Source organism: Bradyrhizobium japonicum USDA 6, from assembly GCF_000284375.1.
In the GTDB taxonomy this organism is placed as follows: domain Bacteria; phylum Pseudomonadota; class Alphaproteobacteria; order Rhizobiales; family Xanthobacteraceae; genus Bradyrhizobium; species Bradyrhizobium japonicum.
Window position 1 is genome coordinate 7,173,825 of sequence record NC_017249.1, and the last position, 229,905, is coordinate 7,403,729.

A 229,905-nucleotide genomic window follows, 5' to 3' on the forward strand; every position below is an offset into this window, starting at 1 on the left:
TCCGCGCGGCGATAGCTCGCGCGCAAGGACTTCCGTGACGGAAAGCGCCGACAATCCTGCAGCCATTTTAGGGCTCGCAACGGAACTCACGCCACACCCCTCATTCCAACGACGGTCGCCCGATTCGATTCTCAGCCTTGGTAACACTCAGATACCACCCATGAGGTGGTAACGATGGCGTTCAAAAGTCACCGTTCCCCAACCCGCAGTGGTTGTGGTTTGCGCCCAATTCTGCCAGTTTAGCAACCCGAAGGGACTTGTATGCACTCCTTGGCGGAAAGGGGCGTTCCACTGGAGGAACGCCCAAAGATCAACATCAGCGGCCTCTCCGACTGGGATGCGGCCCGCATATTCTTGGAAGTCGTTCGATGCGGCAGTTTTCGCTCGGCGTCTGAACGCCTGTCGCTGTCGATCAACGCCGTGCGCCGCCGGATTGATGATTTCGAGCGCCAGACCGGCACCACCCTGTTCACCCGCGACGTCCACGGCACGCATCTGACCGATGAAGGTGCACTGGTCGTCTCCGCGGTCGAGCGCATGGAGGCGGCTGCCTTCGACGTGCTGCGCACCAGCGATTCGACGGCCAACGCCCTGTCCGGCGAGGTTCGCGTGGCCGTCACCGAGGGTCTCGGGACGTTCTGGCTCGCCCCGCGACTGGTCGAATTCCAGCAGGCCTATCCGAAGATCCTGGTCGACCTGCATTGCGCGATGCGCTCGGCCGACGTCTCCCGTCACGAGGCCGACGTCGCCATCCATCTGTCGCGTCCCTCCGCGCTCGACGTCAAGCTGGTGCGGCTCGGCCGCATGCACCTGATGTTCTGGGCTTCGGAAAAATACCTTGAGAAACACGGCACGCCGCGCTCGGCACTCGAATTGATCAAGCACCGCCTGGTGCTGCAATTCGCCGACCAGCTTGCCGCCAAGGAAACCTTCGAGAGCTTCTTCCCAGGCGTTCCGGAACGTGACCTGCTGGTCATGAAGACCAACGTCTCAAGCGCCAATTATTGGGCGGTCGCGAATGGCGCCGGCATCGGCGTATTCCCGAGCTACGCCATTGCGCTTGGCGGGAAGTTGATTCCACTGGAGGTCGAGCTGAACAGGCCGCTGGATATCTGGTTGTCCTACCATCCCGGTAGCGGCCGGATTCCACGCGTCCGGCACATGATTGACTGGCTGATCGAAGCTTTCAATCCGGCGCGATTCCCGTGGTTTAAGGAAGAGTTCGTGCATCCGCATGAATTCAAGGACGAGTATATGGGCGAACCCCTGACCCAGCTCTTCGGGGGATTTTCAACCGAAGAACAAAGGTGAGAGTATGAAAGCAGCGGCGAAAAGAATGAAGCAGCGCAGTGCCGGCAAGCCGGACATTGAGCTTGGCAAGCGGATCCGCCTGCGGCGCGTCGAGATGAAGATCTCGCAGGCCGAGCTCGGTGAGAAGCTTGGCGTGAGCTTCCAGCAGGTCCAGAAATACGAGAAGGGCGTCAATCGCGTCGGCGCGGCCCGGCTTCAGCAGATCGCCACCGCCCTCGATGTGCCCGTGACCTTCTTCTATGACGGCGACAACAAGGCGCGCGAAGTCGAGAGCCTGCTCTTCCTCGATTCCGCCTTCAGCCTCCGCCTGCTGCGCGCCTACAGCAAGATCAAGGACCAGACGGTGCAGCGTCAGCTCGTCTCGCTGATGGAATCGATCGCAGCGAACGAGGCCTGAGCCGATCGGGCTCTGACCTCTACGGCCGATGTTCAATCCGCCGCGTCACGGGGGCGCGGCCGGATTGAACGAGACCAGTCCGCGCGCTTCCGCGCGGCTTTCCTTTCGGGGCGGCCAGGCCGCCCTTTTTTCTTGCGGATTTCTTGCTGCCGGTTTCCCGGCCCGCCATTGTCGCGGATTTCGCGAACCGATCCCGCCCCTGAATTTCGGCTTCGGCCAGCGCTATATCGTGGTCAACATCCCCGCCGCCTTTGCCGAAGCGGTCGAGAACGATGTGGTGGTGCGGCGCTATCGCGTCATCGTCGGCAAGACCGAGAAGCCCTCGCCGACCCTGACGGCCCAGATCACCAGCGTCGTGCTCAATCCGACCTGGACGGTGCCGTCCTCGATCGCCAAGACCGAGATCTCGGCGCATATGCGTAAGGATCCGACCTATCTGTCGCGCATGCACATGGAGGTGCTCGACGCCCACGACAATCCGATCGACCCGCATTCGGTCGACTGGTCGGGCACGCACACGCCGAACTTCACCGTGCGCCAGCACAACGGCACCTTCAACGCGCTCGGCGCGGTGAAGATCGACATGCCGAACGCCTATTCGGTCTATATGCACGACACCAACCAGCGCAATCTGTTCAGCGACGACTATCGCTTCGATTCCCACGGCTGCTCGCGCGTCGACAACGTGCGCGATCTCGCCGCCTGGCTGCTGAAGGACCAGCCGAAATGGAGTCGCGCCGCAATCGATGCGGAGATTGCGAGCGGCCAGCACCTCGAGGTCGCCATGGCGAAGAAGGTGCCGGTGGCCTGGATCTACCTCACGGCATGGATGACCAAGGATCAGACCGTCCAGTTCCGCAACGACGTCTATAATCAGGACGAGCAGTTGCTGGAGGCCACCGCCGAAGAGACGGCCTTCTTCAGCAATGCCGGCAGCCATCCCCTGACCGCTCACATGCACGTAACGCAGTAGAGCATGATCCGGAAAAGTGTGCAGCGGCTTTCCGAAAAGATCATGCTCAAGGAACAACCGCTTCTCGCGCCATGCAATCGCGGCACAGGCGGATGCAAAGCCGCGTCCCTCGTCGCGGTTGACCCGGGCCGCGCCCCGGCCGCACATTGCGCCCGGCCTACGACAGCGAGCGCGCGATGCCTGACATTTCCAGCACGACCGAAACACCCCATGCCGACGGCAGGATCCTCAAGCAGGTCATCGACGGCGTCGGCGTGATCACCTTCAACAATCCCGACAAGCGCAACGCGATGTCGCTGGAGATGTGGGAGGGATTTGGCGAGGCGCTGACGAGCCTGCGCGATGACGAGACGGTTCGCGTCGTGATCCTTCGCGGCGCCGGCGGCAAGGCATTCGTCTCCGGGGCCGACATCAGCCAGTTCGAGAAGACCCGCCATAACGCGGCGGCGTCCGAGGAATATGCCAGGCGCAGCGCCGCCCAGCGCGCACTGCTCGCCGACTATCCCAAGCCGACCATCGCCTGCATCGAGGGCTTTTGCCTCGGCGGCGGCATGCAGGTCGCGATGCTCGCCGACATCCGCCTCGCCGCACATGGCAGCCAGTTCGGCATTCCCGCGGCAAAACTCGGCATCGCCTATGGTTATGACGGCTTGAAGCATCTGGTGTCGCTGGTCGGTCCGTCCTGGGCGCGGCTTCTGATGTACACGGGCATGCGGATCGATTCCGCCGAGGCGCTGCGCATTGGCCTCGTCGAGCGCTTGTTCCCGATCGACGAGTTGTGGGGTGAGACGATGACGATCGCGCAGACCATCTCCGAGAACGCCCCGCTCGCGATCAAGGCCGCCAAGATCACCATCGCTCAGGTGTTGAAGGACGAGAGCCAGCGCGACCTGGAGGCGATCAAGGCGATCGGTCACGCCTGCATGGACAGCGCGGATTTTCGCGAGGGCCGGCAGGCCTTCATGGAAAAGCGCAAGCCGCAGTTTACGGGCAAGTAGCCTCGGCGTCCGGCCGCGCCAAACCAAGCAGCGCGAATGCGCTCGTACAATGACCTGCCCCTGCCGATTGACGAGCAATACGGCTTGGATAGATCCGTGTCAGCATCGCTGACCAGCCTCTGAAGAATTATCGGAGTGGTCGATCGGAGGAAAACGGTCTACGTTTCGAGCGCTCGGTCGAATTGCGATGCGGACCTGGAGCCACCACATGATCAACACTCCAGTTGTTTTTGTTGCCAGAGCCGCGGCGGGATTTCGTTCGCGCACCCTCATCGGGGCAATCGGCTCCGTACCCAACTTCAGTACAGCCCAACCGTCTATGTCATTTGGCGCGAACCGCCAACGGACTGCCGAGAAACACGTGATCAAACATGGCAACGGGAGAAACGCCTATGGGTATCAATCTAAAAAGCGCATGTGACGGGATTCTGCAAAAGGTCGTGACTGGCAAGGACCGCGTTCCCGGCGTGGTGGCGATGATCACGGATCGCTCGGCCAACATCTATGAAGGCTCGGCCGGCGAGCGCAGCCTTGGCGGACGCCAGGCAATGACGACCGATACCGTGTTCGCGATCTTCTCGACCACGAAGGCCATCACTGGCACGGCGGTCCTGCAATGCGTCGAGGACGGCAAACTCGACCTGGATGCCCCAGCCAAGAACTACGTGCCTGACATTGGCAAGCTCGAGGTGCTCACCGGGTTCGATGCCAAGGGCAATCCGAAACTGCGAGCTCCGGCGCGCGACATCACGACCCGGATGCTAATGCTGCACACCGCCGGGCTTGGCTACGATTTCTTCAACGCCAATTACCTTCGCTTGGCACAGGAGCGCGGCCAGCCGAGCGTGGTGACCTGCTCGAAGGCATCCCTGAACACGCCGCTACTGTTCGATCCTGGCGACAAATGGGAATATGGCAGCAACATCGACTGGGCCGGCCAAGTCGTCGAAAGCATCCGCGGCAAGCGCCTTGGCGAGGTGATGAGGGAGCGGATCTTTGCGCCACTCGGCATGGAGGACATCGCCTTTTCGCTGACCCCTGCGATGCGTTCGCGCCTCGCCACGATTCACCAACGCGAAGCCGACGGATCGCTCACTCCCCTCCCCGATATGCAACTGCCGCCTGAGCCAGAGGTCCACATGGGCGGCCACGGTCTCTATGGCTCGATCGGTGAGTACATGAAATTCATTCGCATGTGGCTGAACGACGGGGCCGGATCGCAGGGTCGTGTGCTCAAGAAGGAAACGGTCGAGGCCGCCGTACGGAACGGCCTGCAGGCACATCAGACCGTCACGATGCTACCCGGCATCATTCCGAGCCTGTCGAACGATGCCGAGTTCTTTCCCGGCCTGAAGAAGTCCTGGTGCTTGACCTTCATGGTGAACGACGAGGACGCGCCGACCGGCCGACCGGCCGGAGCTATCGGTTGGGCTGGACTCGCCAACACGTTCTACTGGATCGATCGCAAGAACGGGTTCGGCGGGTATTGGGCGACGCAGATCCTGCCGTTCGGCGACCCGACCTCCTTCGGCGGCTACATGGAATTCGAGACTGCCGCCTACGCCACCGGCGAGGCGCGCGCCGCGGCGTAGTGCCGGGCGAGCGACCTACCTGCGCCACGGCGCCTCCGCTTTCCAGACTCGATGGAGCGAGGGCGCCGTGAGCGCGGGCTGTCAGATGGCACGGAGCTTCTGTTCTGCTCCCGCAGGCGGGCGCCTTCACAAGGCGGAGAACCACTGAACACGAATGCACGGAGAATTCTCACAACGCGAGGCAGGTCATGACAAATATTGAATCCGCGCAACGGGCTGGCGCGAAAGCCGACTTCGATGCGATCATCATCGGCGCCGGGTTCTCCGGCATGTATATGCTGCATTCGCTGCGCGACAAGCTTGACTTGAACGTCACGGTGTTCGAGGCCGGCGACGGTGTCGGCGGCACCTGGTACTGGAATCGTTATCCCGGCGCGCGCTGCGACTCCGACAGCTACATTTACTGTTACACTTTCGACAAGAACCTGTTGCAGGAGTGGAACTGGTCCGAGCGCTACCCGGAGCAGGACGAGATCCTGCGCTACCTCGAGCACTGCGCCGAGCGCTTCGACCTGAAGCCCGACATCCAGTTCGGCAAGCGCGTCGTCGAAGTTCTCTTTGATGAGGACACTGAGCTGTGGACCGTACGCACCGACAAGGGCGACGCCGTGACGACGCGCTATGTCATCCCGGCCGTCGGGGCCCTATCGACCGCGAACGTACCGCCGATCGAGGGGCTGAGCTCCTTCAAGGGCAAGTGCTATCACACGAGCCGGTGGCCGCACGATGGTGTCGACTTCACCGCGAAGCGTGTAGGCGTCATCGGCACGGGAGCCACCGCGGTGCAGGCGATTCCGGAGATCGCGCAACAGGCCAAGCACTTGACCGTGTTCCAGCGCACGCCGAACTTCTGCGTGCCGGCCCGCAACGGCCGTGTCGATCCCGAGGTCACCAGGGCGCGCAAGGCCGATTACGACGGAATCCGGCAGCGCATCAAGGATTCCTTCTTCGGGTTCGAGCTGAATTTCATACCGCAATCGGTGCTCGAGACGACGCCCGAGGAACGCGAGCGGCAGTTCGACAAGATGTGGGATGCGGGCGGCTTCGCCTTTTGGCTGGCGAACTATCAGGACATGTTCTTTTCCAAGGAGGCGAACGACGTCATCGCCGACTACCTCAAGCGAAAGATCCGCTCGGTCGTCAACGATCCGGCGATCGCCGAGAAGTTGACGCCCAAGTCTTACCCCTACGGCACCAAGCGCCAACCGTTGGACACCAACTATTTTGAGACCTTCAATAAGAAGAACGTAGCGCTGGTGGACGCGAGCACCGACGGTCCCATCGAGGAGATCACGCCGAATGGCATTCGAGCGGGCGGCAAGGAGTATCCGCTCGACATCATCGTCATCGCCACCGGCTTCGACGCGATGACCGGCCCGCTGAAGAACCTTGGCATCAAGGGTCGCGGCGGCCGGACGCTGGCGCAAGAATGGGCGGATGGCCCACAGACCTATCTTGGCCTGGCGATCGCCGGTTATCCCAACCTGTTCACGATCACGGGTCCGCAAAGCCCTTCGGTGCTGTCGAACATGCCGGTCTCGATAGAGCAGCATGTCGAATGGATCACCGAATGCATCGCCCACATGCGAAGAAACAAACTTTCGACGATTGAGGCGAGCCCGCAGGCGCAGGACGCATGGGGCGCCCACGTCGCCGAAATCGTGAACTCGACCCTCATGCCCGGCACCAATTCCTGGTACATGGGCGCCAACATAGAAGGCAAGCCGCGTCGATTCATGCCCTATCTCGGCCCGGAGGGCGTGGGCGGATACCGCAGAAAGTGCGCCGAGGTCGCAGAGAAGGGCTACGAGGGCTTCGTGTTCAGAAGCACTGGCCAAAGCGGGAGCATGCACACGATTGCAGCCGAGTAGGCTCAACGAGTCATGACCGGGCGCCGCGTTCAATGTCGCGGCTCCCGTCATGGCCGCGCCGACTGGCAATGTGGCGCCAGCCGGGCCAATAGCCCGCGCGAGGCATCAACATCGCTCGCGCGGGACCTGCAAACATTACGCTGTCATGAGCCGGACGTTTTAACGACGAGCTTTATGTTGAACAGGTTGACGCCCTTGAAGGGGTTCGGTGCGCTTTCAATCGTTCCCGTGCCCGTGGCGTTCGCATAGGAACCTGTGCCCGAAAGGATCGTGTATTCGCCCGTTGATTTGCCGTCTTTGGCCAAGCCGGTGTAACGCGCCGTAATCGAGCCGTCCTCGAAGGTGTAAGTGCTATAGCCAAAGAAGGGGCCCGCCCCCTTGAGCGAATCCGAAGCATTGACGAACTCTTTCACTCCGATACGGCCATCGTTGAAGACGGCGACACCGAAGAATTTGCCAGACATAACCGTCTGTCCTTCGACGTTTGCGGCCTCTATGACCTTAACGTCGATCGGCTTCGTGACGAGCTTGAACTCAAGCACCCGTTCACCGGCTACGGCGGTTGACGCCGCGACGGCCAATGCCACGCCAGAAAGGAAAAAGGTGAGAGACTTCCGCATAGGCTCCTCCTGCGCTTGGTGAAATCAAGTCAAGAAGTGCCAAAGAGCTGTACATCATGCCCCGGCTCTTCGCGGCGGCACGAAAGAGAGCCCTCGGCGACGCCCCGGCGGCGGCTGAAGCTCTCTGGACCCCAAGGCGCGAACGCCGGGACGCAACTATAAGTCCTGAGCGATGGAAAAAGTTCAGGTTTTCGCAGGGTATAATTGTATGCCGCGACTTGCGCGAAACTCACAGCGGCCGAAATGGGCAATCTGATCAAGCAGGCTTGCTTGGTACGCGCTCCTGCGAATCTTGCCCCTAACCAACCTATCAAAGCAGACGCTTTGAGATGCGGGCGGACCTCCCGCCCTCAAATAAGAGGCCTATGCGACCATCAGCTACGGTTCCGAAGGCGGGAGATCACCAAACACCTCGATCAGGCGAAAGCGCTCGCACATCAGCATCATGTCCTCATTGAAACGCCCGAGCCGGCCGAAATAGGTCCGATGGGCGTGACGCCAATAGGCAAGGCTTCGATCGCCTTCGCCCTCATCGTGCGCAAACGCGGCGTCGACGTCATTGAAGCGCCGATAGGTGATCTCGACGGATTCGATGACGCAGCGCGGTTCTCCGCGCCCGTCGAGTACGACCCAGCGCTCACCCGGCGTTGACGTGTTTGGCTCGTCTTCCGTGCTGCACGTCGCGGTCTTGACACCCTTGACGACGAGTTCGAGCAACTCATCCGCGAGCGCCGGACTGTCGCCGAAGGCAAAGGTCCGGAGATGTCGATAGTGTTCGGGGACTGGTCTGCTCATGGTCGTCCAAACCCTTCAGAGGCGACGTCTTGCGACACGGTGCCTCCTAAAGCGCCGCCAGCACTGCCCTCGTGATATCGGCCGTGCCATTGCTGCCGCCGAACTCCATCGGCTTGATGCCGCCGGCGTAGACCTGATCGACCGCGCGCTCGATCTGCTCGCCGGCTTCCGCCGCGCTCTCGACGCCGTGCTTGTCGGCGAGCCAGTCCAGCATCATCGCCGCCGACAGGATCATGCCGGTGGGATTGGCCTTACCCTGCCCCATGATATCGGGTGCGGTGCCGTGGCAGGGCTGGAACACGGCATATTTGTCGCCGATGTCGGCGGACGGCGCCATGCCGAGGCCACCGATCAGGCTCGCGGTGATGTCGGAGACGATGTCGCCGAACATGTTCTCCATCACCATCACGTCGAAATCCCAGGGCCGCTTCACCAGCATCGCCGAGCAGGCGTCGACATAGAGCCGGTCGGTCTTCACATCAGGATGCTTCTTCTCGATCTCGTCGAAGATGCCGCGGAAGAACGCAAAGGCCTTGAACACGTTCGCCTTGTCGACGCAGGTCAGCATCCCCGGCTTGCCGCGCGCCTTGCGCCGCTCGGCGAGCCGAAACGAGAACTCGAACAGCCGTTCGGAGGTCTTGCGCGTGATCACCATGGTCTCGCGCGCGTCCTCATGGGTGACGACGCCCTTGCCCATCGAGGCGAACAGGCCTTCGGTGGATTCGCGGATCACGACGAGATCGATGCCGCGCTGGTCGGCGCCGACGATCGGGCTCGGCACACCCGGAATGAGCCGCGCCGGGCGCACGCCGGCATAGAGGTCGAAGATGAAGCGCAGCTCGATCTGCGGCGCGATCTCGGTGTTGTCGGGATAGCGCACCGACGGCAGACCGCAGGCGCCGAGCAGGATCGCGTCGGCCTCCTCGCAGAGCTTGATGGTGGAATCGGGCATCGACTTGCCGGTCGCGAGATAATTGTTGGCGCCGGCGGGCGCCTCGGTGAAGCGGAAGCTCAGGCCGGACTTCGCCTCGATCTTGCGCAGGACCTCGACGGCCGGTGCCATGACTTCGGGACCGATGCCGTCACCGGCGAGCACGGCAATGTGGAAGGCGTTGTTTGCGGACATGGGGGTTCCTGAGAGAGAGACGTCATTCCGGGGCGGTCCGCAGGACCGAACCCGGAATCTCGAGGTTCCGGGTTCGATGCTTCGCATCGCCCCGGAACGACGAATTCACTACGGCGTCAGCACCGTGCGGCCGACCACCGCGCCCTGCTGCAATTGCACCAGCGCGTCATTGGCCTTGTTGAGCGGCTGGCGCGTCACCGGAATCGGCGGCACGTTCTTCGCGCGCACGAGGTCGAGCAACTCCTGCGTCTCGCGCAGATTGCCGACATAGCTGCCCTGGATCGTCACCGCCTTGATCGGGATCAGCGGCAGCGCCCAGGTCGCGCCGCCGCCGAACAGGCCGACGATGACGAGCTTGCCGCCCTTGGTCAGGCAATCGAAGCCGAGTTGCGTGGTCGCGGCGTTACCGACGAGATCGATCACGGCGCGGATCGGCCCGCCCGCCTTCTTCGCAAGCTGCTCCAGCGCGTCCGGCGCCTTGGGATCGACGGTCGCGAGCGCGCCGGCCTTTTCGGCGGCCTCGCGCTTCCTGGCGTCGATGTCGACCATGATCGCGCCCTTGCCGCCCATCGCTTTCAGCAGCGACAACGCCATCAGGCCGAGGCCGCCGGCGCCGAACATCACGATCGGCGTGTCGAAATGCTGCTCGACCTTCTTCAGCGCGCTGTAAGTGGTGACACCCGAGCAGGCATAGGGCGCGGTCGTCGCGGGATCGAGCCCCTTGAGGTTGAGCAGATAGCGCGGATGCGGCACCAGCATGTGGTCGGAATAGCCGCCGTCGCAATAGACGCCGAGCGAGCGCGGCGTCAGGCACATGTTCTCGTCACCGGCCAGGCACGTGGCGCACTTGCCGCAGCCGATCCAGGGATAGACGAGGCCGACATCGCCGAGCCTGAGATCGCCCTGGTCGGTGGGCTTCACGTCGGGGCCGAAGGCCGCGATTTCGCCGACCGTCTCATGGCCCATGGTCAGCGGCAGGTTGATGCCGCGGTCCTTCAGCGATAGCGGCTTGCGGCCGTGGCCGAGATCGTAGCCGCCTTCCCAGATGTGGAGGTCGCTGTGGCAGACGCCCGCGGCCTTCACCTTGATCAGCACCTGCGTGCCCGACGGCTGCGGCGTGGCCTCGTCGAACTCCTGCAGCGGCGCCTTGAAATCGGCGACCTTGAAACTCTTCATCGGCGTCCTCCGGCATACTTCTTGTCGTCGCCACCATGCCATGCCCGGCGGGGCGAAACAAATCCGGGAGCCGTCTTACAGCGTTTTCGAGCGAGGTGAATACCGGTTCGCGTAAAGAAAACGCGTCAAAACGAGAATCTAGAGCCCCGTTCCGATCGCATCGGAACGGGCTCTAGTTCAGGCCAGCGGATGGTGGCAAGCCGCGAACTGGCCGGGCGCGACCTCACGCAACTCCGGTATCTCCGCGCTGCATCGCTGGTCGGCCCGCGGGCAGCGGGTGCGGAAGCGGCAGCCCGACGGCGGCGCAATCGGCGATGGCGGCTCGCCGGTCGCCACACTCTCGACGGGACGCACGTCGGGATCGGGCACCGGGATCGCCTGCAACAGCAGGTCCGTGTAGGGATGTGCGGGCCTCGCGAACAACTGTTCCGACGGCCCGACCTCGCAGAGCCGGCCGAGATACATCACCGCGACGCGGTCGCTGACCGCTTTCACCACCGCGAGGTCATGCGCGATGAACAGCAGCGTCAGGCCGAAGCGTGCTTTCATCTCCTCGAGCAGATTGAGGATCTGCGCGCGGATGGAGACGTCGAGGGCCGAGACCGGCTCGTCGCAGACGATGAATTCGGGGTTGAGCACCAGCGATCGCGCGATGCAGATGCGCTGGCACTGGCCGCCGGAGAATTCGTGCGGCAGACGGCTCGCCACGATGTCAGGGTCGAGCCCGACCGCGGACAGCACCTCGTGAACGCGTCGCTTGCGCTCCGTGGCATCCTTGACGCCGGCGATGATCAGCGGCTCGGCGACGATGTCGCCGATGCGCCGGCGCGGGTTGAGCGAGGCGATCGGGTCCTGGAAGATCAGTTGCACGCGGCGGCGCATCTTGCGCAGCGCCTCGCCCTCCATCGCGGTGAGGTCCTCACCGTCGAACAGCACGCGGCCAGATTTGGCGCGGCGCAATTGCAGCACCGCGCGCCCCAGCGTCGACTTGCCGCAGCCGGATTCGCCGACCAGCCCCAGCGTCTCGCCGCGCGCGACCTGGAGGCTGACGCCGGATACCGCGTGCACCGTCTTGTTGCCGAGACCATATTCGACGACGAGGTTGTCGACGTTCAGGAGCGGCTCAGCGGGCATGGCAAACTGCATCATGCGCCAATCCCCTCCGTCATCTGGATGGGATGGAAGCAGGCATAGAGATGATCAGGCATCTCCGCGCCCTTCAATTCGGGCTTGGCCTCGTGACAGCGCCCCGCGGCATAGCGGCAGCGCGGCGCGAAGGAACAGCCTTTGAGTGGCCGGGTCGGATCGGGCGGACGGCCTGAGATGGCGGGCAGCGGCGTATGCGGCGCGGTCTCCAGCTTCGGGATCGCCGCCAGCAGCGCCTCAGTGTAGGGCATGTGCATGCGCTTGAACAACGCCTGCGTCGGCGCGCGCTCCACCACCCTGCCCGCATACATCACCGCGACCTCGTCGGCGCGGCCGGCGACGACGCCGAGATCGTGTGTGATGATGATCATCGCCATGTGGCGGCGGCGCTGCTCGCGCGCCAGCAGATCGAGGATCTGCGCCTGGATCGTGACGTCGAGCGCCGTGGTCGGCTCGTCCGCGATCAACAGTTTCGGCTCGCAGGACAGCGCAATCGCAATCGCGATGCGCTGGCGCATGCCGCCGGAACATTGATGCGGATATTGCGCGAGCCGCTGCTCTGGCGCCGGAATGCCGACGGCGGCGAGCAGCTCGATGCTGCGCTTGCGGGCCGCCGGCGCATCGAGCTCGAGATGCTCCTGGATCGTCTCCATCAGCTGGGTGCCGATCGTGAGCACCGGATTGAGCGAGGTCATGGGGTCCTGGAACACGACCGCGAGGTCGCGCCCGCGCAGTCTCCGCAGACGCTCGGAGTCGAGCCGCACCAGGTCCTCGCCGTCGAACATCACGCGTCCGGTCAGCTTCGCCTTCTTCGGCAGGAGCTGAAGCACCGCGCGCGACAGCATGGTCTTGCCGCAGCCGGATTCGCCGACGATGCCGAGCGTGCGGCCCGCCTCCAGCGACAGGTCGACACGATCCACGGCGCGCAAATTGCCGCGCGGGGTCGGCAGCTCGACCGCCACGTCCTCGATGGTCAGAAGCGGCGCGCTCACAGCGCCCCCTGACGCGGGTCGGTCAGCGCCCGCAAGGTGTCGCCGACCAGGTTGAAGGCCAGCACGGTCAAGAACAACGCTGTTGCCGGCAGGAAGGCCAGCCGCGGCGCGACGTCGAGGCTGTCGCGCCCCTCGCCGATCATGCTGCCCCAGCTCGCCATCGGCGGCGGCACGCCGAGCCCGAGGAAGGACAGCGCGCCCTCGACCACGATGGTGACGGCGACGCCGAGCAGGAAGAAGGCCAGCAGCGGCAGGATCACGTTCGGCAGCAGCTCGCGCAGCAGGACGCGCGCATGGCTGGCGCCGAGCGCCTCGGCCGCGATCACGAACTCGCGCCGCGCCAGCGTCAGCGTGGCCGCGCGCGCCACGCGCATGAAGGCGGGAATGCCGAGCACGCCGAGGATCAGGGTGAGATTGGGAATCGACTGGCCGAGATAGGCGGTCACCGCGAGCGCGAAGATCAGCGGCGGAAACGCCAGCAGCACGTCCATGCTGCCGACCACCAGCGTTTCGAACCGGCCGCGGAAATAGCCGGCGAGGAGACCAAGCGCGCCGCCGACCGCAAGGCCGATCATCGGCGCGATCAGCCCGACCGTTAGCGAGACGCGCGCGCCGAAGATCAGGCGGGCGAATTCGTCGCGGCCGAGCCCGTCGGTGCCGAGCCAGTGTTCCCCGGAGGACGCGGCACGGCGCTCCAGCATGTCCATGTCTACAGGATTCTGCAGCGGCAGCACCGGCGCAAGGATCGCGAGTGTCAGGACAATCGCGAGCCAGGCGCTCGCGAACCAGAACAACAGGCCGAGCTTGCGGCCGCGGCGGACGGGCGCGGACGCCTCGTCCTGGATGGAGAGCTCAAGCGTGGCCATGGCGGATCCTGGGATCGAGCACGGCATAGAGCATGTCGACGATGAAATTGACGATGACGAAACCCGAGGCGACCAGCAGCACCACGCCCTGGAGGATGACGAGGTCGCGGGTGTAGATCGCGCCAACCAGCAGGCGGCCGATGCCCGGCAGCGCGAAGATCGATTCCACGATCAGCGTGCCGCCCAGCAGGCGGCCGATATTGATGCCAGTGACCGTCACCAGGGTCAGCGACGATGGCTTCAGCGCATGCACGAACAGGATGCGCGCGGGCTTGAGGCCTTTGGCCTTGGCGAGCGCGATATAGTCCTCCTGCAGGGTCGCGATCATGTCGGAGCGCAACACCCGCATGATCCCTGGCCATTCCGCCAGCGCCAGCGTCAGCGCCGGCAGCACGAAGAAGCGCAGGTTCGACAGCGGCTCCTCGGTGAACGGCACGTAGCCGGTCGCCGGCAGCCAGCGCAGCTCGACCGCGAACAGATAGATCAACAAAATCGCCATCAGGAAGGACGGCATCGACAGCATGGCGAAGGCGCTGCCGGTCATGAAGCGGTCGAAGGCGCCGCCGGCGCGCGCGGCACATGCGATCGCGAGCGGCACGCCGATCATGAGCCCGATGAATTCGGCCATCAGCATCAGCTCGAGCGAGACCGGAATGCGCTCAGCCACCGCCTGCAACACCGTCTGTCCGGTGCGGAAGGAGCGGCCGAGATCGCCCTGCAGGACGTGACCGAGCCAGCTCAGATAACGCCACCACAGCGGCTGGTCGAGCCCCATGTCACGGCGCAACGCCGCGACATTCTCCGGCGTCGCCTGATCGCCGAGGATGACATAGGCAAGGTCTCCCGGCAGCAGCGAGGCGATCAGGAAAGTGAGCAGCGAGACGGCGAGCAGCACCGGCAGGATGGCAAGGAGCCGCCGCACGACGAAGTTCAGCATCGCGTGGTCATTCCAGCCAGGCGGTCGAGACGTCGATCACGCCGTTGTACATTTTTGGGAAGCCCTTCAGCTTGGCGCTCGACAGCGCGTAATAGGTGTTCTGGAAGGTCCAGAACCAGACCGCCTCCTTGTTGATCAGGCGGCTGATTGCGCAATAGTCCTCGATACGCGCGGCGGGATCAGCGGTGACGCGGGAGTGGTCGAGCAGCCGGTCGAGCTCCGGATCGGCGAAGCTGGCCAGCGCCAGTGGGCTGCCGCTGCGGAAGTTCGCATACATCTGCGGATCGGGATCGGCGAGGTCGACGATGCGCCAGGGTATGAGCTGGAACTGACGCATGAAGGCGCGCGGCGGAATGGTGGCCTGGTCGACCTGCTCGATCTCCATGTTGACGCCCACGCGCTTCCAGAATTGCTGGAGCACCTGGCCGATCATGCGGCCGCGGGGCGTCGCGGTCACCAGCGTCTTGAACTCGACCGGCTTGCCATAGTCCTTGATCAGTGCCTTGGCCTTCTCGACGTCGAACGGCAGCGCGCCGTCGTCCTTGCACTTGACCCAGGAGCCGTCGCCGTAGGGATTGGTCGCGGGCCGGCTCAGGCCATTGCTGATCGCCTGCGACATCTTTGGACGGTCGATCGCCATCACCAGCGCCTGCCGCACGCGGACGTCGTCGAACGGCGCGGCCTTGGTATTGAAGGCATAGACCTGCGCGCCCGAGCCCTTGTAGGTGTGCACGGCGAGCTTGGAGTCCTTCTGCGCCTTCATGATGTTGTCGGCGTCGTTCTCGTCGTCCCAGATGATATCGGCCTCGCCCGATTGCAGCGAGGCGAAACGCGACTGCGCGTCGGGCAGCGGCTTCAGGATGATACGGTCGAGATAGGGACGGCCCTTGTTCCAGTAGTCCGGGTTCTTCTCCAGAACCATGCGGTCGCCGGCGGTCCATGATTTCAGGATGTAGGGACCGGTGCCGACGGGATTGCGATTGTAGTCGTCGCCCTTGGTCTTCCAGGCCGTCGGTGAATGCACCACGTTGTTCTGGCTCTGGATGGTGATCACCGCCGGCAGATTCACGGAAGGGTCGGTGAGCTTGTAGACGACGGTGTATTCGTCGGGCGCCAGCACCTCCTTGACGTTGGTGATGTAGAAGGCGCAGCGGCACTTGTTGGCGGGGTCCTTCTGCCGGTCGAAATTCTCCTTGAAGGCTTGCGCATTGAACGGCGTGCCATCGTGGAATTTCACGCCCTCGCGCAGCTTGAAGGTCCAGCTCATGTAGTCGTCGGAATGGGTCCAGGATACTGCGAGCTTTGGCGCGGCCTCGCCCTTCTCGTCGAGCGTGGTGAGCGTATCGAAGATCGCGGCCGCAGCGGTGAAGGTCGAGGTGTCGTAGACCCCGACCTTGAGCGGATCGAAGCCCGTAATCTCCAGCTCCTGACCGACGGTGATGCTGCCGCCCGCCTTCTGCGCCTGCGCCGGCTCAGCCGGCGGAAGGAGAGCAAATGCCGCAACAAGGAAAATCGGCGCGTGCCTGCGCGCCTTGGCAGCAAGGGTCGTCATGGTTCCTCCCGGGATCCCTCGTCCGATGTTTCGGATCGTTGAATGACTCGGCGGCGAGCTTGGCGATAAATGCTCGCCACGGCAAGAGGAACACGCGAGAGATCAAACGCTGTAGTGGTGTTGCGATGCGCTCAGTTTGTCGCAGCCGTTTTGCCTGACGGAATTGGCGCATCGTCGGCGAGGCCGATCTCCTCGCGCAATGCGTCCGTGTGCTCGCCGAGCACGGCCATCTGCTTGCCGGGCGTGGTGTCGGCGCCCGACATCCGGAACGGCAGATTGAGCACCTGGAACGAGCCACCCTCGTCCTCCACGGACGAGAGCGCCTGCCGGTGCGCGAGTTGCGGATCGGCCAGCGCCTCGGACACGGTGCGATAGGCCGAGGCCGGCACGCCCGCCGCGCCAAGCGCGACAAGACACGCGTCGGTCGTGAGCGGCCGCGACCAGGCCTCGACGCCGTCCATCATGTCGGCCCAGTTCTCGCGGCGCGCGGCGTAGGTGGAGAAGCGCGGATCGGAAATCCATTCGGGGCGGCCGATCACACCCATCAGGCACTGAAACGTCTTCTCGCTCGCGACCGTGATCATGACATAGCCATTGGCCGTCTCGGTCGGCCCGAACATCGGGCGCGGCGGTGGCTTCACCGCGAATTGCGAGCTCTGCAGCTCGATCACCGTCAAGGTCAGCATCGATTCCAGCATGGAGACGTCGACGTGCTGGCCGAGGCCGGTCACGGTGCGCTGATAGAGCGCAGACGCAATCGCGCCAAAACCGTAGGTGCCGGTGACGACGTCGGCATGGTAGATGCCGCAATAATCTGGACGGTTGCGGCCGGGCTGATAGGCGAGATGCGCCATGTCATAACCCGAAGCCGCATGGATCACCGGCGCGTAGGCCGGCAGCTCGGCCGAGGGGCCGCTCTGGCCGTAGCCCGAGATCGAGCAATAGATCAGCCGGGGGTTGAGCGGCCGCAGGTTGTCGTAGTCGAGCCGCAGGCGGCGCATCACGCCCGGGCGAAAATTCTCGACCAGGATGTCTGAGGTCGCGACCAGTCGACGCACCGCCTCCCTGCCGTCCTCGGATTTGAGGTCGAGCACGACACTCTTCTTGCCGACATTGAGCTGGCCGAACACGGTGCTGCACCCCTTGCGCAGCGGCGGCCGGGTCCGCATCGTCTCGCCGCCGTCGGTCTCGATCTTGATGACCTCGGCGCCCATGTCGGCAAGCATCCGCGCACAGTGGGGACCGGCGATGGTGGTCGAAAAATCCAGGACCCTGAGGCCCGCGAAGGCCTTTGTCGTCGTCCCCTCATGCTTATCTGCTAACGGCATGCCTGCTTACGCCCCCTCGGCCCCTTAGGAACTATCGAAGTTCTTTCTTGTTGATGGCCGACCCTAGAGGGCGGCGGGTGAGTAGGAAAGTCTTTACCGAACGGACGCGTCTCGCGGGCGGGCTTGGGAATTCCGGGACAACTGGACCCGTTCTTGCATAGCAACAGACGGGATCGGAAGAGGGCAGCTGTTCTTGAGGGTCTTGTTCGTCACAACCGAGATGGACGATTTCGTCCGCGTTGGCGGACTCGGCGCCGTTTCCGCTGCCCTTCCGAGGGCGCTTCGCCCTCTTGCCGATATCCGGGTCATGTTGCCCGGCTATCGCGACATCATCGAACAACTCACGCATATTCAGATCGTTGGCCGCTGCCCGGCGTTTGCGGAGATGCCGGCCTGCTCGCTCGGCCGTGCCGCGACCAGGGACGGGCTGCCGGTCTATGTGCTGTTGTGCTCACAACTCTACGACCGGCCCGGCAATCCCTATGGCGACGAGTCCGGACGCGACTGGCCGGACAACGACATTCGCTTTGCGCGCTTTGCCTCGGCAGCCGCTGAGCTTGCCATGGGCAAGCTGGACAAGAATTGGGCAGCAGACCTGATCCATGCCAATGACTGGCAGGCCTCGCTCGTGCCGGCCTACCTCGCCTGGCGCGGGGCCAAGCTGCCGTCGATCCTGACCATCCACAACCTCGCCTACCAGGGACTCTTCCCGAAGGACTCGCTGCGGCGGATCGGCGTCCCCGAGAGCTCCTTCCATATCGACGGCGTCGAATTCTACGACCAGCTCTCCTTCCTCAAGGCCGGGCTGGTCTATGCCTCGCACCTCACCACCGTCAGCGGCACCTATGCACGCGAGATCACGACGGAGGAATTCGGCTGCGGCCTCGAAGGCCTGCTTCGTGTCCGCTCCGACGCGGCCGAGCTCACCGGCATCCTCAACGGCATCGACGAGAGCTGGGACCCGCGCTCCTGCGCCCAGCTCGCCCAGCAATTCGGCGCCGGTGACTGGGTCGGCAAGAAGGCCAATGCGGATTACGTGCGCAAGCAGTTCGGGCTCGCGGTGTCGCGCGGCCCGATGTTCGCGATCGTCGCACGCCTCGTGCACCAGAAGGGTATCGACCTCGTGCTGTCGGCCGCCGACGAGATCATCGATGCCGGCGGGCAGATCGTGGTCACCGGCTCCGGCGAGCCGGCGCTTGAGCAGGCGCTGATCGACGCGCATCGCCGCCGTCCCGACGCGATCGGGGTTACGATCGGCTTCAACGAGGCCCAGGCGCGGCGCATCTTCGCGGGCAGCGATTTCACATTGATGCCGTCGCGCTTCGAACCGTGCGGCCTCAGCCAGATGTACGCCCAGCGTTTCGGCTCGTTGCCGATCGGTCACCAGACCGGTGGCCTCGCCGAGACTATCACCGACGGCGAGACCGGCTTTCTGTTCTCAAAGCCCTCACACGAATCCTTCCTCGGCGGCGTCCGCCGCGCCTTCTCGACCTTCATGGCGCAGGACCAGCTCGACTCCATGCGTCGCAGCGCGATGGGGCGATCGTTCTCCTGGAGCATCTCGGCCGGCAGCTACAGCGCGCTGTATCGGAAGCTGGCGTCGGTGTGAGGCTGAGGTGCTTCCTCATACTCCGTCATTGCGAGCGCAGCGAAGCAATCCAGACTGTCTCCGCGGCGGCAGTCTGGATTGCTTCGTCGCAAGCGCTCCTCGCAATGACGGTAGCGGCGGCCATCGCGCCCCTCACCCCTTCCCGTGCACATCCATTTGCGGCCGCCCGATCCAGGCGCGATTGAGACACCGGGTCATCCAGTCGGGCTGCGGCTCGCCCCGCAGCCGTGCCTGCGCTTCCTGGTAGGGACCGACATAGCGCAGCCGGTCCGGCAATTTCGGATAGACGCGCCTGATCCATTTCAGCGCATTGTCGGCTGCCCTCTTGTCGCGCTCGTCGAATTCAAACCCGAAGCCCGCTCGCAGGCGCTCCGGCAACATCCTCGCCGTGAGCGCGCGATACCATCGCGGTGGCCGCAGCCACGGACGGGCGCCACCAAGGATCTGCGCGGCGATCTCGCGCGCCGCCGGACTGACGGTCAGCGTCTCCGACTGCGCCATCGCCGCGGTGTAGGCCACAAAGCCGGACCAGTCCGCGGGCAAATCGTCCGCCGTCAGTCCGAACAAGGCGCCGAACTTCCGGCTCTCGCGCCAGTAGCGCTCGCGCTCCTCCACTGAGAGCGGCGGCAGGACCAGGTCATGCGCCATCACCGCGGTCTCGACCAGCGTCGCATGAACCCAGCGCAGCGACGGAATGTCGTTGGCGCAGTAGCGCGAGCCCGCCGCGAACGGACCGACGGTCTCGGGCATCTCGCCGACGATCATGCTGTGGCGCCGATGCAATTGCCGGGACGACAACTGCGCCCGGTCGAGCGAGCCGAACACCATGGCAAAGACGATGTCGAAGGTGCGATGGAAGCGGCCGATCGGATCGGCAAGGGTGCGCGAATGCTCCGCGATGGCGGCCGCGACCCAGGGATGCGCCAGCTGCAACAACAGCGCGCGGCCGGCGCCGAGAAAGATGACGGCCTCCCGGTCGATCCGCCAGGTCACCGTGTCAGGACCGAACACGCCGGCAACCGGTCCCGCCGCGTCAGCGCGGACCTTATCAAGGGCCAATTCCAGATCGTTCCCGGATACCAACTGCAGGGCCTCTCAGAGGCGGACGACGGCCGACAATCCGCAGGGCCTGTGGCAATTCGATGAAAGCGGAGGCGGCCCTACTCCGCCGCCATCGGCATCTCGTCCATATGCTCGTGCAGCACCACGCCGGCGAGCGGATCGAAGTCGCCGATCCACGGCTTTCGCGCCAACACCGATTTCGTGTGAGCATAGCCCGCATGCCAGCGCCGCGTGATGCCTGACGGGCTGAAGTCGATGTCCTTGGTGTGGGTCTCGCGCTCTAGCTGCGGCGCCAGCAGCCGCACCACATGCATGCGGGTCGGACAGCCGTAGCTCATCAACTCCCTCACCGCGGGATCGTTGCGCTCGCTCTCGGGCAACCGCGCGACAAGCTGGTTGATGACGTGGCGCAGGCGATGGGCCTGCTGCTGCCGCATGATCTGGCTCGCGATGCGGCTGGAGTACTGCACGTCCTTATGGCGGTTCAAGACCTCCGCCATCGTGGTCGGCTCGGCGCCGACGGGATTCCACAGATGCACGGAGAAGATCAGCGAATCCCTGCGTGGATTGTCGTCGAACACGGCCTCCGTCGGCGTGTTCGACAGGATGCCGCCGTCCCAATAGAGCTCGCCATCGATGCGCACCGCCGGGAAGGCCGGCGGCAGCGCGCCCGAAGCCATGACATGCTTCACCGTCAGTTCGCCGTCGCGGCTGTCGAAATAGCGCATTTCGCTGGTGCCGACATGGGCCGCACCGACCGTCAGTCGCGGCGCGCAGCGATTGGCGAGATCGAAATCGACCAGCTCGCTCAGCGTCTTCTCCAGCGGCGCGGTCGAATAGAAGCCGGCGTGATCGGCGCCCAGCGGATAGGAATCCCCGGCATGCGCCAGCGCATTGGGGCGGAAGAAACCTGGAATGCCGTGGGTCACGGTCGACCAATAGGCCAGCTTCTCGTTGAAGCCGGGAAACGCGGCGCGCCAGTCCCAGACCGGCGTTTGCTCCATCCGCTTCCAGAACTCCCTCAAGCGCGCCAGCCGGTGCTCCGGCGCGTTGCCCGCAATGAGGCTCGCATTGATGGCGCCGATCGAGGTGCCGATGATCCAGTCCGGCTCGATGCCGGCCTCGTGGAGCGCCTGGTAAACGCCGGCCTGGTACGAGCCTAGCGCGCCGCCGCCCTGAAGCACCAGGACGACCTGACCCGGCAGGTCCATACTCTTTCGTTGCCCGTTGTCCTGCATGCCGTTCATGTCTTGCTCCTGTCGAGCCTATCGTTATCATTCGTCAGGTGTAAGGCCATTGTTACGTCCTGCCGTTCTCGGCGATTGCCGGTCCTTTTGGAAATGCCGGCTGGCTTCCGAAACCATAGGCACCCGCTATTGCCGCAGGATATCATTCCCTGCCCCGATCGGTTAGATTTCCGGTCGATCTCGCTGGGAGCCGATCCATGGAAATGCACCAGGTCCGCTATTTCCTCGCGGTGGCGCAGCTCTTGAATTTCACGCGCGCCGCCGAGGAATGCAACGTGACGCAGCCCTCGCTGACGCGCGCGATCAAGCAGCTCGAGGCCGAGCTCGGCGGCGACCTGTTTCGCCGCGAGCGCCCGGCGGCCCAATTGACCGAGCTCGGCCAGCGCATGCATCCGCTGTTGAAGCAGTGTTATGATGCCGCCGCCGGCGCACGCTCGCTCGCCTCCTCGTTCAAGAGTGGAGAGATCGGTGCGCTGCGCATCGCGCTGACGCATTCGATCGACCTCGCGCTGCTCATTCCGCATCTCAACGAGATCAGGCGCCAGTTCAACCGGCTCGAATTCCATTTCCTGCGTGGCTCGAGCCGCGAGGTCGCGGAATTCCTGAAGAAAGGCGAAGCCGAGCTCGGCATTGCCGCCGAGATCGACGAGGCCTGGGAGCGGCTCGACGTCTGGCCGCTGTTCACCGAGACGTTCGATCTCGTCGTCAGCCGGGAGCACCGCCTCGCCGGTCACGATACGATCGAGCCGGACGATTTGCGCGCGGAGCAATTGCTCGGCCGCAATTATTGCGAACATTCCCGGCGCATCTCCGCGAGCCTGCGCGAACACGGCATCGACGTCGATCACGGCCACGAGATTTCGAGCGAGCGCGACCTGATCGAACTGGTCGAGGCCGATATCGGCGTCGCCATGATGCCGCACACCTCGCCGGTACCGGACAGCCTCAAGCGTACCGCAGTCGCCGGGCTCGACGCGCGCCGCACGGTCAGCCTCTACGGCGTGGCAGGCCGCCAGCGCACGGCGGTCGCCAACGCCGTAATGCGCCTGCTGCGCGGCGCGGACTGGCGGGAAATTGCGGGGTAACTTGAGGCGGCTGGACGACGCGAGCTTCAACGCTCGCGGCTCGCGTCTTCGAGCGCCTCGAGCAGATCGTCGATCTCCATGCGCTTGCGAAAATCAGGGTCGACGAAGCGCGCTTTCACCAATCCGTCGCGGCCGACGACGAACACGGCCGGAATCGGTAGCATCCATCCGTCGTTGCCGTGAAACTTCGCCATGTCCTGGTACGACAGCAGATCCTGGATCTCGGCGCCGAGGCAGATTGCGAGATTGAGCGACAGCGCATAGCCGTTGTCGAGATCAGTCAGGATCGGAAACGGCGCTCCGGAGCCCGATTTGAGCTGTTGGGTGTATTCCTGCGTCTCCGGCATGATTGCGACAATCTGCGCCCCCATCGCTCTGATGCGCACCTCGGCCTGGACCACCGCCCTCATGTTGAGGCGGCAATATGGACACCAGTGCCCGCGAAAGAACATCACCGCGACCGGGCCGCGCGCCAGCAGAGCAGGCAGCGCGACGAGACGTCCGCCTTCGTCAGGCAGCATGAACGGCGGCATCGCATCGCCCGGACGCGGCGCGGTCTCGCCGCCGCCGTTGCCGTTCAATCGCACCACCAGGCGATCAACCGCCTCGCCATAGGCCGGGAAGACCTCACGGCTGGCGTCGGCATAGGCGCGGAGTTGGTCGTTCAGCGTGCCCTCCATGTCGCGGCAGCGCAGGAAGGCAAGCTTGAGCTGCTCGGCGTCGGCTGGCGAAAGAGACGTCATCTTCTGCTCCGGCATTCGAGGGACGAATAGTAGTTTCCCGGCTCGGCCGCCCGCAAGGGGCGACCGTGATGCCGGGACCCGGTTCAGTTCACGTAGAAATTACCGGTCGGATCGAGCCGTCCCGACGCCGAATACAGCGTGCCGTTGTCCATGAAGAAAACGGTGTTCTCGGGCACCTTCTTGGCGTGCTTCATCATGGCGTCGTGGTTCTTCTCGGCGGGGGCCATCGCCATCGCCGACATCTTGCCGGGACCGCCATAGACATAGGCCATGCCGGCCTTGAGATCCCAGGCCGCTTCCGAGAAGGCCGACGTGGCGATGACCGCGAAGGCGGCGGTAAAAATCAGGGTTTTGGACACTTTCGTCATGAGATGCTTCTCCGGATTGACGTGAACGCCCGCCAATCGGGCGCCCTGCCATCGGACGCCAGATCCCCCGGAAGCGGAAATGCCGTTGCCCAATCGGTTCGATAGCCGCCGCGCATCAACATAGCGCGGGGCTATCGCATCGAAAGCAAGCCGGCATTTCAACATCGACGCGGTCTCGACGAAGCTCCTGCCATAGCCGGCGACCAGCGAGGTTGCGGCCAACAGAGGAGACTTTCGATGTCCAGGCATCTCACAGTGTCGCGCGTGGTTTGGGCAGGCGTCGCCGTTCTCGGGGCGCTGACATTTGCAACGCCGGTTTTCGCCGGCGAGTGCCCGGCCGACAAGATCAAGCCGAATGCGCATCAGATGGTCGACACCAAGCCGGTCGGCGTCACCGACGTCACGCTCGGCGCGATCGACCTCGGCAAGCAGCCGGCGCATATCGAAGGCCGCGAACTGCGCTTCCGCAGGCTGACGATCGAACCCGGCGGCATCGTTCCCTGGCACAGCCATGACGATCGCCCGGCCCTGATCTTCGTGCAGCAAGGCGAGATCGTCGAATACGCCTCCAACTGCGTCGATCCGATCGTGCACAAGGCCGGCGACATCCGTCCTGAAGTGTTCGGCACCTCGCACTGGTGGAAGAACCTCGGCAAGGAGACGGTCATTCTCTATGTCGGCGATGTCCGCAGGGATCCCAACGACCATCACATGTAACGCGCGCGCTCGGCCCCGGCGCACGCGTGACCGGATGTGGCATCCGGGAATCTCCATGCTGCCCGCATACCGGGCGCCACATCCTCAACAGGACAAGTACGCCATGACTGATCTCACCGCTCCCATCAAACCGGGCGCGCTGACCATGGATGCGCATTCCCCGGGTCTCGCGCTTCGCTCGCTCGTGATCGGGCTCACCGCATTCCTGACCGTCGTCGATCTGTTCGCGACCCAGGCGATCCTGCCCTCCCTGACGCGCCACTACGGCGTCACGCCCGCAGCGATGGGTTTTGCCGTCAATGCCAGCACCTTCGGCATGGCGATAGCCAGCCTCGTCGTCGGCTTCTTCAGCCCGCACATCAACCCGCGCACCGGCATCCTGCTCAGCCTGACGCTGCTGGCGGTCCCCACCAGCCTGCTGGCGTCCGCGCCGAACCTTGCCGTCTTCACCGCCTTGCGGGTCGCGCAGGGGCTGTGCATGGCGTCCGCCTTCGCGCTCACGCTGGCCTATCTCGGCGAGCAATGCAGCGCCATGGACGCCGGCGGCGCCTTTGCCGCCTACATCACCGGCAATGTCGCCAGCAACCTCGTCGGCCGGCTGGTCTCGGCGGCGGTCGCCGACAGCCTTGGCCTTGCCTGGAACTTCTATGTCTTCGCGGCCCTCAACCTGGCCGGCGCGGTGCTGGTCTATTTCACCATCCGGCGCGTGCAGCCGATGCGCGCCATGATGCCCGCGGCGTCGCCACTCGAAGCCACGATCGCGCATTGGCGGAATCCGCGGCTGCGCGCCGCCTTCGGCATCGGCTTCTGCATCCTGTTCGCCTTCATCGGCACCTTCACATTCGTCAATTTCGTGCTGGTCCGGCCACCGTTGTCTCTCGGCATGATGGACCTCGGCCTCGTCTATTTCGTCTTCCTGCCGTCGGTCGTCACGACCTTGCTGGCCGGCAAGGTGGCGTCGCGTCTCGGCACGCGGCCGACGATCTGGGGCTCGCTCGTTGTCGCCGGGCTGGGTCTGCCGCTGATGCTGGCGCCGCATCTCGGCGAAGTCCTCACCGGAATGGTCCTGGTCGGTGTTGGCACCTTCTTCGCGCAGGCTGCCGCGACCGGCTTCGTCGGACAGGCGGCGACCGGCAGCCGCGGTGTCGCCAGCGGGGCCTATCTCGCCTGCTACTTCTGCGGCGGGCTGGTCGGAACGGCCGTGCTCGGGCGCCTGTTCGACAGCTTCGGCTGGCACGCCTGTGTCGCCGGCGTCGGCATCGCCCTTGCCGCGGCGGCTCTGCTCACCTTCAGCTTGAAGCGCTAGCGCTTGACCGGGGCGTCCTGCGGCGGCTCGTCGTCGGCGATGGCGCGCCAGGCCGCGCCGTCGAGATCGTCATATTGGCCGCTGCGAAGCGACCAGAGGAAGGCGACGAGACCCGCACCTCCGAGCATCAGCGCCAGCGGCACCAGGATCACCAGGATCTCCATCACACGATCTCCCGTGACGCATTGCGCGCGCGCAGCGAGTTCAGCATCACCAGGATCGACGACCCGCTCATGGCCGCGGCCGCAATCAGGGGCGTCACCACGCCGCTGATCGCCACCGGCACGGCGAGGACGTTATAGCCGATCGCCAGCCAGAGGTTCTGCCGCATCAGGTACAGCGCCTTGCGCGCCGAGTCGATCGCGGCGACGACAGGCGCGAGCGGCCGGCCGAGGAAGACGAGATCGGCGGTCGCCTGGCTGAGATGCGCGGCCGAGATCGGCGACATCGAGACGTGGGCAGCGGCCAGCGAGGGCGCGTCGTTCATGCCGTCGCCGACCATCAGCACCTTGGCACCGCGCCGCTTCAGCTCCTCGATCCGCGCGATCTTGTCGGCCGGCGTGACGCCGGCGCGCCATTCGGTGATGCCCAGCGCATGGGCCGCCGCGATCACCGCGGGCTCGCGGTCGCCGGAGAGAATCTCGATGCCGATATTGCGCGCCTTCAGCGCCGCGATCACGGCCTGCGCGTCCGGCCGCAGACCCTGGCGCACCGACAGAATGAACCTTTCGTTGCCCTTGCTGAAAGCAACGATGGAGGCCTCAGGGTCGAGCGTGGCGCTGCCGACCAGCGCCTCGGCGCGGCAAAAGGACGGACGGCCAAGGCGAAGCTCGACACCGTCCACCACAGCGCGCACGCCCTGCCCGGCCTCCTCGACCGCACCAACGATCGGCGACCTTGCACCCGCGGCCAGCGCAACGGCGGCGGCGACCGGATGATGGCTCGACAGCGCGAGGCAGCCGGCGAGCTCGAAGATGTCGGCGGGAATGTCAGCCGCGTTCATCACCTCGAGATCGGGCAGCGTCAGCGTGCCGGTCTTGTCGAAGATGACGTGGTCGGCTTCGGCTAGCCGCTCGATGGCGTCGCCTGAATTGAGCAGCACGCCCGCTTTGAACATCGCGCCCGAGGCCACCGTCTGCACGGTCGGGATCGCGAGCCCGAGCGCGCAGGGACAAGTGATGATCAGCACGGCCACGCCGGTCACGATCGCATCGTGCCAGCCGGCACCCGCAATGACCCAGCCCAAAATGGTGATCAGCGCCGTCGCATGCACCACCGGCGCATAGAGCCGCGAGGCGCGATCGGCGAGCCGCATGTAGCGCGAGCGCGCTTGCAGCGCGTTGTCGAGCAGCCGCGTGATCTCGGCGAGCAGCGTCGCCTCCGACGCCGCCGAGACCCGCACCCGTAGGGTGCCGGAGATGTTCATGGAGCCCGCATAGACCGCCGTGCCCTGCTCCGCCGTGACATAGAGCGTCTCGCCGGTGATCAGGCTCTGGTCGATCTCGGAACGCCCCTCGATCACCGTGCCGTCGACGGCGCAACGCTCGCCGGGCCGCAGCAGCACGATGTCGCCGGGATGAATCGCCGCGACCGGGACCTGCGAAATCTCGTCGGGCCCGACGAACTTGGCCGCCGTCTCCGCCTTCAGCGCGGCGAGATTGCCGGCGACCGCGCGGGTCCGCCGCCGCATGTTCTGGTCGAGGAAGCGGCCGACCAGCAGGAAGGTCAGCAGCATGATCGCCGCGTCGAAATAAGCGTGCTCGGCGTGATGGATGGTCTCGACCACGGACATGCCGAGCGCCAGGCACACGCCGATCGAGATCGGCACGTCCATGTTGGTGGTCTTGGCCGACAGCGCGCGCCAGGCCGAGCGGAAGAACGGCTGGCCGGCATAGGCCGCCGCCGGCAGCGCGATCAGCGCCGACAGCCAGTGGAAGAAGTCGCGCTGCTCCGGCAGCATGTCCGAGACATTGCCGGACCACACCGGGATCGACAGCATCATCACGTTCATGGTGGCGAACGCGGCGACGCCGAGGCAGCGCAGCAGGAAGCGGGATTCCGCAACTTCCGTCGCTTCTGCGCTTTCGGTCTCGTAAGGATAGGCCTTGTAGCCGAGCTCTTCGAGCCGGTCGATGAAGCGGGCCGGATCGAGCGTGCCTTGCTTCCACTCCAGCGCGACGCGGCGGTCGGTGAGATTCACGCGCGCCAGCGTGACGTCGGGGATGGCCGACAGTCCGCGCTCGATCTTGGCCATGCAGCCCGCGCAGTGAACGCCCTCGACGGCGAGATCGATATGCTTGATACCCTCGCCCGCGGCCCGGACGTAATGCGAAAAATCCCGCGTGACCTGCATGACGATGTCCTTCAGTTCAGGATCACGCGATTGCGCGACATGAACACGCGTGTCCCCCGCGCCTCGCCTTCGATCACGAGATCCCACTGGCCCGGCGCGACGGAGGCTGCATTGCCGCGATAGATGCCGATGCCGGCCTCCGAGAGCTCGACCTGGAGATCCTCGCGCTTGTCGGTCGGCCGCTCCAGGCGGCCGCCGAATTTCAACCCGCTCATCGGCTGGCCTTTTGCGTCGCGCGCGTCGACCTGAAGCGTAGCCGCACCATCGGCGCGGCGCTCGATATGGGCGCTAACCTGCCATTTGCGCGCGGCCTGGTCCTGCGCCGCCGAGATCTCGCGGTCATAGGTGAGGCCCGCGGCATAGGGGCTGTCGACGTCGGTGCCGGGCAGCGTTGCAATCGCAAGCTTCATCATGGTTACGTTGACGCCGATCACGAGCCCGAAGAAGGCGACCAGCATCAGGAACACTTTCGTTCCGGTCAGCGGCTTGGCGGCCATGGCAGTCTCCTGAACTTACGGCGCGACGAAATTGTCGGTGGCGGTGGCGACCTCGCCAAGGCCGATGTCGGTGACGAGGAAGCGGACCGGGATCGACTTCTCCGGATTGCTCTCCGCCGGCGCGGTGACGAGCAGGCGCAGCTCGCTGGTGGAGTCGCGCGGGATCACGATCATCGGCCTATCAGGCGTCACGGAATCGATGCCGACCACATGCGTGGTCAGATTGGCCGGCCCGTTGGCGTCGATCGCGATGACACGGTCATAGCCGCTCTTGTTGAGCAGCCGCACCGTATAGGCGTTGCGGATCGAGCCGTCGCTGAGCCTGACCGCGACCGGATTGCGGTCGTGCAGCACGTTGACGTCGAGCAGGCTGCGGGTCGCGAGCGTGTAGATCATGATGCCGCCGACCGCCGCGATGATCGCACTGTAGGCGACGGTGCGGGCCCGGACGATGCGGTACACCGGCGCCTTGCCTTCCTGGCGGCGCTGGATGTTGATGTCGTTGTCGTAGCCGATCAGCCGCTTCGGCCGGCCGATCTTGGTCATCACGTTGTCGCAGGCATCGATGCAGAGCCCGCACTGGATGCATTCGAGCTGCGGTCCGTTGCGGATGTCGATGCCGGTCGGGCAGACCGCGACGCATTGATAGCAGTCGACGCAGTCGCCGACATGCTGCCCGAGCGCGCGCAGCTCGATCGCCTTCTTCACCGAGGTGCGCTTCTCGCCGCGGTCGTAGCGGTAGGTGACGTTGAGCGCCCATTCGTCGGTGAGCGCCGCCTGGATGCGCGGCCACGGGCACATATAGGTGCAGACCTGTTCGCGCATGAAGCCGGCGAGGACATAGGTCGTCGCCGTCAGGATTCCGATCCAGATATAGGCGATCATCGGCGCCTGGAAGGTGACCAGCTCCTTCACCAGCGTCGGCGCGTCGTTGAAATAGAGCACCCAGGCGCCGCCGGTCCACCAGGCGATCAGGAGCCAGATCGAATGCTTGAGCACGATCTCGGAGATGCGCTCCAGCTTCATCGGATCGGACGACTTGTCCTTCTTCATCCGCTCGCGCCGGTCGCCCTCGACCAGCCGCTCGACGGCGTAGAACAGATCGGTCCACACCGTCTGCGGGCACAGATAGCCGCACCAGATGCGGCCGCCGACCGAGTTCATCAGGAACAGCGCGACGGCGGCGACGATCAACAGGCCGGTGAAGTAGTAGACCTCCTGCGGCCACAGCTCGATGAAGAAGAAGTAGAATCGGCTGTTGGGAAGATCGATCAGCACCGCCTGGCTGGGGGCGCCGATGCCGCGGTTCCAGCGCACGAACGGCAGGAAGTAGTAGACGCCGAGGCAGAACGCCATCAGGCCCCATTTGATCCGGCGGAACGTACCGGAGACGCTCTGGGGATACACCTTCTTCTGGGCTACGTAGAGCGGCCCGTCGTCATCGTTCGATGTGAGGTCGTTCGGGTTCACGGTCTTGTTCATCGCCAAGAAGCTTCTCGAAAAGGTGCGATTAAACCTAGACCCGGCGCGAGCGCGGCAGTTGATCCAGCTCAAGCGGGGGCACTTTTGTTCGCCCCCGCTTGTCGCAAACAGACTATTTTCCACCGCCCAGCGAGTGGACATAGACCGCCATCGCCTTGATGGTGGCGGGATCGAGCCGCCCTTCCCAGGCCGGCATCACGCCGGCGCGGCCCTGGCTGATGGTCTCGATCAGGCTCGCCTCGTCCGAGCCGTAGAGCCAGATCATGTCGGTCAGGTTCGGGGCGCCCATCTCCGGGTTGCCCTTGCCGCCGTCACCGTGGCAGGCAACGCAGTTCTCTGCGAAGATCTTCTCCCCTTTGGCGGCATCAAAGTCCTTCCGGGTCGAGAGGCCCGACAGCGAGCGCACGTAATTGGCCACCGTGACGATCTCGTCGCCCTTCAGCACGCCGTCCTTGCCGAACGCGAGCATCTGCCCCTCATGCGCCTTGGCATGGCCGGAACGCGCGCCGAACCGGATGGTCTGCATGATCTGGTCGAGCGTGCCGCCCCACAGCCAGTCGTCGTCGTTGAGATTCGGAAAGCCCTTTGCGCCGGCGCCGCCTGAGCCGTGGCATGGCGCGCAATTGTCGCCGAACACGGTCTTGCCCTTGGCCCGCGCCAGCGCCAGCAAGGCCGGGTCCTTCTCGATGTCGGCGAGCGAAGCCGCGCCCAGCGCCGCCATCTTGTCACCCCGGACCTTCTCGAGATTGGCGAGCTCGACCGCAACGTCGGCGCGCGAGGAATAGCCGAACAGCCCCGTGGTGTTGCTGGAGATCAGCGGCCAGGCCGGATAGACGATCCAGTAGCCGATCGCCCAGACGATGGTGAGGTAGAATGAGATCACCCACCAGCGCGGCAGCGGCGTGTTGAGCTCCTTGATGCCGTCCCATTCATGTCCGGTCGTGGACTTGCCGGTGACGGAATCGATGTCGCCATGATGATCGGTCATGATGTCTTACTCCTCCCGCAACGGCAGGCGCGCCGCCTCGTCGAAAGCGGCCTTGTTGCGGGGCCATAATGCGTAGGCGATGATCGCGAGAAAGATCGCGACGAACACCGGCGTCCAGATCGTGGTCACGAGACCAGACGCGAGATTGTCGAGTGTCAGGATGGCTTTCATCGGTGATGCCTTCTCAGCGAAGATTGGCTTTCTCGTTGTAGAGCTTGAAGTCGACCAGCGTGCCCAGCATCTGCAGATACGCAATCAGCGCGTCCATTTCGGTCGGCGTGCCGGCCTTGCCGTCGAAATTGCGCACGACGGCCTTGGCGTAACGCTTGCCGAAGGCGTCGGAGCCGGCATTGTCGGGATCGGCCTGGGCCTTCAGATCGGCGCCAGCGTTAGCGATCTGGTCATCGGTGTAGGGCGTGCCGATGGCCTTGAGCGTCTTCATGTGGTCGGCGATCGTATCGGGATCGACCTCAGTCTGGCTCAGGAACGGATAGCCCGGCATCACCGACTGCGGCACGATCGCACGCGGGTTGGTCAGATGAGTCACGTGCCAGTCGTCGGAATATTTGGCGCCGACGCGGGCGAGGTCCGGACCGGTACGCTTCGAGCCCCACTGGAACGGGTGGTCGTACATGCTCTCGGCGGCGAGCGAGAAGTGGCCGTATCGCTCGACCTCGTCGCGCAGCGGGCGGATCATCTGCGAATGGCAGAGATAACAGCCTTCGCGGACATAGACGTTGCGGCCCGCGAGCTCCAGCGGCGTGTAGGGCCTGACGCCGTCGACCGCCTCGATCGTGCTCTTGAGGTAGAACAGCGGCGTGATTTCGACGAGACCGCCGATTGCGATCACCAGCAAGATGCCGACGATCAGGACGATCGAGTTCTTTTCGAAGATTTGGTGGCGTGTCCAGAACGACATGGAAGGCTCCTCATTCCGCCGGCTGAAGCGCGACGGGCATCTGGACTTCCTGTTCGCCGACGCGAACGGTCATCCAGAGATTGTAGGCCATGATCAGCGCGCCGATCAGGAACAGCCCGCCGCCGGCGGCGCGGATGATGTAGAAGGGATGCATCGCCTCGACGCTCTCGATGAAGGAATATTCGAGGAAGCCGAGCGAGGTGTAGGCACGCCACATCAGGCCCTGCAGGATGCCGGACACCCACATCGCGGAGATGTAGAGAACGATGCCGAGCGTCGCGATCCAGAAGTGCCAGTTGACGAGCTTCAGGCTGTAGAGGCCCTTGCGATTCCACACCCACGGCACCAGGCAGTACAGCGCGCCGAAGGAGACGAAGCCGACCCAGCCGAGCGCGCCGGAATGCACGTGGCCGATGGTCCAGTCGGTGTAGTGGCTGAGCGAGTTCACCACCTTGATCGACATCATCGGGCCTTCGAAAGTCGACATGCCGTAGAAGGCGACGGAGACCACGAGCATGCGCAGCACGGGGTCGGTGCGCAGCTTGTCCCAGGCGCCCGACAGCGTCATCAGGCCGTTGATCATGCCGCCCCAGGAGGGCATCCAGAGCATGATCGAGAAGGTCATGCCGAGCGTCTGCGTCCAGTCGGGCAGCGCCGTGTAGTGCAGATGGTGCGGGCCGGCCCAGATGTAGAGGAAGATCAGCGCCCAGAAGTGGATGATCGACAGCCGATAGGAATAGATCGGCCGCTCCGCGCGCTTCGGGATGAAGTAGTACATGATGGCGAGGAAGCCGGCGGTCAGGAAGAAGCCGACCGCGTTGTGGCCGTACCACCACTGGAACATCGCGTCCTGGATGCCGCCCCAGGCGACATAGGATTTCGAGCCGAACACCGAGACGGGGAGCGCGGGATTGTTGCCGAGGTGCAGGACCGCGATCGTCACGATGAAGGCGAGATAGAACCAGTTCGCGACGAAGATGTGCGGCTCCTTGCGCTTGATGATCGTGGCAAGGAAGACCAGCAGATAAACGACCCAGACGATGGTGAGCCAGAGGTCGGCATACCATTCCGGCTCGGCATATTCCTTCGACTGGGTGACACCGAGCAGATAGCCGGTGCCGGCGATCAGGATGAAGAAATTGTAGCCGATCACGACGAACCAGGGCGCGAGGTCGCCCGCAAGGCGCACCCGGCAGGACTTCTGCACGACATAGAGCGACGTGCCGATCAGCACGTTGCCGCCGAAGGCGAAGATCACCGCGGAAGTGTGCAGCGGACGCAGACGACCAAAGCTGGTCCATGGCAGATCGAAGTTCAGTGCGGGCCACGCCAGTTGCGAGGCGATGATGAGGCCGACGAGGAAGCCGGCAATGCCCCAGAACATCGCCATGACGGCGGTGAACTTGACCGGGCCCATATTGTAGTTGGGACGGCCGTTGATCTCCGCGGGTGGCAACTCCGCCGGGCGGTCGAAGTAGCGGTTGACGATGCCAAAGACCACAGCCACGCTCGCCGCCGCGCTGAGCGCGGCGTGGAAAGCGAACGGCGTATCGAGCGCCTTGGCCGCGGCGATCACGCAGAGGAAGGCGGCGACCGCGAACACGACAGCCAGGCCGCTTTCACCTGCTGTCATCGATTTGGAGATGGAGGGCTGGGGCATCGCGGATTCTCTCTCGAAAGAACACGCCGCCAGAAACCACATTCACCCTCGCGGGGAATTGATTGAAATCAAGATGTGCGTTTTGGCTCTGGGGATGGCGCGGGCTTTTTGGGGCGCCCGTATTTCTGCGGAGGCGGCAGTCGCAGAATCGTAGGGTGGGCAAAGGCGCACTTGCGCCGTGCCCACGATTTGTCGATTACGGGGCAGAAATCGTGGGCACGCTTCGCTTTGCCCACCCTACGATATTCCCCGAGCCGAGCTTTGCTGGATCCCTCACTCGCCCGCCGTCGCCTTGAGCGCCTTGATCACGTCCTCGCGGGCGATGATTCCGACCAGCTTCTCGGCGCCGTCGAGCACGATGATGCTCCTGATGCGGTGCTCGACCATGATCTGGAGCACGCGCGTCAGCCGCGTGTCGGGGCTGACATAGATGAACTCCGGCGTCATGACATCGCCGATCCTGCGGCTCATCAGGTCGTGATAGCGCGGCAGCATCTGGCTCGGCGAGAACGCGAAACACTTCAGGATGTCGAACTTGGTGACGATCCCGACCACCTGCCCGTCGTCCTCGACCGGATAGGAGTTGAAATCATCACGCTCGAACATCTCGCTGAGCGCGAGCAGGTCCTGGTCGCGCCGCACCGTCCTGACGTTGCGCGTCATATAGCCGTCCACGGTCTGCTCAAGGAATTTGTACACGGCGCATCCTCATCGATTGTTTGTGTGTCCGAGGCCGTCAGTGCGACAGCAGCACGCAGCGGGCAGTTTGCGTGACCAGATATTCCGTGACGCCGCCGAGGATCAGCTCGCGGAAACGGGAATGGCCGTACGCGCCGGCGACGATCAGGCCCGCGCCGACGTCGCCGGCGACCCGTTCCAATTGCACGGCGGCGGGCTCACTGCCCGCGGCTTCCGGCACGCGCGCGGTCGCAGTGACGCCGTGACGGGCGAGCCAGGCGGCGACATCGCTCACGCGCGTCATCGCGGCCGAGCGGTCCCCGCCGGCCTCCGGAATCTCCACGATGGTGACGTCCCTCGCCTTGCGCAGCAGCGGCAGCGCGTCCGCTACCGCGCGCCGCGCCTCCGGCGTGTCCTTCCATGCCACCAGCACGTTGCGCAGATCGAGCCAGTTGACCTTATCGGGCACGACCAGAATCGGTCGGCCGGCCTGCATCACCAGATCCTTGGGGCTCACGAGCGAAAACGCATCGGAAAAGGCCGGGCTCTGCCCGCCGCTGACGACGATGTCGGCGCACCGCGCCTGCGCCAGCACGAATCGTGAGGGAAAATCCATGGCGCTGCGCCATTCCACGGGCCTGCTGCGAGTCCTGGTCGCGGCGCGGAATTCCGCCTCCAGAGCGGCGAGGCACCTTTTGACGGAGGCCTCCTCCTGATCGATTAGACGCTGGGCCTCGGCGCCTCCGATGAAATAAAGCGGCGGGGCGAACCGCGCCGCGGCGACCCCGACGATGGTGGCCTCGAATCGTTCGCCGAGTTCGCCTGCGGCCTGAAGACGCGCATTGTTGGGCTGATCCAGCGCCAGGCTGACCATCACTGTCGCGTATGTCATCAGGGCTCTCCGGGGCAATGAACTGCCGCAGAATCTAGCCGCGCTGGCGCAAAGCAGGATGAGATAGATCAAATGGCCCTGCACGATGCCGTGGGAAATCCGCCAATGGAATCAGACATCCGAACTTGCCTCCGGCTGGCCCATGGGCGAAATTGCCGCCATGTTCGCGGCACCGCGCCCGCCGCGCGAAGATGGGAGTCATAGCTTGTCGCCGACCCGCGTAACGCATCCGCCAGACGACAGTCGCGGCGAGCATTTCCGGGTCCGGATCGAGGGATTCGGCGTCGGCACCTGGGATCTCGACCTGGCGACGCGCGAACTGGAATGGTCGGAAACCGCAAGGATGCTGCTCGGTATCGAGCGAGGCCAGCCGGCGAGCTACGACCTCTTCCTGTCGCGCCTCGAGCCCGGCGACCGCGCGCGCGTCGAGAACGCGATCAAGCAGGTCTCCGAGCATGGCGGCGGCTTCGACGTCTCCTTCAGGATTTCCGGCAACTCTGGCCGCGGCAAATGGATCAGGGCCCGCGCCGGCCTGATCCGGGACGATTCCGGCGTCGCGCGCCATCTCAGCGGCATCTTCCTCGATATCGACGAGGAGAAGCAGGTCGAGGAAGCCCTGCGCACGCGTGAGACCCACCTCCGCTCGATCCTTCACACCATTCCCGACGCCATGATCGTCATCGACGGCCGCGGCATCGTGCAACTGTTCAGCACCGCCGCCGAGCGCCTGTTCGGCTGGTCCGAGCAGGAGGCGATCGGCCAGAACGTCAGCATCCTGATGCCGGAGCCCGACCGCACCCGCCACGACAGCTACATCGCGCGCTATCGCAGCACGAACGATCCGCACATCATCGGCATCGGCCGCATCGTGACCGGCAAGCGCCGCGACGGCACGACCTTTCCGATGCACCTGTCGATCGGCGAGATGCAGTCCGGCGGCGAGCCCTATTTCACCGGCTTCGTCCGCGACCTCACCGAGCACCAGCAGACCCAGGCGCGGCTCCAGGAATTGCAGTCCGAGCTCGTCCACGTGTCGCGGCTGACCGCGATGGGCGAGATGGCCTCGGCGCTTGCCCACGAGATCAACCAGCCGCTGGCGGCGATCAGCAATTACATGAAGGGATCGCGGCGGCTGCTGGCCGGCAGCACCGATCCCAACACGCCGAAGATCGAAAGTGCGATGGATCGCGCCGCGGAGCAGGCCTTGCGCGCCGGCCAGATCATCCGCCGCCTGCGCGACTTCGTCTCCCGCGGCGAGTCCGAGAAGCGGGTCGAGAGCCTGTCCAAGCTGATCGAGGAAGCCGGCGCGCTCGGGCTTGCCGGCGCGCGCGAGCAGAACGTGCAGCTCCGCTTCAGCCTCGATCCCGACGCCGATCTCGTGCTAGCCGACCGCGTGCAGATCCAGCAGGTGCTGGTCAACCTGTTCCGCAACGCGCTGGAAGCGATGGCGCAGTCGCCGCCGCGCGAGCTCGTCGTCGCCAACACCCGCGTAGGTGACGACATGATCGAGGTCGAGGTGTCCGACACCGGCTCCGGCTTCCAGGGCGACGTCATTCCCAACCTGTTCCAGACCTTCTTCACCACCAAGGAAACCGGCATGGGCGTGGGACTGTCCATCAGCCGCTCGATCATCGAGGCTCACGGCGGACGCATGTGGGCCGAGAGCAACCCATCAGGCGGCGCGACATTCCGCTTCACTCTCCCGGCAGCCGATGAGAATTGATCCATGACGACCAAGGGACATGTCTACGTCATCGATGACGACGAGGCGATGCGGGACTCTCTGCACTTCCTGCTGGATTCCTCCGGCTTCGGCGTCACCCTGTTTGACGATGCGCAAGCCTTCCTCGATGTCCTGCCCGGCCTCGCCTTCGGCTGCGTCGTCTCCGACGTGCGCATGCCTGGAATCGACGGGATCGAGCTGTTGAAGCGGATGAAGGCGCAGCAAAGCCCGTTCCCGATCCTGATCATGACCGGCCATGGCGACGTGCCGCTCGCGGTCGAGGCGATGAAGTTGGGGGCGGTCGACTTTCTCGAGAAGCCGTTCGAGGACGACCGCCTCACCACCATGATCGAGACGGCGATCCGACAGGCCGAGCCGGCGGCGAAGAACGAGGCGATCTCGCAGGACATCGCCGCCCGCGTCGCCTCCCTCAGCCCGCGCGAGCGCCAGGTCATGGAAGGACTGATCGCGGGCCTCTCCAACAAGCTGATCGCCCGTGAATACGACATCAGCCCCCGCACCATCGAGGTCTACCGGGCCAACGTCATGACCAAGATGCAGGCCAACAGCCTCTCGGAGCTGGTCCGGCTGGCGATGCGCGCCGGGATGTTGAAGGATTGAGGCAAATCGGATTGAGGCAAGTCAAAATCATTCTCCCGGGCCGTGCTAGCCAGATGGGATGATCGAGATCGGCTCGCACCATCAGCGGCTTCCAATGACGTCATCCGCAAAGCCCACCGTCTACGTGGTCGACGATGATGCCGCCGTGCTGGGATCCCTGCAATTCCTGCTGGAAACCGACGGCTTTGCCGTGCGGACCTTCAGGAATGCCACGGCGCTGCTGAATGCCAGCGGCGCGCGGGGGGCGGACTGCTACGTGATCGACTACAAGATGCCCGACATCAACGGCATCGAGCTGGCCGGCCGGTTGCGCCAGTCCGACGAGGGCACGCCCGTGATCCTGATCACCGGCTATCCCGATGGGAATATCTCGGCTCGGGCCGCAGCCGCAGGCGTCAAGGACGTGATCTTGAAGCCGCTTCTCGACGAAACCCTGGTCAAGTCCATCCACCACGCCATCCGGGGCGGCCGCGGGAACTAGGGAGGTTTGGTAGCCCGGATGGAGCGCGGCGCAATCCGGGATGACAAGCCACAGCGGCCCCGGATTTCGCTTCGCTCCATCCGGGCTGCGCGTTCCCGTGACCTAAGGGATTCTACGTAAGGGCCCCCCTTAAGATATCTCGCGAAATTTTCGAAGTACCCGAACCCGCGTACCAAAGCGTCATCACAACGGAGATGGCGCAGATGCTGACCGAGCCCCTCAACACCCAGGCGATCAACACGCAAGTTCGTGGCAAGATCGCTCCTGCCCATCCCGTCTCCGACCAGTTCGGCGCGATCGCCGGCCATGTCGGCCTCGTCGCCACGGAGTTCTCCTACCGCAAGGACGAGGAGATCTACGGCGAGGACGAGTCGGCCGAATATGTCTATCAGGTCATCACCGGCGCGGTGCGCAGCTACAAGCTGCTCTCCGACGGCCGCCGCCAGATCGGCTCCTTCCATCTTCCCGGTGACGTGTTCGGCCTTGAATCCGGTCCCAGTCACCGCCTCGCCGCTGAAGCCATCATCGATACGACCGTGCGCCTGGTGAAGCGCGCGAGCCTGGAGAAGGCCGCCGGCACCGACGTGCAGGTCGCCCGCAAGCTCTGGGCCATGACCGCCGGCGAACTACGCCACGCCGAAGACCACATGCTGCTGCTGGGACGCAAGACCGCGATGGAACGCGTCGCAACCTTCCTGCTCGAGATGGACCGCCGCCTTGCGGTAGCCGGCATGATGGCGCTGCCGATGTGCCGCCGCGACATCGGCGACTATCTCGGCCTGACGCTGGAGACCGTGTCGCGCGCGCTTTCGCAGCTTCACACCCAGGGCATTTTGGGATTTTCCGGCGCCCGCCAGATCGTGCTGCGCAACCGTCAGCGCCTGCACAATCTCGACGCCTGATCGTTTCTTCCTCCCCACCCACTTGGCCGGCTGTTCAGCCGGCCATTTTCTTTGGCGCGACCATGCCGGTGCGCCGGGTTTCCGGCATCACAAAGAGGATCAGCAAAAGCCCGGTCGCGGCGACGCCGGACAGCCCGATGAAGGCGGTGGCATTGCCGAACTTGTCGCTGACATAGCCGCCAAGCGCCGTGCTCAAGGACGCCCCGATGCCGGTCGCGGTCCCGACGATGCCTTGCGCCAGATTGAAATGGCCGCTGCCGAAGGCGACGTCGGCCACGATCAGCGGGATCATCACCGCAAACACCGCCGCCGTGATGCCGTCGAACACCTGCACCGCGACCAGCAGATAGGGATCGCGCACGGTCGCAAACAGAAGGCCCCGGATCATCAGCGCACCGAATCCGATCAGCAGCAGCGGGCGCCGGCCCCAGAGCTGCGCCTTGCGCCCGACCGTCGGCGACAGCAGCGCCACGATCGCCTGCGGCACGACGATGCAGAAGGCGACGAGCACGGTTGCCCACTGGCTCGACCGCGCCGTCACCGCGCTCGCCATCAGCGGCATCATCGCGGCATTCGCCAATTGCAGCAGCAGCACGCTCAGCGCGAAGACGATGAGCGGGCGTTGCCGGATCAGGTGCCAGATATTGGTGTCGCCTGGAACCGGCGCCTCGCGCGGCATCTCGCCGTGACAGCGCGCGATGTCCACTTCCTCCTCGCGGATGCGCGACAGCGCGATCAGGGTCGGAATCGCGAGCAGGAAGGTGACCAGGAACACCGAGCGGCTCGACAGGAGGTAGCCGGCCGTGCCCATCACGGCTGCGGCGACGCCGTTGCCGAGGGATGCAAAGCGCGCATTGCGGCCGAGCCGTTCGCCGATCGCAAGCGGACCGACGAGGCCGAGGCTGATCGCCGCGATCGCCGGCCCCAGCACGCAGCTCGCCGCCGCATGCAGCGTGGCCGCAGCCACCACCACGGGGAAGATCGGCATCGCCGCGTAGGCGAGCGCGCAAAAGCCGATGGTCGCGATCGCAAGGGCGGCGACCAGCCGCTCGGACTTCGCCGCATCGATGATCGCGCCACCCGGCATCTGCCCGATCAGCGCGACGATGCCACCGATCGACAGCACGAGGCCGATCTCGACCTGCGTCCATTTCTGCGTCGTGAGGTAGACCGCGATGAAGGGGCCGAACCCGGTCTGCACGTCGGCGAGGAAGAAGATGAACCAGTCGAGGCCGCGCAGGCTCTGGCGCGACGGCGCCGGAAGGCCCGCAGGCGGCGGCGCGGCGACGTTGTACCGTTCAACGCGGCTATCGCGATCTGCGTGGTTCGGCTTCCTCGACAACAGCACCGGCGGCCATCCCTCCCCGCGCCTCACTGAATCGCTTGCAGCGGCTGCAGGCTGCCGGACGCGCCGAGCACCACCATCGGCGTGTCTTCCTTGTATTCCGGCGCGGCTGCGACCTGCGCCTTGGTCAATTCCAGCGTGATGCTGTCCTTCTTGTTGGCAATCTTGCCGAACCGCATTGCGTTCCAGTCCACCACGATCTTGCGGCTGCCGACGCCGAGGAAGCCGCCGAAATCGATCACGGCGGCGCGCACATGGCCGGTGCGGTCGACGATGATGTCGACGATGCGGCCCATGTCCTCGTCGGCGGCGCTGCGCACATCACGGCCGAGCACGCCGTGGGCGTCGCTCGCACCGATGATGGTCACGGACGGCGGCGGCGCCGCGTCCTTCGGCGTGACCGGCACGGTGGAGGCCGGCGGCTGCACCGTGGCCGGCGCGTTCGCTTCGCTGGGGGCGTCGTTGGGCCCGCGGACGGTTCCTCCGCGGCACGCGATGCGGCGACCGTCAATCCCGCGACGATCGCCGCGCTCAGAACCAACCATCCGGCGGTACGCATGAAACCCTCCTCGCAGGCGCCGCTAGCGCGCCAGCACGATCGAGACCTGGATCTGGCCGCGCGTGCGCAAGACCTCGAGCGCGACGTCGTCGCCGTGGCGGCTGACGCGCAGATCCACGCTGGAATTACCCAGGCGCAGATCGCGCAGGATCACCTCGTTCAGGAACGCCGGCAGATGCGGATTGCGCAGCCGAATCTCGCCGCGCGCGACGTCGAACTCGATGCCGAGCGCCGCCTCCAGCAGCGTGAATGGCGTCGCGCTGGCCCAGGCCTGCGGCGCGCAGGCGACGGGATAGAGCGTCGGGCCGCGCCGCTTCTCGCGCCGGAAGCCGCAGAACAATTCGGGCAGCCGCCGCAGGTCCATGTAGGTCGCCGCGTCGAACAGGCCCTTGAAGACATGCGCCACCGAATGCTTGAGCCCGTAGCGCGCGAGCCCGAGCGCGATCAGCGCATTGTCGTGCGGCCAGATCGAGCCGTCATGATAGGACATCGGATTGTAGCGCACCTCGCCTTGCGCGACCGTGCGGATGCCCCAGCCCGAGAAGAAGTGTGGCGCCATCAGATCGGCGGCAACGAGACGTGCGCGGTCCTCGCGGACCATGCCGCTGAACAGCACCTGCCCGGCGTTGGATGTCCGCACCTTGCAGGGCCGTTTCCTGCCGTCGAGCGCGAGCGCATAGGTACCGAGCTCCTCGCACCAGAATGCCTTCTCGAACCGCTCGGCCAGCGCCTTGGCCTCGGTCTCGAGCTTTTTGGCGAGGTCCGGCTTGCCGAGCCGCAACGCGCAACGTGCGGCGAGCTGCTTGGCGGCAAAGACGTAACCCTGCACCTCGGCAAGGGCGAGATTGCCTTCCGCAAGCTGGCCATCGGCATGGAAGATCGCGTCATACGAGTCCTTCCAGCCCTGGTTGGCGAGGCCCTTTTCGGTGGCGCGCTGGTATTCGACGAAGCCGTCCCTGTCGGGATCGCCGGGGCCGTCGATCCAGGCCAGCCCCGCCTCGATCGCCGGCCACAGCTCGGCCAGGGTCTTCTCGTCGCCGGTGCGCTCGAAATAGCTTCCCGCGAGCAGCACGAACAAAGCGGTCGAATCCACGCTGCCGTAATATTGCGCGAACGGCACCTCGCGGAGCGCAGCCATCTCGCCGCCACGCATCTCGTGCAGGATCTTTCCGGGCGCCGCATCGTTCAGCGGATCGACCGCCTCTGCCTGAAAATGCGCGAGCCGCCGCAGCACGCCCTTCGCGACCCGCGGATCGATCCACAGCATCTGCAGCGCGGTGATCAGGCCGTCGCGGCCGAACGTCGTCGAGTACCAGGGAATGCCGGCATAGGGATAGCGCCCCTGCGGCGTCTCCGTCATCAACATGTTGAGGTCGGCCATGGCCTGGCACAGCACCTCGTTGAAGATGTTGTTCGACGTCTCGATGCTGGCCATGCCCGTCGTCGACTGGCGCATCTCGCGGCGATGGGCGAGCAGGCCCCTGAAAAAGCGCGCGGGCTTCTCCGCGATCGGCCGGTTGCAGGACACCGCCACGAACAGCGATTTCGACTGGTGCGGCTCCAGGTCTAGCTGCCAGGTCGCGGCATTCACCGACAGCCGCGTCGGACGTGGGTCGAAATGCAGGCCGGTGGTACGCACGGCGTCATCAAGACCGCGATAGTGGAACAGCACGTCGGTCGGCCCGAGCAACTTGCTGGTGCCGGTCCCGCGGTGGGGGCGCCGCTCGCCGCGCACCTCGAACAGATCGGCAAAGTCGCTGTCGAACAGCAGCGTCAGCTCCGGGCTGGCGCGACGGTCGCCATGGTTCTGCACGCCGATGCGCTGATAGGCCGTGCCGCGCCACAGGAAGATCGTGCGCACGATGTGCAGCAGGTCCTTCTGCAGCACGATGCGGCCCTGCCGATAGATATCGGGATTGGTGAGATCGACGGTCAGGGCCGAATTGTCGTCGCGCAGATTCGACCCGAGCAGCAGCGGCTGGAGATCGTCGAGCACGAGCTCCAGCCGCGCCAGATAACGCGTGTCGCAATTGAACAGGCCGTCGGGCCCGCCCGCGGAGGCGCCGATGTCGCCATGGCTATCCAGCACGATGAAGGTGTCGTCGTGCTTGAGCGACCGACGGGGCCGCGCGGCGGGCCCCGTCATCGGAATGTAGAACGCCTGCTCCGCGACGGCCTCCTCCGTCTGCGTTACCGAGATGATCTGGGTTACGGCTTCGGCTGCCATGAGCTGCTCCCCTGCGGCCTGTTTTTCGAACGCGACCAACGCAAACGCAACTGTTGGACTTACGCGGCGAACTTCGCCAGCCGGCTCATCTCCTGCGTCACCAGCTCACGGTAGGGGCCGTGGCCCTGCATCAAGCGGTCGGGCGCGCCGTCCTCGATGATCTTGCCATTCTTCAGCACCAGGACGCGATCGAAATTGCGCAGCGTCGCCAGCCGGTGCGCGATCGCGATCACGGTGCGGCCGCGCATCAGGCGCGACAGCGCCTCGCGGATCGCCTCCTCGGATTCGCTGTCGAGCGCGGCGGTCGCTTCGTCCAGCAGCAGGATCGGCGCGTCCTTCAGGAAGGCCCGCGCGATCGCGATGCGCTGGCGTTGGCCGCCGGACATTTTCACACCGCGGTCGCCGACCATGGTGTCGAGCCCTTCCGGCAGGCTGTCGATGAAATCGCAGCGCGCCGCGATCGCCGCGCGCAGCACCTCGTCGTCGGTCGCGTTCGGACGACCGTAGCGGATGTTCTCGCGGATGGAGCGGTGGAACAGCGAGATATCCTGCGGCACGACCGAGATGGCCTCACGGAGGCTCAGCTGGGTCACCTTGGAAATATCCTGGCCATCGACGGTCACGCTGCCTTCGTCGACATCGTAGAACCGCTGCAGCAACGTGAACAGGGTCGATTTCCCTCCGCCCGACTGGCCGACCAGGCCGACGCGCTGGCCGGGCTGAAGCCGCAGGCTGAACCGTTCGAAGATCTTCTCGCCGCCGGGATAGCCGAAGGTGACGTTGTTGTACGCGATCGCGGCGCCGCTCTTCATCAGCGGCTCGGCCTCGGGATGATCGCGCAATTCATGCGGCACAAGCAAGGTCGCGATCGCCTCGGTCAGGCGCGCGACGTGCTGAGTGACATCGACCAGCGCCACCGCGAGGTCGCGCGTCGCATTGAGGATGGAGAGGCCGAGCGTACAGACCAGCACGACATCGCCGGTGGTTGCCTCGCCCTGCTGCCAGAGCGTGATCGCCCAGGCCATCAGCGCCACCGTCAGGACGACCGTCACGCCGGCATGCGTGAGCCGCAGCTTTTCCAGATAACGCAGGCTGCGGCCACGCGCGGTCAGTTCCCGGTTCACCGTCGCGTCGAACCGCTCGTGCTCATGGCCGATGCCGCAAAAGGCGCGGACCAGCGGCATGTTGCTGATGACGTCGATCATCTCGCCGTCGACGACGGCGGCCTTGTCGGCAAAGTCGTCATGCAGCGGCTTGCCGGCTGCGGCCAGATGGAACATCGCTATCACCATACCGCCCGCGACCACGATCAGGCCGAGCGCCATATAGGGACTGACGGTTCCAATCAGACCGATGGCCGCAATTGTGGCGATGCATGGCGGCAACACATTCCAGACGAACATGTTCTCGACCGTGAACACCGCGTTCGAGGTCGCGGTGATACGGCTCGTCAGCATGCCCGGCATGCGATCCGAGAAGTAGCTCGGCGCGTGTCCGGTCAGATGACGAAATATGTCACGGCGTAAATCGCCCGTGACACGAACGAAGGTGAAGCTCGCGGTCCAGCTCGCGATCCGCCACAGGAAATTATCGGCCGCGATCAGCGACATGAGTAAAATGAATGCCAGCCATACGCTGCCACCGTGCGAAGTTCCCGCGGACAGGCTGTCGACCAGGGATTTGACGCCGTATTGCGTGCCCACGGAACAGGCAACGGCTGCAACGACAGCGGTTAGGATCACCAGATGCGATGCCGGTCGTCGTCGCAGATAGCGCAAGACAAAGGCAAATGGCCTGCGCGCGTAACCAGAAAGATGATCCATGTGACTGCGACCCCGTCGTATTGATTTCGATTTTTCTATTAGCCGATTGAACATCGACCGCTTCGCCTCGGTTCCCGGGCCGGGCCATCACGACATGCGGATGCGGACGATGTGAGAAGAGGAGATGGCAGCATCGCGGCCGACTGAAGTGTGTCGAAGAAGTAACGTTCGTTGAAGGAACTTCGCAATTGCGAGAACGTTCCCTCGTCTGGCATGCCGGTGCCGAGACACGGCGGGGGGTTTAACTTCCATGATCACAGAGGAGATGGCGAGATGCGCATCGCGCAGGTAGCTCCGTTGACGGAGGCTGTTCCACCCAAGCTGTATGGCGGCACCGAGCGGGTGGTGCACTGGTTGACGGAGGAATTGGTTACCCTTGGACACGATGTGACGCTGTTCGCCAGTGGTGACTCGCAGACGTCGGCGAAGCTCGACGCCTTATGGCCGCGGGCGCTTCGTCTCGACGGTTCCGTGCGCGATCCCAACGCCCTGCACATGGTGCTCCTGGAGCGCGTGCGGCAGAAATGTGACGACGAGGAGTTCGACTTCCTCCACTTCCATCTCGATTACTATCCGTGGTCCCTGTTCCACCGGCAGCCGACCCCGTTCGTGACCACGCTGCACGGCCGGCTCGACCTGCCGGAGCATCAGCCCGTGTTCAACACCTTCTCAAAAATGCCGGTGATCTCGATCTCGAACGCGCAACGCAGGCCGGTGCCGCAGGCGAACTGGGTGACGACGATCCAACACGGCCTGCCGGAGAACCTGCTGACGCCGAAGCCGGCGAAGCAGGAATACCTCGCCGTGCTCGGCCGCATCGCGCCCGAGAAGGGCGTCGACCGCGCCATCAAGATCGCGATGCATTGCGGCATCCCGCTGAAGATCGCGGCCAAGGTCGATCGCGCCGACCAGGACTATTACGACGAGCTGATCAAGCCGATGATCCAGAACAATCCGCTGGTCGAGTTCATCGGCGAAATCGGTGACCACGAGAAATCGGACTTCCTCAGCGCCGCGCTCGGCCTCCTGCTGCCGATCGACTGGCCGGAGCCGTTCGGCCTCGTGATGATCGAAGCGATGGCCTGCGGCACGCCGGTCGTCGCCTTCAACCGCGGCTCGGTGCCCGAGATCATCGACGAGGGCCTCACCGGCTTCGTGGTCGAGGACATCATCAGCGCCGCCGGCGTCGTCAAGCGTCTGCCGCAACTCGATCGCGCGGCGATCCGCAAGCAGTTCGAGAAGCGCTTCACGGCGCGACGGATGGCGCTGGATTATCTCGCGGCCTATCGCAGCCTGACGCAAGCGCAGGCGCCGCGGATCAAGCTGGTGAGCAGCGCTGAGTAAGGGCCGCTTTCACCTCACGACACACTGTCATGCCCCGGCTTGACCGGGGCATCCAGTACTCCGCGGCTTCTCGGCTCGAGCACCGCGGTCTCTGGAATACTGTCATCGCCCGGTCATGCCGGGCGATGACAGCGAGGGTGCGGAGGACGATGCCAGCGAGAACGCGGCGGGCTGCGTCGCCCTAACTCACCACCGCCCGCTTCGGCTCGACGATCTCGAACATGCGCGGGAATTCGTCCATCAGGCCCATCAGCTCGGCAAGCCGCATCGGGTTGCCCGCGAGCTTGATCTTGCCGGCGGCGACCGCTTCCGGAAAGCTCGTCAGTTTCGCGATCACCTCATCGAGCGTTGCGCGCGCGAGCGTGAAGCTCGCGTCCGCATTTTCCGCCTGCACGCCTTCGGTATAGGTCAGCGCAGAGTTTTCCAGATTGAGCACGAAGATCTCGCCGGTATCGGAAAAGCTCCAGTTCAGCACGATGTGCTTGCCCTCGGCCTTGGGGCCGTTGAGCCGAATGCCGAGCACGTCCCAGAGCTGCTCGGTGCGTAGCGCGGCCAGCGTCTCGCGCGGCATCGGCGGGCGCGGCGGGGTCTTCGGCATGCCCTGACGCAGCTCCTGCGCGCCGAACAGATAGGCGTTGCGCCAGGTCGAGCTCTCGGCGGCATAACCGAGCTGCTCGAGCGTGTCCGCGAGCAGCGCACGGGCCGCTTCATTCTCCGGCTCCGCGAAGACGAGGTGGCCGAGCGCCTGCGCGACAAAGCGAAACTCGCCTTTGTCGAAGTCCTTGCGTGCACGTGCGAGGATGGCCTCGGCGCCACCCATATACTCGACATACTTCTTGCCGGATTCCACCGGCGGCAGCGGATCGAGATTGACCGGGTTGGCATCGTACCAGCCGAGATATTTCTGGTAGATCGCCTTCACATTGTGCCGGATATGGCCGTAATAGCCGCGGCCATGCCAGGCACCCTCCAGGCTCTTCGGCAACTGGATCGTCTCGGCGATCTCGGCGGCGGTGAGGCCGTGGTTCATCAGCCGGATGGTCTGGTCATGCGCGAACTTGTAGAGATCGCGCTGCTGCCGGATCATCGTGCCGATCCGTTCGCGGCCCCACACCGGCCAGTGATGCTGCCCGCACATCGCCTCCGCCTTGCCGTCCCAGAGTCGCAACGCCTCGTTGAGATATTTCGACCACGCCAGCGCATCGCGCACATCGGCGCCGCGGAACGGCAGCAGATTGTGGAAATTGTGCGTGCAGTTCTCGGCGAGGTTCAACAGTTTGTAGCGCGGGATGAAGAAGTGCATCTCCGCCGGCGCTTCGCTGTTCGGCGCCATCTGGAATTCGAATTCGACGCCGTCGATCACGCGCCTGTCGCCGGTCGCCATGATCAGGTCGGTCGGGCGCAGTAGCGCCACGCCGCCCGCCGCCATCGACTTGCCGAGCCCGTTGTCGACCTGCCCGCGCACGCCCTTCGCAAGGAACGGGCCGAACTGATATTGCGCCCGGCGCAGCATCGCCGGTCCCGCGATGATGTTCTCGGAGACGGCGTGCTCCATGAACAGGTTTGGCGCGATGATCGGCACGCGCCCGGTCGCCAGCGCATCCTCCTCCAGCACGCCGCGTGCGCCACCCCAGTGGTCGGTGTGGGTATGCGTGAAGATGACCGCCGCGACCGGCCGCGCGCCGCGGTGCTTGAAGTAGAGATCGAGCGCGGCGCGCGCACCCTCGATCGAGGTCAGGGTGTCGACGACAATGACGCCGCTGTCGCCCTCGATCAGCGTCATGTTGGCGATATCGAGCCCGCGCACCTGGTAGACGCCGGGCACCACCTCGAACAACCCGTGCTGCATGTTGAGCCGTGACTGCCGCCACAGGCTCGGATTGACGGTCGGCGGCGCCCGCTCGGACGACAGGAAGCCGTAGGGCTTCAAGCTCCAGACCGTCCGCCCCAGCGGATTGGTGATCTCCGCGTTCTCGATCGTGCCGAGGAAGCCGCGCGCGGCATCGTCGAAATCCCTCGTGTCGGAAAACGGCAGCGCATTCAGCATCGCATCATGCTGCGCGATAACGGACGGCGTTGCGTCTTTCGGCTCGTTGCTGGATGCGTCTGTCATGTTTGCTTCCTCCCGGCCTTTTGCCGGCATCTAACCGCATCTCGCGGTCGATTGCCATCGTGGGCGTCGTGGAGCGCGCAACTCGCGCTACGCGAATCCTACCCTCCCCCTCCAGGAGCGGGTAGGAGTTCGCGCCCCCTCTCCCGCAAGGGGAGAGGGTGCACTGCTCGTGCAGCTACATTCCGAGCAGTCTCGGCAGCCACAACGACAGACCGGGCCAATACGTCACGACCACGAGGAACGCCAGCATCGTCAGCAGCCACGGCCACACCGCGACCGTGAGCTCTGTAATGCCCATCTTGGCGATGCCCGAGGCGACGTAAAGGTTGAGGCCGACAGGCGGATGGCACAGGCCGACCTCCATGTTCACCGTCATCAGGATGCCGAAGTGGATCGGGTCGATGCCGAGCTTTACCGCCACCGGAAACAGGATCGGCGCCATGATCAGGATGATCGAGGACGGTTCCATCACGTTACCGGCGAGCAGCAGCAGCAGATTGACGACGAGCAGGAAGCCGATCCAGCCGAGGCCCTGATCGATCATCCATTGCGCCAGCGCCTGCGGCACGTTCTCGTAAGTCATCAGGAACGAGAACAGTACCGCGTTGGTGATGATGTAGAGCAACATCGCCGACAGATTCGCCGACGACAGCAGCACGCGCGGCACGTCACGCAGCTTCAGATCCTTGTAGATGAACACCGCGACGATGAAGGCGTAGACCGCGCTGACGGCGGCAGCTTCGGTCGGCGTGAACAGGCCGCTGTAGATGCCGCCGATCACGATCACGATCAGCAGGATGCCCCAGATCGACTTGCGGAACGCATCGAAGCGCTGCGCGAACGTCGCCTTCGGCATGCGCGGATAGTCGTTGCGCCAGGCGCGGTAGAAGGTCGTTGCTCCCAGCAGGAAGGCGAGCACGAGACCCGGGACGATGCCAGCGATGAAAAGCTTGCCCACCGACGTATTGGTGGAAACGGCGTAGAGCACCATCGGGATCGACGGCGGAATCAGGATTCCGAGCGAGCCCGAGGTCGTGATCACGCCCGCACCGAACTTCCTCGGGAATCCCTGCACGATCATGGCAGGCAAGATCACCGAACCGATCGCCACCACGGTCGCCGGCGAGGAGCCTGAAATCGCGGCGAACAGCGCGCAGGCGACCACGCCCGACAAGGCAAGACCACCGTACCAATGGCCGACCAGCGAGGTCGCAAAATTGATCATCCGCCGCGCCACGCCACCATGAGTCAGGAAGTTGCCGGCGAGGATGAAGAACGGGATCGCCATGATCTCGAAATTCTCGATGCCGGTGAACAGCTTCAGCGCCACCGATTCCGTTCGCACGTCGGTCAGCGTAAACATGAAGCTGAGCACGGTGAGACCGAGCGCGATCGAGATCGGCATGCCCGTGAGCATCAACGACAGCAGCAGCGCGAACACGATGGCGACGCGCAGGCCCTGCGGCAGCGTGATGACGTGGCCTGCATGCGCGAAGCAGATCGCGACGATCAGGACGGGCAGCAGCATCAGCACCCAGCCCATCGGGCTGCGCTCGTCGCGGACCACCTGGCTGCGCGTGACCGGCGCCGGATGAACCGGGTCGGGCTCGACCCCCTCGACGCCGGCCATGTCGTGATGCGGCAGCTCGCCGGTGCGGTAGAACGACCATGCGACCTGGAGGAAGCGGAAGCACATCAGGCCGGAGCCGAGCGGGATGGTCAGGTACACCATCCACATCGGCGCTTCGAGGTCGTTGGACTGCTGTCCGGTGTGCCACATCTGGTTGACGAAGGCGCCGCCGAAATAGGCAACGATCGCCGTGAACAGCGCACCGCAGAGCAGGCCGAACGTAATGACGCGCCGGCGCGAGCCGCCCGGCAGCACATTCACCAATACGTCGACGCCGACATGGATGCCGGTGCGCACGCCGTAGGCCGCGCCGAACTTCGCCATCCAGATGAACATGTATATGCAGAGCTCTTGCGCCCAGGACAGGTCCAGCGCGGCGAGCCAGACGAATGCGGCGCGCGACGGAACCGAGATGAAGCTCAGGTTGCGAGCCTCCGCCCATTTGGCGATGTCGATCGAGAGTCCGGCCCCGTAGCGGTGCAGCACGGCGACGAAGATGAGCGACGTTGCGGCCGCGATCATCGTCGCAATCAGCCACTCCTCGAGATGATCGAGAAAACGATTCAGCACTCGCAGCAACTTGGTCCCCCAGCATCGGCTCGTCATTCAAGAGCGAAACGGCCGGGAGTGGGATCACCCCGACCGTTCATGGTTGTTCTTATTGAACTCGCGCGTCAGTTCATCTTGACGTCGAGTTCCTTGGCGACGAGATCGAGCACCTCCTGCCCGACCCGGCCCTTTGCCCATTTGTAAGTCGGCTGCATCGCTTCCTGCCACGCCTTGCGATCGGCGTCAGTCAGATAATGCAGCTTGGTCTTGCCCGTCTTCTTGATCTCGGCGAGCGCATCCTCGTTCTCCTGGTGCGCGATCTGGTTGGTGTACTCGGTTGCATCCACCATCGCCTTCTCGAGCTGGGTGCGGATGTCCGGCGGCAGTCCGGACCAGAATTTCGAGTTGACGATCACGGCATATTGCAGATGCGCGTGATAGGACACGGTGATGTCCTTCTGCACCTCGTAGAACTTCTGCGTCAGGTAGTTGGACGCGGTGTTCTCGCAGCCGTCCACCACGCCGGTCTGCAGCGCCTGGTAGACTTCCGAGAACGCCATGATCTGCGGGATCGAGCCGAGGATGCGGAAATACTGGTCGGCGATCTTCGACCCGGAGATGCGGAACTTCAGGCCCTGGAAATCCGCCGGCTTCATCAGCGGGCGATTGGCCGAGAGCATGTGGAAGCCGTTGTCCCAATAGGCGAGCCCGGTGATGCCCTTGGTCTCGAGCTTCTGGAACAGCCATTTGCCGACCGTGCCCTTCATCGCATTGGAATAGGTGATGTCGTCCTTGAACAGCCAGGGCAGATCGAGCGCCTCGAACTCCTTGATGCCGAGCGGCGCGAACTTCGCGGTCGAGGGTGCCAGCATCTGCACCGAGCCGAGTTGGAGCGCCTCGATCTCCTCCTTGTCCTTGTAGAGCGTGGAGTTCGGATAGACCTCGATCTTGACCTTGCCGTCGGTGTACTTCTCGGCAAGCTCCTTGAACTTCAGCGCGCCTTTGCCCTTCGGGGTGTCGTTGGCGACGACGTGGCTGAACTTGATGACGATCGGACTCTGGGCCTGTGCCACGGCTGGGGCCACGAGAATAGCTGCGGCGGCGACCGCAAGAAGCAGCTTGCGCATGAAGTAACCTCCCAACAACCTCTAAAACCGGGTTCTTTTTGTTTTGCAGCCCGGTTTGCAGCCCAGTAGTGGCAGCAATCCACCACCCGAACAACTAGACCTAAGCCCAATTTGCCACAGGCAAGCTAGCTTGACGGCTGTTGTCCGCGCAACCCGGGACCCGCTCCCAGTCCCGGGTTGCGTACGGTTCATGTCGCATTGCGGCAGTGCGATCAGCCCTTGCGCTGGGCGACCATGAACAGACGCCGGAACGGAAACAGCGTCTGCCCCGCGGCATTCTTCGGATAGGCCTTCGCCACCCGCTCGCCATAGGCGGCCTCGAACGCGGCCTTCTCGTCGCCCTGCAGGATGTCGAGATAGCGCGTCAGCCAGGTCCCCTTGGTCCATTCCTTCACGGGATTGTCGCCTTCGAGCACCTGCAGATATTCGGTCTCCCAGATGTCCACGTTCTGGGACAGCGGCGCGAGCAAATCATGATAGAACGCCGGCCCTTCGACCGGCGGCGGGGTCACGAGATGCTCGACCTTTGACCGCCACGGGCCGTTCAGCGCCGTCTCGCCGATCAGCACATGCGATGGCGCGAGGAAGTTGCGCGGCATCTGCACCGCAAGCATGCCGCCGGGCGTCACCGTCGCCATGACTGACGGAAACAGCGCCGCATGATCGGGCAGCCAGTGCAGTGCCGCATTGGAATAGATCAAATCGTATTGCCTGGCGGGGCGCCAATGGCCGAGATCCTCGTGCGACCATTCCACATCCGGCGCCGCCTTGCGGCCCGCAGCCACCATCTCGGCCGAGCCCTCGACACCGGTCACGGTTGCGTCCGGCCAGCGCTCCTTGATCAGTTTTGTCACGTTGCCGGCCCCTGCCCCGAGATCGGCGATCGCGCGCGGGGCGAAATCCGGAATCCGCATCAACAGGTCGACGGCGGGCCGAAGCCGATGGCCGGAGAATTTCAGGTATTGCTGCGGATCCCAGACCATTGCTCAACGCCTTTTCTTTTTCGTGTTTCCTTCGTCGAGGCTCTTGGTTACCACTGCTTGTCCCGCTCAGGCAATTCGCGAAGCCGGCGGGACGGGCAGGAAACGAACGACAAGACGCAAAAAGCAAACAAGAGAGCGTGTGACCATGGACCTCGGGCTCAAATCGAAAACCGCAGTCGTGACAGGCGCGAGCATCGGCATCGGCCGCGCCATCGCCAAGGGCCTGGCTGCCGAAGGCGTCCGCGTCGTCGGCGTGGCGCGGCGCACTGATCTGCTTGCCGAGCTGGTGAAGGAAGTCGGCTCCGACCTGATCACGCCGTTCAAGCAGGACGTGATGGCCAAGGACGCCGCGGAGAACATCGCGGCCTTTGCGCAAAAGGAGCTCGGCCATGTCGACATCCTCATCAACAATGCCGGCGGCAGCCGGCCGCTGCCGGTCGATGCGCCCGACAGCAAATGGGACGAGGCGATCGCGCTGAATTTCACCAGCTACCGCCGCATCGCGCATGCGCTGCTGCCGCAGATGATCGAACGCAAATGGGGCCGCATCGTCAACATCACCGGCAAGTCCGAGCCGGAAGGCCTCAACGCCGCGTTCGCCGCCAAGGCCGCCGTACACGCCTGGGCCAAGGGGCTGTCGCGCGAGATCGGCGAGCACGGCATCACCATCAACTGCATCCCGCCCGGCCGCATCATGAGCGAACAGATCCGCCGCAACTACCCGCCGGATTATCGCGAGCGCTTTGCGGAGGAAGAAATCCCGGTCGGCTATTGGGGCGAGCCGGAGGACCTCGCGGCGCTCGCGGTGTTTCTGGCCTCGCCGGTGGCGCGCTACATCACGGGCACGGTGATCCCGGTGGATGGGGGACTGCGGAGGTATCAGTTTTAGGGCGAGCGCTCCCAAATCCGATCAGTCCGCGAAAGCATGCCACGTCCGCTCCGATTTCGGGAGCGGACAGCGTCAACTGACTCTAACCAGTCGGCTGAGGGCCGATATGCGACATGTGCCCCGTGGAGCCGGCACTGCTCCCGGGTGGCCGCGCCAGCTCAAAGCTCGGAGACCAATTCCACCAAGGTTCGACGCAGCCACACATGAGATGGATCGTGATCGTAGGAAGCGTGCCAGAGCAGTGAAACAGCTACGTCCTGCAAATCCACCGGAGGCTGGCTCAGGCTAAGCTTGAGTTCTGTGGCGAACAACCGAGCCAGCCGCGCGTGCATTGTTACCACGACAGGTGCGCGTGCCACCAAGGAAGGGACAGTGAGGAAGCGAGGCGTGGTCAGAACAACCGTCCGCCGCAGTCCTAGTTTCTCAAGAGCGTCGTCTACTACGCCGCGCACACTGCGGCCCGGCCGCAGGCTCGTGAGTACATGAGGTAACCGCACGTAATCTTCGAGCGAGATTTGGGCGTCCGTGATGCCCGTTATCTCCGCGTTGAACATGCACAGATAGCTCTCGTTGAACAGCAGACGACGCTTGTGGTGGATCTGGCCCTGAGGAAAGACGTCATAGCCAACAGCGAGGTCCAGTTCGTCGGCATCGAGATCATCCAGAAGTCTCGACGAGTCGATGTTGTAGAGCCGCAGATGGACGCCAGGCGCAACCTCGCGCAGGCGTGCGAGGAGAGCGGGAAGAACAAGGATTTCCATGCTGTCCGGGAGTCCGAACCTGAAGGTCCGCTCTGCGGTCGCTGGATCGAATGCTTCGTCGCGTGAGACAATCGTTTGGATTTGAGACAGCGTAGTCCGCACCGGCTCTACCAGCATCGCTGCACGAGGAGTGAGGCGCAGGCCATCGGGCCCTCGCGTCAGAAGCTCGTCGCCGAACAGCTCACGCAGGCGGGCGAGGTTGTGGCTCATCGCCGACTGACCAATGCCTACGCGGCTTGCAGCCCGCGTAACGCTATGCTCACGAAGCAAGGCATCGAGGTGAACCAGTAGATTTAGGTCGACATGGCCTAGATTGACGGCATCGATACCCATCATCGATCCAACCTGTTTGATCAATGATCATAGGCCGACCATCTTACGTGGCAAGGGAACGGAGGGCGTAGCCCACCGCCCAGCCAAAGGAGATGAGTATGTCAATTCGCAGCAGCCTTTTAGCCGCCACATTAGCCTTAGCCACTCTTGGAACCGCTCATGCAGATGGTCTTCGGCCAATTCAGGCAAAAAGCATCGACCTCGGCGAGGTTTCCGGCGTCGCCTACTACACCGTCGAGCGCGATGGGTTCCATGTCGTGACGACCCTTGCTCAGGGCGAGACGGGAACGCCAATCCGCGTAGTCTCTGTTCTTGCACCGGGCCAAAGCGTTGTTCTCTCAACGTCCCAGCAGCCACGTGCGCTTGAAATCAGCCGGGCAGGCAACGAAGTGCTGGTCCGCAAGACGGCGGCGGTCACGAACTAAGGTTCGAGCCTAGCGGGTGTGGTAATTTTCGGCGCCCGCGCCAACCTCGGAAAGCTCACCTTTGCTCCTCTGAGGAGCACGCTCGAAAGGTCGGCCACGAGCCAATAGCTCAAGAGCTACCGCCTATTCATTGAGCCGCGCTTGCCAGTCCGAAGGCACCGCTTCGGCCGGTCCGGGCACCGGTTGATCCAACGGATGCGAGTGAGGGCCTTGAAGCTTCGGGCCGGCGAAACTCTCTCCGGTGCGATAGTCGTAAAACCATCGTTCGCCCGGCTCGAAGCTCGTGATGATCGGGTGACCTGTCGCCGCATTGTGTTTCGATGCGTGCTGCTTTGGTGAAGTATCGCAGCAGCCGATGTGACCGCATTCGACACATCGGCGAAGATGCAGCCACCACCCGCCCGCAGCCGAGCATTCCACGCAACCCGTTCCGGTTGGCTTGGCTGCGAGGTTGATGCCGTCCCTCTCAGACTTCATAGGTCAACTCACTGGAAATGCTCGCGGTCACCACGGATGCATTCGCGCCGCGATCTCCGCCATGTGCACATTTTGCCAGTGTTTTGCCGGACGGGTCAACATCGCGACGGCAGGGAGCCTCTCGCGAAACAATTGGGGACGCGTTCACGCAAAGTTGCGGCTGCGATGCGCAGCCGTGACAAGAGGCATCGTTCCGCGACGAAAAATCGGCACATCGTGCCCGTGGATGGAGGGTTGCAGAGGTGTCAGTTTCAGGGGCGGGAAGCGGAGCCCGATCGGCCCGCGAAATCATGCTTCATTGCGCGATCGTTTTTGCCGGGTCGGCCCGTGACTGCGGCGCCGGAGGCATGGCGCCATAGACGCTGCTACGGCCTGCTTCGCAGTGAAGGAACGTTGTGGCGACCGCGTCGGAATACAATCGCGCCGAGGTCGGGCTCAGCCGATCGGCCGACAACAGTGCCCCCGTCGCGACCAAAGCGGACGACAATGCGTTGAACAGCCCCTGAGAGGCAATCGGATCGAACGCCATCGCCGCATCGCCCACTGCAATCCAACCTTCGCCCGCGGCCTCCGAGAGGAGGCAAGCAGACGCGTCCACGCTGAGCAGTGCATCTCCAGCCGGTGTTCCGGATCTGCGAATGCGCCAAGTCTGCACACGCCCTTGCGGTCCACGGATGCGGTAAGACCAGGTCGGTCCATCGCTACTGTAGTCGAGCCATGATGCGGGGCCGGCCGGCGCGCCATCAGCCGCATCCTCGACCAGTTCGGCGACCATGCGATCCCGGGCGGCCACGCGCGCGCCCCGGCGCCGCGCAATCGCGGCGGCGCGCCCCGTTGCATCGACAACGATCTCCGCAAGGACGACCTTCGCCCCAGCGCTATCGCTCGCACGACAGATAACGCCGCGGTCCGGCCTGACGCCGATTGCGCGCAGTCCGCAAAACGTAACCCCGACAGCGATAGCCTCGTCGCGAAGGCGCTCGTCGAAACGGGCGCGATCGACCACATACCCGACGCGGCCGGGATGACGCAGAAAGTCCTCGTAGTCCGACGCGCCCGAACCGTGTGTTCGCCGAATCCCGAGACAGGCTCGGGCGATCGTCGGATCGTCGAGCAGATGTTCAAGTCCTACCGCCGCGACAGTGACGAGCGAGGCCGGAGCCAGGAGTTCAAGCCGCGTCGTCGGCGTGACGCCGGAATCTGCGACAATAATCGTGCGGCCTCTAAGGGCCAGCAGGCGTGCGGCGGTCAAGCCGGCAGGCCCGGCGCCGACCACGAGACAGTCGGTGCGCAGCACGTCCAAGGTCAGATCTCGCCCGGGCGATAGGTCCGTTTCGGCGGGGGAGCCGTCTTGCGGGCGCCACGCCGCAGCGCCAGGCCCGCTGTCGTCTGCGGCAGGAAAAGGCTCTCCATGTCCTCGACCGCGTGGTACTTCGGATCGGCCGCGACATCGATCGGCCCGTTGCTGTCGCTGCGTCCCTGCTCGACGCGCAGATCCTGCACCGGCAGAGATGCAGGCGCGTTCTTCACCGGCAACACCATGCCGAGCTCGGACCATTCCGCAATCATGTTCGACAGGCGGTCATAGTAATCGCTGCCGCGGATGTCGCGCAACCAGTCGACCCGGTTCATCAGGTGCTTGAACGTCTGCTGTTGCGTCGCCTGGCCGAGAGGCGCGATGGCGGCCGCACGCAGATAGTTTCCGTCTGCCAGAACCTGATCCGGGGCACGCGGTCCCCAGAACGTCGGCATCGACAGGAACGTCGACGGGAAGTAGTCGGCCGCCGAATTGCACGAGGTATGATCGGTCTGCCAGGGCACGCCGAGGAAACGGGTGAGGCAGCCTGCGGCAACACCGTCGTGTGGGCCGTTCGCGCCGGTGCAGACCGCCGGCGTGAGAGTACCCCCGAAGTCCTGCCGCGCCGGTTGCTCGCCGGGCAGGATTTTCAGGCGATACAGCGACGTCCACATCAGGGGAATCCGCATCACCCATGTCATCTCCATCGCGGGATGGAATGGGCCGCCGAGACAATCGTGCAAGGATGCGCGCTCGAGATGCACAACCTGGACCTCGGGAGGCAGGGCAGAGAAGTCGTGCGGCTGCGCCGGTTGGTGCGACGGCCCGTCGGCATCGAATGTTCCAGCAGCCCAGCGCTTGAGGTGCGCGTATTGAGTCTTGGTCACGGCAAGCAGCGAGTTCGGTGGCATCGGCGGATTGCCGAAGAACTCGTCGACTGCGTCGCCGAAGACCTGCGGGATCTGATCTGCGATCAGTGCGCCGCCCGCGCCCGGATCGCGAAACAACGCCAGCACGGCCGTGCGCCACGCCGCATTCGCGGCAGACGCGTCGTTGAGCTTGGCGAGGACTTGCGCATTCTGCGCGTCGAGCGGCGAGCCAAAACCATGAACGACGAAGAGCCCGTGGTTGACCCATTGTAGTCCGGTCAGGCGCTGAAAGATCGGTTGCACATCGTTGACGAACGAGGTCTTGGCCGGTCGTGGAATCCAGCCCTTGTCGTAGAACACCTCCCGCACCACGTCGTCCATCGTTACGAGACCGAACAGCCCCGGCGCGTAATTCGGCGGCGTAACGCAGACGTAGCCGGGCTCCGCATCGATCGGTGCATGCCCCGCAAATGTCACTTGCGCCCGCACCGGCCCGTCGCTGACGTCATCGTGCCAACCTGGATTGTTGGCGAAAGTCAGGGGCCGGGTCCCTTTGCGGAATGGCCGCGAAACTCCATTGCCGCCGAGGAAGATCAGCCGCCCCTCCTCGTCGGTACGAAGCTCGCCGAGATAGACCGGCGAAGCCCAGAACGCGCCATCGTCCAGCTTGATCGGGCCAGCCCCCTGCCCCGCAATGCTTCGCGGGGTTGGCGTGATGTCGAGCTTCCACCTGGCGTCCGGCAAAACCAGCTCGCGATTTCGCTGTAACGCGCTCTGGCTCAGCGGGCCGAGATCCATTGCCTGGTTGAACTCGTACCAGCCGGCCTTGAGGTTTGCGATGCAGACGCGCCACTCGATCTTCGCGGATGCAGCGGTCACCTCCTGCACGCTGCCGTCCTTCATGTGGGCGTAGATGCGGAAGCGCGCGGCTTGCCGCTTGATCTCGCCGTTCGCGGTGCGGAAGTCGTCGACGAAGTGAGCCGGCTGCTCCGGCGTCGTGCCGGGCAAGCTCGGCGCACCGCCGATCGTCTCGGGGCCGATGACGTAGTCGTCGGCGCCTTGCGCGTTGCCGACACGGGCGACGCCGATGGGCGGATAGACTTTCAGCGCTGCAATTGCGTTCGGATCGATCATCGTCTGACCTCGGTATCAAAAGGGATTGTCCGAAAACGGAGGCGGCCGCGCTGCGTCCAAATGACCGATCCGCAGGGTTGGCTTGATTCAATTATAGCGGGTAGTATATTGTCAATGTAGACTTAAAGTCCACGCAACAAAGCGAAGCTCGTGTTGCGTCATCAAAGTCGGAACCACACAAAGCCGGAACAACACCATGTGCATGATGTGCGTGCATCGCGGCTCGGGCGTTCCCAGACTCAAACCCCGCAAACGCCGCCCGCTCGGCCTTGCTCAGCCGCAGACCGGCGTGCAGGTGCGTGGCGTCGAGATCGTCCAGTGCGTTCAGGACGTGACGAATTCGGTGCCGCTGGTCGCCGATAAGGCGACGCTCGTTCGCCTCTATCTTGAACCGACATCGGTGTCGCAGCCCGGTCAGATCACCGCGGAGATTGCGTGGAGCCGGAGCGGCGGAGGCGACACGTTCCTCCCGGCCCTCAACTCGCTTCGGGTGGACCCGGGCTCGCCCTTCAGTCTCCGCGAACAGCGGGAAGACATCGACAAGAGCCTGAACTTCCGCCTGCCGGCCGCGGCCATCGGCGCGGGCACACTCAGCTTGCGCATCAGCCGCATCTTTCAGCCCGGAGGCGGCGACCTTCCGGCGGCGGCGTTCAATATCGCGCCCGTAACATTCACGGCGGCGCCGCCGCTCCGCATCCGGGTGATCGGTCTTCGATACAGGGCCGGCCCGACGACCGTCACCCCCGCTGCGGTCCACTTTTCGTATCTCAGGTCGTTTCTCAACCGCGCCTATCCTGTCGCCGCGCTCGAATGGTCCCACATGGTGGTGGACGCGGATTTTGCCGCGCCGTTCAACGACTCGACGGTCGATCTCGCCAATGCCCAGATCGCCGCGCTGCGAAGCCGCGAGGTGAGCAGCGGCGTCGACCCGCGCACGCACTATTACGGTCTCGTCGACGATAACGCGTCCAACAACTTCATGCGAGGAAAGGCGTTCGCCATTCCGGGCACGGCCCAGCCGGACACCGTTGCTTCCGGCCCCGCGGGCGTGCCGAACGGTTTTGCCGGCGATCGCGACGCGTCATATGCCGACTGGTACGGCGCTCACGAACTCGGACATACGTTCGGCCGCTTTCATCCGGGATTTCCCCCGACGCGCAGGACGCGAGCGATCCGACATTCCCTTATGAGAACGGCTGTATCAGCAAGCCGGACAACAAATATGTCGGTGTCGACACCGGGGATCACGAACTCGGCTTGCCGGCCGCTGCGTTGCCGGGGCTCACATATCACGACGTGATGACCTATGCAGACAACCAGTGGCTATCGGCGTACACTTACCAGGCGATCATGACCCGGCTTTTGGAAGAGGACGCCCTCGGTCCGCCGGTCGCCTAGGAGGATCCGATGAAGACCGAAATCAAGACCGGATCATTCGTTCACGTCGTCGCCACCATCAACAAGACCGCTGGTGACGGCAAGATCATGTATGTGAACCCGTCGGTCTCCACCATCGCGTCGGACGCCGCCACCGACAAGGACGTGGAGCTTGTGGCCTACGACGACAAAGGCAAGGAAGTTTATCGGGAGCCTGTCGTCATTCGCCGGTCGTCTGCCGAGCCCGACCGGCCGAACGAGGTTGGTCTGATTCAGGCGGACCTCCCGCGCGTGAGCGGCATGAAATCGGTAAGCCTCCAGCTCAAGGGGCAGGAGATCAGCCGGTACGAGGCCGGGGTGGCACCTCCCGGGCCGGCCGCAGGCGCCACCTTCGGACTTGAGCTCGCCGGGGCTGCGGCAGCCAGCCGGCGACCATTGAAGATCGACCAGCTCGGCGGATTGCAGCCCGTCGCCGGCGTAACCTACTCGGTCCAGGTCAAGCCGGACAACAGGTCGACGTGGGATACGATCGCAGTGAGTCGTCCCACCCCCGAGGTGGACGTCGATCGCAATCAGTTCGCCGGCGCCAAACGTGCCGCGGTACGCGTGTTGCGGACGACCGGATTCGACGAAGAAATCATCGCGGAAGATACGGTCGACTTGAAGTAGTCGGTTCGCAAGGAGCCTGCGCGTGCTTACCGACGGCATGCACATTGATCCCATCGAGGTCCAGGCCGGATACGCCGTCGACGCTTGATCTAGATCAAACCCGCTGCGGCAATGCCATCCCGGAATGGGTACGGCCGCGCAGAAAGCGCCGCCCGTAAGCCAAGGAGATGATCGATCATGACATCCTCGAATTCCCTGCGTACCTTCGTTCTCGCTGGAGCCGGCGCCCTGCTATCAGGCACAATCGCTCAGGCAGGGCCGATCCCGACGCATCTTTCGACGATGAAATCGATGGTCGATCAGACCACGACCGAGGTGCGCTGGGTTGGCGGCTGGCGCGGCGGCTATGGCTATCGCGGTGTCGGCTGGGGTTATCGCGGAGGCTGGGGTTATCGAGGCTACGGCTATCGCGGCTACGGTTATCGCGGCCTCGGTTACGGTGTGGTCGCCGGCGCCGTCGTCGGCGGCGCGATTGCGCGGAGCGCCTATTACGGCAGTTATGGCGGTTACTATCCCGCCTACGGCTACGGTTACGCGCCCGCATCGTATTACGGTTATGGCGGCGGCTATGGCTACGATTACGGCTACGGCGGCGACTTTTGCGCGCCTTCGGGCAGCTACTGGGCTTATTAGCGAAAGCGTATTCGCCGGTTCGGAGGATGGCTTGCCGCGGCCCGCCATTCTCCGATGAGCCAATTCCCCTTGGCGAGGGGCGCAGCACCTCGTCCCTCGCCCGCCGGCGGGACCAAGGTCAGCGCGAACTCCACGTAGATGAAGTTCATCAGGGCGCCGACGAACCATGCCGAGCGTCCACTGGTCGTGATGAAGGTCGCCGTGACAGTAGCGATCATCACCATGGTGACGGCGCCAGGCCAGAACTGAAGGTTCATTGGCGTCGGACCCACGACATGGCTGAGCAGCACCAGCGCGGGTGCAACGAACAGCGCGATCTGGGAGGCGCTGCCGAGCGCAATGCTGACCACCATGTCGAGGCGGTCCTTGCGCGCGGCGGTGGGCCGGGTGAGGCGCGCGCCGCTGGATGGCATGAGGCGGACATCGCGCATGATGAGAAGGCGCTCTCGTACCCGACCACTGGCACGATAGTCACGATAGCATCATGCCAGTGTTTTGCCCGACGGGTCAACGTGATCACTGTCACGAAGGTCGTCGCGGCGCGCTCCGAAAATCCCTTATCGATCAAGGAGCCTTCTACTGTGCATGGGGTTGTTTTTCGAGTTTTGTGTTGCCCCCCAAAAAAAATCGCAGCCATCCGCAACGATGGCTCACTCCGCCTGCAAGACCTCCGCAATCGCAGCACCTGCCGCGATCGTGCCGAGCTTGCCGCCGACGTCGCGCGTCGCCCTGCCCTCGCGAAGCGCCTTCGCCACCGCGGCTTCGATCGCACGCGCCGCTTCCTCGTAGCGGACGGCGCCACTCTTCTCGCCATGCCAGGCCAGCAGCAACGCGGTCGACAGGATCAGCGAGATCGGATTGGCGACGTCCTGTCCGGCGATATCAGGCGCCGAGCCGTGCGCGGCCTGCGCCATCGCGTAGCGGTCACCGACATTGAGCGAGCCCCCGAGGCCGAGGCTGCCGGAGAGCTCGGCCGTGAGATCGGACAGGATGTCGCCGAACATGTTGGTGGCGACGATGACGTCGAAGCGATCGGGGTTGCGCACGACATGCGCCATCATGGCGTCGACCAGGATGGCGTCGACCTCGAGGCCGGGATAGCCCTTCGCCGCCGCGCGGCAGATGTCGAGGAACATGCCGTCGCCGAGTTTCAGCACATTGGCCTTGTGCACGATGGTCAGATGCTTCCGCCGCTTCATCGCCAGACGGCAGGCGGCGTGCGCGATACGCTCGCAGCAGAGGCGCGTGATCCGGCGCAGTGAGATCACGACGTCAGGCGTGACCAGCATCTCGCCATTGCCCTGCTCCATGTTGCGGTCGGCGTAGAACCCTTCGGTGTTCTCGCGCACGACGACGAGGTCGAACTCGCCGAGCCGGCCGGGCCGCCCCGCATAGGTGCGCGCCGGCCGGACATTGGCGTAGAGGTCGAGGCTCTTGCGAAAGTACCTGGACGGGTTGATCTCGCCATGCGCCTCGTCCTTGAAGTCGAAGGTCGCGGTCGGCCCCAGGATCAGGCCGTCGGCGGCGCGAACGATGTCGAGCAGCTCGGGGCGCACCGTCGTGCCGAACTGTTTCAGGCTCGCATGCCCGACCGCGTGCTCCTCGAGCCGCAGGTCAAGCTGGAAGCGCTCGGAGGCCGCGCGCAGCACACCCGATGTCGCGGTCGTGATCTCCGGTCCGATGCCGTCACCGGGCAGAACGACGATTTGCATGATGATCCCCCAAGATTGCGCAAGTGGCGCGATCATACGCTAGCCGCCGGCCGCATCGCCTGACCTTCGCGCATACACAGCATGCAAGCATATGCCTGTGGAAGCGGCCTTCGGCGTAGTACATGCCGAAAGTCCCCTTTCACCTCGCCGCCGGAGCAACGCGCCAGGCAATGACAATCACGTTACCTGCCGCCGCGCGCGAGCCCGATCATCCCATTGCCGACGGCCTTCCGGCAACGCAGCGGCGCTGGGCGATCGCCGCCATCTTCACCGCGTTGGCGATGGCCTCCCTCGACACCGCGATCGCCAATATCGCGCTGCCAGCCATTGCCGCCGACCTGCGTGTCACGCCGGAGCAATCGGTCTGGGTGGTCAATGTCTACCAGATCGCGCTGGTGGCCACTTTGCTGCCGCTCGGTGCGCTCGGCGAGATCGTCGGGCACCAGCGCATCTATCTCGGCGGCCTGATCCTGTTCACTATCGCCTCGCTGTTCTGCGCGGTGGCGTGGTCGCTGGACAGCCTGCTGGTCGCGCGCACGCTGCAGGGCTTGGGCGCCAGCGGCATCATGAGCGTCAACACGGCGCTGGTGCGGTTCGTCTATCCCGGGCGGATGCTCGGCCGCGGTTTTGGCCACAACGCACTCGTGGTCGCAACCGCCTTCACCTTCGGTCCATCGATCGCCTCTGCCATCCTCGCATTCGGCCCGTGGCCGTGGCTGTTCGCGGTCAACATCCCGTTTGGTCTCGTCGCGATCGGCATCGGCTATGCGATGCTGCCGAAGACGCCGCGGGCCGATCACGGCTTTGATTTTCTCGGCGCGGTCCTGGCGTCCGCCTGCCTCGGCCTGTTCATCACGGGCATCGGCAGCGCCGCGCACAATCTGTCGCCTGTCGTCGTGGGTATCGAGCTGATCGCGGCCCTCGCACTCGGCTTCATCCTGACGCGCCGACATGCCGACCATCCCGCGCCGATGCTGCCGATCGACCTGTTCAGCCGGCCGATGTTCGCGCTGTCGGCGGCGACCGCGGTGTGCTCGTTCGCCGTGCAGGGCCTCGCCTTCGTCTCGCTGCCGTTCTATTTCGAGGACGTGCTCGGCCGTTCGCAGGTCGAGACCGGCTTCTTCATGACGCCCTGGCCGCTGGTGGTCGGCATCATGGCGCCGATCGCGGGGCGCCTCTCCGACCGGCACGCGGTCGGCCTGCTCGGCGGCATCGGGCTCGTGCTGCTCGGCCTCGGCATGGCATTGCTCGCGATGCTCCCGTCCAATCCTGCCATCCCCGACATCATCTGGCGGATGGTGATCTGCGGCATGGGGTTCGGCTTCTTCCAGGCGCCGAACATGAAGGCGGTGATGTCGAGCGCACCGCCGCACCGCAGCGGGAGCGCCTCCGGCATCGTCGCCACCGCGCGGCTGACGGGGCAAACGACGGGAGCCGCACTCGCGGCGCTCTGCTTTGCGCTTGCCGGCCACGATGGCGCGACGGTCGCGCTGGCGCTCGGCGCCGGCTTTGCCGCGCTCGGCAGCGTCATGAGCTTCCTGCGGCTGGCAGTGAAGTAAGCCTTCAGGCCAGGTGCCGGGCTCCGGTGGTGTCGAGCGTCGCAGCGGTCGGGATGACCGTCTCGTCATCGAGCGCAGCGAGGCGCCCGTCGATGGCTTCGATGACCTTGCGCGAGAACGGCCCGAGATGCGCATAGGCGGCAATCATCTGTACGGCAATGCGCGCCGACGAGGTGTCGCGCTTGGCGCAGTTCATGAAGGTCTGCCACAGCGGCCCGCGCGCTTCGGGAAGGGCGGTGACAACGCGGTGCACCGTCTCCATCGCCCCGACCCGCGAGCGGATGTCGCCCTCGGCGAGCTCGGGGCGCTGCCTGGATCGGTCGAGCAGCGTCATCAGGCGGTCGACGCGTCCAGCGTAGGCGGCGGGGCTGTAGATGTGCTCCAGCACCCGCTTGTAGTCCGTCAGGATGTCGCGCAACGGGCGGAGCGTATCGAAGTTGATGCCGTCCGTGCACTGATCGGCGCCGATGGTCGGCGCCAGATCGTGGCCCGGATGCAGCCGGCCTTCACGCTCGAGTCGGCGCGTGAGCTGAGTGTTCGGCAAGGCATAGAGCAGGCCGACCATGGCGACGGGAATCGCGGCCTCCTCGATGAAATCGATCATCGCCTCCGCCATCGAGACCTTCTCGCTGTCGAAGCCGACGATGAAGCCCGCGGTGACGAGCATGCCGGCGGCATAGATCTTGTGGATGCTCTCGGCGATGTTACGCCGCGTGTTCTGCTTCTTCCGCATCGCGACCAGCGTTGCAGGATCCGGACTTTCGATGCCGACGAAGATGCCGAAGAAATTGGCCGCGCCCATCAGCTCCAATAGCTCGGGATCGTCGGCCAGGTTGACCGAGGCCTCGGTAGACAATTCGAAGGGATAGCCGTGCGCGCGCTGCCATTCGGCGAGCTGGGGCAGAAACTGCCGCAGCGACTTCTTGTTGCCGATGAAATTGTCGTCGACGAAGTCGAGATGGCCGCGGTAGCCCATCCGGTAGAGCGTCTCGAGCTCGACGAACATCTGCTCGACCGTCTTGGTGCGCGGCACACGGCCGTAGAGCTCGATGATGTCGCAGAACTCGCAGGTGAACGGACAGCCGCGCGAATATTGCACACCGAGATAGAGATAGTCCTCGAACTTGAGCAGGTCGAAGCGTGGCACCGGCGTCTTTGTCACGTCGGCCTGGAATTTCGGCGCAGTGAAGACGCCGGAGCGGGCCCCGCTTTCCCAGGCCGCGATGAACTCGTCGATGACGCCCTCGGCCTCGCCGAGCACCCGGAAGTCGGCCCGTTCGTAGACATGGGGGCTCGACGTCGGATCGGGGCCGCCGACGACCACCGGCTTGCCGGCGGCGTTGCAGAGTTCGATCAGGCGCAGCGTATCGGCCTGCTGCGGCAGCATGCCGCCGGTGAACACGACATCGGCCCAGGCGAAATCCTCGTCACCAAGGGGCTGGGTGTTGCAGTCGATCAGCCGGACCGTCCACTCCTTCGGCAACATCGCGGCCACCGTGATCAGGCCGAGGGGAGCTGCCGGGCGCCGGACGCCCATCAATTTACAGGACTCGCCGAAGCTCCAAAACGACTCCGCGAGGAAGAGCGGATAGAGCATCAGCACGTTGCAGGGGGTCGCCACGTTCATGGAACTCCTTTTGAATCGGGTGCACTGTAGCAAAGCGTTTCCGTCTTGCACCCCGGCAAAAGGGACAAACTGTCGCTGCAACGCAGCGCCGATCGGCCCTGGAACCGGCATTCACGTCGTCTCAAACTGCGCACTGGCGCCGACGGAGGTGTCGCTAAGCCGCCTGGTCCTGAGCAGCTGCCGGCGGCTGCATGTAACACCATCCTGCCCACGATCATCCCCCGGCCGGGAAAATCTTCGTTGGCCACCCCTCGGACTATTGATTTGAACAGTTCCAATTTGCCAGACACATTGTTCCCTGAGTCTAATCGGTGGATTGGGCCAATAAGGGGACTTTGCGATGGCAAACCTAACAATCAACGGAAAAACCTTCACGCTCGACGTGGAGCCCGATACGCCGCTGCTCTGGGCGATCCGCGAGAATGCCGGCCTGACCGGCACCAAATATGGCTGCGGCATTGCGCAATGCGGCGCCTGCACCGTTCACATGGACGGCGTTGCCACCCGTTCCTGCGGGATTTCGGTCAGCGAGGCCGAAGGCAAGAAGATCACCACGATCGAGGGGCTCGCGTCCGGCGACACGCTGCACAAGGTGCAGGCAGCCTGGATCGCCAAGGACGTTCCGCAATGTGGCTATTGCCAGAGCGGCATGATCATGGCGGTGGCCGCGCTCCTTGCCGAAAAGCCGAAGCCGACCGATGCCGACATCGACGAGGCCATCACCAATATCTGCCGCTGCGGCACCTTCCAGCAGGTGCGCGAAGCGATCCACACGATCGCCAGCGCCTGAGGAGCCGCCCCATGAACAAGCATGTTTCTCCCAAGATGAACCGTCGCGCCTTCGTCATCGGCACCGCCGCTGTCGGCGCCGGCCTCGCCATCGGGCTCGATCTCCCCTTTGGCGGTCCCGCCGTGGTCCGCGCGGCCGACGGCTCGCCGGAAGTCAACGCCTGGGTAGTGGTCAGGCCCGATGACACCGTCGTGATCCGCATCGCCCGCTCCGAGATGGGCCAGGGCTCGCTCACCGGCCTCGCCCAGCTGGTCGCCGAGGAACTCGAATGCGACTGGTCGAAGATCACGACCGAATATCCGACCCCCGGCCAGAGCGTCGCCCGCAAGCGCGTCTGGGGCGATTTCTCGACCGGCGGCAGCCGCGGCATCCGCTCGTCGCAGGACTATGTCCGCAAGGGCGGCGCCACCGCGCGCGTGATGCTGATCGAGGCCGCCGCGAACGAGTGGAAGGTGCCGGCCTCCGAATGCACCGTCGCCAACGGCGTCATCACCCACAAGGCGTCCGGCAAGACGACGACTTACGGCAAGGTCGCCGAAGCCGCCGCCAAGCTGACGCCGCCCGCCGACGTCAAGCTCAAGGATCCCAAGGACTGGACCATCGCAGGCAAGGGCCTGTTGCGGCTCGATACCGCCGACAAGACCACCGGCACGATGCTCTACGGCATCGACGTCAAGCTGCCGGGCATGCTGAACGCCGCGATCAAGGACTGCCCGGTGTTTGGCGGCAAGCTGAAGAGCTATGACGAAGCCAAGGTCACCGGCATGAAAGGCGTCAAGAAGGTCGTCAAGGTCGGCGACACGGCGGTTGCGGTCGTTGCCGACACCTGGTGGCACGCCAAGACCGCGCTGGAAGCGCTGCCGATCGTCTGGGACGAAGGCGAGAATGCCAAGGTCTCCAGCGCGTCGATCGCGAAGTGGCTGGCCGAAGGCCTCGACGACACGCAGCCGGCCTATGTCGGTAACAAGAACGGCGACGTCAAAGCCGCGATTGCCGGCGCAGCGAAGAAGGTCGAAGCCGTCTACAACTACCCCTACCAGAACCACGCCACGATGGAGCCGATGAACGCCACCGCGCTCTATACGGCGGACAAATGCGAAGTCTGGTGCGGCACTCAGAATGGCGAGGCGGCTTTCGCGGCCACGTTGGAAGCCTCGGGCCTGCCGGCGGAGAAGTGCGACGTGCACAAGGTGATGCCCGGCGGCGGCTTCGGCCGACGCGGCCAGACCGACTATGTCCGCCAGGCGGTCATGATCGCCAAGCAGATGCCGGGCACGCCGATCAAGCTGTTATGGTCGCGCGAAGAGGACATGGCGCACGGCAGGTATCACCCGATCACCCAGTGCAAGATGACCGGCGCGTTCGACGCCAACAACAATCTGATCGCTCTGCACTACCGCCTGTCCGGGCAGTCGATCCTGTTCTCGCTGCGCCCCGAAGCGCTGCAGAACGGCATGGATCCGGCCGCTTTCCAGGGTGTCGCCCAGTCCGGCGAAGCCGCGTTCGGCTATTCGGTGCCGAACCTCCTGATCGAGCATGCGATGCGCAACCCGCACGTTCCGCCCGGCTTCTGGCGCGGCGTGAACGTCAATCACAACGCGATCTACATGGAATGCTTCATGGACGAGCTGGCCCAGGCCGCAGGCCAGGACCCGCTCGAATTCCGCCGCAAGCTGATGGGCAATCATCCCAAGCATCTGGCGGTGCTCAATGCCGTGGCCGAGAAGATCGGCTGGGACAAGCCGGCGCCGCAGGGCGTCTATCGCGGCATCGCGCAGGTCATGGGCTATGGCAGCTATGTTGCCGGCGCCGCCGAGATCTCGGTGACCGACGGCAACAAGATCAAGGTGCATCGCATCGTCGCCTCCACTGATCCCGGCTACGTCGTCAATCCGGCGCAGGTGGAGCGGCAGATCGCCGGCTCCTTCGTCTATGGCCTCTCCGCGCTGTTCTACGGCGGCTGCACCGTCAAGGACGGCAAGATCGAGCAAACCAACTTCGACACCTACAACTCGATGCGCATCAACGAGATGCCGAAGGTGGAATCGGTGATGGTGCCGAGCGGCGGGTTCTGGGGCGGCGTCGGCGAGCCCACCATCGGCGTCGCGGCGCCGGCGGTGCTCAACGCCTATTTCGCGGCGACGGGCAAGCGCATCCGCTCGGTGCCGCTGCGCGACCAGAACATCACCTTCGCCTGAGAAACGCCGCGGCGGCTGCAACGGCCGCCGCGGCATTTTTGCCTGGATGATCCTGATGACCACGCGCCCGGTGACACGGCGGAATGCCGTGCTCGGCATCACCGCGGCCGCCGCAACGCTGGCGCGGCCATCGGTCCCGCGCGCGCAATCGGCAGCACGTATCGTCGTGGTCGGCGGCGGGTTCGGCGGCGCGGCCTGCGCCCGCGCGCTGAAACGCGCGCAGGAAAACCTGCAAATCATCCTGATCGAACCGAACGCGGTCTTCACCTCCTGCCCCTTCAGCAACGAGGTGATCGCGGGCCTGCGTGAGATCGACGCGCAGCAATTCGACTATGACAAGCTCGCCGCCGAGGGCATCACCGTGATCGGCGAGGCCGTCACCACAATCGAGCCGCAGCGGCGCAGCGTCGTGACGACCGACGGCGTCGCGTTGCCCTATGACCGTCTCGTGCTCTCGCCCGGCATCGACTTCCATTTCGAGGCCTTGCCCGGCTATGACGAAGCGGCATCCGAAAAAATGCCGCACGCCTGGAAGGCCGGGGCGCAGACGCTGCTGCTGCGCAGGCAACTGGAGGAGATGGCGGACGGCGGCACGGTCGCCATCGCCATCCCGGCCAATCCCTCGCGCTGCCCGCCTGCGCCCTACGAACGCGCCAGCCTGATCGCACATTACCTGAAGACGAAGAAGCCGCGCTCGAAGGTGCTGGTCCTCGATGCCAAGGACAATTTTTCGCAGCAGCGGCTGTTCGAGAAGGCGTGGAAGGAGCTCTATGGCGACATGATCGAGCGCATCGCGCTGTCGCAGGGCGGTCGCGTCACCTCGGTCGATCCTTCGACACGGACCATCATCACCGAGTTCGGCAACTACACGCCTGATGTCGCCAACGTCATCCCGCCGCAGCGCGCCGGCCGCATCGCCGAGATCGCGGGTGCGGCGGATGCGACCGGCTGGTGCCCGATCGATCCCGTGACCTTCGAGTCGAAGCTCGTCCCGAACATCCACGTCATCGGCGATGCCTGCCTCGGCGGCGGCATTCCCAAATCGGCGTCGGCCGCGAGCGCACAGGGCAAGGCCTGCGCCGCCGCCATCCTCAACCTGTTCGCAGGCCGCGCGCCGGAAGCGCCGCGGCTGACCGGCGTCTGCTACAACACCGCCGCGCCCGGCTACGGCTTCTCGCTCGCCGGCAACTATCAGCCCAGGGGCGACATCTTTGCCGAGGTCGAGGGCGGCGCGACCAGCCCGGTCGATGCACCGCGCGAGCTGCGCGCCCGCGAGGCGGCTGAAGCCGAGCGCTGGTTTCAAACCATCACGGCGGACACCTTTGGCTAGAGCATTCCTTCATATCGCAGCGCTGATCGCCGCCGGCCTTGCCTTGGCCAGCGGAGCAAGAGCCGACGAGCTCGTGCCCTACAAGATCATCGGTGACACCATCCCGGAGCCGCTCACGGGCTCGCCAGGCGATGCCGCGCGTGGACGCGCGCTGGTGGTGGCGCGCACCACGACCTGCATCCTCTGCCATTCCGGTCCGTTCCCGGAGGCGCGGTTCCAGGGTGACCTCGCACCCGATCTCACCGGCACCGGGGACTGGTTGTCGGCGGGCCAGTTGCGGCTGCGGCTGGTCGATGCATCGCGTTACAACCCGCAGACCATCATGCCGTCCTATTATCGCAACGACGGGCTGGTCCGGGTCGGACGCAATTTTGCCGGCAAGCCGATATTATCCGCCGCGGAGATCGAAGACATCGTGGCTTTTCTTGTAACGCTTCGGAACTAACTTCATGCCGACCACGCGACGACAATTCCTCAGTATTGCAGGCGGCGCGACGGTCGCCGGAACGATTCCGATCGTCACGCTGCGACCGCTGGAAGCGACGCCCGCGATGCTCAGCACCGCGATCCGCAACGTCGTCGGCGAAGCCCAGATTCGCGCCGGCAAGATCAAGCTCGACATTCCGCCGCTGGTCGAGAACGGCAACACCGTGCCGATGACAGTGAGCGTCGCAAGCCCGATGACCGCGACCGATTACGTCAAGAGCATCCACATCTTCAACGAGAAGAACCCGCAGCCGAACATCGGCAATTTCCATCTCAACCCCGCCTCGGGCCGCGCCCAGGTCTCGACCCGAATCCGGCTCGCCGACACCCAGAAGGTGGTGGCAATCGCACGCCTGTCCGATGACACGTTCTGGCAGGTCGCCGCCGACATCGTCGTGACGCTGGCCGCCTGTACCGAGGAGATGAACTGATGGCCGCGCTCATCAACGTTCCGGCAAAAGCCAAACGCGGTGATGTCATCGAGATCCGCACGCTGACCTCGCACATCATGGAAACGGGCTTCCGCCACACCGCGGACGGCGCGCTGGTGCCGCGCGACATCATCACGAGTTTTACGTGTCGCTACAATGGCACCGAAGTCTTCCGTGCCGACCTGTTTCCGGCGATCGCGGCCAACCCATATCTCTCCTTCTTCACGGTCGCGAAGGAGAGCGGCAAGTTCGAATTCGAATGGATCGGCGACAACGGCTATTCGTCGACCGCATCGGCCTCGATCACCGTCGAATGATCTTTTGGCGCGCGATAGCGGCGGCAACATTGTTGGCCGCGGCCCCTGCGCTGCTCGCCGGCGAAATTCCGCCGGACGCGCGCCGCTCCGGCTATTCGTTCATGGGGCCGGACACGCGGGCGATGCAGGATGACGACGCGTCCAATCCGGGCATGCTTTTCGTGCTCGACGGCGGGGCGCTCTGGGCGAAAAAGGCCGGCAGCGCCGACAAGGCCTGTGCGGACTGCCATGGCGATGCAACGACCAGCATGAAGGGCGTCGCGGCGCGCTATCCGGCCTTCGACAAGGCGCTGGCGCGCCCCGTCACCCTCGACCAGCGCATCAACCTCTGCCGCGCCAATCATCAGCAGGCGCCGGCGCTGCCCTACGAGAGCCGCGACCTCCTGGCGCTGTCCGCCTTCGTCGCCCACCAGTCCCGCGGCGTCGCGATCACGGCCGGCGATGATCCCCAGCTGAAGCCTTTCGTGGCGCAGGGCCGCGACCTCTTCATGCAGCGCGAGGGCCAGCTCAACCTCGCCTGCACCAATTGCCACGACGACAATTTCGACAAGCGTCTTGCGGGCTCGCCGATCACGCAAGGGCAGCCGACCGGCTATCCGCTCTACCGCCTGGAGTGGCAGACGCTGGGGTCAATCGAGCGCCGGTTGCGCAGTTGCATGACCGGCGTACGCGCCCAGGCCTATGATTACGGCGCGCCCGAGTTGGTCGCGCTTGAACTCTACCTGATGTCGCGGGCGCGCGGCCTGCCGATGGAGACGCCTGCCGTGCGTCCCTGATTCCGCAGATTAGGACTAGGCAGGCGTGGCACGGCCGTTAGTATCCCTCCCAAAGAAAATGAATCAGAGGGAGGGATTTGACGTGGCCAACCATAACATCTCGCGCCGCACGCTGTTGACGGGGACCGCCGCGGCCGGCGCGCTCAGCCTGACCGGACTACCGGCACGCGCCGAGGTCAACTGGAAGAAATACGCCGGGACCAAGCTGGAGGTGATCCTCGCCAAGGGTCCGCGCGGCGACAACCTGCAAAAAAACATCAAGGAGTTCACCGAGCTCACCGGCATCCAGGTGGAGTCCGAGCAGATCCCGGAGCAACAGCAGCGCCAGAAGGTGGTGATCGAGCTGACCTCGGGGCGGCCGAGCTTCGACGTCGTCCATCTTAGCTATCACGTCCAGAAGCGGCAGTTCGAGAAAGCCGGCTGGCTCGCCGACATGACGCCCTTCATGAAGGATCCGACGCTGACGGCGCCCGATCTCGTCGAGAGCGATTTCTCCGCCGCCGGCCTGCAATACTGCAAGAACGACAAGGGCCAGATGCTGTCCCTACCCTGGTCGGTCGATTATTTCATCCTCTATTATAACAAGGAGCTCTTCCAGAAGAAGGGCGTCGCTGTCCCGAAAACCTTCGACGAGATGATCGCGGCCGCCGAGAAGCTGACCGATACCAAGGAAGGGACCTACGGTTTCGTCGGACGGGGCTTGCGCAACGCCAACATGACGTTGTGGACGAACTTCTTCCTCAATTGCGGCGGCGAATTCCTCGACGCCAAAGGCAACATCCTGACCGACGGTCCGGAAGCAATCGAAGCGACAAAAATCTACCAGACGCTGCTGACGAAGGTTGCTCCGCCCGGAGTCGTCGGCTTCAACTGGATGGAGTCGATGGCTTCGTTCACGCAAGGACGTTCGGCAATGTGGATCGACGGCGTCGGCTGGGCGCCGCCGCTCGAGGACCCCGCCGCCTCGCGCGTCGTCGGCAAGGTCGGCTACACCGTCGTCCCCGCCGGACCGAAGGGACAATATTCGGCCACCTATGGTGACGGCATCGGCATTGCCGCGGCGAGCAAGAACAAGGAAGCCGCCTATCTGCTCTGCCAATGGGTGGTCTCGAAGAAGCAAGGCGCGCGGCTTTTGCAGGCCGGCGGCGGCGTGCCGTTCCGCAACTCGATCCTGAATGACGCCGAAGTCCAGAGTGGCGTGAAGATGCCCAAGGAATGGCTGCAATCGGTGATCGATTCCGCCAAGATCAGCAAGCTCGGCCTGCCCGTGATCATCCCGGTCGCCGAATTCCGCGATCTTGTCGGCGCCGCAGTTACCTCGACCATCACGGGTACCGACCCTGCCACAGAGCTGAAAAAGGCCCACGACCAGTTTCGGCCGATCCTGGAGCGCAGCGAAAAGGCGTGAGTGCGTTGACACAATCGACTCCGGCCGCGGCACAGTCTGATGCCGCGCCGGAGAAGGCGTTGCGGCCGCCATCCTACTGGCCGTTCGTGGTGCCGGCGCTGGTCGTCGTGCTCGCGATCATCATCTTCCCGTGGGTCTTCACCATCTGGATGAGCCTGAACGAGTGGAAGGTCGGCTCACCGACCACCTTCGTCGGGTTTTCCAACTATCTGCGGCTGACGAGCGATCCCCGCTTCATCGAGGCGGTGGGCCACACCATGGTCTACACTTTGCTGTCGGTGCTGCTGCCGCTGATCCTCGGCACCTTCGCGGCCGTCGTGTTTCACCAAAAATTCGCGGGCCGCGGTTTTTTGCGCGGTATCTTCATCATGCCGATGATGGCGACCCCTGTCGCGATCGCGCTGGTCTGGACCATGATGTTCCACCCGCAGCTCGGCGTGCTGAACTACCTCTTGTCGCTGGTCGGGATACCCGCACAGCTCTGGGTCTTCCACCCCGCAACCGTCATTCCCTCGCTGGTGCTGGTCGAGACCTGGCAATGGACGCCGCTGGTCATGCTGATCGTGCTCGGCGGCCTCGCCGCCATCCCGACCGAGCCTTATGAAAGCGCGCAGATCGACGGCGCCAGCTTCTGGCAGGTGTTCCGATTCATCACCCTGCCGCTGATCATGCCGTTCCTGTTCATCGCCGGCATGATCCGCATGATCGATGCCGTGAAGAGTTTCGACATCATCTTCGCGATCACGCAGGGAGGACCGGGCTCGGCGTCGGAGACGATCAACATCTATCTCTACAGCGTCGCCTTCACCTATTACGACCTCGGCTACGGCTCGGCGATCGCGGTGGTGTTCTTCCTCCTCATCGTCGCCCTCGCGGCCGTGATGCTCTATGCCCGCCGGCGCATGCTGTGGACCGAAATTGCGAGCGGCGCATGAACTTTCGTCAGATTATGGGCAGAATCGGTCTGTGGCTCTCGGTGTTCGTCATCGTGTCGCCGGCGATCCTGTTCTTCTTCTGGATGCTGTCGCTGTCGCTCAAGTTCGAGGTCGACAATGCCGCCTACCCGCCGGTGTTCATCCCCGATCGCATCGCCTGGAAGAACTATGCCGACGTGCTCGCTTCCAACCGCTTCCTGACCTATTTCGTCAACAGCCTGATCGTCACCGGCAGCGCGACCGTGCTGGCGCTGCTCGTCGGCGTTCCCGCCGGCTACGGCATCGCACGCATGGCCGCGCACAAATCCGCGATCGTGATCCTGATCGCGCGCATCACGCCCGGCCTGTCCTATTTGATCCCGCTGTTCCTGCTGTTCCAGTGGCTGGGATTGCTCGGCACGCTGGTGCCGCAGATCATCATCCATCTCGTGGTGACGGTGCCGATCGTGATCTGGATCATGATCGGCTATTTCGAGACGACACCGCTGGAATTGGAAGAAGCCGCCCTAATCGACGGCGCCACGCGATGGCAGGTCTTTCGCCACGTCGCCCTGCCGATCGCCAAGCCCGGTATCGCGGTCGCCTTCATCCTCGCGGTGATCTTCTCCTGGAACAACTTTGTGTTCGGCATCGTGCTGGCCGGACGCGAGACGCGCACCCTGCCCGTCGCCGTCTACAACATGATCTCGTTCGACCAGTTGAGCTGGGGGCCGCTGGCCGCGGCCGCGCTGATCGTCACTCTCCCGGTGCTGCTGCTCACAGTGTTCGCCCAGCGACAGATCGTTGCCGGGCTGACCGCGGGTGCCGTCAAGGGCGGGTAGCAAATGAAGCAGCCGGGCGACACGACATCGCCCGGCTGCGTTTCTGTTTTCCGAGACCTACTCCGCCGGCGCGGCGTGCATCTCCGGATGGGCGGAATAGTGCTCGGTGGTGCCGAGCCTGCTGGCCGCGAACAGTCCCGCCGCCATCACCGCGTAGGCGAACGCCACCGCGGGCGTGACGCCGATGCCGACGGCTTCGCCGTGCATGAAGCCGAAGTAAGTCAGCACCGCACCGACCAGCGCGAAGGCCGAGGCCTTCTCGAAATCACGCTCGATGATGAAGACGCCGATCGCACCGAGGATGAGGCCGCCGAGGATGGAACCGCCGCCCATCACCTCCAAGCCGTGATAGAACACGCCCTGCTGCGGCAGCGCGGCAATCGCGGCAGCCTTGACCGCGTCGGCCTTGTCGGCGGCGAGACCGCCGACAGAGGTCGCCGCCATCATGGTCGAGCCGAGCATCGTGTCGATCTGGAGCTTGGCCCAGGCGGCAAGATGCGGCGTCAGCGCCAGCACGATCGCGGGCGCGTGCTTGACCGGTGTGGTCTGGAACGCCTGCGCGCCGATCAGCATGCCGATATAGAGCAGGATCGGTGAGATCGCGACGACGGGCACGAGCGCCAGCAGCACCGAGATGATGCCGAACCAGGCCAGCACCACCACCATGATGCCGGTCGCAGCCGAATAGCCGATGCGGCCGCCCATCGCCTTCCAGCCGGGATGTCCGATATAGACGGCGTTGATGAAGGGGTTGCCCATCAGGCAGCCGATCAGGCTGACGACGCCGTCGGCGGTGAGCACCCGCGTGGTCGGATATTCGTCGCCGGCCGCTTCCGCGCTCTCGACATTGTCCATGGCCTCGACGAGGTCGTAGATGCCGAACGGAATGGCGGTAACCAGGATGATGCCGAGGAATTCGAAGCCGGAGAAGACGTAGCCCACCGCGGGGATCGGCACCGAGAAGCCGAAGTTCGCGAAAGCGTCGCCGACGCCCTTGACGCTCAGCCCACCGAGACCGAGGCCGAACAGGTTCGATCCCCAGGCGATGACCATGCCGACCGCGATGGCGACGAGGCCCGCGGGAATGCCGCGCCAATATTTCACGCCGCCGAACCAACTCACCAGGATGATGGCGAAGCAAACGAGACCGATCTGCGGCGTCATGTACATCTCTAACGCCGGACGCATCGAGATGAAGGTGACGGAGACGCCGGCGAGCGTGCCGAGCAGCGCCGCGCGCGGCGTGATCTTGCGGATGAACGGCGCGATGAAGCCGCCGATCATCAGGATAAAGCTCTGGAAGAACACCCAGACGAGGCCGGCCGACCAGCCCTTGAGCGGGTCACCGGTCTTGATCGTGATCGGCAGCATGATCACGAAGGTGACGATGAACATGTGCGGTACGCTGACGCCCGAGGGCAGTGCGCAGACATCGCTGCGGCCGGTCTTCTGCGCCAGCCGATAGGCGAGATACGCGTAGTAGAAGGTGGAGAGGCACATCATCAGCCCGAGCGCGGGCAGGATGCGGCCGAACACGAGACTATCGGGCATCTTCAGGACGAAGCGCAGCAGGCCCGTGAGCACCAGCATGTTGACGAGGATGTTGGTGCCGAAGCCGAAGAACGCGTTCCAGTCGCCCGATGTCCATAGTACCGGCTTGAACTCCGACTTGCTCAGATCAGATCTGCCGGAAGTCCCCGTCAATGTGCTCATGATGTTACCCCTATGTGGTCGAAACCTTCATCGCCTCCAGTACTGCGGCTGAGTCCGCGACCCAGCCGAAGATGCCGCCCTGGGCCTTGATCATCTTCAGGCCCATCTCGTGAAATTCCGGGAAGTAGGATGCGCAGCCGTCGGAGATGACGACGCAGCGATAGCCGCGGTCGTTGGCCTCGCGCACGGTGGTGTTGACGCACACTTCCGTTGTGACGCCGCAGACGAGCAAGTTCTCGATGCCGTATTTCTCCAGCACATCCGTGAGCTCGGTGGCGTAGAACGCGCCTTTGCCGGGCTTGTCGATCACGACCTCACTGTCGAGCGGATAAAGCTCGGGAATGATGTCGTGGCCGGCCTCGCCGCGAATGAGAATGCGCCCCATCGGGCCGGGATCGCCGATGCGCAAGGACGGCGCGCCGCGCTCGACTTTTGCGGGCGGCGCGTCGGACAGATCGGGCAAATGCCCCTCGCGCGTGTGGATCACCAGCATGCCGGTGTCACGCGCCGCCTTCAGCACCGCGCCGATCGGCTTCACCGCGCGCGCGAGCTGGCTGACATCGTTGCCCAACGTCTCGCCGAAGCCGCCCGGCTCCATGAAGTCGCGCTGCATGTCGATGATGAGAAGCGCGGTGGCAGGCCAGTCGAGCCTGATCGGCTCGGGCTCGGCGCTGATGACGCCCGGTGTCGGCTTGGTCGAGTTCAACATGACTCAAGGCCCCCGCGAGAACTCTCTTTGCCAGGAGTTCTGCAAACGCCGTGCCATTGTGTACAATTGCGGTGGCGCGCGGGCTGCGAGGGAATTCGTTGTGCCGTCAGAAGGTTACGCCAGCGGCTGACAGCTGCTTATTCCCTGTGCGACGGCTTTGCGACGTGCAGTTGCTTAAAGGATGAGCGGGCGGCGACGGACTCACTCGCCGTCATTCCGGGGCGACGCTCTTTCCTCTCCCTCTCCCCGTTCTTACGGGGAGAGGGTTGGGGTGAGGGGCCTGCTTCCGCAATACCGGCGACAGTCAAGCTCGCGGAGACTCCCCCTCACCTGGAATTTGCTTTCGCAAATTCCAGCCTCTCCCCGCATGCGGGGAGAGGCGAAGTCACGGCTCGCGCCTACCGTCCGGTCCGTACAGCTGCCGATACTCCATCTCATACGGCGCATACGAATCCTTCAGCGTCGCCATGTTGAGCAGCATGGTGGCCACCACCGCGCCCGACTTGCCGAACACGCGCGTCTTCACCCAGGCGCTCTCGGTGCGGCGGCTGCCGGAGAGCGCGACGACTTCACGCTCGATTTCGTACACCTCATCGACGAAGAGCGGTCCCTTGATCAGCCTGATCTCCTGGTCCGCGAACAGGCCGACCGCCGGCCCCTTGGCCGGCAGCGGATCGTCCTTGGAGCGGTACTGGAACAACACGCTCAGCATCTCCATCGGGATGATGGGCTTGCCCCAGGGATTGTCCGCTCCCGAATAATAAGGCGAGTTCTCGGTGATAACGGCGAGCTTCTGCCGGAGAGAGAACGGATAAAGGTCGCCCATGTTCTGATCGAACGCCATCCGCACCGTCTGCCGTTTGCTCGTCTGGGCCACCTTCACATCGCGCAGGATCACGGGATCGGCGAGCGGCTTGAGCTCGCCCAGGCGCGCCTCGAGCGCAGTTGCGACATGCGGCTCACCGACCGAGGCCGTGCCGCGTAGCACCTCGGTGCCGTCGCGCTTGACCATCTGGATCTGGCACTGGCTCGTGCCGGGCAGCGGCTTCGACAGCGCCGCCTGCACCTCCTCGCCTTCGAAGCAGGCGTTGCGGTAATGCGCAGACAGGCAACCGCTCTCGAACCAGGCCTGCCCCCACAGCCGCGCGCCGAGCGGGGCGAACTGGCTGAAATGTGTCGGGCCTTCGATGGTGCCGCCCTTGAAGCCGAGCTTTTGCGCGGTGGCATCATCGTGGATCGAGGCGTGCGCGTCGTAGACTTGCGCGTGAAGCATCTGGCGCGGCTGGCGCCACGGGCCAATCAGCGCCTCGGCCGTCTCTCCAATCTCGGTGTCGAATGCGTTTGCAGCCATGGTGTCCTCCACAGGCAGCCATGACTAGCAGGAGCGCCACGGATGCGGCTAGCTGTATTGACTTCGCCGGCCCATGCTCTTGACTGTCACAATTCGCGTCGCGCCGCCGCTATCCCTCCCGCAGCGCAAACCCCCAAGCCGAACGAGAGACGAGGACTCCTGAAATGACGCTGATGCAGGTCGAGCTGGACGACAAATACCGGCTCGAATCGAAGCGGATCTTCCTGTCCGGCACGCAGGCGCTGGTTCGGTTGCCCATGTTGCAGCGCGAACGCGACCGGCTTCAGGGGCTCAACACCGGCGGTTTCATCTCGGGCTATCGTGGTTCCCCGCTCGGCATGTACGACCACGCACTGTGGCGCGCAAAGTCGCACCTCCAGCAGCATGACATCGCCTTCGTCCCCGGGCTGAACGAGGACCTGGCTGCGACCGCCGTCTGGGGCAGCCAGCAGGTCGGCCTGTTCCCCGGCGCCAAGGTCGATGGCGTGTTCGGCATCTGGTACGGCAAGGGCCCCGGCGTCGACCGCTCGGTCGACGCGCTCAAACACGCGAATGCGGCCGGCACCTCGCTCAATGGCGGCGTGCTCGCGCTTGCCGGCGACGACCATGGCTGCCAGTCCTCGACGCTGGCGCATCAGAGCGAGCAGGTATTCGCGGCGGCGCTGATCCCCGTGATCAATCCGGCGACACTCCAGGACTATCTCGACCTCGGCCTCTACGGCTTCGCGCTGTCGCGCTTCTCCGGCTGCTGGGTCGGCTTCAAGGCGATCAGCGAGACCGTGGAAAGCTCGGCTTCGATCGACAGCGATCCCGAGCGCATCCGGATCAAGCTGCCCGACGATTTCGAGATGCCGCCCGGCGGCCTCAACATCCGCTGGCCCGATCCGCCGCTGGACGCCGAGCGCCGTCTGTTCGGCCCGAAGATGGCCGCCGTGCAGGCCTTTGCCCGTGCCAACCAGCTCGACCGCATCGTGCTCGATTCAAAACCGGCCCGGCTCGGCATCGTCGCGACCGGCAAGGCCTATCTCGATCTACGCCAGGCGCTGGCCGATTTGGGCATCACCGACAAGGACGCGCAGGACCTTGGGCTGCGCATCTACAAGGTCGCACTGACCTGGCCGCTGGAAGAGAGCGGCGCCAAACGTTTCGCCGAAGGTCTTCAGGACGTGCTGGTGGTTGAGGAGAAGCGCGGCTTCATCGAAGACCAGCTGATGCGCATCCTCTACAATGTCGATGCATCGAGGCGGCCGACCGTCACGGGCAAGCGCGACGAGCGCGGCGCACCGCTGCTGCCGAGCGAGGGCGAGCTGACGCCGACCATTGTCGCAGGCGCGTTGGTGGCGCGGCTGCGCAAGCTCGGGCATCACAGCCCGGTGCTAGAGCAGCGCCTCGCCCGGCTCGAAGCCTTCGACAATCCCGTCACATCAAGCACGCAGATCAAGCTCGCGCGCACGCCGTTCTTCTGCTCGGGCTGTCCGCACAACTCCTCGACGCGGGTGCCCGAAGGAAGCCGCGCCATGGCCGGCATCGGCTGCCACGGCATGGCCTTGAGCATGCCGACCCGCCGCACCGATCTGATCTCGCATATGGGTGCCGAGGGCGTGAACTGGATCGGCCAGTCGCCCTTCACCACCGAGAAGCACATTTTTCAGAATCTCGGCGACGGCACCTACACCCATTCCGGCCTGCTTGCGCTGCGCGCGGCATCGGCCGCCGGCATCAACATCACCTACAAGATCCTCTACAACGACGCCGTCGCAATGACCGGCGGCCAGCCGGCCGAGGGCGCCTTCAACGTCGCGCAGATTGCGCACCAGGTCTGGGCCGAGGGCGTCAAGCGACTTGCGATCGTCTCCGACGATCCGACGAAGTATCCGGAAGGCAACTACTTCCCACAGGGCGCGACCATCCATCACCGCCGCGAGCTCGATGCCGTGCAGCGCGAGCTGCGCGACATCAAGGGCCTCACGGTCGTGATCTACGACCAGACCTGCGCCGCCGAAAAGCGCCGCCGCCGCAAGCGCGGGCTCTATCCCGATCCCGCAAAGCGCGCCTTCATCAACGAGCTGGTCTGCGAGGGCTGCGGCGATTGCTCGCAGGCTTCCAACTGCGTCTCGGTGCAGCCGCTGGAGACCGAGTTCGGCCGCAAGCGCCAGATCGACCAGTCGAACTGCAACAAGGACTTTTCCTGCGTCGAAGGTTTCTGCCCGAGCTTTGTCACGGTGCATGGCGGAAGCCTGAAGCGGATGAAGACGTCGGCGGTCGATTCCGGACAGTTGTTCGCCGACCTGCCGCTGCCTCCTGCCCGCGAGCTCGAGGCGCCGTACAACATCCTCGTCACCGGCATCGGCGGCACCGGCGTCATCACCATCGGCGCGCTGCTGGGCATGGCCGCCCATGTCGACGGCCGCGGCTGCTCGGCGCTCGACTTCACCGGCCTGTCGCAGAAGAACGGCGCGGTGATGAGCCATGTCCGCATCGCACGGAGGCCGGAGGATATCTCTGCCGTCCGCATCACCACGGGCGGCGCCGACGTCATCCTCGGCTGCGACATGATCGTCTCGGCAGGTCCCTCCGCGCTCAGCCGTGCCGAACGCGGCGTGACCAAGGCCTACATCAACGCCGACCTGCAACCGACCGCGAGCTTCGTGCAAAATCCCGATCTCGACTTCGAGATGGGCACGATGCAGACCGTGCTGCGCGACGCCGTCGGCGACTCGAACCTCGACATCATCGACGCGACAGGCATTGCCTCGGCCCTGATGGGTGACAGCATCGCGACCAATCCCTTCATGCTCGGCTTCGCCTTCCAGAAGGGTGCGATCCCACTCTCGCTGGAGGCTCTGCTCCGCGCCATCGAGATCAACGGCACCGCGGTCGAGATGAACAAGCTCGCCTTCACCTGGGGACGGCTGGCCGCCCACGACATGTCGCGCGTGCGCAGCGTCCTCCAGTTCAAGAGCCGCGCATCCGCGCCGACGAAGTCGCTCGACGACGTGATCGCGACCCGCGCGGAGTTTCTGACCGGCTATCAGGACAAGGCCTATGCCGACCGTTACCTCGCGGCCGTCGCCAAGGTGCGCAAGGCGGAAATGGTCGCCTCGCCCGCGTCCACCGAGCTGACCGAGGCGGTCGCGAAGAACCTGTTCAAGCTGATGTCCTACAAGGACGAGTACGAGGTGGCACGGCTCTACACCGACGGCAGCTTTGCCAAGAAGGTGTCGGAGAAGTTCGACGGCGACTTCACGCTGAAATACCACCTCGCCCCGCCGATCTTCGCGCGGCGCGACAAGACGACCGGACACCTTCAGAAGAAGGAGTTCGGCGGCTGGATGATCCACGCCTTCCGCATTCTCGCCAGGCTGAAGGTCCTGCGGGGCGGCGCGTTCGACCCGTTCGGCCGCACCGAGGAGCGCCGGACCGAGCGGAAGCTGGTCGCGGATTATCTCGGCATGATTGATCAGCGGATCGCCGGGCTGAAGGCGGAGCAGATCCCGCTGCTGGCGCGGCTCGCACGCGTGCCCGAGACGATCCGCGGCTTCGGCCACGTCAAGGAAGCCAACATCAAGCTCGCGGCGGCCGAGACAGCGCGGCTGGAGGCGGAGCTGGAGAACAGCCGCTTTGCCGCGGCGGCGGAGTAGCGGAGGACGCAAACTCTCTCCACGTCATTGCGAGGAGCGAAGCGACGAAGCAATCCAGAAACCCTCCGCGGAAACAGCCTGGATTGGTTCGCTGCGCTCGCAATGACGGAGATTGTGGACGAGCTCGCCACACACGCGGCGTCATCGCCGGCTTGACCGGGCGATCCAGTACTCCGAGACGGTTGTGGCTCAATCGATAGGCCCCGGTGTACTGGATTCCCCGTCTTCGCGGGGAATGACAGCGGTGGAAGTAGCTAGACTGACGCTAAGGCGTTACTCGGCGCGACCGTCGCCCCCTCCGCCAGATGCCGCCCCGCGATATACCCGAACGTTAGCGCCGGCCCGAGCGTGATCCCCGGCGCCGGATAGTTGCCGTTCATGATCGACCCCATGTCATTGCCGCAGGCGTAGAGACCCGCGACCGGCGTGCCGTCCTCGCGCAGCACGCGCGCCTGGGCATCCACCTTCATGCCGATGGCGGTGCCGAGATCGGCCGGATGGATGCGCATCGCGAAGAACGGCGCGCGGAGGATCGGCGCGACGCAGGGATTGGGCTTGTGGCTGGCATCGCCGAGGTGGCGCTGATAGATGGTGCTGCCGCGACCGAATTCGGGATCGCGGCCCTGCTTCGCATCAACGTTGTAACCTGCGATCGTCGCCGTGAGCACGGATGGATTGACGCCGATCTTCGCCGCGAGCTGCGCGATGTCGGGAGCCTTGAGCAACTCGCCGCTCGCCACATTGCGCCGGAAGTTGAGCGTAAACGGCTTGATGCGGCCGAGGCCATAGCTCCACAGGAACTGGCGATCGCAGACGAGATAAAACGGCCGATCCGGCTCGCCATTGCCGTCGCGCAACATCGCCAGCACGAACTCATGGTGGGACAGCGCCTCGTTGACGAAGCGACGGCCGGCCGCGTTGATGGCGATCACGCCGGGCTTGGCGCGGTCGGTCACTGTATGCGGGAAAACGCCTCGGCTGCCATCGGGGCGACGGAACAGCGAGGCCGGCACCCAATAGGCCGGGTTCGTCGCCTCCGCGTTGAGCGCGGCACCGGCCGTGGCCGCAAGCCGCAGCCCGTCGCCCGTGCCAGCGGTGCTGGCCGCCGAGACGAAACCAGCCGCAGCCGGGAAGAAGCGTTTGCGCAACACAGCGTCGTGCGAAAAGCCGCCGGTCGCGACCACCACGCCGCGGCGCGCGGAGATCAGGCGGTCGCGGGAGCCGTGGCGGATGACAACGCCGCCGACGCGATCGCCCTGCATCGACAGGTCCTCGACATCGGCGCAGAAGAGAATCTCGACCTGCCGCGCCAGCAGCGAGGCATAGAGCCGCGCCGCGAGCGCGTTGCCGAGATGCAGCGTCGTGCCGCGCCGATTGCGCAGCCGCTGCAACGCGTATTCGGAAACCAGCCGCACCGCGCGCAGGGTCGAACGCAACGATTTTCCGGCCCGGCGCAGATGCGGGATGTCGAGGCGATTGACCATCATCCCGCCGAACAGCGTGAACTGCGGCAGCGGCGCGCGCAGCCGCGCGAAAGGCGCGCCGAGCCGGCTGCCGTCGAACGCGACCGGCTCCAGCACGCGCCCGCCTGATGTCGCGCCCAGCCGCTCCGGATAACAGTCCGGACAGGCTTTCACCGGCTGGAGGCGCACTTCCGCGTTGGCTTCGAGATAGGCGACCGCCTCCGGCCCGCGCGCGAGGAAGGCGGCACGCAGGCCGGCATTGGCAGGCTCCGGCACCGTGCTCGACAGATACCGGACCGCGTCCGTGATGCTGTCGGACAGCCCGACGTCCTTCATCTTAGGATTGGCGGGGATCCAGACCATGCCGTCGCACCAGGCGGTCGTGCCGCCGACGAACGCCGTCTTCTCGATCACCAGCACGTGCAAGCCTTCAGCGGCGGCCACCGCCGCAGCCGTCATGCCACCGGCACCAGCGCCGACGACAATGACATCGTAGGTCTCATGCGCCGGCATCATGCGGCAAGGGTCCGGGAACGAGGCATGACACCGTCATACCTCGCCCGGAGGCGCCAACGCTAGCGCGCCGGCTTGCGCTCGATCGGGTCGATATCGATCGCCCGCAGGCGGCCGAGCCGCAGCACGTCCATGGCGAGCCGCCGGCCGATCCGGTCGCGATCGAGCACGCGGATCAGATCGTCGACGCCGTTGATCTCGACACCGTCGAGCTTGATGACGACGTCGCCGGGCAACAGGCCCGCCTTCGCCGCCGGTCCATCCGGCTCGATCTGCATCAAGAGCGCGCCCATCTTGTTGTCGACACCGGCCAGCACCGCGTGCCGCCGCGGCACCGGTGCAGTCTGCCCGGCAACGCCGATAAAGGCGCGGCGGACATAGCCATGGCGGATGATCTCCGACAGCACGAACTGCGCGGTGTTGCTGGCAACCGCGAAGCAGATGCCTTGCGCGCCGTTGATGATGGCGGTGTTGATGCCGATCACCTCGGCATTCGACGACACCAGCGGTCCGCCGGAATTGCCGGGGTTGAGCGCAGCATCGGTCTGGATCACGTCCTCGATGGTGCGCCCGCTCACCGAGCGGATCGAGCGCCCCAGCGCCGAAACCACGCCGGCGGTCACGGTCGACTCGAAGCCGAGCGGATTGCCGATCGCGATCACGAGCTGGCCGCGCCGCAGGGTCTTGGAGTTGCCGAGCGCGGCATAGGGCAAGTCGCGCACGCCGTTGGCACGCAGCAGCGCGAGGTCGGTGTCGGGGTCGACGCCGAGCACCCGGGCCTCACCGACGTTGCCCTCGACGTCCCGCAGCCGGATCTCCTTGGAGGAACCGACCACGTGGCTGTTGGTGAGGACGAGCCCGTCCGGCGAGATCACGATACCCGAGCCAAGCCCGCCGCGCTCGCGACCGTTCGGCACCTTTGGCCCGGTCTCGACGCGCACGACGGCGGGACCGACACGGTCGGTCACGCCGATCACGGCATTGGAATAGGCGTCCAGCAGGGCCCGGTCATCGACCGGGGCAGACGCTGTCGCTCGCGATGACGCGGCGTCATCGACGATGTCTGAGGTAAAATCCAGCATGGCAAGAGTCCTTGAGGCTCACACAAATGGTGGCCTGTTCCTGCCAGCGCAAGGGACCCCGCTTTGGGCGCAGGGCTGGACTGCCCAGGTGGCTAGGGCGCGCGCCGCAGCGTACCCGCCCTCTCCTTGACCGGATCGAGCAGCGACCAGTCGCCGTCCGGGAGCACGTAGCCCTTGGGGAACGGCGCGCGCAGCTCGAGCCCGAGCGAGCGCAGCACCCGGTCGTCGCGATAGTAGCACTGCAGGACGACGCGGACGAGGGTTGCGGCGGCAGCGCCGCCGGAGCTGCGGAACTCCTGCGCCACCGCATCGCGCCTGGTGGCATCGAGCTCGACGAGTGGTTGCCCTGCGAGCCGGGCCAGATGGTCCAGCGCCGCCGCCACCAATTTGGTGTCGCGGCCCAGCGTCGTCAGAATATCGGTCTGGATGACGGGGTCGTCGGCGCCGGGCACCTTGTACTCGTCGCTGGCGGGCACGATCATCGCAGCGATGGTGCGGAGGTCGTTGCATTGGGCGCGCGTGAGTTGATTGTCTGCGGACATGACGGCCTCAGTCGAACAAGTTTGCGAGGCGCTGCTTCATCTGGTCGGCGATGTAGAGCGCGAGCGCCTGGATGGTGGACGTCGGATTCACGCCGCCCGAGGTGACGAAGATGCTGCCGTCGACGATGAAGAGATTCTTCACGTCGTGCGTGCGGCCCCATTCGTTGACGACGGATTTTTCGGGGTCGGTGCCCATCCGCGCGGTGCCGAGCAGATGCCAGCCGCCCCACGGGATCGGCGAGTTGACGCAGATGTCGGTCGCCCCCGCCATTTCCAGAACCTCCCGGCCACGGGCGAGCGCATGTTCCATCATCTTCCGGCTGTTCTCGCTGATGGTGTAGTCGATCTTCGGCGCGGGAATGCCGTGGCTGTCCTTCATGACAGGATCGAGCGTGACGCGATTGTGCTCTTCCGGCAGGTCCTCGCAGATCGCGGAGAATCCCAGCCGATGGCCATTGAGCTTGCGGAAGACGCTGTGATGATCGGCGCCCCACGGCAAAATGCCCTTCTGCTCGCTCACGACAGCCTCGAACACGGGTCCTGCCCCGCGCACGAACTGGACGCCGTAGCCCCGCACGAAGCCGCGCGAGAGGTCGGTGTCATACCACTCCTTGCTCCACAGACAGGTCGGCGGCGCGCGGTTGCTGTCGGTCGGCTCCTTCACATAGCCGTAGATCTGCGCATAGGGATGGAACATCAGGTTCTTGCCGACGAGGCCCGACGAATTGGCAAGACCGTGCGGGAAGCGGTTGGATGCCGAGTTGAGCAGCAGTCGCGGCGTGCCGACGCCGTTGCAGGCGATGATGACGACATGCGCCGGCTGGAACTGCTCGACGCCATCCTTGTCGTAATAGACCACGCCCGAGGCCATGCCGTTCTCGTCGGTGGTGACCTCCCGCACCCGGCAATGCGTGCGAAGCTCGACGCCGGCACGGATCGCGTGCGGCCAATAGGTAATGTCGGTCGAGGATTTTGCGCCTTGCGCGCAGGCCGGCGTGCAATGGCCGAGATTGATGCAACGCGCGCGGCCCTCATAGTCTGTGGTCGCGACCGTCGTGTCCGACGGCCACCAGTGCCAGCCAAGCTCGTTCATGGCCTTGCCAATGATCGCACCGGACAATCCGAGCGGCTGCTGCGGCATCGGTGGATACGTCAGCGGCGACAGCGGATCCCCCGATAGCCCCGACGTCCCCATGATGCGGTCGTTCTCTTCGAAGAACGGCGTCAGCGTGTCGTAGTCGATCGGCCAGTCGTCGGCGACACCGTCGAGCGTCTTCACCTTGAAGTCGGAGGGATGCAGCCGCGGCCAATGCGCGGTGTACATCACCGTCGAGCCGCCGACCGCGTTGTAGTTGACGACCTTGATCGGCGAATTGTCGTCGTTGATCGGATAGTCCTCGGGCCGGCCGCGGACATTCGGGCTCGACGACCACTCGCCGTAGAACTTGGCCTCCCAGTCGCGGCCCGTGCTGGGATATTCCGCCGGGTTCATCCAGCCGCCCTGCTCCAGGCAGAGAATGTGCATCTTGGTCTCGGCCAACGACCACGCGATCGCGGCACCTGAAGCGCCGGCGCCGATGATCAGGACGTCCACGGGGTCTTTCATCGAACTTTCTTCCTCCCGCCCTCGCCGCTTCAAGGGCGATTCGGTCTACGCAGGTTTTTGATCGTGCCGAACGATAGGGGCAGACCGGCCGGTCAGTAAAGGCTGGACCGCGAATGTCGCACTTCGCAGCGCGCAGACCATTGGTATCGCGACCTCCGGATGCTAGGAACGAGGCGCCAGAGCAATCGATAGCGAGACGTTATGTCGTTTAGGAATAAATTTGCCGCCGCCCGCGCCCTCGCGCTTGTTTCGTTTCTCGCTCTGTCCGGGTTTCTGGCCTCGTCCGGGCCGGCCTCCGCGCTGACGGCAGCCGCGACCGTCCGGGACGCCAATTCGATCCAGCTCGGCGACGTCACCTACCGCCTCGACGGCGTCGACGCGCCCGAGCTGGACCAGGTCTGCATCGACGATCACGCCGATCCCTGGACCTGCGGCATCGAGGCCCGCGACCAGCTGGCAAAGCTGATCAACAAACGCAGCGTGCGTTGTGACGATGTCGGGCCGGAAAAGAGCTTCGGCAAACGGCACCGGGCGATCTGCACCGCCGAGGGCGACAAGGTCTCGTTGAACGAGCAGCTGGTCAAGCTTGGCTATGCCATCGCCCGCGAGCCGATCAAGGCGAACGTCAAGGCTGCCGCGGCCGACGCCAAGACCGCGTCAGCCGGGATCTGGAAGGGCTGCTTTGTTGCACCGCAAGAATTCCGCACGGGCAAGAAGGACGGCGCGCTGCTGGGCGCCGCCTGCCGCGCCGACCGCGACAAGGAAATCCGCGCGGCGCTGTTTCCGGAGGAGCTGACCATGCCGCCGAGTTGCAGCATCAAGGGCAAGCTCGCGGTGCGGGCGCGCGTCACCGGCAATATCGGCATCTATCACTTGAGGGGCTGCCCGAGCTATCCCGCGACCACCAGGCCGGACCGCTGGTTCTGCTCGGAGGACGACGCGCAGGCCGCCGGCTTCCGCAAGGCCTACAATTGCCGCCGGCCGAAATGAGGAAGCCTGTCACGAGCATGTGAGCGGTAGCCGGAGACAGTATTGATCCGGAATTGAACTCTCTCGGTGGTTACTCCATCTAATATGTACGCAAGCGCTTTGCGCGAGCGTTCCTTGGCAGCAATCCGGCTTAGGTCCGATTGCTTTGCTCGGGCGTTTCCTCCCTAGACTTGGGCCGCTTGTCACAACAAGCGGCTCTTCTTTTTGTGCGCCCTATTTCCGCATCGGCATGATCTGGTCCATCGGCGGCATGTTCGCATTCAGATGCCCCATGATCCAGACGGTGCCACCGACGACCAGGAAGACGACCAGAAGGCCGAAGGCGAGCGCCAGCACGTTGTTGGTGTTGTCAGGCCCGGTCGTGATGTGCAGGAAGAACACGAGGTGCACGCCCATCTGCGCGATCGCCAGCACGATCAGTGCGACGGGGATGGACGGCTGCCAGACCAGGTCGGTGCCGGCGATGAAGAATGACATTGCCGTGAGCACCAGCGCGAGGCCGAGCCCAACGACATAGCCGAGCACCCGCTCGCCGACGCTGTGTTGCTCCTCCTCGCCCGGTGCAAGATCGTGTCCGGTCCGCACATGCGTCTGATCGCTCATACGGCACTCCCAAGCAGGTAGACGACGGAGAAGACCCCGACCCAGACGATGTCGAGCGCATGCCAGAACAGCGCAAAGCACATCATCCGGCGCAGGACGTCGGCGCGAAAGCCCTTTGCGAACACCTGGGCCATCATGGTGAGCAGCCAGAGCACGCCGGCGGAGACGTGCAGGCCGTGGCATCCGACCAGCGAGAAGAACGACGTCAGGAACGCGCTGCGCGACGGGCCATAGCCGCGTGCCACGAGGTCGGAGAATTCGCGGAACTCGATGGTGAGAAAGATCAGTCCGAGCACGCAGGTCACGGTCATGCCGAGATAGAACCAGAACCGGTTGCGCACGTCCGCGGCAATGCTGGCCATGCCGCAGGTGAAGCTCGATAGCAGCAGGCAGACCGTCTCGATCGCGACATTCCTCTGCTCGAAGATCTCCGAGCCCCTGGGGCCGCCGGCGGTCTGGCCGGACAGCACCGCATAGGCCGCGAAGAAGCAGGAGAACATCACGATATCGGAGAGCAGGAAGACCCAGAAGCCGTAGGCGGTCACGATGCGCTTCGATGCCGGGCCTGGGTGCTCGACGACGAGCCCGATGTGGTGGGGGTCGGCATGCGCGCGGCCGGCGGTCGCCGTCATCGACATCAGAGCGCTCCCGCCATGCTGACGAGGCTGCGCCGTTCCTCGAGATTGATGCCGTCGATGCGGGCGACCTCGTCGGCCGGAATGACGTATTCGTCGTGGTCGCGCCAGGCGAACACGACGAAGGTCGCGAAGGCGCCGACGCCGCCCAGGATCACCATCCACCAGATGTGCCAGATCAGCGCGAAGCCCATGATGGTGGCGAAGAACGCGCAGACGAAGCCGGTCGGCGAGTTCCTGGGCATCTCGATATCCTGATACTCCGGCCGATCATGCTTGAGCTGCTGCTGCTTGGCATGGGCCTTCTGATCCCAATAAGCATCCTCGCCGCGCACATCGGGATGGAAGGCGAAGTTGAACACCGGCGGCGGCGACGAGGTCGCCCATTCCAGCGAGCGGCCGTCCCAGGGATCGCCGGTGCGGTCGCGCAAGGCCTCGCGGTTGCGGATGCTGACCACGAGCTGCACGATCTGGCAGATCACGCCGATCGACAGCACCGCCATGCCGGCGGCCGCCACGAACATCCATGGCCGCCAGGCCGCGACGTCGTAGTGCTGCAGGCGCCGGGTCATGCCGAGCATGCCGGCGATATAGAGCGGAATGAAGGTGACGTAGAAGCCGAGGAAGGTGAACCAGAACCCGGCCTTGCCCCAGCGCTCGTCGAGACGAAAGCCGAACGCCTTCGGGAACCAGTACTCGAAGCCGGCGAAGGCGCCGAACAGCACGCCGCCGATGATGACGTTATGGAAGTGCGCCACCAGGAACATGCTGTTGTGGAGCATGAAGTCGGCCGGCGGCACCGCCACCAGCACGCCCGTCAGCCCGCCGATGATGAAGGTGACCATGAACCCGACCGCCCACAGCATCGGCGTCGCAAAACGGATGCGGCCGCCATACATCGTGAACAGCCAGTTGTAGATCTTCACTCCCGTCGGAATCGCGATGATCATGCTGGCGATGCCGAAGATGGCGTTGACGTCGGGGCCGGCGCCCATCGTGAAGAAATGGTGCAGCCAGACCATGAAGGAGATGACGCAGATCGCCATGGTCGCGAGCACCATCGAGCGGTAGCCGAACAGCGCCTTGCCCGAGAAGGTCGAGACCACCTCGGAGAAGATGCCGAAGGCCGGCAACACGAGGATATAGACCTCGGGGTGCCCCCAGGCCCAGATCAGGTTCATGAACATCATGACGTTGCCGCCGGCTTCATTGGTGAAGAAGTGGAAGCCGAGGTAACGGTCGAGCAGCAGCATCGCGAGCGTGGCGGTGAGGATCGGAAAAGCTGCGACGATGAGCAGGTTGGAGGCCAGCGTGGTCCAGCAGAACATCGGCATGCGCAGATAGTTCATGCCCTTGGTGCGCAGCTTCAGCACGGTGGTCACCAGGTTGATGCCGGCGACCAGGGTGCCGACGCCGGAGATCTGGAGCGACCAGGCGTAATAGTCGACGCCGACGCCGGGCGAATAGGACAGCTCCGACAGCGGCGGAAAGGCGAGCCAGCCGGTGCGCGCGAACTCGCCGATCACGAGCGAGAGATTGACCAGCAGCGCCCCGGTCGCGGTCAGCCAGAAGCCGACGGAATTGAGCGTCGGGAAGGCGACGTCGCGCACGCCGAGTTGCAGTGGCACGATCAGGTTCATCAGCCCGATCACGAACGGCATCGCCACGAAGAAGATCATGATGGTGCCGTGAGCTGAGAAGATCTGGTTGTAATGCTCGGGCGGAAGATAGCCCTGCGACTGGTAGGCCACCGCCTGCTGGATCCGCATCATGATCGCGTCGCTGCCGCCGCGCAGCAGCATGACCGAAGCGAGCAGGATGTACATCACGCCGATGCGCTTGTGATCGACGCTGGTGATCCATTCGTGCCAGAGATAGGGCAAATGACCTTTCACGACGACCCAGATCAGCACGCCGAGGATCGCGACCAGCACCACGGCACCCGCGACGAGGGGTATCGGCTGGTCGAACGGGATCGCCGACCAATCGAGCTTACCGAGCATCGTGACCTCCACTATGCGGCCTGCCGGCATCGGAGAGCAGCTCCGGGCCGGGCCCTGGCGGAATGTGCTGGGTTGCGATCAGGTCGAACAGACGGGGGTCTTCCAGGCGAAACGTCAGCCTGTTCTTCTCGACGCCCTGCTGCATCAGCTTCGTGTAGCTCTCCTCGTTCAGCACGGCATCGGTCTTCGCCGTGGTCGCGACCCAATCCGGGAAGGCGAGCTGCGAGATCACGTTGACGTCGAACATCATGTCGGGAAAGCCGTCGCCGGAGAAATGCGCCGACAGGCCTTGCAATTTGCCCTCATTGTCGGCGCGCAGGTTCAGCTTCGTCACCATGCCGTTCATGGTGTAGATCATGCTGCCGAGTTGCGGGATGAAGAACACGTTCATCACGCTCGACGACGTCAGCTGGAAATTCAGCTCGGCGCCGGCCGGCACCGTCAGCGTGTTGACGGTGGCGATACGCTGGTCCGGATAGATGAAGAGCCATTTCCAGTCGAGCGAGACCGCCTGGATGCGGACCGGACTGCCGGTGCCCGGCACGGGCGCGGCGGGATCGAGCTGGTGCGAGCCGATCCAGGCGACGCCTCCGAGCAGGATCACGGTGAGCGCGGGGATCGCCCACACGACCATCTCGACGCGGCCGGAATAGACGAAGTCAGGCTGGTAACGTGCTCTCGGATTGGACGCGCGAAACCAGAACGCAAAGGCCAAGATCGCGAAAATGGTCGGCACCACGATCACGAGCATGATGAAGACGGAATCGACCAGGATGGTGCTGTTGGCGGCAGCCACCGGCCCTTGTGGATCGAGCAGATTCATCGGCAAGCCACTGGCGATTGGGAAACCCCGGGCGGGAGCCTAGCGCGGAAAAGCCCCCGCAACAAACGCAAGCTCGGCAGAACGGTTCCGCGATATGCCCGCTTAATCGCGCGCCGTGCCGCCCGGCGGCATGCAATTCCATGCGATGTCAATGACATCCGCGCGGGACCGCCGGCCTTCTCTCCTGTCAGGGCGATTGCTAATCTGCACGAAAATAATTGGGATGAAACGACATGCAGGGCCCCGAGGACGATGCCGGCCTCGCCGGCAAGGTGGCGCTGATCAGCGGTGGTGGCGCCGCTGGCGACGGCATCGGCAACGGCCGCGCTGCAGCAATTCTGTTGGCCCGCGCCGGAGCAAAAGTGCTGGTGGCCGATCGCGACCTCAAGCTCGCCGAGCGCACCGTGGAGATGATCACGGCCGAGGGCGGCACGGCGGCGGCGCATGGTGGCGACGTCACCAGCGAAGCCGATTGCAAGACACTGGTCGAGGCTACACTCGACCGCTGGGGCCGGCTCGATTTCCTCGACAACAATGTCGGCATCGGCAGCCGCGGCAGCGTGGTCGACGAGACGCCCGAGCAGTATCGCCGCGTCATGCAGGTCAATGTCGAGACCATGTTCCTGCTCTCCAAGCACGCGATCCCCGCGATGATCAAGACCGCCAGGGGCGGCGCGATCGTCAATATCTCCTCGATCTCGGCGCTGCGGCCGCGTGGGCTCACGAGCTACACGACATCGAAGGCCGCCATCATCGGTCTCACGCGCGCCATGGCGGTCGATCACGGTCGCGACAACATCCGCGTCAACTGCATCTGCCCCGGACCGATGTACACGCCGATGGTCTATGCCCGCGGCATGAGCGAACAGGCACGCGCCAACCGCGCCAGGGCCTCCCTGCTCAAGACCGAAGGCACCGGCTGGGACGTCGGCCACGCCGCCAAATTCCTGCTCAGCAACTTCGCGCGCTACATCACCGGCCAGGTGCTGGTGGTCGACGGCGGCGTGACGCTGCAAGCGCCGGAACGTGAATCACAGGAACACTGAAAGGAACACGGATGGCCCGCCTGCCCTATCTCGAGGCCGACCAGGTCGCGCCTGAATATCGCGACATGCTCAAGCGCAACACCAACCTGCACAAGCTGCTGGTCAACTCGCCGGAGATGGCGCGCGCCTTCAACGGCATCGGCGGCTATATTCGCTTCAAGAGCAAGCTCGACCCGCGGCTGCGGGAGCTCGCGATCCTCCAGGTCGGCTGGATGGAGAAGTCGGAATACGAATTCACCCACCATGTGAAGATCGGCAGGGAGTTCGGCGTCACCGACAAGGACATCGCAGGCCTGATGGCGGAGACCGAGGGCAAGCCGTCGAAGCTGGAGCCGCTCGCAAAAGCGATCCTGAAAGGCGCACGCGAGATGGTGCGCGAGCTCGCGATGGCGGACGCGACCTTCGCAGAGATCAAGAGAGATCTCTCCGACGAGCACATGGTCGATCTCGTGCTCACCATCGCCTTCTATTGCGGCGTGGTGCGCGTGCTCGCCACCATGAAGATCGACAACGAACCGTATTACAAAGAGGTACTCCAGCAGTACCCGATCCCGGGAGTGAAGTGACATGCGCTTGAAGGACAAGGTCGCGATCGTCGTCGGTGCCGGCCAGAGCCGCGGCGAAGGCATGGGCAATGGCCGCGCAACCGCGCTGACCTTCGCGCGCGAGGGCGCCAAAGTGCTGTGCGTCGACCACCACCTGGAATCGGCGCAGGAAACCGTCGATCTGATCGCAGCGGATCAAGGCACCGCCGCGGCCTTCAAGGCCGACGTGACCAAGTCCGCGGACATCAAGGCGATGGTCGCGGATGCGCAGGCGCGCTGGGGCCGCATCGACGTGCTGCACAACAATGTCGGTGTCAGCCTGTCCGGGGGCGATGCCGAGCTGCTTCAAATCACCGAGGAGGCGTTCGACCGTATCGTCGCCATCAATCTGAAGAGCTGCATTCTCGCGGCGAAGGAAGTGATCCCGATCATGCGCGCGCAGAGAAGCGGCGCCATCATCAACATCTCCTCGATGGCCGCGATCACGACCTATCCTTACGTCGCCTACAAGGCGACGAAATCGGCGATGATCGCCTTCACCGAACAGCTCGCCTACCAGAACGCCGAATACGGCATCCGTGCCAACGTCATCCTGCCCGGCCTGATGAACACGCCGATGGCCGTCGACACCCGCGCCCGCGAATGGTCCAAGCCCCGCGCCGAGGTCGAAGCCGAGCGCGACAGCAAGGTGCCGCTGCGCAAGAAGATGGGCACCGGCTGGGACGTCGCGAACGCCGCGCTGTTTTTGGCGTCGGACGAGGCGAATTTCATCACGGGCGTGACGCTACCGGTGGACGGTGGCGCGAGTGTGAGACGGGGGTAGCACTCAACTCCGGACGTCATGACGATAAGTAGGTGAGAAAGCGCGGCGCCAATAGTTTGCTTCCGATCAGGACGAGAGCATCGACAACTACGACCGTCACCTTAATATCCAACCCCTTGGTCGACGCGGCGACCAAAAATGAAAAAGCCACAAGATAGAAAATGGTAGTCAGCATCAAAATAAGTCCGAGAAATCCTTGATCGATCCCGTACTCGGTGTCTCCCTTGAGAACGAAAAGCACAATGATGCCGATGGTGACCAGGAAAGCGACGCCTAGTCCGATGCTAAACCACTGCCAAGCCGCCGTAACCAACGGCTCAGTTGTCCCCAGTCCTTCCATTTTGCTCTCCCCCAAAGAACGCTCTACCTTGGCTAGTATCAACTGTCGTTGCAAGTAGTTTCGGCGGCTTTCACCCGTTGTTAAGGGCGGTCGACAAGATAGCGACGCCATATCCAAATTTATGGGTGGCTCACCCGCCAGATCGTGCCGTTGCCATCTTCCGAGACCAGCAGCGCCCCATCCTTCGCGACCGCAACGCCGACCGGCCTTCCCCACACGTCCGTGTCACTCACCACAAACCCCGTGACGAAATCCTCGTACTCGCCCGTCGGCACGCCGTCCTTCATCCGGATGCGGATCACCTTGTAGCCGGTGCGCTTCGACCTGTTCCAGGAGCCGTGCTCGGCGGCGAAGGCCTCGCCCTGATACTCCGGCGGAAACTGCGTGCCCTGATAGAACGTCATGCCCAGCGACGCCGAGTGCGGCTGCACCAGCACATCGGGCACCGTCACCTTGTCCTTCAGATCCGGCCGCGCGCCGGTGTGGCGCGGGTCCTCGTTGCCGCCGATGTAGAACCACGGCCAGCCGTAGAACGCGCCTTCCTTCACGCTGGTCACGTAGTCCGGCACGAGATCGTCGCCGAGGCCGTCGCGCTCGTTGGTCGAACACCAGGGCAGCCCGGTCTGCGGCTGGATCGCAAGACCGACGCAGTTGCGGATGCCGGTTGCATAGATCTTCCGCTCCTTGCCATCGGGATTGAAGGCCAGCACGGTGGCGCGCTCGGTCTCGCTCGCCCAGGCCGCGCCAAGCGGTTGCGCCTTCGACCACACCTCCAACCCGCCCGGCGGCGTACCCATGCCCTCGGCGACGTTGCTGAGAGAACCGACCGAGACCAGCATGCGCTTGTTGTCGGGCGTGAAGACGATGTCGCGGGTGGAATGGCTGCCGTCCTGCGGCAGGCTTGCCACGATCGTCTCCGCCCTGCCGCGCGCCTTGAGATCGCCGGCCTGATAGGGAAAGCGGACGACGCTGTCGGTGTTGGCGATATAGACCCATTGCGGATTGTCGCCGTTCGGAAAGAAGGCGATGCCGAACGGCCGTCTCAATCCGCTGGCAAACACCTCGTTGGTCGCGACCTTGCCGCCATCCCCGGCGCGCAGCACGCGGATGGCGTCGGCCCGCGTCTCCGCGACGAAGACATCGCCGTTCGGCGCAACCCTCACGATGCGCGGTGCGCGCAAGCCTTCGGCGAACAGCTCGATCTTGAAACCTGCCGGCACCTGGGGCGTGGCCTCCGGCGGGCGCGACGCCACGCGCGCGGTGCTCGCAACCGACCGCGTCGCGCCGGGCCTGACGAGATCCTGCGGCCGGATCAACCTGACCGTGCCCGGCTTGTCGGCCTGCCAATCGCCATAGGCGTCCTTGCCCTGCAGAACCGGCTCGGCCTGCGCGCTGGCAGCAACCGCGACCAGCAATCCCGCAACCGTTGCTGCGGACGAGATCCTGCTTTTCACGTCGTCTTCCTCCCAGCCTGCGCGTCCTGAACGTCGACGCTGATTGATCCGCAAATGTTCTGCGGCAGTTCAAACGCCTGCCGAATCCCTCGTCAGCTCATGCCCGCACGATGTGCATCAGCCGCGGCCCATCGTACTGGAAAATGCGGCAGATCGGTGCGACACATTGTAAGGGCGCGACCGCCGGTTGCGGTCATCAAAGCTGCGGCATCCTGGTCGCAATTGATGGGGTGATCATGTGGGGATCCATCATATCGGAATGGGCGAGCCTGCTGCTGCGCTGGCTGCACGTGGTGGCGGCGATCGCCTGGATCGGCAGTTCCTTCTACTTCATCGCCCTCGATCTCAGCCTGAAGCCGAAGACTGACCTGCCGGACGGCGTGCAGGGCGAAGCCTGGCAGGTCCATGGCGGCGGCTTCTACCGGATCATGAAATATCTGGTGGCTCCGAGCCAGATGCCGGAGGAGCTCACCTGGTTCAAATGGGAGGCCTACACCACCTGGCTGTCCGGCTTCGCGCTGATGGTGGTGGTGTACTATCTCGATGCCGACCTGTTCCTGGTCGACAAGGCGATTCTCGACCTCACACCAATCCAGGCCGGACTGTTCAGCTTCTGCAGCCTGGCTTTGGCATGGCTGCTTTATGAGGCGGCCTGCCGCACCGGGCTTGCGCAGCGCGAGCTGCCCTTTGCCATCGGCGGCTATCTATTTTTGGTCGCGCTCACTTACGCCTTCACCCACGTCCTGAGCGGCCGCGGCGCCTTCAACCAGATTGGGGCGATCATCGGCACCATCATGGTCGCCAACGTGTTCGCGCTGATCATCCCGAACCAGAAGAAGATCGTGGCCAGCCTGATCGCCGGGCAGTCGCCCGATCCGAAGCTCGGCAAGACCAGCAAGGAGCGCTCGGTCCACAACAACTACCTGACGCTCCCCGTCGTCGTGCTGATGATCAGCAATCACTATCCTCTGCTCTACGCGACGCGCTTCAACTGGATCATCGTCGCGATCATTCTGGCGCTCGGCCCCGTGATCCGCCACTTCTTCAACGAGCGGCACGCGGGGCGCAAATCGCCGTGGTGGGTGTGGGGTGTCGCCGCATTGGGCGTGATCGCGATCCTGCTGCTCTCCGCCGCCGGCCCTCGCGAGGTCAAGACGGGCGCGCTGTCGGCGCAGCCGACGCGCGCCAATGTCGAGGAGATCGTGATGTCCCGTTGCAGTATGTGCCACGCGGCCGAGCCGGTCTGGGCCGGCATCGTGACCGCGCCCAAAGGCATCTTGCTCGACGCGCCCGAGCACATCCATCGCAACATCCGCCTGATCGGCCGCGTGGCGGCGTGGTCCAATGCGATGCCGCCGGGCAACATCACCGACATGACCAGCGAGGAGCGCGCCATTCTCGCCGCCTATATCGAGCAGACGCAGTGACGCCATCGCGCGTCGATACCGCATTTCGCGAAATGAAATTCCGCATCCGCCCCCGATTTGAAAATGACTTGATCGCCTAACCGGCGTAGACAGGGCCAGCGGCCGCTGGCGCGGTCCAGATCGAAATTTGCATTTGCTGCGGGGAAAGAACAGTGGCCCTCAAGAACATCATCGGTATCGACCACGCCGTGGTCATGGTTCGGGACCTCGACAAGGCCGCCGAAAACTACAGGCAGCTCGGTTTCACCCTGTCGCCGCGCGGCACCCACAGCGCGCATATGGGCACCGGAAATTACACCATCATGTTCGACCCCGACTATATGGAGCTGCTCGGCGTGCTGGTGGCGACCGAGCACAACGCACCTGCCCGCGCCTTCGTCGACAGGCACGGCGAGGGCATCGAGCGCATCGCCTTCACGGCGATCGACAGCGCGGCCGGCGCGGAGGAGATCCGTGCGCGCGGCCTGACGCCGATCGGCCCGACCGATTTCGAACGGCCGGTGACGCTGCCCGATGGCACGATCTCGGCGGCAAGATTCCGCACCTTCATGTGGCCGACCGCGGAAGCCCCCGGCGGCGTGCGCATCTTCGCCTGCCAGCACAAGACCCGCGAGACGGTGTGGATTCCTGAATTGATGAAGCACGCCAATGCGGCGAAACGGATCAGGCAGACGCTGATCGCAACGCCCGAGCCTGCGCAGGATGCGGCGCATCTCGGCCGCCTGATCGACCGCGAACCGAGGACGGAAGCCGACGGTGCAGTCGCCGTGCCGTCCGGCGGCGACCGCGCCGACTTCGTCTATCTGACGCTGGAGCAGCTCGGCAGACGCTATCCCGGCGTACCGCTCGCGGGTCTTTCCGCGCGCGGCGGCGCGGCCCTGGTCCTCGTCAGCGGCGATCTCGCAGCCACCGAGAAGGCGCTGGGTCCGGCTGCGTTGCGCAGCGGGGCTGCGATCTGCGTGCCGCCAGCCAAGGCCAACGGCACCCTGCTCGCCTTCGTTGCCGGCTGATTTGAACTAATTCTTTAACGAGCGTTTACCGGGCAAGCCTAGGATTTTCGGACTTTCCACGCCGCCCGAGGCCAAGCGCATGTTCAAAGAGGAATCGCCGATCGCCTATGACGCGCCGGCCGAACTGAAGAAGTGGCCGTCGCTGAAAGGCGAGAGACAGAAGGACCGGGGTCCGCCTTATCTCGTCTACAACGGCACGCTCGCCGACTGCGTTCGCGTGCTCATGGATAAGCCGATCAAGGGCATCTCGCTCTACGACATCATGACGAAGCCGCAAGCAGCGTTCGCCCAGACCGTGCTGTCGCCCGGCGATGCCGCCGAGATCGCGATGCGCAAGGATTTTCCCAAGGACTAGTTCGAGGACGAATTCGAGGCGCGCTTGACGTTGTCGCCTAGCGTGCGCACGTCCCAATTGGTCAGCCTGATGCAGCCATGCGATGTAGGCTTGCTGACCTTGTCAGACTCCGCCGTCCCGTGCGCGTTCTCGCCGAGCTTGCCGTCGATCTCGCTGGGCGAGAACTGCGGACGGTCCAGCATGACCTGAAGCTTCACCACGGCTGCGTTGACTTTGTCGGTCGCAGGCTGTCTTGCGGGACGCACGGCGTCGTTCACCGCGGTGGCATCGAGATTGCTCGCGAGCGCCGGACAGATCACGCACAGCGTCATCACCGCGCCAAGCATCCATCGCTTCATGTCGCGCGTCCCAATTCATCGCTCCGCGAAACCGCGGAGAGTTTCGCCGCGGGAACACCGTAGTAACACCGACGGAACCGGCGAGACCGCAGCTTTGCCGCAATCGGACGGTTAACAACTCCTTATTGCCGGCGCAGCGCTGGTCGTTCATCCCACAGTTCGAGGTTGTCCACGCAATGCGATTTGTCGTCGCGGCCTGCGCCGCGTTTCTGATTCTGATGTGCGACCTCGATCCGCCGGCGTCCCGGCAAACATCAAGCTTCGACCACGCCGTTCTTCAAACCACCCAAGCCTCACCACTTGTTCCGGTGGTCGAGCTCTTCCTTGCCAGCGTGCAAGCCATCGAGCTCGCCAATGCGCGCGCGGCCTATGAGGAGACACACGAGCCGCCGCGCGTCGCCGACACGGCCGTGCAGGCGCCGGTTTCGCCGACCGAACGATTCTGCCACGCGCTTCGTGAAGCCGCTGAGGCGAGCGGCATTCCAGTGCCGTTCTTCGCGCGTCTGATCTGGCAGGAGAGCCGCTTCAAATCGAACGAGGTCAGCCAGGCCGGTGCACAGGGCGTTGCGCAGTTCATGCCGGAGACTGCCGCCGAAGTCGGGCTCGACGATCCCTTCGATGCGATGAAGGCGCTGCCGGCTTCGGCCAGATTCCTGCGCAAGCTCCGCGACGATTTCGGCAATCTCGGCCTCGCCGCAGCCGCCTATAACGCAGGCCCCGGCCGGATCCAGAAGTGGCTTGCCAAAGAGAGCGAGCTGCCGCGCGAGACCCGCGACTACGTCCGCATCATCACCGGCACCAGGGCCGAGGACTGGACCGAGCGCGCGGAGGCGCTTGCGATCCGGATCGACCTGCCGCGCGAAGCCCCATGCGAAGGCATCGGCAGCCTGTCCAAGACAAAGGACGTCGCCTGGGTTCCGGTGAACCTGACGGCTTCAGCTGCCACCATCATTCGCAAGGGCGAGCAATTGGCGGCGCGTTTGACGGCCAGCCGTGCGCGCAAGCGGCTCGCATCCTTGATCCGGAAGACCAGGCACGGCGAGGCGCGCGGCATGATCGCAGCGCGCGCGGCCGGAAAGAGCGCAAAAGCCCGCGCCGTGCGCCTCGCATTGAGCGAGCGCTGATCCGCCACCGCAAGCAGATCTTCTCGCGGTGACGCCCCCTACTCCGCCTTGATGTTCGCGGCCGCGACGACCTCGGCGAGCTCCGTGGTCTCCTTTGCGATCTTCGCGGCATAGTCGGCAGGGCTCAGCACGCTGACGACGCCTTGCGACTCCAGCCGCTCCTGCACCGCCGGATCCCTGGCGGCGGCGACGATCTCGCGATGGAGCGTCTCGCGGATCGGCGCGGGCACGGCCTTCGGCATGAAGAAGCCGACCCAGAACGAGATATCAAAGCCGGGATAGCCGGCTTCCGCGACGGTCGGCACGTCAGGCAGCGCCGGCAGCCGCTCGGCCGATGACACCGCGAGCGCGCGCAGCTTGCCGGCCTTCACCAATGGCACGGCGGACAAGGGATCGAACACCGCCAGGACTTCCTGCGCGAGGATGCCGACCTCGGATGCCGCGCCGCCGCGATAGGGCACGTGGATCAGCTTGATGCCGGCCTTCTGGCTGAGCAGTTCCATGGCGAGATGGGCAAGGTTGCCGTTGCCGCCCGAGCCGTAGGCGAGCGCGCCGGGCGCGGCCTTCGCCGCGGCGACGAAATCGGCGACGGTGTTGATGTTGGCCGTCCTGGGATTTTCGGGATTGACCACGAGAACCAGCGGCGCCGAGATGACGGTGGTGAGCGGCGCAAAGTCTCCTTGCGGATCGTAGCGGGCATCCTTGAACAGCGTCTTGTTGAGCGTGATCGTGGACGAGTTGCAGGCGAGGATGGTGTAGCCGTCCGCGTCCGCGCGCGCCACGCCCTCGGCTGCAATCATGCCGTTGGCGCCGGCACGGTTCTCGACCACGAAGGGCTGGCCGAGCTTGTTGCTCAGCCGGTCGCCGACGATGCGCGCGACCACATCGACCGGACCGCCCGCGCTGAAGCCGACCATGATCTTGACCGGACGCGCCGGATATTTTTGCGCGAGGGCCTCGGTCGTCACGCACAATCCGGCGACAATCGCCAGCAGGCGAAGCGTTCGTTGCATTCGTTCTCTCCCCGGACCCGCGCTGCCGCTTTTGCATGGTGCGGCGCCTCTGGAGATCATGATTAGCGGCCGCACCGGATTTCGCAATCGCGTTTGCACGCCGGCATTCCGTCGCGCGGCACGCGAGAGCCGCATCCAAACAAAAAACGCGAAAACAACCCCATGCACAGTAGCCGGCCCCTGTCAGGACAAGGGCTTGCGCAATGCAAGCGAATTCTGATAAAGCGAAGTGCAATTTGACACGTCGGGCAAAACACCGGCATGATGGCATCATCGCAACAATCGCCAGCGTCCATGCCGGCCCTGCCAGGGCGGCCACGACCTGGTTGCGCGTAAACCCTTCATCGACTTCCCGAAATTTGCATCCGCGCGCCGCAAGCGAACGGTCGCTCGCACGCGCCGACAAAGGACAAAGCACATGACGACAGCACCGAACCGCCCCACCACCTCGTCGCTTGCGGCAAACGATCGCGGCAGCTTCATCGCGAGCCCGCGCATCAGGCTCTACAAGCGGCGCATTGCGATCAAGCATCCCGATCCGCAAGCCGGCGAAAGACTGCTGGCCGACGCGCTTGGCGCCGTCGACCGCGACGCGCTGCACGGCATTCTCAAGCAGCTCGTGAAGGCGAGCGCGATCGGGCACAAGCCGGACGAGGCCAATCTCGCCTTCATGGTGTCAATGATCAGGAGCATCGCGCCAAAGGATTCCATTGAGACCATGCTGGTGTCGCAGATGGTCTCCGTCCACGTGGCGGCGATGCGCTGCGCCTGTCGCCTCGCCTGCACCGACGATCTTGCGCAGCACGAGAGCGCCGCGCGCGCATTGACCCGGCTCTCCCGCACCTTCGCCGCCCAGGTCGAGGCGCTGAGCCGTCATCGCAATAGCAACGAGCGCGCGATCACGGTGCAGAACCTGTCCGTGCAGGACGGAGGACGTGCGATCGTGGGGAATGTCACGCAGCACACTGGCCTGATCGTCGCGGAGGCAGGCCCGAGCGAGGCAAGGCAAGGGGCGAGCCTGTGACCAGCCGTCACGCCCGCAACACGGGCGCAATGCGAGAGAGTCCGCGCTGCGGCGCCAGGACACGCAACGGCACCGCCTGCCTCGCGCCGGCGGTGCATGGCAAGACCCGCTGTCGCATGCATGGCAGCGTCGCGAGATCAGGCGCACCGAGGGGAAATCAGAATGCGCGGAAGCATGGGCTATTCACGCAAGACAGGATCGCGGAACGAAGGGCGATGCGGGCGCTGCTGGGCGAGACGCGGAAGCTGCTGCAACAACTAACCCGATAGGCGGACATCGTCAGACCCGACGGGCAAGTCTCGAACGGGCCACAACCGGACCCTCGGGCAACGCTCAATCTGCTGGCAACCATACGGGAAATGGGGTGTCGACCATCGGAGCAGGCGGATTTGTGATCTCGCACGGAGATACCCCAGCGTCGTTGAGTTTTGCGGGCCGGACGGCGCGATGGGGAGCAAGCACGCGCTTACGCGCAACTCGATCTCTCTAGCATGGGACGGAACTCGTGATTATACGACGCGCCGACCTCGCGCATGGTTGAAACGATGTGACGGAATGTTCCTTTAATCAGTCGATCGCCTCTCCATCTTCACGGAGAGTACAAGCGTCGTTGGCTGTTCCTATCCGATGGAGAAATTGAATGAGCGAGGTTAAACTTCTCTCGACCGCATTGATCACCGTAGCCATGCTTGCGGCTCCGGCGCTGGCTCGCGAAAACCATATGACCTCGCGGCATTTCACAGAGAGCGCCGACGCAAATACCACAATCGGCGTGGGTCATAATGACTGGCGTCCCTGCTACGGTAACCGCGCCAGCGAATTCTGCGGTTACGGGGACCGGGATGTGTGGAGCCACTGGGGCGGTTACTACGGTCCCATGGTTCACGCGCCTTGATGTGTTCGGCGTGCGGGACTTTCCACTGCGGGATCAGGAGTAAGATGAACAATCACCTTCGGCATGCAACGCTTGCTGTATTCACTGTCATGCTGCCGATCTTTACAATCGGTCACGCTGGCGCCCACGATTATCAGCACCCCGAGTTGAACAGCTGGTATGAGAGCTTGCACAGTGGCAAAGGGCCTTGCTGCGATGGCAGTGATGCGAAGCGCGTTGATGACGCCGATTGGGAAACTAAGGACGGTCACTATCGCGTACGCCTTGATGGCGAGTGGGTTGATGTACCGAACGAAGCTGTCGTAGATGGACCGAACCGCGCTGGCCATACGATGGTCTGGCCTTACTACCTAAATGGTCATCCGAAACCGCGCTGCTTCATGCCGGGGAGCATGGGCTGATAGCGAGCGCAGAGCCGGCCAGCAGTTCCCGCTAAATTAAGGTGCGCCGTTCATAGGCTGAACTATCGCAACACAAGTGCGGTGCAAGAGTCCGGTTGTGGGCCACGAGCGGTCATCAATGTGGTGTTGTGACGCGGTGGTCTGAGGATGCGGAACTGGTGAAAGCACAACCTTTGGTGTATTGGTATCAGTAGCTCGCGTGGACGCCCCTTCAGCTTGGACGCGCTATCGTAGGTTGTGCCCTTGAGAGCACCGTCCGCGGTTGAGACGAGCCTTCGACTGAGTTTCGTTGCCCATGACTGGCTGAGGCGTTCAAGCGTGCACCACGGCTACGGCGAGATACCTGTAACACCAAGCATGACATGATCCAGGCATTACACCTGAACACAGGGGCAACGACGTCATGGATCCGTACAACTATCCGTATATTCGGGACAGAGTCGTCATCAACGCCTATGTGCAGAGCTTCTATAATAACTTTGTAGGATCGGGGCCCGTCTTTCTACTTGGGCGAGTTGTGATCCATGAGGTTGACCTCATAGTCGGTCAGAGGCCCCTGATCATCATCGCCGACGAGTATCACGGCAACGGAAAGATGATTAACGCCAGGGGGGCATACCCCAGCGGGGGTGGCGGCACCGTCATTGTCCGGTGCAAACGATCAACCGGCGCCTATGTCAGCGTGTCTGGTGGCCACGGAGCCGCCGGCGTCACGGGAGCCGATGGCACCGTAGGCGTGCCCGACACCATTATCGAGGGATACTGGATCACGGTCCCCGATCCCTGGCCCATGGAAACCACACATGAGGAATGGGTTCCCGGCGAGATCATTCCCGGCACGCCAGGAAGTCCTCCCAGCGCGGGCACCCCCGGCGGACCAGGAGGAAATGCCGGCACGCTGACCTTTACGACCATGACCGAGGATGGCTTTCCCGCACTTGAAGCAGAGGGCGGTGGCGGTGGTGCGGGCGGCGCCGGAGGGTTCCTGGGTGACGAACAAGCCTCGTCCGGTACGGACGGAGCTTCGGGCATCTCGTCGGCCATCGCTTACACCATTGTTTCCGAAGAGGAGTTCCTGGCGCTTGTGCGCAGCAATCTTGGCGTTTACGCCAATTACTGGGCCCCGTTCCGTATTGCTGTCGGGGACTATTTCTATCACAGGTACAACTCTCGCGTCGCCGATCGTGCAGGATATCTGACGCTTGCTGCAGGTGAGCTCGCGGCCGCGCTGCAGTTTCAGCCGGACAATGTGGAGGCCCTTCGTCTGCAAAGACAGATGGTGGGCTTTCCTGAGCCCGTTGCAGGGACGGACGAGGTGGTGTGGAAGGGCGGCGGCAACAACGCGCTGGGCCTGCCGCGCCAGATGGACCTGCTGCCGCGGTTTGACTACTACATCGCCGCCTATACCGGCTTTGGGTCCCTGACGCTGAGCTTCCTGACCATCGGCACGCAATGGCTTTTGGGTGCGGAGGGAATCGCGGCCATGAATGAATTTGCGGCGCAGCAACTCACGGAAGTCCTCGCGGCGCGCGCAAACAGCAGTGACGAGCTCGACATAGCGAAGACCGAACTGAAGAATTCGGCTGACGAAGTCACCTATGCGAAGCAACGGCTCGACAAGGTGACCGCCGAAATTCAGACGGCGCTGCCGGTGATGGCGACCAAGAGTTTCTCTTTCGGCGGATTCCTCGGCACGGTGGCGTCGATCGGCGCGGCGGTGGTGAGCATCGTAGCCGCTATCCCGACAGCCGGCGCGAGCGTCGTTGCGCTTGCGCCGTCATTGGTCGCGCTTTCCAACTCCCTCAGCGACAATGCGGAACCGATCGTGAAGGCTCTGATCGACGACGCAAAGGTCAAGAACGCAGACCTCGAGCAGGTCAAAAAAGCCTACGAGAAGGTGGGCAAGAACGTCGACGCTGTCGTAAAGGGCGGCAAGTCCATCGTGAGCTTCGTGAAGCTGGTGCAAAGTCTCAACGCCACCGCGGCGCCGGACAGCTCCAAATATGTCGCGCTGGTCAAACAGGGTGCCGAGCTGGCTCACGAACTGATGCTTGCCGGGAACCGGGCGACCTTGGCCCAGCAGCGTCTTGACGCCGCAACCGCCAAACTTGCGCGGGCCGAAGCGGTGGTCGCATCGGTGAATAAGCTGATATCCGACCTGCAGAACAGGCAGCACACGATTCGGCAAGTTGGACTGGCGGCCATAGACATCGCAGCCTCAAAGGCCCAATCGCTGCAGACACTGGCCTTCCGGGCGCAAAGATCGGTCGAAATATATACGCTCGACAACCAGGAACAGAACGTCTTCCTGGATGCTGGAATGATTAGTCCGGACGTCAGCCGGGCCTTCTACGAAGGCGAAAAGGACGAAGCCGCTCTCGCAAACGCCTTGATCGCGTCCTGGGGCGGAATTTTGAACCCTGTCAATATGCAGCTGTCCTATATCTCCTACTTTGACGCGAGGCCCGACTGGGACACCCATAGGCTCTCGTTCACGGACGGTCCGGAATTAACATCGCTCCGCAGTACACATAGCTTCAGCTTTCGGCTTGAAGCGACGGACCTGCCCGAAAGCCACTTTGAGACCAAGGTCAAGAACGTGCTCGTCTCCTTTGTTGGAGCGCATAATCAAAGCGGAGAGATCTCGTGCATGGTGCGGCACGGCGCGCAGTACGAGCAGCGTCGACTGGATGGAACGGTTGAGGTGCAGCATCTGGCGCCCCAGACCATCAATCGCCGCGCGGAAACGACGCGGCTGGAACGCCCCGTCGAGAACACCGACCCACCGATCGATGCTCCTACGTCATTGGCCATCTGGGGCCGCGGCGTGGGCGGAGATTGGGACGTGACGATTGAGCCGCACGAAATCGAAGCGGGCTCGTTGGACTTGAGCGGACTATCGGAAATTCAGGTTTGGATCGATTATCAGTTCACTCGCTAGCAATACCGTTTCACGGCCAGGCTCTCTGATGCAGTGGAGGACCGCTTCGGGTCATTCGCATCTATCGATGCACTCCTCGGTTTCTGTCAGCTCCCCTGAGAGCCGACATGTGAGTGCCGGCAGAGCCACCATCAAGAACTTGCTGATTGACCTCCCACCTCGTCACTATTACTGGTTGCAAGACATCTTGCAGTGCAACGGCTTTCCGAACGGCCCGATGACATGGACCTTTGCGCCCATCGCAGCGCCGTGCTCGCCGCCGTCGGCGCGGATGTCAAACAGTCACTCCGCCGCGAAGACCCTTGATTTCTTCCGGTCCAGCTTTTTGAAGACGTCCAGATCGCCGTCGTCGACAACGTCCTCTTCCTGAGGATCGCTTGCTGCGTGTCGTTTCGGACTGAACCATTGCGAGACACGGTCCAAATAAAGATAGACAACCGGCGTGGTGAAGAGCGTCAGGACCTGGCTGACCAAGAGACCGCCGACCATGGCGTAGCCCAGCGGCTGACGCAGTTCCGACCCGGTGCCGTGGCCGAGCATCAGCGGCACGCCGCCGAGCACCGCCGCCATCGTGGTCATCAGGATCGGGCGGAAGCGCAGCAGGCAGGCCCGGCGAATGGCCTCGACCGGCGACAGGCCCTGATCCCGCTCCGCCACGATCGCGAAGTCGACCAGCATGATGCCGTTCTTCTTGACGATGCCGATCAGCAGAACGAGGCCGATGAGACCGATCAGGCTGAAGTCGAAATGGAAGATCAGCAGCGTCGCCAGCGCGCCGACACCGGCCGATGGCAGGGTCGACAGGATCGTCAACGGGTGAATGTAGCTCTCGTAGAGCACGCCGAGAATGAGATAGACCACGATCAGCGCCGCCACGATCAGCAGGGGCACCGAGGACAGCGACTCCTGGAACGCCTTCGCCGTGCCTGCGAAAGTCGAGGTGATCGCGGCCGGCACGTTCATCTGCTGTTCCATCGCCTCGATCGCCTGGGTCGCCTGGCCGAGTGCGACGTTGGGCGCGAGGTTGAAGGAGATCGTCACCGCGGGAAACTGGCCCTGATGGTTGATGGCCAGCGGACGCACCGGCACCGTGGTCCACTTGGTGAACGCCGACAGCGGCACCTCTCCCCCCGTCGTCGGGGAACGCAGGTAGATCTGCTCCAGCGTGGACGGATTCTTCTGCAGCGAGGGCAGCACCTCGAGGACGACATAGTAGGTCGACAATTGGGTGAAGTAAGTCGCGATTTCGCGCTGCCCGAATGCGTCATACAAGGTCGCGTCGATCACGTCGGGCGTGATCCCGAAACGCGCGGCCTGATTGCGGTCGATCGACAGCGTCAGCGTGGTGCCCGACGTCTGCTGGTCGGACGCGACATCGCGCAGTTCGGGCATCCCTTTCATTCTGGCCAGCAGCTTCGGTGCCCATGTGTTGAGCTGGTCCATGTCGGTCGACTGCAGGGTGAACTGAAATTGCGTACGGGACGCCCGGCCGCCGACACGTACGTCCTGCGCCGACTGGAGATAGAGCCGCGCACCCTGGACCTTCGCCGTCTGGACCTGCAGACGACGGATGACCTGGTCGGCCGAGTCGGTGCGTTCATCCCGCGGCTTCAACGTAATGTACATCGTGCCGTCGTTGAGCGTATTGCCGCTGCCGCCCATCCGCATCGCCATGTGGTCGATCGCCGGATCCTTCAGCACGATCGCGCCGATCTCCTGCATGTGCTTCGCCATATCGGCGATCGACACGTCCTGCGACGTTTCGACGATTCCGGTGATCAACCCGGTATCCTGCTGCGGAAAGAACCCCTTGGGGATGATCACGAAGAGATAGACCGTCAGCGCGATCGTCGCGAAGAACACCATCAAGGTGATGAAGCGGAAACGCAGCACGAGGTCGAGGCCTCGCTCGTAACCGTTCACGAGGGCCTGGAACATCCGCTCGCTGAGCATAAAGAGCCTGCCGTGATGCTCCTCGTCGTGCGATTTGAGGAAGCGCGACGCCATCATCGGCGTCAATGTCAGCGATACCAGGGCCGACACGGCGATCGTCATCGCGAGCGTCACCGAAAATTCGCGGAACAGGCGGCCGATGATGCCGCTCATCAGCAATAGCGGAATCAGGACCGCGATCAGCGAAATCGAGATCGAGATGATCGTGAAGCCGATTTCGCTGGCGCCCTTGAACGCGGCGGCCATCGGCGTCTCGCCCTCCTCGATGTAGCGGGTGATGTTCTCCAGCATCACGATGGCATCGTCGACCACGAAGCCGACCGCGATGGTGAGGGCCATCAGTGACAGATTGTCGAGGCTGTAGCCGGCTATCCACATCAGCGCGCAGGCGCCCAGCAAGGCAAGCGGCACCGTGATCGACGGAATGATGGTGGCCCAGACGCTGCGCAGGAAGACGAAGATCACCATCACGACGAGGCCGATCGTCAGCAGCAGCGTGAACTGCACGTCCTTCACGGCCGCGCGGATCGTCTGCGTGCGGTCCGACAGCACCGAGACCTTGATGGCCGGCGAGATACCCGCCTGCAGATGCGGCAGCTGCTTCATGACGCTGTCGACGGTGTCGATGACGTTGGCGCCCGGCTGCTTGAAGATGACCAGGAACACGCCGGGCTTGCCGTCAACCCAGCCGTATTGGGTATTGTCCAGCGGTGCACTCACGGCATGGCCGATGTCGCCGACACGGACGGGACTGCCGTTCCGATAGGCGATGACGATGTCGTTCCAGGCCTCGGCCTTGGTGAATTGGTCGTTGGCATAGACGGTGTAGGTGCGCGTGTCGCCGTTGAGGGTTCCCTTGGGATTGTTGACGGTGATCACCGACAGCGGGGTGCGCACGTCCTCCAGCGACAGGCCCTTGGCGACCAGCTTGGCGGGATCGATCTGGACACGGATCGACGGTGCCTGCTGTCCACCGACGCTGACCTGGCCGACGCCGCTGATATGGCTGATCGCCTGCGCGAGCTTGGTGTAGGTCTCGTCGGACACCTGCGTCATCGGCAGCGTCGTCGAGGTGGCGCCGAGCGTGAGAATGGGCGAGTCGGCCGGATTGACCTTTCGGTAGGTCGGCGGGGTCGGCATGTTCTTGGGCAATTGCCCGCTCGCCGCATTGATGGCGGCGAGCACGTCGGAGCCAGCACCGTCGATGTTGCGCGAGAGATCGAACTGCAGGACGATCTGGGTCGAGCTGGTCTGGCTCTGCGACGTCATCTCCGAGACGCCGGGAATGAGCGCAAATTGCGATTCGAGCGGCTGCGCTACCGATGACGCCATCGTCTCCGGATCCGCGCCGGGAAGGCTGGCCGAGACCTGGATGGTGGGGAAGTCCACTTCCGGCAGCGGCGCCACCGGCAATTGCGGATAGGCGATGATCCCGACGAAGACGATGCCGACCATCAGCAGCGACGTCGCGATAGGGAGGCGAATGAAGGGAGCCGAGATACCGCCAGCCATGTCAGTCCGCCGATCCGGTCTTGGTTCCGCTCGTGGTTCCGCCCGTGGTTCCGCTCTTGGCCTGAGAGACCTCGGCGCTGGCATTTGTCGTCGGTGCAATCGAAGCGGCCGCATCCGCTTCCTCGACCAGCGCACCATCGAACAGGCGCGACTGCCCGGCCACCACGATCCTGTCTCCGACGTGCAGGCCTTCGGAGACCACGGCATTCGCGTCGCCGCTCTGGCTGACCTTGATCGGCCTGGCGCTGACCTTGCCATTGTCGCCGATCACATAGGCGAACAGACCCGACGGCCCGTGCTGCACGCCATCCTGCGGCACGACGATGACGTCCTTGCGCGTATCGATCAGCATCCGCGTGGTGACCGACAGGCCGGGCCACAGCGCGTTGTCCTTGTTGTCGAAGCGCGCTTTCAGGCTGATGGTCCCGGTGGCCTGGTTGACCGAATTGTCCATGACCACGAGCCTGCCTTGCGACAGCGTCCTGGTTCCGTCCGAGGTCAGCGCCTCGACGGGCACCTCGCCGGCGTCAAAGGCCTTGTCGATGGCCTGCAATTGCTCTTCAGGCTCCGTGAACTGCACGGCAATCGGCTGCAACTGGGCGATGGTGACGATCCCCGTCGTATCCGCGGCATGCACGATGTTGCCGGGGTCGACCAGCCGGAAACCCGTTCGTCCGCTGATCGGCGCCTTGATCGAGGTGTAACCGAGATTGGTCTGCGCATTGTCGATGGCGGCCTGGTCGCCCTTCACCTGCGCGGTCATCTGATCGACCAGGGCCTGCTGGGTATCGAGATTTTGCTGGGTTTCGAATTGCTGCTTCGCGAGCTTCTGAAATCGCTCCAGGTTCAACCGGTCGTTCCTCAGATTGGCCTCGTCCTGGGCCTTCTTCGCCACCGCCTGCTCGAGAGCCGCGGTGAAGGGGCGTTGATCGATCTCCAGAAGCGGATCGCCCTCCTTCACCATCTGCCCCTGCTTGAAGAACACCTTGATGATCTGACCGTCGACGCGGCTCTTGACCGTCACCGTCTTGAACGGCGAGACGACTCCGAGTCCGTAGGCGCGCACGGGAAAGTCGGCCTTCTTCACCACGAACGAGGTGACGGGAATCTTCACCGCGGCCTGACTGGCAGCGCTCTGGGCGGCCGCCGCGGCCGGCTTGACGCCCCCGAGGAGCTCATACCATACGCCATAGGCCACCGCGGCTATTGCAAGGATTCCAAACAGCGCAACGCTGAGCTTCGGTCGCGTTGACAAATTGATGGCCCTCTAACTGTTTGTACCTGCCTTCAGATAAGCTTCAGATAAGCCGACTGATTGCAGGTGAAACCGCCGCCTCGAATTGGAAGTATCGCGGACAAAATCCCAGCGTCAAAATGACGATCGCGTGCGAGAATCTGTACAAATTTTCATGTTGGCTCGCTGCAAGACGCAGTCGGTGAATCAAAGCCGTCCAACGAAGGACAGGCAGAAACAAACAGAAACGAAATGGAGAGACGTGAGTGGTCACCGCGGCATCACGCTGAATTGCGCCAGCGCTCGCGAATTTCAGGATCGCTCGCCTCAAGCCAGGCCTTATCATTGAAATCCAGCGAGCGCTGCTTGATGGGAACGAGGCGCGAGATGAAGGCTGATCAACCGAACCACCGGGGAAATGTCGTACCGTTTCGAACGCGATCGGGAGGCGGCAGAGATCCGGTTGATGATGCACGGCCCGGCAACATTTTGCGCATGCTCGACCTCTCGAAGTTCGAACACCATCGCGCCGCTGTCGAGAACCGCCCCAGCATGCGTTCCAACATCGCGGCGATGGTCTTGCTCGGACTTCTCGTATTCATTGCAACAGAGGACTTTTCCAGACTCGAGCAATCGAACCTGTGCTTCGATAAATCGGAATGCAGGAATTGAACAGCGTTCGTCATCAACTGACGACGTAACGACGAATCGCAGTTTCAGCGGCATCGACGCAGGACCTGGCTCGATCAGCGGGGCTCCGGAAGACATAAAGCATCGCGCACCGGACCGGCCCCCCCCCCATTGGCACAGTCCCGCCAATCGTGTAACCCGGCCGAAACCCTCGCCGGGACGGGACGCTGATGAGTGCGGTTGCCACTGATAACGCGGGAGATGGCACCCGCGCGCTGATCTTTGCGCTGCTTGCGCTCGCCTGCGGGCACATGCTCTCGACCCTGCTGCGCACGATTCCCGCCGTCAGCCTCGACCTGATGGCGGCGGATTTCCACATCGAGCCGCAGGCGCTGGCGAGCCTCACTTCGGTCTATCCCTTTGCCTTTGCCGCCGCACAGATCCCGGTCGGCGCGGCGATGGATCGCTTTGGCGTCCGGCCGGTGTCGCTGAGCCTGCTTATGGGAACCGTGATCGGCGCCATCGCGTCGGGATTCGCGACGGGGCCGGAAAGTTTCGCGGTCGGGCAGGTGATGCTGGGCATCGCGACATCGGGCATGCTGATGTGCCCGATGACGCTGGCGGCCAAGCAATTGTCGGCGGCGCGGTTCGGGCTGTGGTCCGGCGCGATCCTCTCGATCGGCAATATCGGCATGCTGCTGTCGTCGAGCCCGCTCGCCTTCGTGGTCGATCATTACGGCTGGCGCGCCGGATTCTGGATCTCCGCGCTCGGCGGCGTCGTCGTCGCGCTCGCCGTGTTCTTGCTGGTGCCGAGGCAGCCGGCCGAGCACAAGGACGAATCCTCGCCGCTGTCGCAGATGATCGAGGTGCTCAGGCTCGGATTCTCGCGCCCCCTGCGTGGCCTGATCGCGCTGGCGCTGGTGTCGCTCGCGACCTCGCTGGTGCTGCGCGGCCTGTGGGGCGGACCTTGGCTGATGGAGATCAAGGGACTGACGCGGGTCGAGGCCGGCAACCAGCTCGGCGCATTCACGCTGGCGATGATCGCAGGTCCCCTGTGCATCGGCATGATCGACCGCGGGCTCAGTCGCCGCCGCGAGCTGGTGGCGGGCACGCATTTGGTCGGGGCGCTGCTGCTGGCGCTGATGGCGCTGGGGGCGCCGCATTATGCGGTCTCGATCCTGTTCGGCGTGCCCGTGATGCCGCCGCAATACGACCTCGTGCTGTTCGTGCTCATCGGCCTTGCGACCTCCGCCCAGCCGCTGCTGTTCGGCATGTCGCGGCAGCTGGTCGATGCGCAAACGGCGGGCAAGGCGCTCGCGGCGATCAACCTCGCCTTCTTCCTCGGCGCGGCGCTGATGCAGTCGATGACAGGCGCGGTGGCGGCGTTCGCGGGGCTGCCGGCGGTGCTGCTGTTCATGGCGGCGGCGCTACTTCTGGGTGCGCTGATCTTCCTGGCCTATACGCGCGCTGCGTGAAGCAGCCCCGCACAACAGCGTGGCGCAGGGGATGCTTCATTTTCCCTGCCGATGACGTCGCGAGCAGTCAGCCGGCTACGCCCCGCTCAGCGCACTGTCACCGAACTTTCCGATTCTTCCTGTCGCGCCAGCCTCTGTGAAAAGTCGCAACCTGCAGTGGCCGTTTTTCCGCTGTGGCCCAGTGGGTACAGCCGCCGCGTGACTCGCCGGATAGTGTGACCCGATCGCGAAGTCGGAAAACTCACCAAGTGAAGTCGCTGGCCTGTGCGATGCCGACCCGCACGATGCGCTTCAGGCCATTGCCGTTAGTTGAAGGAAAATCCTCGCATGACCACCAAGACCCTTTTCAGCGCCATTGCGCTGGCCGTTTCGACGTTGACCTCGGCCATGGCGGCGGACGTGACGATGCCGTACAAGGCGGCGCCCGCGGCCGCGGCCTTCTCCTGGACCGGTTGCTATGTCGGCGGCAATGTCGGCGGCGGCCGCGGGGTCAACGAGCAGCAGCCCATCGTCGGGCAAGACTTCACCGCCAATCACAACAGCGGCTGGCTCGCCGGCGTGCAAGGGGGCTGCGACTATCAGGTCGGCTCGCTCGTGGTCGGCGTCGAAGGCCAGTTCGATTGGGCCGACATGAAGGACACCAGCACGACACTGATTCCGGGCGGCGCCATCGGCTTCCTGCTGACGACCCAGCTCGATCGCGTCGCCACCGCGACGGGCCGCATCGGCTACGCCTTCGATCGCGTGCTGTTTTACGCCAAGGGCGGCGCCGCCTTCGCCCACTTCAACCATCAGATGACGCAGACCGATTTCGCCGCCCTCTCGGTTGATTTCAAGGGTTCGCGCGACGTGACGGGATTCGTCGTCGGTGCCGGCCTCGAATATGCGCTGCTGCCAAATCTGTCGCTGAAGGCCGAGTACAATTATTTCGACTTTGGCACGAACGGCTACACCCTGAACTGCTCCGGTAATCCCGGATGTGCCGGCATTCCCTTCTTCCCGGCCAGCGTCCGGCAGAACATGCAGACCGTCATGCTCGGCGTGAACTGGCGATTCAACACGGCTGGCGCGCCGCTCGTCGCCCGATACTGATTGGTGTGCCGAAAGCGTCGGCGGCGCGTCGTGTTCGGCGCGCCGCCGCAAACAGCCGCCGTGGCTTTGATGCGGTCGTCCCTGCCCCGCCCTAAAACTCACCGGACTGTCCGAGAGGCCTTGCGAAACACGGCGCAGCGAAGGATGCTGACGCGTACCGTGCATCAAAGGACCATCTCATGCCTGTCGATACCAAAGCCGCCACCGATCGCCTCATGCGCTTCCTCGCCGTCGAGGGGGTCACCGGACAGGAGGCGGCGATCGGGCGGGAGCTCACGGCCGCTCTGAAGGAGAGCGGCGTGCCGGCCAAGGCTATCAGGCTCGACGACGCCAACACCCGCATTCCCGTGCCGACCGAGACCGGCAACCTGATCGTCGACCTGCCCGGGCGCGGCGCGCTGCACAACCAGCCGCGCATCATGTTCATGACCCACATGGACACCGTGCCGCTGTGTGCCGGCGCCAAGCCGAAGAAATCCGGCCGCAAGATCGTCAACGAGGCCAAGACCGCGCTCGGCGGCGACAACCGCTGCGGCTGCGGCGTGCTGGTGACGCTGGCCGCCGAGCTCGCCAAGCAGAAGCTGGATCACCCCCCGATCACGCTGCTGTTCTGCGTGCGCGAGGAGAGCGGGCTCTACGGCGCCCGCCACGTCAAGCTGGACGAACTCGGCTCGCCGGCGATGGCCTTCAACTATGACGGCGGCTCGGCCTCCAACGTCATCATCGGCGCCGTCGGCGCGGACCGCTGGAATGTCGAGATCTTCGGCCGCGCCTCGCATGCCGGCGTCGCACCGGAGCGCGGCATCTCCTCGACCATGATCATGGCGCTCGCGCTCGCGGACGTGAAGGCCGGCGGCTGGTTCGGCAAGGTGGTGAAGGGCAAGAGCCAAGGCACCAGCAATGTCGGCCCCGTCACCGGCGGCGAAGGCCGCCCCGCGGGCGATGCCACCAACGTCGTCACCGACTACGTCCATGTGCGCGGCGAGAGCCGCAGCCACGACGGCAAGTTCTTCAAGGAGATCACCAAGGCCTACAAGGCCGCGTTCGAGAAGGCCGCCAAGAAGGTGACGAACGCGCAGGGCAAATCCGGCAAGGTCAAGTTCAAGGCCGAGACCGACTATTTTCCGTTCCGCATGAAGGACAACCTTCCGGTCGTCAGACGCGCGGTCGAGGCGGTGTCCGCGGTCGGCGGCACCCCGAACGTCCGCACCGCCAATGGCGGCCTCGATGCCAACTGGATGGTCCGCCACGGCGTTCCCACCGTGACCTTCGGTGCCGGCCAGAACGAGGCGCACACGATCGACGAGTGGATCAACCTCGACGAATACGACCGCGCCTGCGCGCTGGCCGTGCAGCTCGCGACGATGCGGTGAGACGCGTGGTTCGGGTCGCGCTCGCGGGATTTGCACTTCTGGCGCTTGCGAGCGCGGCTGGCGCGGAAGAGGACAACAGCGCCTTGCTGGTTGATCTCTTCGCAAAGATTTGCGCGCCCAAGCCAGCCACGCCGAGCCAGGTTGAGCGCATCGCAGGGGGGCTGGGTTTTGTCAGTGACGGCGGCCCGATCACGGCCGAGATGGAACGTGGGCCTAAAATTGATATTCTCTACTCGGCGAAGCTTATCAGGCGGGGCGAGAGGCTCGGCAGCATGACGGTCTATTTCGCAGGACCTGACGATGGTCCGAGCGTGACCTGCACGGTGTCGGCCGTCGGCGTCTCGGCCGACACGCTGCCCGGGCTGATCGAAACATCATTGAAGGCTCGCGAGCGGATCGACGAGCCGTCCAACGACGACAATCATCATCGGGCGAGCTGGCATGTCGGCGCCGGCAGCGGCGAAGCGCTTGAGATGTCGGTGTGGCGAACGTCGCCGCATCGGGCCTCGATCAGCATCAATTATTTCGCCACCAAACGGTGAGCGGGATCACCCGCGCCGCGCGGCCTTGTTACGCGTTGCGGACGCGTCTGGCACATCTACAATGCTGCCTACCTTACGAACGACGAACCAAAAAGAAAAATCGGGAGCAAACATGCCGCGCATCACGAATATCGAATCCGCCCTTTACCGGATCCCCCTCCCCGTCACGCTGTCGGACTCCACGCATGGCGAGATCGCGGCGTTCGAGCTGATCACCTGCCGCATCCGCGATGCCGACGGCGCCGAAGGCGTCGGCTACACCTACACGGTCGGACGCAATGGCGGGGCGACTGCGGACATCCTCAAACGCGAGATCCCGCCGCTGGTCGAGGGACGCGAGGCCGACGACACCGAGGCGATCTGGCATCACGTCTGGTGGGGCCTGCATTATGGCGGCCGCGGCGGACCGGCTGTGCTGGCGCTGTCCGCGCTCGACATCGCGTTGTGGGACCTGAAGGCGCGGCGCGCGAAATTGCCGCTGTTCCGCCTGCTCGGCGGCTTCGATGCGCAGGTGCCCTGCTATGCCGGCGGCATCGACCTCGATCTCTCCGTCGAGGCGCTGCTCGCGCAGACCGACGGCAATCTCGCCAAGGGCTTTCGCGCCATCAAGATGAAGGTCGGCCGGCCCGATCTCAAATCCGACGTCGCGCGCGTCGCGGCGATGCGGCAACATCTCGGCGACGGCTTTCCGCTGATGGCGGACGCCAACATGAAATGGACGGTGGAGGAGGCGATCCGCGCCGCCCGCGCCTTCGTCCCCTACGACCTCACCTGGCTCGAGGAGCCTGTGATCCCCGACGACGTCGCGGGCCATGCCCGCATCATGCAGGCCGGCGGCGTGCCGATCGCGGCCGGCGAGAATTTGCGCTCGCTGTGGGAGTTCAAGAACTACATCGTCGCCGGCGCGGTGTCCTATCCCGAGCCTGACGTCACCAATTGCGGCGGCGTGAGCGCGTTCATGAAGATCGCGCGGCTGGCGGAGGCGTTCAATCTCCCGGTCACCAGCCACGGCGCGCACGACATCACGGTGCATTTGCTCGCGGCCTGCCCGAACCGCTCGTACCTGGAAGCGCATGGTTTCGGGCTGGACAAGTATATCGAGCACCCGCTGGTGCTCGCGGACGGCAAGGCCGTGGCACCGGACCGGCCGGGCCATGGCATCAGCTTCGACTGGAACGGGCTGGCGAAGCTCTCACCGTAGGGACGCATTGCTGCACGAGAGGCATTCCGAGGGGCTTGATGCGGCCGGCGGATAATCGGTTATGGTGGCGATAGCCGCCACAATCCGAGAGACACCAACCTTGACACCCGAGCTGCACGAGAAACTGACCCAGTGGCGCCGGCATCTGCATGCGCATCCGGAACTGGGCCTCCACGAGAAGGCCACCTCTGCCTTCGTGCAGGAGAAGCTCACCGAGCTCGGCATTCCCTTCGAGGCGGGCATCGGCGGCCACGGCGTCGTTGCGACGCTGACGCGGGGGGCGGCGCAGGGCCGCGTCGGCCTGCGCGCCGACATGGATGCGCTGCCGATCACCGAGGACACCGGCCTGCCCTACGCCTCGACGACATCAGGCGTGATGCATGCCTGCGGCCATGACGGGCATACCGCCTCGCTGCTCGGCGCGGCCGCGCTGCTGGTGGCCGACACCAGCTGGAGCGGCACCGTCGATTTCATCTTCCAGCCGGCCGAGGAAGGACTTGGCGGCGCGCGCGCGATGGTCGGCGCGGGCCTGTTCGACCGCTTTCCGATGACGCGGGTGTTCGGCTTCCACAACTGGCCGGGGCTCGCAGCCGGCACAATCGCGGTCCACGACGGCGTCGTGATGGCCTCCGGCGGACGCGTCAGCATCACCATCGAGGGCCATGCCGGACATGCCGGCATGCCGCATCTGACCCGCGATCCCGTGATGGCGGCGGGACACCTGATCGTGGCGTTGCAATCGGTCGTGTCGCGCAGCATCGATCCGCTCGACACCGCCGTGCTCTCGCTGTGCACGCTCGAAGGCGGCACGGCGCGCAACCAGATCGCGGGACGCGTCACCATCGGCGGCACGCTGCGTTATCATCGCGATGCGGTGAAGGACGTCATCCTGGCGCGGATCGAACAGATCTGCGCAGGCATTGCAACGACCTTCGGCGTCAAGGTCACGCCCGAAATCGTCATGGGCGTCGGCGTGGTGGTCAACACGCCGGCCGAGGCGGGCCTGGCGCGCCTCGCCGCGGAGAGGGTGCAGACCGAGGTGCGACGCGATCTCGCGCCGAGCATGGCCGGCGAGGATTTTGCCTTCTATCTCAAGCAGTGCCCCGGCGCCTTCGCCTGGATCGGCAACGGTGAATTGCGCGACGGCGCCGAGCTGCACGGCCCGCGCTACGATTTCAACGACGCGATTCTGCCGGTCGCCTCCAGCTGGATGGCCGAGGTCGCCAAGGCGGCGCTGAAGTCGAACTGACCCCGAAAACGGCAGGGCCCCGGATTCCCTGCGCATGACGTTGGCCCTGCGCCGTCCGTCCCGCCGCACTGTCCCACCGCCAATTTTTCTCTGGCCTGCAACCCTTTGAACTTTCAGCGGCGATGACTGCCCGCGCGTGCGCGTTGCAGCGCCGCACCGTCGCGCGCGCTTGACGCGGGCCGTGCGGGCAGGAATAATGAAATTAAAGAACAATTGTTCGCATTCCGAACAACCTGCAGCGGGATCAAGCGGGCTCACAACGCCGCATCCGCGTCACCAGAGGAAACGTCATCGATGCAAGCCATCCTCAACGGCGACAGCACGCTCATCGTCGCAATGATCGTCGCCTACATCGCCTTCACGTCCTGGCTCACGCTCAAACTGCGCAGCAGGACCAGCGATCAGTTCATGACGGGCGCACGCGCGATGCCGGCGGTGGTCGTCGGCGTGCTGATGATGTCCGAATTCGTCGGCGCCAAATCGACCGTCGGCACGGCCCAGGAAGCGTTCCAGTCGGGCATGGCGGCGGGGTGGGCCGTGCTCGGCGCCTCGATCGGCTTCCTGCTGTTCGGGCTCCTGATGGTGAAGAAGCTCTACAGTTCCGGCGAATACACCATCTCGGCGGCGATCGCGCAGAAATACGGCAAGTCGACCATGCTCACGGTGTCGGTGATCATGATCTACGCGCTGCTGCTCGTGAACGTCGGCAACTACGTGAGCGGCGCGGCCGCGATCGCCACCGCACTGCATGTCAGCATGCCCGTTGCGATGTGCATCATCGCCGTGGTCAGCACCTTCTACTACGTGTTTGGTGGACTGAAGGGCGTCGCGTGGGTGACGATCCTGCACAGCGCCATCAAGGTCGTCGGTATCGTCATCATATTTTCGGTTGCGATGTCGCTGACCGGCGGCATCGCGCCGATCCAGGCCAAGCTGCCCGCCTATTACTTCAGCTGGGACGGCAAGATCGGCTTTGCGACCATTTTCGCCTGGACCTTCGGCACCGTCGGCGCGATCTTCTCGACCCAGTTCATCGTGCAGGCGATCTCCTCGACGCCGAGCGCCGACGACGCGCGCAGGGCCACCTTCTATGCGGCGGCGTTCTGCCTGCCGCTCGGATTCCTGCTCGCCCTGATCGGCGTCGCGGCGAAATTCCTCTATCCCGACATGAACAGCCTCTACGCGCTGCCGGTGTTCTTGGAGAAGATGCCGCCGCTGGCCTCCGCTTTCGTGACGACTTCGCTCGTCGCCTCGATCTTCGTCAGCGTCTGCACGGTTGCGCTCGCGATCGCCTCGCTGGTGGTGCGCGACTTCTACGTCCCCTACTGGAAACCGACGCCCGAGCGGGAGCTGAAGATGACCCGCCTGTTCTCGGTGGCGATCGGCATCGCGCCGCTGGTCTTCGTCTTCTTCATTCCGGAAATCCTCAAGCTGTCGTTCTTCACGCGGGCGCTGCGCCTGTCGATCACCATCATCGCGATGATGGGATTCTATCTGCCGCTGTTTGCCAGCAACCGCGGCGCCACCGCGGGCCTGATCGGCGCGGCGATCTCGACGACGGCCTGGTACATGCTCGGCAACCCCTTCGGCATCGACAACATGTATGTCGCGGCCGCGACGCCGCTGGTGGTGATGGCGGTCGAGCGCCTGGTGATGGGCCGCGCTCCGGCCGCCGCCACGACGCCGCAGCCAAATGCATTGATGGAAAGGACTTCGACATGATCACCGATACCGAGATCGTGACCACCGACGTCGGGATCGACGCCGATGGCGTCGTTCGCCCGACCGCCGGCGATCCCGACCGGTCCGACGCTTTCATTCCCTCGCCTTGCGTGCAGAACCACGCCGCCAATCTGATGCCGCTCGCGAACGGCGATCTGGCCTGCGTCTGGTTCGGCGGCACGCAGGAGGGCATGTCGGACATCTCGGTCTATTTTTCGCGCCTCGCGCGCGGCGCGACACAGTGGTCTCCCGCCGAAAAGCTGTCCGACGACAGCGGACGTTCGGAGCAGAACCCGGTGCTGTTTCCCGCACCTGACGGCACGCTGTGGCTGATGTGGACGGCGCAGCTGGCAGGCAACCAGGACACCGCGCTGATCCGCCGCCGCCTCTCCCGCGACAACGGCAAGAGCTGGGGCCCGATCGAGACGCTGTTTCCCGAGCAGCGCGGCCGCGGCACCTTCATCCGGCAGCCGATCGTCGCGCTCGACAATGGCGACTGGCTGCTGCCGGTGTTCTATTGCCACAGCACGCCGGGACGGAAATGGAACGGCGACGAGGACACCAGCGCGGTGAAGATCTCGTCCGATTCCGGCGCGACCTGGCGCGACGTCGATGTCCCCGGCAGCCGCGGCTGCGTGCATATGTGCATCGCGCGGCTCGACGACAGCTCGCTGATTGCCCTCTACCGCAGCCGCTGGGCGGACACCATCTATCAGAGCCGCTCCACCGATCACGGCCGCACCTGGTCGGCGCCGGTCCAGACCGTGCTGCCGAACAACAACTCCTCGATCCAGGTCACGCGGCTTGGCAACGGTCATCTCGCGCTCGTCTTCAACGACTCCAGCGCCAGGGATGCGACCGGGCGCCGCCTCTCGCTCTATGACGAGATCGAGGACGATTTGCCGCCCGTGCTCGCCGGCGACGGCAAAAGAACGGATGAACGCACCGCGTTCTGGGGCGCGCCGCGGGCGCCGATGACGCTGGCCGTTTCCGCCGACGGCGGGCGGACGTGGAGCAAGCGCAATGTCGAGACCGGTGACGGCTATTGCATGACCAACAATTCGCGCGATCAGACCAATCGCGAACTGTCCTACCCTTCGGTCAAGGAGACCGCCGACGGGGCGATCCACATGGCCTTCACCTTCCATCGCCGCGCGATCAAATATGTGCGCGTGACCGAGCCATGGGTGAAGCGGGGCTGAGATCATGGAGAAGAGGCACGCACTGGTCACCGGCGCCAGTTCAGGGATTGGCGCTGCCATCGTCGAGCGCCTGCTCCGCGATGGCTGGCGCGTCACCGGCATCAGCCGCCGTCCCGCGCCATTCGACCATCCGGCCTTCGATCACCTCTCGCTCGATCTCGCAGAGGTCGGTGGCATCGCGAACGCCGTCGCCGGCATCGCGCCGACCGCGCTCGTTCACGCGGCCGGCATGCTCAAGGTCGGCGGCCTCGGATCGCTCGACCATGACGACGGCACCACGATGTGGCGGCTGCATGTCGATGTCGCTGCGCGTCTCGCCGACGCGCTGGCGCCGCACTTGCAGAATGGAGGACGCATCGTCCTCATCGGCAGCCGAACCGCGTCGGGCGCAGCCGGCCGCAGTCAATATGCCGCGACCAAGGCGGCGCTGGTGGCGCTCGCGCGATCCTGGGCCATCGAGCTCGCGCCGCGCGGCGTCACGGTCAACGTCGTTGCGCCCGCCGCAACCGAGACACCGATGCTGAAAGACCCGACGCGCGCCAATGTCGCGCCAAGACTGCCGCCGATCGGCCGCTTCATTCGCCCGGAGGAAGTCGCGCACGCGGTAGCGTTCCTGCTTTCGCCAGAGGCTGCGACCATCACCGGACAGCAGCTCGTCATCTGCGGCGGCAGCTCGCTCTGAGCCCGCGCGCCGTCAGGCTTCGCGGTATTCCAGCAGGATCAGCCCGACCAGGACGAAGGCGATGGGCCAGATCCAGGCCGCGGCCTGACGGACGCGGCCGTCCATGCGCAATTCGAGCCAGCGCGCCCATCCTGCCGTGACGCCGCACAGCGCCAGCGGCGTGTGACTCATCTCGATGAGGAGCTGGTCCTTGATGTTGGCGATCGAGTGGGAATGCGTCAGCAGCAGCGCCCCGCCGAGCGCCGTCGTCAGCGGGAATACCAGCGCCGCCGGCCCGGCCTTGCCGCCGCGCAGGCGCACGCGCCACTCGAAAATGCCGAACACGGCGATCAGCAGCACGAAGATGCGATGCTGCGCCACTTCCGGATCGCGCAGTGATTCGAAGAAGCCCGCCGGCCCGAGCGGCCAGGCCTGCTCGTCGGCGCGAAAGAACAGGAAAGCCGCCATGCCGAGAAACAGCAGCGGCCAGTGTTTCGCCCATCGCCCCCAGCGAAAATGCTCGATCAGCGCGAGCAGTCCGATCAGCACCACGAAGATGCCGGCCCAATGGTGGTTGTACTCGGACCAGGCGATGTCTTCGGCATTGCGCGGCAGGATCGTGCCCTCGCCGGGAACGTAGGCGGCTTGCGCATTCGCGCGCCCGGCGTCCGCCAGGGTGATTTTGGCCTGGAGCTGCGCGACGGTGAGCTTGTCGTAATCAGGGCTGGTCAGGCGCGGCGGCCATTGCGGCGTGGCGCGCTCGACGATTTCGTGCCAGTTCAGGCGATCCTGCGCGAGATCGACGCCCGGCGGCAGCGAGGTCAGCGACGCGGCGGCGAGCAGGACGGTGAGACCGATGCCGATCTCGACCTCGGCGAAGCGTTTCAGCCGCAGGATCGGCGTAGAGGGATCGCGCCGCAGCCGCTCGACGAGGAAGTAATTGCCTGCTCCGAGCGCCAGCAGCATCAGCAGCAGGCCGACTTTCGCCAGCGTCATGACACCATAGGCGGTGCCGTAGATCGCTTCGATCGAGCCGATATAGGTCACCGCCATCGTCAGGCCGCCGGCGAGGATCGCGGCGACCGCGGCCATCGACATCAGCGAATAGCGCCGCGCGATGCGGCGCCAGTCGCCAGAATCCTCGCAGCCGCTGAGCGCGATCAGGAAATAGGGCAGTCCGCCGATCCAGACGCTCGCGCCCAGCATGTGGCCGGCATCGGACAACAGCAGCGGCCAGCGGACGTCCGGCCGGCTGGCCGCGTGAGTCAGCCGGGTCTGCATCGCGAGAGCCAGCACGGCAAGTGCGACAAGGCCGATCGAACGCACGCCTTGCGCGGGATTCTTCGCAAGGACAGCGATGCCGAAGGCGCAGGCTGCGATGACGAGGTCGGCCCGGCCGAAATCGGCACCGAGCGCTTCGCTCCACGCGACCTGGAGCGTCCCGACCAGCGCGGCCGCGTTGAGCGCCAGCGAGGCGATGGTGAGGAGCGCCCATGCCAGCGCGCTGATCCTGAGGACCGCCCGGCACCGCAACTCGATCGTCAGGCCGCCGCTCGTGAGCTGCGGCCGTAGCGGCGCCCACAGCAGCATCCAGAACACCAGACCGCCGAGCGTGAAGGACTGCGCGATGAGAATCAGGCCCCGCAGGACGACCGAGAGATAACCGAAGATGTCGAGGAGCAGATACAAGGGTGCGGCGTCAGCGAACGTTGAACGGAATGTCGCCGCGCGTGATGTGCCCGTCGACGCTCAACACCTGCCAGCGCAGGCGCCACGCACCGCTCGACAGATGCGCCGCATCGGCATTGAGCTCGTCAACGGGCGCATCGGCGGCCGGCGTCACCGCTTGCGACACACCGTTCGGCGCGAACAAGGTCAGCTTGGAGCGGGCATGATCGATCCGGCTGTTGAAGTGCAGGCGGATCGACACCGCATCGCCGGATACGATCGCCCCCGCCGCTGGCGCGGACGATACGATGATGGCGTGAGCCGAGGCCGCGTGCGGCCGACAAGACACGACAGGACAAAGGCAGAGATCGCGATTCTGAAGGACGCGCCCATGGTGCTCGCTCGCAACCGGCAACTCTCACCTCACCCGCCGCTCGCGGCGTGTGAATGATGTGCGAACGTATGTTGGAACCGATTGCACGTCCACAAGGGCGCGCGAGATCTGAATCCGGCCGCCGTGCACGGAATGGCGTCGTCTGTTGCTCCTGCGACACACCGGGAAATGCCGCGCGAGCCGGGACAGATCAGCTGGTTGGGCGGGAGCAACTTCAGCCAGATGAATGCCTCTCCCAGGCGCCTGAAATTGCTCCGGAAAACGGAGCGCCCGATCGGATCAGCCGCCGCTCGGCGAGCGCGCTCACAAAATCGAGAGCGGCAGCGGCGATCAGCGCGCGGCCGCGATCCTGGCGCGGAAGATCTGTTCTCCCTGCATGATCTTGTCGAGCAAAGCATCGAGCGCCCAGAAGCGCTCACGGATGTCGAAATCGATGGTCCGGCTGTGGGCGCAGGCGAACGTGCCGAGCCTCTGATGGTACAGCTTGGCCAGCTTGGGATATCCCATCGGCTCGGCCATCGCCGCGAGCGCGAGATAGACGGAGAGATCGTCCGCCAGCGCCGGATGCCGCGCGCTGTCGGTCAACAGCCATTTGTAGAGGTCGGGATGGAAGTTCGTGAACACGCCGGTGAAGCCGGCGGATCCGCTTCTGATGGCGTCGAAGGCGATCGCCGCATTGGCATTGACGATGGCGAGCGAGGAGTTTTTCGTCAGCGCCACGCGACGCTTCACGGTCTCGAGGTCGCAGGACACGTCCTTGAGGATCGCGAAGCGTTCGCTCTCAGCGCAGAACGCCAGCTCGTCGTCGGACATCAGCCGCCGGAACGGCGCGGGACATTCGTAGAGGCCGAGCGGAAGATCGGCGGGCAGAGCATCGAGCAGATGGCGCAGATGATCCATGAAGACCGCGCCGCCCTGTCCCTTCGGATCGAACCGGTTCGTCACCAGCACCAATCCGTCCACGCCGGTCGCGGCGATGGCGGTCAGCTCGCTCACTTGATCGTCGCGGGATTCACTGACGTGGCCTGACGCGATGACGGGCACCCGGCCCGCCGCCTGCCGCACGACGAAACGCGCCAGCGCGACGCGCTCCTCGAGGCTCAAAAACTGCATCTCGCTCGACTGGGCCACGGCGAACAGCGCATCCGCGCCATTGGCGATGTACCATTCGACGAGGTTTTCGAGGCCCGCATAGTCGATCGCGTCGGCTTCGGTGAACGGCGTCAGCATCACCGGAATGATGCCCTTGATGGTTGCGGTCACAAATCGGCTCCCAAGACGTTGAATTCGGTGACAGGCAGGAGCCTGCCGCTCACGCGTCTTGCGGCGCGTGAGCGTGGCTGTTCAGGCTGGCGGTCAGTTGCCGGCCACTTCCTTGATGCGCGCGATCATGTCGTCGACGGCCTTGTCGACCGGCACCTTGTTGGTGACGATGGCGTTCACGGCCTTCATCCAGACGTTCTCGTTGTTGAGGGTGGTGAACTTGTAGTTCTTGCTCATCTCGTAGCCGCCGACACCGGCGAAGAACTGGTCGCGCACGGCGCGGCGATGAACGTCGCCGTCCCAGAAGGCGGACTTCTGCGCGGCCGTCTTGACCGGGAACCAGCGGCCGAGCGCGCCTTCGACATAGGGCTGGAGGTTCTCGTCGCGCAGTAGGAACGAGACGAACTCCTTGGCGCGGTCCTTGTTCTTGGCCTGCTCGAAGATCAAGCCGACCACCACGGAGGCGCGGGTGTGGACTGGCGTGCCATCCGGCTTGTTGGGCCAGACCATGGTGCGGATGCGGTCGTAATAGTTCTTCTTGGCTTCATCGCGCTGCTCGGCGGTGAGCGTCTCGTTGCCGGCATCGTCGAGCCATTTGCCGGGCAGCGAAACCGTCGAATTGTGCGTCATGATCGTCGTCTTGTTGTGGAAGGCGACGTTGTTGTCGGGGTCCTTCCAGCTCGTCGCCGATTGCGGCGTGCAGCCTTTCGCGGCGATCTCGACATAGTCCGTCATGGCCGCGACGAGACCAGCCTTCACCTTGGGATCGTCGACCAGGAGCTTGCCGTTGTCGTCGACGAGCACGACGTTGTAGGCGTCCATGAACACCAGGAACGAGATGAAGCTGTCGGTGGCGTCGACGCCCATCGGATGGCCGATGCCGTAGATGCGCTTGCCGGACGCCTTGCGCACCGCCGGTTGCGCCTTGTCACACCAGAACGACCAATAGCCCTTCCAGTCCTTCGGGATGTCGGTCTCCTTGAGACCTCCCTCCTCCAGCATGTCCTTCCAGTAATGCAGATGCAGCGTCGCCTGCTTCAGCGGGAAGGCGTAATAGGCCTTCGCCTTGGTCTTGTCGTTGTACAGCATGACCGTTTCGAGCGACTGCGGGGAGAACTCGCCCTTGATCGGTGCGAGCACTGAGCCGAGATCGACCAGCTTGCCCTCGGAAGCCCACTTGCCGGCGCCCTGGAAATGGTAGGTGTCCGCATAGGTGACGTCGGGCGGACTGCCGGCATCGAGCGCCGCCACCAGCTTCGGCATCATGTCCTGCGTCGCGTATTGCGACAGCTCGACCTTGACCCCGGTCTTGGCCTCGAACTTCTTGATGACGGCGAGCAGCGCGTCTTCCTCGGCCTTGTAGTAGCCCTTGTTCCACCAGACGACGAGCTTCTCCTCGGCGGCCGCAGGGCTCGCCGTTCCCATCACCGGCAGGAGCAGCGAAACCGCCATTGAACAGTTTCTGGCCCACCGCAAAACGCTATTCCGCATTGTCGTTTCCTCTCCGTCTCATCCGGCGAGGGGCCCGCCGGTTGCTCTCATGGCGTTTAAAACGCGCTCATGTAAGCGCTTACATATCAGGAGTCAAGCCGCCCTTTGAGAAGGAAGCAGCCCTCTTGGCGGGACGATACGCGCGATCGAAGAGACGACCGCTCTCTGCGGGATCAGGCGCCCCTGGCGTGACCTGCGCTGTCGCGGATTTTCAGAACAGGCACGACTTCGCGGGACTGCGCCTGCGCTTGCCGGCCCGCGATCACGGCGAGGAGCTCGTTGGCCGCCAGGACACCGATCTCCTGATTGTCGACCTTCATCGTCGTGAGCCTGGGAGAAAAGCGCGATGAAATCGCAAGATCATCGAAGCCGGTGATCGAAAAATCCCCGGGCGCGTCCAGGCCGCATTCCCGCGCGGCCATCAACGCACCGAGCGCCAGATTGTCGTTGCCGCAAACGATCGCGGTCGGCCGAACGTCGACGGCTTGCGTCATCAATCCGGCAAAGCTGGCGGCGCCGAACTCCAGCGTCGAGGGACCCATCATCAGATATTGCGCCGCGATTTCCAAACCCGCGGCCGCGAGCGCTTCGCTGACGCCACGAAGCCTGTCCTTGACGCGGTCGTTGTTGGTGTCGGGCTGGAAGATGGCAGCAAACCGCCGATGGCCCAGCGACAGCAGATGCTCCGTCATGCGGCTGAACGCGGCGCGGTTGTCAAAGCCGATGCACGGATGCGGAGACAGCTTGTTGTAGGAGTACGTCACCACATAGGGAATGCCGCGCGAGTTGAGCGCGTCAAAAAGCTCGGCGGGATGATTTTCACCGACCACGGCAATTGCTTCCACACCGCGCGCAAGCATCGCTTCGGCCTGCCGCAAGCCCTCGTCCGGATCATAGTTCGAGCAGCCCAGGAACAGCGTGAAGCCGCGTTCGCTGAAGACGGTCTGCATGCCGCCGATCTGGTGGGCGAAGATTTCGTCGTCCAGGGTCGGGATGATGGCGCCGGCGATATGCGTCCGGCGCGAGGCCAGCGCGCGTCCGGCAGCATTGGGAATCCAGTTCAGCGCGCGTGCGGCGTCCTTGACCCGCTGCCTGACCTCTTCGGACACCTTGTCGGGCTCGTTGAAGGCGCGCGAGACGGTCGCGGTCGAGACATTGGCCTTGCGGGCGACCTCCTCGAGCTTGACGCGGCCGCTGCCTCCACGCGCTCTCTTTGAACCTGCCACCATTCCCGCCATTTCGGTCGAACGCCTGATCGATCAATACCTTGCCATGGTATTGACGACCACCGGAGTCCTCAACGAAAATCTCCCGGCGAGGACGCGCGCGCTTCCTAGACGATCCCGCCCTGCCGAAGCGCCGCGATCGCAGCCACGTCGTAGCCAAGCTCCGTCAGGACGAGGTCGGTGTGCTCGCCGAGCGTCGGCGGACGCGATGCGATCTCGCCTGGCGTTTCCGACAGCCGGACGGCAGCGCGGGCGACGGGAGCGCGTTTCGGCAGGCCGGGATACTCGACATCCTGCATGAAGCCGGCGGCGCGAATATGCGGATGGTCCAGCGCCTGTTGCGGGCTGAGGACGGGCCCGGTCGGAATCATGGCCTTGCCCAGAGTGTCGACAGCCTCCTGCGTGGTGCGCTCTGCGCACCAGCGCGCCATCCGCGCGCTGATGACGGGGCCGTTGTTGCCGCGGCTGATGTCGTCGGCAAAGCGGGGATCGCTCAGCCACTGGTCCTCCTCACCCATCAGCTTCGCCCAGCGTTTGAACAGCGGATGCCCCGTGACCTGGCACAGCACCCAGCCGTCCTTTGTGCGGTAGATGTCGGCCGGCGCTGCGGTCTGACCGAGATTGCCGGTCGGAACACGGTTGACGTTGATGACCGCCTGCTCGATCAGCGTGGCATTGGTGAAGGACAGCGCGGTGGCGAGCAGCGCGCCCTCGACGATCTGCCCGCGTCCGGATTTGCCGCGCTCGATCAGGGCTGCGAGCGTCCCGAACGCGCAATGCAGCGCCGTGCCGAAATCGACCCAGTTCACCGCGGCCCGATACGGCGGGTCGCCGGCACCGGTCATGTACACCGAGCCCGACATGACTTGGCCGACGCCATCGAAGCCGACGCGGTCGGACCATGGCCCCGGCCCGCCGAACGCGGTGGCGGTCGTCAGGATGATGTCGGGCTTGATCGCCTTCAAGGAGTCGTAGTCGAGCTTCATCGCTCGCAGGGTCTGCGGCGGCAGATTGGCGACGACGACGTCCGCGGTCGCGATCAGGCGGCGCATCACCTCCTGCCCTTCCGGCTTCATCGGATCGAGCGTAATGCACTTCTTGTTGCGGTTGACCTGAAGAAACAGCGCGCCTTCGCCGCCCTCGCCGACCGGCGCCACGAAGCGATCCTCGCTGCCGTCGCGCTTTTCCACGCGGATGACCTCGGCGCCGAATTCGGCCAGCAAGGTCGCGCAATAGGGCCCTGCGATATAGCGCCCGAAATCGAGGACGCGCACGCCCTCCAAAACTCCTCCCATCGATCCCTTCCCATATTCATATGTTCTCGTCAGATTACAGGGACTGGCTGCCACGGCAAGGCGGCAGAGGACATCATGCCCCTGCCCCAAATGCCCCTGCCCCCAAGATGTGATCGGTGAACAGTTTCGGCTGGCGGAAATTCTGCGCTACAGTCTTATTCTGACGCGTTTTCTTTAGGCGAAGCGGTGTCCACTTCGCTTGAGAACGCTCTAGTATTGCCCCGTCCGTCCCCCAGCCAGAGCACATCCATGCCGCAACAATTCGATCGATCCGCAGAAGATCTCGGCAACGCCATCCATTTCGAGCACGTCAACATCCAGGTCCCCGACCAGCGCCTCGCCACGCTGTTCTACGTGACCGGGCTTGGACTGACCCGCGATCCCTACCTGATGGTTTCCGACACCAACATGTGGATCAATGCCGGGCGGAGCCAGTTTCATTTGCCGAGCGGCAGGCCGCAGTTGCTGCGCGGCCGTGTCGGGCTGGTCATCGAGGGCCGCGAGGCGCTGCTGGCGCGGCTCGCGTCAGTCGCGAAGAAGCTCGAGGGCACGGCGTTCGCATTCGCCGAGCACAACGATCATGTCGAGGCGATCTGTCCGTGGGGCAACCGACTGCGCTGCTATGAGCCGGACGCCGCGCGCTTCGGGCGCATCGCGCTCGGCATTCCCTATGTCGAGTTCGACGTGCCGGAAGGCACCACGAAGGCGATTTGCGCCTTCTACCCCGAGATCATGGGCATGCCCGCAAGCTTGCGAAACGGCGACGGCCGCGTCGCCGTCGTGAAGACCGGCCGCGACCAGCATCTGTTGTTCCGCGAGACCGATCGGCCCCAGGGCGACTACGACGGCCACCACGTGCAGATGTACATCACCGACTTCTCCGGCCCCTACCGCAAACTCTTGGCGCGCGACCTGATCTCGCGCGAGGACAATCAGTACCAGTACCGCTTCTGCGACATTGTCGATCTCGACAGCGGCAGGCATCTCTTCACGGTCGAGCACGAGGTCCGCAGCGCTACCCATCCGATGTTCATGCGGCCGATGGTCAATCGCAATCCGGCGATCAACAACCGCAACTACGCATTCGGCCACGATCAGTCGCTCTGGGCGATGGGGCTGGATCAATACGAGGGATAGGGAGCCGCAAGGATTGCGCTCGGCGGCGGCAACGCCGGTACGACTGGATTCCCGGCACGCGCAAGCTTCCGGGCATTTCCCACGAACGGCGTTCGGTCACGACCTGCGAACCCGTAGGTACTTGTCGCGGCGCATGATCGAGCGCCGCCCGCATCACTGGCACACCAGAACAGAGCCCAACAACAACCGTCAGCGGCAAGAACCACAGTTGGCGGCGGCTGGCATCGCCACGAAGGTTGCTCCCACGCCCAATCCGAGCATCGCCACCAGTGCAATTCGTAGGACTAAAATCCGGGTCATCTTAAATTCCTCACGCGCTACGTCTTAAAGTAGCATGTTACAACAGGTGCGCCGTGCGCGCAAATTCAGCCCGTCCTCTGTTCGGCTGGCAGATCGCAAGCTTTCCTGTAAGAGGCGCTATTTGCTGGGCTTTTGGGCCAGTTGGCGGGATTCTCACGTCGCCGTCGACCGGCCGCCACGCCCTTCAAGATCAGGCGAGCGCGTATTCCTCCGCACTCGGGAGGTCGACAATCGAAGTCCAGTCTAGTTGGGAGAGTTGAGCGTCGCACAGCGGGTGACCAGACCAGCAGTCGTTCGGTTGATCGTTGCCGTCGAATTCACAACCTCTTTCTTGAAAGTGCCCGTGAAGTGCTTGTTGAGAAGAAGCAACTCGTGGGTCGGCTCGTATTCTTTCTCTGGAAGGGCTTTTTGCAATTGCGCTATCGCTTCTTCGTCCTGCCCCAGGACGTGCAAAGCCACCGCATATCGGAAAATCACTTCGGCATCGTCGAGTGTTTCGGCAGCAGATTTCAGCAGGGCGAGCGCCCTTGTGAAATTACTCTTCTCTTCCGCGTCGTCTTTCGCCGGCTTCTGCATAAGAATGTAGGCGAGAGTATCCGCCGTACTGGCGCCGCGTATCTTCAGATAAGGTTCGTCTCTGGCCCGCGCATAATAATCCATTGCGGCGGTGGCTGCGGCTTCGGCTTCTCCGTCGCCTATCAGTCCGTAGGTGGCCAACGTCCATGCCCTCCGGTTGTTGAGACTAGCTAGCCGCTCCAATTTATCTTCCTCATCGAGGCCCATCTTCTCATAGACAGTCCGAGCGAAATTGATCCCATCCAAAATGGATTTGAGACCGTCGTTTTGACCTATGTCCTTCCGAGGATATCTTTTCTCAAGAAGGTCGATTTCTTCAAAGCCCCATCCTTTGGCCTGCCACCAGGGCGCTTCGGCAAAGATTGGAATATTGTCGTTCCAAAACTTCATGCGCTTGAATGAAGCGCCCGCGATGTCGGCGCCGGAAAAATCTACTTGTTTACACAGGTAGACGCCGTCGAAATTGGCCTGATCAAGTTTGGCGTTCCTGAAATTGATGTTTTCGAGGACGGAACCTTCGAATGAAGCCGAGGACAGCGTGGCTCTCTCGAAAACCACATTTCTCAGTTTCGATTCCCTGAATTGAGCACCGGCCGCCGCGATTCCATGCAAGTCCTTTTTTAACGGCTCCGCGAGCCTGAGGCCTCGTGCTTCCAATTGCTGGTGATAGGTGGCCAGCCATCGTATGTCGTCGGCTTTCCGTTCATCCGGAATGTTCTTGTCCTTGATTTCCTGAACGACCGACTTAAATTTTAGGGGGACGTACAGTTTTTCATAAGCCGGCGTGCTGGCCAGAGCAATCACGCCGATGACGATTGCAACCGCCAACGCCACACTCGCCTTTATGATGTTCCACCGGCTGCTTGCATTGATGAAGTCCGTTTCCCATTGCTTGAGATTGCCGTATTCACGGAACCGGCGGATAAGGCGCCAGTCAAGCAAGGCTCCGGTTGAACGGTTGCTGCCGATCCAACTCAAGGCCAAATCACTCAGGTTCTTGCGCTTGTCGATCTCCTTGGCTAGCCAGCCCCATCGGCGCGACAAGGCCAGATACTGAAGCGAGAGCTCCTCGCCTTCTTTCGTTGGTCTTCCTACGAGAATGCCGGCGTCTTTCAGACCATCGAGCAGCTCGTCGACCTGACCCTTCTTGCCGAATTTATTCAGCTCTTCGCGGCGCGCCGGCCTTGAACTTATCTCCTGATCGTGATCCGGAAAGCGGAGCACGCCAAGCAAGACACGCCGCACGAGGTCCGTCTGCTTTGCGGACAGCCCTCGGATGAAAGCATCTCCGCGTTCAGCGGCGGCATCGACCACGGCCGGATTGAAAGGTTCCAGCTGATTGTCGGGGCGATCCTGGTATTCCGGATCTCGCTGCGAATGGACCACCGACGAATCGCCGCTTTTGGATGCAGGCCCCCGCGCAAGGCTGCTGAGCTGCAGCTGGGTGAAAGTGCTGGCAACCCAGTAGTCGACCAGTCCCTGGGCCTCCCGTCGGTCGGCCAACGTATCGAGCACGGCGCCAGTTGCGATCGCGCGAGAGATAAACTCCTCGATTTGCATCGAGCCTGCCTCTGTAAGCGAGCCGCTGCGTTCGCTTGTCGGCAAGTTGTCAAACAGGTACTCGTGGGCACGCCGCAGCGCGTCCATCGAGGGATACGGCTCATGATGCTGGTTGGCGGTTGTCATCGCGTCAATGCTCCAAGCAGGCGGTTGAGCGACGGCGCCAATTGCACGATCTTCTCCGACATCGCTTTGACCGACTCATCGAGTCTATAGAACCGGTCGTTGCAAGAGCCGGAAAAGGCAAGCAACGCGATCTTACCCTGCGCTCGCTCGGTCGGATCCGGCTGCGCGTTTGGCGTCGCCCCGATCCACTTGTTCAGGCGCTCCAACAGTCTCTTCGACCAGAGCGCTTCTGGATACATGCCGCACAACGCGCGCAGCCGTTTTTCGAACACAGGCCACCCAAAGATCTTTCCTTGTGGCTGATGCCGGATTGAATTCCTCGCGCCTTCGACTTCGGTGCTGACGGCCTGCCATGCGAAATGCTCCTTGATCAGACCGGCAACGCAGATGCGAATCGTGCCTATCGCCGCGGCACCGTTCGCCAGATCTTGCGAATCCGCCGGGTTGGGATCTGTCACGCAGATCACTTCGTCAATCATGCTCGTCAGGGCAAGGAGGCCAAGCTTTCCGGCCGCTTCTGCCAGGGAGCGGTTGATCTGCGGAGCCGCTGTCGTCACCGCCGATCGCAGCGTCGTATAGACCTGACCGCGGTCGTCCATGCTTGCGGCCGGAACGGCGACCTCGAGCATTTCCTCGCTGCGCGCCTTGAGCGCGTTGATCCAGCCCATCTCCGCCTGTTCGGTATCCAGTCCGCGAATCCTCTCCTCGGCATCCTGGGCATAATCGCGGATCTCTTCCGCAAAGCGCTCAAGCGACGCATTGGCCCTGACATCGGCCGCAGGTAAGCGGAGAGCCAGGTCGATCGCCTCGAGCTTGAACTGCAAATTGTGCAGAATGTTATGAAGCGCCTTGTATTGTTCGACGACATGAACTTGCTGCAGTATGATCTGCACGTCGCCACGATAGCTGTTCGCGATGGCGTTCGCCGGCGCACTCGTCCGGACCAGGGCCGATAGCAGCTCAAGCGCTCGTATAGCCTTGAAAATCAACCCGCCGATATCAAGGGGGTTCAGCACATCGGGAGCGTACTTCCTGCAAAGCTCTCGCAAGTCGTTGTTCGCCGGGCGCGATCTCAGGGTCGCATTCAGAAGCGCTTCCATTGGGCCGGCTCCCTGCTGATTGGCCCATGTCAAAAGATATGTAACGATGGTCTCGAACTGCTGATCCGGATTGGTGACCTGGTCCAGATCGAGACCCAGTGAGTATTTTACGATCGTTCCGAGCGCATTATCCTCAGCGGAGAATTCCTTTACATAAATGGGTACGAGCTCCCTCACCTGATCGTCCAGGAGAACCGTCTGCACTGTCGGCATCTCCTGAACCGACAGCACCGGATCGAGATCGGCGAAGAACTTCGCCGGACAGGCATAGACGACACCGCCGATGGTGCGATCTTCCTCGCCCAGCGCAAATCGCATCAGGCCAACGACAACGTCCCGCATCAGCACCGGACCGCCGGACAATCCTCGAGCGTCGCCACCGATCCCGCCGGCCAGTTGTTTGCTGTAGAGCTGAATCGCCGGCCCGCCGTAAAGTTCGCCGGCATGATTGGTCACGTCACCGCTGACGGTAAGTCCATCCGCTGGCTGCATGTTTGCATAGCCGTAAGTCTCCCACTCTCCGCCCGAACGATGCAGCGCGCGTAGCGCCAGCGGCGTGTGTGCCGCCGGGGGCGGCGGATCGGTGCAGCGGAGCAGCATGCAGTCGGCAATCCGATCCCACTTGACCGGGGTAGCCACGGTCGCATGGCCGGGGAATTGCAGATTGATGTCCTGATAGAACACCGGGTCTTCCTGGTCACGATCGGCGACGTTGTGCAGAGCCGTCGCCACAAGGTCGTGCGCGACGAGAAAAGCCGTTCCGCGAACCCTCCCCGCCGGACTCGTCGCGGTAACTTCGGCGATCACCGCTCGCGTGAACTCATCCATGCCGCCTTCCGCAGTCCATGCTCACAATATGTCGGCACATTGAAAAATTCGCTGTGCTGATCGTCTATGAAATCCGCGCTACGCACAATTTCGCGTCCGAAACCCCGCCGTTATCGTCAACGTCGAGCTGAACATAGGTCGGCCGAAACAGCGTCCAGTCCGAGAAATCTCCGGCCTTCAACTTCTGAACAAAGCCATCCAGCCGGCTGAGCGCGTCGGACTCCGGCAGAGTCAAAATCTCGTTCGGAAAGCGCAGCACGTCCGCCCATGTGCCCGAATTGAAATACCAGCGTCCGTCGCCGAGGCTGACACGCTTCGCCTGATGGGTATGACCGAACACCACATGGCGAAAGCCACCTTTCACAAGATCGGTCGCAGCGTCCAGATATTCCTTGGCCGTCTCCTTGGTTTCATCGAAGCTGTCTTCCTTCTGCAGCCCTCGTATCGCAGTAAGCAGCGCCCGCATGCGTTTCTCGGCGGCGCTCGAGCCGAAGGCGAGCTTGAACAATCCCAGCGCGGTGTTGAGGTTTTCACTTGCGCTGACATCCGTTCCCATTTTCGGTTGTTTTGCTTTGGAATCGTTGTCAAGCTGGCGGAGAAAATCCGTTCCCTCGCTGCCGAGCGATTCCGCGATCGCGACCTTCAGCGCGGCGTCATTGTCTAGGCCGGCAAGTATCGATTGCGTCGAGCCGGTACCGGGCGTCGCCTTGGCCCGGATGTCCTGGCCGAATGGCTTCTTGCTCGCTGCGACATCCGCTTTGATGTCTCCGCCGAATTTCGGCAGAATGGGGCCCTCGAGCCCATGACTCCGAGTCCAATACCAAAAGCGCGCTAACTCGCCGAAGCGTTTTCGATAACCTGGTTCGAGCGTAAGCAGGATCGGCACCACCGCAGAGTCTTCCGGCTTGAGCAGGTCCACGAACGCATAATCTCGTTTGATCTTGTTGATGACCGACGTGACCATCTGGCTCCCGGGGGAGGGACGAACTGGTATTGCTTGGGCACTTCCTGCCGACGCGACATCAGGGACCGGACCCGGCGCAACGCATCGAGGTCGATCTGATTCCACGCGTCGTATCGATTGCCGTGCTCGATCAGCGCGTCGCCGACGATGTAGGCTTCGCCATCCGGGATGAATTCGAAATCGTGCCCTGGCTTGACGCCCAGTGCTCTGCGCAGTTCGGCGCGCACAGGAGGGAGGCTCAGCTCGATGTCGTGGTTACCGAGGAGAATGGTCAGCCGACCTCCCGCATCCAGAAACCGGTTGAGCGCCGCGAACACGCCCGGGTCCCGGCTGACGATGGCTTTGAATTTGCTGACTGCCTGACCAGGATCAGCAGTGAAGGGCGACCAGGTGTCGGCCTGCTCTCCATCGAGCTCGGCGAGAAAATCGACCGTATCGCCGTTCAGAACAAGTTCGCTCGGGCCGTTCTCGGCAATCTCCTGCGCCAAGCCCTCGACGAAGCGAACGATCTGATCGGCGCGGGTACACAAGCGGAAGCCGCGCTTCCCTTGCTCCGGCGGCACTGGATACGTGCCTCCCAAATGAAGATCGGAAATAATATAAACTCGGCGCATCGGAAATCTCGCTGCATGCACCTGGAAAGCAAGTGAAAGGGAGATTGTGCGACCGTAGGTAGTTCCCGTCAATCACTTCTGAGTATCTCGCAGCCACGAGCTCCATCCAGCACGCTGCAGTTCCACAACCGCTTGATATTACTTCAAAATTTATGTATCTCGCCCCGGCAAATCCGGCGATCAACAACCGCAATACGCATTCGGCCGCGATCAGTCGCTCTTGGCGATGGGGCCGGATCAATAAGAGGGATAAGGCCATGGCGAACGCGCGCCTTGCGGCGCGCGCGATCCGTGACCTCGGCCGGCCATCAGCAGCCGCGGCAGATGATCAGCCGGCGGTCGATCTCCTTGTCGAGCCGCTGCAGCTCCGCCTCTTCGGGCGATGCTTGCGTCGACCCGGGCACGTCGCTGCGTCGCGGCTGCCGATGACCGATGGGAGCCTGCCGGGACAGGTCCGCGAACTTCATTGCGTCCACACTGCCAGGCGAGGACATGGTCACAGGCGCGCTTGCGCCTCCGGCAGCCCTGATGCTGGAAACCGATCCGAACAGGAACGTAGCTGCGACGACGGTCACGCCAAGTCTGATTGACATCATCATTCTCCTATCGCGGTGACGTTGCGACGATGCGCATGCGATGGATAGGAGGTCCCGGCTACTCGAGCATTTCGCCCGCGGCGACATCGCGTTACCATTGCAACCGCGATCGCCGATTGTCGTGCGCCGGCTCTGGATTCCTGTTTTGACGCGCTTTCTTCGAGCGAAGCCGGTATCGGCTTCGCTCGAAGACGCTCTACCGCGCCGCGGCGGCTCGCCTCACCCGTCGTCGCGCGGCCGACGCGGCGACGCTCCGCGCCAGGACGCCGGCGAGCTCCGCCGAGATCAGCGGGTGATGAACGAGCTCGGTGATGCCGGACGTCTCCAGCGACGGCACCGCCAGCTCGCGCGTCGAGGGGCTCGCCAGAATCATCGGCAAGGCCGGCGCCGCCGCGTGCAATGCCGCCGCCAGCTCGATCGAGGAGCCTCCGGGCAGGTGACACACCAGCGCCGCATCGAAACGCGCTTGCGCGGTGCGGCAGGCAGCGATCGCCTCCGCCAGCCTGGTGAACCCGACCGGCTCATAACCCAGCGCCGCGAGGATTTCCTCATGGCGCAACAGGCGACGGCGGTCGGTGTCGAGCACCAGCACCGTCTCGCCCGCGCCACGGAACGCAAGATCGGGGCCGTGCTGAACCGGCACCGCCTCGTCGGGGCCGCCGGATGGCAGCCATACGTCGAAGCGCGTGCCTGCATCCGGCTCGCTCTGCACGGCGACCGCCCCGCCGTATTGCTCCACGATCTCGCGAACGGTTGCGAGCCCGATACCGTTGCCGTCCGGGCGCGTCGTGAAGAAGGGCTCGAAGATCCGCTCCAGCGTCGCCTCATCCATTCCCGGCCCCGGATCGGTGACCGAAATCACGGTGAAGCGGCCGGGGCCGACCTCATTGCGTCCGATCGACAATGGCTGCTGAAGATCGTGCACCTCGATGCCGAGTTCGATACAACCCGGCTCCGTCATCGCCTGTGCCGCATTGTTGCAAAGGTTCAGGATCACCTGCTGCAACTGGGCAGGCTCGCCCATCACGGTGGCCTCTTCGGCCGACTCGTTCACCTCGAACTGGACGTGCGAAGGCAACGAAGCCGCCAGCAGCGATCTGGTCTCGTCGATCAGGGTCCTGACGCAGACCCGCTCCCGCCTGCCCTCGCCGCGGCGGCCGAAGCCGAGAATCTGTTCGACCAGTTCGCGCGCCCGCTCACCGGCACGTCGGATCTCCGCAAGGCTGCCGGCCGGCCGGCCTCCCGACCGGATTCGCGCTTCGGCGATCTCGGCATAGCCGAGGATCGCACCGACGATATTGTTGAAGTTGTGGGCGATACCGCTGGCAAAGGTGCCGAGGGTTTCCATGCGGCGTGCCTGTTGCAGACTCGCCTGCAAGCGCTCCTTCTCGCCTTCGAGCCGCACCCGGCGGATCGCGTTGCCGATCGCGTCGAACGCCATGCGAAACAACGAGACTTCGGACCAGTATTCGAGCGCCCCGGGCGGCACAGTATCGAAGCCGAGGATTTCATCGCGATGTCCCCGGACCGCCGTCACGCACAGCCAGCCGCCAACGCCGGCGTCCTCGAGCAGGTTCATCGTGTCGTCGGGATGGGCGGCCTTGACCTTGGGAATATAGACGATACCGCCTTCACCACCGTCGAAGCGTGGCGCGAGGCTCAGCGCGCGATCCGGCCAACCCGGCTCGAATGCGATCCCGTCACGGGACCACCGATAGGTGCTTGTCGTCGTCCCGCTCACGCCGACGAAATAGGCGCGATCGGCACCGATGCACCCGGCGAGCTGTTGCAGCGCGGTCTCGACGTCAGCGGTGATCCTCTCGCGGCTCGAATCGATGAACCGCATCGAGATGCCGGCCATGACGTGCTCGAACACCGCACGGCGGCGCAGCGTGACCGCGCGCCGATGCAATAGCAATCCGAAATAGACGACGCCGCAGAGCAGCAGCAGCGACGTCATGAACTGCAACAGGCGTACCCGGCGCGCCGACGCCCGCGAGGCGAGCTGACGCCTGGTGATCAATGCCAGTACGGCATCCTGCTCGCGGTTGTTCGATTCGGCGACGAGCGCCTTCAGGATCGTGTCGATGTCGGGCAGAAGGTCATGCAGCATCTGCCCGTGCATCAGCAATGCGCGGGCCGAATCCGTGTCCTGCGGCGGCGCTTGCACGAGCGACAGCTCTTCCAAACGATCCTGGACCTGACGCGCCACGACGTCCGACGTATCGAGCGTCAGGCGCAGCATCGCTGCCGCCAATGCGGAGGAGGCCGTGACCAGCGCCCGCTGATCCGACTCGGCCAACTTGTCGCTGAACAGACCGAAATAGGCAAAGGAGTTCTGGAGCAGCGCGTTGCGGCTCTTGAACCGCTCGATCAGGTCCTCCTGCCGGAGGGCGCGCGCCGACAGCACATCGATGGCCCTGGTCTCTTCGGCGTTGAGACCCGGCGTTTCGCGCAGCCGCGTCAGGGCATCGTCATAGGCATCGGTCATCTGTACCAGCTTGTCATAGTTGCGCGACAGGCCGGCGCGCGCAGTCAGCACTTCCCTGGTCATCGCGCGTTCGAACCGGGTGAAGTCGCCAAGCGCCTGGAGCTGACGGTCGTAACGCACCGAATTGAAGTTCAGCCCGTTCAACAAGAGCCAGGTCAACAGGGCCAGCACGCAGGTTACGCCGATCACGGCGGGGGCAAATTTCATGGGGAGCCTCCGACAGTCGCGCCGCGATAGGTGCCGGTCAGACTGTTAAGAAAGGCGACGATCGCCTTGACTTGCTTCTCCGTCAGCGTCGCGTTCAATTGGGCATAGGCCATCTTGCGAACCGCGTCCTCGAGCGTCGGCGCGCTGCCGTCATGGAAATACGGCGGCGTGGTCGCGACGTTGCGCAGGCTCGGCACGCGCAGAATCTTCGGCTCGGGCGATGCGAGCGGGTGGAATATGCCGTGGCGCTGGAACAGATTGCCGCCGACATTGACGCCCTGATGGCATGACGCGCAGCCCAGCGATTTGAACAATTGGTAGCCGCCCAGTTCGTCGTCCGACAGCGCCGCGGCGTCACCCGCCAGCCAGCGATCGAACTTGCCGCCTGGCGTGACCAGCGTCCGCTGGAAGCTTGCGAGTGCGTCGACGACATCGCCGCGCTCCGGGCGATGACCGTAAGCCGCGAGGAAGCTCTCGCGCATGTCGGGATCGGCATTGAGCTTCTCTGCGATCTCGACCGCGCTGCTCGCCATGGTGCGCGGGCTTTCCAGAGACGACCTGGTATCGGCTTCGATGTTGCGCAATTTTCCTTCCCAGCCGAAGCGGAAGCTGAGCGTCGCATTGAAGACGGTGAGCGTGTTGAGTGCGATCTCCGCTCCGTCGGGGCCGACATCGTGCGACCTCGGGCTCGCGCCGTTCGTCGCGATATCGTGACACGATGCGCAACTGCGTGAATTGTCGTGCGACAGCCTGCGATCGGAGAACAGCCGTTCGCCGAGCTTGACCTTCAGCGGGTCGATTGCCGGCGGCGCCGGAATGGGCGTGATGGGCTCATCCCTGCGGACCGACACCAAGGCGGGCGACGACTGCGACGGTGCGGGAGAGACCTTCAGAGAGCACGGCACCAGTGCGCAAATCACGATCGCGCAACGTCGAAGGCCGGCACCTCGTCCGGCCCCGAGAAATCTGGTGAACTGCTGCACGCCCAGCAATGTGGGGGTGAAGCGAGAATTGTCGCGTTTGCTCAAGGAGTTTTGATCGAAGCTGGATGATTTCGCGAAGGTGGTGGTCGGCTCGGCGGGGCGATATCCGAAGAGCCAGCGTTGACGCCAATCGAGATGATCGACCGGCTGGCAGCTCGACAGAAGTCCAGCCCCACCAGGGCCATGCAAATCGCGTCAGCAATCACGACAGTACCTCACCATCCGCTCGACTTCCGATCGGCCGTTGATCCCGATGTCCCGCAAGGTCCGATCGTCGAATTCCATCAGCCCCGCGACGGCCTTTCTGATTTCCCATTCCCGGCGCCAGTGTGCCGGCAGGGCCATCACAGTTCCGAGAGCCGCACCGAGCGAGTGCAGCCAGCTGCGCGCCGGTCGTGCATCGCGCGGCGGGACGCGATCGAACTGGACGATATTCCCACTGTTGCCGGCGCCATCGCTGGCGCTCTTCGCCGGCGCGGGCGGCGTGCGATCTGCGGAAGGCGGCCGGGATTCACGCGCAGCGTCCAGCATCGCCTGAACCGGTACGGCCGCGGTCGGATGCAATGAGGCGCCGTAAAGGGCAAAGCCTTCCATCACGGACGCGAAGACGGCCCACCAGAATGTGGCGGCAGGTTGGTCTTGCTCGGCCGCCGGCGCGACCGAAGGCGAACCGATGTCGGGCAAGGAATGACCCGCGGCAACCGCACCGAGACGGACCATGCCGCGACCGTCAGATCGTGCGACCCAGTTCGCCCTGTCGAGTTCCATGTGACCCGTCAAGGCAACGCGGCTCACACTGTGAGAATACTTCTCCATCGCAAATCTCCCACACGCTGTTGGTGGGAGGCAATCTGACGGCCCGCTGTTACGCCAAGGTCACCGCCATCGGCAAAATGGCTACAATTGCAATCCGCCAATTGCTCTAGAACGGATCGACCGGCACCGCGAAGACATAGCCGACGCCGCGCTCGGTCTGAATGACGCGCGGCGCGCTCGGATCGGTCTCCAGCTTGCGCCGCAGCCGCAGTACCTGGACGTCGATGCTGCGATCGAAAATATCCTCATGGATGCGGGTCGCCTGCAGCAGATGCTCGCGGGTCAGGGGGCGCTGCGGCGCCTCGAGAAAGGCCAGCAGCAGCGCATATTCTCCCTTGCTCAACGGCACCGGCGCTTCGTCGGGATCGGTCAGCTTTCGGCTGCGGCGTTCGAGCTTCCAGCCGCTGAAGCGATAGCCCCCGCGCTCGGGGTCGCGGGCGCGCGCGGCCCGTCCCATTTCCTGCCGCCGCAACACCGCGCGGACGCGCGCCAGCAGCTCCCTCAGGGAGAATGGCTTGATAATGTAGTCGTCGGCGCCAAGCTCGAGCCCGACGATGCGATCGATCTCGTCGGGACGATGGCCCGTCGTGATGATGACCGGCACGTCGGAATGCGAACGGATTTCCCTCAACAGGTCCAGACCGTCATCCTGACCAAGCCGAAGATCGAGGATGATCAGGCTCGGCTGGCTGCCATCGAGGTAGTGGTTCAATTCCGATCTGTTGGAGGCCGCCCGTGTCGGGATATTGTGCTCCTCGAGATATTTGATCACCATTTGCCTTAGCGTCGGATCGTCATCGACGACGACGATGTGGCCAATATCAGCAAGCATTCCGTACTCTCAAAATTCGCCGTTCGCCGAGTGAGCTGTACTTAAAAATTGCGAACGTCAACGTCCGGCTGTGGTGAAATGATATTGATTTCGTCCGAATTGGAATCGCTCAAAATAGAACGGGATATCGGGGTCCATCGGCACACACTGAATCTATGTATGATGCCGTGGTGACGCCGCAACAGGGTAATTCTGCGGCGAATTCCACCGGATGTCGCATACGTGAATAATTGTGATCCCAACGCTTGCTACTTTGGAGCGATAGGAAGCCTGCGGCCTGCGCTGTCGTTCAGCGAGTGCGATGTGCTGCGCAGACTGTTGCCTCCACGCCGGGCGCGACCGTTTGCGGCTTCACGGAATCATCACGAGCCCGTTCACGGAATCATCAGGAGCCCGGCAGAGCCATCAGGTACTGGTAGATCGCGGCGAGATCGTCGTCCATCCGCCCGATCGGCCGCCACGGCATTTGCTCGCCGAGCCGATGCCCGCTCGGATCAATGCCCGTGCGCATGGTGTCGACGAACTGCGCAAGGCTCCAGTTCTTGACAATACCGAGGTCCGGTCCAAGCGGCGGCAATTGTCCCGGCACGCCGCCGCCGAGATCCCTGCCGTGGCATTCGCGGCAATCCTGATAGGACAGCAGGTACTTGCCATAGAGCGCCGTCGGCGCCTTCGGCGGCGCGGTGATCACGCCGGTGAAGACCGGCTTCGCATCCGGCAACAGTCCGGCGCCCAGCATCACGATGCCCAGCAGGCTGAATCGGTCCGGCGGATCCGGGGTCTGCGCACCGCTCGCGGGCAGGCTGCGGATGTAGGCGATCACCGCCCTGGTGTCGTCGTCACTGAGCCGGCCGGCATTGGTGAAGGACATGATCGCCAGCCAGCGCCCCCTCGCGTCGATCCCATTGCGAATGGCACGAAAGATCTCGCCATCCGACCAATTCTTCAGGACGCCGGCGGGCGTGAGATTGGCCGGCACGAACGAGCCGATGGGAATCGGGAGATCCTTGGCGACGTCGCCGCCGCCTGTCAGCGTCCCGGTCTGCGAGTGACATGCGGCGCAAAAGCCGTCGGCCACGGCCCTGCCCCGGTCAATCTGGTCCGGTGTCGCCTCGATCCTCACATCGGGGACCGGTGCAGAACGGGCGCGTTGCCGGACGATACCGACCGCGGTCAAAGCGGCGACACCGAACACTGAGACGGCCAGCATGGCCGTCAGCACCATGCCGCTCCACTTCGCCAGAGCAGATTTCGTCCGGGAGGCGCGAACGCCCAGCCAGGCCAGAAGCGCGATGAACGCAACCATCGCAATGAGGGCGACAATATTTTCCATTCCAGTCCTCAATGAATTGGGCGCGACCGGTGCCGCGCGACATCCGGATCGTCAAAATCACTTTCGGCCGACGCCAACGCTCCAATATCTGCGAAGGCGTGCCATGCGGATGTCTGCCGGATTAGCAGCGCGGTGTTTCCGTGCCGTTTCATCGCTCGCCGCTCGCGTTACAATTGTAATCCTGTGCCAGCTATCGGCTTCCGGCGCGATGTCACCGGTTTTTGCACCGGCCTTTTTGCCCGGCCTTGGCAGCGCCACGATGCGTTGCCGCCGTAACCATTTCCATTGCCGCCGGAAGCCGTGGCGTAACGGCGATCGCTTCAATTGCCTCTCACTCGACCGGACGCCCTGGGGCGACCGTGCATCGATCATCAAGAGGTCAACTCACATGAAGATTCTTATCGCTTCGACACCTGCGACGGGTCATCTCAATCCGATGCTGGCGATCACGCAAATCCTGCGTGGCGATGGTCACGAGATCGCTTTCCTGACGGGCACCGCCTTTCGTGCCCGCGTCGAAGCCAGCGGCGTGAAGTTCTTTCCCCTTCCCGAGGACGCGGACTTCGATCCGAACGACGTCTTCTCGCGGTTCCCCGAACTCAAGACCATTCCGCCGGGATTGGAGTGGTTCCGTGTTGCTTGCGAGCGCATCTTCGTCGACGCCATTCCGGCCCAGCACCAGGGGCTGCGGCAAATCCTGCGGCAATTCCCCGCCGACATCATCGTCGCCGACGACATGCTGTTCGGTGTGCTGCCGATGCTGCTCGGACCGCGCTCGCAGCGGCCTCCCATCGCGCTCTGCGGAACCTCGTTTCTGCATTGGGCGCGCGAGGACGGCGCGCCCAACTTCCTCGGCCTGCCGCCGGCAACGAGCGACGAGGAGCGCGATCGCTATGCGGCCATGGCGCGGGACTTTGATGCGGCAGTCGATCAGCCGGTGTCAATGCGCCTGAACCGGGCGCTGAAGCCTCTCGGGGTCGGGCCGATCGCGATGCCACTCTTCCATTCCGTGGTCGCTCTCGGCGATGCCTATCTGCAATTGTCGGTGCCAAGCTTCGAATTTCCCCGCGAGATTCCGCCCTCAGTGCATTTCGTCGGCACCCCGCCGATCATCGCCAACCAGGTCCCGCCGCCGCCCTGGGCCGAAGAGCTCGACGGATCGCGCAAGGTCGTTCTGGTGACGCAGGGAACGGTGGCCAATCACAATTTCAATCTGCTGGTTGCCCCGACGCTGGCGGCCCTCGCGGACGAGGAGGACATCCTGGTGATCGTTACGGCAGGCGGCCGCCGGGTTGACGCCATCCCCGGCAAGATCCCGTCGAACGCACGCATCGCCAGCTACCTGCCGTTCGAATGGCTGCTGCCGAACGTCGACGTGCTCGTCACCAACGGCGGCTATGGCAGCGTCAACCAGGCCATGAGCTTCGGCATCCCGCTGGTCACCGCGGGGCTGACCGAAGACAAGGCCGACGTCAACGCGCGGGTCGCATGGTCCGGGGTCGGCATCAACCTGGCGACCAACGAACCGACACCGAAGGCGTTGCGCGACGCGGTGCGGACGGTGCTCGATCAATCCCGCTTCCAGTTGCGTGCCTCGCAGATCGCGGACGAATTCGCCGGGATCGACACGCGGTCCGAAATCCTCCGGGTCATCGGCGAGCTCGTGGCCGACGAGAGCTCGCACATCGGAGCGATGGCGGCAACCCGGGGGCGGCGCGCCGAACGGCGCGCGTAATCGCCGAACACGACGATGGAGGGCGGGCGACCGCGCCTCCATCACCTCATGCCCATCGATCAAGCCGGAACCGGAAATCCGTCCATGCAAATCGACCCCGCATCCTTCGCCTTCACGCTGCTGCTTGGTTTTCTGGCGGCCGTGCCCTATTCCGGCATCGACATCAATCTGCCGGCGCTGGCAGCGACCGGCGCGACGCTCGACGCCAGCGCGTCGGATGTCGGGCTGACCATGAGCGCCTTCATGCTCAGCCTCGCCACCGCGCCGCTGATCTACGGACCTATCTCCGACCGCCTGGGCCGCAAGCCGATTCTGGCATTCGGCCTCGTACTGTTCATCGCGGCAAGCCTTGCCTGCGCGAAAGCGTCCTCGCTGCCGGTTCTGTTGCTGGGCCGCTTCGTCCAGGGTATCGGCGCCGCCGCCACCGCAACGACCTTTGCCATCATTCGCGATCTCTTCGACGGCAACGCCGCGCGAGGCAAGATCGCCAACGTCATGGTCATGGTCAATGTCGCGACCGTGATCGCACCGACGGCCGGCGCCGCCCTGCTGGCGGTCGCCGGCTGGCGATCGATCTATGCCGCCCAGGCGGGGATCGGTCTCCTGCTGCTGGTCGTAGTGATGTTTCGCTTCGCGGAGACTGCGACGACCGACCGCTCCGGCCGTCTGGCGCTTTCGGCCGTCATCGACAGCTACCGCCAGGTGCTGACGCATCCGGTGTCGTTGCCTTTCATCCTGGTCGGCGCAGCGGGCGGCGCGACCGTGTTTGCCTACGTCACCGGCGCCTCGCTGTTCTTCGTCGGCGCCGTCGGACTGCGCCCCGAGCAATATGGCCTGATCTTCAGCGCATGCTCGGGGGCCGTCATGGTCGGCGCCTTTCTCGACGGCCAGCTCGGCCGGCGCGGCGTAGAGTCCGCCCGCATGCTCGCAACCGGGCTGACGCTGTCGGCCGCCGCCAGCACCGCCCTGCTCGCGATGACATTGGCCGGGTGGATGCCCACGTCACTCGTGGTTGCGCTGCTGATGACGGTCGCACTCGGCTTCGGGTTCAGCGTGCCGAACGTGATGAGCGCAACGATGCAGCGTCTCCCGGAGATCGCGGGCGCCGTCAGCGCCGCCGCCGGAAGCATTCAGCTGACCGCCGGCGCAATATCGAGCGGACTGGTCGCACTTCGCTTCGACGGGCGGACCGCGTTGTCGATGACGGCGGTGATGGCGGCAACGTCGCTGCTCGCCCTGGTTCTCTATCTGCTGGTCGCGCGCCCCGCCGAACGCCGCCTACCGTCGCAGACGATCGATCCCGGCGTGGCGGTCCGCAGCCCCACGAAGACCTGAGTTCGCCGGATCAGGCCGGCAGCCCGGCGCATCCTTCGGGTTGCCACAAGACTTGGGCGCAAGACTTGGGCGCAAGACTTGGGCGCAAGACTTGGGCGAGAGGGATCGAACCTCCGAATTGCGGAACCAAAACCCGTTTGATTGTTCGACTATTTCAATCCGAATTTGGAACAAGCGGCGTGGCCCGCCCCGCCCTTATTCTCGCCGCCATCATCATTCAGGAACGCGCGCAGGGGGCGGGCTCCTCCAGGGGGCAGTTCCCAAAGGTTCTGCGTGATCATCCGACAATTAGTGCAACACGAAGTGATTGCGTCCCGCCGTGCACTCCTTGGCGGGCTTGCGTCCTCAGCCTGCGTCGTCGCGCTGGGCGGATGCGCCAGCCTGGGTGCTACCGGTGCACGCTACGACGCTTCGTCGCTCTCGGTCGACCCTACGTTGCTCGTCGTAACCACGCGCAAGCCAGTGAGCGGCGCCCGGGCGAAGCCGTGGTTCGGGCCGGAGCGGGCTTCTACGATGACCGTCGCACGAGCGAAGCTTGTGGCGCCTGGCGACAGCCGTTTCTCTCTCGCTGCAGCCGGACTTGACGATTGGCGTCTTGATGGGGTCGAGCCGGTATCGGGCGATGTCGGCAGTCTTGTCGCGCAGGCCGGCGGCGGACCAGATGTTCTCATCTACGTGCACGGTTTCAAGCAGACGTTCGAGACAGCGGCGCTCGATGCCGCGCATCTCTCCGATGGCATCAGGTTCCGCGGCCAGACGATGGTGTTCTCCTGGCCCTCGAAGGCCGGACTGTTCGACTACGCCTATGACCGCGACAGCGCAATGTGGTCCCGCGATGGCTTTGAACGCGTGCTGCAATCCGTCGTGACGAGTTCGAGCGCCGGCCGCGTCCACATCGTCGCGCACAGCATGGGAACCATGCTGACACTCGAAAGCCTGCGCCAGCTCTATGCGCGATCCGGTGACGCCGTTGCGGGCAGGATCGGGGCCGTGGTGTTCGCCGCGCCGGACATCGACATGGACGTGTTCTCGTCGTCGATCAACCGCATCGGTCCGCTTTCCCGCAAGATCACCGTCATCGCCGCAACGAACGATCGCGCGCTGGCGCTGTCGGGACAAATCGCTGGCGGGATGACACGGGTCGGCGCTGCCGAGAAGACCGTCATCGAAGGGCTCGGGGTGCGCGTGGTCGATGCGTCCGAGGCAGGCTGGGGCGTTATCAACCACGACCTGTTCCTGTCGAATGCGGAGGTGCGCCAGGTGATCCGCCGCTCAATTGATAGCGTGGCCGCGTGAACCCGGGGTGGCGGAAACGATATCGCCGATGCAGAGGAATTTTGGGGCTAGCTCTGACATCCCGTTGACAGGTTCAATACCTTGAACAGGCCATCGAAAACACCCGACCGGCAGGGCTTGACCTCCGCGACCGGATTGGCGCGCTTGGCATTCACAATTGCCTTGGACGTTTCCTTGGACCTTCCCTGCCCAGGCCGAGGTCTGGGCAGCACGACCGCGAATTTTCTTCCGCTTGCGGTGCGCTGGTGTGGCGCGATGATCTTCAAAGGCTGTTGCGCAACAATCGCTGTTTGATCCGGCGGAGGCATCGGTTTGCTCACGGAGACCGGCTGCGGAGGCGCTTCAAATTGCATGTGCGGGATTTCGAGCCGGTCTGCCGTCGTTAGCGTATCGGCTGAGACGCGTAACCCGACGGTCGCCTGAACGGGCGGCGCGTTCACGGGCTTTGTCATGCGCGGCGCCGTCTCAAGCTCCATCACCGCGAGTGTACTGAAGCCAACGAGGATGAGAGCCGCCTTCATCTGATTTCACGCTTTCCGAGCGAGACGCCTCGTTCAAAGCCTGCCGAAAAATAAGCTCCCGTACATCGGCGACCAATTGCAGACATCCAATAAGGCGGCTTGGCGGCAGAACTGAACCAGCCGGCGCGGCCACGGGACAAGATCAGAGACAGGGTTAACGCGGGTCATGCGAACCGGCCCCTTATGCGGACTGCTCGTTGTCGCCCACCGACCGGCACCTGAGGGCCCCCCTCGAGCCTGCAATGTGCTAATCTGAGCCGGCACTCAGCCCGGACGCTGCACCGTGACCGATGGTCGTCACCTGGCATGGACCGAGGAAAGCCGCTTCCGCGGTGCGCTCGACGACGTGATCATCATCCCGCTTGTTGTTGTCACGCTCGCCACGAACAAGATCCTGCGCTTCGTTCTTGCGATCTTGATGCGGATGCTTGACTACGCCTTCCCTTTTGCGATGCAGATTGTCTGGCTTCCGCTGTTCGCGGCCAGGGTTGTCGGCGATGTCATCGTGACTGTCATCAATGGCGCGGTGCGCTTGCTTCCCCTCTCCGCGGCGAAGCGTCGGCAGTGGGGCAGATCGATTCGCCGAAACTGGTTGTGGTTCCGGCGCAAGATCAGCTATCGGGCGTTCGAGCAAGCTGTGCATGATGCCTTTGAAGGCGGCATGGCATGGGTGTTCAGAACATGCCGGCATCTCACGCCGAACGCCGCATTGCTCGTGATCCTGTGCGCGGTGCTTTGGCTGCCGATCTCTTTCGGGGCGGCAACGGCGATGCACGCGATATTGTTTGCCAAGGTCACGTCCTGGCCAGCCTGGATGCAACTCCTGCATCCGCTCGCAACGGTCATCGCGAAGAGCAAGCTTCTGGTGCTACCGGTCTATCCGGCAGCCTGGCCGCAGGCCAGAAAACATCCACTCGTTCAGCTCGTCTTCAGGGGCTACGACATCATCAAGCGCGTGCATGTGATCAGAAAGGTCGGCCTTCGCTATCGGCAGGCAGAGATCGCCGGGACGGCAGCGGTTGAGAGGCTCGAGCGCATCGCCGGCCTCACGTCGGCGGTGCGGTGGTTGCGCGAGGCACACGTCGCAGAACACCTCGGCGTCGAGAAGCCCACTCAGGAATTGCGTTCCTTCTTCGCGCGATGGTCCATCAAGTTCTCGGCTGAATATTACGAAGCGAAGGAACGGCAAGCCTTAGGTGTCCCTTCATCAAACAGCAGCAAGCCGCAAACGCCGAGTTGATCATCAATCGCCAACGGCCCCACCATCCCGCCGTCGCTGCCCGCTCTCTCTTCAACAAGCAACGGAGAAGGCGATTCGACGAGCAACATCAATTGGCTGGGGCGGGAGGGATCGAACCTCCGAATGGCGGAATCAAAATCAGTTTGATTTTCCAATGGTCTTACAGAGCATTTGGAAAAACGGCCCAAATGCCCTGCAGCAATATCAATAGCTTGCCGGCCGTTTCCAAATGAAGAAGGCACCTTCGCGGAGTGGATTCGTTCCGAAAGGCAGCAGTCCGGCGGCGATCAATCCGCCAAGCACTGCCGACAGCGAGTGAATCCACTCGCGGGTCAATTGATACGACAGGATCGTCGGATCGCCCGTGTATGTCGTCTCGTTGACGAAGAGCAGCGCGATTGACGTCATTCGGCATGCGAACGCCGGTTGACAGGAGATTGCCGAGGAAGCGCGCGACTATTTAGTGGAACGGCCAATAGAGCGGGGTGACAATAACCGTCACGATGAGTGTCCAGATCAGGACGACCAAGCCGAGGCGCCAAAAGTCACCGAACTTGTAGCCGCCCGGCCCGTAAACCATCAGGCTCACACCGTTGGCGAACGGGGTCAGGAAGGATGCGCTCGCTCCCATCGCCACGCTCATCACCATCGGCAGAGCCGACACGCCCATGTCGCCCGCCGCCGCGAACGCGATCGGCATCATCACCAGGGCTGTCGAAGTGTTGGAGATGAACTGCGTGATCAGGGTCGCCGCCATGAAGAGACCGACGAGCACGGCGACCGGACCGAAGTCGCCGAGCAGGTTGACGATCTGATTGCCGATCATCTCGGCGGCGCCACTCTTCTCCATGGCGCGCGCTGGCGCGATCATGGCGCCGATCAATAGAACAGTGTTCCAGTCGATGCCGCGATAGATCTGCGGCAGGCGCACAACGCCTGTGATCACCATGAGGCATGCGCACAGGAAACACGCGATCGGCGCCGGCGTGATGTTGAAGACCAGGAGCACGACCAGCAGCGCCAGGATCGCGAACACGCGCTTCGTGCCCCGGCCGAGCGCCACCGCCTGCGTACGAACCTGGTCGGGCGAGTCGATGACCAGCAGCTGCGCACTGGAGAGGTAGCGCTCCAGGGCGGGCCAGCTGCCCTGCAGCAGCAGGTGGTCGCCCGAGCGGAGGGTGAGCCGCGGGCGGACCAGCTCGGCCCCGCCGCGCTGTACAGCCAGTATCATCACCTCATGGTCTTCGCTGGTCATACCGGGGAAGACGGTGCTCCCGATCAGAGCCGACCGCTCGGGGACGACGACTTCGGCCAACCCGGAGTCCCGCGAGAGGAGCACGTCGCCCAGCGCCGCTTTCTCGCCGTGCTCGCGCACCTCCACCCGCAGGTCGGCAGCCAGCCGGTCGACCTCGTGGCCGTCGCCGCGGACGAGGATCAGGTCGCCGGCCTCGAGCCGGTCGCGCTCGAGCGGTCGGTCATCTTCGTGATCGAGGAAAGCGACAGCGCGCACACCGACGTACGCGCTGATATCGAGCGCCTTGCGCGACGTACCGACGAGGGGTGAGGTGGCGGGCACCGCCAACTGGTGCAGTCCGTGCTCGAGGTTGTAGTGCTGCACAAGCGTGTGGGCGTGACCGCTGAAGTCGGCCGGGATCGACTCGCTCTTCCGCTCGGGCAGCAACCGCTGGCCGAGGAAGATGACGATGATGATCGACCCGATGAGCTGCGGCATGCCGAGAACGGACCAGGCGAAGAAGCCGATATGGCCGGCGCCGAACTCCTCGGCCTGCGTGGCGGCGATGACGTTGACCGGCGAACCGAGCATGGTGAGCTTGGCACCCTTCAGGCACGCCAGTGCGAGCGGGATCATCAGCTGCGACGGCGATATCCCTGTCCGGACTGCGATGATGACGGCGACCGGCAACAGGGCGGCGACGGCTCCGTTCATGCCGATCAGCCCGCTGAAGATCGCGGCGACGACCATGAGTGCGACCAACAGCGTGGTTTCGTTGGCGCCGCTGAGACGCAAGAGAAGTTGGCCTGCCCAAGCGCCGATCCCAGTCGTCTCGACTGCCACCGCGATGGCAAGCAGCGCGGCGATCAGGACCACCACCGGGTCACCGAAGCCGGTCAGAGCCTCTGGCATGGTGAGAACACCGGTGAAGTAGAGCGCCAGAGAGGCACCGACCGCGACGACGATCGCAGGCACCGGGTTCCAGGCGAACAGCACCAGCGCCAGGCCAATGATCGACAGCGTGATCGCAATGTCGTTCATGGGATCGCCCGGACTAAAGCGAAGTGACCTGCACGGCTCTCCTTATGAGAACGACGACGCGCAACGCGTTCAGTATTCACCCGGCGTAAACGTGCTCCATGGTGCATTCCTTTCTGCTCCGTGATGGTGTCCTTTCCTCACTCTCAGTAGCCCGATGCAGCACCGTCGCCGCGCGGATCGGCGCCGCCCTCGAAGAGCCCCTGTTCGTGATCGACGCGGATCGCGTGCGCGTGCCCCATGTTGTCGTTCCAGTCGGTGACCATCTGCACCGGCTGTCCCCGGCGCTTCAGCTCACGCACGACCTCATCGGAGATGCGACCTTCGAGCGACATGTTGCGCGACCGCGTGCCCCAGGTGCGGCCCATCAGCCAGCGCGGGGCTTCGATTGCCTGCTGGACGTCGTAACCGAAGTCGACGATGCGTGTGACCAGCGCGGCCTGTGATTGCGGTTGACCTTCGCCGCCCATCGATCCGAAGGCGAGATAAGGCTTGCCGTTTCGCAGGAGCAGCGCAGGAATCAACGTGTGGAACGTCCGTTTGCCGGGCAGCAAATGGTTTGGATGATGCTCGTCGAGCGCAAAGAAGGCGCCACGGTTTTGCATCAGGATGCCGGTGTCGCCGGCGATCACGGCGCTGCCGAAGTCGTGATAGATCGACTGGATCAGCGACACGACCATTCCGTCCCGGTCGGCCGCGCAGAAATAGCAGGTGTCGCCATCCGGCGCGCGGCGCGCGTGCTGATGCTCATAGGGAATGCCGGCCGGCACTTTGGCAATGTCCTGGGCGCGTTCCGGATCGATCAGCCTGCGCCTCTCATCGGCATAGCCTTTCTCGATCAGCCGCTCCACGGGGATCTTCACGAAGCGCGGATCCGTCAGCCATTCCTCGCGGTCCGCAAAAGCGATCTTAACCGCCTCAGCCATGTGATGATAATAGTCGGCGCTGCCGTCGCCCCAGGCGACGACGTCGTAGCCTTCGATCATGTTGAGGATTTGCAGCGGCGTGAAACCCTGCGTGTTCGGCGGCATCTCGTAGACGGCGTAGCCGCGGTAGGTCGATGTGATCGGCTCAACCCACTCGGCGTGATAGTTGGCAAAGTCGTCCGGACGCAGCGGTGAGCCCTGGGTCTGCAATGCCTTGCAGACGCCTTCGGCGATCGCGCCGTCGTAGAAGCCGGCGCGTGCGCCCTTGCCGGCGATGGATTCCAGCGAGCGGGCGAGATCGGGCTGCAGCAGGCGCTGGCCCTCGCGCGGGACGCCTTTCCCCGGCAGGAAAATGGCCGCCGTCGCTGGATATTTTTTAGGGTGGGTTCATCCTGGGCCAGCCAATCGGCCAGCGAGCGGGTGACCGGGACACCATCCCGCGCGTAGACGATTGCGGCATCGAACAGCTCGCTCCAGGGCATCCGCCCAAACCGTTCATGCGCCACGTGCCAGCCATCGATCGCGCCGGGAGTGGTCAGGATGCTGAGAGGGCCGCGAGCCGGAATCTCCCCATTCTCGCTTCGCGGCCGATAGTAATCGAGCGTTGCCAGACGAGCGGATGGGCCGCTGGCATTGAGTCCATGCACATTTCCATTTGGTTCGGCGATCAGCCAGAAGCCGTCGCCCCCCAATCCGGCCATGTGGGGATAGGCAACGCACAATACCGCGTTGGCGGCTATGGCGGCATCTACGGCGCTCCCCCGCGTTGTAAAATCTCCAGGCCTGCGGCGCTGGCGAGATAGTGCGGAGTCGACACGACGCCGCGTGGTGCGCGCGTCGAAGGACGGCCAGTGCGCGGACCGTTCGGGCTACTCATGATCGCCTCCTTACTCTGCTTACCTCCGCCAAACCCAGCGCGGCGACGTCGGCTTGCGCTCTTAAGAGACTTGAGCCGATGCGAGCGTGTCAGCTGCGGGGTTAGGAAGTTCGGTCATCATACTCCATGCCGACATCCCGGATTTTGTCGCCGGAATGATCCATGTAGCGCGTCATGACCGGCACGACGCCGCCGGCGATAAGGCTGATGAAGCCGATCGACCACACCAAGTAGTAGCCTGCCGTCGTGCCCCAGCTCGTGATGGGGAATGCTGCGATCAGGAGTAAGAGGGCGAGGGTCTCAGCCTTTAGCTTTTTATCCATGATGCGCTCCGTCTATCGCGCAAAAACCACGAGCGCGACCGTTGCGAGACCTGTTAGGACCGCAACGAGAACGGTCCAAGGCATCGTGATGCGCAGAACCGCTCCTTCCTGGCCTTTAACTCCGGCGACGCTTGTGCCCAGCACGACATTGGCGGGAGCGATGGCATTGCCGTAGGCACTTCCGGCCGCTTGCGCGGCAATGATGGTTTCTCGGGACATCCCGTGCAGCTGAGCCACGCTACTCTGGACACCTCCGAAAAGTACGCAGGAGGCAGTGCTGCTGGACGTCATGAACGCGCCAAGAGCGCCGATGACGCTCGCGATGCCCGCGTACACGAGCGGCGGCGAGGCGGCGGCAATGCCGTAGGCGAGGGTCAAGACCTGGCCGCTATGATCCAGGATGCGGCTCGTCACCAGGAATGCGATCACCGGGACCGAAGCGGGCACCGCATCGATGAGCAGTGCAGACCAAATGCTCTCGGGTGTGTGTCGGTCCGCCCAGGCGCGGTAGTAACCGCCCGCGCCATATACAATCCAGACTAAGATCGAGGTGACGAGCAACATCATCCCGGGATGGGTGAACACACTGATCGGCGCATAACGTGCGACTGCCGCATTCTTGACGCCGAAGCCGGTTTCGACGGTTGGGAACGGCAGTCCGATCTGAACCTGCCGCAGCATTGCATTGAGCGGCGGGATTAACAACACACCGAGCGTTACGACCGTCAGCACGATATACGGCAGGCACGACATCCCGAGGCTCATGACTGGTGCCGCCTCTTTTTGTTCGTTCGCTCGTGTCTGCGTCATGGCCGGCCGTTCGGGAATCTCCTCTATCGGAATCGGCTCGCCGTATTTCTTCCAACGGGACAACGGGTAGAGCGCCAGAAGCGCCGCCGCAGCAGCCAGGAAGGTCGACAGCTCGGGGCTGAACAACGCGACCAGGAGTTGTCCGACGCCGAGGATCGTGCCGAGGATCAGCACTAGCGGCCAGGCATGGCGCACGGCCGGTCCCCTGCCGTAAACCCATACGATCAGGAAACCGCCCAGATAGGTCGGTATGAGGATCAGCAGCGCCGACTCAAAGGCGGTCCTGACGACGTTTTCCACCTCGGAGACCCTCAGCAGTGCTAGCCATCCGACTCCAAGAGTGCCGAAGAACCGCGCCCAGGCGTGTGCGAGAACGCCCATGGCTACAGCGTAGACCGGTTTCACGCCTACTGTGATCAGCAGCGGCACGACGACTGCGACGGGTGCACCAAAGCCCGCAATGCCCTGGAGAAACGACGCAAACACCCAAGCCAGCGCCAGAATGATGAAAAGATCGTTCCGACTGAACCTGGAGATCCCTTGACGCAGCGCATCGTACGCGCCGGCCTGCTTGGTGATCTGATATAGAAGGAGCGCAGGCCAGATCACATAGAGAATGAAGATGGCGTCCCAAACGCCTTTTGCACTGGCGACCGCCAAGGTGTTCCATGGTGTGCGGAAGGCGAGGAGCGCCACGATGCCGGCAGTAAACATTGCCATCGGCCCTGCTTCCGGGGCGCGCCAACGCAAAGGCACAAGGAATACCAAGAGCGCGACGATCGGCAATATCGCCAGCACCCAGTGCAGAAGGTCGACGGGGACCTGAGTGGTCGCCATGCGTTCCTCCCCAGCTACGCCGCGTGGCCGCAGGCCGGTAGCTCAACGCGCATAGTTTAACTCGCGCCACGCCAAGTTGAAAGCAATTTCGTGAGAAGTTCCTCGACGGGCCCGGGTTAAGAGTTCAACTCCGAGCGTCTCGGAAGTTTGTAGGCCACCAGCGCGCAGCCGAAGCGGAGGTCGCCCTCATTGTCTCCAGCGCGTTGAAGGCCAGCAGACCAAGATGGAGATGATGTACAGCTATTTGACTGGCCCCCGCTTCCGTCACCGGATCGATGCCATCGTCGAGAAGTTCACCGACATGCAGGCCGACCTCGATCGCGAGCGCAAGACGATGATGCGACTGTGGGCGAAACGGGAGGAACAGCTTCGCGGCGTGCTCGACTCGACCGCCGGCCTCTATGGCGATCTTCAGGGCATTGCTGGTCGGGCGATGCAGGAGATCGAAAGTCTCGATTTGCTGATGATCGAGGCGAAGGGCGAGGCAGCGGAGTAGACCATAGCTTTATGCAGCTGAACGAAGCACTGATGAGATTTGCGACCAAAGCTTATCAGTCGTGAGGCGGCTCGAAACCGGACACCGACCGATGAGCACGGTTCGGGCGTCATCCCCTTGGAGACACGGGTATCGAGCAGGATCATTCGAAGCGCTTCGGCCAGCGGGGCGCGCGTCGCCGCCATGTTCAAGCGCCCCGACATCAGCATGAGCGGGCTCGCTGGCTGGGGCGGGAGGGATCGAACCTCCGAATGGCGGAATGCTGCGCCTATTGGGATTGCAACGGAGCATATGTGCTTCTTCGCACAAAGAACTGTTCGAACAATCTATCGTCGCCGATATCTCTGGCTATTTCTCTCAACGCGAAGAACGGCATCAATGCGACGAACATGATTAGGCCGAAGACAAGAATTTCCTTTGCACTGCCAGCGCCTGACGCAGCGAGGCTGTCAGTGATCGGCTTTCCATGCCACGCTCCTGCGAGGATCTCCTCAATGAGGTGGAACAAAATCAGCATCAGAGAAAATACGGCAGACCTGTATGTGATCGGGTAGACTAAGGGTCTGCTCTTGAGATTGTCTGCGACGTTGAAGGCTTCGGCGAAATAGATGACCTTTGCCAGCACCAGAGCATTTATGACTGCGAATCCCTGATGATAGAACGGGTCAGGCAGGTTCAGAATGATTGACTTGTGAAGGGCGAATAGGCCGAGCAGGACCCAGAGATACGCAAATATCCAGAAGAGTCTCCTCAGCTCTCTGAGGCCTTTCTCCTTGAACTGGTTGAGTTGATCGCCGACCATCGTCCGACCTCCCGACACCCAATACCTCTCGGCCATGTCCGCCAGCAAAGATCATTTCCTTCCGACCGATGTATCTTTGTTTGCTGGCCCCGACATCACGGACGCCATCTTGAGGACCGTGAGAACTTCATCCCGCGTCGTGCCCGCTTCCAGCGGGGCGCGAATGTGACGGCGCGTGCCCTCCGGGTTGAGGTTCGTGCAGGCGGCATTGAGGGCGATGCCGACCAGTTCGATGAACTTCCGAGGCAGGACCTCCTCAGCCCACGGATTGGTTGTCATCTTCATACACGCCGCAGTCCAGGGTCCCATTCGGCGAGCTTCCCAGTGTGGACGTAATTTCGCTCAGCTATGATTTCGCACTTCGCTCGGAACGGCAGCCATGTCACCTTCTGCCACTAACAAGATCGCGCTCTTCATCGATGGGGCCAATCTCTACGCGACGGCGAAAACTCTGGGCTTCGACATCGACTACAAGCGCCTGCTGAAGGAGTTTCAGAGCCGCGGGACGCTGTTGCGGGCGTTCTACTACACCGCGATCATCGAGGATCAGGAATACTCCTCGATCCGCCCGCTGATCGACTGGCTCGACTACAACGGCTACACGGTCGTGACCAAGGCGACCAAGGAGTTCATCGACGCCTCCGGCCGCCGCAAGGTCAAGGGCAACATGGACATCGAGCTCGCCGTGGACGCCATGGAGCTCGCCGAGCACATCGACCAGATGGTGCTGTTCTCGGGTGACGGCGACTTCCGCTCCCTGGTCGAAGCCGTCCAGCGCCGCGGCGTCCGGGTCACCGTGATCTCCACCATCGCGAGCCAGCCGCCGATGATCGCCGACGAGCTGCGCCGCCAGGCCGACGTCTTTACCGACCTCGTCGAGCTGCAATCCAAGCTCGGCCGCGCCCCGTCCGAACGCCCTGCCCCGCGCGACCGCGGCGAGGGACGCGGTCATCCGCCAAAGTTTTTACAAGAGCCCAACGGGAATGACCCTCCCGAGTAAACTCTTTCGTTAAGCATGCGGCCCATCTCCGGTACTATCAGCGTAGGCCACGCCATGTTATAGCGCGATAGTGAGATACGGGAATGACGTCCGCAAACCTGACCAGGACCGAACGCGTTATTTCTCCCGCAAACGAGACTTCTGCAGTTTGATCGATACGAGAGAGTGATCCCCTTTTCCAAACTAAAACCGGGATCTCCGGAAGGGCTCGGTCTTGTCGGCGCATTTCGCCTTCTTCGGCCCGAAATTTCCGGTTCCGACGCTGCAGGGTAGGTGTCCGCTGCCGGAAGCATACGAACAGGCTTCGGGCGAAGGACTGAACCGGCCGGGCGGGCAGTGCGAATCTTTTTCCTGTTTCAGGCGTCGAGCGACTGGAGTCGGTACTCGGACATCTTCTGGGCGGCGATGATGACCTCGACCCTGTTCCTGGCCTGCATCTTCTGCATCAGCTCGGTCATGTAGTGCTTGACCGTCTTCTCGGTGATGCGAAGCGTCGCGGCGATTTCCTTGTTGGTCATGCCACGCAGCAGCAGCCGGACAATCTGTCCCTCGCGCTGACTGAGCTTGATGGCCTCGGCGACGCGGTGGCGGACGTCGATGTTGCGGAGCGCGTCGATCACCCGGACGGCGAAGCCCTGGGTGATGTAGGTCTCATCCTTCAGCACGGCCCGGACGGCGGCCATCAACTCGTCTGCCGAGGAGCGTTTGAGGACGTAGCCATGAGCGCCAGCATCGAGCGCCCGGACGGCATGGTCGACGCCGTGCTGTGAGGTGTAGGCGACGATCTTGATAGCAGGCAGGACGTTGCGGATAGTGCGGATGGCGTCGTAGGTCTCGTCGGGGACGGAGGGGCTCAGGATCATCAGCTTGGGGACATGAAAACGGGCCAGCCGGACCATGTCGGCGGCGCTGGCGCCGGAGGCGACGATCTTGAAATCGGTCGGCGCCGAAAGAAAGGTCGTGAGGGCCGTCATCATCAAAGGTTGGTCCTCAACAATCGCGATCGTAATATCGCTCATCAAACCCACCCAAAAGAGCCATCATTTAAACTTCCGCCGGTGGAGAACGACGGTTCCAAGGCATTCACGAGGAAAGAAAAATCCCCGAGCCCGAAAGAAAATACCAATTCGTGGAATCCGTCCTTGGATATTCCGGAGGTGTGGCAAGATGCCCGGGCTGCGGTGCTGGGCCGGAAGGCCTCCGAAACCCCGCCGAATGTCGCCGGTTCGCGGTTTCCGACGCTCCCCTTCGCTGAAAGGTTAACGTAAGGAACCCCGGCGGCCACCGCGGCGGTCGATACCGTCCTCGGTGTGTCGGCGGGGAAATTCGTCATGCCTCAGCGCTCCCGAAAGGCGCGGGTCATCTGGTCGGTGACGGGCTTGGCCAGGTAGGAGGCAGCGGTGCGCTCTTGGGTCGAGACGAAGACCTCCGCCGGCATGCCGGGAACTAGCTTCAGTCCCTTGTAGTGTATCAGGTCCTCCTCGGCTGGAAGCAGGCGGACGTGGGCGATGTAGTGCTCCTGGCCGTTGGACGGATCCCGGGCTGAGGCCGGCGACACCATCGCGACCTTGCCCTTCAGCTCCGGCGTGGTGGCGCGGTTGAAGGCGGAGAGGCGGATGCGTGCCGGCTGTCCAACCCTCACCTGGTCGATGTCGGCCGGCGAAACGCGAATCTCGAACTTGAGGTCGGCATTCTCCGGCACCACGGTCGCGATCTTGGCCGCCGGAGTGATGACGCCGCCCACCGTGTAGGCGAACAGTTCGTTGATATAGCCGGACGCGGGGGAACGTATCTCGGTGCGCGACAGCCGGTCCTCGATGGCGAGCTTGCGCTCCTGAAGCTCGGCGATGCGCGCTTCCACCGTGCGCAGGTCCTTCTGGGCCTCGGTCGAAGCGTTCTGGTCCACGGCGATGATCTGCACGCGGATCTCGCTGGTCCTCACCTTGGCACGGGCGATGCTCGCCTGGATCTCGCCCTGCTCGCCCATGATGCGGGCGTAGTCGCGCTGGGAGGTATAGACGCGCTGGTACTCGACAATCTTGCGCTCAAACAGCGACTGCAACTTCTCGCGCTCGGCGCCGACGAGCCTGCCCTCCTCTTCCTTGGCGGCGAGGCGGGCCGCCATGCCCCTGATCTCCTCGCCGGTCTGGGCAATGCTGAGCTCGAGCTGCTCCTTCTGGCTGTCGCGCGCGGTCTTGTTGCCGGCGAACAGACGGGCCTCGCCGTGGATTACCGATCCAGCGGTTGAGGGGAATAAGGCGTGCATGTCGTCGGGAAATTCGACTGACGTCAGGTTGTCGCGTTCGGCCATCAGGCGGGCGCGGCGCCCGAGTGCCTCTACCAACTGAGCGCGCACGATCAGATGCTCGGCCTTGATCTGGACGTCGTCGAGGGTCGCCAGCACCTGGCCTTCGCGAACCTGGTCGCCCTGGCGCACCGACAGCGTCTTGACGATGCCGCCGTCGCGGTGCTGTACCTCCTTGAGGTTCTGATCGACCTTGACCGTGCCGGCCGCGACCACCGCGCCCTCCAGCATCGCCCAGGCCGCCCAGCCGCCGCAACCGGCGACCAGCAGCGCGCTCAGCACGATGCCGGCGACGATGCGCGGCCACAGTCGCAACGGCCGTTCGCGAGGCGCGTCCATGGCAGGATGCTCCGGGCGGACGAGTTCGGATACATCGACATGCTTCATGGCTTCACTTCCTCAGGAATGGATCGATGAGAATTGCAGATGGTGGTGGCCGGCGACCTCGATCGTCATGCCGTCTCCGTCGTCGTTGCCGTAATGGACGTCGATGGCGGTATACTTGCTGTTGGCGAGCTCCTCGAAGCGGAAGCGCACTGGGCGATTGTGGCCGCCGTCGTTCTCCTCGAGGTAGATCTGTTCGAACAGGTCGGCGACCTGCTCCTCGGCGTCGCCGCCTTCCTTGATCGTAATCTGATAGGTCGCGGCCACGATCTTGTCGCCGACCGTGAAGTCGGTGATCTTCTTCACCACGTCCTGCTGCTTGCGGCCATCGTCGTCGCGCTCGAACTGGAAGCAGTCGTCGCCGGCGCCGCCGGTCAGGACCACGGGGCCGCTGCCGGCGATGATCACATCGTCGCCGGAGCCCGCGATGATCTCCTCGAAACCTTCGATCAGGTCCTTGCCGATCTCGCGTCCCATGGCGGTGCCGCTGCGCAGATCGATGGTGACGGTGACGGTGGTCGCCGAATAGTCCAGGGTGTCCTGGCCCGAATTGCCATCATAGGCGTCGTCGGCGCCGTCGACCGACGCCAGCACGACGTCGTCGCCGAAGCCGCCGTCCACCTTGTCGGCTCCGCCGCCGTCGGCGATGGTGTCGTTGCCGGCCCCGCCGGCAAGAGTGTCGGCCCCCGCACTCCCGGTGATGACGTCGTCGCCCGCGCCGCCGACGACGATCTCGAACTCCGCGATCGCGTCCTCGCCGATGTCCTCGCCGGAGGCCCGGCCCGAGGCGAGGTTCACAGCGATCTTCCCGATGGCCGAGGAATAGTCGAGGGTGTCGGTCCCGGCACCGCCGTCGAGGCTGTCGTCCGTGGCATCGGCCACAGCGAGAACCAGATCGTTTCCGGCCTCGCCGGCGACCGCATCAGATCCGCCGCCATCCGAGATCGTGTCGTTGCCGGTTCCGCCGGTCAGCGTGTCGTCGCCGGCGCCCCCGGCCACCACGTCGTTTCCGCCGCCGCCGTTGATCGAGGCCGAAGCCGATCCGGCGGCCGTGAGGGTATCGTCGCCCGCGCCGCCGATGACGATCTCGAACTCCGCGATCGCGTCGTTGCCGATGTCGGTGCCGGAGGCGGTACCCGAGCCCAGATCCACCCCGATCGAACGCGTAGCCGATGAATAGTCCAGCGTGTCTACGCCGGCGCCGCCAGCGAAGCCGTCGTCCGCGGCATCGGCGGCCGCCATTACGATATCGTTGCCCGCGCCGCCGGTAACGACGTCGCTTCCGCCACCGTCGGCGATGATGTCGTTGCCGCTTCCACCGGACATCCGGTCGGCGCCCTCGCCGCCGTCGAGATGGTCGTGGCCGTCGCCGCCCTCAAGGGTGTCGTCACCGGCTCCCGCCAGCAAAACGTCGCGGCCCGCGCCGCCGTCGAGGTGGTCGTCTCCCTCCTCACCCAGCAGGGTGTCGTCGCCTTCGTCGCCCCACAGACGGTCGTCGCCGGCGCCGCCGAACACCACGTCGTTGCCCGTGCCCGCGAACACGGTGTCGTTGCCGTCGCCCGCATAGACCACGTCGTGACCCGTGCCCGCCAAAATGTGGTCGTCTCCGACCCCGCCCGAGATCCGGTCGTTGCCGCCTCTGGCGTCGATGTTGTCGTCTCCGCCCAGTCCCACGATGGTTTCGGCGCACTGGGTGCCGAGCAGGATGTCGTCGCTCTCGGTCCCGACGATGGGCGGCGCCTCAACCACATTGAAGTAGGCTGTCTGCATGACGATGTGGGAGCCGTCGCTGATCGCGTAGGTCAGCTTGACCTCGCCGAGCATGTTCGGCGCGCGGTCGAATTCCCAGCCGTCCTCGGTGCGGACCAGAGAGCCAGAGGAGGAGAAGATGCCGACCACGGTCAGATTGTCGCCGTCCGCATCCGTAGCGCCGGCCAGCAGCGCCGCCATCGATATCGCCAACCCATGGCAGGCCACCACGTCAGGAAGATGCACCGCGCCCGAGACGCGGGGCGCGCGGTTGCGGTGATCCGGCGCCGGCGGGTCGCGCGGTCTGTCGCCGCCCCCAACTCCTCCGCCTCCTCCGCCGCCACCGCCACCGCCACTGCCACCACCGGAGCCGGAGTCCTCTTGGCGAGGCCGGTGGTTGTCGTTGGCGACCTTTGGACTCGCGCCGGCCCCCTTGTTGTTCAACTCGGGCTTGTCGGTGCGCGCCCGGGCGCTGAAATCGGTCGCACCGCCGCCTACGGCGCGCTCCTCCTCGGCGCGCGCGACGATCCTGCCCTCCTCGGTCCAGCCCGACGACCGGGGCGGCTCAGGCTGCTCCTCCGCGGGTTCCTCGGCCGCCGCGAGCGCGTCCTCCTTGAGGTTCTCCTCCCCGCCCGAGCCGCGGACCTTTTCACGGTCCTCGCTTGCCCCCAGCTTCGTTGGCAGGAAGCTCTTGAGGTAGGCTGTGCAGGATCCGACGATGAGCAAGAAGATCAGCGGCACGAAGCGGCGGCTGCGATCCTGCTTCTCTTCGTAGTCCTCGCGGCCGGGGGCAGTCTCGACGGTGGACTTGCGGGTGGCCTGGACGTTGATCATGCAGGCCTCCGCATTTGGGCTTCTGCGGGAATCGTGCCGGCCGGGGTCGGCGCGGAAGACTGCAGGACTGGAGTCATGATGTCCTGCTTCTTGCCGAAGGCGACCATGCGGCCGGCCTGGACGATGGCGACGAGATCGACCGCCACCAGCGCGCTCGGGCGGTGCGCGATCACGATGGCGATGCCGCCGCGAGCGCGGATGCCCTCGATCGCCGCGGTGAGCGCCGCCTCACCCTCGCCGTCGAGATTGGAGTTGGGCTCGTCCATCACCACCATGAAGGGATTGCCGTAAAGCGCGCGCGCCAGCGCGATGCGCTGGCGTTGACCTGCGGAAAGCGCGCAGCCCTGCGGCCCCAACCTCGTGCGATAGCCCTCCGGCAGCCTGACGATCATCTCATGGACGCCGGCCGCCTTGGCGGCCTCGATCACCTTGCGGGAGTCGGGCTGGCGCTCGAGGCGACAGATGTTCTCCTCCATGGTGGTGTCCATCAGCGCGACCTCCTGGGGGAGATAGCCGATGTGCCTGCCGAGGTCGTCCTCGCGCCACTGGGTCAGGTCGGCGGCGTCGAGCCGCACGCTGCCACGCAGCGCCGGCCAGATGCCGGTCAGCGCGCGCACCAGCGTGGTCTTGCCACCGGCGCTGGGGCCGATGATGCCGAGCGCCTGGCCGGCCTCGAGCTCGAAGGCGACTTCGCTCAGCACCACCTGTCCGGTCCCGGGGACTGCCACGGTGATCTTCTCGACGGAGAGACGGGCGGTGGGGTCGGGCAGCCGCATCGGCTCGTCGGCGGAGGCGAGCGCGATGACGGTGTCGCGCAGCCGCTGGTAGGCCATCCGCGCGGCGATGAAAGCCTTCCAGTTGCCGATCGCGAGGTCGACGGGGGCCAGCGCGCGCGCCGAGGCGACCGAGACCGCGATGATGGCGCCAGCCGAAAGCTCACCCTTGATGGTGAGGTAGGCGCCGAGCCCCAACAGGGCCGACTGCAGCACCATGCGTAGCACACGCGAAACCGCGGCGAATCCGCCGGTGATGTCGTTGGCCCTCGTCTGCAGATCGAGATGCTCTGCATTGGCCTCGTTGAAGCGGCCGACGGCGCGGCCTGCGAAGCCCATCGCCTTGAGCACCTCGGCGTTGCGCGCGTTGCAGTCGGCGATGCCGTTGCGTTCCGTCGCCGCCTTGCGCGTCGACACGATGAGACGGCGGGTCATGACCTCGCTGACCACGGTGAGCACGACGAGGACGAGCGCGCCCGCGAAGGTCAACGCGCCGAGCATCGGATGAAGGAAGTAGATGAAGGCCAGATAGATCGGCATCCAGGGCAGGTCGAACAACGCCGAGGGACCCTGGCTGCCGAGGAAGCCACGGACGGTGTCGACGTCCCGCCCGCGCTCCAGCGCTTCGGAGGTGGAGAAGCCAAAACGCGGCATGTCGATGGCGACGCGATGCGCCAGCGGCGCGATCTTGCGGTCGATCCGGGCGCCAACCCGCACCAGCACCTGGGAGCGGACGACGTCGAAGGCACCCTGGAATAGATAGAGCCCGATCGCGAGCACCGAGAGCATCATCAGGGTGGGGATGCTGCCGCTGGTCAGCGCACGGTCGTAGATCTGCATCATGTAGACGGAGCCGGTGAGCGCCAGCACGTTGATCATGCCGGAGACCACGAAGAGAAACAGGACGATGCTGCGGAAGCCCCTTGTCAGCTCGGCCAGGCGCCGGCGCTTCGCGGGTGTCAGCTCTTTCGGTTTGGCCATTTGTTTGGATGCCCTCAGGTGCGAGGAACGGAAATCTGGCCGGAACGGGAAGATGGTCTCCCGTTCCGGCATAAGGTCGTGAGGCTAGAGCGTGACGTTGGAGCCGAGGTTCTGGTGGCCCGCGATCTCGATCTTGAAGTCGGCGGCGGCGTTGCCGTCGACGTTGCCCTGGATGACGGTGAATTCCTGACCATCGTGGGTCTCATAGCTCACCGCGAGCTGCCCGGCCGCGGTGAACGCGGCATCGGAAACCAGTGTGAAGCTCTGGTTGCCGTCGACGGCGTAGTTCGCGTCGATGCCGCTGAGGTCGATGCGGTCTCCCGGCTCGAAGCCGACGATGGTGTCGCCCTTGGCCGCTTCCACCGAGTTGAAGCGGAAGGTGTCGTCGCCGAGCCCTCCTTTCATCACGTTGGCGGCGGTGCCGGCGACGATGACGTCATTGCCGGAGCCGGTGGTGACGTTCTCGATGCCCCACAGCGTGTCGTTGCCGGTCTGCGAGCTCGAGGCGCTGCCGTTCGCGAGCGGGCCGGAACCCAGGTTGACGGTGACGGCCGTGCTCGCCGCTGACATGTCGAGCGTGTCGGTGCCCGCCCCACCGGCGCCTTCGTCGCCGAAATAGGCGTCGTTGCCGTCGCCAATCTCGGCCACGATCAGGTCGTTGCCGGCCCCGCCGAACACGGTGTCGTCGCCTGCACCGGCATTGATCAGGTCGTCGCCCTGATCGCCGAAGATGCGGTCCGCCCCGGCATCGCCATAGACGATGTCCGCGTCGGCGCCGGCGAACACGTGGTCGTCGCCCGCGCCAGCGAAGATCACGTCCCGGCCAGCACCGCCGTTGACGAAGTCGGCCCCCTCACCGGCCGAGATCGCATCGGCGCCAGCATGGCCGACGGCGATGTCGTCTCCTGCGAAGGCGACGATGCTGTCGTCGCCGGGTGTGCCGACCAGCGTATCGGACTGCGCCGTGCCGGTCCGGACCACGCCGTCGGTTGCGGTCTCGGTCTCTTCTTCGTCGTCGTCGCCACCCGCGGTTGGCGTCTCGTCATCCTCGTTTGGCGTTTCGGTTTCTTCCTCGTCGTCCTCGTCCGGCTCATTGGTTTCGAACTGGGGCGGCACCATGCCCGAGAAGGTGACCGAATGGGTTCCGTTCGAGATGGTCTTCGTGCCGTCCTGGTTCTCGACCAGGTGGTAGGTCGCCGGATCCGCCCCTTCCGGAAGCTCGATCACGTCCTCGGCCTGGAGGGCGCCGATGATGGTGTCGTTGCCGCCGTTGGACCTGAACACGATGCGATGGGCCGAGGTGAGGGCCGAAATGTCGATCGTGTCATCGCCCTCGTCGCCATCGATCGTGATGGTGTTGAGGCGCAGGCTGGTCGCGGTGAAGTCGCCGACGACCGTGAACGTATCGCCTGCTCCCGCGCCGCCCGTCGCTCCAGTCGGTTCGATACCGTTGATGCGGATCTCCTCGATCTCGCTCAGTTCCGCGATCACGTTGGCGAAGGCCGAACCGCCTCGGGTGACGACGATCTCCGGCGTACGCCCGCCGAAGCTCGCGATGTCGTTGCCGGCAACGGCATCCCAGGCGGCCAACGTATAGATCGTGTAGGCCTCGCTGGAGGTGTTGCCATTGATGACGAAGGTGTCGCCCGCGGTGCCTTCGGTGCCGCCATTGACGATGTCGCGGCCATCGGTCGGGGCCGCCGTCGCATTGGCGTTCCAGACGATGGTGTCGTCTCCGGCACCGCCGTTGACCGTGTCTGCCCCGGCGTTGAGGCCCGGCGCGATGACGTTGACCGTGAAATTGTCGACGTAGAAGTTGTCGCCATTGTCCCAGTTGTTGCCGTCGCCGGTAGTCCGGAAGCGGATGGCCGAGTTCGAGCCGATCTGGGCGGGCGTCAGGGCGGCGCTGAAGTTGAAGGTGCCGTTTGCACCGCCTCCCAGCGTTCCGCCGGTCACGACCTCCCAGGCGTTGGTGTTGACATTCCGTGCCTCGACGATGACGGTCTGGCCGCCGTTGAGATTGTCGTCCTCGTAGGTGAACGACACCGTCGCCGCAGTCGCGCCGGCGAGGTTGACGGCGCGCTCGATCGTCTCGCCGCCATCGACGCCCTGATTGAACTGAAGGCGGCCGCCGGTGATCGAGATGTCGCCTGCTGTCGGGCTGGTCGTCTCGCCGCCGCCTTCGGTCCAGTTTCCCGTGAACGCGAGCGTGCCGTTGCTGTTCGAATACGACGCCGCTCCGAAGCTGTCGACGTAGGCGCCGTTGTTGCTGCCGGTGCCGCCGGTCAACGTGTCGTTGCCGTCGTCGCCGTTGAGGGTATCCGCGCCCTCGCCGCCGAGGATGACATCGTCGCCACCGCCGCCGCTCAGCGTATCGTTGCCGCCGAGGCCGTCGATGAGGTTGGCACCGCCGTTGCCGGTGATGACGTCGGCGTTGGCGCTCGCCGTGCCGAACGGTGCCGGCGCGGCCTGCGCAAGGACGTAGTCGGACGCGTCGATCGCGGCCGTCGTCGTGTTGTTGACCTGGATGGTGCCGATCGTCGCCAGGGACGCATCCCTGACCGTGAGCAGGGTATTGGCGCCCACCTGGGTCTCGACAACACGCGTCGCCAGGTTGGCGGCCGTGATGCCAAGGGCGCTGAGGTTGATCAGGTCCTGGCCCCCGGCCGCGGTCGAGTCGAAGCCGGTGATGGTATCGGCACCGAACCCGGCGGCGTTGTAGACCACCACGTCGTTGCCATCGCTGACGTTGATGGTGTCGTTGCCGGCGCCGCCGATGATGGTGTCGGTATCGCCGCCGGTGCCTCCGCTTAGCGTATCGTCGCCAGTACCGCCGTCGACCAGGTCGGTGCCGTTGCCGGCATCGATGGTGTCGTTGCCGCCACCGCCGAAGATCTGGTTGTTGGCGCCGTTGCCGGCGATGGTGTTGGCCTGCGCGTTGCCATTGCCGTTGATGGCGTCGCCTCCGGTCAGCGTCAGGTTCTCGACTTCGGCCCCGAGTGTGTAGGAAACCGAGGACTGCACCGTGTCGGTGCCGCCGGCCGCAAGTTCGGTCACCACGTCGGCGGCATCGTCGACGACGTAGATGTCGTTGTCGGCGCCGCCGGCCATGACGTCGGCCCCGGCTCCGCCGTTGAGGGTGTCGGCCCCGATCCCACCTGTCAGCGTGTCGACATCGTCGCCGCCGTTGAGGGTATCGTTGCCGTCGCCGCCGTCGAGAGTGTCGTTGCCCAGACCGCCGTTCAGGGTGTCGTTACCCGCCAGGCCGCTCAGCGTGTCGGCCAGATCGCCGCCAGTGATGACATTGTTGCCGGCGTTGCCGGCGCCGATGAATTGGTCGGCGTCGACGCCGCGGTAGGTGAGGTTCTCGACGTTGGCCATGTTCGCGATGGAAAGCTCGGCCAGGAAGGTCTCGACGGTGTCGGTGCCCTCGTCCTGGGCCTCGATCGCGACATCGAGCAGATCGTCGATGCCGTAGGTGTCGTTGCCCGCGCCGCCGACCATCGTGTCGGCACCGACGGCGCCTTCGAAATCGTCACCAGCGAGATTCAGCCGGGCGTCGAGATCGTCGTTGCCCGCACCGCCGACCAGGAGGTCGTCGCCGAGCCCGCCGACGAGGTCGTCGTTGCCGGTGCCGCCGAAGATCAGGTCGTTGAGGCCGCCGCCGGTGATCTCGTCGTCGACGCCCTGCTCGCCCACCACGAAATTGGCCTGAGCGTTGGTCACCGCATTCAGCGACATGTCGACGTCGCCGCCCGCCCGGTCGGCCGGATCGGAGCGGCTGATGAAGTAATCCTCCGCGCCGAGCGCATAGCCGGCGAAAGTCGCGCCGTTGAAGTTGATGCGTTCGACGCCGGTCTGCGCGTTGTTGCCGGTGAAGTGGCCTGCCACCGTGATGGACTGGGCGACGGAGCCCGCAGGCCCCGTCGGTAGGCTGTAATTGATGACCAGGTCGCCGGTCTGGGTCGCGGTGCTGCTGTCGAAGGCGTCCAACGCGGTGATCGTCGGTACCGGAAGCAGGGTGACCGGGTCGATGATGGGCTGACCGGACGCGTCGACCGCGTTCGGAGCCTGGATCGAGATGCGGTCGGCGGTGCCGCCGCTGGCAGCATTGACAGCTTCGTTGATGAGATCGTTGCCGTCGCCGAGCCCGAACGCGTAGGTGTCGTTGCCGAGACCGCCGTTGAGGGTGTCAACGCCGCCGTTGATGCCGGCTCTGACGATCGTGATCGTCAGGTTATCGACGTAAAAATTGTCACCGTTGTCCCAGTTGTTGCCGTCGCCGGTTGTCCGGAAGCGGATTCCCGAGTTCGCGCCGATCTGGGCAGCGGTCAGCGTCGCGCTGAAATTGCCGTTGCCTGTCGCGGTGGTGCTGCCGAGCGTGCCGAGAACTTCCCAGGCACCGCTGCCGCTGTTGCGGGCCTCGACGATGACACTCTGGCCCGCGCCGAGATTGTCGTCCTCGTAGCTGAAGGACAGCGTTGCGGCCGTAGCCCCCGCCAGGTTCATCGAGCGTTCGATGGTTTCGCCGCCATCGACGGTCTCGTTGAAACGAAGGCGATTGCCATCGATTTCGATGTCGCCGCTCGTGGCGCTGTTGTTGTCGTTTTCCGTCCAGTTTCCGGCGAAGTTTGCAGCGTTACCATCGTTGCCGGAATAGCCGCCCGAATTGAAGTTGTCGGCAATCGTTCCCGTGGCGGAGCCTGGGCCGCCGACCAGGATGTCGTTGCCGCCGAGACCGTTGAGCACGTCGGCTCCGGCGAGGCCGACGATGATGTCGTCGGTCGCCGAACCGTTCAGCACGGGACGGTTGTCGGACGGCGGGCCCTGCGGGGCGAGGCCATTGTCGCTGAACGGGGTGCCCATGACGATGCCGAGTGTGCCGTCGGAAAACTGCAACTTCTCCATGTTGCGCAGCAGGTCGGTGCCCTCGAGCGGATCGAGGCCGCCGGTGTTGGAGACCACGAGGGTGCCGTCGGCGCGCGCCGAGAACGAATAGTTGGCGCGGACGTCGGAGTAGACTGCGGTGTCGACGTCCGATGCCGCCGCGCCGTCGGAGACGATGTCGCGGACGATCTTGAGCTGGCCGGGATTGATCTGACCCGAGAACACTTTCTGGACCAGAGTCGTCATGCTGTCGTGGAACTCGAGCACGGTGTTGCCGACCGGGCCGTTCTCGTCGAAGTCGGACATCACCGCGATGCGCACCCGCAGCCATCGGTCGCCGTCGATGATATCGTCGCCGCCGCGGCCTTCGATGAGATCGCTGCCGGCACCGCCGAGCAGGATGTTGCCGCCGACGAAGCTGCCGTTGGCATCGAACGAGGCCGGTCCCGCGCCGGCGAGAAGCGCCTGCAGGCCCGTGATGAGGGCGATGCCCTCGGCATCCAGGGCACTGCCGCGGAAGCCTTCGGTCGGCACGAGGTCGGCGGTGACGTCGGAACCGCGGATGACGTCGTTGTAGGCCGATCCGGACGCGCCTTCGACCTGGGTGAAACTGTCGAGCGCCGCGTTGCCCGGAAGCACCGGCAAACCGGGCAGGATCACCCGGTTGAGGTCGACGTCGACCGCCAGATTCATGTTGGCGTAGGTCGTCCAGTCGTAGCCGGACATGCCGTCGAACTTGCCGCGACCAAGGCTGCCGAACCAGATATCGTCGCCGCCTTCGCCAATGAATTCGTCGAAGCCGCCGTCCCCGTGGAACACGTCGTGGCCCTTGACGGCATCGAGCTGGAACTGGTCGTCGAAATTGTCGCCGACTGCGCCGGTCCAGGCGCCGATCTCGATCCAGTCGTCACCTTCGCCGCCAAGCGTCTGCTCGGTGGTCTTGCTGCCGAGAACGAAGTCGTTGCCGACCCCGCCGAAGGCCTCATCGAGACTGTCGGCGCCGAGCACGATGAAGTCATTGCCCTCGTCGGCGACGATCAGGTCGACGCCCTGGCCGGCGTTAACCGCGTCGTGGCCGCGGCCAGTGCGCATGATGTCGTCGCCGAACTGGTCGGTGATGATGTCGTCACCGTCGCCGCCGATGTACTGGTCGTTGCCGGCGCCGCCCTCCATGCGGTCGTTGCCGGCGTCGCCATAGAGGGTATCGTCACCCTCGCTGGCGATCAGCGTGTCGGCCTGGTCGGTACCGCCCAACAGGACGTGGTCGGCGCCGGTATAGCGCAGGTAGTTCGCTTCGGCTCCATCGGTCGCCGGGTCGTCGCGCAGGACCAGCGGGGTCAGGATCGTGCCACCGGTCGGATCGGCCGAATCGAGCCCCGGATTCCACTGCCGGGTCTGGTCGACTTCGAGGATGAGGCCGGGCGTGGAGAACACGTCCGAAGGCAGATGGCCAGCGTCGGCATTGAGGCCGATTACCTTGGCGAAGGTGTTGTTCTCCATCTCGGACAACAGATGCAGCCCGTCGAGCCGCTGCAGGTAGTAGAAGCGGTCGCCGTCCTGCAGCTTTTCAAGCTGAACCTCGAACACGAAGTTGAAGGTGGAGCCCAGCATGCCACCGAACGGCATGACCTTCTCGGCGAGACCGCCGATCCAGAGATCGACGTTCTCGAGGCCGCCCAGCGAGCCGCCGGCGTAGATGCCGGTCGCATTGAGGAAGGCTATGCGGTCGGCATTGAATGCCGCAAGCTCGGCCGGGTCGGTCGGAACGACGACGTCGCCGAAGCTGGTGCCGAAGATCAGCGCCATGGCCGCGTCGCGCTTGCCTTCGACCGTCGTCTCGCCGGCGATCAGCGTGTGCGTTCCGTAGGCGGCGACGAAGTTGATGATCGAAGCCTCGTTCTTGAGGTGGCTCGCGAAGTCGACCCAGCTCGCGTAGGGCCGCAGCTCTTCGGCGTGGCTGCTGGCCTCGAAGAAGTCGCGGCGCGCAGCGTTCAATGACGGCACGCCTGCATCGCGTCCTCGCGCAAGGTTGATGGTAGCCAGATCGAGCGGCAACCCGAGCAGATTGTTGCGCAGCGCGCTGGTGACGAACTCATCGATCTCGTTGCCGACCTGCCGCGTCATGCCGCGGATGATGTTGCCGGCGGCGACGCTGTCCGCGACGGTGTGGCCCGCGTCGAATTCGATCGGGTTGAGGAAGGCCTCGATGAGCCCGATCTGGTCGTTGGTGAAGGTCGGGTCGAGCCGGTCGATCGTCTCGGTCAGCATTGAGTGGCCGAAGCGGTAGACCACGTGCGCGAATTCGGCGACAATGCTCGGATTGATGTCGGCGTGATATCCGTCCGGCACGACGAAGAAGTCGATGTTGGGCTGCACCTTGCGGGCGAAGTCCTCGAAGACGAGATGTTGGTATTGCATCTCAGTGCCGAACTTGGCGGCCTGGAACAGGCGTTCGCCATCCCAGACGAGGGCGGCGATCTGAGCGGGCGTCGTCGGCAGTGCGGCGAGGTCGACGGCCAGCCATTCGTTGAGGAAGGCCAGGTCATTCGAGGCCAGGACGATCTCTTTGGTGTGCTCGACCAGCCGGTTGTGCTCGGAGTGGAAGATGTGGTGGACCGCGGTCAGGCCAATATTCTCGTTGGCGCGGCCGTCGCCGGCGATGAAGTGGGCGTCCAACAGTTCGTTGTCGTAGACCGCCGGGTTGTTGCCGGGGTTGAGCAGCCCGATTTCAATGTCGCCGTCGGCGATGCCGTTCGGCACGGCGTCGTGCGCGATGTCGGCAAGGAAGGCGGCGTTGATGCGGATCGCGGTGGTGACGCTGACCGGCGCCGTCGAGGTGCCGGAGATGACGATGTCGTCCGCAGTGTTCGGAATGCCGTCGGCGCCGACGCCGGTGATCACCTGGGCGAAGCCCGCGGCATTCGGAATGAAGTTGCCGTACGGGTCGGTGCGAAGCAGCGGCACCGCGCCGACGTCCTGGTCGGTCAGGAGGATGCCGAGCATCTTGGCCTGTTCCTTGACCTCGCCCCAGGTGGCCATGCCGCCCGGCTGGTCTCCGCCGCCCTCGATCAGCTTGCCGGTAGCGTGCGGGACGCCGTTGGCGTCGAGCGCGTACTGTCGCAGGAAAACCTGGTGGGAGGCATGCGACGTATAGGTCTGGTTCTGGTCGACAAACGGCGTCGTGGTGTTGACGGGGCGCACGTCGTCGGCTGTTCCCATGACGCCGTCGGCACCCGGGCTGACGGTGGCGCGGGTCAGGACCATGAAGTTGGTCGAGCTACCCGGCACGTACAGCGGATCGTCCGGCTGGAGCGGAACGAACACGGTGCCGCTGCCGCCCTTGTTGACGAGATCCAGACCGTGATCGAAGAACTGGCCGAACAGAGTGAACCAGGAGTTGAACGGGGCCGACAGGCCGACGTCCGGAGAGACGTTGACGACCTGGACGTTGTCGCCGTCCATCGTGATCCCGAACGGCTCGAGGCCCGCATCGCGGACCGCGCGCGCCACCGCCAGGTCGTTGAGCATGTCGTTGTGCACCGCCGTGGCCGCCGCGAAGGCGTCGATCGCCGCCTGTTCGGCCGCGCCGGGAACGGTGGACTCGTCGCCGTCGCTCAGCTGGTTCGCCGCCGCCTTGGCGTTCTGCATCACCACGCGGGCCTGATACTCAGCGTCGAGTGCGGGTTTGAAGGCGTTGTAGATATCTTGCACGAGGGCGACGTTAGCCAGCGTGGCCTCGACGATCCCGCCGGACTGCAGGCCCTTCATGATCGCCGCCGGGTTGGCGAGCGTCTGATCGACGATCAGGTTAGAGATGGTGCGCAGGCTCGAATCGAACACCATCGAACCCGGGTTGTTGGACGGCGCATAAGAGGTCGGCACGGCGGGCGCGCCCGGTGGAAGGAAATTGCCCGGTACGTTTTCGGCGGGCCTGAAGGTCGGATCCAGCAGTTCAGGGAACGGCATGTCCGCAGCGCCCCACTTCTCCTGGCCGGGCAGCAGGTTGTTGTTCTGTCCGTCGACGGTACGAAGGCCGATGCTGAGGTTGTAGGATGGGACGGATCCGACCTGGCCGGCCAGACCGGCTCCGTAGAGCGGCGCGGCGTTCGGGTCGAGCGGATTGACGATATAAGCCGCGTGCTTCTCCGCGACCTTGATCTGCGCGAGAATGAAATCCAGATCGCTCCTGATGTACGCAACCATGGCGGCCTCACCTGTTGTGGCGCACGGTCCGCCGCGGCGGCCGAGCTGTTGAAATTCTTGTGAGCCGTCCGCGTCGGATGGCTCCTATGGGCTCAGGTTAGATTTTTCCGTGAACAACGGGACAGGGTACAAGGTCCAATGACCTCGTGGGACCGAGGTCTGGCGCTTCGGCCGACCATGGTCGTAGGACCTTGGTCCGATCGGCGGACGACCATCCTCGCTTCGCCAGCGCCTCGGTGCGGCGGGTGAAGCGGTGTTTTCCGGATGTTTTTTGGGATACTTGGCCACGCCCGATTGGAGGAGCCGTCGCATCGATCGGGCATCATGGCGTGCGGAACATGCAATGCTGGGCCGAGGACTGCCGGAGCACGGCATCGCAAGCGTCAAGAGCGCTCCAGGCTGGCGACTTCTTTGCGCCGTGTCAATCGTGAGGACCCGGAAGTTCGCTGATCCTAACATCGGCTCTTCTAGCCCGCAGATCAGTGCTGATCCGCCAACAGGGCATCGATGTATATGGGAATCTCCGGATCCTGAAGGCGGTGACTCTGTCCCAGGCTGACGCGTACGGGCGCCGCTCTACCTTCGCCCGTGTGAAGTTCCTGTCCCGGTTGTTCACCGCCTTGAACTTTCTGCCATCGATGGCGACGCTCGCCGTCGCGAGAAGGCCCATGTCACGGCAGAGTTCGACAAAGCGCGCACAGACCTTGCGCAACGCCAGGCCGTTGTCCTTGCGAAAGTCCGCGATCGTCTTGTGATCAGGAGCGAGCCGACCCAGCAGCCACATCACCTCAACATTGCGCCCGGCCTCGCGTTCCAGCCGCCGGCTCGACTGCACTCGGTTCAGATAGCCGTAAATGTAAAGCTTCAGGAGCAAGGCTGGGTGGTACGACGGCCGACCCGTTGCCGCCGGCTCCACCCCCTCAAAGCCCATCTCAGCCAAATCGAGCGCATCGACAAACACGTCGATCACGCGAACGGGGTTGCTCTCGTCAATGAAATCATCGAGGCATTCGGGCAAAAGCGTCCGTTGCCCACGATCCGCCTCTTCAACGAAGCGCCTCATCGATTCCCCCACAGAATCACGGGAGAATCATAACAGCAGCACAGCGTTTTCACACAGCCAGGGTCAAAAGGCGAAGAACTCAGCGTGAGCAAATCTCGTCCGCTAAGCCCCACTAAGCTGACCTCAGTGAGGGTGTCGCCACTTCGCTGATGGGCCAGAAGCAGAACTTAAAGGATCTACCTCCACCTCAACCTGCAACAACGATGAGCATCATTGATCGCGGTGGCAGAACTTCATTCCGCCGTGCATCCCCTTGGTTGCCGAGACGTGCCAGCCCGGTCGCATGTAGTGTCCTGCTCCATCATTTGTTAAATCAGCTGTCGATGCGGTCCAGCCAAGTACCGGATGCCCTCTTCTGACCCCTTTGTTGCAGTAACATGTTGCCCCAACCGGAGTGTTACGACTGCAAGGAGCTGTTCCAGCGCCCTCAACCTGCATTATGAGAGCTTCATCTTGTCCAACCCGATAGACCGCGTTGTCGAGAACGGACGGGTCCACACTGGCCGCCCGCAGGCCCGAGCAGCTAAACAGCAGCAACGCAAGATACAGTGGTGCCCTCACAGCTTTCCCCCAAATCGCTCTAAAACCTACATGGTAAAGACTACCAAAAGTAGCGTTCACTGAAAACGACTATTGTAAAGCTTCGCTGAAAACAACATGCGGGCGCTTCGCGAGCGGCTACCAATCGCGCGGCGCGTCATTTCCGGCCATACCTGCTTCGGGTCAAAAGCAGCGGTCGGGCGCGAAGTTTCTTATGTCTGGTTGATCCTCGACAGGCGACGTTGCCACGCCCAGTCGGCTGTTCAGCTACTGGCCAAGAGGCGACATTCCATTTCGGGAGCCTCCCAAACGGGCCACCGGAGTGGCTGTCCCCAATGTCGCGTTGGCGGCGTACCGCTGGCAGCATCAGCCCTACAATTTTTGACTCTTGCGGTTACTGCGCCCGCCCACCATCATTAGTGCCAATTCTTTGTCGCAGTCAGGTGGTGACCATGTCGGGCACGAGCAGTTGGCAGCTCCGCGACGGTGAGCAAATCATTGTTTGCAACAGAGGCCTCGTCGGTCATCGGCACTTTTTGATCGGAATCACCCGCGTTCGCAATGAAGCACTTATTCTCCGAGATGCACTGGACTACGTCGGGAAGCACGTGGATGCGATAATCGCCTATGATGACGCGAGTACGGATCGAACGCTGGAGATTCTTGGCGGGCACCCGAAAGTCGCTCTAATTGTGACAAATCGGTCGTGGGAAGCGGACATCGAGGCGCGCCGGATTGCCGAGCGTCGACATCGCGGAATTTTGCTGCAGACCGCGCGCGAACAATTGCAGTTCGACTGGACCTTTTGCTTCGATCCGGATGAGCGTGTTACCGGAGATCTGCGCGGATACGTCGAACGAACTCATTCCAGCGTCTATGACGGCGTGCGGGTTCAGCTGTTTGACGCCTATATGACTCGTGGCGATGACGCGCCCTATCGTGCCGATTGCGAACTACTGCACTTTCGTCGTTTCTTCGGCCCGGAACAGCGGGATATTCTGATGTTGTGGCGAAACCGGTCGGGGGTCGCCTTCGCGAATGGGCGAGAGCCGGTCGGTGTAGAACGCGTGGCGACCAGTCTGTATTGCCAACACTATGGCAAGTCATTGTCGGTCGAACATTGGGAGGAGACTTGCGACTACTACATGCGACACTTTCCGTTCGATACCTACGGACGAAAATGGCGGGATCGCAAAGGTCGAGCAATCCACACTCAATCTGACTTCATGCGTCCCTTGTACGAGTGGGGTGACACGCTATTCGCGAACGCGGTCAAGATGTGACTTGTCCGAAGATCGAGCGTGCCCTCCGCTCTGCGCCAATGTGACCGGTCGGGCGACAACCTCACGCCGGGTTTCTCACGCAGGGTGTTTCGCGCGGAGTGCCCTATATTCTAGGCAAGACAATCAATTAGATCAGCGAATGCAAAGCCTTGATCGCTGCCTCGCGGTTCTCCGCAGGAATGATCAGATTCACAGAATGCGGTGACAAAACGCATTTGTCGGCGACAATCCCGTGATGTTGCAGAACCTGAATCGCCTTAAACGGCAAGTCTGAAGAAACGCCGCCAAAGCAAGTGAGGCTCACCGAACTCAAGGCCTCACGCTGTTGGCGCAAGTCTTTGCTCTTCTCCAGCGTGCGCAGCAACGCGTCGAGCGACTCCGAATCGGAAGTCATCATGATGCGGGTTTTTCCGCCGGCGCAAGCCGACGCGAGGAGCTGCGGCCAGGATAAGCCGTTTTGTTTAAGATGCCGCGCGAATTTCTCGAAGCCCTGATTGAGATCCGCGGAATCGATCTCCACATGCTCAATGCGAGTTATTGAGTTGACGGCCAAAACCTTTCCGCTTTCCATCCCAATAACCTCTCTCATCACTTGCGTGGTTTGTTCGGCGCCGCCCAGTTTCTTCAGAACCAAGGGAACGTTTTGGCTTTGTGCCAGCTCCACGCAGCGACAATGCAAGACCTTGGCGCCCCAAAAACACATCTCCGACAGCGAAGTAAAATCCAGCTGACGCAAGAGTTTTGAATTCGCCACGATGCGCGGATCGGCCGAGCAAACTCCGTCGACCTCTTTGATGATCTGACAACATTCGGCTTTTAGCGCAGCTGCCATGGCGACCGCAGTGGTGTCGCTGCCGCCTCGGCCCAGCGTGGTGATTTCTTTAGTTGCCGGATTCACGCCTTGAAAGCCGGCCAAAACCACGATGCGTCCGCGGTCGAGCTCCTCGCGCACGCGAATCGGCCGCACATCTAAAATGCGCGCGGAAGAGTGCGAGTCGTCGGTCATCACTCCGGCTTGACTTCCGGTGAAACTGATCGCCGGTGTGCCGAGATCGGACAGCGCCATGCTCATTAAAGACATGCTGATGCGCTCACCGGTGGTTAGCAACATATCAAGCTCACGGCGATTGGGATGCGGGCTTACTTGATAGGCCAGCTTGACAAGTTCGTCGGTGGTCTTGCCGATCGCTGAAACGATCGCTACGACCCGATAACCACGCCTGTGCAGGTCGGCGAGACCGCTCGCGACCGCGCGGATTTTTGCCGGCGTTTCAAGACAGGTGCCGCCGTATTTTTGCACAATGATGGGATTGTTCCGCATTCTACATACAGAAATACTCCGCGCGAGCCCAGCGCGCCAGCACGAACAAACTGCGACAGGCCCAATTGCGCACTCTTATCCTGTATTGGGAGGACAGTCCGCTCGGGTCAGAAGCGGTAAGGCTCGTGTCGAGCAAAAGATTTCTGCTTTACGCCGAGCACCCGAAGTTCGAGCGGTCACGGTCGAACGCCGCTTCGCGCCAACAGGCGACGTTGGCGGGTGCCTCAGCGGTCACAAGGGGGATTACGGGCCGGCCCCCGAGAAGGCCAGGCTCCTCGAGTTCCACAACTCGTGCCAGCAATTGTTCGATCGTCTGCTTCAGGGCCGCAACAACGTCTCCATGATCGTCCGGTTGGTCGATAGTCGTTCGCGTATCGACATCCATGATCATGCCCATCCAATCAATCCCGCACGATCGGCCGCAATGGTGTCAAGAATCTGCCAGCACTCATCTTGCGTCCACTCACACGGGCGTTCGTAGCATCGCATCGCAACCCTGAAGTGGTGGTCGCAGCGAAGGGAGGCACGAAGATCGTCCTCGCGGCTCGCGCGAGCCTCTGAACGCGTTGCGTTGTGCAGCTCGACCAAGAAAGTCGCGCCCCAGGAGTTTCACTAACTCGGCGGGTTGCTGGTATCAGCGCTGACAATGGCGATCGGTCTGACGCATAGTGTCTTCGTTCCACTAAATGGAACCACCGGCATTTTTCGAAGGTGCGCGAAACATTTTCGCATCCCTGTAACTTAAATTAATCGTGGGGCCTATCGAAAGGTCGCGATATGGAACCGACCAATCGAATATCGGACCACGTCGACCTGAAGACTGCCCGGTCGATCTGTGACGAGGTGGGTGACAGATTGCAACAGAGCTTATCTCTCGAAGCCTCGCCTCTGCCGCCCTACCTCGAACGTCTAGTCGATGAATTGCGCAAACAGGAGCGTCATCCAATTGATGGCGTCGCAGCGCCCGCTAACCGTTTCCTTCATGCGACGCGGCGGGTAGTCGCTGCCGTCTGAGCGCGTAAAGAAGTCGTCGCCGTTCCAAACCGGCGGCGGCTTTTTCTCATCTTGTCGCTGAGGCATTCCAGGCTTGACCGCGCCGAACGCCATGAGGACGTGCTTGTTCAGTGGATGGTCAAGCCGCGCTGTTTCCCCTGTTGGCCCATTGCTGAGGTTTGGGCTGAACGCTCGGATGTCCGCTAGAGGGGATATCGCGGACAGATAGCAGAGTGGCCGACGAGGTCTCCCTTTGACCCACCGCAGGCCTCGGGAGGATTTATGTCCATCCCTGAAGACTGAGGCGATCGGAGGTCGTGTTTGTTCGGCGTTGTCAGACGAACGCCCTCGGCCTCAAAGAGCCGAAGGCGCTCCAATCTTCAGATTAGCCCTTGGTTACTACCGGGGCCGGAGCTTTGCCGATCGGGTATTTGCCGACCGGGGTTTTGCCGACGGGCCACTTACCAACTGGCGCAGTCTGGACAACTGGCTGCGGGCTGCGACCGCCGTTCCCACCAAAGCCAACGATGCAATGCCAACGATTCCGAATTTCAGCATGAGGTCCCCCGTTGCTGCTAGAGACGAGTCTAGGATCGATCTTATTGAGCGTAGCTGATGGGGCCAGTATGCGGCGTGCCTACGCGGAAACACTCAGGAAAAAATGGCAACACGCGATCTAGTTGCGTTAGCGCTGTTGATCAATCGACTGCGCAAGCTTGTATTTTAGAATTTGCGCCAGCGATGTCTGTTGTTGGCCCCTCTCAGACTTGTGGGTCCGGCCGAATGGCTGGTTTGCGCAAAATGCGGAAGCGCTCACACACAACGTCGGACGACGGCATTGCGCCACACCGCGCACCGCCTTTGCGAGAGGAACGGTCTCATCAAGATCGCGTTTCTGCACAATAGGCTGAGGGCAGTCATCGACACAATCATTGGAGAACTAAAGATGGCAAACCCGCGTCCGGAAGAGAGATCGACACAAAACATGGAAGACGCAGCCCGCCGTACAGGCGAGAGGGCTGCGGAGCAGACTACGCGCATCGGGCAAGCTGCGGCTGAAGCCGGCGAGGAAGTGGCGCGGGCCAGCGCTGATATGCTCAAGCAAAACGTTGAGACGTTACAGCAGACCTGGCGCTCCAGCCTCGAAGCGGCGACCTCGGTAATGGGACGGTCAAGCGAGCAGTTTAGTCGCACGCTTGGCTTATCTGAAGAAGATGCGCAAAAGACAACGGCGGCAACCTAACGGTCAGCTCGCAACGCACAGACGCTCCTTTACAGTGGTACAGCCGCCGCCAAAGTGATGGGGGAATGTCCCAAGAGTACCTCCAGATGGTTCGGCAACAATTTGAGAAGCACATCGACCCCTTGAACAGGTTGTGGACGTGCCGAACTCCACAGGACTTTGCAGCGGTGCAGAGTGACATGGTGCGGGAGACCGTGGAGACCGCTCTGGAAAGCAGCCGTCGTATCGCCGACTTGTCGCTCAAAATGGTCGACGATATCGGGAAGAAAATTAAACAAACTATGGATCAGATCCCACGCTAAGCGGGGCGGACTTGAACGGAGAGAGCGGCTAGGGCAAGCCGCTCTTGCCGCCCCGGCGAATTCAGCGCGACTTTCGTTTGCGCGTTCGCTTGCGACTGAGCCGTTTGGCGTTTGCCGCCACCTTTCTTCGATATTGCTCAACAATCTTGTCGCCGGAAGCGCCCGCCATCAGGCTGGTGCTGGCCTTCGCCGCCGCGAGCATTTTTTCACTGACCATGCGGTGGGCTTCACGTTGGGCAGCTTTGCCGCCGCGCATCAGCTTCGCAATCCGCAGCCCAATCACGCGATTGCTTTCTAGCCCCAGCATCATCCAATTCCACATGCTGCGATATTCCTGGCAAGGCGAATAACTTGGGATCACATCACGGGCCACGGCGTGCGCGATTTCCAATCAAAGCCGCGTCGCTTGCCACGACAGGCAGCAATCTACTCGCATCAATCCGCTGGCGCCATGGCTAGTGCAAGGGTTCCTTCACCTTGATCCAGGGCTACATCCGAATGGGCGATAGCCGGAAATCGCTTCGTGCTGAAGAGTAAGACCGCCGCTGCTGGGGGCCAAACGGAGACGTCCGATGGGTGTGGCAGGCTGGCGCTTTGCGCAAACGAAGAAAACCCTCCGCGTCCGGGCGGTCGTCATCTGCGTGCTGGAAGAGTTGCCGTTTGTCTGCCCGATGGTGGTCGCAATCGGCTCCCTGATCATGATCGGCATCACGCTCTGCAAGGATTGGCCGCAGTGAGGGGCCTTACCGCCAAGGCGCTTATGACAGCAGGTAGACATCGACCATCAGATGCTTCTCGTATTCGGTCAGCGCCACGCTGCCGGGCGCGGCAGCTCCTGTGTGTGCGATACGGTACGAACTTTAGATGAGATTGCGAAAATACTAATACGGCCGTCGCGCCGTCCCCGCATGCAGCAAACTCAGAAAGACCCGGACAACTTGCGGGCGGACCGCCATCCTTAGGCCTTCCGCCGCTCATGTCTGCTGGTGCAGTAAGAGCGGACTTCGATTAGGACCGCGTGGAGGTCTGAAAGTGATTCGAAGCGGACCACGAACATTAACGGGGATCGTTGCTCTGCCCTAATTGTCTCTCGATCGCTACCTTATCGATGATCGACCACACCGCTTTTATTCTCCGCTCGTCGAACTCATAGAAGACGTTCTCGGCGAAGGAAACCCTTCGCCCATCAACGTCAAGGCCGAGGAAATTTCCTCTTGGCGTGCAGTTAAATCCGAGCCTGCTCGCAATGCGCGGTGGATCGCATACTATGAGTTGAATATCGAAATGAAGGTCCGGAATTTCGCGGAAATCTCTCTCTAGCATTTCGCGATAACCAGATAGCCCAATCCGTTCACCATTGTGGTGCACATCGACATGAACGAATTGCTCCAGTTCAGCCCAATTCTGCCTGTTCAGGCAGTCGATGTATTCGCGATAGGTGGTGGAAAGTGTGGTGTCGACCATACTGCCTCCGGCGGTTTCATTCCGCCAGTCGTCGGCGCAGAACGTTCGCCGCCGAGCGTGGCTCGTTCGCTCCCAATACATCTTGTACATCGACCGACCAACTTGGGGCCGCTGGTGCGATCTGGTAATCAAAGAGAACGTCCGAAAGTGATGCTGTGGACGGCTCCTCCACCGGCACGAGAGTGCCAAGGAGTGGGTGCCGTTTGAGGCTCCCACGATTCGGAGGAGCAGCCTATGCAGTCAATTTCGACCTGGACATCCACCTCGGCGAGGCTTTTTGGAATTACGGTGACGGTGCTGGACTGCACCCCTGAAGTGAGACACGATAATTTCAGTGACAGGCATTTCAAGGATGACCTGTGGCAGGACAAGGAAAGAACCGTCAGTTTCCGACGGCCTACAAGATAAAGGCGATCAAGCGGGTTGAGAGAGGCGACGGCGTTCTGCCCGTAGCCCGTGAACTCGGAATTTCTCGCAAGATTCTCCACGACTGGATCAAGGCGTGGAAGGCCGATGGGCCAGACGGGTTGAACCGCAAGCGCGGACCCAAGCCTGGCCCCCGCAAGCTGAAGCCGCCAGCGACGTACAACGACAAGCGCTCGGCCCTCGTGCTCGCCAAAGCGCGTATCGCCGAGCTCGAAGGGCTGGTGGGTCGCCAGCAGATGGACCTCGATTTTTTTCGGCAAGCCTTGCGCGCCTTGGAGCGGCCGGCAGCGCAAGGCAAACCCGCATCCGCATCATCGAAGTCATCCAAGCGATGACTTCGCAAGCAACAGACTCAAACGTCGACGTGCAGCGACTATGCCGCCTCGCGGGCCTGCCGCGCGCTACGTATTACCGTCATCTCGCCAAACGCAGCAGCGAGACAGCCGAGTGCGAGCTGCGCGACGTGATCCAGCGCATCTGCCTCAAGCACGTCTTCTACGGCTATCGGCGGGTGACCGCGGCTCTCCGGCGCCAAGGTATGGTGGTGAATGCCAAGAAAGTTCAGCGGCTTATGCGCCAGGATAATCTGCTCGCACAGCGCAGGACGCCGTTCCTGAAGCCGCCTGCAGAACGACCATCAAGCGTTCTCGTCATCCCCAATCTGGTCCGCGGCCTAGTGCCATCCGCACCCGATCAGATCTGGGTCGCCGACATCACCTATGTCCATCTCGCCAAGACCTTTGCCTATCTCGCCGTCATTCTGGATGCCTTCTCGCGCAAGGCTGTCGGCTGGGCTTTTGAAGATACGCTCGATGCCTCACTCGCCATCGCTGCACTGGAGAAAAGCCATCGACGCCCGGAAGCCGGCACCCGGCAGCCTGATCCATCACTCCGATCGCGGTGTGCAATACGCGTCCATCGCCTATCGCCAGCGACTGGCCGATCGCGACATTACCATCAGCATGAGCAGGCCGGGCAATCCCTTCGACAACGCCAAGGCCGAAAGCTTCATGAAAACGCTCAAGGTCGAGCAGGTCAACGGCAGGACCTTTACCGATCTGGGCGACGCCCGCCGCCACATCAACAGCTTTATCGCGGAGGTCTACAACAAAGAGCGCCTGCACTCGGCGCTCGGATATCAGTCGCCCCTTGAGTTCGAAGCCGCGTTCGCGCAAAACAAAGCGCGATAACGCATCGTGACAACCCCGCTGTCACTGAAATTATCGTGTCTCACTTCAGGGGTGCAGTCCAGTGCTGGCACTGTAATGCCCGAAGCTATGGCGAGTTGCTGGTCGAGCAGACACCGGTTGCCTAAAGCGCGATAAAGTCAGGAGAATCGTCATCGCGCTTTAGGTTGTTGTTTGAGCATGATCTCCGCGCAAACGCGTTCCGCGCTTGTCGCGAGGGAAAACCGTTGGTGCACTTTACGCTAACGCCGCCCTTCGGGTCCGGATCATGCTCTAGGCGGATCGATCGACGAGGCCTTCACTCATGCCGCTGCTCCAAGCCATGGCAGCCCTTGCGCCTCTACGTCGACCAACTCATTCAGGTCCGCTTCCAAGTCCAACACGATATCGCGAAGCAGAGCCGCTGCCACTGGGTCTGTCGTTTCATGCGCCATCAAACGAAAGCGCTCGACATCGTGCCAGCGCTCCTTCCAATCGCTGTCAGTCATGGCTCCCCCATGCGCTGATCCCCCAGCCAGCATGGGTATTGGTTCCTCAAACTGTGAAGTTATTACGGCACGATGGGGCATGGTCCCTGCCCCAACCCCGCCGGCGGCGGGCAAGGTGAGCACGGGACAGACGTCGAGCCCTGTCGGGACGAAGAGCAATCGAAGCTGGAGATATTTGTCAGTTCGTTCGCATCGTACCAGCTGAGAGGTCCACCAAGGTGAAAGGGAGCCGTCCGAGCGTTGAACCGAATTGAGACGTCGGCCGACCTATGAAATGGTGTCCAGCGGACCACCTTTGAATGAGGTGCCCGATGTCAAAAGCAAAAGAGCTTGCCGACCGAGCCCGAGCGTTCGAAAAACGCGCTGCGACGGCGATCGATCTTTCATCACGAGAACACTATCGTGAGATGGCCGCTCACTGCCGCGCGCTTTCCATCGAGCATCGCGAAGCCGAACAATTGCAAAGGCTTTCCCAGGCTGGATTTGAACAGCTGGCGAAGAGGAGCAACCTCCCCTCATTTCAAAATGCTGATAGGCCAACCTTTCAGCGCACCATGGCGGTGGGCATAGTGCTCTGCGTCGCTTTTGTCGCTGTCAGCTTCTCATTGCGGCCGCAGGCGACTGACGATCGCGTGCTGGTGAAGGCGGATCGCCTCATGCGGACCGCTGGGGATCCATCCAAGGTGAGATAGTTCACCCCTAAAATCGGCGGAGTTGCTCGTTCAGCCTCTGCAATTGAACCACCTTGAAATGCCGTCACGAGACTGCGTTAGAATTGCGCCGGTTGAGCCGGAGGACCAGGCCAACCGGACCGCACGTTGTTCCTGTTGTTGCGATCGAACAGGTCCTGCCTGCAGATAATCCTGCAGCTCGCCGCCGGAGACGCAGCTTGGTGAGCACCGGCGATCGTAACTACTTTTGTACGCGACGTCTTGGCGAAGGCGGGCGTCGCCACAGCCAGATCGAGGGCGCAAAGGACGGCAAGCAGACAAGTCTTACTCATGGGCGACGCTCCGCGGTTGGTCGACGCAACCGCTGAGACAACAGCGGCAAGCAAACGGCCAGCCGTTCAGCAGCTGGGCGGATACGGACCCTAGCTGCACCGTCAGCGAGCCATGATCTCGCGGGAGTCGGCTTTGAGCCAGATCAAGGGGGCATCGGCGTCCTCCATCATGCCCCCTCACATCATCTCCGAAAGCGGACGCCTCGAGCCGATCCGAAACGTGCGGTTCAGGCATCGATGTCCGGCTTAACTAAGGACTACATGCGTCTCGCACTCCTCGATTTATTGGGAGCGCTGTTCGTCCCATCCGATCCAGGACATACGTCACTTCACGCGGATAGGCTGTTCGCGCGTATCTGCGGTGTCATTAGCGAACGCTTTGCCGACCCTGATTTTGGCCCCGCCGACGTGGCCGTTGAGACGGGACTCTCGCTGCGCTACGTTCAGAAGCTCTTTACAGCAAGAAGTTCGACCTGCAGCCGATCCATAAATTCGGCTCGCCTCGAACGTGCCGTGTTTCTACTGAAACGCCGGTCACTCATGAAAACGGGCCAGCCCATTCGCGAGATCGCTCTCGCGAGCGGATTTGCAGACTATGCTCATTTCAACCGAACCTTTCGTAGGAAGTTCGGTCACTATCCAAGTTTCCTTTTGCAACATCCCAAGTAACCAAGCCACGCCGTCGCCGCGATTTAATGAGAGCACAATTCAGGATCGAGCGTGACAGCGCTGAAGGGCTTCGATGGCGGCTCGATTCCTGCCTTAGCGAGCTTAACGTCCAGCTTCTGAATTGAAGATAGAACGCGGGTGAAGAGTTGCGTTTGTTTTTGTGCGAGGATTGGCATCCTGCACATCCGCAAGGTTCAAGCCGCAACGGGCGATCTCCGCCTTATCGATTCTGACCTTCCACAGCCGGCAGACCCTGCACCTCCTCCACCTTGATGTCGGCCGCACCCTCGATTTCCTTGAGAATAGCAGCGATCTGGTTGGCCGCGCGCAGCATGGAGGGAAAATCGTCGCCAAAGACCTTCACCGCCAGTTCCGCTCGCACACCGGCAATTAGCTCATTGAAGCGCATCTGAATCGGTCGGGAGAACTCAACTTTGTTGCGGGGTGATTTGGATGCCTCAGCCTCGAGCTGCCGAATCAAATCGTCCTTGAATAACCCTGGATGCAGTTCAAACGAATGACCGCCATCGTCGGCGGCTTTCCGGGCATCAACGTGTTCGATAGGAAACCCTACGCGTCGCACTGGTATCGGAAGTCACCACCAGACTAAGTCGGCGATAGAACGTTTGAGGCGCGCGCAACTAACGCCGCATCTCATACATCGGGCGAAGGAGGAAACGAAAACAGCACAGAATTTCCAAATGACGGGGCAAACGAATTTCCAAACGCGCTCAAAAAGCACACGAGAACAAAGCTCTTTCAATAGCAAATTCATGGGGTTGAGCTGGCTGGGGCGGGAGGGATCGAACCTCCGAATGGCGGAATCAAAATCCGCTGCCTTACCGCTTGGCTACGCCCCAACAGGCGACCAGGGAACGGGCGGAAGAACTGGCTACCGCAGATTCCCGCTGGTCGCAGCCGGTCTATAGGGAGCGGCGCGGCATTTCAACCGCCTGGAGGGGCAAAATACCACAGGTCCAGGACCGGGTACGGCGCTCGCGATGCCACCCTTTATTATACGCCCGGCGGCGGCGCCGTTCCGGGCCGGTGCCGTCCCGGCGTTCCGGCAGTTGAGGCCTCCCCCGTTTCATGGGAATACGGCGCCAATAGCTGTCCATGGGAGTGAGTCATGACCTACCGCGCGCCGATCTCAGACATGCTGCTGTCGCTCAACCATGGCGCCGGCCTGAAGGCCGCCGTGGAGGCCGGGCATTACGGCGATTTCGACGGCGACATCGTGAGCGCCGTGCTGGAGGAAGCCGGCAAGTTCGCAACCGACGTGCTGGCGCCGCTCAACCGCGTCGGCGACGAGCACGGCATCAAGCTTGGCGATGGCAAGGTCACGACTGCGCCGGGCTGGCCGGACGCCTACAAGCGCTGGACCGAGGGCGGCTGGAACGCGGTCTCCGGCCCCGAGGATTTCGGCGGCCAGGGTCTGCCGCTCGCCATCAACGCTGCCTGCACCGAGATCTGGAGCGCCTCGAATCTCGCCTTCGGCCTCTGCCCGCTGCTCACGGCGTCGGCGATGGAGGCGCTGGATGCCCATGGCAGCGACGAGCTGAAGAAGATCTATCTGGAAAAGCTCGTCTCCGGCGAATGGACCGGCACGATGCAGCTCACCGAGCCGCAGGCCGGCTCCGACGTCGGCGCGCTGCGCACCCGCGCCGACCGGCAGGCCGATGGCACCTATCGCATCAAGGGGACGAAGATCTTCATCACCTATGGCGAGCACGACATGACCGACAACATCGTGCATTTCGTGCTGGCGCGGCTGCCCGATGCGCCCGCCGGCACGAAGGGGATCTCGCTGTTCCTCGTGCCCAAATTCATGGTCAATGCCGACGGCTCGCTCGGTGCGCGCAACGACATCTATGCGTCGGGCGTCGAGCACAAGCTCGGCATGCACGCTTCCCCCACCTGCACCATGACCATGGGCGATCATGGCGGCGCGATCGGCTTCCTCGTCGGCGAAGAGAACCAGGGCATGCGCTGCATGTTCACGATGATGAACCAGGCCCGCCTCGGCGTCGGGCTGGAGGGCGTCGGCGTCGCCGATCGCGCCTACCAGCAGGCGCTGGCCTACGCGCAGGAGCGCAAGCAGGGCCGCGCCATCGGCAAGACGGGCGACGGCTCGGACGCGATCTTCGTGCATCCGGACGTCAAGCGCATGCTGATGCGGATGCGGGCGCAGACCGCGGCCGCACGCACCATTTGCTATGCGACCGCGGTCGCGATCGACGTCTCCACGCGCGCCAAGGATCCGAAGGTCCGCGCGGACGCCGCCGCGCGCGCGGCGCTGCTGACGCCGATGGCGAAGGGCTATTCCACCGATATCGGCAACGAGGTCGCCTATCTCGGCGTGCAGGTGCACGGCGGCATGGGCTTCATCGAGGAGACCGGCGCCGCGCAGCACTATCGCGATGCGCGCATCACCGCGATCTACGAGGGCACCAACGGCATTCAGGCGATCGATCTCGTCACCCGCAAGCTCGCGGCCAATGCCGGCGCCGCGGTGTGGGCGCTGCTCGACGAGCTCTCGGCCACCGTGAAGCAGGTCGAAGCCTCCAACGATCCCGCTTTCGGCACCACGGGTACCAAGCTGCGCGAGGCGCTGGAGGCGCTGACGCGCACCAGCAAGTGGCTGCTTGAACGCGTTGCATCCGCACCGAACGAGGCGCTCGCCGGCGCGACGCCGTATCTGCAGCAGTTCGGCTCGACGCTCGGCGGCTGCATGCTGGCCTCCGAAGCGCTCGCCGCCAAATCCGACGGCAACACCGACGCCGCGCGCTACGTCTCGCTCGCGCGCTTCTTCGCCGAGAACATCACGGTGCAGGCCGGCGCGCTGGAGCGCACAGTGACGGAGAGCGCGGAGTCGGTCGCGGCGGCGGATGCGGTGTTGCTGTAGCCCGGACGCCACCGCGATGTGAGGCGAGGTGTCTCCTCCCCCTCCGTTGTCATTCCCTGCGAAAGCGGGGAATCCAGTACGCCGCGGCCTCTCGATAAGACAACAGGCGTCTCGGCGTACTGGATCGCCCGGTCAAGCCGGGCGATGATACCGAGTGTGACGGCTACGACGCCGCGAGCTTCGCCCTTCTCCCCGGCCGCCACAGCACGATTCCCGCCGCCACGAGATCGAGCATCACGCACATCGCAAACGCGCTCGTGTAGTTGCCGGTGAAACTCCGCACGAGGCCGATGATGCCAGGGCCGAAGGCGCTGACGACGCCGCTGATCGACGTGCCCAATCCCATTGCGGCGGCAAAGGCGGCAGCACCGATCTCGCGCTGGATGATCAAGGGCGGGAACGTGATCATGTTGCCGATCGAGAAGCCGTAGACAGCGCAGCAGACGAGCAGCACGGTCGGGCTCGTGCTTTGGAGAAGCACGAACAGCGCCGCCGCCTGGCTCGTCATCGACGCCGCGCAGGCGAGCCGCGGATCGAGCCGGTCGACGAACAGGCCGAGCGACAGGCGGCCGACCACCGCCATCGCCGCCATGATCGTGACCGCAAGGCCTGCGGCATAACGCCCGATCAGCGGCTCGAGGAACGTCACCTGGTGGATGATGAATCCCATCTGCGCCAGCAGCGCGATCGCGATCGGCAGCACCATGGTCCAGAACGCCGCGTTGGCGAGCAGCGTCTTGCGGGAATGGGCCGGTGCGGACATGCCACCGGACGAACGGCCGCCCGACGCCGGCGACATCTGCGTGGGCCAGCCGATGAAGACGACGACCACCGGCAGCACCAGCGCCACCATCGCCATCGTGGCGGCGAGCATGGCGGGCCGGAAGCCGATGCTGCCGGTCAGCGACAGCAACAGCGGAACGAGGACGATGCCGCCGCAGGTCGCGCCGTTGAAGGCGAGGCTGAGCGCTAGCCCGCGGCGCCGCTCGAACCAGGCGTTCAGCACGGTGGCGATCACCACGGTGCCCATGCCGGTCCAGCCGACCGACATCAGCGCATAGGCGAGATAAAGCTGCCAGGGCGTCTGCATCAGCGCCAGCAACACGGTCGAAGCGCCGAGCGCCGACAGCCCGCACAGGATCAGCGCACGCAGCCCGATGCGGGCGAGCAGATCGTCGGTGAAGATGACAAGCACGGAGGTGAGGAGAAACGAGAAGGTGCTGGCCGCGGAGACCAGCGTGCCCGGCCAGCCATGGGCGCGCTGGAGCTCGGCGAGGTAGACGCCCTGGCCATAGAGGCCGAAGCCGAACATGAAGAAGGCCATCAGAAAACAGGCCAGCACGACGCGCCAGCCGCGATAACGCAGCGAGGATTCGTCAACGCCCGCCGCGGCAATCATCAATCGAGCAATCGGCCAAATGGAACGGCATTGGGCAATCGTGCCCTACAACCCCCGGTTTTTCAAATGAAACATTGTAGCCATTTGTTGCAATGCGCAACTGCATGTGCGAAGCGATACAACCGGCATGATCCGGTGCGGTGCGGTTCCCGATCAGAAAAACGACAGCGCGCCATGCGGCGGAGTCACGGGGACGTTTTCGAAAAGGTCGGGCGGGCGGATTGGCACGCCTGCAAGATGATGTAGGCTGACGCTTGCGAGACTCGCCAAGGTCAAGCGTCATGGCGAGCGCAGGGGGCCCTTATGCCGAACGGCAATATCGTCGTCACCGAAGAGCGTGGCACGCGCGTGATCACCCTGCGCCGCCCCGGCAAGAAGAACGCGATCACGCAGGACATGTATCGGGAGATGAGCCGCGCGATCGACACCGCGCAGAACAACCCCGACATCCGCTGCATGATCATCACCGGCGGCTCCGGCGTGTTCACCGCCGGCGACGACATCGACGATTTCCTCCACGCCGACACGGCCCGCCCGGAGACACTGTCGAACGGCGCAAAATTTCTCTATTCGCTCGCCCTCAACGTCAAGCCGATCATCGCGGCCGTCGATGGCGCCTCGATCGGCATGGGCACCGTAATGCTGTTTCATTGCGACTATGTGCTCGCCTCGAACGCCGCGACCTTCTCCGCGCCCTATATCCATCTCGGACTCGTTCCGGTCGGCGCGGCCAGCCTCCTGATGCCGAACACGATGGGCTACCAGCGCGCTTTCGCGATGCTGGTGATGGGGCGGACTTTCACCGCCGCGGAGGCGCACGCGGCAGGCTTCGTCAACATTGTGGTCTCGCCGGGACATACCGAGGTCGAGGCGCGCAAGGTGGCGCGCGATATCTGCCGGCTGCCGGCCGAGGCGGTCGCGGCCTCGCGCAAGCTGCTGCGCGCCGCACCCGAGGAGCTCACCCGCCGCATCGACCAGGAGGCTCATCTGTTCGGCGAGCGGCTGAAGTCGGACGAGGCGATTGCCGCGTTCAACGCGTTTGCAAACCGGAAGAAGCGGTAGGGGCAGGGACTCGGCTTCCACCCTCCCCCTCAAGGGGGCGGGTGGGAGCGCGTGGCATGCGATCCGCTTCAACAAAAGGTTTCGTGAAATCTTCGCGCGGAATGACTAATCTTGGTTCCATGCGACATCTTTTCCGCCTGACTGCCTTCACACTCGCTCTTGCCACCCTCCCCGCCTCGGCCCAGACCGCCGCGCCCGTCGAGCTGCGCATTCTCGCGATCAACGATTTCCACGGCAATCTGCGTCCGCCGCCGGGCGGCATCCGGATCGGGGATCCCGAGGACAAGAGCAAGAAGGTGACGGTCGCGGCCGGCGGCGCGGAGTACATGGCGACGCTGGTCAAGCAGCTGCGCGAGGGGCACACAAACACGATCTTCGTTGCCGCCGGCGACCTGATCGGCGCGAGCCCGTTCCTGTCGGCAATGTTTCACGACGAGCCCTCGGTCGAGTCGCTCTCGATGATGGGACTTGCGATCACCTCGGTCGGCAATCACGAGTTCGACGAGGGCAAGACCGAGCTCTTGCGGATGCAGAACGGCGGCTGTCATCCGGTCGACGGCTGCCAGGGGCCGCATCCCTTCACGGGCGCCAAATTCCATTATCTCGCGGCTTCCACCGTGGAGACAGCGACCGGCAAGAGCGTACTGCCGCCCTACGAGATCAGGGAGTTCGAGGGCATCCCCGTCGCCTTCATCGGCCTCACCCTGAAGGGGACCGCGGGCATCGTCTCGCCCTCAGGCATTGCCGGGCTCGAATTCCGCGACGAGGCCGAGACGGTGAACGCGCTGGTGCCGCAGCTGAAGGCGCGTGGCGTCGAGGCGATCGTGGTGCTGATCCACCAGGGCGGCGAGCCCTCGGGCGACTACAATGAATGCCCTGCCATTACGGGGCCAATCGTCGACATCGTCAAGAAATTCGACCGTGCCGTCGACGTCGTCGTCAGCGGCCACACCCACCGCGCCTATGTCTGCGACATCGACGGGCGGCTCGTCACCAGCGGCGACAAATACGGCACGCTGGTCACCGCGATCGACCTCAAGCTCGATCCTGCAACCCGCGACATCGTCAGCGCCAAAGCCGAGAACGTCATCGTCGCCAATGCCTCGCTGGCGAAGGATCCCGAACAGACAGCCCTGATCGAAGCCTATGACAAGCTGTCGGCACCGATTGCGAATCGCCCGGCCGGATCGGTGACGCAGACGCTGTCGCGCGTGCCGAACGAGGCCGGCGAGAGCGCGCTCGGCGACGTCATCGCGGACGCGCAGCTCGCCGCGACGAAGGACCCCAAGGATGGCAGCGCTGTCATCGCGCTCACCAATCCCGGCGGCATCCGCACCGACATTGTCCCGAAGGAGAACGGCGCGGTGTCGTTCGGTGAACTGTTCGCGAGCCAGCCGTTCCGCAATCGCCTCGTTACGATGACGCTCACGGGCAGCCAGCTCAAGGACATGCTGGAGCAGCAATGGCTCGATCCGAAGCGCCCGCGGATTCTCCAGGTCTCGAACGGGTTCAGCTACAGCTGGGATGCGACGAAACCGTTCGGCGAGCGAATCAGCCTTGAGAAGATGACGCTCAACGGCAAGCCGATCGAGCCTGGGAGCGGCTACCGCGTCACCGTCAACGATTACCTCGCCGTCGGCGGTGACGGTTTTACGGCCGCCAGACAAGGCACAGCGCAGCAATACGGCGGCTACGACGCGGACGCGCTGTTCGCCTTCTTCAGGGCACACGGACCGATCGGTCCGCTGCCGCCCACCCGCATCCTGCGCGTGAATTGATCCGGATCAAACGGACTTGTCCGGAACCACCCTTTGCCAGCCCCGCCCAAGCGCCTAGATTGCGTTTTGCATTTGCGTTTTGGCTCGGGATGCGCCAAGCGACGTCAAGAGCCCGTTCCCTGTGAGGCCGACCTGATGAGCACGCTTCTCCTCTCCCACAAGGCCTGCCTCGACCACGTCACGCCGCCGGGACACCCTGAAAGGCCCGACCGCCTGCGGGCGGTGGAGGAAGCACTGTCGCAGGAGCGCTTCCAGTTCCTGGCGCGCGACCTGGCACCGGAAGGCGATCTCGATCTCGTGACGCTGTGCCACAACGAGCACTACGTCACCGAGCTGCGCCACATCGCGCCGACCAGCGGTCAGGTCTATATCGACGGCGACACCTCGATGTCTCCAGGCACGTGGGAAGCAGTGATGCGCGGCGTCGGCGGCGCAGTGGCTGCGACCGAAGCGGTGATGAATGGCGAGCATCGCAACGCCTTCGTCGCGGTGCGCCCGCCCGGACATCACGCCGAGATCGGCAAGCCGATGGGCTTCTGCTTCTTCGACAATGCCGCGATCGCCGCGCGTCATGCGCAGCGCAAATACGGCATCCAGCGCGCCGCCATCATCGATTTCGACGTGCATCACGGCAACGGCACGCAGGACATCTTCTGGTCCGATCCGACCGTGATGTACTGCTCGACGCATCAGATGCCGCTGTTTCCGGGCACCGGCGCGAAGGGCGAGCGCGGCGACCACGACACCATCGTCAATGCGCCGCTCGCTTCCGAAGACGGCGGCCCCGAATTCCGCGCCGCGTTCGAGCATCTGATCCTGCCGCGGCTCGAAAAATTCAGCCCCGAGCTTCTCGTCATCTCCGCGGGCTTCGATGCGCATTACCGCGATCCGCTGGCCTCGCTGAATTTGCGCGCGGAGGACTACACCTGGGTCACCCGCAAGCTGATGGACCTTGCCGACAAGTCCGCAGGGGGCCGCATTGTTTCGGTGCTCGAGGGCGGCTATGACCTGCAAGGACTGAAAGAATCTGTTATGGCGCATGTCGGCGCCCTGATGGGCGCTTGACGCACCCGCCACATTACGCCCGCAAAACTGCGCTTTTTCTCACGCGAAGCGGGCAATCGGAAACGGATATGGCCGAAAATACCCAAGTCGACGTCTCCAGGCTCACCTTCGAACGCGCCATCGAGGAGCTCGAGACCATCGTGAAGCGGCTCGAGGACGGCAAGGTGCCGCTCGAGGAATCCGTGACGATCTACGAGCGCGGCGAGGCGCTGAAGCGCCGCTGCGAGGAATTGCTGCGGCAGGCCGAGGCACGCGTCGACAAGATCACCACGGATGCCAGCGGCCAGGCCGCCGGCACCGCACCGCTCGACGTGCAGTAAGGCCCCCGTTTTCAAGCCGCCCGCCTCAAGCATCGGCCATCCGCAATTTTTCATGATCGCACGCCGCTGTTTGGGCTTACATCCCTCGGCGGCCAAGCACTGACATCGACGAGTTCCCCGGCCAGGGCCGCTCGGGCTTGCGAATCTGGCCAAAACGGCCTTGCTCTCGCCCAAAATGCAGCCGAGGAACCGGGCAAGACTGGAACCCATCCGCTGGCGCCAGGATTAACCAAGCTGGCCCGCGGGTTGCAGGTGCATACCCCTAAACGACCCTGCGGGTTGGCTTTGGCCCAAGCTTTGGTGTAAAGCTGCGCGGAGTGTGGCTTTTTGCAAGCCTTGCGTGGGCACGAATTACCGACGACAAGCGCTTCAAACTGCTAATGAAATTGGCTGGGACGGACGAAGCCGATCTAAGTGACAGGGATCACAGAGACTGAACCGGAGCGCACCTAAGCTCACCTAAGCTTGAATACGGGGCCCCGCCCCATGCAGGTGGCTCCGACGGTTTAAGGGACTCGCGCTGCGCCGATATTGTGCAAACCCATCGCGCACCGGAACGATCTTCCGGCGCTGACAAATTGGAAATCGCCGTGAACGCATACAGTAAAACGCCGCTTCTCGACACCATCCATACGCCGGATGACCTGCGCAAGCTCAAGATCGAGCAGGTTCGCCAGGTCGCCGACGAGCTGCGGCAAGAGACCATCGACGCCGTCTCGGTGACCGGGGGTCACTTCGGCGCGGGCCTCGGCGTGGTCGAGCTCACCACCGCGATCCATTACGTCTTCGACACGCCGCGCGACCGGCTGATCTGGGACGTCGGCCATCAGGCCTATCCGCACAAGATCCTCACCGGCCGGCGCGACCGCATCCGCACGCTGCGCACCGGCGGCGGCCTGTCCGGCTTCACCAAGCGCAGCGAGAGCGATTACGATCCGTTCGGCGCAGCGCATTCCTCGACCTCGATTTCCGCCGGCCTCGGCATGGCGGTCGCGCGCGACCTCTCCGGCGGCAAGAACAACGTTATCGCGGTCATCGGTGACGGCGCGATGTCAGCCGGCATGGCCTATGAAGCCATGAACAACGCCGGCGCCATGAACTCGCGCCTGATCGTGATCCTCAACGACAACGACATGTCGATCGCGCCGCCGGTCGGCGCCATGAGCGCCTATCTGTCGCGCCTCTACTCCGGCAAGACCTATCGCACGCTGCGCGATGCGGCCAAGCAGATCAACAAACGCCTGCCCAAGATCATCGCCAACCGCGCCAACCGCGTCGAGGAATATTCGCGCGGCTTCATGATGGACGGCGGCACGCTGTTCGAGGAGCTCGGCTTCTATTATGTCGGCCCGATCGACGGTCATAACCTCGACCATCTGCTGCCCGTGCTGAAGAACGTGCGCGACATGGAGACCGGCCCGATCCTGGTCCACGTCGTGACGCAGAAGGGCAAGGGCTACGGCCCGGCGGAAGCTTCCGCCGACAAGTATCACGCGGTCGTCAAGTTCGACGTCGCGACCGGCACCCAGGCCAAGGCCAAGCCGAATGCGCCGGCCTACCAGAACGTGTTCGGCCAGAGCCTCGTCAAGGAAGCGCAGAAGGACGACAAGATCGTCGCCATCACCGCGGCGATGCCGTCCGGCACCGGCGTCGACATCTTCAACAAGGCCTTCCCGGACCGCACCTTCGACGTCGGCATCGCCGAGCAGCACGCGGTGACGTTTGCCGCCGGTCTTGCGAGCGAAGGCTACAAGCCGTTCTGCGCGATCTACTCGACCTTCCTGCAACGCGGCTACGACCAGATCGTGCATGACGTCGCGATCCAGAACCTGCCCGTCCGCTTCGCCATCGACCGCGCCGGCCTCGTCGGCGCCGACGGCGCGACGCATGCCGGCTCGTTCGACAACGCCTATCTCGGCTGCCTGCCGAACATGGTGATCATGGCGGCGGCCGACGAAGCCGAGCTCGTGCACATGGTGGCGACCCAGGTCGCGATCGACGACCGTCCGAGCTCGCTGCGCTATCCGCGCGGCGAAGGCCGCGGCATCGAGATGCCCGAAGTCGGTGTTCCGCTCGAGGTCGGCAAGGGCCGCATGATTCGCCAGGGCAGCAAGATCGCCCTGCTCTCCTTCGGTACGCGCCTCGCCGAATGCGAGAAGGCGGCCGACGAGCTCGCCGCCCACGGCCTCTCCACCTCGATCGCCGATGCGCGCTTCATGAAGCCGCTCGACACCGAGCTGGTTCTCAAGCTCGCACGCGACCACGAGATCCTGATCACGATCGAGGAAGGCTCGGTCGGCGGCTTCGGCTCGCATGTCGCGCAGTATCTGACCGATCAGGGCGCGCTCGACAGCGGCATGGTCAAGTTCCGCTCGATGGTACTGCCCGACGTGTTCCAGGACCACGACACGCCGGCCGCGATGTACGGCCGCGCCGGTCTCGACGCCAAGGGAATCGTCGCCAAGGTGTTCGAGGCGCTGGGCAAGGACGTCAAGGCCGAGACAGTCAAGCTGGCCTGAGGCTGATTCACCTCTCCCGCTTGCGGGAGAGGTCGGATCGCGCAAGCGATCCGGGTGAGGGTTCTCTCCTCTCGGGGGTTCTCGATTGAGGAGGCACCCTCTCCCCGGCCCTCCCCCGCAAGCGGGGGAGGGAGCAGACCGAGCGCTGCGGCTCGCACCTCGATCCAAACCTTCGGCTTTGGCGCCATGAAAATCTATCTGGCAGGCCCCGACGTGTTCCTGCCGGATGCGGTTGAGATCGGCCGGCAAAAGGCTGCGATCTGCGGTCGCTACGGGCTCACCGGCCTCTATCCCCTCGACAACGCCATCGATCTCACCTCGCCCGACGCCTCGCGGCAGATCTTTTGCGGCAACGAGGCGATGATGGACGACGCCGATGCCATCATCGCCAACCTCACCCCGTTCCGGGGTGCCGGCGCCGACCCAGGCACCGTCTACGAGCTCGGCTACATGGCCGGCCGCCGCAAGTTTTGCCTGGCCTATTCCAACGACGGCGCCGTCTATGCCGACCGCGTCGGCCGCTTCATGGACGTGACCGCCGAGGACGGACGGCTGGTCGATGCACAGGGGCTGACGGTCGAGGATTTTGGCCTCGTCGACAACCTCATGATGATCCATGCGCTGGAGCTGCACGGCTGCCCGCTGGTGACGCCGGCGCAGATGCCGATCGACGTCTGGCACGATCTGGCCGCGTTCGAGGCTTGCGTCCGGATGGCGGCCGCGCGATTGATCGCACCATAGACGTTTCAGTCGCCTTTCGGAGATCCGATGTCCCCTGCCCGCAAGCGTGCAGATGTTCTGCTGGTCGAGCGCGGCTTGTTCGAGAGCCGGGCGCGGGCGCGCGCGGCGATCGAGGCCGGGCTCGTCACCGCCGACGACAAGCAGGTCGCCAAACCCTCGGAGACGATCGCCGAGGACGCGGTAATCGTGGCCGAGCCTGCGCATCCCTATGTGTCGCGCGGCGGCGTCAAGCTCGCCGGCGCGCTGGAGCGGTACCCTATCGAGATCGAGGACCATGTCTGCCTCGATGTCGGCGCCTCCACCGGCGGTTTCACCGAGGTGCTGCTGGCGAACGGCGCCAGCCTGGTGTTCGCCATCGATGTCGGCACCAGCCAGCTGCATCCCTCGCTGCGCGACCATCCCAAGATCGTGTCGATGGAAGAGACCGACATCCGCAGCTATGACGGCAAACGGCTGCCGGCGCGGCCCGACGTCGTCGTCATCGACGTCAGCTTCATCTCGCTCAAGACGGTGCTGCCCGTGGCGCTGTCACTGGCAGCGGCACCGATGAGCCTGCTGGCGCTGATCAAGCCGCAGTTCGAGGCTGAGCGAAAGCACAACAAGAAGGGCATCATCCGCGACGCCGCCGTGCATCAGGAGATCTGCGACGACATCGCGGCCTTTGCCGCTTCGCTCGGCTGCACCGACATCGAGGTGTTCCCCTCCCCGATCACGGGCGGTGACGGCAATATCGAATTCTTCCTGGGCGCGCGCCGTGGTTGAGCGCGTGAGGATCGATCACGTCGGCCATCGCGGCGACGGCGTCTCGCTCGCTGCGGGCAATGCCGTCTACGTGCCCTACGCGCTTGGCGGCGAGACCGTCGAGGTCGACCACGTCGCCGGCAACCATCCCGACCGCCGCAAGCTGCTCGCGGTCGATGTCGCCAGCCCCGATCGCATCGAGCCGTTCTGTCCGCATTTCGGCATCTGCGGCGGCTGCGCCATCCAGCACTGGGCGCCCGCGCCGTACCACGCCTGGAAGCGCGGCATCGTCGCCGAGACGCTGGCGCAGGCCGGCATCGATTGCGAGGTGGCGCCGCTGGTCGATGCCCATGGTGCCGGCCGCCGGCGCGTCACGCTGCACGGCCGGTTCGGCACGCATGACGTCCTCAAGGTCGGCTTCTCGGCGGCGAGCTCGCACGACGTGATCCCGATCCACCGCTGCCCGATCCTCGATCCCGGGCTCGAGGGCGCGCTCGACGCCGCCTGGGCGCTTGCCGAATCCCTGACATCCAGAATGTCGGTGACGAAGCCACTGGACATCCAGGTCACCGCGACCGCCCATGGCCTCGATGTCGACGTGCGCGGTTCCGGCCCGCTGCCGACGGCGCTGATCACGGCGCTCTCGCGCGTCGCCGAGCAGCATCGGCTGGCGCGGCTGACGCGGCACGGCGAGCTGGTGCTGCAACGCCTGCCGCCGACAGTGCGGATGGGCCGCGCCGAGGTGACGCTGCCGCCCGGCTCGTTCCTGCAGGCAACGATCGCGGGCGAGGAGACGTTGGCGTCGCTCGTCGCCGAGCGTGTCGGCAAGGCCAAGGAGGTTCTCGACCTCTTCTGCGGCGTCGGGCCGTTCGCTCTCCGGCTCGCGGAAAAGGCGCGCGTCACCGCCCATGACAACGACGCCGGTGCCGTCGCAGCGCTCGTGAAGGCTGCGCGCACACCAGGGCTGAAGCCGATCAAGGCCGAGCCGCGCGACCTGTTCCGCCGCCCGCTGGTGCCGCCGGAGCTGCACGACTTCGATGCTGTCGTGTTCGATCCCCCGCGCCAGGGCGCGCAGGCGCAGGCGCTGAAACTCGCTGCGAGCAAGGTCCCCGTCGTGATCGCGGTGTCCTGCAACGCCGCAACCTTCGCCCGCGACGCCCGGCTCCTCATCGACGGCGGCTACAGGATCGAGACCGTGGTCCCGGTCGACCAGTTCCGCCACACGCCGCATGTGGAATTGGTGGCACGGTTCACGCGCTGAGGCCGTGCTTCCAGACTGCTATGCCGACGGCCCGAATTGCGGCTGCCATCGCAGCAGGTAGGACTGCAGCGAGCGCACCGCGATCGCCAGCAGGATTCCGACGAACATCATGACGAAGATGGCAACCATCATCTCGCTGGCATTGGCGCGCGCCTCGGCTTCGATGATGAGCTTGCCGAGCCCGCGCTCGGCGCCGATGAACTCGCCGACGATGACGCCGATCAGCGCGAAAGACACTGCCGGCAACAGCGACGCGAACACCCAGGCCAGTGCGGAAGGGATCACGACCGTGCGCAGCACGGTGAATTCACTGGCGCCGAGCAGACGGGCAGCGGCGATCTGGTCGCGGTCGACCGCACGCGTTCCCTCGAAGGTGTTGAAGAACACCACGAAGAACACGACGAGCCATGCCGTGGCGATCTTGGAGAGATCGCCGAGGCCGAAGATCAGGATGACGAGCGGCACCAGCGCGATGCGCGGTATGGAGTTGAGCGCCACGACATAGGGCCCGAACACGCGGGCCAGGAAGTCCGAACGGCCGAGGACCAGGCCGGCCGCTACTCCGCTCGCGGAGCCGAAAAGAAATCCCCACCAGGTGTTCTTCAGCGTGACGAGCGTGGCGAGCCACAAATTGTTGTCGTTGCCGTTGATACAGGCGGCGAAGCCGGCGGGATCGGCAAAGCAGCCAAGCCGCAGGAAGCTCTGCCAGATCAACGACGGCTTGGCGACGAAATACGGATCGAGGATTTTCGGCACATAGGCCTTCGGCAGCAGCGCCTTGCTCCATTCGAAGCCCCACTGCCAGACGACGAGAACCACCACGAGAATGGCCACTTGCCAGAACAGGACGGCGCTACGGCTGTTGGACATGATCATTCGGCCCTGGTGCGGCGGAATTCTTCGCCGAGGGAATGCCAGATGTGCGAGTAGAGGCGGCCGAATTCGGCGGTCTCGCGCACGGCCACGGGATCGCGCGGCCGCGGGATGGCGACGTCGAAATCTTCCTTGAGCCTCCCGGGCCGGGCCGAGAGCAGGATGATGCGGCTCGCCAGCGTCAAGGCCTCGCCGAGATCGTGGGTCACGAACAGCACGGTCTGCCGCTCGCGCTCCCATATCTCCAGCAGCGTCTTGTGCATCTCGAGCTTGGTGTGGGTGTCGAGCGCGCCGAACGGCTCGTCCATCAGCAGGATCTCGGGCTCCATGATCAGCGTGCGCATCAAGGCGACGCGCTGGCGCATGCCGCCGGACAGCGTGCTGGGGAAGCTCTGTGCAAAGCCGGAGAGCCCGGCCTTCTCGACGGCCGAAGCGACGCGCCCGGCGCGCTCGGTCCTTCGCAGCCCCGCGATCTCCAGTCCATAGCCGATGTTCTGCTCCACGGTTCGCCAGGGAAACAGCGTGTCGCGCTGGAAGACATAGCCGACCCTTGGGTTGACCTTGCCGGTCTCAACCGTGTCCTCATCGATCAGGATGCGTCCGCCCGAGCGCGGCAAGAGCCCCGCGACCATGTTGAGGATGGTGCTCTTGCCGCAGCCGGATGGACCGAGCAGCGCCACGAACTCGCCCTGCTTGACCTCGAAGGAAACGTCATCGACCGCCACGAACTCGCGGCCGGACGCGTTGAAGCGCTTGGCGAGACCCCGCACCGCGATGCGGGTTCGCGTCTCCGCTCTCTCGACCTCGCCTCGCGCGAGCGCGAATCCCGGACCTGGCGCGGCGATCATTTGTATTTCGCCCTCGCCGCCTGGAGGAAGCCCATGTCGACGACATCCTCGTATTTCGTCTCGGGAATATCCGTTCCCTTGCGGTACCAGGGCTTGGCACCGCGTTCGAACGAGGACTTGTCGATGACGCCGTCATAGGCCCAGGTCGACTTGTCGAAGCCGAGCTCGGCGCTGACCGCATCGGGGTCGATGCCCGAGAAATATTTCGGCGTGACCAGTGCCTGCACGTCCGCGAGCGGCGTCGCCTTCACGAAGGCCATCGCGCGGTGGATCGCGTTCACATAGGCCTGCACCATCGCCTTGTCCTGCTCGACCGTGTCCTGGAGCGTGTAGATCACCAGCACGGGCAGCGTCCCGCCGAAATCCTTCTCGAATACGCCGGGCTTGGAGGTGTCGTAGATCGTCCTGCCAAAGCCCTTCTTCTCGACCTCGACGATCCAGCTTGGCGGCGCCATGACGGCGTCGAACTGCTTGGTCTGCAGCGATGGAAACATCGTGTTGGGCCCGCCGCCGGCGACCCAGTTCACCCTGTCGCCGAGCCCGCGCGTTTCGAACACATAGGTGCCGAACACCCAGGTGCCCGACCCGATCGCGGTGGCAGCTACGATCGGCTTGGCGCCATCGGGCCGCTTGTACTCGGCGAGCTTCTCGACCGAATTGATACCGGCGTCGTAAAGATCCTGCCGGACCACGATGTTGGCGTAGGAGCACACCATCTCGGTCGCGAGCAGAATCTTGCAGGGCTTGCCGCGCGCACTGAGCTGCAGCGGATGGCTGGCATCGCCATGCGCGAACAGGGCTTGTCCCGCCGCCAGCGTCTGACGGCCGAACGTGCCGGCGTTGCCGGTGACGAGCTTGGAGTCGAGACCTTCGTCCCTGAAGTAACCCTTCAGCTCGGCAATCATGCCGATGGCGTAGACCGGCGACACCGGCCCGAAGGCGAGCGATACCTGCTTGGTCTCGGCGCGGAGCCGCCCGGGCAGCATCGATGCGCCGGCCAATGTGGAGCCCGCGATCAGCGCCCGGCGCCTGGTGATGTTCATGTGCTCCTCCCCTGATTCTTGTTTGATCGATCCGGTCGTCAGGACGGCCCAGGCGCGATCCGGATCGTTCCCGCCTTTTGCAACGCCTCAATTTCGCTCGACGAAACGCCGATCTCACCCAGGATCTCGCGCGTCTGCTCGCCGATCTGCGGCGGATCGTAGCGGTTGGGCAGGCGGCGGCCGTCCATGGAGATCGGCAACAGCGGCGTTTTTGCCTCACCGCCGTCAGGCAGGTGAATGCTGGTCAGCCCGCCCGATTGGTTCAGATGCGGGTCGTCGAAGAGATCGCCGGGCTTGTTGACCGGCGCGTACGGCAGATCGAGCTGCTCGAGGCGCGCCGCGAGATCCGCCTTGTCCCATTGCTTGAAGATCTTCGCGATCTCGGGGATCAGCCAGCCGCGATGGTCGACGCGGTCGTTGCTCGTCGCAAAGCGCGGATCGGCAAGCCAGGATTCGCGATCGAAGGCGCGGCAGAACGCCTCCCACTGCTCTTCACCGACGATGGTGACGAACAGCTTCGAGCCGTCCCTGGTGTCGAAGAGATCGTAGACCGGCCAGGGGCTGTCCTTGATCGAATAAGGGATCGAGGGCTGGCCGCTGACCACCTCGCACATCATGGCCTGCGCCATCAGGAACACGTTGTTCTCGTAGAGCGCGCTCTGGATGTAGCGGCCGCGCCCGGTGCGCCGCCGCTCGGCCAGCGCGGCCTGGATCGCGATCACACCGAACATGCCGCCCATGATGTCGTTGACCGAGGCGCCGGCGCGCATCGGCCGGTCCGGCAGGCCCGTCATGTAGGCAAGACCGCCCATCATCTGCACGACCTCGTCGAGCGCGAGGCGATTCTCGTACGGGCCGGGCAAGTAGCCCTTGAGCGAACAATAGATCAGGCGTGGCGCAAAAGCGGCAACCGACTCGTAGTCGAGACCGATCCGCTTCAGCAGGCCGGGGCGGAAATTCTCGATCAGGACGTCGCTGCTCTCGATCAGCCGCCGCGCGACGTTCTGGCCTTCCGCGGTCGACGTATCCAGCGCGATGCTGCGCTTGTTGCGGCTGTATGTGGCGAAGAAGCCGGCAGCGGGCCCCTTGAAATAGCGGGTGCGATCGCCCTTGGGCGGCTCGACCTTGATCACGTCGGCGCCGAGATCGGCGAGGATCAAGCCGCAGCTCGGCCCCATCACCATCTGGCTGAACTCGATGACACGAAGGCCGGCCAACGGACGCAACTCCGTTGCCGCCTCGGGCGCGGCCGCCGTCATGCCGCCCTCCGCAGCACCTTGGGAATGCCGGCCTCGTGCAGGTGCCCGGTCAGATGTTTCGCTGGAATATGGCGGGCCAGAATCTCGCGCGTTTGCATCAGGCGATCGAGGTCGATGCCGGTGGAAAGTCCCATCCGTTCCAGCATGAACACGAGATCTTCGGTGACAATGTTGCCGCGGGCACCGGGCGCGAAGGGACAGCCGCCAAGTCCTGATACCGCGGCGTCAAAACGCCGGATCCCCGCTTCGAGGCCGGCGACGGCATTGGCGAGGCCAGCACCGAGCGTGTCGTGCAGATGCAGCCGCAGCGTCATCTGCGATCCGACTTCGCGCCGGACGGCTTCGACAATCTGCCTGACCAGTTTCGGGGTGGCATAGCCGACGGTGTCGGCGAGCCCGATCTCGTCGGCACCGGCCTCGGCAAAGGCGCGCGCGACCCGGCAGACGGCCGCTTCGCTCACCTCGCCTTCCAGCGAGCAACCGAAGGAGGTGGCGATCGCGCCCATCAAATGCGGCCGCCGGTCCGCTGGACAGACGTCGATCGCGGCACGGACCGCGCGAAACCCGTCGAGCTGCTCTTCGATCGAGCGGCGCACATTGGCGCGGTTGTGCGTCTCGCTGGCGGAGATGACGAAATATATGGCGTCGACACGGGCGGCGATGGCGCGCTCGGCGCCCTTCACGTTCGGCACAAGTGCACCGATGGTCGCGGTCTTGTGCGCAAGTGCGTGCGCCATCACCGCGTCGACATCGGCGAATTGCGGCACGACCTTCGGCGGCACGAAGGATCCCGCGTCGATCTCGCGCATGCCGGCGGCGGCGATCGTATCGATCAGCGCGCATTTGGCTTCGGTGGGAACGAACACGTCCAGGTTTTGCAGCCCATCGCGGGGGCCGACCTCGCAAATCAGGACATCCGGCGCATGCGCCATCAGGCTCTCCCTGGCTATATTGTATATTATTGCATAAAAGAACAATCCGTGGGACAGTCTGTCAAGCTCAAAATCTGCGTGCACTGCAATGACCGCTTCCGACAGTTCTCGACCGCCCGCTTCGAGCAAAGGCGGTTCCGAGCGCGCCGAGCACCTCGCCGGGCTGATCATGGCGCTTGCCCGACGCGAAGGCATGAAGGCTGGCGATCGCTTGATCGAACAGAGGCTTGCCGATGCGCTCGATCTCTCACGCGCGCCGATCCGGCTCGGCCTCAAGGCTCTCGAAGCGGCGGGGCTCGCGCGCGGCGAGCCGCATCGCGGGTTCGTGCTGGCCAAGCATCCGACCAGCGGCGCCGCCCAGCCGGCCCTCGCGGCAGTCAGGCGCAGCGAACAGGTTTATACGTCCATCGCAGGCGACGTGCTCGCAAGCCGGCTGCCGGCCGACGTCACCGAGGCGGAGCTGATGCGCCGCTATGGCCTCAGCCGGGCCGAGCTGCAGCGGCTGCTTGACCGGATCGCCGCCGAGGGCTGGATCGCACGCCTGCCGGGTTACGGGTGGCGCTTCGCGGAGACGGTCTCGAGCCCCGAAGCTCAGGCCAAGGCCATGGCGTTTCGCGCGGTGATCGAGCCCGCGGCCATCGCGCAGCCCGGCTTTGCGCTGCCGCGGGAGGTGATTGCACGCTTGCGCGAGCGCCAACTGCGCGTGTTCGAAGGCGAGCTCGAGAAGATGACAATCGGCGAGGTCTTTCTTTCCGGTTGCGAATTCCATGAGGAGATCATTCGTGGCGCTGGCAATCCCTTCTTTCTTGAATCGCTCAAGCGCGTGAATTCGATCAGACGCCTGTTCGCCTATCGCAGCTTCGCCGACCGCGACGGCATGCGGCGGCACGTGCGCGAGCATCTGCGCCTGCTCGAGGTTCTGGAAACGCGGCGTTACGCCGAAGCGGCAGAGCTGATGGCTAAGCACCTGCAACGCCCGCTGGTGGCGGGCTTGTCGTAAGCCGACGCGGCGGCGGTCAAGCGGGCGGTGAAAGCGACGCGTGAACGCTCAGCGACGCAAGCCGCCCAACGCCGGTGACTCGCCGGGCAGCATTGACGAATTGATGTCGCTGTCCATGCGTCCCGATTGCTGCTGGGTGAAACCGGCGCCGAACGACAGGCTGAGGTTGGAGGTCGGCTTGAACTCGACACCCGCGAACGCGCCGTAGCCGGGCGAGGCGCTGGAGGTGAGCGGGGCGAGCGAGCTGCCGATACCGTCGCCGTATTTCTGCGCGTTGAAGCCGGCAAAGAACGTGACGGGCATGCCGCCCGCGGTCTTGGTGTTGTAGCCGAACTGCGTGCTGTCATAGGACAGCGCGCTGAAATTGCCGGCAAGGCCGGTCTGGCCGAGGCCGCTCCAATTCAGATTGCCGCGCTGATTGCCGACGAAGAAGCCGTTGGCAAAATTGGTGCGCGCTGCATCGCCGGCATTGAAGCTCGGGAAATTGCCGTAAGCGTCGGAGGTCCGGCCTGCATCGCCGGCGAAGCCGAAAGGTCCGCCAGGGATCCAATATTGCAAGGGCGCGACTTGCGCATGAGCCGGTGCTCCGCCGAGGCAGAGCACGACAAGAAGAGGTGCAAGACCGCAAGAACGTGCAAGGATGGGCATTCGGAAACCGTCAAAAAGGTCACAAATCATACCCTCAGGACGCCGCGAATGCCAGCCGACCGATACCGGCGGTCACGCCATCCGGTTCCCCGATCACCTCTTCCTGACGCGTTGAACCTCCCCCGTGGCGGCTTGACCCACATTGGGGGCACCTCAGCATGGAGGCTGTCATGGAGGTCAATTCCGACAGGTTGAATGCCTTTATGGGCAAGATGATCACCGAGGTCGGGGCCGCGATGAATGCATCGCTGGTCCTGCTGGGCGACAAGCTCGGCCTCTACCGCGCCCTCGCCGCCAAGGGACCCATGAGCTCTGCCGAGCTCGCAAGCGCCACCGGAACGAACGAACGCTACGTCCGCGAGTGGCTGGCGAGCCAGGCGGCTTCTGGTTACGTCGAATACGATTCCACTTCCGGCAAGTTCTCGATGCTGCCCGAGCAGGCGATGGCGCTTGCCGATGATGACAGCCCGGTCTTCCTCGGCGCGGTCGGCAATGTCATTGCCGCGGCGTTCCTCGACGAACCGAAAATTACGGACGCATTCAAGTCCGGTAAGGGCGTCGGCTGGAATCGTCGCAGCGAGTGCCTGTTCTGCGGCACCGCCCGGTTCTTCCGTACCGGCTACATGCATCATCTGGTGCAGGAGTGGCTGCCCGCGCTCGAAGGCGTCGTGGACAAGCTGAAGCGCGGCGCCAAGGTCGCCGATGTCGGCTGCGGGCACGGCATCTCGACCCGGCTGATGGCGGAGGCCTTCCCGAACTCCCGCTTCTACGGCTTCGACTATCACGAGGGCTCGATCGCGGCCGCACGAAAGGCGGCCACTGAGGCGAAGCTGGGCGATCGTGTCAGCTTCGCGGTTCACTCGGCGAAGAACTATCCTGCCGAGGGCTATGATCTCGTCTGCTTCTTCGATTGCCTGCACGACATGGGCGATCCCGTCGGCGCGATCAGCCACGTGCGCGAGACCATGGCCAAGGACGGCACCTGCATGCTGGTCGAGCCGTTCGCAGGCGACCGCCTCGAAGACAATCTCAACCCGGTCGGGCGGGTCTACTATGCGGCGTCGACCATGATCTGCACGCCGGCCTCGCTCGATCAGGAGGTCGGCCTCGCGCTGGGCGCTCAAGCCGGCGAGGCAAGGCTGCGCAAGGTCGCCAGCGAAGGCGGCCTGTCGCGCTTCCGCCGTGCCGCCGAAACACCCTTCAACCTGATCCTGGAGGCCCGGATCTGATCCAACGGCGGACGCGCGCGGCCCGCGATGTCAGGCCGCGTCGTCCGTTCCCATGCCGAACGTGAGCTGATTGCCGTCGGCATCGACGACGTCGAAATCGCGCATGCTATAGTCACGGTCCTCCGGCCGGTTGAGCAGCCTGGCGCCGCGTCCCGATAGTTCGGCATAGACCTGATCGACGTCGCTGACGAAGATGCAGATGCCGCCGTGCCCGGGCATCCGCTTCGTTGCCGCCGCCGCAAGCAGATGCAGGCCGACCTCGTCACGGCACAGGCAGGCGTAGGACGGAGGCTGACCGTATTCGAAGGTGACCTCGAAGCCGAGCACGTCGCGGTAATAGGCGAGGCTGGCTGTGATGTCGGACACGACGAAGACGGTGGCGGAGCCGGCCATCATCGGGTGTTCGTCGGTCATTGGTCCCTCCATCCGGCAAGCAATCTCCTGCACGCAGTCTAGCATGCGCGCCGGAGGTCTTGCACGGCCCAAGCCGCACCGTAAGCTGTCGCCCGAACAAGGCGGAAGCGCCGAACGACAGCGTGCCGCCACCGCTCGCCGCGAAATAACCGCGCCACCACCGCGATCGATACCGCACGTTTCCTGAAAGCATGGAGAACCCGGTGACGTCTGACGATCCCGTCGCCTACGAACGCGCGGGCAACATCGCCCGCATCACGCTGCGCCGCCCGCCCGTCAATGCCCTGAGCCTCGAGGTCATCCGTGCGGTGGTCGCGGCCCTGCGTCGCGCAGCGAACGATCCGGAAGCACGCGTTGTCGTGCTGGCGAGCGCGATCGCCAAGCGCTTTTCGGCCGGCCTCGACCTCGACATCCTGCTGGGCAAATCCGGCGCCGAGATCCGCGAATTCCTCCAGGCGCTCTATATCGACCTTTACGACGCCCAGTATGGGCTTGGAAAGCCGTCGATCGCCGCGGTCGGAGGCGCAGCGCGCGGCGGCGGCATGACCATGGCGGTGTCCTGCGACGTGGTGCTGGCGGCCGGGAGCGCGACGTTCGGCTATCCCGAGATCGACGTCGGCGTCATTCCCGCGATCCACTACGCACACCTGCCGCGCATCGTCGGACGTCATCGCGCGTTCGAGCTGCTATTCACCGGCCGCGTCTTCACCGCCACTGAGGCGCACGAGCTCGGCGTGGTGAACCGCGTCGTCGACGATGCCGGGCTCGAGGCCGAAGTGCTGAAGCTCGCGGCGCAATTCGCCGGCAAGTCGGCCGCCGTGCTGCGGATGGGCCGCGCCGCCTTCATGCGCCAGATCGATCTCGACTACCGGCGCAGCATCGCAAGTGCAGTCGACGATTTCTGCAATGTCGCGACGTCGGACGAGGCGCAGGAGGGTTTGAGGGCGTTCGTCGAGAAGCGGGCGCCGAAATGGTGAGGGGCCGCAGGCCGCCCAGGGCGGCTGAGGTTCAGGCTGTCTTATCTACCGAGGACGAGGAATCCGCGGGCGGATATTTCGTCACCGGCACAGTGAAGGATTTGGAGCCGACCTGGTAGATGATCTTGCCGCTTTGTCCGTCGTCGGTCGAGATCTGCGACTGCCCGAACATGATGACGTTCCTGTAGACGTAGCCGGTGCCCTGGCGGGTGATACCGTCGGTGGTGACGCTGACCGTCGCCTCCTTGCCGCTGATGGCCAGCACGCGAAAGCTCGCGCTCTTGCCGATGTCGGCAGAATAGCCGCCCCAGCTTCCCATGAGGATGCTGTCGGAACCCGGCGCCGCCTGTTTCTGCAAAGTTGCGCTCTGGTTGCCAACGCCCGAGGAGAACAGGAGCACCAGGTTCTTGCCGTCCTTGGTGCCGACCGTGACGTTGCCGTAGCTTATGGTTGCACCATTGACCTCGCCGATACCGCGCTCGGTGTACCCGTTATGGGTGTACTCGATCTGGGCCCTTGCCCCGCGGATGTTCACGACCTTGAAGCCGACGGCCTGGTTGTTGCCGGCCCAATTGCCCTTCCAGTCACCAATCAGACCGCTCTGGTGATACACCCGCTCGTTGGCGGGCGAAATCTGGCTGGTGCTCGATGTGACGATGGCCATTGGATTGCTCGGCGGATTTGTCTGACAGACCCGCTTCTGTTCGCGCGCCGGACGGCGAAGTCAGAACTTAATCCGGAAACAACGGGAAGCAGGCCGATTAGGGCCACGCAGCAGTTAACGCATGGTTAAATTCGACCGCGCGCGGGACAGGGCAAAAGGTCTCATTCGGGGAGCGCGGATCAGCGCCCCCAGCGGTCCGACCAGATCTTCTCGCCAATCAAGCAGCTGACCCGTGGCTCCTTGTCGGCAACGCGCCTCACGGGGCGCTCCGGCACGCGGCCGGCGACCTCCATCAGGAGCTTGGTGCGGATCGCTTCCTTGAACTTGTCGCGATCCTTGATCGTGATGACGAAGGAGCCGGGACCGCCGATGACGCAGTCCTCATAGTAATAGTCGAGATTGTCGATATCCATGGTCGAATAGGACGGCTCCTTGACCATGATCGGCAGGCCGTTGATGACGATGCCCTTCTCGAGCGCGGCGTCGCGCGCCGCCGTCACCGGACCGCCATTGTTGTTGGGGCCGTCACCGGAAATGTCGATCACGCGGCGCAAGCCGCGATAGGGATCCTCGTCGAACAACGGCATCGCGAACGTGATCGCTCCAGAGATCGAGGTGCGCGAGGCCCGCCGGATCGGCGTCTTCAAGATCTCGGCGGCGACCGCATCCGCCGTCTCCGGTCCGTCGACCAGCCGCCACGGGATGATGATCTTCTGATCGCTGGAAGCGGCCCATTCGAAGTAAGTCACCGCGATCCGGCCATTGGGCCCGAGCTTCAGCGCCTGGAGGAATTCCTTCGACTGGATCGCCTGCGCATAGCCTTCGCGCTGGATCGCGAGCTCGTCCATGTCCATGGAGTAGGAGACGTCGACCGCGAGGATCAGCTCGACATCGACCGTCTGCGCGTCCCGGTCGGCCGCTAGCCGTTGTGGCGGATTCCTAGCCGGTTCAAATTTGGGCCCTGGTGCCGCGATGCCCGCGACGTCCCCTCCGGCGAGCACGCCGGCCACCAGCACAGCCCCGATCGAGAACAGCATGCGCATCGCAGTCTCCCGTCGTATGACGCGATGGTGACATGCAATCGCCTTGCCGCAAAGTGCGAAGATCGCTTGCGCTTCACATTCCGGTTAGGAATTCGCGAGTTGGGAATGCGCACGTCACGCAAAGCTGCCGCCGTGTTGCCGCGCTTGCGCCACGGGGACACGCGCGATCGCTCACACCATCATTCCAGGGCGTCCAGCAACAGAGCCGAGGACAGACCTTCCCCGCCCACTTGTCCGGTGCGATTTCCATGCTAGGCTGACCATACAGATGGGGATGGAGTCCCCCGACAACCGCCCGTCGGCCTGTAACCGTAGTGGGCTGATGACTCCTGCTCGAGGAGGGGCAATCTCAAAGCCTCGGCCTTTGGCGGGAGCATGGACAAACCCGCCGATGGCGGGTTTTTGTTGCCTGAAGGCGAAGGTCAGGGCGTGACGACGACGACACCGAATGCTGCGCGTGCGGGGCTGCCCAGGGGGATCTGGGTGCTCGGCTTCGTCTCGATGCTGATGGACGTCTCCTCCGAGATGATCCACGCGCTGCTGCCGGTCTATCTCGTCACCGTGCTCGGGGCCTCCACGCTCACGGTCGGCTTCATCGAGGGCATTGCCGAAGCGACCGCCTCGATCACGAAGATCTTCTCCGGTGCATTGTCAGACTGGCTCGGCCGGCGCAAGCTCCTCGCGGCGCTCGGCTACGGGCTGGCCGCGCTGACAAAACCACTGTTCCCGCTTGCCCCCAGCGTCGGTTGGCTGATTGCCGCGCGCTTCATCGACCGCGTCGGCAAGGGTATTCGCGGCGCACCGCGCGATGCGCTGATCGCCGATATCGCACCTGCGGGTCTGCGCGGCGCGAGCTTCGGCCTGCGGCAGTCGCTCGACACCATCGGCGCATTCGTCGGACCGCTCGTGGCGATCGGCCTGATGTGGTGGACGGCGGATAATTTTGCCCTTGTCATCTGGGTAGCGGTGCTGCCGGCCTTCCTGTCTTTCGGCCTGATCGCATTCGCGGTGAGCGAGCCGGAGCCGGACCCAAGCCGGGAGCCCACGAAGAATCCGCTGAACACCTCCGCCATGCGGCAGCTCGGATCCGTGTACTGGCGCGTCGTCGCGGTCGGCGTGGTGTTCACGCTCGCGCGCTTCAGCGAGGCCTTTTTGATCCTTCGCGCGCAGAACATCGGTCTCTCGGCGATGTGGGTGCCGGCGGTGCTGGTGCTGATGAACGTGGTCTATGCGCTGTCGGCCTATCCGGCCGGCGTGCTGTCGGACCGGATCAACCGGACCGGCCTGCTCGCGCTCGGCCTCGTCTGCCTCGCGGCCGCCGACCTCGCGCTCGCGCTGCTGCCGAGCCTCGCGGGCCTCGCGCTCGGCGTCGTGCTGTGGGGGCTGCATATGGGATTGACCCAGGGCCTGCTGTCGGCCCTCGTCGCCGACGCCGCGCCGCCGAACCTGCGCGGCACCGCATTCGGCTATTTCAACCTGTTCACCGGGCTTGCCTTGCTGGCCGCAAGCGTGATCGCCGGCGCGCTATGGGATGCCTACGGTCCGGCGGGCACGTTTTTGGCCGGGCTCGGCTTCGCGCTGGTCGCGCTCGCAGGGCTGCTCGCCGTCGGCAATGGTCTGGCAGCGGAGGACAAATGATCATGGGGGGTTGTTCGTCGTGTTGAGCGGAGTGATCGCAATCGTGGTCGGCAGCGTTCTCGGCGGCTGCGCGCGCTATTTCGTCTCGGGCGCGATCGCGCGGCGGCTGGGCGAGACTTTTCCCTGGGGCACCATGACCATCAACATCACCGGCGCCTTCCTGATCGGCATTTTCGGCGCGCTGGCGACCCATCCCGGCTCGCTCTTCGCCGCGCCCAATCCATGGCTGTTCGCGGTGACCGGGTTCCTCGGCTGCTACACCACGGTGTCCTCGTTCAGCCTGCAGACGCTGACGCTCGCCCGCAACGGCGAGCCGATGCACGCGCTCGGCAATGTCGTGTTCTCGGTCGGGCTGTGCCTTGCCGCCGTCAGTTGCGGCTTTGTCCTCGCTGACGGTCTTGGAGGCTAGAAACGGATGGCCGTTTCCTCCTCCACCGACCGCTGGCGCAGCGCGATGCTCTATGCCTGGGTCTCCTTCGGCAGCGTCCTTGGCGGCCTCGCGCGCTATTTCGTCTCCCTCGCGCTCGACACCGGCCCGGGCTTCCCCGTCGCGACGCTGTTCATCAATGCCACGGGATCGCTGATCATCGGCTTCTACGCAACGCTGACCGGCCCCGACGGCCGCGTGCTGGCGCGGCCCGAGCACCGGCAGTTCATCATGACCGGGTTTTGCGGCGGCTACACCACCTTCTCGGCCTTCAGCCTGGAGACCTTCCGCCTGTTCCACGGGGGCATGAAATACACGGCACTCGCCTATATCGCGGCATCCGTCATCTGCTGGCTGGTGTCCGTGTGGCTCGGCCATATGATGGCAAGCCGCTACAACCGCTTGACGAGGAGCTGACCATGCAAATCCCCAATCAGGCTGTTTCGCTCCGGATCTTCATCGGCGAGAGCGACCATTTCGGCGGCAAGCCGCTTTACGAAGCGATCGTCACGACGGCGCGCGAGCGGCATCTCGCGGGTGCCACCGTGCTGCGCGGCCCGATGGGGTTCGGCAAGTCGAGCCGGCTGCACACCTCTAAGATCCTGCGGCTGTCGGAAGACCTGCCGCTGCTGATCGAGATCGTCGACAGCGAGGACAGCATCAACGCATTCCTGCCCATCCTGGATGGCATGATGTCGAGCGGCCTGATCACCTTGGAGAAGGTGCAGGTCCTGCAATATGGTGAGAGAGCCGCACACTGAGCACCGCGGCTGAACCGAGCCCGCCGTTTCCGGGAGGCGGAATGAACGACACCGTTACCAAGCCGAAAACCAGGACGAAGACCAAGGTCGAGCGGCCCAAACTGCACAAGGTCATCCTGATCAACGACGACTTCACGCCACGCGAATTCGTCACGATGATCCTCAAGGCCGAGTTCCGCATGACCGAGGATCAGGCCTACAAGGTCATGATCACCGCGCACAAGCTGGGCGCCTGCGTGGTCGCCGTGTTCACCAGGGACGTCGCCGAAACCAAGGCCACCCGCGCCACCGACGCCGGCCGCGCCAAGGGCTATCCGCTGCTGTTCACGACGGAGCCCGAGGAATAGGGCTTCATGTTGCGGCGATGAATGATCTTGACCTCATCACGCTTCAGGCCATCGCCACCGGCGTCTCTTCGGCAAGCCCATACACGCGCTGCGCCTTGGAAAATCCAGCGATCGGAAATTCGCCGAGCTCGCGCCAGTCATGGCGGCAGGCGTTCGCGAAGCCTTCCGAGGCGACGACCGTCCGCCCCAGCCGGCCCGTGATCTTCTCAAGTCTTGCTGCGAGATTGACGGCGGGGCCGATGCAGGTGAAGTCGAGGCGATTGCCGCCGCCGATATTGCCGTAGAGGATGTTGCCGACGTGGAGTGCGACGCCGAAGCGGAAGCGCTCGACGACATCGCCGACCGGAAAGGCGAGCGCCTCGACGCTGGCGCGGGATTCGCGCGCGGCCTCCAGCACGCGGGTGCAGACATGCGCGGCATCGCCGATATATTCGTCGATCGGGAACACCGCGAGCAGGCCGTCGCCCATGAATTTCAGCACCTCGCCGCCATGGCCCCGGATCGCGGTGACCTGGCAGTCGAAATACTGGTTGAGGATCTCGACCACGGTCTCGGCCGGCAGTCGGTCCGACAATGCGGTGAAGCCGCGCAGATCCGAGAGCCAGATCGCGGCCTGCATGGTGTCGTTGTGGCCGCGGCGGATCTGGCCGCCGAGGATGCGCGCGCCGGCACGGTTGCCGACATAGGTGTCGAGCAGCATCTCGGCGGTGCGGCGCAGGCTGATGATCTCGCTGACGCGTGCAAGCGGTGCCACGAGGGTCCGGATCGCTGCGATGTCGTCGTCGCTGAAGCCGCCGGGCTGCCGCGTGACCCAGCTCGTCGCGTGGATCGAGCCGTCGAGATAGTGCATCGGCATCGCGAGGTAGTCGGTCACGCCTTCGGCGCGCATGTCGTCGAGGAACGGAAACCGCTTGCTGTCCGGATCGTCCATCCGTCCCCGGACCTCGAGCCCCTCCTCGAACACGATCCGGAGCGGGCTCCGGGCGAACTCGGGCGTGTCCAGGATCTCGAAATCGACCGTGCCGATCTCGACCTTCTGGCCCTGCCGCCAGATGAAGTTGCGGCCGAAGATTTCCGGATGCAACGTGCGGATGAAGATGCCGAACCGCGACAGCGGCAGGCCGGCCGCGACCAGATGCTCGCAGACCTCGGCGATCATCTCGGAAGGGGTCCCGGACGACCTCGCACCGTCGATCAGCCAGTTGGTGATGCGCTGGATCTCGGAGTTTTGCATGTCCGCATTTGCGGACGAAGTTGTGGAGACGTCAAGCTGCGCGGTGGGCTGGTACCGCGACGATAGGACCGTGCGCTAGCGTCCGACCTGCCCGCGATCCCGAATGAAATGATCTGCGAGCACACAGGCCATCATGGCTTCGCCGACCGGGACGGCACGGATGCCGACGCAGGGGTCGTGGCGGCCCTTGGTGAAGATCTCGGTGTCGGCGCCCTTGCGATCGACAGTGAGGCGCGGCTGGAGGATCGACGAGGTCGGCTTCACCGCGAAGCGCACCACCACCGGCTGTCCGGTGGAGATGCCGCCCAGAACACCGCCGGCATGGTTGGAGAGGAAGCGCGTGCCGTCATTGCCGGTGCGCATCTCGTCGGCGTTCTCCTCGCCGGTGAGCTCCGCCGCGCCGAAGCCGGCGCCGATCTCGACGCCCTTCACGGCGTTGATGGTCATCATCGCAGCCGCGAGATCAGAATCGAGTTTTGCGTAGATCGGGGCACCTAAGCCTGCCGGCACGCCTTCGGCGACGACCTCGATCACCGCGCCGATCGACGAGCCGCTCTTGCGGATGCCGTCGAGATAGGTCTCGAAGAACGCGGCCTTGTCCTTGTCCGGACAGAAGAACGGATTTTTCGCAATCTCGTCCCAGTCCCATTTGTCGCGGTCGATCTTGTGCGGGCCGATCTGCACCAGCGCGCCGCGGACCTTGACGTCGGGCAGCACTTTTCGTGCGATCGCACCGGCGGCAACACGCATCGCGGTCTCGCGCGCCGAGGAGCGGCCGCCGCCGCGATAGTCGCGCAGGCCGTATTTGGCCTCGTAGGTGAAGTCGGCGTGGCCGGGCCGAAACTTGTCCTTGATCTCGGAATAGTCCTTCGAGCGCTGGTCGGTGTTCTCGATCAGGAGCCCGATCGGGGTGCCCGTCGTCACCTGCACGCCGGTCTCCGGATGCGCCATCACGCCGGACAGGATTTTCACCTGGTCCGGCTCCTGGCGCTGGGTGGTGAAGCGCGATTGGCCAGGCCGGCGGCGGTCGAGATCCTGCTGGATATCGGCCTCGGTGAGCGGGATCATGGGCGGACAGCCGTCGACCACGCAGCCGATCGCTACCCCATGGCTCTCGCCGAAGGTGGTGACGCGGAACATGTGGCCGAAGGTGTTGAAGGACATCGCTGCTCGCTGGCTGGTAAGTCAGTGCTGACTTAGCTCGCCCTGAAATATGGGTCAAATATCCCCACAGCCGTCATGCCCGGGCATAGTCCGTCCGAAGGACGGCGTCGCTTCCGCTCGCCCATGTCCCAGCCATCCACGTACCACCGCGATCAACGAGAGACGTGGGTGCCGGGACAAGCCCGGGCATGACGGCGGAGAGCGAGGGACGAGCCGGGCTTAGCTAAACTTCTCCAGCCGCCCGTCGCGGAAGACGTAGACGGCGCCCTGCTCGATATAGAGCTCGGCGGCGCTGGTGGGCGTCTCCAGGCCGAGCGAAACCATCAGGGCGCGGCAAGTCCCGCCATGGGCGACCGCAACGGTATCGGTCCGGAGCTCGTCGTACCAGGCCCGCACGCGGACCTGCACATCGGCGTAGGTCTCCCCGTCCGCGGGGCCGACCGTCCATTTGTCGGCGAGGCGCCGGGCGTAGACGTCCGGATCGGCCGCCTCGCTCTCGGCCAGCGTCAGCCCTTCCCAGCTGCCGTAGCCGATCTCGCGCAGGCGATCGTCGAGCGCGTAGTCAGCCGGCGGCAGTTCGAGCTTGCCGCGCGCGAGTTCCATGGTCTGGCGTGCACGCCCGAGCGGGCTCGACACGTAGGGTAACGCCGCCTTGTCCTTGCCGTCGCGCTTGAAGAGATCCGCCAGCACGCCGCCGGCCTGCACGGCCTGACCGCGTCCACGCGCGTTCAGCGGAACGTCCTTGGTGCCCTGAAGCCTCCCGAGCGCATTCCACTCGGTCTCACCGTGGCGAAGATAATAGATCGTGGGCACCGGCATTCCAGACTTATAAGCTAGTCCTTGCCGTCGAACGAGATGTCCGGCGCGTCCGGGCGCTTCATGCCGAGCACGTGATAGCCGGAATCGACGTGATGCACCTCGCCGGTGACGCCGCGCGACAGGTCGGAGAGGAAATACAGCGCGCTGCCGCCGACGTCTTCGATCGAGACGTTGCGACGCATCGGCGCGTTGTTCTCGTTCCACTTCAGGATATAGCGGAAGTCGCCGATGCCGGAGGCCGCGAGCGTCTTGATCGGGCCGGCCGAGATCGCGTTGACGCGGATGTTCTTCTCGCCGAGATCGGCCGCGAGATAGCGCACGCTAGCCTCCAGCGCTGCCTTCGCCACGCCCATCACGTTGTAGTGCGGCATCCACTTCTCGGCGCCGTAATAGCTGAGCGTGATGAGCGAGCCGCCATCGGTCATCAGCTTCTCGGCGCGCTGCGCCACGGCCGTGAACGAGTAGCAGGAGATCAGCATCGACTTGGAGAAATTCTCCGGCGTGGTGTCGACGTAGCGGCCGTCGAGCTGCTCGCCGTAGGCGATCGCATGCACCAGGAAGTCGATCTTGCCCCACTTCTCCTTCAGCACTGCGAAGGCGGCGTCGATGGTGGCGACATCGGTGACGTCGCAATGGCCGAGCACGAGGCCGCCGATCTCGGCTGCGAGCGGCTCGACGCGCTTCTTGAGCGCATCGCCCTGATAGGTGAAGGCGAGCTCGGCGCCGGCTGCGTGGCATGCCTTGGCGATGCCCCAGGCGATCGAGCGATTGTTGGCAAGGCCGAGGATCACCCCGCGCTTGCCCTGCATCAGTCCCTGCATCAGACCTGAATCCTGCGACATTTTTGAGCGTCCCGTCGAGCTCTCGTTGAGGTCTGGAGGTACACCAGCCCTCCTTCGCGGTACAGTCCTAATACGCGGCGTTAACGCTGTTTCGAGCGCCGGAATAGCCGTTCCGTTCGGGTGTTATGATGATTGAGGCGCTCGCGCCGGACACCAGGACGTCAAGACGGCATGAGTGCGTTTCGCCAGAGTGTGGAAGCCATGATCCCGGCGTTGCGCCGCTACGCCCGCGCGCTCACGCGCGATGCGGATGCGGCCGACGACCTGGTGCAGGATACGCTGGTGCGGGCGCTGCGTTCGGAGCGCCTGTTCCTCGGAGGCGATGTCAGGAGCTGGCTCTATACGATCCTGACCAACCTCAACAAGAACCGGCGGCGCTCGCTGGCAAGACGCCCGCAATTCACACAGCTGACGGAGAACAATCCGGATGCCAGCGGGACCGAAGCCGAAGGGCGCGACATCGAAAAGGCGCTGGCGACGCTGGTCGAGGAGCAGCGCTCGGTGCTTCTGCTGGTGATGCTGGAGGGCATGAGCTACCGCGAGGTCGCCGACATCCAGGGCGTGCCGATCGGCACCGTGATGTCGCGCCTGGCGCGGGCGAGAGCCCACGTCAAAGCCTCGCTGGAAGGTGAGCGCCCGGCGCTCAAGCGGGTGAAGTGATGGCAGTGTTGATGCATCGCGCAGGTCGCTTCGCCTGCATGGAGCCGGAAGCAGCGCAGTTGAACTGCGAAAGACATTTTGGGCCGCAGAGCCAGAGACGATCGATATGAACGACCATAATATTCCCATTACCGAAGACGAGCTGCACGCCTATGTCGACGGCGAGTTGCCGGCCGAGCGCCGCGCCGACGTCGAGGCCTGGCTTGCCGCGCACCCTGACGATGCCGGGCGCGTGCAGTCCTGGCGCGCCATGGCCGAGATGCTTCACGCACGTTACGACTCTGTCGTCCAGGAGCCGGTGCCGGCCCGGCTGGAGCTCGAGCGGCTGGAGCGCCGTCCCCGGCAATGGCTCTATGGCGCCGCGGCGGCTGTGCTGGTCGCCTTCGTGGCCGGCGGCACCGCCGGCTGGGTGGCGCATGGCGCCGCCAACGCTCCCTCGACCTTCCAGAGCTTTACGGCGGACGCGCTCGACGCCCACCGCCTCTATGTCGTCGAGGTTCGCCACCCCGTCGAGGTCGGCGGCAACGAGCGCGACCATCTCCAGGCCTGGCTGACCAGGCGCTGCGGCTGGACCGTGTTCGCGCCGAACCTGGAGGCGAGCGGGCTGAAGCTCGTCGGCGGCCGGCTCTTGCCGGGGCCGAACGGTCCGGCGTCGTTCCTGATGTATGAGGGCGCCTCGGGCGAGCGGTACACGATCTACACCGCGAAGACCGAGACCGGCGCGACTCAGATGCGCTACGCCAAGGCCGACAAGGACGGCGCGCTGTTCTGGGCCGAGCGCGGCGTCGGCTACGTCGTCAGCGGCGGCAGCGATCGCGATCGCCTGACCAAGGTCGCGCAGGCGGTCTACGACCAGGCCGAGAAAAACGGTACCTGAGCAACCGCTTGAAGGCGGTGCCTCGATTCCGACATTGAAAATTTGGAATCAAGACATGGGTGCGTCTCATTATCGCACCGGATGCTCACGAGAAAATGAGTAGCGTTCGATCCGCCGATCGACGCGGGCGGCCTCGATTGGGGTTTTTGGTACCGCGCTGGTCCCCCTCTCGAGGCCGCACCTATTTGTCGACTGCCCCGCCGGACAGCCGACACGTCGAACCCCATGGGCCGAACCACATGGGCCGAACCACATGGGCCGAACCACATGGGCCGAGAGGCGCTGTCACGCCTCAGGTATATGACGAGCATCATCCGCCGAGAGATGCTCTGGTCGTTTGGGAGACCCCCCTTCAGTTGCGATCTCGCCCTAAAGCGCGATGGCTCGCGCTTTAGCAATTTTCTCTGCGCATGATCTTTTCGAAGAACCACTGAACGCCCAATGAACGCCTCGCGCTCAATCGGCCCCCCGGGTCCGGATCATGCCTTAACCAAGCCCGCTACGTGGATTGTAGGGGTGTTGGTCCCGCCACTTCTCCATCAATGCCTCAAGCTCGGCGTCGTTCCCGTCCGGTAGCATAATCCTGATGGTGACGAAGAGATCCCCGGTTCCGCCAGTTTTTGGCAATCCCTTGCCCTTGAGGCGGAAGGTCCGGCCGCTGGAGGTGTTTTTCGGGACCGACAGTTCCACGGCATTGCCGAGGGTCGGCACGCGGACCTTGCCGCCGAGCACCGCCTCGTAGAGCGTGACCGGCAGGTCGATCCTGAGGTCGGCACCCTCGATCTTGAAGAACGGGTGCGGCGCGATGCTGATCGTGATCAGGAGATCGCCCGGCGGATGGCCCTGAGCGCTCTCGCCCTGCCCCCGCAACCGGATCTGCTGGCCCTCGGTGACGCCGGCCGGAATCTTGACGTTGAGCTCCTTGCCCGTCGGCAGCCGGACGCGCTTCTCGCCGCCCTTGACCGATTCTTCCAGCGAGACGCTCATCGCAACATTGACGTCGAGATCGAGGCCGATCCCGCCGGTGTCGAATTCGAACTGCCCTGCGCCGCCGGCCCCGGGCCGCGCACCACGCGTCCCGCCGCCGAACATGCTGTTGAGGATGTCCTCGAACGCGCCGCCGCCCTGACCAGGGCCCGCGCCGCCACTGCGGAACGTATAGCTTTCGAACCCGCCGGGACCCGCACGGCCGCGCGGCCCGCCGCCGCCCGGAAAACCCTGAAAGCGCGGCTTGCCGTCGGCGTCGATCTCGCCGCGGTCGAACTGCTTGCGCTTGTCCTCGTCGCCGATGATCTCGTTCGCCGAATTGATCTCGGAGAAGCGCTCGGCGGCCTTCGGGTCATCCTTGTTGCTGTCGGGATGGTGCTTCTTGGCAAGCTTGCGATAGGCGCTCTTGATCGCGGCAGCGTTGGCGCTCCGCGGCACCCCCAAGACCTCATAGGGGTCGCGCATCCGTCACGTCTCCTTCAAGAAATCGAATTGTTCAAAGGGCTCCCCGCCCCATCTGCTGGTCATGTGGGAGGCGAGTGGCATTTTTGCAACTAGCCGCAGAGCCGATTCCTAGCTCCGCCACGGCTTTAGCGTATGAATCTCCCAACGGCCACGGCTGCTTTGGCAGCCGGCGCCCTGGAGCCAGCTTTCGGTGCTGCCGTTGACGTAGCTCGCCAGGAAATCCCGGCACTTGCGGCCGTCCTCGGCGGCGTAGGACTGCGCGATCGGCGTCACCGAGCCGCGCGCTCCGGTTTCCGGATTCTCCCAGTGCTGGCTGGAATCCTTGTCGCCCTTGCTCAGGACGTCAGAGGCGGCGTTACGGGCGAAGGCAAGATCGGTGTCGGTCGGCGGGGCGTCCTTTGCCGGCCGCGCGATCGAGCCGGTCAGGTCGCTGTCGTCGGCCTTGGCGTAGGCGCTGGTGTCATTGCGGGAAAAGCTGCAGCCACCGCAGCCGAGCCCGATCAGAATCATTGTCATGACAAAGCCGGACGGCCGGATCGCCGATAGGCCAACGCGTCCCCATGCCCTATATAGGGCGGTAGCGGACAACAACGCGTTTTGGGCCGCGGGACGCAATTCGGACTCCGGACATGACCGACACGACCTCGATGAAACACCAGACACCCTTAACATCCGGTGATTTCACCGCCGCCGACGAGCCGTTTGCGCTGTTCGAGGCCTGGCTGAACGAGGCGATCAAGAGCGAGCCGAACGATCCGAACGCCATGGCGCTCGCAACCGTCGATCCCGACGGGCTGCCAGACGTGCGCATGGTGCTGATGAAGGGCTTCGACACCGACGGTTTCGTCTTCTACAGCCACATCGCGAGCCAGAAGGGCCGCGAACTCGCCGCAAATCCTAAGGCGGCGTTACTTTTCCACTGGAAGTCGCTGCGCCGTCAGGTCCGCATCCGCGGCAACGTGACGCCGGTGACCGACGCCGAGGCCGACGCCTATTTCGCGACCCGGCCCAAGCAGGCGCAGATCGGCGCCTGGGCGAGCAAGCAGTCCGAGGCGCTGGAAAGCCGCTTCGCCTTTGAGCAAGCCATCGCCAAAGTCGCGGCCAAGCACATCATCGGCGAGGTGCCGCGGCCGCCGGGCTGGAGCGGCTGGCGCATCACGCCCTCGCGTATCGAGTTCTGGCACGACCGCCCGTTCCGCCTGCACGACCGTATCGAATTTCGCCGCGACGCGGCCGGCCAGCCATGGTCCAAGACGCGGATGTATCCTTAGAGCTTAGGCCGACCTGAAAGATGTCCATGCCGCATTCGTCCAATGCGCCCCGCCGCACGCTGCTCCTGACCGGAGCGAGCCGCGGCATCGGCCACGCCACCGTGATCCGCTTCTCGTCGGCGGGCTGGCGCGTCATCACCTGCTCGCGGCATCCGTTCCCCGAGGACTGTCCGTGGGACGCCGGGCCCGAGGATCACATCCAGGTCGACCTCGGCAACCCCCAGGACACCGCGCGCGCGATCACCGAAATCCGCAACCGGCTCGAAGGCGGCATGCTGCATGCACTCGTCAACAACGCCGCGATCTCGCCGAAGGGTCCGGGCGGCTCGCGGCTTGGCTCGGTCGACACCGACCTCGACACCTGGACGCACGTCTTCCACGTCAATTTCTTCGCGCCGATCATGATCGCGCGGGGATTGATCGAGGAGTTGAAGGCGGCCAGGGGCTCGGTCGTGAACGTCACCTCGATCGCGGGCTCGCGCGTGCACCCCTTTGCGGGCGCCGCCTATGCCACATCGAAAGCCGCGCTTGCATCCCTGACGCGCGAAATGGCCTCCGATTTCGGCCGCGTCGGCGTCCGCGTCAACGCGATCGCACCGGGCGAGATCGACACCTCGATCCTGTCGCCGGGCACCGAGAAGATCGTCGACCAGCAGATCCCGATGCACCGGCTCGGCACGCCGGACGAGGTCGCCAAGATCATCTACGTGCTGTGCACGGACACCAGTTCCTACGTCAACGGCGCCGAGATCCACATCAACGGCGGCCAGCACGTGTAAGGCCAGGCAGGCGAAGCATGGGCCGGTTCGCGAGCACTGCGTCACTCTACGAGCATTTGCGGCCGCCCTACCCGAGCGAATTCTTTCGCAGCGTCGCGCACGCGCTTGGTCTCGCCAAACAGAGCAGCCTGATAGACCTCGGCACCGGACCCGGACTCTTGGCGCTCGGTTTCGGCCCCTATGTCGGCCGCGTTGTCGCCGTCGATCCCGAGCCCGAGATGATCGAGGCGGCGCGACGCGCCGCAGCGGGCGCAGGACGGGATATCACGCTGATCGAAGGCAAGGCCGAAACGCTTGCTCCCGATATCGGCAGCTTTGATGTCGTGACGATCGGGCGCGCCCTGCATTGGATGGATCGTGACCTGACGCTTGCACTGCTCGACCGGCTGGTCGCGCACGACGGTGCAATTGCCATCTGCGCCTCATTCTCGGCCACCGACGGCCGCAACCCGTGGCTTGACGGCTACAATGAAGCGCGCCGCCGATGGTCACCGGCCAAGCTGTGGGAGGAGGCCGATCGGGGCACGCGGACTCACCGCGACCTCCCGGCATTCTTTCGCGGCAGTTCGTTTCAGCCCGCTGAACTCGTCTCAATCGAGACCAGCCATCTGGTCGGCCTGCACGACCTTGCGGAACGCACGCTCACCTACTCGTCGTCATCGCCGGAAGCGCTTGGCGAAAATGCTGACGCGATGCTGCGCGATGTCGGGCAGCATCTGGCTCCCTTCAGTCGCGACGGTGCCATCGCCGAGACCGTCGTCTCGACGGCCCAGATCGTGAAGCGCTAGATGATTTTCCCGCTCGAAGGGCGGGAAGCAAGGCGATCCAGACAACGCCGCCGCAGGACCTGGATCGCCTTTACCCTTCCGTTCCTCAATCGACTCGAATCCGACGCGACCGATCGCGCAGCCGCGGAGCGGCCGTGCTGAACGCAGTCGAGCAGTCGTCGTCGTTCTCACCGTCGAGCAGCGGAGCACCACAGTGCCGGCACATGCGTGCCGACATCGACGACGCCTTGCCGCTCGCCAGAACCTGACGATAATTCGCCAGATCGATGACGTTGCGGGGCGACGTTATGTGTTTTTCAACCATGGCTGTTCCTCGCGGCTAACGTGCTGCTTATCGCAGACAAGTTTCGCGCAAACGTTCAGCCCACTGCTCAAATTTTACCGGAGGAATTGGGGCGGCGGGCACACATCACCGCGTGGCCTCAATCCCGCTCTATTCTGCGACACCAACCACCGTGTCTCGTTGAACGGCGTAAGGTCTCGGTAGGTATCAAAGCCACTTCTTCCACTTGAAGAGCCAGTACGGGACGATCGCGGCGGCGAGCATCATCACCAGCGCCATCGGATAGCCGTGGACCCATTCGAGTTCCGGCATCGCCTTGAAATTCATGCCGTAGATCGAGGCGATCAGCGTCGGCGGCATCAGGACAACGGCCATGACCGAAAACAGCTTGATGATGTTGTTCTGCTCGAGATTGACGACGCCGAGCATGGCGTCGAGCACAAAGGTGATCTTGCTGGAGAGATAGGAGGCGTGGTCGGTCAGCGAGGCGACGTCGCGCTGCATGGTCTTGAGCTGCTCGCGCATGTCCTTCGACCATTTCACGCCCTCGACCACCGCGGAGAGGAAGGTGACGACGCGGCCGATCGACACCAGGCTTTCGCGAACCTTCGAGGTCAGATCGCCCTTGCGGCCGATCGAGATCAGGATCTGGGAATATTGCTTGGCGTGGCCGTGGCGCTCGCTCTCGGGCTCGAAGATGTCGTGCGAGACCTGGTCGATCTCCGCGCCGCAGCGCTCAAGGATGTCGGCGCAGCGGTCGATCACGGCGTCCAGCAGTTCCATCAGCACCATCTCGCCGGTGATCGCGGGCGCACAGAACCGGGCCAGCTTGGCCTCGACCAGCGCGAACGGCTTGGGCTGGTCGTAGCGCACCGTCACCAGGCGGTGGTCGCCGAGAATGAAGGTCACAGCCGTGGTCCGGGGCATGTCGGTATCGGACTGGCACATCAGCGTCGCCGTCATGTAGCGCGCGCTGTTCTCGATATAGAGGCGGCTCGAGATCTCGATCTCCTGCATGTCCTCCCGGGTCGGGATCGCAATGCCCGAGAGCCGCTCCACCGCCTTGTCCTCAGCCGCGGTCGGGTTGACCAGGTCGATCCACACGGCGTGCTCGGGAACCGCCGCGAGGTCCTCGACGACCGCTTTCTTGAGGGAGGAGTCGGAGGGAACGAACACAGAAAACATGCACAACTCCAGCAGGGGCCTGCGACAGACTGACAGCCCTTAGCGCGATTCTGACAAGTTGATGATGACAAGCACATTAACGGGGCGTTTGCATTTGTGGCGGCGCCGTGGCCCAGCCGTGACACGGAATCGACAGTCGGGCGTCCTTTGCCCAAAAATCAGCACAAGAGCGCAAAACTTGCGGCAAAAAAGCCACAGCTCGGCTCTTGCAGCGCGGGAAAAGGTCCGAAACGCTGGAATTGTGGCAGATTTCAACGATAATAGGGCCCAACGGAGTCGTGGTTTGGGCGTGTCTCAAGCCCCGGGAAAGCTTGTTGTTGTCGATTGGAACCAAATCATGTCGTCGCTGAAAGTTATGCTGGGTATTTTGGCCGCTGGCCTGATGCTGTCGGGCTGCATGCAGGCCACACATTTTGAAGCGACCGACACCAAGGCCTTCAAACCGAAGGACAAGGAACTCCTCGCCAAGGTCCGGTATGAGAACACCCCGGTCGCCGAGCCGTTCCGCCGCGCCATCGTCGATTACCATCGCAAGGAATCGCCGGGCTCGATCGTGGTCGATTCCGACAACCATTACCTCTACTGGGTCATGGATGGCGGTAAGGCGATCCGCTACGGCATCACCGTCGGCGAAGAAGCCATGGCCTGGTCGGGCATCGCCAAGGTTGGCAGCATGACCGAGTGGCCGGCCTGGCATCCGACCCCGGGCGAGATTTCGCGACTGGGCGTGCCGACCTATGTTGCACCGGGCCCGGACAATCCAATGGGCTCCCGCGCGATGTATCTCTACTCCGGCGGCAAGGACACGCTGTTCCGCATTCACGGTACCAACCAGCCGGAATATATCGGCGCCTCGATCTCGTCGGGCTGCATCCGCCTGACCAACGAGGATGCGATCGACCTCTACAACCGCGTCAAGGTTGGCACCATTGTCGTGGTGCTCGAGCCGAAGCATGGCGACTCGCCCTACAATTCGCGCCTCGCGCTCGGCGGCAGCCAGACGGGCCAGGCGGGCAGCTACTGATCGCCTCCTGCTCTCGGACATTCAAAAGCGCCGGTTTTACCGGCGCTTTTTGTTGCCGGCTTGTGCGGCTCGGCTTTGGTGCCGTTGACAGCCGACTTGTCCGCGGGCGCAGGGGACCTCTGCGCCGCCTCGTCATCAGCTCCATCCTTAGCATTATCCTTGGCTCCATCCTTGGCCTCAGGCCTGGCCGCGACCTCACGCGGCGGCGCCTCCTCGGGCCGTTCCGCCGGCAGCAACGGGGCGACCTGCGGCAGGGGATCCCAGACGTTCCACTGACAAATCCGGTAGTCATTGCGCCGCTGCGCCAGGTCGAGATGGATGTGGTCCTCGTGATACCAGTCCGAGCCCGGACCGAGCACGGTGGAAAAGCGCGCGCAGACCGAATGCAGCACGCGCTCGCGCGCATCGCGCGGCATGCTGCGGTCGGTCAGGCCGATCGACTGCCCGTTGGCGAGCTTGATGGCGCGGACGTCGAGCGCGTTGGCCTTGCCGTGCTCTGACAGCAGAGCGCCGGCGATGCGGTTACGGCCTCGGCATTCGAAGCTGTCGAAATTGTCGAGATCGCTGATCGTCGAGCCGAGGCTCGCCGCCAGCGGCACCATGTCCTTGCGCACCCAGTCGGCGATCGCGGAGGCCATAGTGCAGCGGAGGATCGCCGCCGGCTTGACCGCCACCTTGCGCTTGTCCGGCAGCACGATCGCCTCCAGCCGCACCAGATCCTCGCCGCCGCAGGCGCCGGGGCCGCGGATATCGGGAATGGACGGCGCGACGGCGATCTGCTCGGTCAAGGCGAGCCGGCAGGCCGAGAGCTGCTTCTCGGGCGGCGGCGCGGCCTCGGCGGGCTTGGTCGCGCTCGGCTTGTCTGCGGAAGGCTTCCCCTCCGCCTCCGGCGCGGCCTCGTCCGTTGCTTGCGGGGCCTCCTCCGGGCGGGGCTTTGGTAGCGGTATCCTGGCGGAGTGCACCTTCGCACGTGGCCGTGGTGTCAGGAGGCCAAAGATATCCAGCGGCGCAGCATATTTTCGCGCTTCTGCCCGCTCCGCCA

201 protein-coding genes, 1 tRNA gene, 8 pseudogenes and 1 riboswitch (1 of these 211 cut by a window edge) are annotated in these 229,905 nt (G+C 64.0%); of the genes and pseudogenes, 94 read left to right on the top strand and 116 right to left on the bottom strand.

Going from position 1 to position 229,905, the window contains the following annotated elements; all coding sequences use genetic code 11:
- Positions 1-261: 261 nt before the first annotated feature.
- From BJ6T_RS33595 to BJ6T_RS33620, 7 genes are all read left to right on the top strand, one after another.
- Positions 262-1,311 (top strand): LysR family transcriptional regulator, encoded by a 1,050-nt coding sequence (locus BJ6T_RS33595; protein ID WP_014497035.1) that lies wholly within the window; start codon positions 262-264, stop codon positions 1,309-1,311.
- Positions 1,312-1,336: 25 nt separating this feature from the next.
- Positions 1,337-1,708 carry a helix-turn-helix domain-containing protein gene (locus tag BJ6T_RS33600; RefSeq protein ID WP_014497036.1) on the top strand — a complete coding sequence of 124 codons (372 nt, stop codon included), beginning with the start codon at positions 1,337-1,339 and terminating at the stop codon, positions 1,706-1,708.
- Between the two features lie 229 nt (positions 1,709-1,937).
- Positions 1,938-2,681 carry a L,D-transpeptidase family protein gene (locus BJ6T_RS33605; RefSeq protein ID WP_240537923.1) on the top strand — a complete coding sequence of 248 codons (744 nt, stop codon included), beginning with the start codon at positions 1,938-1,940 and terminating at the stop codon, positions 2,679-2,681.
- 176 nt (positions 2,682-2,857) lie between these two features.
- Positions 2,858-3,679, top strand: coding sequence for an enoyl-CoA hydratase (locus BJ6T_RS33610; protein ID WP_028169763.1), 822 nt, complete (start codon positions 2,858-2,860; stop codon positions 3,677-3,679).
- 208 nt (positions 3,680-3,887) lie between these two features.
- Positions 3,888-4,100 (top strand): hypothetical protein, encoded by a 213-nt coding sequence (locus BJ6T_RS46135; protein WP_144038018.1) that lies wholly within the window; start codon positions 3,888-3,890, stop codon positions 4,098-4,100.
- Complete coding sequence (acmB, locus tag BJ6T_RS33615) at positions 4,072-5,271, top strand: methyl acetate hydrolase AcmB (RefSeq protein ID WP_014497039.1); 1,200 nt, start codon at positions 4,072-4,074, stop codon at positions 5,269-5,271. The genes BJ6T_RS46135 and acmB overlap by 29 nt, the downstream gene beginning before the upstream one ends.
- Before the next feature lie 188 nt (positions 5,272-5,459).
- Positions 5,460-7,142, top strand: a complete 1,683-nt coding sequence (locus tag BJ6T_RS33620) for a flavin-containing monooxygenase (protein WP_014497040.1) — start codon at positions 5,460-5,462, stop codon at positions 7,140-7,142.
- Positions 7,143-7,285: 143 nt separating this feature from the next.
- Here the strand turns inward: BJ6T_RS33620 and BJ6T_RS33625 are convergent, their stop codons facing one another.
- The 10 genes from BJ6T_RS33625 to BJ6T_RS33670 form a co-directional block, all read right to left on the bottom strand.
- Positions 7,286-7,762, bottom strand: a complete 477-nt coding sequence (locus tag BJ6T_RS33625; protein ID WP_014497041.1) for a hypothetical protein — start codon at positions 7,760-7,762, stop codon at positions 7,286-7,288.
- 378 nt (positions 7,763-8,140) lie between these two features.
- On the bottom strand, positions 8,141-8,557 hold the full coding sequence (locus BJ6T_RS33630; protein ID WP_014497042.1) for an ASCH domain-containing protein: 417 nt from the start codon (positions 8,555-8,557) through the stop codon (positions 8,141-8,143).
- A 46-nt stretch (positions 8,558-8,603) separates the two neighbouring features.
- Positions 8,604-9,683, bottom strand: a complete 1,080-nt coding sequence (locus BJ6T_RS33635) for an isocitrate/isopropylmalate dehydrogenase family protein (protein ID WP_014497043.1) — start codon at positions 9,681-9,683, stop codon at positions 8,604-8,606.
- 108 nt (positions 9,684-9,791) lie between these two features.
- Entirely contained in the window at positions 9,792-10,859 is a 1,068-nt protein-coding gene (locus tag BJ6T_RS33640) for an alcohol dehydrogenase (protein ID WP_014497044.1), read from the bottom strand.
- A 177-nt stretch (positions 10,860-11,036) separates the two neighbouring features.
- Positions 11,037-12,008 carry an ABC transporter ATP-binding protein gene (locus BJ6T_RS33645; protein ID WP_014497045.1) on the bottom strand — a complete coding sequence of 324 codons (972 nt, stop codon included), beginning with the start codon at positions 12,006-12,008 and terminating at the stop codon, positions 11,037-11,039.
- A complete protein-coding gene (locus BJ6T_RS33650; RefSeq protein WP_014497046.1) occupies positions 12,005-12,997 on the bottom strand; it encodes an ABC transporter ATP-binding protein in 993 nt (330 codons plus the stop codon). The genes BJ6T_RS33645 and BJ6T_RS33650 overlap by 4 nt, the downstream gene beginning before the upstream one ends.
- Positions 12,994-13,863 carry an ABC transporter permease gene (locus tag BJ6T_RS33655; protein ID WP_014497047.1) on the bottom strand — a complete coding sequence of 290 codons (870 nt, stop codon included), beginning with the start codon at positions 13,861-13,863 and terminating at the stop codon, positions 12,994-12,996. The genes BJ6T_RS33650 and BJ6T_RS33655 overlap by 4 nt, the downstream gene beginning before the upstream one ends.
- The gene (locus BJ6T_RS33660; RefSeq protein ID WP_014497048.1) at positions 13,850-14,800 is read right to left on the bottom strand and encodes an ABC transporter permease; all 951 of its coding nucleotides are present in this window, start codon (positions 14,798-14,800) and stop codon (positions 13,850-13,852) included. The genes BJ6T_RS33655 and BJ6T_RS33660 overlap by 14 nt, the downstream gene beginning before the upstream one ends.
- 7 nt (positions 14,801-14,807) lie before the next feature.
- The gene (locus tag BJ6T_RS33665) at positions 14,808-16,352 is read right to left on the bottom strand and encodes an ABC transporter substrate-binding protein (RefSeq protein WP_014497049.1); all 1,545 of its coding nucleotides are present in this window, start codon (positions 16,350-16,352) and stop codon (positions 14,808-14,810) included.
- Between the two features lie 131 nt (positions 16,353-16,483).
- Positions 16,484-17,680 (bottom strand): CaiB/BaiF CoA transferase family protein, encoded by a 1,197-nt coding sequence (locus BJ6T_RS33670; protein WP_014497050.1) that lies wholly within the window; start codon positions 17,678-17,680, stop codon positions 16,484-16,486.
- 193 nt (positions 17,681-17,873) lie between these two features.
- Here BJ6T_RS33670 and glgA point away from each other — a divergent pair, with 193 nt between their 5' ends.
- Positions 17,874-19,289, top strand: coding sequence for a glycogen synthase GlgA (gene glgA / locus BJ6T_RS33675; protein ID WP_014497051.1), 1,416 nt, complete (start codon positions 17,874-17,876; stop codon positions 19,287-19,289).
- Positions 19,290-19,421: 132 nt separating this feature from the next.
- On the opposite strand, the gene BJ6T_RS33680 is transcribed toward glgA, so the two are convergent.
- Together BJ6T_RS33680 and BJ6T_RS33685 are read right to left on the bottom strand one after the other, a co-directional pair.
- The gene (locus BJ6T_RS33680) at positions 19,422-20,372 is read right to left on the bottom strand and encodes an oxygenase MpaB family protein (RefSeq protein WP_014497052.1); all 951 of its coding nucleotides are present in this window, start codon (positions 20,370-20,372) and stop codon (positions 19,422-19,424) included.
- Between the two features lie 77 nt (positions 20,373-20,449).
- Complete coding sequence (locus BJ6T_RS33685; RefSeq protein WP_014497053.1) at positions 20,450-21,598, bottom strand: DUF3734 domain-containing protein; 1,149 nt, start codon at positions 21,596-21,598, stop codon at positions 20,450-20,452.
- A gap of 197 nt (positions 21,599-21,795) precedes the next feature.
- Between BJ6T_RS33685 and BJ6T_RS33690 the strand changes: the two genes are divergently transcribed.
- On the top strand, positions 21,796-22,683 hold the full coding sequence (locus BJ6T_RS33690) for a LysR family transcriptional regulator (protein ID WP_014497054.1): 888 nt from the start codon (positions 21,796-21,798) through the stop codon (positions 22,681-22,683).
- A 26-nt stretch (positions 22,684-22,709) separates the two neighbouring features.
- Here the strand turns inward: BJ6T_RS33690 and BJ6T_RS33695 are convergent, their stop codons facing one another.
- Positions 22,710-23,426 (bottom strand): peroxiredoxin-like family protein, encoded by a 717-nt coding sequence (locus tag BJ6T_RS33695; RefSeq protein WP_028169764.1) that lies wholly within the window; start codon positions 23,424-23,426, stop codon positions 22,710-22,712.
- Between the two features lie 83 nt (positions 23,427-23,509).
- Positions 23,510-23,794 carry a hypothetical protein gene (locus tag BJ6T_RS47590; RefSeq protein WP_028169765.1) on the bottom strand — a complete coding sequence of 95 codons (285 nt, stop codon included), beginning with the start codon at positions 23,792-23,794 and terminating at the stop codon, positions 23,510-23,512.
- Between the two features lie 237 nt (positions 23,795-24,031).
- On the opposite strand from BJ6T_RS47590, the gene BJ6T_RS33705 reads away from it, so the two are divergent.
- Together BJ6T_RS33705 and BJ6T_RS33710 are read left to right on the top strand one after the other, a co-directional pair.
- Positions 24,032-24,511: a cupin domain-containing protein gene (locus BJ6T_RS33705; protein WP_014497057.1), complete on the top strand. Its 480-nt coding sequence runs from the start codon at positions 24,032-24,034 to the stop codon at positions 24,509-24,511.
- A gap of 103 nt (positions 24,512-24,614) precedes the next feature.
- A complete protein-coding gene (locus BJ6T_RS33710) occupies positions 24,615-25,817 on the top strand; it encodes an MFS transporter (RefSeq protein WP_014497058.1) in 1,203 nt (400 codons plus the stop codon).
- Here BJ6T_RS33710 and ccoS read toward each other — a convergent pair.
- The 10 genes from ccoS to BJ6T_RS33760 form a co-directional block, all read right to left on the bottom strand.
- Positions 25,814-25,981 carry a cbb3-type cytochrome oxidase assembly protein CcoS gene (ccoS, locus tag BJ6T_RS33715; protein WP_014497059.1) on the bottom strand — a complete coding sequence of 56 codons (168 nt, stop codon included), beginning with the start codon at positions 25,979-25,981 and terminating at the stop codon, positions 25,814-25,816. The genes BJ6T_RS33710 and ccoS overlap by 4 nt on opposite strands.
- Positions 25,981-28,170: a cation-translocating P-type ATPase gene (locus BJ6T_RS33720; protein ID WP_014497060.1), complete on the bottom strand. Its 2,190-nt coding sequence runs from the start codon at positions 28,168-28,170 to the stop codon at positions 25,981-25,983. Before BJ6T_RS33720 ends, ccoS begins: the two co-directional genes overlap by 1 nt.
- 11 nt (positions 28,171-28,181) lie before the next feature.
- Entirely contained in the window at positions 28,182-28,667 is a 486-nt protein-coding gene (locus BJ6T_RS33725) for a FixH family protein (protein ID WP_014497061.1), read from the bottom strand.
- 15 nt (positions 28,668-28,682) lie between these two features.
- Positions 28,683-30,149 (bottom strand): cytochrome c oxidase accessory protein CcoG, encoded by a 1,467-nt coding sequence (gene ccoG, locus BJ6T_RS33730; RefSeq protein ID WP_014497062.1) that lies wholly within the window; start codon positions 30,147-30,149, stop codon positions 28,683-28,685.
- 112 nt (positions 30,150-30,261) lie between these two features.
- Positions 30,262-31,137 (bottom strand): cytochrome-c oxidase, cbb3-type subunit III, encoded by an 876-nt coding sequence (ccoP, locus tag BJ6T_RS33735; RefSeq protein ID WP_014497063.1) that lies wholly within the window; start codon positions 31,135-31,137, stop codon positions 30,262-30,264.
- A gap of 6 nt (positions 31,138-31,143) precedes the next feature.
- Positions 31,144-31,308 carry a CcoQ/FixQ family Cbb3-type cytochrome c oxidase assembly chaperone gene (locus BJ6T_RS33740; RefSeq protein WP_014497064.1) on the bottom strand — a complete coding sequence of 55 codons (165 nt, stop codon included), beginning with the start codon at positions 31,306-31,308 and terminating at the stop codon, positions 31,144-31,146.
- Positions 31,309-31,321: 13 nt separating this feature from the next.
- Positions 31,322-32,056 (bottom strand): cytochrome-c oxidase, cbb3-type subunit II, encoded by a 735-nt coding sequence (ccoO, locus tag BJ6T_RS33745; RefSeq protein WP_014497065.1) that lies wholly within the window; start codon positions 32,054-32,056, stop codon positions 31,322-31,324.
- A gap of 10 nt (positions 32,057-32,066) precedes the next feature.
- The gene (gene ccoN / locus BJ6T_RS33750) at positions 32,067-33,716 is read right to left on the bottom strand and encodes a cytochrome-c oxidase, cbb3-type subunit I (protein ID WP_038931399.1); all 1,650 of its coding nucleotides are present in this window, start codon (positions 33,714-33,716) and stop codon (positions 32,067-32,069) included.
- A 273-nt stretch (positions 33,717-33,989) separates the two neighbouring features.
- On the bottom strand, positions 33,990-34,415 hold the full coding sequence (locus BJ6T_RS33755) for a CBS domain-containing protein (protein WP_014497067.1): 426 nt from the start codon (positions 34,413-34,415) through the stop codon (positions 33,990-33,992).
- A gap of 37 nt (positions 34,416-34,452) precedes the next feature.
- A complete protein-coding gene (locus BJ6T_RS33760; protein ID WP_014497068.1) occupies positions 34,453-35,286 on the bottom strand; it encodes a universal stress protein in 834 nt (277 codons plus the stop codon).
- A 205-nt stretch (positions 35,287-35,491) separates the two neighbouring features.
- On the opposite strand from BJ6T_RS33760, the gene fixL reads away from it, so the two are divergent.
- From fixL to BJ6T_RS33780, 4 genes are all read left to right on the top strand, one after another.
- On the top strand, positions 35,492-37,009 hold the full coding sequence (gene fixL, locus BJ6T_RS33765; protein WP_014497069.1) for a sensor protein FixL: 1,518 nt from the start codon (positions 35,492-35,494) through the stop codon (positions 37,007-37,009).
- A gap of 3 nt (positions 37,010-37,012) precedes the next feature.
- Positions 37,013-37,630, top strand: a complete 618-nt coding sequence (gene fixJ, locus BJ6T_RS33770; protein ID WP_014497070.1) for a response regulator FixJ — start codon at positions 37,013-37,015, stop codon at positions 37,628-37,630.
- 58 nt (positions 37,631-37,688) lie between these two features.
- Entirely contained in the window at positions 37,689-38,111 is a 423-nt protein-coding gene (locus tag BJ6T_RS33775) for a response regulator (RefSeq protein WP_014497071.1), read from the top strand.
- 203 nt (positions 38,112-38,314) lie between these two features.
- Positions 38,315-39,013, top strand: a complete 699-nt coding sequence (locus tag BJ6T_RS33780; RefSeq protein ID WP_014497072.1) for a helix-turn-helix domain-containing protein — start codon at positions 38,315-38,317, stop codon at positions 39,011-39,013.
- A 34-nt stretch (positions 39,014-39,047) separates the two neighbouring features.
- Here BJ6T_RS33780 and BJ6T_RS33785 read toward each other — a convergent pair whose 3' ends face one another.
- The 4 genes and pseudogenes from BJ6T_RS33785 to BJ6T_RS33800 form a co-directional block, all read right to left on the bottom strand.
- Positions 39,048-40,361 (bottom strand): MFS transporter, encoded by a 1,314-nt coding sequence (locus BJ6T_RS33785; protein WP_014497073.1) that lies wholly within the window; start codon positions 40,359-40,361, stop codon positions 39,048-39,050.
- Positions 40,362-40,384: 23 nt separating this feature from the next.
- Positions 40,385-40,917, bottom strand: a pseudogene (locus BJ6T_RS33790) (PRC-barrel domain-containing protein).
- Positions 40,918-40,939: 22 nt separating this feature from the next.
- Complete coding sequence (locus BJ6T_RS33795) at positions 40,940-43,144, bottom strand: amylo-alpha-1,6-glucosidase (protein ID WP_014497075.1); 2,205 nt, start codon at positions 43,142-43,144, stop codon at positions 40,940-40,942.
- Between the two features lie 59 nt (positions 43,145-43,203).
- Entirely contained in the window at positions 43,204-44,967 is a 1,764-nt protein-coding gene (locus tag BJ6T_RS33800) for an ABC transporter ATP-binding protein (RefSeq protein ID WP_028150105.1), read from the bottom strand.
- Positions 44,968-45,240: 273 nt separating this feature from the next.
- Between BJ6T_RS33800 and BJ6T_RS33805 the strand changes: the two genes are divergently transcribed.
- Entirely contained in the window at positions 45,241-46,311 is a 1,071-nt protein-coding gene (locus BJ6T_RS33805; protein ID WP_014497077.1) for a glycosyltransferase family 4 protein, read from the top strand.
- A 181-nt stretch (positions 46,312-46,492) separates the two neighbouring features.
- Here BJ6T_RS33805 and BJ6T_RS33810 read toward each other — a convergent pair whose 3' ends face one another.
- The 5 genes and pseudogenes from BJ6T_RS33810 to BJ6T_RS33825 all read right to left on the bottom strand — a co-directional run bounded on the left by BJ6T_RS33810 (position 46,493) and on the right by BJ6T_RS33825 (position 52,713).
- Complete coding sequence (locus BJ6T_RS33810; RefSeq protein WP_014497078.1) at positions 46,493-48,424, bottom strand: alkyl/aryl-sulfatase; 1,932 nt, start codon at positions 48,422-48,424, stop codon at positions 46,493-46,495.
- Positions 48,425-48,599: 175 nt separating this feature from the next.
- On the bottom strand, positions 48,600-49,880 hold the full coding sequence (locus BJ6T_RS49450) for a TRAP transporter large permease (RefSeq protein WP_039157279.1): 1,281 nt from the start codon (positions 49,878-49,880) through the stop codon (positions 48,600-48,602).
- Positions 49,881-50,096: 216 nt separating this feature from the next.
- Positions 50,097-50,660, bottom strand: a pseudogene (locus BJ6T_RS49455) (TRAP transporter small permease); the annotation flags it as partial.
- A gap of 68 nt (positions 50,661-50,728) precedes the next feature.
- Positions 50,729-51,730, bottom strand: coding sequence for a DctP family TRAP transporter solute-binding subunit (locus BJ6T_RS33820; protein WP_014497080.1), 1,002 nt, complete (start codon positions 51,728-51,730; stop codon positions 50,729-50,731).
- 212 nt (positions 51,731-51,942) lie between these two features.
- Positions 51,943-52,713, bottom strand: coding sequence for a methyltransferase domain-containing protein (locus tag BJ6T_RS33825; RefSeq protein ID WP_014497081.1), 771 nt, complete (start codon positions 52,711-52,713; stop codon positions 51,943-51,945).
- Between the two features lie 145 nt (positions 52,714-52,858).
- Between BJ6T_RS33825 and BJ6T_RS33830 the strand changes: the two genes are divergently transcribed.
- A complete protein-coding gene (locus BJ6T_RS33830; RefSeq protein WP_028169767.1) occupies positions 52,859-53,602 on the top strand; it encodes an SDR family NAD(P)-dependent oxidoreductase in 744 nt (247 codons plus the stop codon).
- A gap of 158 nt (positions 53,603-53,760) precedes the next feature.
- On the opposite strand, the gene BJ6T_RS33835 is transcribed toward BJ6T_RS33830, so the two are convergent.
- Entirely contained in the window at positions 53,761-54,696 is a 936-nt protein-coding gene (locus BJ6T_RS33835) for a LysR family transcriptional regulator (protein ID WP_028169768.1), read from the bottom strand.
- Between the two features lie 98 nt (positions 54,697-54,794).
- Between BJ6T_RS33835 and BJ6T_RS44050 the strand changes: the two genes are divergently transcribed.
- Positions 54,795-55,121: a hypothetical protein gene (locus BJ6T_RS44050; RefSeq protein WP_014497084.1), complete on the top strand. Its 327-nt coding sequence runs from the start codon at positions 54,795-54,797 to the stop codon at positions 55,119-55,121.
- A 123-nt stretch (positions 55,122-55,244) separates the two neighbouring features.
- Here the strand turns inward: BJ6T_RS44050 and BJ6T_RS49725 are convergent, their stop codons facing one another.
- The 3 genes from BJ6T_RS49725 to BJ6T_RS47595 all read right to left on the bottom strand — a co-directional run bounded on the left by BJ6T_RS49725 (position 55,245) and on the right by BJ6T_RS47595 (position 58,898).
- Positions 55,245-55,598, bottom strand: coding sequence for a UBP-type zinc finger domain-containing protein (locus BJ6T_RS49725; protein WP_014497085.1), 354 nt, complete (start codon positions 55,596-55,598; stop codon positions 55,245-55,247).
- A 295-nt stretch (positions 55,599-55,893) separates the two neighbouring features.
- Positions 55,894-56,895 (bottom strand): NAD(P)/FAD-dependent oxidoreductase, encoded by a 1,002-nt coding sequence (locus BJ6T_RS33840; RefSeq protein WP_240538001.1) that lies wholly within the window; start codon positions 56,893-56,895, stop codon positions 55,894-55,896.
- 8 nt (positions 56,896-56,903) lie between these two features.
- Entirely contained in the window at positions 56,904-58,898 is a 1,995-nt protein-coding gene (locus BJ6T_RS47595; RefSeq protein ID WP_014497087.1) for a LodA/GoxA family CTQ-dependent oxidase, read from the bottom strand.
- A 205-nt stretch (positions 58,899-59,103) separates the two neighbouring features.
- Here BJ6T_RS47595 and BJ6T_RS33850 point away from each other — a divergent pair, with 205 nt between their 5' ends.
- The 3 genes from BJ6T_RS33850 to BJ6T_RS33860 all read left to right on the top strand — a co-directional run bounded on the left by BJ6T_RS33850 (position 59,104) and on the right by BJ6T_RS33860 (position 61,577).
- On the top strand, positions 59,104-60,198 hold the full coding sequence (locus BJ6T_RS33850; protein ID WP_430644624.1) for a zinc metalloprotease: 1,095 nt from the start codon (positions 59,104-59,106) through the stop codon (positions 60,196-60,198).
- A gap of 107 nt (positions 60,199-60,305) precedes the next feature.
- Positions 60,306-60,944: a hypothetical protein gene (locus tag BJ6T_RS33855; protein WP_014497089.1), complete on the top strand. Its 639-nt coding sequence runs from the start codon at positions 60,306-60,308 to the stop codon at positions 60,942-60,944.
- 177 nt (positions 60,945-61,121) lie between these two features.
- Positions 61,122-61,577, top strand: coding sequence for a hypothetical protein (locus BJ6T_RS33860; RefSeq protein WP_014497090.1), 456 nt, complete (start codon positions 61,122-61,124; stop codon positions 61,575-61,577).
- Between the two features lie 101 nt (positions 61,578-61,678).
- Here the strand turns inward: BJ6T_RS33860 and BJ6T_RS44060 are convergent.
- Positions 61,679-61,957: pseudogene (locus BJ6T_RS44060) on the bottom strand (calcium:cation antiporter family protein); the annotation flags it as partial.
- A 270-nt stretch (positions 61,958-62,227) separates the two neighbouring features.
- The gene (locus BJ6T_RS33870; RefSeq protein ID WP_014497092.1) at positions 62,228-63,289 is read right to left on the bottom strand and encodes an isocitrate/isopropylmalate dehydrogenase family protein; all 1,062 of its coding nucleotides are present in this window, start codon (positions 63,287-63,289) and stop codon (positions 62,228-62,230) included.
- A 170-nt stretch (positions 63,290-63,459) separates the two neighbouring features.
- On the opposite strand from BJ6T_RS33870, the gene BJ6T_RS33875 reads away from it, so the two are divergent.
- Positions 63,460-64,848: an MFS transporter gene (locus tag BJ6T_RS33875; protein ID WP_014497093.1), complete on the top strand. Its 1,389-nt coding sequence runs from the start codon at positions 63,460-63,462 to the stop codon at positions 64,846-64,848.
- Between the two features lie 4 nt (positions 64,849-64,852).
- On the opposite strand, the gene BJ6T_RS33880 is transcribed toward BJ6T_RS33875, so the two are convergent.
- Positions 64,853-66,475: a B12-binding domain-containing radical SAM protein gene (locus tag BJ6T_RS33880; RefSeq protein WP_014497094.1), complete on the bottom strand. Its 1,623-nt coding sequence runs from the start codon at positions 66,473-66,475 to the stop codon at positions 64,853-64,855.
- Between the two features lie 340 nt (positions 66,476-66,815).
- Between BJ6T_RS33880 and BJ6T_RS33885 the strand changes: the two genes are divergently transcribed.
- The 10 genes from BJ6T_RS33885 to BJ6T_RS33930 are packed head-to-tail and all read left to right on the top strand — an operon-like array spanning position 66,816 to position 75,967.
- A complete protein-coding gene (locus BJ6T_RS33885; protein ID WP_014497095.1) occupies positions 66,816-67,265 on the top strand; it encodes a (2Fe-2S)-binding protein in 450 nt (149 codons plus the stop codon).
- Positions 67,266-67,276: 11 nt separating this feature from the next.
- Positions 67,277-69,463 carry a xanthine dehydrogenase family protein molybdopterin-binding subunit gene (locus BJ6T_RS33890; RefSeq protein ID WP_014497096.1) on the top strand — a complete coding sequence of 729 codons (2,187 nt, stop codon included), beginning with the start codon at positions 67,277-67,279 and terminating at the stop codon, positions 69,461-69,463.
- Positions 69,464-69,509: 46 nt separating this feature from the next.
- Positions 69,510-70,793: an NAD(P)/FAD-dependent oxidoreductase gene (locus BJ6T_RS33895; RefSeq protein ID WP_014497097.1), complete on the top strand. Its 1,284-nt coding sequence runs from the start codon at positions 69,510-69,512 to the stop codon at positions 70,791-70,793.
- A complete protein-coding gene (gene soxX, locus BJ6T_RS33900; RefSeq protein ID WP_014497098.1) occupies positions 70,786-71,238 on the top strand; it encodes a sulfur oxidation c-type cytochrome SoxX in 453 nt (150 codons plus the stop codon). Before BJ6T_RS33895 ends, soxX begins: the two co-directional genes overlap by 8 nt.
- A gap of 4 nt (positions 71,239-71,242) precedes the next feature.
- Positions 71,243-71,710: a SoxY-related AACIE arm protein gene (locus BJ6T_RS33905; protein WP_014497099.1), complete on the top strand. Its 468-nt coding sequence runs from the start codon at positions 71,243-71,245 to the stop codon at positions 71,708-71,710.
- Positions 71,710-72,027 (top strand): thiosulfate oxidation carrier complex protein SoxZ, encoded by a 318-nt coding sequence (soxZ, locus tag BJ6T_RS33910; protein WP_014497100.1) that lies wholly within the window; start codon positions 71,710-71,712, stop codon positions 72,025-72,027. The genes BJ6T_RS33905 and soxZ overlap by 1 nt, the downstream gene beginning before the upstream one ends.
- Complete coding sequence (gene soxA, locus BJ6T_RS33915) at positions 72,024-72,803, top strand: sulfur oxidation c-type cytochrome SoxA (protein WP_028169770.1); 780 nt, start codon at positions 72,024-72,026, stop codon at positions 72,801-72,803. Before soxZ ends, soxA begins: the two co-directional genes overlap by 4 nt.
- Before the next feature lie 58 nt (positions 72,804-72,861).
- Complete coding sequence (locus BJ6T_RS33920; protein WP_043900283.1) at positions 72,862-74,211, top strand: ABC transporter substrate-binding protein; 1,350 nt, start codon at positions 72,862-72,864, stop codon at positions 74,209-74,211.
- Positions 74,208-75,146, top strand: a complete 939-nt coding sequence (locus BJ6T_RS33925) for a carbohydrate ABC transporter permease (protein WP_028169771.1) — start codon at positions 74,208-74,210, stop codon at positions 75,144-75,146. Before BJ6T_RS33920 ends, BJ6T_RS33925 begins: the two co-directional genes overlap by 4 nt.
- Positions 75,143-75,967 (top strand): carbohydrate ABC transporter permease, encoded by an 825-nt coding sequence (locus BJ6T_RS33930; protein ID WP_014497104.1) that lies wholly within the window; start codon positions 75,143-75,145, stop codon positions 75,965-75,967. The genes BJ6T_RS33925 and BJ6T_RS33930 overlap by 4 nt, the downstream gene beginning before the upstream one ends.
- Positions 75,968-76,024: 57 nt before the next feature.
- On the opposite strand, the gene BJ6T_RS33935 is transcribed toward BJ6T_RS33930, so the two are convergent.
- The 3 genes from BJ6T_RS33935 to BJ6T_RS33945 all read right to left on the bottom strand — a co-directional run bounded on the left by BJ6T_RS33935 (position 76,025) and on the right by BJ6T_RS33945 (position 79,740).
- On the bottom strand, positions 76,025-77,680 hold the full coding sequence (locus BJ6T_RS33935) for a hypothetical protein (protein ID WP_014497105.1): 1,656 nt from the start codon (positions 77,678-77,680) through the stop codon (positions 76,025-76,027).
- 10 nt (positions 77,681-77,690) lie between these two features.
- Entirely contained in the window at positions 77,691-78,389 is a 699-nt protein-coding gene (locus BJ6T_RS33940; protein ID WP_028156964.1) for a cysteine hydrolase family protein, read from the bottom strand.
- 385 nt (positions 78,390-78,774) lie between these two features.
- Positions 78,775-79,740 carry a hypothetical protein gene (locus BJ6T_RS33945; protein ID WP_014497107.1) on the bottom strand — a complete coding sequence of 322 codons (966 nt, stop codon included), beginning with the start codon at positions 79,738-79,740 and terminating at the stop codon, positions 78,775-78,777.
- Between the two features lie 164 nt (positions 79,741-79,904).
- On the opposite strand from BJ6T_RS33945, the gene BJ6T_RS33950 reads away from it, so the two are divergent.
- Positions 79,905-83,381, top strand: coding sequence for an indolepyruvate ferredoxin oxidoreductase family protein (locus tag BJ6T_RS33950; RefSeq protein WP_014497108.1), 3,477 nt, complete (start codon positions 79,905-79,907; stop codon positions 83,379-83,381).
- A gap of 254 nt (positions 83,382-83,635) precedes the next feature.
- Here the strand turns inward: BJ6T_RS33950 and BJ6T_RS33955 are convergent, their stop codons facing one another.
- From BJ6T_RS33955 to BJ6T_RS33970, 4 genes are all read right to left on the bottom strand, one after another.
- A complete protein-coding gene (locus BJ6T_RS33955) occupies positions 83,636-85,360 on the bottom strand; it encodes an FAD-dependent oxidoreductase (RefSeq protein WP_028169772.1) in 1,725 nt (574 codons plus the stop codon).
- A gap of 59 nt (positions 85,361-85,419) precedes the next feature.
- Positions 85,420-86,439, bottom strand: a complete 1,020-nt coding sequence (locus BJ6T_RS33960; RefSeq protein ID WP_014497110.1) for a S1C family serine protease — start codon at positions 86,437-86,439, stop codon at positions 85,420-85,422.
- Between the two features lie 92 nt (positions 86,440-86,531).
- Positions 86,532-86,981 (bottom strand): hypothetical protein, encoded by a 450-nt coding sequence (locus tag BJ6T_RS33965; RefSeq protein WP_014497111.1) that lies wholly within the window; start codon positions 86,979-86,981, stop codon positions 86,532-86,534.
- A 7-nt stretch (positions 86,982-86,988) separates the two neighbouring features.
- Positions 86,989-88,587 (bottom strand): GMC family oxidoreductase, encoded by a 1,599-nt coding sequence (locus BJ6T_RS33970; RefSeq protein ID WP_014497112.1) that lies wholly within the window; start codon positions 88,585-88,587, stop codon positions 86,989-86,991.
- A 201-nt stretch (positions 88,588-88,788) separates the two neighbouring features.
- Between BJ6T_RS33970 and BJ6T_RS33975 the strand changes: the two genes are divergently transcribed.
- Positions 88,789-89,577, top strand: coding sequence for a thermonuclease family protein (locus BJ6T_RS33975; protein WP_014497113.1), 789 nt, complete (start codon positions 88,789-88,791; stop codon positions 89,575-89,577).
- 213 nt (positions 89,578-89,790) lie between these two features.
- Here BJ6T_RS33975 and cyoD read toward each other — a convergent pair whose 3' ends face one another.
- Genes cyoD through BJ6T_RS33995 form a run of 4 tightly spaced genes read right to left on the bottom strand, consistent with a single transcriptional unit; the run spans position 89,791 to position 93,641 of the window.
- Positions 89,791-90,180, bottom strand: coding sequence for a cytochrome o ubiquinol oxidase subunit IV (gene cyoD, locus BJ6T_RS33980; protein WP_014497114.1), 390 nt, complete (start codon positions 90,178-90,180; stop codon positions 89,791-89,793).
- On the bottom strand, positions 90,177-90,818 hold the full coding sequence (locus BJ6T_RS33985) for a cytochrome (ubi)quinol oxidase subunit III (protein ID WP_014497115.1): 642 nt from the start codon (positions 90,816-90,818) through the stop codon (positions 90,177-90,179). The genes cyoD and BJ6T_RS33985 overlap by 4 nt, the downstream gene beginning before the upstream one ends.
- Positions 90,818-92,818: a cytochrome o ubiquinol oxidase subunit I gene (gene cyoB, locus BJ6T_RS33990; RefSeq protein ID WP_014497116.1), complete on the bottom strand. Its 2,001-nt coding sequence runs from the start codon at positions 92,816-92,818 to the stop codon at positions 90,818-90,820. The genes BJ6T_RS33985 and cyoB overlap by 1 nt, the downstream gene beginning before the upstream one ends.
- Positions 92,808-93,641, bottom strand: a complete 834-nt coding sequence (locus tag BJ6T_RS33995) for a cytochrome ubiquinol oxidase subunit II family protein (RefSeq protein WP_014497117.1) — start codon at positions 93,639-93,641, stop codon at positions 92,808-92,810. Before BJ6T_RS33995 ends, cyoB begins: the two co-directional genes overlap by 11 nt.
- Before the next feature lie 233 nt (positions 93,642-93,874).
- Here BJ6T_RS33995 and BJ6T_RS34000 point away from each other — a divergent pair, with 233 nt between their 5' ends.
- Genes BJ6T_RS34000 through BJ6T_RS34010 form a run of 3 tightly spaced genes read left to right on the top strand, consistent with a single transcriptional unit; the run spans position 93,875 to position 96,055 of the window.
- The gene (locus tag BJ6T_RS34000; protein WP_014497118.1) at positions 93,875-94,687 is read left to right on the top strand and encodes an SDR family NAD(P)-dependent oxidoreductase; all 813 of its coding nucleotides are present in this window, start codon (positions 93,875-93,877) and stop codon (positions 94,685-94,687) included.
- Between the two features lie 11 nt (positions 94,688-94,698).
- Positions 94,699-95,253 (top strand): carboxymuconolactone decarboxylase family protein, encoded by a 555-nt coding sequence (locus BJ6T_RS34005; protein WP_014497119.1) that lies wholly within the window; start codon positions 94,699-94,701, stop codon positions 95,251-95,253.
- Position 95,254: 1 nt separating this feature from the next.
- Positions 95,255-96,055, top strand: a complete 801-nt coding sequence (locus BJ6T_RS34010) for an SDR family NAD(P)-dependent oxidoreductase (protein WP_014497120.1) — start codon at positions 95,255-95,257, stop codon at positions 96,053-96,055.
- Between the two features lie 16 nt (positions 96,056-96,071).
- Here BJ6T_RS34010 and BJ6T_RS34015 read toward each other — a convergent pair whose 3' ends face one another.
- Together BJ6T_RS34015 and BJ6T_RS34020 are read right to left on the bottom strand one after the other, a co-directional pair.
- Entirely contained in the window at positions 96,072-96,395 is a 324-nt protein-coding gene (locus tag BJ6T_RS34015) for a hypothetical protein (RefSeq protein ID WP_014497121.1), read from the bottom strand.
- Between the two features lie 119 nt (positions 96,396-96,514).
- Positions 96,515-97,849, bottom strand: coding sequence for a PQQ-dependent sugar dehydrogenase (locus BJ6T_RS34020; protein ID WP_014497122.1), 1,335 nt, complete (start codon positions 97,847-97,849; stop codon positions 96,515-96,517).
- 236 nt (positions 97,850-98,085) lie between these two features.
- Between BJ6T_RS34020 and BJ6T_RS34025 the strand changes: the two genes are divergently transcribed.
- From BJ6T_RS34025 to BJ6T_RS34035, 3 genes are all read left to right on the top strand, one after another.
- On the top strand, positions 98,086-99,276 hold the full coding sequence (locus BJ6T_RS34025) for a urate hydroxylase PuuD (RefSeq protein WP_014497123.1): 1,191 nt from the start codon (positions 98,086-98,088) through the stop codon (positions 99,274-99,276).
- Positions 99,277-99,428: 152 nt separating this feature from the next.
- Positions 99,429-100,286, top strand: a complete 858-nt coding sequence (locus tag BJ6T_RS34030; protein ID WP_014497124.1) for a VOC family protein — start codon at positions 99,429-99,431, stop codon at positions 100,284-100,286.
- A 79-nt stretch (positions 100,287-100,365) separates the two neighbouring features.
- Positions 100,366-100,641 carry a hypothetical protein gene (locus BJ6T_RS34035; protein WP_014497125.1) on the top strand — a complete coding sequence of 92 codons (276 nt, stop codon included), beginning with the start codon at positions 100,366-100,368 and terminating at the stop codon, positions 100,639-100,641.
- Here BJ6T_RS34035 and BJ6T_RS34040 read toward each other — a convergent pair.
- Positions 100,638-100,979 (bottom strand): L,D-transpeptidase family protein, encoded by a 342-nt coding sequence (locus tag BJ6T_RS34040; RefSeq protein WP_028169773.1) that lies wholly within the window; start codon positions 100,977-100,979, stop codon positions 100,638-100,640. The genes BJ6T_RS34035 and BJ6T_RS34040 overlap by 4 nt on opposite strands.
- Before the next feature lie 176 nt (positions 100,980-101,155).
- On the opposite strand from BJ6T_RS34040, the gene BJ6T_RS34045 reads away from it, so the two are divergent.
- Positions 101,156-102,103, top strand: a complete 948-nt coding sequence (locus tag BJ6T_RS34045; protein WP_014497127.1) for a lytic transglycosylase domain-containing protein — start codon at positions 101,156-101,158, stop codon at positions 102,101-102,103.
- A gap of 38 nt (positions 102,104-102,141) precedes the next feature.
- Here BJ6T_RS34045 and BJ6T_RS34050 read toward each other — a convergent pair whose 3' ends face one another.
- Complete coding sequence (locus tag BJ6T_RS34050; RefSeq protein ID WP_014497128.1) at positions 102,142-103,116, bottom strand: Bug family tripartite tricarboxylate transporter substrate binding protein; 975 nt, start codon at positions 103,114-103,116, stop codon at positions 102,142-102,144.
- Between the two features lie 418 nt (positions 103,117-103,534).
- On the opposite strand from BJ6T_RS34050, the gene BJ6T_RS34055 reads away from it, so the two are divergent.
- The 5 genes from BJ6T_RS34055 to BJ6T_RS34065 all read left to right on the top strand — a co-directional run bounded on the left by BJ6T_RS34055 (position 103,535) and on the right by BJ6T_RS34065 (position 108,377).
- Positions 103,535-104,140 (top strand): hypothetical protein, encoded by a 606-nt coding sequence (locus BJ6T_RS34055; protein WP_014497129.1) that lies wholly within the window; start codon positions 103,535-103,537, stop codon positions 104,138-104,140.
- Between the two features lie 29 nt (positions 104,141-104,169).
- Complete coding sequence (locus tag BJ6T_RS49275) at positions 104,170-104,409, top strand: HGGxSTG domain-containing protein (RefSeq protein ID WP_080593909.1); 240 nt, start codon at positions 104,170-104,172, stop codon at positions 104,407-104,409.
- A gap of 371 nt (positions 104,410-104,780) precedes the next feature.
- Positions 104,781-105,035: a hypothetical protein gene (locus BJ6T_RS46165; protein ID WP_014497130.1), complete on the top strand. Its 255-nt coding sequence runs from the start codon at positions 104,781-104,783 to the stop codon at positions 105,033-105,035.
- A gap of 44 nt (positions 105,036-105,079) precedes the next feature.
- Entirely contained in the window at positions 105,080-105,436 is a 357-nt protein-coding gene (locus tag BJ6T_RS44070; protein ID WP_014497131.1) for a hypothetical protein, read from the top strand.
- Positions 105,437-105,839: 403 nt separating this feature from the next.
- The gene (locus tag BJ6T_RS34065) at positions 105,840-108,377 is read left to right on the top strand and encodes an AAA family ATPase (RefSeq protein ID WP_014497132.1); all 2,538 of its coding nucleotides are present in this window, start codon (positions 105,840-105,842) and stop codon (positions 108,375-108,377) included.
- Positions 108,378-108,659: 282 nt separating this feature from the next.
- On the opposite strand, the gene BJ6T_RS34070 is transcribed toward BJ6T_RS34065, so the two are convergent.
- From BJ6T_RS34070 to BJ6T_RS46170, 3 genes are all read right to left on the bottom strand, one after another.
- Positions 108,660-111,842 carry an efflux RND transporter permease subunit gene (locus BJ6T_RS34070; protein WP_014497133.1) on the bottom strand — a complete coding sequence of 1,061 codons (3,183 nt, stop codon included), beginning with the start codon at positions 111,840-111,842 and terminating at the stop codon, positions 108,660-108,662.
- Position 111,843: 1 nt separating this feature from the next.
- A complete protein-coding gene (locus tag BJ6T_RS34075) occupies positions 111,844-113,097 on the bottom strand; it encodes an efflux RND transporter periplasmic adaptor subunit (RefSeq protein WP_014497134.1) in 1,254 nt (417 codons plus the stop codon).
- A gap of 321 nt (positions 113,098-113,418) precedes the next feature.
- Positions 113,419-113,802: a hypothetical protein gene (locus BJ6T_RS46170; RefSeq protein WP_141379174.1), complete on the bottom strand. Its 384-nt coding sequence runs from the start codon at positions 113,800-113,802 to the stop codon at positions 113,419-113,421.
- A gap of 134 nt (positions 113,803-113,936) precedes the next feature.
- Between BJ6T_RS46170 and BJ6T_RS34080 the strand changes: the two genes are divergently transcribed.
- From BJ6T_RS34080 to BJ6T_RS34120, 9 genes are all read left to right on the top strand, one after another.
- Entirely contained in the window at positions 113,937-115,181 is a 1,245-nt protein-coding gene (locus BJ6T_RS34080; RefSeq protein ID WP_014497135.1) for an MFS transporter, read from the top strand.
- Between the two features lie 327 nt (positions 115,182-115,508).
- Positions 115,509-116,273, top strand: a complete 765-nt coding sequence (locus BJ6T_RS34085; RefSeq protein ID WP_014497136.1) for an outer membrane protein — start codon at positions 115,509-115,511, stop codon at positions 116,271-116,273.
- A gap of 179 nt (positions 116,274-116,452) precedes the next feature.
- Complete coding sequence (locus BJ6T_RS34090) at positions 116,453-117,646, top strand: M20/M25/M40 family metallo-hydrolase (protein WP_014497137.1); 1,194 nt, start codon at positions 116,453-116,455, stop codon at positions 117,644-117,646.
- A complete protein-coding gene (locus BJ6T_RS34095; protein ID WP_014497138.1) occupies positions 117,643-118,188 on the top strand; it encodes a hypothetical protein in 546 nt (181 codons plus the stop codon). Before BJ6T_RS34090 ends, BJ6T_RS34095 begins: the two co-directional genes overlap by 4 nt.
- A 112-nt stretch (positions 118,189-118,300) precedes the next feature.
- Positions 118,301-119,389: a mandelate racemase/muconate lactonizing enzyme family protein gene (locus tag BJ6T_RS34100; RefSeq protein WP_014497139.1), complete on the top strand. Its 1,089-nt coding sequence runs from the start codon at positions 118,301-118,303 to the stop codon at positions 119,387-119,389.
- A gap of 100 nt (positions 119,390-119,489) precedes the next feature.
- Positions 119,490-120,638 carry an amidohydrolase gene (locus tag BJ6T_RS34105; RefSeq protein WP_014497140.1) on the top strand — a complete coding sequence of 383 codons (1,149 nt, stop codon included), beginning with the start codon at positions 119,490-119,492 and terminating at the stop codon, positions 120,636-120,638.
- A gap of 294 nt (positions 120,639-120,932) precedes the next feature.
- Positions 120,933-122,360, top strand: coding sequence for a sodium:solute symporter family protein (locus BJ6T_RS34110; RefSeq protein ID WP_014497141.1), 1,428 nt, complete (start codon positions 120,933-120,935; stop codon positions 122,358-122,360).
- Complete coding sequence (locus BJ6T_RS34115) at positions 122,357-123,562, top strand: sialidase family protein (RefSeq protein WP_014497142.1); 1,206 nt, start codon at positions 122,357-122,359, stop codon at positions 123,560-123,562. The genes BJ6T_RS34110 and BJ6T_RS34115 overlap by 4 nt, the downstream gene beginning before the upstream one ends.
- 4 nt (positions 123,563-123,566) lie before the next feature.
- Positions 123,567-124,244 carry an SDR family NAD(P)-dependent oxidoreductase gene (locus tag BJ6T_RS34120; RefSeq protein ID WP_014497143.1) on the top strand — a complete coding sequence of 226 codons (678 nt, stop codon included), beginning with the start codon at positions 123,567-123,569 and terminating at the stop codon, positions 124,242-124,244.
- A 12-nt stretch (positions 124,245-124,256) separates the two neighbouring features.
- On the opposite strand, the gene BJ6T_RS34125 is transcribed toward BJ6T_RS34120, so the two are convergent.
- From BJ6T_RS34125 to BJ6T_RS34150, 6 genes are all read right to left on the bottom strand, one after another.
- Positions 124,257-125,912 carry a CopD family protein gene (locus tag BJ6T_RS34125; protein WP_014497144.1) on the bottom strand — a complete coding sequence of 552 codons (1,656 nt, stop codon included), beginning with the start codon at positions 125,910-125,912 and terminating at the stop codon, positions 124,257-124,259.
- A 10-nt stretch (positions 125,913-125,922) separates the two neighbouring features.
- The gene (locus tag BJ6T_RS34130; RefSeq protein WP_014497145.1) at positions 125,923-126,153 is read right to left on the bottom strand and encodes a copper resistance CopC family protein; all 231 of its coding nucleotides are present in this window, start codon (positions 126,151-126,153) and stop codon (positions 125,923-125,925) included.
- Between the two features lie 462 nt (positions 126,154-126,615).
- Positions 126,616-127,548 carry a dihydrodipicolinate synthase family protein gene (locus tag BJ6T_RS34135; RefSeq protein ID WP_014497146.1) on the bottom strand — a complete coding sequence of 311 codons (933 nt, stop codon included), beginning with the start codon at positions 127,546-127,548 and terminating at the stop codon, positions 126,616-126,618.
- A gap of 93 nt (positions 127,549-127,641) precedes the next feature.
- Positions 127,642-129,000 carry an ABC transporter substrate-binding protein gene (locus BJ6T_RS34140; RefSeq protein WP_014497147.1) on the bottom strand — a complete coding sequence of 453 codons (1,359 nt, stop codon included), beginning with the start codon at positions 128,998-129,000 and terminating at the stop codon, positions 127,642-127,644.
- 212 nt (positions 129,001-129,212) lie between these two features.
- Positions 129,213-130,268, bottom strand: a complete 1,056-nt coding sequence (locus tag BJ6T_RS34145) for a LacI family DNA-binding transcriptional regulator (protein ID WP_225894997.1) — start codon at positions 130,266-130,268, stop codon at positions 129,213-129,215.
- 104 nt (positions 130,269-130,372) lie between these two features.
- Positions 130,373-131,560, bottom strand: coding sequence for a CaiB/BaiF CoA transferase family protein (locus BJ6T_RS34150; protein ID WP_028169777.1), 1,188 nt, complete (start codon positions 131,558-131,560; stop codon positions 130,373-130,375).
- A gap of 249 nt (positions 131,561-131,809) precedes the next feature.
- Here BJ6T_RS34150 and BJ6T_RS34155 point away from each other — a divergent pair, with 249 nt between their 5' ends.
- Positions 131,810-132,697 carry a hypothetical protein gene (locus BJ6T_RS34155; protein ID WP_014497150.1) on the top strand — a complete coding sequence of 296 codons (888 nt, stop codon included), beginning with the start codon at positions 131,810-131,812 and terminating at the stop codon, positions 132,695-132,697.
- A gap of 543 nt (positions 132,698-133,240) precedes the next feature.
- On the opposite strand, the gene BJ6T_RS34160 is transcribed toward BJ6T_RS34155, so the two are convergent.
- The 10 genes and pseudogenes from BJ6T_RS34160 to BJ6T_RS34205 all read right to left on the bottom strand — a co-directional run bounded on the left by BJ6T_RS34160 (position 133,241) and on the right by BJ6T_RS34205 (position 146,023).
- A complete protein-coding gene (locus BJ6T_RS34160; protein WP_014497151.1) occupies positions 133,241-135,259 on the bottom strand; it encodes a pentapeptide repeat-containing protein in 2,019 nt (672 codons plus the stop codon).
- Positions 135,256-137,187, bottom strand: coding sequence for an effector-associated domain EAD1-containing protein (locus tag BJ6T_RS34165; protein WP_014497152.1), 1,932 nt, complete (start codon positions 137,185-137,187; stop codon positions 135,256-135,258). Before BJ6T_RS34165 ends, BJ6T_RS34160 begins: the two co-directional genes overlap by 4 nt.
- A gap of 64 nt (positions 137,188-137,251) precedes the next feature.
- Positions 137,252-138,151, bottom strand: coding sequence for a hypothetical protein (locus tag BJ6T_RS48655; RefSeq protein ID WP_043900287.1), 900 nt, complete (start codon positions 138,149-138,151; stop codon positions 137,252-137,254).
- Between the two features lie 131 nt (positions 138,152-138,282).
- Positions 138,283-138,765: pseudogene (locus tag BJ6T_RS49730) on the bottom strand (metallophosphoesterase); the annotation flags it as partial.
- A gap of 308 nt (positions 138,766-139,073) precedes the next feature.
- Complete coding sequence (locus BJ6T_RS34180; RefSeq protein WP_141379172.1) at positions 139,074-139,358, bottom strand: hypothetical protein; 285 nt, start codon at positions 139,356-139,358, stop codon at positions 139,074-139,076.
- Between the two features lie 199 nt (positions 139,359-139,557).
- On the bottom strand, positions 139,558-142,059 hold the full coding sequence (locus tag BJ6T_RS34185) for a two-component system VirA-like sensor kinase (protein WP_014497157.1): 2,502 nt from the start codon (positions 142,057-142,059) through the stop codon (positions 139,558-139,560).
- Complete coding sequence (locus BJ6T_RS34190; protein WP_225894996.1) at positions 142,056-143,087, bottom strand: cytochrome-c peroxidase; 1,032 nt, start codon at positions 143,085-143,087, stop codon at positions 142,056-142,058. The genes BJ6T_RS34185 and BJ6T_RS34190 overlap by 4 nt, the downstream gene beginning before the upstream one ends.
- A 150-nt stretch (positions 143,088-143,237) precedes the next feature.
- Positions 143,238-143,726, bottom strand: a complete 489-nt coding sequence (locus BJ6T_RS34195) for a DUF1127 domain-containing protein (protein WP_161170720.1) — start codon at positions 143,724-143,726, stop codon at positions 143,238-143,240.
- A 238-nt stretch (positions 143,727-143,964) separates the two neighbouring features.
- A complete protein-coding gene (locus BJ6T_RS34200; protein WP_014497160.1) occupies positions 143,965-144,690 on the bottom strand; it encodes a response regulator in 726 nt (241 codons plus the stop codon).
- A gap of 385 nt (positions 144,691-145,075) precedes the next feature.
- Positions 145,076-146,023: a c-type cytochrome gene (locus tag BJ6T_RS34205; RefSeq protein ID WP_014497161.1), complete on the bottom strand. Its 948-nt coding sequence runs from the start codon at positions 146,021-146,023 to the stop codon at positions 145,076-145,078.
- Positions 146,024-146,411: 388 nt separating this feature from the next.
- Between BJ6T_RS34205 and BJ6T_RS34210 the strand changes: the two genes are divergently transcribed.
- The 3 genes from BJ6T_RS34210 to BJ6T_RS34220 all read left to right on the top strand — a co-directional run bounded on the left by BJ6T_RS34210 (position 146,412) and on the right by BJ6T_RS34220 (position 150,389).
- Positions 146,412-147,758 (top strand): glycosyltransferase, encoded by a 1,347-nt coding sequence (locus BJ6T_RS34210; RefSeq protein ID WP_014497162.1) that lies wholly within the window; start codon positions 146,412-146,414, stop codon positions 147,756-147,758.
- Positions 147,759-147,842: 84 nt separating this feature from the next.
- Positions 147,843-149,093: a multidrug effflux MFS transporter gene (locus BJ6T_RS34215; RefSeq protein ID WP_014497163.1), complete on the top strand. Its 1,251-nt coding sequence runs from the start codon at positions 147,843-147,845 to the stop codon at positions 149,091-149,093.
- 273 nt (positions 149,094-149,366) lie between these two features.
- Positions 149,367-150,389 (top strand): alpha/beta hydrolase, encoded by a 1,023-nt coding sequence (locus BJ6T_RS34220; RefSeq protein WP_038931329.1) that lies wholly within the window; start codon positions 149,367-149,369, stop codon positions 150,387-150,389.
- A 47-nt stretch (positions 150,390-150,436) separates the two neighbouring features.
- On the opposite strand, the gene BJ6T_RS34225 is transcribed toward BJ6T_RS34220, so the two are convergent.
- The gene (locus BJ6T_RS34225; RefSeq protein ID WP_014497166.1) at positions 150,437-150,910 is read right to left on the bottom strand and encodes a hypothetical protein; all 474 of its coding nucleotides are present in this window, start codon (positions 150,908-150,910) and stop codon (positions 150,437-150,439) included.
- 283 nt (positions 150,911-151,193) lie between these two features.
- On the opposite strand from BJ6T_RS34225, the gene BJ6T_RS34230 reads away from it, so the two are divergent.
- The gene (locus BJ6T_RS34230) at positions 151,194-152,150 is read left to right on the top strand and encodes a hypothetical protein (RefSeq protein WP_014497167.1); all 957 of its coding nucleotides are present in this window, start codon (positions 151,194-151,196) and stop codon (positions 152,148-152,150) included.
- Positions 152,151-152,354: 204 nt separating this feature from the next.
- Here BJ6T_RS34230 and BJ6T_RS34235 read toward each other — a convergent pair whose 3' ends face one another.
- The 5 genes and pseudogenes from BJ6T_RS34235 to BJ6T_RS34255 all read right to left on the bottom strand — a co-directional run bounded on the left by BJ6T_RS34235 (position 152,355) and on the right by BJ6T_RS34255 (position 158,195).
- Complete coding sequence (locus BJ6T_RS34235) at positions 152,355-152,558, bottom strand: hypothetical protein (protein ID WP_014497168.1); 204 nt, start codon at positions 152,556-152,558, stop codon at positions 152,355-152,357.
- Between the two features lie 52 nt (positions 152,559-152,610).
- Entirely contained in the window at positions 152,611-154,425 is a 1,815-nt protein-coding gene (locus BJ6T_RS34240; protein ID WP_014497169.1) for an SLC13 family permease, read from the bottom strand.
- A 143-nt stretch (positions 154,426-154,568) separates the two neighbouring features.
- Positions 154,569-156,070 (bottom strand): annotated as a pseudogene (ggt, locus tag BJ6T_RS34245) (gamma-glutamyltransferase).
- 256 nt (positions 156,071-156,326) lie between these two features.
- Positions 156,327-156,548, bottom strand: coding sequence for a hypothetical protein (locus BJ6T_RS34250; RefSeq protein WP_014497171.1), 222 nt, complete (start codon positions 156,546-156,548; stop codon positions 156,327-156,329).
- A 12-nt stretch (positions 156,549-156,560) separates the two neighbouring features.
- Positions 156,561-158,195, bottom strand: coding sequence for an L-lactate permease (locus BJ6T_RS34255; RefSeq protein ID WP_014497172.1), 1,635 nt, complete (start codon positions 158,193-158,195; stop codon positions 156,561-156,563).
- A 205-nt stretch (positions 158,196-158,400) separates the two neighbouring features.
- On the opposite strand from BJ6T_RS34255, the pseudogene BJ6T_RS34260 reads away from it, so the two are divergent.
- A pseudogene (locus BJ6T_RS34260) lies at positions 158,401-158,691 on the top strand (DUF2130 domain-containing protein); the annotation flags it as partial.
- Positions 158,692-158,959: 268 nt separating this feature from the next.
- Here the strand turns inward: BJ6T_RS34260 and BJ6T_RS34265 are convergent.
- Both BJ6T_RS34265 and BJ6T_RS34270 read right to left on the bottom strand, forming a co-directional pair.
- Positions 158,960-159,541 (bottom strand): hypothetical protein, encoded by a 582-nt coding sequence (locus BJ6T_RS34265; RefSeq protein WP_240537924.1) that lies wholly within the window; start codon positions 159,539-159,541, stop codon positions 158,960-158,962.
- Positions 159,542-159,544: 3 nt separating this feature from the next.
- A complete protein-coding gene (locus BJ6T_RS34270) occupies positions 159,545-159,778 on the bottom strand; it encodes a carboxymuconolactone decarboxylase family protein (RefSeq protein WP_049812895.1) in 234 nt (77 codons plus the stop codon).
- 94 nt (positions 159,779-159,872) lie between these two features.
- Here BJ6T_RS34270 and BJ6T_RS34275 point away from each other — a divergent pair, with 94 nt between their 5' ends.
- On the top strand, positions 159,873-160,493 hold the full coding sequence (locus BJ6T_RS34275) for a LabA-like NYN domain-containing protein (protein WP_014497176.1): 621 nt from the start codon (positions 159,873-159,875) through the stop codon (positions 160,491-160,493).
- 356 nt (positions 160,494-160,849) lie between these two features.
- Here BJ6T_RS34275 and BJ6T_RS34280 read toward each other — a convergent pair whose 3' ends face one another.
- From BJ6T_RS34280 to BJ6T_RS34310, 7 genes and pseudogenes are all read right to left on the bottom strand, one after another.
- Positions 160,850-161,512 carry a LuxR C-terminal-related transcriptional regulator gene (locus tag BJ6T_RS34280; protein WP_028170474.1) on the bottom strand — a complete coding sequence of 221 codons (663 nt, stop codon included), beginning with the start codon at positions 161,510-161,512 and terminating at the stop codon, positions 160,850-160,852.
- Positions 161,512-161,826, bottom strand: coding sequence for a hypothetical protein (locus BJ6T_RS46175; RefSeq protein ID WP_144038020.1), 315 nt, complete (start codon positions 161,824-161,826; stop codon positions 161,512-161,514). The genes BJ6T_RS34280 and BJ6T_RS46175 overlap by 1 nt, the downstream gene beginning before the upstream one ends.
- Positions 161,827-161,829: 3 nt before the next feature.
- Entirely contained in the window at positions 161,830-163,185 is a 1,356-nt protein-coding gene (locus tag BJ6T_RS34285; RefSeq protein ID WP_014497178.1) for an HlyD family type I secretion periplasmic adaptor subunit, read from the bottom strand.
- A 12-nt stretch (positions 163,186-163,197) separates the two neighbouring features.
- Positions 163,198-165,765 (bottom strand): calcium-binding protein, encoded by a 2,568-nt coding sequence (locus BJ6T_RS42735; protein ID WP_014497179.1) that lies wholly within the window; start codon positions 165,763-165,765, stop codon positions 163,198-163,200.
- Positions 165,762-167,519 carry a type I secretion system permease/ATPase gene (locus tag BJ6T_RS34300; protein ID WP_028170475.1) on the bottom strand — a complete coding sequence of 586 codons (1,758 nt, stop codon included), beginning with the start codon at positions 167,517-167,519 and terminating at the stop codon, positions 165,762-165,764. The genes BJ6T_RS42735 and BJ6T_RS34300 overlap by 4 nt, the downstream gene beginning before the upstream one ends.
- A gap of 84 nt (positions 167,520-167,603) precedes the next feature.
- Complete coding sequence (locus tag BJ6T_RS48005; protein ID WP_014497181.1) at positions 167,604-176,609, bottom strand: peroxidase family protein; 9,006 nt, start codon at positions 176,607-176,609, stop codon at positions 167,604-167,606.
- Positions 176,610-177,177: 568 nt separating this feature from the next.
- A pseudogene (locus BJ6T_RS34310) lies at positions 177,178-177,672 on the bottom strand (transposase); the annotation flags it as partial.
- Between the two features lie 992 nt (positions 177,673-178,664).
- Between BJ6T_RS34310 and BJ6T_RS34315 the strand changes: the two are divergent.
- Positions 178,665-179,495 carry a glycosyltransferase family protein gene (locus tag BJ6T_RS34315; RefSeq protein ID WP_014493337.1) on the top strand — a complete coding sequence of 277 codons (831 nt, stop codon included), beginning with the start codon at positions 178,665-178,667 and terminating at the stop codon, positions 179,493-179,495.
- Positions 179,496-179,622: 127 nt separating this feature from the next.
- Here BJ6T_RS34315 and BJ6T_RS34320 read toward each other — a convergent pair whose 3' ends face one another.
- From BJ6T_RS34320 to BJ6T_RS49735, 3 genes are all read right to left on the bottom strand, one after another.
- Positions 179,623-180,816 carry an aspartate kinase gene (locus tag BJ6T_RS34320; RefSeq protein ID WP_014497183.1) on the bottom strand — a complete coding sequence of 398 codons (1,194 nt, stop codon included), beginning with the start codon at positions 180,814-180,816 and terminating at the stop codon, positions 179,623-179,625.
- A 148-nt stretch (positions 180,817-180,964) separates the two neighbouring features.
- On the bottom strand, positions 180,965-181,213 hold the full coding sequence (locus tag BJ6T_RS34325) for a hypothetical protein (protein WP_014497184.1): 249 nt from the start codon (positions 181,211-181,213) through the stop codon (positions 180,965-180,967).
- Positions 181,214-181,725: 512 nt separating this feature from the next.
- Positions 181,726-181,923: a hypothetical protein gene (locus BJ6T_RS49735; protein ID WP_014493334.1), complete on the bottom strand. Its 198-nt coding sequence runs from the start codon at positions 181,921-181,923 to the stop codon at positions 181,726-181,728.
- An 832-nt stretch (positions 181,924-182,755) separates the two neighbouring features.
- On the opposite strand from BJ6T_RS49735, the gene BJ6T_RS48670 reads away from it, so the two are divergent.
- Positions 182,756-183,052 (top strand): hypothetical protein, encoded by a 297-nt coding sequence (locus BJ6T_RS48670; RefSeq protein WP_014497185.1) that lies wholly within the window; start codon positions 182,756-182,758, stop codon positions 183,050-183,052.
- Positions 183,053-183,117: 65 nt separating this feature from the next.
- Positions 183,118-183,354, top strand: coding sequence for a phasin family protein (locus tag BJ6T_RS48675; RefSeq protein WP_014497186.1), 237 nt, complete (start codon positions 183,118-183,120; stop codon positions 183,352-183,354).
- Positions 183,355-183,415: 61 nt separating this feature from the next.
- Here the strand turns inward: BJ6T_RS48675 and BJ6T_RS34345 are convergent, their stop codons facing one another.
- Complete coding sequence (locus BJ6T_RS34345) at positions 183,416-183,745, bottom strand: hypothetical protein (protein ID WP_430644616.1); 330 nt, start codon at positions 183,743-183,745, stop codon at positions 183,416-183,418.
- Positions 183,746-183,926: 181 nt separating this feature from the next.
- Here BJ6T_RS34345 and BJ6T_RS47615 point away from each other — a divergent pair, with 181 nt between their 5' ends.
- Positions 183,927-184,091 carry a hypothetical protein gene (locus BJ6T_RS47615; RefSeq protein ID WP_014493330.1) on the top strand — a complete coding sequence of 55 codons (165 nt, stop codon included), beginning with the start codon at positions 183,927-183,929 and terminating at the stop codon, positions 184,089-184,091.
- 319 nt (positions 184,092-184,410) lie between these two features.
- On the opposite strand, the gene BJ6T_RS34350 is transcribed toward BJ6T_RS47615, so the two are convergent.
- Complete coding sequence (locus tag BJ6T_RS34350; protein WP_014497187.1) at positions 184,411-184,818, bottom strand: ester cyclase; 408 nt, start codon at positions 184,816-184,818, stop codon at positions 184,411-184,413.
- Positions 184,819-185,177: 359 nt separating this feature from the next.
- Between BJ6T_RS34350 and BJ6T_RS34355 the strand changes: the two genes are divergently transcribed.
- From BJ6T_RS34355 to BJ6T_RS48680, 3 genes and pseudogenes are all read left to right on the top strand, one after another.
- Positions 185,178-185,579 carry a helix-turn-helix domain-containing protein gene (locus tag BJ6T_RS34355; RefSeq protein WP_014493360.1) on the top strand — a complete coding sequence of 134 codons (402 nt, stop codon included), beginning with the start codon at positions 185,178-185,180 and terminating at the stop codon, positions 185,577-185,579.
- Positions 185,576-186,019 (top strand): annotated as a pseudogene (locus BJ6T_RS49740) (IS3 family transposase); the annotation flags it as partial. The gene BJ6T_RS34355 and the pseudogene BJ6T_RS49740, both read left to right, overlap by 4 nt.
- A gap of 37 nt (positions 186,020-186,056) precedes the next feature.
- Complete coding sequence (locus BJ6T_RS48680) at positions 186,057-186,434, top strand: IS3 family transposase (protein ID WP_014497188.1); 378 nt, start codon at positions 186,057-186,059, stop codon at positions 186,432-186,434.
- A gap of 299 nt (positions 186,435-186,733) precedes the next feature.
- Here the strand turns inward: BJ6T_RS48680 and BJ6T_RS46220 are convergent, their stop codons facing one another.
- Complete coding sequence (locus BJ6T_RS46220) at positions 186,734-186,919, bottom strand: hypothetical protein (RefSeq protein ID WP_038935262.1); 186 nt, start codon at positions 186,917-186,919, stop codon at positions 186,734-186,736.
- 311 nt (positions 186,920-187,230) lie between these two features.
- Here BJ6T_RS46220 and BJ6T_RS34370 point away from each other — a divergent pair, with 311 nt between their 5' ends.
- Positions 187,231-187,611, top strand: a complete 381-nt coding sequence (locus tag BJ6T_RS34370; protein WP_014493329.1) for a hypothetical protein — start codon at positions 187,231-187,233, stop codon at positions 187,609-187,611.
- A gap of 572 nt (positions 187,612-188,183) precedes the next feature.
- Positions 188,184-188,591 (top strand): helix-turn-helix domain-containing protein, encoded by a 408-nt coding sequence (locus BJ6T_RS44095; protein ID WP_157788398.1) that lies wholly within the window; start codon positions 188,184-188,186, stop codon positions 188,589-188,591.
- Between the two features lie 220 nt (positions 188,592-188,811).
- On the opposite strand, the gene BJ6T_RS46225 is transcribed toward BJ6T_RS44095, so the two are convergent.
- Positions 188,812-189,174: an efflux RND transporter permease subunit gene (locus tag BJ6T_RS46225; protein ID WP_240537925.1), complete on the bottom strand. Its 363-nt coding sequence runs from the start codon at positions 189,172-189,174 to the stop codon at positions 188,812-188,814.
- A gap of 202 nt (positions 189,175-189,376) precedes the next feature.
- Positions 189,377-189,451: transfer RNA gene (locus BJ6T_RS34380), tRNA-Gln, on the bottom strand.
- 269 nt (positions 189,452-189,720) lie between these two features.
- On the opposite strand from BJ6T_RS34380, the gene BJ6T_RS34385 reads away from it, so the two are divergent.
- A complete protein-coding gene (locus BJ6T_RS34385) occupies positions 189,721-191,496 on the top strand; it encodes an acyl-CoA dehydrogenase family protein (protein ID WP_014497191.1) in 1,776 nt (591 codons plus the stop codon).
- A 163-nt stretch (positions 191,497-191,659) separates the two neighbouring features.
- Here BJ6T_RS34385 and BJ6T_RS34390 read toward each other — a convergent pair whose 3' ends face one another.
- Positions 191,660-192,895, bottom strand: a complete 1,236-nt coding sequence (locus BJ6T_RS34390; RefSeq protein WP_014497192.1) for an MFS transporter — start codon at positions 192,893-192,895, stop codon at positions 191,660-191,662.
- 303 nt (positions 192,896-193,198) lie between these two features.
- Between BJ6T_RS34390 and BJ6T_RS34395 the strand changes: the two genes are divergently transcribed.
- The 8 genes from BJ6T_RS34395 (at position 193,199) to BJ6T_RS34430 (ending at position 202,382) form a co-directional block, all read left to right on the top strand.
- The gene (locus BJ6T_RS34395; protein ID WP_014497193.1) at positions 193,199-193,957 is read left to right on the top strand and encodes an enoyl-CoA hydratase-related protein; all 759 of its coding nucleotides are present in this window, start codon (positions 193,199-193,201) and stop codon (positions 193,955-193,957) included.
- A 119-nt stretch (positions 193,958-194,076) separates the two neighbouring features.
- Positions 194,077-195,735, top strand: coding sequence for a bifunctional metallophosphatase/5'-nucleotidase (locus tag BJ6T_RS34400; RefSeq protein WP_014497194.1), 1,659 nt, complete (start codon positions 194,077-194,079; stop codon positions 195,733-195,735).
- Positions 195,736-195,870: 135 nt separating this feature from the next.
- Positions 195,871-196,800 (top strand): histone deacetylase family protein, encoded by a 930-nt coding sequence (locus BJ6T_RS34405; protein ID WP_014497195.1) that lies wholly within the window; start codon positions 195,871-195,873, stop codon positions 196,798-196,800.
- Between the two features lie 68 nt (positions 196,801-196,868).
- Positions 196,869-197,120, top strand: a complete 252-nt coding sequence (locus BJ6T_RS34410; protein WP_014497196.1) for an exodeoxyribonuclease VII small subunit — start codon at positions 196,869-196,871, stop codon at positions 197,118-197,120.
- Positions 197,121-197,710: 590 nt separating this feature from the next.
- The gene (gene dxs, locus BJ6T_RS34415) at positions 197,711-199,639 is read left to right on the top strand and encodes a 1-deoxy-D-xylulose-5-phosphate synthase (RefSeq protein ID WP_014497197.1); all 1,929 of its coding nucleotides are present in this window, start codon (positions 197,711-197,713) and stop codon (positions 199,637-199,639) included.
- A 186-nt stretch (positions 199,640-199,825) separates the two neighbouring features.
- The gene (locus tag BJ6T_RS34420; protein ID WP_014497198.1) at positions 199,826-200,380 is read left to right on the top strand and encodes a nucleoside 2-deoxyribosyltransferase; all 555 of its coding nucleotides are present in this window, start codon (positions 199,826-199,828) and stop codon (positions 200,378-200,380) included.
- Between the two features lie 27 nt (positions 200,381-200,407).
- Positions 200,408-201,142 carry a TlyA family RNA methyltransferase gene (locus BJ6T_RS34425; RefSeq protein WP_014497199.1) on the top strand — a complete coding sequence of 245 codons (735 nt, stop codon included), beginning with the start codon at positions 200,408-200,410 and terminating at the stop codon, positions 201,140-201,142.
- On the top strand, positions 201,135-202,382 hold the full coding sequence (locus BJ6T_RS34430; RefSeq protein WP_014497200.1) for a class I SAM-dependent RNA methyltransferase: 1,248 nt from the start codon (positions 201,135-201,137) through the stop codon (positions 202,380-202,382). Before BJ6T_RS34425 ends, BJ6T_RS34430 begins: the two co-directional genes overlap by 8 nt.
- A gap of 18 nt (positions 202,383-202,400) precedes the next feature.
- On the opposite strand, the gene BJ6T_RS34435 is transcribed toward BJ6T_RS34430, so the two are convergent.
- Genes BJ6T_RS34435 through BJ6T_RS34455 form a run of 5 tightly spaced genes read right to left on the bottom strand, consistent with a single transcriptional unit; the run spans position 202,401 to position 207,337 of the window.
- Positions 202,401-203,252, bottom strand: a complete 852-nt coding sequence (locus tag BJ6T_RS34435) for an ABC transporter permease (RefSeq protein WP_028170162.1) — start codon at positions 203,250-203,252, stop codon at positions 202,401-202,403.
- A gap of 2 nt (positions 203,253-203,254) precedes the next feature.
- Positions 203,255-204,103 (bottom strand): ABC transporter ATP-binding protein, encoded by an 849-nt coding sequence (locus tag BJ6T_RS34440; protein WP_014497202.1) that lies wholly within the window; start codon positions 204,101-204,103, stop codon positions 203,255-203,257.
- The gene (locus tag BJ6T_RS34445; RefSeq protein ID WP_014497203.1) at positions 204,100-205,146 is read right to left on the bottom strand and encodes an ABC transporter substrate-binding protein; all 1,047 of its coding nucleotides are present in this window, start codon (positions 205,144-205,146) and stop codon (positions 204,100-204,102) included. The genes BJ6T_RS34440 and BJ6T_RS34445 overlap by 4 nt, the downstream gene beginning before the upstream one ends.
- A gap of 38 nt (positions 205,147-205,184) precedes the next feature.
- Positions 205,185-206,405 (bottom strand): CaiB/BaiF CoA transferase family protein, encoded by a 1,221-nt coding sequence (locus BJ6T_RS34450; protein WP_014497204.1) that lies wholly within the window; start codon positions 206,403-206,405, stop codon positions 205,185-205,187.
- Entirely contained in the window at positions 206,402-207,337 is a 936-nt protein-coding gene (locus tag BJ6T_RS34455) for a hydroxymethylglutaryl-CoA lyase (RefSeq protein ID WP_039228451.1), read from the bottom strand. Before BJ6T_RS34455 ends, BJ6T_RS34450 begins: the two co-directional genes overlap by 4 nt.
- Before the next feature lie 88 nt (positions 207,338-207,425).
- Here BJ6T_RS34455 and BJ6T_RS34460 point away from each other — a divergent pair, with 88 nt between their 5' ends.
- Positions 207,426-208,337 carry a GntR family transcriptional regulator gene (locus BJ6T_RS34460; protein WP_014497206.1) on the top strand — a complete coding sequence of 304 codons (912 nt, stop codon included), beginning with the start codon at positions 207,426-207,428 and terminating at the stop codon, positions 208,335-208,337.
- Between the two features lie 48 nt (positions 208,338-208,385).
- On the opposite strand, the gene BJ6T_RS34465 is transcribed toward BJ6T_RS34460, so the two are convergent.
- The gene (locus BJ6T_RS34465) at positions 208,386-208,985 is read right to left on the bottom strand and encodes a hypothetical protein (protein WP_028170159.1); all 600 of its coding nucleotides are present in this window, start codon (positions 208,983-208,985) and stop codon (positions 208,386-208,388) included.
- 170 nt (positions 208,986-209,155) lie between these two features.
- Between BJ6T_RS34465 and BJ6T_RS34470 the strand changes: the two genes are divergently transcribed.
- On the top strand, positions 209,156-210,214 hold the full coding sequence (locus BJ6T_RS34470) for a class I SAM-dependent methyltransferase (RefSeq protein ID WP_014497208.1): 1,059 nt from the start codon (positions 209,156-209,158) through the stop codon (positions 210,212-210,214).
- A 30-nt stretch (positions 210,215-210,244) separates the two neighbouring features.
- On the opposite strand, the gene BJ6T_RS34475 is transcribed toward BJ6T_RS34470, so the two are convergent.
- Positions 210,245-210,628 (bottom strand): bleomycin resistance protein, encoded by a 384-nt coding sequence (locus tag BJ6T_RS34475; RefSeq protein ID WP_039228453.1) that lies wholly within the window; start codon positions 210,626-210,628, stop codon positions 210,245-210,247.
- Positions 210,629-210,831: 203 nt separating this feature from the next.
- On the opposite strand from BJ6T_RS34475, the gene BJ6T_RS34480 reads away from it, so the two are divergent.
- The gene (locus BJ6T_RS34480; RefSeq protein ID WP_028170158.1) at positions 210,832-211,605 is read left to right on the top strand and encodes an enoyl-CoA hydratase/isomerase family protein; all 774 of its coding nucleotides are present in this window, start codon (positions 210,832-210,834) and stop codon (positions 211,603-211,605) included.
- 31 nt (positions 211,606-211,636) lie between these two features.
- Here BJ6T_RS34480 and BJ6T_RS34485 read toward each other — a convergent pair whose 3' ends face one another.
- Together BJ6T_RS34485 and BJ6T_RS34490 are read right to left on the bottom strand one after the other, a co-directional pair.
- The gene (locus BJ6T_RS34485; protein WP_014497211.1) at positions 211,637-212,269 is read right to left on the bottom strand and encodes a hypothetical protein; all 633 of its coding nucleotides are present in this window, start codon (positions 212,267-212,269) and stop codon (positions 211,637-211,639) included.
- A gap of 179 nt (positions 212,270-212,448) precedes the next feature.
- On the bottom strand, positions 212,449-213,312 hold the full coding sequence (locus BJ6T_RS34490) for a DUF1194 domain-containing protein (protein ID WP_014497212.1): 864 nt from the start codon (positions 213,310-213,312) through the stop codon (positions 212,449-212,451).
- A gap of 261 nt (positions 213,313-213,573) precedes the next feature.
- Positions 213,574-213,651, top strand: a riboswitch (Fluoride riboswitch).
- 36 nt (positions 213,652-213,687) lie between these two features.
- Between BJ6T_RS34490 and BJ6T_RS34495 the strand changes: the two genes are divergently transcribed.
- The 5 genes from BJ6T_RS34495 to clpS are packed head-to-tail and all read left to right on the top strand — an operon-like array spanning position 213,688 to position 216,485.
- On the top strand, positions 213,688-214,950 hold the full coding sequence (locus tag BJ6T_RS34495) for an MFS transporter (protein ID WP_014497213.1): 1,263 nt from the start codon (positions 213,688-213,690) through the stop codon (positions 214,948-214,950).
- Entirely contained in the window at positions 214,925-215,359 is a 435-nt protein-coding gene (gene crcB, locus BJ6T_RS34500) for a fluoride efflux transporter CrcB (RefSeq protein WP_043900290.1), read from the top strand. The genes BJ6T_RS34495 and crcB (BJ6T_RS34500) overlap by 26 nt, the downstream gene beginning before the upstream one ends.
- A 6-nt stretch (positions 215,360-215,365) precedes the next feature.
- Complete coding sequence (gene crcB / locus BJ6T_RS34505) at positions 215,366-215,794, top strand: fluoride efflux transporter CrcB (protein WP_014497215.1); 429 nt, start codon at positions 215,366-215,368, stop codon at positions 215,792-215,794.
- 2 nt (positions 215,795-215,796) lie between these two features.
- On the top strand, positions 215,797-216,138 hold the full coding sequence (locus tag BJ6T_RS34510; RefSeq protein WP_014497216.1) for a DUF190 domain-containing protein: 342 nt from the start codon (positions 215,797-215,799) through the stop codon (positions 216,136-216,138).
- 41 nt (positions 216,139-216,179) lie between these two features.
- Positions 216,180-216,485 (top strand): ATP-dependent Clp protease adapter ClpS, encoded by a 306-nt coding sequence (clpS, locus tag BJ6T_RS34515; protein WP_014497217.1) that lies wholly within the window; start codon positions 216,180-216,182, stop codon positions 216,483-216,485.
- A gap of 43 nt (positions 216,486-216,528) precedes the next feature.
- On the opposite strand, the gene BJ6T_RS34520 is transcribed toward clpS, so the two are convergent.
- From BJ6T_RS34520 to fabI, 4 genes are all read right to left on the bottom strand, one after another.
- Complete coding sequence (locus tag BJ6T_RS34520; protein ID WP_014497218.1) at positions 216,529-217,719, bottom strand: adenylate/guanylate cyclase domain-containing protein; 1,191 nt, start codon at positions 217,717-217,719, stop codon at positions 216,529-216,531.
- A gap of 75 nt (positions 217,720-217,794) precedes the next feature.
- Positions 217,795-218,883, bottom strand: coding sequence for a chorismate synthase (aroC, locus tag BJ6T_RS34525; RefSeq protein ID WP_014497219.1), 1,089 nt, complete (start codon positions 218,881-218,883; stop codon positions 217,795-217,797).
- A gap of 219 nt (positions 218,884-219,102) precedes the next feature.
- Positions 219,103-219,702, bottom strand: a complete 600-nt coding sequence (locus BJ6T_RS34530; protein ID WP_014497220.1) for a histidine phosphatase family protein — start codon at positions 219,700-219,702, stop codon at positions 219,103-219,105.
- Positions 219,703-219,716: 14 nt separating this feature from the next.
- Positions 219,717-220,544 (bottom strand): enoyl-ACP reductase FabI, encoded by an 828-nt coding sequence (gene fabI, locus BJ6T_RS34535; RefSeq protein ID WP_014497221.1) that lies wholly within the window; start codon positions 220,542-220,544, stop codon positions 219,717-219,719.
- A 171-nt stretch (positions 220,545-220,715) separates the two neighbouring features.
- Between fabI and BJ6T_RS34540 the strand changes: the two genes are divergently transcribed.
- Complete coding sequence (locus tag BJ6T_RS34540) at positions 220,716-221,204, top strand: sigma-70 family RNA polymerase sigma factor (RefSeq protein WP_014497222.1); 489 nt, start codon at positions 220,716-220,718, stop codon at positions 221,202-221,204.
- A 106-nt stretch (positions 221,205-221,310) separates the two neighbouring features.
- Complete coding sequence (locus BJ6T_RS34545; protein ID WP_014497223.1) at positions 221,311-222,081, top strand: anti-sigma factor family protein; 771 nt, start codon at positions 221,311-221,313, stop codon at positions 222,079-222,081.
- A 486-nt stretch (positions 222,082-222,567) separates the two neighbouring features.
- On the opposite strand, the gene BJ6T_RS34550 is transcribed toward BJ6T_RS34545, so the two are convergent.
- Together BJ6T_RS34550 and BJ6T_RS34555 are read right to left on the bottom strand one after the other, a co-directional pair.
- Entirely contained in the window at positions 222,568-223,533 is a 966-nt protein-coding gene (locus BJ6T_RS34550) for a DnaJ C-terminal domain-containing protein (protein ID WP_014497224.1), read from the bottom strand.
- Between the two features lie 108 nt (positions 223,534-223,641).
- The gene (locus BJ6T_RS34555) at positions 223,642-224,049 is read right to left on the bottom strand and encodes an RT0821/Lpp0805 family surface protein (RefSeq protein WP_028170155.1); all 408 of its coding nucleotides are present in this window, start codon (positions 224,047-224,049) and stop codon (positions 223,642-223,644) included.
- A 113-nt stretch (positions 224,050-224,162) separates the two neighbouring features.
- On the opposite strand from BJ6T_RS34555, the gene pdxH reads away from it, so the two are divergent.
- From pdxH to BJ6T_RS34570, 3 genes are read left to right on the top strand one after another with little or no spacing between them, the layout of a single operon-like run.
- Positions 224,163-224,804, top strand: a complete 642-nt coding sequence (gene pdxH / locus BJ6T_RS34560; protein WP_014497226.1) for a pyridoxamine 5'-phosphate oxidase — start codon at positions 224,163-224,165, stop codon at positions 224,802-224,804.
- A 26-nt stretch (positions 224,805-224,830) separates the two neighbouring features.
- A complete protein-coding gene (locus BJ6T_RS34565; RefSeq protein ID WP_014497227.1) occupies positions 224,831-225,583 on the top strand; it encodes an SDR family NAD(P)-dependent oxidoreductase in 753 nt (250 codons plus the stop codon).
- 17 nt (positions 225,584-225,600) lie between these two features.
- Complete coding sequence (locus BJ6T_RS34570) at positions 225,601-226,371, top strand: class I SAM-dependent methyltransferase (RefSeq protein WP_014497228.1); 771 nt, start codon at positions 225,601-225,603, stop codon at positions 226,369-226,371.
- 85 nt (positions 226,372-226,456) lie between these two features.
- Here the strand turns inward: BJ6T_RS34570 and BJ6T_RS44100 are convergent, their stop codons facing one another.
- A complete protein-coding gene (locus BJ6T_RS44100) occupies positions 226,457-226,675 on the bottom strand; it encodes a hypothetical protein (RefSeq protein WP_028148212.1) in 219 nt (72 codons plus the stop codon).
- Between the two features lie 186 nt (positions 226,676-226,861).
- Positions 226,862-227,839: a magnesium transporter CorA family protein gene (locus tag BJ6T_RS34575; RefSeq protein ID WP_014497229.1), complete on the bottom strand. Its 978-nt coding sequence runs from the start codon at positions 227,837-227,839 to the stop codon at positions 226,862-226,864.
- Positions 227,840-228,176: 337 nt separating this feature from the next.
- On the opposite strand from BJ6T_RS34575, the gene BJ6T_RS34580 reads away from it, so the two are divergent.
- Positions 228,177-228,863: a L,D-transpeptidase gene (locus BJ6T_RS34580; RefSeq protein WP_014497230.1), complete on the top strand. Its 687-nt coding sequence runs from the start codon at positions 228,177-228,179 to the stop codon at positions 228,861-228,863.
- On the opposite strand, the gene BJ6T_RS34585 is transcribed toward BJ6T_RS34580, so the two are convergent.
- On the bottom strand, positions 228,857-229,905 hold the 3' portion of the coding sequence (locus BJ6T_RS34585; protein WP_014497231.1) for an extensin family protein. The gene runs 103 nt beyond the window's last position; only the last 1,049 of its 1,152 coding nucleotides appear in the window; its start codon lies beyond the right edge, outside the window; it ends in the stop codon at positions 228,857-228,859. The genes BJ6T_RS34580 and BJ6T_RS34585 overlap by 7 nt on opposite strands.

Excerpts from the sequence above, each read along its gene's own strand:
- BJ6T_RS33595 (WP_014497035.1), top strand. The coding sequence starts at position 262 with ATGCACTCCTTGGCGGAAAGGGGCGTTCCACTGGAGGAACGCCCAAAG.
- BJ6T_RS33600 (WP_014497036.1), top strand. The coding sequence starts at position 1,337 with ATGAAGCAGCGCAGTGCCGGCAAGCCGGACATTGAGCTTGGCAAGCGG.
- BJ6T_RS33610 (WP_028169763.1), top strand. The coding sequence starts at position 2,858 with ATGCCTGACATTTCCAGCACGACCGAAACACCCCATGCCGACGGCAGG.
- BJ6T_RS46135 (WP_144038018.1), top strand. The coding sequence starts at position 3,888 with ATGATCAACACTCCAGTTGTTTTTGTTGCCAGAGCCGCGGCGGGATTT.
- acmB (WP_014497039.1), top strand. The coding sequence starts at position 4,072 with ATGGGTATCAATCTAAAAAGCGCATGTGACGGGATTCTGCAAAAGGTC.
- BJ6T_RS33620 (WP_014497040.1), top strand. The coding sequence starts at position 5,460 with ATGACAAATATTGAATCCGCGCAACGGGCTGGCGCGAAAGCCGACTTC.
- BJ6T_RS33625 (WP_014497041.1), bottom strand. The coding sequence starts at position 7,762 with ATGCGGAAGTCTCTCACCTTTTTCCTTTCTGGCGTGGCATTGGCCGTC.
- BJ6T_RS33630 (WP_014497042.1), bottom strand. The coding sequence starts at position 8,557 with ATGAGCAGACCAGTCCCCGAACACTATCGACATCTCCGGACCTTTGCC.
- BJ6T_RS33635 (WP_014497043.1), bottom strand. The coding sequence starts at position 9,683 with ATGTCCGCAAACAACGCCTTCCACATTGCCGTGCTCGCCGGTGACGGC.
- BJ6T_RS33640 (WP_014497044.1), bottom strand. The coding sequence starts at position 10,859 with ATGAAGAGTTTCAAGGTCGCCGATTTCAAGGCGCCGCTGCAGGAGTTC.
- BJ6T_RS33645 (WP_014497045.1), bottom strand. The coding sequence starts at position 12,008 with ATGATGCAGTTTGCCATGCCCGCTGAGCCGCTCCTGAACGTCGACAAC.
- BJ6T_RS33655 (WP_014497047.1), bottom strand. The coding sequence starts at position 13,863 with ATGGCCACGCTTGAGCTCTCCATCCAGGACGAGGCGTCCGCGCCCGTC.
- BJ6T_RS33660 (WP_014497048.1), bottom strand. The coding sequence starts at position 14,800 with ATGCTGAACTTCGTCGTGCGGCGGCTCCTTGCCATCCTGCCGGTGCTG.
- BJ6T_RS33665 (WP_014497049.1), bottom strand. The coding sequence starts at position 16,352 with ATGACGACCCTTGCTGCCAAGGCGCGCAGGCACGCGCCGATTTTCCTT.
- BJ6T_RS33670 (WP_014497050.1), bottom strand. The coding sequence starts at position 17,680 with ATGCCGTTAGCAGATAAGCATGAGGGGACGACGACAAAGGCCTTCGCG.
- BJ6T_RS33685 (WP_014497053.1), bottom strand. The coding sequence starts at position 21,598 with ATGAACGGCATGCAGGACAACGGGCAACGAAAGAGTATGGACCTGCCG.
- BJ6T_RS33690 (WP_014497054.1), top strand. The coding sequence starts at position 21,796 with ATGGAAATGCACCAGGTCCGCTATTTCCTCGCGGTGGCGCAGCTCTTG.
- BJ6T_RS33695 (WP_028169764.1), bottom strand. The coding sequence starts at position 23,426 with ATGACGTCTCTTTCGCCAGCCGACGCCGAGCAGCTCAAGCTTGCCTTC.
- BJ6T_RS47590 (WP_028169765.1), bottom strand. The coding sequence starts at position 23,794 with ATGACGAAAGTGTCCAAAACCCTGATTTTTACCGCCGCCTTCGCGGTC.
- BJ6T_RS33705 (WP_014497057.1), top strand. The coding sequence starts at position 24,032 with ATGTCCAGGCATCTCACAGTGTCGCGCGTGGTTTGGGCAGGCGTCGCC.
- BJ6T_RS33710 (WP_014497058.1), top strand. The coding sequence starts at position 24,615 with ATGACTGATCTCACCGCTCCCATCAAACCGGGCGCGCTGACCATGGAT.
- ccoS (WP_014497059.1), bottom strand. The coding sequence starts at position 25,981 with ATGGAGATCCTGGTGATCCTGGTGCCGCTGGCGCTGATGCTCGGAGGT.
- BJ6T_RS33720 (WP_014497060.1), bottom strand. The coding sequence starts at position 28,170 with ATGCAGGTCACGCGGGATTTTTCGCATTACGTCCGGGCCGCGGGCGAG.
- BJ6T_RS33725 (WP_014497061.1), bottom strand. The coding sequence starts at position 28,667 with ATGGCCGCCAAGCCGCTGACCGGAACGAAAGTGTTCCTGATGCTGGTC.
- ccoG (WP_014497062.1), bottom strand. The coding sequence starts at position 30,149 with ATGAACAAGACCGTGAACCCGAACGACCTCACATCGAACGATGACGAC.
- ccoP (WP_014497063.1), bottom strand. The coding sequence starts at position 31,137 with ATGACCGATCATCATGGCGACATCGATTCCGTCACCGGCAAGTCCACG.
- BJ6T_RS33740 (WP_014497064.1), bottom strand. The coding sequence starts at position 31,308 with ATGAAAGCCATCCTGACACTCGACAATCTCGCGTCTGGTCTCGTGACC.
- ccoO (WP_014497065.1), bottom strand. The coding sequence starts at position 32,056 with ATGTCGTTCTGGACACGCCACCAAATCTTCGAAAAGAACTCGATCGTC.
- ccoN (WP_038931399.1), bottom strand. The coding sequence starts at position 33,716 with ATGCCCCAGCCCTCCATCTCCAAATCGATGACAGCAGGTGAAAGCGGC.
- BJ6T_RS33760 (WP_014497068.1), bottom strand. The coding sequence starts at position 35,286 with ATGACATACGCGACAGTGATGGTCAGCCTGGCGCTGGATCAGCCCAAC.
- fixJ (WP_014497070.1), top strand. The coding sequence starts at position 37,013 with ATGACGACCAAGGGACATGTCTACGTCATCGATGACGACGAGGCGATG.
- BJ6T_RS33775 (WP_014497071.1), top strand. The coding sequence starts at position 37,689 with ATGATCGAGATCGGCTCGCACCATCAGCGGCTTCCAATGACGTCATCC.
- BJ6T_RS33780 (WP_014497072.1), top strand. The coding sequence starts at position 38,315 with ATGCTGACCGAGCCCCTCAACACCCAGGCGATCAACACGCAAGTTCGT.
- BJ6T_RS33795 (WP_014497075.1), bottom strand. The coding sequence starts at position 43,144 with ATGGCAGCCGAAGCCGTAACCCAGATCATCTCGGTAACGCAGACGGAG.
- BJ6T_RS33800 (WP_028150105.1), bottom strand. The coding sequence starts at position 44,967 with ATGGATCATCTTTCTGGTTACGCGCGCAGGCCATTTGCCTTTGTCTTG.
- BJ6T_RS33805 (WP_014497077.1), top strand. The coding sequence starts at position 45,241 with ATGCGCATCGCGCAGGTAGCTCCGTTGACGGAGGCTGTTCCACCCAAG.
- BJ6T_RS33810 (WP_014497078.1), bottom strand. The coding sequence starts at position 48,424 with ATGACAGACGCATCCAGCAACGAGCCGAAAGACGCAACGCCGTCCGTT.
- BJ6T_RS33820 (WP_014497080.1), bottom strand. The coding sequence starts at position 51,730 with ATGCGCAAGCTGCTTCTTGCGGTCGCCGCCGCAGCTATTCTCGTGGCC.
- BJ6T_RS33825 (WP_014497081.1), bottom strand. The coding sequence starts at position 52,713 with ATGGTCTGGGATCCGCAGCAATACCTGAAATTCTCCGGCCATCGGCTT.
- BJ6T_RS33830 (WP_028169767.1), top strand. The coding sequence starts at position 52,859 with ATGGACCTCGGGCTCAAATCGAAAACCGCAGTCGTGACAGGCGCGAGC.
- BJ6T_RS33835 (WP_028169768.1), bottom strand. The coding sequence starts at position 54,696 with ATGGGTATCGATGCCGTCAATCTAGGCCATGTCGACCTAAATCTACTG.
- BJ6T_RS44050 (WP_014497084.1), top strand. The coding sequence starts at position 54,795 with ATGTCAATTCGCAGCAGCCTTTTAGCCGCCACATTAGCCTTAGCCACT.
- BJ6T_RS49725 (WP_014497085.1), bottom strand. The coding sequence starts at position 55,598 with ATGAAGTCTGAGAGGGACGGCATCAACCTCGCAGCCAAGCCAACCGGA.
- BJ6T_RS47595 (WP_014497087.1), bottom strand. The coding sequence starts at position 58,898 with ATGATCGATCCGAACGCAATTGCAGCGCTGAAAGTCTATCCGCCCATC.
- BJ6T_RS33850 (WP_430644624.1), top strand. The coding sequence starts at position 59,104 with ATGTGCGTGCATCGCGGCTCGGGCGTTCCCAGACTCAAACCCCGCAAA.
- BJ6T_RS33855 (WP_014497089.1), top strand. The coding sequence starts at position 60,306 with ATGAAGACCGAAATCAAGACCGGATCATTCGTTCACGTCGTCGCCACC.
- BJ6T_RS33860 (WP_014497090.1), top strand. The coding sequence starts at position 61,122 with ATGACATCCTCGAATTCCCTGCGTACCTTCGTTCTCGCTGGAGCCGGC.
- BJ6T_RS33870 (WP_014497092.1), bottom strand. The coding sequence starts at position 63,289 with ATGCAAATCGTCGTTCTGCCCGGTGACGGCATCGGACCGGAGATCACG.
- BJ6T_RS33875 (WP_014497093.1), top strand. The coding sequence starts at position 63,460 with ATGACAATCACGTTACCTGCCGCCGCGCGCGAGCCCGATCATCCCATT.
- BJ6T_RS33880 (WP_014497094.1), bottom strand. The coding sequence starts at position 66,475 with ATGAACGTGGCGACCCCCTGCAACGTGCTGATGCTCTATCCGCTCTTC.
- BJ6T_RS33885 (WP_014497095.1), top strand. The coding sequence starts at position 66,816 with ATGGCAAACCTAACAATCAACGGAAAAACCTTCACGCTCGACGTGGAG.
- BJ6T_RS33890 (WP_014497096.1), top strand. The coding sequence starts at position 67,277 with ATGAACAAGCATGTTTCTCCCAAGATGAACCGTCGCGCCTTCGTCATC.
- BJ6T_RS33895 (WP_014497097.1), top strand. The coding sequence starts at position 69,510 with ATGATCCTGATGACCACGCGCCCGGTGACACGGCGGAATGCCGTGCTC.
- BJ6T_RS33905 (WP_014497099.1), top strand. The coding sequence starts at position 71,243 with ATGCCGACCACGCGACGACAATTCCTCAGTATTGCAGGCGGCGCGACG.
- soxZ (WP_014497100.1), top strand. The coding sequence starts at position 71,710 with ATGGCCGCGCTCATCAACGTTCCGGCAAAAGCCAAACGCGGTGATGTC.
- soxA (WP_028169770.1), top strand. The coding sequence starts at position 72,024 with ATGATCTTTTGGCGCGCGATAGCGGCGGCAACATTGTTGGCCGCGGCC.
- BJ6T_RS33920 (WP_043900283.1), top strand. The coding sequence starts at position 72,862 with ATGAATCAGAGGGAGGGATTTGACGTGGCCAACCATAACATCTCGCGC.
- BJ6T_RS33930 (WP_014497104.1), top strand. The coding sequence starts at position 75,143 with ATGAACTTTCGTCAGATTATGGGCAGAATCGGTCTGTGGCTCTCGGTG.
- BJ6T_RS33935 (WP_014497105.1), bottom strand. The coding sequence starts at position 77,680 with ATGAGCACATTGACGGGGACTTCCGGCAGATCTGATCTGAGCAAGTCG.
- BJ6T_RS33940 (WP_028156964.1), bottom strand. The coding sequence starts at position 78,389 with ATGTTGAACTCGACCAAGCCGACACCGGGCGTCATCAGCGCCGAGCCC.
- BJ6T_RS33945 (WP_014497107.1), bottom strand. The coding sequence starts at position 79,740 with ATGGCTGCAAACGCATTCGACACCGAGATTGGAGAGACGGCCGAGGCG.
- BJ6T_RS33950 (WP_014497108.1), top strand. The coding sequence starts at position 79,905 with ATGACGCTGATGCAGGTCGAGCTGGACGACAAATACCGGCTCGAATCG.
- BJ6T_RS33955 (WP_028169772.1), bottom strand. The coding sequence starts at position 85,360 with ATGATGCCGGCGCATGAGACCTACGATGTCATTGTCGTCGGCGCTGGT.
- BJ6T_RS33960 (WP_014497110.1), bottom strand. The coding sequence starts at position 86,439 with ATGCTGGATTTTACCTCAGACATCGTCGATGACGCCGCGTCATCGCGA.
- BJ6T_RS33965 (WP_014497111.1), bottom strand. The coding sequence starts at position 86,981 with ATGTCCGCAGACAATCAACTCACGCGCGCCCAATGCAACGACCTCCGC.
- BJ6T_RS33970 (WP_014497112.1), bottom strand. The coding sequence starts at position 88,587 with ATGAAAGACCCCGTGGACGTCCTGATCATCGGCGCCGGCGCTTCAGGT.
- BJ6T_RS33975 (WP_014497113.1), top strand. The coding sequence starts at position 88,789 with ATGTCGTTTAGGAATAAATTTGCCGCCGCCCGCGCCCTCGCGCTTGTT.
- cyoD (WP_014497114.1), bottom strand. The coding sequence starts at position 90,180 with ATGAGCGATCAGACGCATGTGCGGACCGGACACGATCTTGCACCGGGC.
- BJ6T_RS33985 (WP_014497115.1), bottom strand. The coding sequence starts at position 90,818 with ATGTCGATGACGGCGACCGCCGGCCGCGCGCATGCCGACCCCCACCAC.
- cyoB (WP_014497116.1), bottom strand. The coding sequence starts at position 92,818 with ATGCTCGGTAAGCTCGATTGGTCGGCGATCCCGTTCGACCAGCCGATA.
- BJ6T_RS33995 (WP_014497117.1), bottom strand. The coding sequence starts at position 93,641 with ATGAATCTGCTCGATCCACAAGGGCCGGTGGCTGCCGCCAACAGCACC.
- BJ6T_RS34000 (WP_014497118.1), top strand. The coding sequence starts at position 93,875 with ATGCAGGGCCCCGAGGACGATGCCGGCCTCGCCGGCAAGGTGGCGCTG.
- BJ6T_RS34005 (WP_014497119.1), top strand. The coding sequence starts at position 94,699 with ATGGCCCGCCTGCCCTATCTCGAGGCCGACCAGGTCGCGCCTGAATAT.
- BJ6T_RS34010 (WP_014497120.1), top strand. The coding sequence starts at position 95,255 with ATGCGCTTGAAGGACAAGGTCGCGATCGTCGTCGGTGCCGGCCAGAGC.
- BJ6T_RS34015 (WP_014497121.1), bottom strand. The coding sequence starts at position 96,395 with ATGGAAGGACTGGGGACAACTGAGCCGTTGGTTACGGCGGCTTGGCAG.
- BJ6T_RS34025 (WP_014497123.1), top strand. The coding sequence starts at position 98,086 with ATGTGGGGATCCATCATATCGGAATGGGCGAGCCTGCTGCTGCGCTGG.
- BJ6T_RS34035 (WP_014497125.1), top strand. The coding sequence starts at position 100,366 with ATGTTCAAAGAGGAATCGCCGATCGCCTATGACGCGCCGGCCGAACTG.
- BJ6T_RS34040 (WP_028169773.1), bottom strand. The coding sequence starts at position 100,979 with ATGAAGCGATGGATGCTTGGCGCGGTGATGACGCTGTGCGTGATCTGT.
- BJ6T_RS34045 (WP_014497127.1), top strand. The coding sequence starts at position 101,156 with ATGCGATTTGTCGTCGCGGCCTGCGCCGCGTTTCTGATTCTGATGTGC.
- BJ6T_RS34050 (WP_014497128.1), bottom strand. The coding sequence starts at position 103,116 with ATGCAACGAACGCTTCGCCTGCTGGCGATTGTCGCCGGATTGTGCGTG.
- BJ6T_RS34055 (WP_014497129.1), top strand. The coding sequence starts at position 103,535 with ATGACGACAGCACCGAACCGCCCCACCACCTCGTCGCTTGCGGCAAAC.
- BJ6T_RS49275 (WP_080593909.1), top strand. The coding sequence starts at position 104,170 with ATGCGAGAGAGTCCGCGCTGCGGCGCCAGGACACGCAACGGCACCGCC.
- BJ6T_RS46165 (WP_014497130.1), top strand. The coding sequence starts at position 104,781 with ATGAGCGAGGTTAAACTTCTCTCGACCGCATTGATCACCGTAGCCATG.
- BJ6T_RS44070 (WP_014497131.1), top strand. The coding sequence starts at position 105,080 with ATGAACAATCACCTTCGGCATGCAACGCTTGCTGTATTCACTGTCATG.
- BJ6T_RS34065 (WP_014497132.1), top strand. The coding sequence starts at position 105,840 with ATGGATCCGTACAACTATCCGTATATTCGGGACAGAGTCGTCATCAAC.
- BJ6T_RS34070 (WP_014497133.1), bottom strand. The coding sequence starts at position 111,842 with ATGGCTGGCGGTATCTCGGCTCCCTTCATTCGCCTCCCTATCGCGACG.
- BJ6T_RS46170 (WP_141379174.1), bottom strand. The coding sequence starts at position 113,802 with ATGCCGCTGAAACTGCGATTCGTCGTTACGTCGTCAGTTGATGACGAA.
- BJ6T_RS34080 (WP_014497135.1), top strand. The coding sequence starts at position 113,937 with ATGAGTGCGGTTGCCACTGATAACGCGGGAGATGGCACCCGCGCGCTG.
- BJ6T_RS34085 (WP_014497136.1), top strand. The coding sequence starts at position 115,509 with ATGACCACCAAGACCCTTTTCAGCGCCATTGCGCTGGCCGTTTCGACG.
- BJ6T_RS34090 (WP_014497137.1), top strand. The coding sequence starts at position 116,453 with ATGCCTGTCGATACCAAAGCCGCCACCGATCGCCTCATGCGCTTCCTC.
- BJ6T_RS34100 (WP_014497139.1), top strand. The coding sequence starts at position 118,301 with ATGCCGCGCATCACGAATATCGAATCCGCCCTTTACCGGATCCCCCTC.
- BJ6T_RS34110 (WP_014497141.1), top strand. The coding sequence starts at position 120,933 with ATGCAAGCCATCCTCAACGGCGACAGCACGCTCATCGTCGCAATGATC.
- BJ6T_RS34115 (WP_014497142.1), top strand. The coding sequence starts at position 122,357 with ATGATCACCGATACCGAGATCGTGACCACCGACGTCGGGATCGACGCC.
- BJ6T_RS34120 (WP_014497143.1), top strand. The coding sequence starts at position 123,567 with ATGGAGAAGAGGCACGCACTGGTCACCGGCGCCAGTTCAGGGATTGGC.
- BJ6T_RS34140 (WP_014497147.1), bottom strand. The coding sequence starts at position 129,000 with ATGGCGGTTTCGCTGCTCCTGCCGGTGATGGGAACGGCGAGCCCTGCG.
- BJ6T_RS34145 (WP_225894997.1), bottom strand. The coding sequence starts at position 130,268 with ATGGTGGCAGGTTCAAAGAGAGCGCGTGGAGGCAGCGGCCGCGTCAAG.
- BJ6T_RS34150 (WP_028169777.1), bottom strand. The coding sequence starts at position 131,560 with ATGGGAGGAGTTTTGGAGGGCGTGCGCGTCCTCGATTTCGGGCGCTAT.
- BJ6T_RS34155 (WP_014497150.1), top strand. The coding sequence starts at position 131,810 with ATGCCGCAACAATTCGATCGATCCGCAGAAGATCTCGGCAACGCCATC.
- BJ6T_RS34160 (WP_014497151.1), bottom strand. The coding sequence starts at position 135,259 with ATGACAACCGCCAACCAGCATCATGAGCCGTATCCCTCGATGGACGCG.
- BJ6T_RS34165 (WP_014497152.1), bottom strand. The coding sequence starts at position 137,187 with ATGGATGAGTTCACGCGAGCGGTGATCGCCGAAGTTACCGCGACGAGT.
- BJ6T_RS48655 (WP_043900287.1), bottom strand. The coding sequence starts at position 138,151 with ATGGTCACGTCGGTCATCAACAAGATCAAACGAGATTATGCGTTCGTG.
- BJ6T_RS34180 (WP_141379172.1), bottom strand. The coding sequence starts at position 139,358 with ATGTCAATCAGACTTGGCGTGACCGTCGTCGCAGCTACGTTCCTGTTC.
- BJ6T_RS34185 (WP_014497157.1), bottom strand. The coding sequence starts at position 142,059 with ATGAAATTTGCCCCCGCCGTGATCGGCGTAACCTGCGTGCTGGCCCTG.
- BJ6T_RS34200 (WP_014497160.1), bottom strand. The coding sequence starts at position 144,690 with ATGCTTGCTGATATTGGCCACATCGTCGTCGTCGATGACGATCCGACG.
- BJ6T_RS34205 (WP_014497161.1), bottom strand. The coding sequence starts at position 146,023 with ATGGAAAATATTGTCGCCCTCATTGCGATGGTTGCGTTCATCGCGCTT.
- BJ6T_RS34210 (WP_014497162.1), top strand. The coding sequence starts at position 146,412 with ATGAAGATTCTTATCGCTTCGACACCTGCGACGGGTCATCTCAATCCG.
- BJ6T_RS34215 (WP_014497163.1), top strand. The coding sequence starts at position 147,843 with ATGCAAATCGACCCCGCATCCTTCGCCTTCACGCTGCTGCTTGGTTTT.
- BJ6T_RS34225 (WP_014497166.1), bottom strand. The coding sequence starts at position 150,910 with ATGAAGGCGGCTCTCATCCTCGTTGGCTTCAGTACACTCGCGGTGATG.
- BJ6T_RS34235 (WP_014497168.1), bottom strand. The coding sequence starts at position 152,558 with ATGACGTCAATCGCGCTGCTCTTCGTCAACGAGACGACATACACGGGC.
- BJ6T_RS34240 (WP_014497169.1), bottom strand. The coding sequence starts at position 154,425 with ATGAACGACATTGCGATCACGCTGTCGATCATTGGCCTGGCGCTGGTG.
- BJ6T_RS34250 (WP_014497171.1), bottom strand. The coding sequence starts at position 156,548 with ATGGATAAAAAGCTAAAGGCTGAGACCCTCGCCCTCTTACTCCTGATC.
- BJ6T_RS34255 (WP_014497172.1), bottom strand. The coding sequence starts at position 158,195 with ATGGCGACCACTCAGGTCCCCGTCGACCTTCTGCACTGGGTGCTGGCG.
- BJ6T_RS34270 (WP_049812895.1), bottom strand. The coding sequence starts at position 159,778 with ATGAAGATGACAACCAATCCGTGGGCTGAGGAGGTCCTGCCTCGGAAG.
- BJ6T_RS34275 (WP_014497176.1), top strand. The coding sequence starts at position 159,873 with ATGTCACCTTCTGCCACTAACAAGATCGCGCTCTTCATCGATGGGGCC.
- BJ6T_RS34280 (WP_028170474.1), bottom strand. The coding sequence starts at position 161,512 with ATGAGCGATATTACGATCGCGATTGTTGAGGACCAACCTTTGATGATG.
- BJ6T_RS46175 (WP_144038020.1), bottom strand. The coding sequence starts at position 161,826 with ATGACGAATTTCCCCGCCGACACACCGAGGACGGTATCGACCGCCGCG.
- BJ6T_RS34285 (WP_014497178.1), bottom strand. The coding sequence starts at position 163,185 with ATGAAGCATGTCGATGTATCCGAACTCGTCCGCCCGGAGCATCCTGCC.
- BJ6T_RS42735 (WP_014497179.1), bottom strand. The coding sequence starts at position 165,765 with ATGATCAACGTCCAGGCCACCCGCAAGTCCACCGTCGAGACTGCCCCC.
- BJ6T_RS34300 (WP_028170475.1), bottom strand. The coding sequence starts at position 167,519 with ATGGCCAAACCGAAAGAGCTGACACCCGCGAAGCGCCGGCGCCTGGCC.
- BJ6T_RS48005 (WP_014497181.1), bottom strand. The coding sequence starts at position 176,609 with ATGGTTGCGTACATCAGGAGCGATCTGGATTTCATTCTCGCGCAGATC.
- BJ6T_RS34315 (WP_014493337.1), top strand. The coding sequence starts at position 178,665 with ATGTCGGGCACGAGCAGTTGGCAGCTCCGCGACGGTGAGCAAATCATT.
- BJ6T_RS34320 (WP_014497183.1), bottom strand. The coding sequence starts at position 180,816 with ATGCGGAACAATCCCATCATTGTGCAAAAATACGGCGGCACCTGTCTT.
- BJ6T_RS34325 (WP_014497184.1), bottom strand. The coding sequence starts at position 181,213 with ATGGGCATGATCATGGATGTCGATACGCGAACGACTATCGACCAACCG.
- BJ6T_RS49735 (WP_014493334.1), bottom strand. The coding sequence starts at position 181,923 with ATGGCGTTCGGCGCGGTCAAGCCTGGAATGCCTCAGCGACAAGATGAG.
- BJ6T_RS48670 (WP_014497185.1), top strand. The coding sequence starts at position 182,756 with ATGGCAAACCCGCGTCCGGAAGAGAGATCGACACAAAACATGGAAGAC.
- BJ6T_RS48675 (WP_014497186.1), top strand. The coding sequence starts at position 183,118 with ATGTCCCAAGAGTACCTCCAGATGGTTCGGCAACAATTTGAGAAGCAC.
- BJ6T_RS47615 (WP_014493330.1), top strand. The coding sequence starts at position 183,927 with ATGGGTGTGGCAGGCTGGCGCTTTGCGCAAACGAAGAAAACCCTCCGC.
- BJ6T_RS34350 (WP_014497187.1), bottom strand. The coding sequence starts at position 184,818 with ATGGTCGACACCACACTTTCCACCACCTATCGCGAATACATCGACTGC.
- BJ6T_RS48680 (WP_014497188.1), top strand. The coding sequence starts at position 186,057 with ATGCCTCACTCGCCATCGCTGCACTGGAGAAAAGCCATCGACGCCCGG.
- BJ6T_RS46220 (WP_038935262.1), bottom strand. The coding sequence starts at position 186,919 with ATGACTGACAGCGATTGGAAGGAGCGCTGGCACGATGTCGAGCGCTTT.
- BJ6T_RS34370 (WP_014493329.1), top strand. The coding sequence starts at position 187,231 with ATGTCAAAAGCAAAAGAGCTTGCCGACCGAGCCCGAGCGTTCGAAAAA.
- BJ6T_RS44095 (WP_157788398.1), top strand. The coding sequence starts at position 188,184 with ATGCGTCTCGCACTCCTCGATTTATTGGGAGCGCTGTTCGTCCCATCC.
- BJ6T_RS34385 (WP_014497191.1), top strand. The coding sequence starts at position 189,721 with ATGACCTACCGCGCGCCGATCTCAGACATGCTGCTGTCGCTCAACCAT.
- BJ6T_RS34390 (WP_014497192.1), bottom strand. The coding sequence starts at position 192,895 with ATGATTGCCGCGGCGGGCGTTGACGAATCCTCGCTGCGTTATCGCGGC.
- BJ6T_RS34395 (WP_014497193.1), top strand. The coding sequence starts at position 193,199 with ATGCCGAACGGCAATATCGTCGTCACCGAAGAGCGTGGCACGCGCGTG.
- BJ6T_RS34400 (WP_014497194.1), top strand. The coding sequence starts at position 194,077 with ATGCGACATCTTTTCCGCCTGACTGCCTTCACACTCGCTCTTGCCACC.
- BJ6T_RS34405 (WP_014497195.1), top strand. The coding sequence starts at position 195,871 with ATGAGCACGCTTCTCCTCTCCCACAAGGCCTGCCTCGACCACGTCACG.
- BJ6T_RS34410 (WP_014497196.1), top strand. The coding sequence starts at position 196,869 with ATGGCCGAAAATACCCAAGTCGACGTCTCCAGGCTCACCTTCGAACGC.
- BJ6T_RS34420 (WP_014497198.1), top strand. The coding sequence starts at position 199,826 with ATGAAAATCTATCTGGCAGGCCCCGACGTGTTCCTGCCGGATGCGGTT.
- BJ6T_RS34425 (WP_014497199.1), top strand. The coding sequence starts at position 200,408 with ATGTCCCCTGCCCGCAAGCGTGCAGATGTTCTGCTGGTCGAGCGCGGC.
- BJ6T_RS34435 (WP_028170162.1), bottom strand. The coding sequence starts at position 203,252 with ATGTCCAACAGCCGTAGCGCCGTCCTGTTCTGGCAAGTGGCCATTCTC.
- BJ6T_RS34440 (WP_014497202.1), bottom strand. The coding sequence starts at position 204,103 with ATGATCGCCGCGCCAGGTCCGGGATTCGCGCTCGCGCGAGGCGAGGTC.
- BJ6T_RS34445 (WP_014497203.1), bottom strand. The coding sequence starts at position 205,146 with ATGAACATCACCAGGCGCCGGGCGCTGATCGCGGGCTCCACATTGGCC.
- BJ6T_RS34450 (WP_014497204.1), bottom strand. The coding sequence starts at position 206,405 with ATGACGGCGGCCGCGCCCGAGGCGGCAACGGAGTTGCGTCCGTTGGCC.
- BJ6T_RS34455 (WP_039228451.1), bottom strand. The coding sequence starts at position 207,337 with ATGGCGCATGCGCCGGATGTCCTGATTTGCGAGGTCGGCCCCCGCGAT.
- BJ6T_RS34460 (WP_014497206.1), top strand. The coding sequence starts at position 207,426 with ATGACCGCTTCCGACAGTTCTCGACCGCCCGCTTCGAGCAAAGGCGGT.
- BJ6T_RS34465 (WP_028170159.1), bottom strand. The coding sequence starts at position 208,985 with ATGCCCATCCTTGCACGTTCTTGCGGTCTTGCACCTCTTCTTGTCGTG.
- BJ6T_RS34470 (WP_014497208.1), top strand. The coding sequence starts at position 209,156 with ATGGAGGTCAATTCCGACAGGTTGAATGCCTTTATGGGCAAGATGATC.
- BJ6T_RS34475 (WP_039228453.1), bottom strand. The coding sequence starts at position 210,628 with ATGACCGACGAACACCCGATGATGGCCGGCTCCGCCACCGTCTTCGTC.
- BJ6T_RS34485 (WP_014497211.1), bottom strand. The coding sequence starts at position 212,269 with ATGGCCATCGTCACATCGAGCACCAGCCAGATTTCGCCCGCCAACGAG.
- BJ6T_RS34490 (WP_014497212.1), bottom strand. The coding sequence starts at position 213,312 with ATGCGCATGCTGTTCTCGATCGGGGCTGTGCTGGTGGCCGGCGTGCTC.
- BJ6T_RS34495 (WP_014497213.1), top strand. The coding sequence starts at position 213,688 with ATGGACAAACCCGCCGATGGCGGGTTTTTGTTGCCTGAAGGCGAAGGT.
- crcB (WP_043900290.1), top strand. The coding sequence starts at position 214,925 with ATGGTCTGGCAGCGGAGGACAAATGATCATGGGGGGTTGTTCGTCGTG.
- crcB (WP_014497215.1), top strand. The coding sequence starts at position 215,366 with ATGGCCGTTTCCTCCTCCACCGACCGCTGGCGCAGCGCGATGCTCTAT.
- BJ6T_RS34510 (WP_014497216.1), top strand. The coding sequence starts at position 215,797 with ATGCAAATCCCCAATCAGGCTGTTTCGCTCCGGATCTTCATCGGCGAG.
- clpS (WP_014497217.1), top strand. The coding sequence starts at position 216,180 with ATGAACGACACCGTTACCAAGCCGAAAACCAGGACGAAGACCAAGGTC.
- BJ6T_RS34520 (WP_014497218.1), bottom strand. The coding sequence starts at position 217,719 with ATGCAAAACTCCGAGATCCAGCGCATCACCAACTGGCTGATCGACGGT.
- aroC (WP_014497219.1), bottom strand. The coding sequence starts at position 218,883 with ATGTCCTTCAACACCTTCGGCCACATGTTCCGCGTCACCACCTTCGGC.
- BJ6T_RS34530 (WP_014497220.1), bottom strand. The coding sequence starts at position 219,702 with ATGCCGGTGCCCACGATCTATTATCTTCGCCACGGTGAGACCGAGTGG.
- fabI (WP_014497221.1), bottom strand. The coding sequence starts at position 220,544 with ATGTCGCAGGATTCAGGTCTGATGCAGGGACTGATGCAGGGCAAGCGC.
- BJ6T_RS34540 (WP_014497222.1), top strand. The coding sequence starts at position 220,716 with ATGAGTGCGTTTCGCCAGAGTGTGGAAGCCATGATCCCGGCGTTGCGC.
- BJ6T_RS34545 (WP_014497223.1), top strand. The coding sequence starts at position 221,311 with ATGAACGACCATAATATTCCCATTACCGAAGACGAGCTGCACGCCTAT.
- BJ6T_RS34550 (WP_014497224.1), bottom strand. The coding sequence starts at position 223,533 with ATGCGCGACCCCTATGAGGTCTTGGGGGTGCCGCGGAGCGCCAACGCT.
- BJ6T_RS34555 (WP_028170155.1), bottom strand. The coding sequence starts at position 224,049 with ATGACAATGATTCTGATCGGGCTCGGCTGCGGTGGCTGCAGCTTTTCC.
- pdxH (WP_014497226.1), top strand. The coding sequence starts at position 224,163 with ATGACCGACACGACCTCGATGAAACACCAGACACCCTTAACATCCGGT.
- BJ6T_RS34565 (WP_014497227.1), top strand. The coding sequence starts at position 224,831 with ATGCCGCATTCGTCCAATGCGCCCCGCCGCACGCTGCTCCTGACCGGA.
- BJ6T_RS34570 (WP_014497228.1), top strand. The coding sequence starts at position 225,601 with ATGGGCCGGTTCGCGAGCACTGCGTCACTCTACGAGCATTTGCGGCCG.
- BJ6T_RS44100 (WP_028148212.1), bottom strand. The coding sequence starts at position 226,675 with ATGGTTGAAAAACACATAACGTCGCCCCGCAACGTCATCGATCTGGCG.
- BJ6T_RS34575 (WP_014497229.1), bottom strand. The coding sequence starts at position 227,839 with ATGTTTTCTGTGTTCGTTCCCTCCGACTCCTCCCTCAAGAAAGCGGTC.
- BJ6T_RS34580 (WP_014497230.1), top strand. The coding sequence starts at position 228,177 with ATGTCGTCGCTGAAAGTTATGCTGGGTATTTTGGCCGCTGGCCTGATG.